This window comes from Clostridium sp. CS1-1, from assembly GCF_056135525.1.
Genome location: NZ_CM148680.1, coordinates 1 through 230,686 on the forward strand (window position 1 = coordinate 1; position 230,686 = coordinate 230,686).

Below are 230,686 nucleotides of genomic sequence, written 5' to 3' on the forward strand. Positions count from 1 at the left end.
ACAAAGTATAACAAACAACTTTAAAAAATGATAAAAAAGTTGTTGACAAGATAAAACAAAGATGTTAAACTAAGTAAGCAGTCGAGATGAGACAAATTGATCCTTGAAAATTAAACAGAGTGAAAGATAAGTTAAAACTTATTTTTAAATAAACCAGCAATTCTTTGAGTTACTTTTAAAGTAACAAAACAGTAATGAGCAAGCAAACTTTTAAATTGAGAGTTTGATCCTGGCTCAGGACGAACGCTGGCGGCGTGCCTAACACATGCAAGTCGAGCGATGAAACCCTTCGGGGTGGATTAGCGGCGGACGGGTGAGTAACACGTGGGTAACCTGCCTCAAAGAGGGGGATAGCCTCCCGAAAGGGAGATTAATACCGCATAACATTAGTTTTTCGCATGAAGAACTAATTAAAGGAGTAATCCGCTTTGAGATGGACCCGCGGCGCATTAGCTAGTTGGTGAGGTAAAGGCTCACCAAGGCGACGATGCGTAGCCGACCTGAGAGGGTGATCGGCCACATTGGAACTGAGATACGGTCCAGACTCCTACGGGAGGCAGCAGTGGGGAATATTGCACAATGGGCGAAAGCCTGATGCAGCAACGCCGCGTGAGTGATGAAGGCCTTCGGGTTGTAAAGCTCTGTCTTTGGGGACGATAATGACGGTACCCAAGGAGGAAGCCACGGCTAACTACGTGCCAGCAGCCGCGGTAATACGTAGGTGGCAAGCGTTGTCCGGATTTACTGGGCGTAAAGGATGCGTAGGCGGATATTTAAGTGAGATGTGAAATTCCCGGGCTTAACTTGGGAGCTGCATTTCAAACTGGATATCTAGAGTGTGGGAGAGGAGAATGGAATTCCTAGTGTAGCGGTGAAATGCGTAGAGATTAGGAAGAACACCAGTGGCGAAGGCGATTCTCTGGACCATAACTGACGCTGAGGCATGAAAGCGTGGGTAGCAAACAGGATTAGATACCCTGGTAGTCCACGCCGTAAACGATGAGTACTAGGTGTAGGGGGGTCCAACCCTCTGTGCCGCAGTTAACACAATAAGTACTCCGCCTGGGAAGTACGATCGCAAGATTAAAACTCAAAGGAATTGACGGGGGCCCGCACAAGCAGCGGAGCATGTGGTTTAATTCGAAGCAACGCGAAGAACCTTACCTGGACTTGACATCCCCTGAATTACTCGTAATGGAGGAAGCCCTTCGGGGCAGGGAGACAGGTGGTGCATGGTTGTCGTCAGCTCGTGTCGTGAGATGTTAGGTTAAGTCCTGCAACGAGCGCAACCCTTATCATTAGTTGCTACCATTAAGTTGAGCACTCTAGTGAGACTGCCCGGGTTAACCGGGAGGAAGGTGGGGATGACGTCAAATCATCATGCCCCTTATGTCCAGGGCTACACACGTGCTACAATGGTGAGTACAATTAGATGCAAACCCGCGAGGGGGAGCCAAACTAAAAAACTCATCCCAGTTCGGATTGTAGGCTGAAACTCGCCTACATGAAGCTGGAGTTGCTAGTAATCGCGAATCAGAATGTCGCGGTGAATACGTTCCCGGGCCTTGTACACACCGCCCGTCACACCATGAGAGCTGGCAACACCCGAAGTCCGTGAGGTAACCGTAAGGAGCCAGCGGCCGAAGGTGGGGTCAGTGATTGGGGTGAAGTCGTAACAAGGTAGCCGTAGGAGAACCTGCGGCTGGATCACCTCCTTTCTAAGGAATAATAACTAGAAGCTTAGGTTTTTAGTTACATTGGAATTCTGGTTTACACTCTGTTTAATTTTGAGGGATTAAAACCTCAAATAAAGCTAACACTAAGGTGGTAGCGAAATGTTCTTTGAAAATTGCACAGTGATAAGCGTTGAATAATGAAAATTATTTAACATAAACAAAGTAAAGCTAAAGGTATATATACCTTTGTAGAATTATGATTTAAGGTCAAGCTACAAAGGGCGCATGGTGAATGCCTTGGCACCAGTAGCCGATGAAGGACGCGATAAGCTGCGATAAGCTTCGGGTAGGCGCAAATAGCCTGCGATCCGGAGATTTCCGAATGGGGCAACCCACATAGCTAACGCTATGTACTGTAAACTGAATTCATAGGTTTATAGAGGTAGACCCGGGGAACTGAAACATCTAAGTACCCGGAGGAAGAGAAAGAAAAATCGATTTCCTAAGTAGCGGCGAGCGAAAGGGAAAGAGCCCAAACCAGGAACTTGTTCCTGGGGTTGCGGACAGATCATTAAATACTGTGATTTCTTAATTGAAGAGAGCTGGAAGGCTCCGCCATAGAAGGTAACAGCCCTGTAGGTAAAAAGAATAACAGTCAGATCTGATCCAGAGTACCACGAGACACGTGAAACCTTGTGGGAAGCAGGGAGGACCACCTCCCAAGGCTAAATACTAACTGGTGACCGATAGTGAAGCAGTACCGTGAGGGAAAGGTGAAAAGAACCCCGGAAGGGGAGTGAAATAGAACCTGAAACCGTGTGTCCACAATCAGTCGAAGCAGTTTTACCTGCGACGACGTGCTTTTTGTAGAACGAGCCAGCGAGTTACGATGTGTAGCAAGGTTAAGTATTTAAGATACGTAGCCGAAGGGAAACCGAGTCTGAATAGGGCAAAAAGTTGCATGTCGTAGACCCGAAACCGGGTGACCTATCCATGGACAGGTTGAAGCGGAAGTAAAATTCCGTGGAGGACCGAACCACATTGGTGTTGAAAAACCATGGGATGAGCTGTGGATAGCGGAGAAATTCCAATCGAACTCGGAGATAGCTGGTTCTCCTCGAAATAGCTTTAGGGCTAGCGTTTTGAATGAGTAGTGGAGGTAGAGCACTGAATGGGCTAGGGGCTGACAACAGTTACTGAACCCTATCAAACTCCGAATGCCATATACTTGAATCAAAGCAGTCAGACTACGAATGATAAGATCCGTGGTCAAAAGGGAAACAGCCCAGACCATCAGCTAAGGTCCCAAAGTGTAAGTTAAGTGGAAAAGGATGTGGGATTTCCAAGACAACTAGGATGTTGGCTTAGAAGCAGCCACTCATTTAAAGAGTGCGTAATAGCTCACTAGTCGAGAGATCCTGCGCCGAAGATGTTCGGGGCTAAAACTTACCACCGAAGCTATGGATTGATACGTAAGTATCAGTGGTAGAGGAGCTTCCTGTATGGGTTGAAGTCGTACCGTAAGGAGCGGTGGACTGTACAGGAGTGAGTATGCTGGCATAAGTAGCGAGAAATAAGTGAGAATCTTATTGGTCGAAAACCTAAGGTTTCCTGAGGAAGGCTCGTCCGCTCAGGGTTAGTCGGGACCTAAGCCGAGGCCGAAAGGCGTAGGTGATGGACAATCGGTTGATATTCCGATACCACCAGTTTGCGTTATTACAAATGGGATGACGCAGGAGGATAGGATGTGCGCACTATTGGATGTGCGTCTAAGCACTTAGGCAGACTAGATAGGCAAATCCGTCTAGTTAATGCTGAGGTGTTACGGGGAGCCCTTTTGGGCGAAGTATCTGATTCCACGCTGCCAAGAAAAGTCTCTATGGAGTGAACTGGTGCCCGTACCGCAAACCGACACAGGTAGGTGAGGAGAGAATCCTAAGACCAGCGGAAGAATTGTTGTCAAGGAACTCGGCAAATTGACCCCGTAACTTCGGGAGAAGGGGTGCCACCGCAAGGTGGTCGCAGAGAATAGGCCCAAGCAACTGTTTAGCAAAAACACAGGTCTCTGCTAAAGCGAAAGCTGATGTATAGGGGCTGACGCCTGCCCGGTGCTGGAAGGTTAAGGGGAACACTTAGCGCAAGCGAAGGTGTGAACTTAAGCCCCAGTAAACGGCGGCCGTAACTATAACGGTCCTAAGGTAGCGAAATTCCTTGTCGGGTAAGTTCCGACCCGCACGAATGGCGTAATGACTTGGGCACTGTCTCGACAACAAATCCGGCGAAATTGTATTGCGAGTGAAGATGCTCGCTACCCGCGATTGGACGGAAAGACCCCGTAGAGCTTTACTGTAGCTTAGCATTGAGTCTCGGTATTGTCTGTACAGGATAGGTGGGAGACTGCGAAGCAGAGGCGTCAGCCTTTGTGGAGTCGTCCTTGGGATACCACCCTGACAGTACTGGGATTCTAACCGGCGGCCATGAATCTGGTCACGGGACATTGTTAGGTGGGCAGTTTGACTGGGGCGGTCGCCTCCTAAAAAGTAACGGAGGCGCCCAAAGGTTCCCTCAGAACGGTTGGAAATCGTTCGTAGAGTGCAAAGGCAGAAGGGAGCCTGACTGCGACACAAACAAGTGGAGCAGGGACGAAAGTCGGGCTTAGTGATCCGGTGGTACCTCGTGGGAGGGCCATCGCTCAACGGATAAAAGCTACCTCGGGGATAACAGGCTGATCTCCCCCAAGAGTCCACATCGACGGGGAGGTTTGGCACCTCGATGTCGGCTCGTCGCATCCTGGGGCTGAAGTAGGTCCCAAGGGTTGGGCTGTTCGCCCATTAAAGCGGCACGCGAGCTGGGTTCAGAACGTCGTGAGACAGTTCGGTCCCTATCCGTCGCGGGCGTAGGAAATTTGAGAGGAGCTGTCCTTAGTACGAGAGGACCGGGATGGACTGACCTCTGGTGCACCAGTTGTTCCGCCAGGAGCACAGCTGGGTAGCTATGTCGGGACGGGATAAACGCTGAAAGCATCTAAGCGTGAAGCCCACCTCAAGATAAGATTTCCCATAGCGTAAGCTAGTAAGACCCCTTGAAGAACACAAGGTTGATAGGTCAGAGGTGTAAGCATGGTAACATGTTCAGCTGACTGATACTAATAGGTCGAGGGCTTGACCTAAAACATCACTGTGCAATTTTGAGAGAATGAAATTCTCTTAATAAACTAAATAGAATCTAGTGGTTATGACGTGAAGGCTACACCCGTTCCCATTCCGAACACGATGGTTAAGCTTCACAGTGCCGATGGTACTGCACGGGAGACTGTGTGGAAGAGTAGGTCGCTGCTAGATATATAATTTGGCTAGATAGCTCAGTCGGTAGAGCAGAGGACTGAAAATCCTCGTGTCCCTGGTTCGATTCCTGGTCTGGCCACCAAAACTTCAGATAAATTCTGAAGTTTTTTTATTTATTATAAAATAAATATACAATAATTAAACATATTGTGGAAAAATGGATAAATATATGTCATAATAATTTATGTTAAATAAAATAAAATTTTAAGGAGAAACACTATGGAGAATAAAGTATTAGCAACAGTTAATGGTGTAGAAATAACAGAAAGAGAATTAGAAGCAACAATATCTAGATTTCCTAGAGAAAGACAAGGATATTTAATGACAGAGAAGGGTAGGGCTCAATTACTTGAAGAAATAATATCTTTCGAATTAATTTATAACTATGCTAAAGATTCTGGAATGGAAAATGATGAACAATATATTGAGCAATTAGAAAGAGCTAAGAAGGAAATTTTAACTCAAACAGCTATATCTAAGGTTGTATCTGAGGCTAATGTTAGTGATAAAGAGGTAGAAGATTTCTATAGTGCTAACAGCGAAATGTTTAAGGAACCAGAATTAGTAGATGCGAAGCATATATTAGTTGAAACAAAAGAGAAGGCAGAAGAAATATTAGGGAAAATAGAGAATGGTATGTCTTTTGAGGAGGCTGCTAAGGAGTTTTCTTCTTGTCCATCAAATGCTCAAGGTGGAAGTCTTGGAAGATTTTCTAGAGGACAAATGGTACCTGAGTTTGAAGAAGCTGCATTTAGTCTTAAGATAGGAGAAGTAAGCGAACCAGTTAAAACACAATTTGGATATCATTTAATAAAGGTCGAAGAAAAGATTGAAGGCTCTGTGAAGTCTTTCGATCAAGTAAAAGATACAATTAAAAATAATTTATTACAAGAAAGACAAGCGTTTAAGTATTCTCAATTAAACAATGATCTTAGAAAAAAATATAATGTAGAGATAAATAAATAATATAATAATTGTAAATTTTAGGGCTCTGATATTTTAAAAGCAGAGTCCTAAAATTTATAGTAATATAATTGGTGGCTTGTATAAACTCATCCTAGAGTGTCATTACATTAAATATTGAGCATTTTATAGGTATATTGAGTAATGTTAAATTAAGCTTTAAATTTAATACTACTAATGTTTTGTTTAATATATATATATGATAAAATAATATATGTTGTTGAGAGATGCGACAAAGTATAACAAACAACTTTAAAAAATGATAAAAAAGTTATTGACAAGGTAAAACAAAGATGTTAAACTAAGTAAGCAGTCGAGATGAGACAAATTGATCCTTGAAAATTAAACAGAGTGAAAGATAAGTTAAAACTTATTTTTAAATAAACCAGCAATTCTTTGAGTTACTTTTAAAGTAACAAAACAGTAATGAGCAAGCAAACTTTTAAATTGAGAGTTTGATCCTGGCTCAGGACGAACGCTGGCGGCGTGCCTAACACATGCAAGTCGAGCGATGAAACCCTTCGGGGTGGATTAGCGGCGGACGGGTGAGTAACACGTGGGTAACCTGCCTCAAAGAGGGGGATAGCCTCCCGAAAGGGAGATTAATACCGCATAACATTAGTTTTTCGCATGAAGGACTAATTAAAGGAGTAATCCGCTTTGAGATGGACCCGCGGCGCATTAGCTAGTTGGTGAGGTAAAGGCTCACCAAGGCGACGATGCGTAGCCGACCTGAGAGGGTGATCGGCCACATTGGAACTGAGATACGGTCCAGACTCCTACGGGAGGCAGCAGTGGGGAATATTGCACAATGGGCGAAAGCCTGATGCAGCAACGCCGCGTGAGTGATGAAGGCCTTCGGGTTGTAAAGCTCTGTCTTTGGGGACGATAATGACGGTACCCAAGGAGGAAGCCACGGCTAACTACGTGCCAGCAGCCGCGGTAATACGTAGGTGGCAAGCGTTGTCCGGATTTACTGGGCGTAAAGGATGCGTAGGCGGATATTTAAGTGAGATGTGAAATTCCCGGGCTTAACTTGGGAGCTGCATTTCAAACTGGATATCTAGAGTGTGGGAGAGGAGAATGGAATTCCTAGTGTAGCGGTGAAATGCGTAGAGATTAGGAAGAACACCAGTGGCGAAGGCGATTCTCTGGACCATAACTGACGCTGAGGCATGAAAGCGTGGGTAGCAAACAGGATTAGATACCCTGGTAGTCCACGCCGTAAACGATGAGTACTAGGTGTAGGGGGGTCCAACCCTCTGTGCCGCAGTTAACACAATAAGTACTCCGCCTGGGAAGTACGATCGCAAGATTAAAACTCAAAGGAATTGACGGGGGCCCGCACAAGCAGCGGAGCATGTGGTTTAATTCGAAGCAACGCGAAGAACCTTACCTGGACTTGACATCCCCTGAATTACTCGTAATGGAGGAAGCCCTTCGGGGCAGGGAGACAGGTGGTGCATGGTTGTCGTCAGCTCGTGTCGTGAGATGTTAGGTTAAGTCCTGCAACGAGCGCAACCCTTATCATTAGTTGCTACCATTAAGTTGAGCACTCTAGTGAGACTGCCCGGGTTAACCGGGAGGAAGGTGGGGATGACGTCAAATCATCATGCCCCTTATGTCCAGGGCTACACACGTGCTACAATGGTGAGTACAATTAGATGCAAACCCGCGAGGGGGAGCCAAACTAAAAAACTCATCCCAGTTCGGATTGTAGGCTGAAACTCGCCTACATGAAGCTGGAGTTGCTAGTAATCGCGAATCAGAATGTCGCGGTGAATACGTTCCCGGGCCTTGTACACACCGCCCGTCACACCATGAGAGCTGGCAACACCCGAAGTCCGTGAGGTAACCGTAAGGAGCCAGCGGCCGAAGGTGGGGTCAGTGATTGGGGTGAAGTCGTAACAAGGTAGCCGTAGGAGAACCTGCGGCTGGATCACCTCCTTTCTAAGGAATAATAACTAGAAGCTTAGGTTTTTAGTTACATTGGAATTCTGGTTTACACTCTGTTTAATTTTGAGGGATTAAAACCTCAAATAAAGCTAACACTAAGGTGGTAGCGAAATGTTCTTTGAAAATTGCACAGTGATAAGCGTTGAATAATGAAAATTATTTAACATAAACAAAGTAAAGCTAAAGGTATATATACCTTTGTAGAATTATGATTTAAGGTCAAGCTACAAAGGGCGCATGGTGAATGCCTTGGCACCAGTAGCCGATGAAGGACGCGATAAGCTGCGATAAGCTTCGGGTAGGCGCAAATAGCCTGCGATCCGGAGATTTCCGAATGGGGCAACCCACATAGCTAACGCTATGTACTGTAAACTGAATTCATAGGTTTATAGAGGTAGACCCGGGGAACTGAAACATCTAAGTACCCGGAGGAAGAGAAAGAAAAATCGATTTCCTAAGTAGCGGCGAGCGAAAGGGAAAGAGCCCAAACCAGGAACTTGTTCCTGGGGTTGCGGACAGATCATTAAATACTGTGATTTCTTAATTGAAGAGAGCTGGAAGGCTCCGCCATAGAAGGTAACAGCCCTGTAGGTAAAAAGAATAACAGTCAGATCTGATCCAGAGTACCACGAGACACGTGAAACCTTGTGGGAAGCAGGGAGGACCACCTCCCAAGGCTAAATACTAACTGGTGACCGATAGTGAAGCAGTACCGTGAGGGAAAGGTGAAAAGAACCCCGGAAGGGGAGTGAAATAGAACCTGAAACCGTGTGTCCACAATCAGTCGAAGCAGTTTTACCTGCGACGACGTGCTTTTTGTAGAACGAGCCAGCGAGTTACGATGTGTAGCAAGGTTAAGTATTTAAGATACGTAGCCGAAGGGAAACCGAGTCTGAATAGGGCAAAAAGTTGCATGTCGTAGACCCGAAACCGGGTGACCTATCCATGGACAGGTTGAAGCGGAAGTAAAATTCCGTGGAGGACCGAACCACATTGGTGTTGAAAAACCATGGGATGAGCTGTGGATAGCGGAGAAATTCCAATCGAACTCGGAGATAGCTGGTTCTCCTCGAAATAGCTTTAGGGCTAGCGTTTTGAATGAGTAGTGGAGGTAGAGCACTGAATGGGCTAGGGGCTGACAACAGTTACTGAACCCTATCAAACTCCGAATGCCATATACTTGAATCAAAGCAGTCAGACTACGAATGATAAGATCCGTGGTCAAAAGGGAAACAGCCCAGACCATCAGCTAAGGTCCCAAAGTGTAAGTTAAGTGGAAAAGGATGTGGGATTTCCAAGACAACTAGGATGTTGGCTTAGAAGCAGCCACTCATTTAAAGAGTGCGTAATAGCTCACTAGTCGAGAGATCCTGCGCCGAAGATGTTCGGGGCTAAAACTTACCACCGAAGCTATGGATTGATACGTAAGTATCAGTGGTAGAGGAGCTTCCTGTATGGGTTGAAGTCGTACCGTAAGGAGCGGTGGACTGTACAGGAGTGAGTATGCTGGCATAAGTAGCGAGAAATAAGTGAGAATCTTATTGGTCGAAAACCTAAGGTTTCCTGAGGAAGGCTCGTCCGCTCAGGGTTAGTCGGGACCTAAGCCGAGGCCGAAAGGCGTAGGTGATGGACAATCGGTTGATATTCCGATACCACCAGTTTGCGTTATTACAAATGGGATGACGCAGGAGGATAGGATGTGCGCACTATTGGATGTGCGTCTAAGCACTTAGGCAGACTAGATAGGCAAATCCGTCTAGTTAATGCTGAGGTGTTACGGGGAGCCCTTTTGGGCGAAGTATCTGATTCCACGCTGCCAAGAAAAGTCTCTATGGAGTGAACTGGTGCCCGTACCGCAAACCGACACAGGTAGGTGAGGAGAGAATCCTAAGACCAGCGGAAGAATTGTTGTCAAGGAACTCGGCAAATTGACCCCGTAACTTCGGGAGAAGGGGTGCCACCGCAAGGTGGTCGCAGAGAATAGGCCCAAGCAACTGTTTAGCAAAAACACAGGTCTCTGCTAAAGCGAAAGCTGATGTATAGGGGCTGACGCCTGCCCGGTGCTGGAAGGTTAAGGGGAACACTTAGCGCAAGCGAAGGTGTGAACTTAAGCCCCAGTAAACGGCGGCCGTAACTATAACGGTCCTAAGGTAGCGAAATTCCTTGTCGGGTAAGTTCCGACCCGCACGAATGGCGTAATGACTTGGGCACTGTCTCGACAACAAATCCGGCGAAATTGTATTGCGAGTGAAGATGCTCGCTACCCGCGATTGGACGGAAAGACCCCGTAGAGCTTTACTGTAGCTTAGCATTGAGTCTCGGTATTGTCTGTACAGGATAGGTGGGAGACTGCGAAGCAGAGGCGTCAGCCTTTGTGGAGTCGTCCTTGGGATACCACCCTGACAGTACTGGGATTCTAACCGGCGGCCATGAATCTGGTCACGGGACATTGTTAGGTGGGCAGTTTGACTGGGGCGGTCGCCTCCTAAAAAGTAACGGAGGCGCCCAAAGGTTCCCTCAGAACGGTTGGAAATCGTTCGTAGAGTGCAAAGGCAGAAGGGAGCCTGACTGCGACACAAACAAGTGGAGCAGGGACGAAAGTCGGGCTTAGTGATCCGGTGGTACCTCGTGGGAGGGCCATCGCTCAACGGATAAAAGCTACCTCGGGGATAACAGGCTGATCTCCCCCAAGAGTCCACATCGACGGGGAGGTTTGGCACCTCGATGTCGGCTCGTCGCATCCTGGGGCTGAAGTAGGTCCCAAGGGTTGGGCTGTTCGCCCATTAAAGCGGCACGCGAGCTGGGTTCAGAACGTCGTGAGACAGTTCGGTCCCTATCCGTCGCGGGCGTAGGAAATTTGAGAGGAGCTGTCCTTAGTACGAGAGGACCGGGATGGACTGACCTCTGGTGCACCAGTTGTTCCGCCAGGAGCACAGCTGGGTAGCTATGTCGGGACGGGATAAACGCTGAAAGCATCTAAGCGTGAAGCCCACCTCAAGATAAGATTTCCCATAGCGTAAGCTAGTAAGACCCCTTGAAGAACACAAGGTTGATAGGTCAGAGGTGTAAGCATGGCAACATGTTCAGCTGACTGATACTAATAGGTCGAGGGCTTGACCTAATATATCACTGTGCAATTTTGAGAGAACATCTCAAATCTAGTGGTTATGACGTGAAGGCTACACCCGTTCCCATTCCGAACACGATGGTTAAGCTTCACAGTGCCGATGGTACTGCACGGGAGACTGTGTGGAAGAGTAGGTCGCTGCTAGATAATAGTAAAAAAGTGCTAAATCAAATTTAGTACTTTTTTATTATTATAATTTATCAATACTTATAGAGTATATTGACATTCTTAAATCAAAAAGATATAATATAAAGGTATTGAGAATTTAATACTTATGGCGCCATAGCCAAGTGGTAAGGCAGAGGTCTGCAAAACCTTTATCCCCCAGTTCAAATCTGGGTGGCGCCTCCAATGAAAAACACCTCATATTTATGAGGTGTTTTTTGCTTATAAATAAGCTGTATTTGTAGACATACTATAAACTTTAATATTTGAATTCACTTCAAATATTAAATACTAGTATACTACAGGTTCAATTACATCAATTATTCCGGTTGTAATGTTTACATTGATATTTGCTCCTATGGGGAGAGTTAGCTTTGGATATGAGTGACCAGATTGAAAATTAAGCAATGTTGGTTTGTTTACTGATAAAACTCTATCTTCAAGTACTTGCTCTAATGTTAGACTTCTTTCGTAATGGACAAGTTCACAATCTGTGAACTGACCAAGTATAATACCAGCACATTGTTGAAGCTTGTTGGATAGAAGTAGTTGAGTGAACATCCTATCAATTTTATAAGGTTCTTCGCCAATCTCTTCTATAAATAAAATTTTATCCTTTGTGTCTAATTCAAAACCGGTACCTAAAGTACTACAAATTAAAGATAGGTTTCCTCCTACTAATTTACCTGTTATCGAATTGCCGTTAGCATTAAAGCCTTTAGTAGGTATATTATCAGGATTTTTTATAATAAACGGTTTAAAACCAAACATAATTGTATCTAAAAAGTTTTTAAGTGTATATTCGTCAGTAAAATTCGAATTACACATAGGTGAATGAAAAGTTATTAAATTACATTTTGCATATATACTATTTAGAAGTGTAGTTATATCACTAAAGCCAGCAAATATTTTAGGATTTTGTTTTATAATGTTAAAATCTATAATAGGAAGAATTCTCATAGTTCCATATCCGCCTCTTACACATAGAATCATATCTACATCATTATCTAAAAACATATCAGTAAAATCTTCAGCCCTATTTTTATCGTTACCAGCCAGATAGCCTAGCTGGTCATATATATGTTTTCCTTCTTTAACATTAAACCCATATGATTTAATAAGCCCTATACTATTTTTTATCTTATCTGGAGCTTCAGGACCAGCAGGAGATATTAAACCTATTGTATCTCCTTTTTTCAACCTGTTAGCTATCACTTTACCACATCCTTATATTTAGAATAGTCCTTTTCTACGCAAGATGATTATTGAAATTAGACATATTACACCCGCTATGCCGTATACGTACCAAAATGCAAATGGGCTATTACTGAAAGGTATTGCATTTACATTCATACCAAATGAACCAAAAATTATATTTGGTATAGACATAACTATTGTCAAAGAAGCAAGCAACTTCATGACTATGTTCAGGTTATTGGATATTACAGAAGCAAAAGCATCCATAGTTCCACTTAAAATGTTGCTATATATATTAGCCATTTCTATTGCTTGTTTATTTTCTATGATTACATCTTCTAGTATGTCTTGGTCTTCTGGATACTTTTGAAGCAATTCAAGTTTTAACATTTTTTCCAAAGTAATTTCATTTGATTTCAAAGATGTAGAAAAATAAACTAAGGATTTTTCTAACGATAAAAGTTGTATAAGTTCTTTATTTTTCATAGACTTATGAAGTTTTTGTTCAATCATAACACTTTTTTTATCTATTTGTCTTAGATAGAGTAGGTAGTAGCTCGCTATTCTATAAAGTATTTGTAAAATAAATCTAGAGCGCTTAAAGGTATAAAATGATTTTACTTTTCGATCTATAAAGTCAGTTAGAATTTTACTGTTTTTTAAACAGACTGTGATTATAGTTGATTCTGTATGAATAATTGCTAGGGGGTAAGAATCATAAGTTAAAGTATTCTCCTCCATTTCTGTAAATGGAATATCAACTATTACTAATAAATTATTATCTTCCATGTCAATACGAGAAGTTTCCTCTTCATCTAAAGCAGCTCTCAAAAACTCCAAAGAAACTCCTGCTTTTTTCGATATTATAAGTAGATCTTGATCTGAAGGGGCTACTATATTAATCCAACAACCTGGTTCAATGGTGTCCATTGATTGAAGTGTACCTAATTCATCTATAGTTTTGTAAATTGAAATCATTTGTGCCTCCCTGTGTACAATTAAGTTTAATCATTGGTTATATTTAATCATAACTATATTATATATTATGAAAATTATTTATGTATATACTTATAGTTATTTATTATACATAAAGTTAAACATTTGGCTGAGGGAATTGATGGTAAATGATTCAACATTATTAAAATAATAAATAATGAAATACAAAAAGAGAGAAAAATTATATACAAATTTAATCTCTCTTTATCATTATCTTTATTTATCATCACTTATATTATTAAAAAATTCAGTTTTAACTTTATTTAGTAGAGTTTCATTTTCAATTAGATCAAATGCTGTTAAAGCAAGAGCTTGTGAAACTTTTAGAATTCTATCTTGAGCAAAAGAGGATAAGGTAGCTTCTGCAAATTCAGGGGATGAATATTGTAGTTTATTATCTTCAGCAATAGATATATAAGGATGTATACAGGGAACTACTTGACTTACTGTACCAAGGCTTAAGCTAGAGTTTGTATTCTTAGGTGGATCAATTTCTATAATACCGCATTCTTTTAGATTATGACAAAATATTCTTGATAGCACGCTATTAGGAAGCAGTTCATTGTAGGGTAGTTCATATAAGCATATATCTGAATGAACATTCATTAAGTCACTTGTAGTCCTAACTAATTGACGTACCTTTTTTTCCATTTCGCAAGCAGTTTTCATTTTAGGAGACCTAATATATAATTTTGACTCTGTTTCTGATGGTAGCAAATGAGGTGAATCTCCGCCATTTGCGATTATACCATCTATAGATGAATTTTCTTCAAATCCTTTTGAAAGTATATTCAACGTATTAAAAGTAAAGAGGCATGCATCTAATGCAGAATGACCTTTATGATTTCTATAGGCAAATCCCTGGCTACTTTTGTAAGATATTTTAAGTGGCACTATGGCCATAGAAGTCCCACTTTCAGCAGTGATTATATCCGGATGAGCCATAAGAACTACATCTATATCATTAAAAGTTCCTTGTTGAGTCATAGTGACCTTAGAACTACCAGTGAACTCGCCAGGGCAACCTATAACTATGACACTTCCATTTATTTTAGGCACAACTTTAGATAATGATATGGCTGCACCAAGCGACATAGCGGATATGAGGTTATGGCCAACAATATGGCCCAGACCTTTTACAGCATCATACTCGCAGATAAAGCATACTTTAGGATGACCTGTACCATATTGTGCATAAAAGGCTGTAGGTAAATCTAAATAATGTTCTATAACTTCAAAGTTATTTTTTTTTAACATATTCACAATATAGTCATATGCTTTATATTCATGAAAACTTTCTTCAGGATTCTCATATAAATATTTTGATATGTTAAATATATCTTCCTTTATCATGTTTAAGTGAGTTGTTATTTCCTGTTTCATATGTATACCTCCAATGGGCTTATTGTAGGAAAATAGCCCTGAATTACGTTTTAAACACTTGTAAAAATTTGCAAAAAACATTATAGTAAGTATATACCTATAATTTTGTATGTTACAAATGATTATATGATAGGGAGTGGTTATTATAAAATATAAGTTTATTTCAAAAAATAGTTTTAAAATTTTGCTCTTACTTCTATTTATTATTAGCAGCACTTCAATAGTTTATGCAGAGGGAAAATACCAAAGATATGGTGGACAAGATAGATACGATACGTCAATTAAAATATCACAAAATTTTAACGGTAAATCTGGATATGCAATATTGGTGTCAGGACAAAATTTTCCGGATGCACTTTGTGCATCACCACTTTCAAAAAAGTATGATGCGCCTATAATCCTAACTTCTGAGGATAAATTAGATAGCAGAGTTGTTCAGCAGCTTAAAGATCTATCTGTTTCAAAAGTTTTTATAATAGGACAAGCTATTTCTAAGGATGTGGAAGGTAGTTTAAGTAATATGGGAATAAGTTCAGAAAGAATAGGCGGAAGTGACAGATATGAAACTGCAATGTTGCTTGCAAATTATATTGGAATAAAGGATAGGGTGTTTGTAGTTTCAGGAGAAGGTTATCCAGATGCTCTATCAGTTGCACCAATTGCAGCAACTATGGATATTCCTATAATACTTGTAACTAAGGATTCAATACCTGATATAGTAAAAAACTCTTTAAAAGAGAAGAATGTAGAGTATACATACATAATAGGTTCAGAGGGTGTTATAAGTGAGAATGTAAAATCACAGTTTAAAAATGCTGAGCGAATATCTGGTAAGGATAGATATAGTACAAATATGGAGGTAATTAGTAGATTTGTAGATACTTTAGATATGAGTAATGTATATTTAGCTTCAGCTCTTAATTTTCCAGATTCGCTATCAGGAGCTGCATTAGCCCAAAAAAATAGAGCGCCATTGATTCTTGTTAGTGATAGTATGGGAAGAGAGAATAGTGATTCTGTAACAAAAATAGTGTCTTCAGCAAAAAATTCTTATGTTTTAGGATCTGAGGGGGCAGTTTCTTTATTAACACTTTATCTAGTTGGGCTTGAGAATAAGCCACCAGAGCCACCTAAGCCTGTTGGACCACAACCTCCACCATGGACTAATAGTTTTGGAGTAATGAATGAGCCAGAAACTACTAGAGTATATATAAGACAAAATGCCAGCTCTTCTTCACAAATAGTTGGATCAACTTATGGAAGCTTAGCAGAAGTTAAAGTTTTAGATAGGAAGGACAACTATTATTATGTGGAAATCGTAGATTATGATAGTTCAACCTATGTTAGGGGATATGTTCCTGTATCTGAGGTTAAAACAGTTACACCCACTGGACCATATAATATACTTGTAGATAAAAATAAACAGAGAGTATATGTGTTTAATGGCGATACACTTCTAAAGGAAATCATATGCTCTACAGGACAAGATGAAACACCAACACTATCTGGTAGGTTCTTAATTGGTGATAAGGGAAAGTTTTTTGATACATCAGGTGGTGTCAGGGCTTATTTTTGGACAAGGATTAACAATAATTACCTGTTCCATAGTGTTCTTTATGATTTATATGGAAACGTGATAAAATCTGAATATGACAAACTTGGCTCTAAGGCATCACATGGATGTATAAGACTACCTTATGATGATGCTAAATGGATTCAAGATACTATTCCATCTGGAACGTTAGTAACAATTAATGATTAAGATGTACTATGTATGTGTGCGAAAGGCGAAAGCAAAATTGAAAATACATACTTTCCATTAAAACTTAGATATTGCCTTAGTATAAAATTTTATACTAAGGCAAATTTATTTATGTGGACAAAATAAATTTAGAGGGGTATCTGAATATTATATATTATGAGAGGCAATAATTTAAGATATTAAAAATTTGCAAGGGGGATATTCGGATGAAAAAACAAAGTTGTATTATATGTGGGAAGCCTCTAAATAATGGTATAATGATATATGGAAGAGGAATTTGTAGGTGTTGCGAGAAAAGATTGGTTAATCTTGATTCAAAAGACATAGAAACGGATTTCTATAATTACTATAGAGAATGTATGAAAAAAACTATAGCTTATGCTGTTATAAGGGGAGAGGAAATAAATTGTCGGAATTACCACTTTTAGAAGGTATTTTAAAATACGTTAGAGAAAAAAATATATCCTTTTGTATGCCAGGCCATAAGGGCGGAAGAGGTTTTTATAATACTCCAATAGGGAAGGAGTTTATTGATAATATTTTAAAATGTGATATAACAGAAGTTGAAGGTGTAGATAATCTTCATAATGCTGAAGGTATAATAAAAGAAGCAAGTGAACTTTTAAGTTCTTTTTATGGTAGCAAAAAATCTTATTTTTTAGTAAATGGAAGTACTTCTGGAAATTTAGCAATGATATTTAGTAGCTTCAATGAAGGAGATAAGATACTAGTTGAGAGAAACTGCCACAGATCTATTTTTAATGCTATAATAATGAGGAAGCTTAGACCGATATATATTAAAAATACCATAAGTAGTAGATTAAATGCTCCTTTATCTATAGATTTGGAGCATTTTTCACAGGTTTTAAGTAATAATAAAGATGCAAAAGGTGTAGTAGTTACATATCCTAATTATTATGGAATATGTGGAAATCTTAAATATATAATAGAACAAGGGAAAAAGCACGGAATGAAGATAATCGTAGACTCTGCACATGGTTGTCATTTTGGGGTGCATGAAGAACTTCCAGATAGCGCTGTAAGACTCGGAGCTGACATGGTAGTTACAAGTACTCATAAAACGCTTCCTAGTTTAACTCAAACTGCATATTTACATATAAATAATGGACAAGATATAAAAAATGTGGAGTTTTATATCAGTTCATTCTCAAGCACTAGCCCATCATATTTGTTTTTATGTGCAATGGATTATGCTAGATTTTACCTTGATAAGTATGGTAGACAAGAGTATGGTAAATTATTAGCTATATCAAACTATTATAGAAAAAAGATAAATCAAATAGGTGGCATGCATATAGTTGGAAGAGAAGACATAGAAGTTTTGAATAACGATATAGCTGGATATGGTATTTCAGTACTTAAAGATGTTAAGGAAATTAGTTGCTTAGATACTAGTAGATACATAATTAATTTAGAAAAGGGATATAGTGGACATCTTTTGTTAAATTATCTAAGAAAATTTAGGATTCAAGCAGAAATGAGTGATGACTCAAATGTAGTACTAATTTTCTCACCATTTAATGAAGAGTGTGAGTTTAAAAAGTTGTATGAAGTTCTAAAAAGATGTAATTTAAGCGAATTAAAGCAAAATAGTGTAAGTGTAGTTAACTACGATATCCCTATTATGGAGCTTTTACCTTATGAGGTTATGTTAAAGGAAAAGGAATATGTTAATCTAAAAAATAGTATAGGACGAATAAGTGCTACGAGTATTGTACCATACCCACCAGGAGTTCCTATTTTAACTATGGGAGAAGTAGTTGATAAGGAATGTTTAGATGCTATAAATTATTATAAGAATAATGGGGTAAGTGTTTTAGGAATAATAGATAATCAAATAGAGGTAGTAAAATAGGATAAAAAATATATCAAAAATAAATATAGGATTTTTAAGATATTTTATGTATAAAATATTAATATATGATAACAAATTTTAAATTAGTATATATTTTATGGAGGCTAATAAAATGGATTTATTAAAAGGTAAGGTCATAGTTATAGAGGGATGTGATGGAAGTGGTAAGGCCACTCAAACGGATAAATTATATGATAGACTTATTAGAGAGGGGTATAAAGTAAAAAAGGTAGAATACCCTAACTACGATAGTAATTCATCAGCTTTAGTAAAGATGTATTTAGGTGGAGAATTTGGGAACTCTCCAGAAGATGTAAATCCTTATGTAGCTTCTACATTTTACGCAGTAGATAGATTCGCATCATATAAAATTAATTGGAAAAAGTTCTATGATGAGGGTGGAATAGTAATAGCAGATAGATATACTACTGCTAATATGATACATCAAGCTTCAAAAATACAAGATTTAAATGAAAAAAATAATTTTTTAGAATGGCTTTGGGAGTTTGAATTTAAGACTTTCGAGTTACCTGTACCAGATTGTGTACTATTTTTGGATATGCCACCTGAATATAGTAAAAGGCTTATGAATGAAAGAAATAATAAAATAACTGGAGATATGGAAAAAGATATTCATGAAAAGGATTATGATTATTTAGTTCATTCCTATAATAATTCCTGTGAAATATCTGAAAAATACCACTGGTACAAGATAGAATGTATAGAAGAAGCAAGAATAAGAACTGTGGAAGAAATTCACGATGATATATACAAAACAGTAATAGGAAAATTGTTATAGATAATAATCATTAGCATTTATGATTGAATTAATTATTACATAAAAGTTATAAAGTAATAATAAATACTTCATAAAATATGATAAAATTAAATTAAGCATAAATTCAGAATTTAAGGTAATTAGTAAGTTTAGGGAGATGAATTAAATGAAACTAATTATAGCTATTGTCCAAGATAATGACTCTGGAGATTTATTAGATGTTTTAACAGAATCAGGTTTTAGAGTTACAAAGCTTGCTACAACTGGTGGATTTTTAAAATCAGGAAATACAACATTGATGATTGGAGTTGAAGAGGAAAGTGTAGATATAGTTTTATCCAGAATAGAAGAAGTATGTAAGACAAGAGATCAAATTATAACTACTCCTTCTTCAGTAGCAGGATCAACAGGTGCTTATGTACCATATCCGGTTGAAGTAGAAGTTGGAGGGGCAACTGTATTTGTTGTAGATGTGGATAAGTTTATTAAAATTTAGCTTTAGCTGGAGGGATTTTTAATTGAGTTTTGATAGCATAATAGGGCATGAAAGAATAAAAAAACAAATAATAAGTTCTATAGATGCCAACAGATTCTCTCATGCCCATATTATAGCGGGAGAAGATGGTATTGGAAAATCACTTATTGCCAAAGAAACTGCCATAAAGCTTTTAGGCAAAAATAGAGAAAAACAATATGTAGATATAGTAGAATTTAGATTAATAAAGGATAAAAAGTCTATAGGTATAGATGAAATTAAAAATATAATACAAGAGACAAATAAGAAGCCATACGAAGGAGATAGAAAAGTAATAATATTATATAATGCAGACAAAATGACTGAACAAGCACAAAATGCTTTTTTAAAGACAATAGAAGAACCACCAAAGGGAATTTTTATAATATTATTGTGTGAAAAAGTTGAAAATATATTAGATACTATTAAATCAAGGTGCCAAGTATATAAACTTAATAGATTAAGTGAAGGAGATATGATACTATTTTTAAAGAATAACTTTGAAGAGCTATCAGAAGACTATATAAAGGCTATTAGCGCCTTTAGTGATGGAATTCCAGGAAGAGCGGAGAGATTTATAAAGGATGATTCTTTAACCGAGATTAGGGATACAGTATTAAGTATACTAAAGAAGACTTATGAGCAAAATTCAGACGACATTTTAACATACTCTGAATTTCTTTTAAAGTACAAAGGTGAATGGCAAGAGGTTTTGACTTGTTTTCTTTCATACATTAGGGATGCTTTAATTTACAAAGAAACAGGAAGTAAGGAATCAATAGTAAATGTTGATAAAATAAATGAAATAAAAGACATAGCGGAAATGTTTTCATTTAACAAGCTAAATGGTATTATTAATATTATTAAGGACACTAGAAATAAACTAGAGAGAAATGTCAATCCATCACTAGTTTTTGATTCTATGTTGGTTAAAATTCAGGAGGTATAACATGGTAACAGTTGTAGGTGTGCGTTTCAAAAAAGCTGGTAAGATATATTATTTCTCACCAGGTGAACTAGAAGTTAAAAAAGATAACAATGTAATTGTTGAAACAGCAAGAGGAATAGAATTTGGGGAATGTGTAATAGCACCTAAGCAGATAGATGAAAGTGAAATAGTATCGCCTCTTAAAGGTGTTATAAGGATAGCTACAGAAGAAGATATAACAAAACATACAGAAAATAAGGAAAAAGAGAAAGAGGCCTTTAGTGTTTGTTTAGATAAGATTGAGCAACATGCTTTAAAAATGAAACTAATAGATGTAGAATATACGTTTGATAATAATAAGGTTATTTTTTATTTTACTGCAGATGGAAGAGTAGACTTTAGAGAACTTGTAAAGGATCTAGCATCTATTTTTAGAACAAGAATTGAGTTAAGACAAATAGGTGTAAGGGATGAAGCTAAAATGATTGGTGGACTCGGACCATGTGGTAGAACTCTTTGTTGTTCAACATTCCTAGGTGATTTTGCACCAGTGTCTATAAAGATGGCAAAAGAGCAAAATCTATCACTAAACCCTACTAAGATTTCTGGAATATGTGGAAGACTCATGTGTTGTTTAAATTATGAGCAAGAAACCTACGAACAAATTAGAAAGGGTTTACCAAAGGTAGATTCAATCGTGGATACTCCTTATGGAAGAGGTGTAGTAATTTCTAACTCTGTAGTAAAAGAAAATGCAAAGGTTAGAATTAAAAGTCATGATGGAGAAGAGGTAATTAAAGAGGTATCTATACATGAATTAGAGCTAGTTTCTGGAGGATTCGAAGGAAGCATTAATGAGGATGAAATTAAAATTGATGTAGAAGCAGAAGATTCAGTGGATGCACATATTATAAAAGAACTATTTAAGGAAGACTAAGGAGGGGACTTATGAAATCTACATTCAAAATTTGCAATATGCATACTTCACAAGATGTTAATAAGATAAGAAATGCAATTTCAAATAATGAAGGGGTTGTAGCTTGCCAGATAAATAAAGAAAAAGGAGAAGTAAGTATTATATATGATGATTACTTCGTAACAAGTGATAATTTAATTCAATCTTTAGAAGATTTAGGGTATGCGGTAATTTAAAATTAGCTTTAAAATTTGTCATAAACGTGGTAAAATATAAATCAGATGCTTGTCATCTAAATTTTTAAGGAGGTGTTACATATGGCATATAAAATCGAAGATTCTTGCGTAAGTTGTGGAGCATGTGCTTCAGAATGCCCAGTTAACGCTATAAGCCAAGGAGATACTATATTTGTTGTAGATGCAGATGCTTGCATTGATTGCGGAAACTGTGCTAACGTTTGTCCAGTAGGAGCACCAGTTCAAGAATAATTAAAAGTAAAGAGGCTGCCTTTAGGCAGTCTTTTTATTTTCTATAAATAATACTAAGGTCATAAACATATTAACAATATTACAATTATATGAAATATAACTGTATAATAACATATAAAGATAACGTATCTTTAACCGATTATTTATGTAGAAACAAATTTCTCATCAATTTGAATGAAGCTTTGATGAATGGAGGAAAATCATGGATATATCTGTTATTGTTTTCATTATAGTTGGAATGGGTTCTGTTATATTAGGGTTTTTATTGGAAGGTGGACACTTAGGTGCTCTTTTATTACTTTCACCGGCATTGATAGTATTCGGTGGAACCGCAGGCGCAGTAGGGCTTACATTTCCTCCGGAAATTTTAAAAAGATTACCAGGAATGATAAAGATAATTATAAATCCTAAGAAGGTAGATCTACCTGGGCTTGTAGCATATTTTAAAGATGTATCTTATAAGACTAGAAAGAATGGATTACTAAGCCTTGAGGGGGAAATATCTAGTGATCCTAATTTAGATCCATTTATTAAGAAAGGATTACAATTAGTTGTAGATGGTGTAGACCCTCAAGCGGTTAGAAGTATTTTAGAATTAGAGTTGGAGTCTACATCTGAAAGACATAGAAAAGGTGCATCTGTTTTTGAACAAGCTGGAGGATTTTCTCCTACGCTAGGGATTATAGGTACTGTAATGGGATTAGTTCATATATTAGCAGATTTATCTGATCCGAACTCTTTAGGACCTAAGATTGCTTCTGGATTTATAGCTACATTATATGGTCTTTCTTCTGCAAATCTTATCTTTCTACCGTTAGCTACTAGACTAAAAGTATTAGATGAGAAGGAATTTGTGGAAAAATCTCTTATAATAGAAGGGATATTATATATACAAGAAGGAATAAATCCGAATACTATTGCAGAAAAACTTAAGGGATTTTTAAATAAACAAGAATTATCAAAATTTGAAGGATTGGATGGTAAGTCAGAAGTATGAAGAAAAAAAAGCAAGAAGGACACATGAATCATGAAAGATGGTTGCTTAGCTATTCGGATTTTATGACTTTACTTATGATACTTTTTGTTGTACTGTTTGCTATGAGTAGTATAGATCAGGCAAAATATAAACAACTATCTGAATCCATGAAAGTCGCCATGGGTGGTGGAAAAACCATATTAGGTGACAATGCTGCAATAAGTGTTAATGAGACAAGCGATAAAGTAGAAACTAAAATTAAAGTTGAGAGTGAGGAATCTAAACTAGAGCAGGTAAAAAGTCAAGTTGATAAGTATCTTGAGCAAAATGGTATGAAGTCAAGTGTAAGCACTCAAATAGATGAAAGAGGTCTTGTGGTAAGCTTAAATGATACCATGTTCTTTGATACTGGAAGAGCTGATATTAAGGCAGAGTCCCAGAAAAAGTTTATCGAAATAGGAAAGATATTAAATCAGCTTAATAACTACATTAGAATTGAAGGACATACAGATAATATACCAATAAAAAACAGTCAATATCCATCTAATTGGCAGTTATCTGCAGCGAGAGCTTCTAATGTCACGGAATTTTTAATTGATAACTGTGGAATAGTTCCTCAAAGGCTTTCAGCGGTAGGTTATGGTGAGTATAGACCGATACTAGACAACTCTAATGAAGAAGGTAGATCAAGAAATAGAAGAGTTGATATAATTATAGTAAGTAGTAAATTTGATAAGATAGAGAATAATGGTATTGGCAACAAGTCAGTAAGTGGAACTACTACAACTAACACTAAAAACTGATTTAATATTCTATGTTAGATATAGATGATACAGTATTTCAAATTAAATATTATAACTTCGAGATAAATAATAATGGCACTGCTAATATATATTGAAATTCAATATATATTAGCAGTGCTTATTTTTTATATAAAAATCTGCAGTAAGTATTTAACAAAATTGTGTTTATAAATAGTACAGGGTTATTCTAATTATTAAAATAAAAATTCAACAAATCAAAGTTTTGGTTAATAATGAAGATTTCCCTTCATATATTTAATGTAATAGGCGTTTTATAAGATATATGGAGGGATTTTAGCATGAGTATATGGACTAAGAAGGAGAAAGTGTGTGCAACATGTATATATTGGAGAAGTAAGAGAGAGGTTGAGTTCATGTTTATAGACACTAAGAACTATGAGGGTAAGTGTGCTTGTGAAGAAGGGTTTTATAACTTAGTAACAATTCAAGGCTCCAGTTGTTCTAATTGGAAAGGTTTTAGTAGAGGATAAGGGGATAAAAAAACCACTTCTTTAATGTTAAAGAGGTGGTTTTTTATATAAATTTGACAATTATAAGTATATAAATAATAATTATAGTAGTATTAGGGAGATAATAATCTGAGAAAAGGTGATGATGACATTTATGGAAAAAGATATTGTAAGAAATGATGAAACATTAGATGATTTACAATTAAAAGGAATTCATGTTATACAAAAAAAAGATGCGTTCAGATTTGGTGTAGATGCCGTACTTCTAGCTAATTTTGCTAAGATAAAGAGAGGGGCAACTGTTGTAGATTTATGTAGTGGTACAGGAATAATTCCTTTTATTTTGGCAGGTAAAACTGAAGCAATTAATATAAAAGGAATAGAGATTCAAAGTGAAATGGTAGATATGGCTAGGAGATCTGTTTTGTTTAATAGATTAGAAGATAGAGTAGAATTTATAGAGAAGGATCTTAAAGATTTGCAGTTTCTAAAATCTTTAGCAAAAGTAGATGTAGTAACTGTAAACCCTCCTTATAAGCTTAAAAATTCAGGAATTATTAATCCTGATGATAAAAATGCTATAGCAAGACATGAAATATGCTGTACTCTAGAGGATGTGATTAAGGCTTCTAAGGCGATTTTAAAGGATAACGGAAAAGTTTATATGATACATAGACCAGACCGATTAGCGGATATTATATGCACTATGAGGGAATATAAAATAGAACCTAAGGTTATAAAGATGATTCATCCTAACATAAGAAAGGCGCCTACAATGGTTTTAGTTGAAGGACAAAACTATGGAGGAACTTTTTTAAGATGGGAAGCACCTCTTTATGTATATAACCTTGATGGAAGCTATACTAAAGAAATAGATCAAATATACGGAAGAGAAGATTCATTAGAAGTGGAGGATTAATAAGTGAGTAATGGTAAGCTTTATTTAGTTCCAACCCCTATAGGTAACCTAAAGGATATAACACTGAGAGCATTAGAGGTATTACAATCTGTAGATATTATAGCTGCAGAAGATACAAGACAGAGTATTAAGCTATTAAACCATTTCAATATAAAGAAGAATTTGATCAGTTATCATCAACATAATGAACAAGGAAAAAGCGAAGACTTGATAGGAAAGCTTATAGAAGGAAAGAATATAGCATTGGTTAGTGATGCAGGAACTCCAGGAATATCTGATCCAGGAAGTATAATAGTTCAAAAGTGCATAGAAGAAAACATAGATTTTGAAGTATTAACAGGCGCAACAGCAGTAACTACGGCATTAGTGTATTCAGGGATGGATACAACTAAATTTATATTTAGAGGATTCCTTCCAAGAGAAAATAAAGATAGAAAGGTCATAATAGAAGAATTAAGAGATAGAAAAGAAACCTTAATTTTTTATGAAGCTCCACATAGACTTATAAGCACACTAGCCTTCTTTAAAGATAACTTAGGGAATAGAAAGGTAGCTATATGTAGGGAGTTAACTAAATTACATGAGGAAATATTAAGACTTTCGTTGGAAGAAGCTATAGAATATTATACTGAGAAAAGCATAAGAGGAGAAATTGTTATTGTAATTGAGGGAAAAAGCGAAGAAGAGTTATTAAATGAAGAGCTGGCTAAGTGGGAAAACACTACAATTGAAGAGCATATAAAGATGTATATTTCAAATGGTTTGAGTAAAAAGGAAGCAGTCAAAAAGGTGGCAAAGGACAGAAAATTATCAAAATCAGAAATATATAAGTATTCTATTGAAATATAAAAAAAGGTATTTGTTTTTATATTAATAAAGAAATAATAATAATCTAAGATTACACAATAAAACATTATAGAAAATTTTACAATAATCTTGTTAGATTAAGTAATTTGCTGTTATAATGTTAACAATTTGAAAAAATTGTTATGTTAACATTGAGGTTTTATGAAATCAGGTGTTATAATAAGGATATATAGTGGAGTATTTACATTTAAGTAAGTGTTTTATTAACAGAACATAGTTTATATTACCAGCTATACTTATACTTTAGTGTTTAAGATTAATTAAACTATATTTACATATATAATGTAGTAACTGAAGTATTGCGTAAATAACTTAATAAGTATTTTAATTTAAGGAGGTAGGAAAGTTGAGAAAAAGTACAATATCTGCTATATTAGCGTTAGCTTTGGCTGTAGCATTAAATGGAACAACATTAGCAGCACCAACCAATGCAGCTACTTCGTTAAAACAGGTTCAAGATCAAAGGCAGGAACTTGAGATAAAGGTGGAAAAATTAGATAGTCAAATAGTTCATGTAATGCAGGAAATAGACAACAACAAAAAAAGTATTGATAAAGTAGGTAAAGATATATCTAAAGTACAGTCAGATTTGATTGTTGCTGAAAAAAACATAAAAGGACAACAGGATTTATTTAATAAAAGAGTAAGGGCTATGTACATAAGTGGAGTAGATAGTTATCTAAATGTTGTGCTAGATTCTGATAACTTAAGCGACTTTGTTTCAAGAGTTGAAACAGTTAAAAGGATAGTAGGATATGATAATAATATAATTAGTAATTTAAAAGGAAAAAAAGAAGGAATAGCTAGCAAAAAACAAGAGTTAGATAACAAAAATAGCAAGTTATTGGCATTAAAAAAAGATAATGAAAGTAAATTGTCCAAGCTTAATAGCGATAAGGCTGATCAATCCAAGTTAATAGTTAGCTTGAAGGAAAAAGAAAAAACGCTAATTGTAAGGGATACAGCTACTACTAAATTGGTAGCCAATGCTGAAAGTAAAGTTCAACAGGTAAAGGCAGCGGCTCCGAGAATTTCAAGAGGGACAAGCTCTACCTCTAGTACTCCAGCAAGTTCTGATTCAATAGTGGCATATGCATCTAACTTTATGGGAACTCCTTATCAGTGGGGTGGAAACGGACCAAAAACTTTTGACTGCTCGGGTTTTACTAGTTATGTATATTCACATTTTGGAGTTAGTTTACCCAGGGTTGCATCAGATCAACAGGGGGTAGGAACTGCTGTATCAAGAGATCAATTACAGCCAGGAGACTTGGTTTTCTTTGGAGCTCCGGCACATCATGTTGGTATATATGTTGGTAATGGATGTTATATTCATGCGCCTAGAACAGGGGATGTGGTTAAAATATCTCCACTAGATAGATCAGATTATAGTGGAGCAAAAAGAGTTAGATAAACATAAAGTTCAAATCTTTGATTTTCTCAAAGTTGGGATATTAGAACGGGTAGTCATCGGATAAATTTTGAGAAATCTTACAAATTATTGAAGTAATTTGTAAGACTTCTATATAGATACTAGAAGTATTAATAAGTTTTGATATCTCATAAGTCTATAACAAAATAAAATGCCCCACATGATTTCATGTGGGGCATTTTATTTTGTTTTATTTTCTATGATAAATAATAAATAAAATTACTTATCACCCTTTAATTCAGCTAAACAATTTTTGCAAATATTTTTTCCTTTATGATTTATAACATCTCTTGCATCACCACAGAAAATACATGCAGGCTCATACTTCTTTAATATGATTTGCTCCCCGTCAACGTATATTTCTAAAGCATCTTTTTCAGCAATATCTAAAGTTCTTCTTAATTCTATAGGAATAACTATTCTTCCTAGTTCGTCTACTCTTCTTACAACACCAGTTGATTTCATTTAAGATTCCTCCCTAATTCCATAATTCGACATACTTATAATAAAATGATAACAAATTTGTCATTAAAAGTCAATGTTATTTTGATATTTATTTTACAAATTTCTTAACAAATTCCATCTATAGTTAATATACTACCAAAATATACAAAAGTCAATATGTTTTAATAAAAAATACATTTTTTTACTATACCTTAAAAGGCAGATAAATCAGGCTTTAAAGCAAAGTAAGTTATTTAATCGACTGCTGAAATTGTTATAAATAGAAGAAACAAAGACAAGTAAATAAAATAGTAATTATATGGATAATTGAAAAGTAAATGTCGAAATAATTATATTCCAATTAAAATTAGGATTTCAATATAGAATTAATTAAGATAATTAAATTCAATATTAATGAATTAGTAACTTTATATTGAATTTATGTTATTAAATGTATTAAAAAAGAACATTATATTTACTGCTAAATAAATGATTTATTTACATTTGTACAAAATAAGGAAATTTTATTATTAATCTATATTTAATATTTTTATATAAATATAAGTTTTTAAGGAATAATATTAATAGAAAAGATAATAAAGTAATTATTGAGAAAGTTAAGTTTTAGATTGCAAGATGCTATGTTATAATTATGTTACAATAAAAAGGAATGGAGGAATTATAATGAAATTTTTCATCGATACAGCCAATGTGGACGAAATTAGAAGAATAGCGAAATGGGGAGTGTTAGATGGAGTAACTACTAACCCATCTCTTATTGCTAAGGAAGGGAGAGATTTAAAGGAAGTTGTTGAAGAGATTTGCTCAATTGTAAATGGGCCAATAAGCGCAGAGGTTATAAGTTTAGAAGCGGATAAAATGGTTGAAGAGGCTAGAGTCCTTGTAAAAATTCATAAAAATATAGTTATAAAGATACCTATGTGTGAAGAGGGGCTAAAGGCTGTTTCTATTTTATCAGGTGAAGGTATAAAGACTAATGTTACTCTTATCTTTTCAGCACAGCAAGCATTATTAGCTGCAAAGGCAGGAGCTAGTTTTGTGAGTCCATTTATGGGGAGGTTAGATGACATAGGAAATAGTGGCCTTATAGTCATTGAAGATATATCACAAGTGTTTGATTTTTATGGATTTGATACTGAAATAATAGCAGCAAGTATCAGGAATCCTATACATGTTTTAGATTGTGCAAAGGCAGGAGCTCATATTGCTACAATACCATATAAAGTATTAATGCAAATGCTTAAACATCCATTAACAGATGCCGGAATAAAAAAATTCTTAGAGGACTATAATAATTCACAAAAATAACGAACTGCCAGAATTCAAGAGTAAGTTCTATGAAAATTAAGTTTCATTTTATGACTAATATCTATTTTTTATAAATTTAATTAAACAAATAGTATATATAAATTTAGAAAAAAATTTTGAAAAAAGTAGGATAAAGGTGAAATTTGAATGAACAATTATCACGTTTCAACAAAAAAACTTAAAGTTATTAACATAGAGGGTTATCCACAATGTGAATAAAAAAATATAAATTAATAGTAAACTGAAGTGTATCAAAGGTTGTAAAAGCATATGAGTTATCCACAAATTTTGTGGGTAACATCGCAAAATCTGTGGACAAGTATTAAAGAGTGTTAATAAAAGTTTTTTTTGATTATGAAATTTAAATATAAATCATTTTTTTGAATGATTTATATTGTCGAAAAAAGGACTTGTAAAAACAAGTCCTTTTAAATTGAGTTACATTATTATTCTGTACTTTGAAATGTAGAAACTATAAAATCAAACTCTTCAGCATCTACAATTTCGCCATATTCATCTTCGGAAATCCCAGGGTAATAGTGAAGTATAAATTTTTCTTTTGTAATTATATTTTCAATTACAATATATTTTCTTTCTACTTCAATATCTTGAAGGGTAGCTAGAACAGTATATTTATCGCTTTTACCTGTCCTATCATTAGTTAAATCTAATGTGAAACTATCATACTTTGTAATATTAATTTTTTTATGATCACAATTTACGATACTCGAGTTACTTTTACAACCCATACAGCTATCAAATTTACAGTTCATGGTACAATTGAGACACTTACATTTGCTGCAATTTTCTAGTTGGGTTAATGCTTCAACATTATCCTTTTTAAATTCATTTAACAGATCAATATATTTATCATTATTAAATTTTGAAAAGAAACTACCATTATTAATTTCTAGTTCTGATGCTTCAATTAAATCTATATATTTTTTCAGTATGGGGAGTTTAGCGACATATTTTCTGTTTTTAAATTGATTTTTATCTAGAAAGGGAGAGATATTATCTATTGCATAATTTATGTCTACATATATTTTCCCATACTTAGATTTTTCGTTTTTTAGAAATTTTTCAACTTTACCCATATGGCCCCCTAGTCTTTTTTATATTTTTTCAATTCTTCATCGAGGTCTACCTCGTTTAATTTTTCAAATTCCTTCTCTAATGAATTATCTTCCCTCAACTCTTCAAGACCTTCAGCCAATGATTCTTTCTTTTGAATTTTTCTTTCTATGTCATCTAAGTTTATCTTATTGCTATCGGTAGATACATTTGCCAAAATCTCATTTACTTTTTTGCTAGCTTCAGCATTATTATATCTTGCAGAAGCCTCATCTCTGTAATTTCTAGTTTTGGATATTTCTTCTTCAAGATCTCTTAATTTGTTTTTTATAGCTTCAGCTTTCTTTCGAGCCTCATCATAACTTGTTTTTAGAGAATTGTAAGTTTTATCAGCTTCTAGTTTTTTTTCAAGGGCTTTTTTAGCTAATTCCTCATTTCCTTTACTTATAGCAAGCTTAACTTTTTCTTCAAACTCCTCAGAAGTTCTTTTAGCTTCATCCATCTTTTTGTTAATTTCGTGAACATTTCCAAGAATTTGAGCTGAAGAAAGTTTCGCCTTATTCAAGCTTTCCTCCATATCCCTTATTTTTTGATCTAAAAGTTCAATTGGATTCTCTACCTCATCTAAAGCTGAGTTAACCTTTGATCTAAAAATGTTTGAAACCCTTTTAAATAATCCCATAAAAATATCCTCCTTAATTATCTTCTTTTATATTTTTTTATTAGCTTAATAATAACTATTATAATAATTATTAAAATTATAACTTTAAATATTGATAATGCAAAAGTGCTTAATGGATTTTGTACTCCATAACCTGAACTATAATAATTGTTATTATGGCCCCATGGTATAGGAATTGGTATAGGTAAAAAAGATCTCTTACTACCGCTATTATAATTTTGTGATGGCGGTGTATTTGAATTTGTACCATTTTTACTATCACGTGAAGATGAATCAGTTGAATTTGAAAAGCTTCCCGACTTAAAATCTCCCGAAGATGATTTTGAAGTAGTAGAAGAACCACTGGATTTAACTTCACTGGAAGATGGCTTTGAGGTACCTGAGCTATTGTTTGATTTAACTTGCCCTGAGGAAGAACTAGGTGAATTTGAAAAACCTCCAGATTTAAAATCACCTCCGGAAGACTTAGGTGCTACGCTGGGGGATTTGGTAGAAGATTTAGGAGATGAAGAAAACCCCCCAGATTTAATACTTCCCCCAGAACTTCGCCCACTTCCTCCCTTAGCATAAACAATACTATCGATATTACTATTTATGCCAAAATTGTTTACTAACTCAGGAGTGAATATATCTACAGACATAAACAAAAAGGCAAGTAGTAGACATATAAAAAAGCGTTTTTTATTGATTTTGATCGCCCCCCTAATAAAAGAAAGATAATTTTATCTTTTATTATATGTTAGCATATTATCCTTGGTTAATGGATAATATTAATATTAAACTTTAATATTGTAAGTTATAATATTATTATATAGTATAATATACAGCATAACAATATTAAATTAAACTCATTTCAAGCATTAAAAAACGATATACTAAGAGTAAAAGCATAAAGCTTCTGTTATCTCAATATATCTCTGTATTTTATTAGGATACACTATGTTATTTTATAGCGTTTAACTTGTAAAGGGTTTATTTATAACTTATAATATTAATATAGTATAATCAAATAAGAGAAAGCTACAAAATAGCCACATCTTAATTATCCTTAATTTAAACATACATTATATTTGGAGGTTTTAAAGTGGCAAAAAGAAAATTTGGTATAGAGCATATAGGAGAAACTGCAAAGGAAATATCGAAGAACACAATAGTTCCTTATGAGGATTTACCGAGGTATGATTTATTTCTATCTCAGGTTATAGATTACTTAAATGATAAGTTTGAGGGAGAAAAGTATACAAATAACATAGTACAGAATTATATTAAAAATGAAGTTATATCCAAGCCGGAAGATGGTAAGAAAAGAGGGTATACAAAGGTACATTTAGCTCAACTTGTACTTTTAAGTTATATGAGACCAATCCTTACAACTGAGGAAATAAAGAAGGTATTTCGTTTAGCTTTCAATGAAATTAATGATGGTGATGATGATATCATATCATGGGAAAAAGCTTATAAAATTTTTTCTGATATTGAGAAGGATAGCTTTGATGATTTTCTTTCAAAGAAGTATTTCAATGAGGAAAAACTTCAAGATGTAATTAAGGAAATTACTCTAAAGCCTGAAGATGAAGAAAGGATAACGGTTTTTTTTGCTGTGATGTCTTTAATATGTCAAGCAAGTGCGGTTAAAAAATTAGTTCAGCATATAGTTGATAGCTACCAAAGCGAAAGTTGATATTATTTATTGATTTACTTGTAATTATTAGTTAATATTCAACAGTTATGATAAAAATTGAATATGTAGACTAAATTCAATCTAAAATTTGAATTTTAAAGCATCGGCAGTTTATGTCGATGCTTTTTTTAGCAAGCAAATGCTTTGGGCAGCAATTCCTTGTTCAGTTCCTGTAAAGCCCAGTCCTTCTTCTGTAGTAGCTTTTACGCTTACTCTATCAACATCAATACTTAGTGTATTAGCTATGTTGATTCTCATTTCCTTAATATAAGTTTGCAATTTAGGTTTCTGTGCTACTATAGTTGAATCTATATTTTCAATTTCGTAACCTTTATCTAAAATAAGAGTTGATACTTCCTTTAATAGTTTAATGCTAGAAATATTTTTGTAGCGGTTATCTGTATCAGGAAAATGATATCCTAAGTCTCCTAAAGCTAAGGCACCAAGCAAGCTATCCATTATAGCATGAATTAGAACATCTGCATCTGAATGACCAAGAAGGCCGGTTTTGTGAGGGATATTTATGCCTCCAAGTATAAGTGGCCTATTCTCAACAAGCTTATGTACATCGTAACCAAGTCCTATTCGCATCATGAAGCCCTCCTAAGTTTTTAGTAATATTTTATCATAAAATATCGCAGGATACCTATTAATTTTTTACAATGCAATTAGCATGGAGTGCCATTAAGGAATTTAGAGATTGTCTAATATTAGTTATTAAATGAAAAAAGGTGCCTAACTAGCACCTTAAGATATTCCCTTCTTGTAATAAATAATTTTCCTATCGTTATCTGGATCGGTAGGTGAATTCGGAGAGCTAAGTACTTTTTTTAGTATTTTCCTTATTACTGAAAGGAATGTTTCATTTTTCTTTTTTTTGTTTTTACTAAAATCCACATAGATAACCTTATCAATCATAAATAGCCCAACCTTTCATAAATTAATTCCCCCTAGTAAAATAATAACACAAAATAATGGAAAGTTTAAGAAAATTCTTAAAAATAAAATATTATTTGTATAATTAGTCATTTTAAACCAAAAACGGTTTAGATTTTAAGGGAATAATAGAATTAAGCTAGAGGGTAGTAATTATATATACCTTAACTTATATTATGTATTGTTTTAAAAACCCATAGTTTATGATTGACTTAACTTAGAGATAATATGTATTAGAATATAAAAATAAGTATTATTTTGAAAAGAATATAAAGGTTGGGGACAGAAGTCCCCCGTAGTAATATTAAGAGAAAAAAAGGGTATATTACATATAGCATAAAGATATGACAGGTTTGATTAAATGTGCTTTACAGCTTTTATATGTATTAATAGTATATGCATGCTATATGAAATTGGTTAAGCTTAATTAGATTAAAACATTAGGAAAATTTAGTATCAAATATGTATATCTAATTAACTATTTGGAGATACTATTTCATTTCGACAACATGTGTAAACTGCGACAAGTATAATATATCTGTATATAAAGTTAGATAGGATTAAGAAAAAATACACATTATCCACATGTTGTCCACAAAACTGTGGATAATGTGTATAATAAAGAATATATTATTAGATAATTTCATGATTTATTTAAAGAATTTTTCCAAAGATAAGTATTTCACATAAATTTCACAAGTTATGAACAAAAGATTTGTGGATAATGTGGATAAGTATTGATAATTTTTTAAAATGTGATGTTGTACAATTTATAATAGAAAATAAAGTTTGGAGAAGTAATTTGTAGTAAAATGCGATATAGATTGAATAATAGAAGATATTAGTATTATTATTTATAATAATATATTTATAAGAATAATCAATAATAGAAAATGATTATTAGGTAACACTAACAGGTTATTCACAGGTAATTTGTGATATGTGTGGATAACATTAATAATTATTTTAGGCTCTACAGTATAAGTAATATAAAATTTATAATATAATTATGACAAATATTTTTATTTTTAAAAATTATTAAAGGAAGTGGAAGCTGTGAATAAAAGACATATAAAGACTATATCAATTTTAAGTATATGTTTAATTATTAGTCTATGTATATATAACTTTTTTGTTAAAGAAAAACTTCAGTCAAGAAATCAAAAACAGGTCATTAAACAAGATAATAAAAATTTAAAAAAAGATAAGATTGATAACAAAAGTGAAATTAGAATTGATAAGGAAAGAGAATTTACAAATAAAAACTTAAAATATAATAACATGCTCATACCAGTTCTCATGTATCACTCTATAGATTATGAGAAAGGAAATGAATTAAGGATACCAAAAGAAATATTTAAAGAACAGATGAAGTACTTAAAAGATAATCAATATACCACTTTAACTTTCAATGAATTTTATAAATTTATAATAGATAACAAGCCTGTTCCAGAGAAATCTGTTGTTATAACATTTGATGATGGATACAAAGATAACTATGAAAACGCATATCCTGTACTTAAAGAATATGGTTTAAACGCAACAATATTTGTTATTACTGATACTATTGACAAAGATAAAGACTACTTAACATCTGAGCAATTAAAGGAACTTGACAAGAATGGCATAAAGATAGAAAGTCATACAGTAGGTCATGAGCAATTAGATAAACTTGCATATGATAAGCAGTTAGATACACTTAAAAAGTCTAGAGAAGGCCTAGAAGAGATTTTAGGTAGACCGGTGAAATATATAGGATACCCTTTCGGAAAATGGAATAATGATACTTTAAGAGCTGTAAAAGATGCAGGATACGATATGGCATTTACCACATTAAGTGGGTGGTCAGGTAAAAGTCAGGGAATATACACACTACATAGGGTGTATATAAGTGCCAACTATAATATAAAGGAATTTCAAAGAAGATTAACTAATATTAATTATAATGTTAAAAATAATTAGAGATTTTAAGAGGCTTATATAGAAGCCTCTTCTGTTTTTATAGAATTTGATACTAACTTATTTATTGTTTTTAATTCATCTGAAGTTAAGTATCTCCATTTTCCAGTAGGGAGGTCTTCTAGTGTTACATTCATTATTCGTACCCTTTTTAATTTTATTACGTTATATCCAAAGGCCTCACACATTCTTCGTATTTGTCTGTTTAGACCTTGAGTTAGAATAATTCTGAATGTATTAGAGCTCTCTCTTTTTACTTTACATGGTTTAGTTATTGTACCTAATATCCTAACGCCAGAAGACATACCCTTTATAAAGTTTGATGTTATTGGCTTATCTACGGTAACTACATATTCCTTTTCATGATTATTACCTGCCCTTAAAATTTTATTGACAATATCACCATCGTTAGTTAGAAATATTAGTCCTTCAGAATCCTTATCTAATCTACCAATGTGAAAAATACGTTTAGGATAGTCTAAAAAATCAACAATATTATTTTTTACTTTTTTTTCTGTAGTACAAATTATGCCGACAGGTTTATTTAATGCAATATACACGAGTTGTTCCTTTTTATTTAAAGGTTTTCCGTCTAATTTAACTTCGTCACTAGAGGTAACTTTAGAACCAGTCTCTGCTACAACTCCATTTATAGTAACTCTTCCTTGCTCAATTAATTTATCAGCTTCTCTTCTTGAACAAATTCCTTTTTCACTTATAAACTTATTAATTCTCATAATATTATGATTTTTTTCATGAGTTATTAAATCTTTATGCAACTGTACAAGATCTCCCTTCCGTCTGTATCTAGTAAACTATTACTAGAAAAATAATAACTTTTATAAATAAAATCTTACATAATAAAATTTTATTTCACAGTAATTTTATTATATCTAAAATTAAAAGTATTATCTATTAAAGTGATATAATTATTTATATAAGATTTAAGCAAGTGTTTTATATGCCTAATTTCATAATTTATTTATTGATAAAATATAAAAGTGATACTTACAAAATAGTATTGGAAAAATGGTTTAAATTTTCTTATAATATTAATTGTAATAATATAAATGGGGGGATAAGTTTGAATAAGAAGTTTAAGGTTTTTACTTGTGTATTAATATTATCTTTGGCTTTCTTTAGTTTCAAGGTTTCAGCAGCAAATTATTTGCTTGAGAGTACGCCTAAAATAAATATTGATACGAATAAGGAATGGATTGTTAAGTTTAGTAGTCCTTTAAAAAAGGAAACAATCAATAATAGTAATATAGTAATTACAGATGAAAATAAGAAGGTTGTTCCAGTGGATGTATCTATAGGTAATAGTTCAGATACTATAGTAATAAGTCCCAGAGTATCAGGATATGAGCCTAACAAAAGGTATAATTTATCAATAAGTGAAGAGGTTCAATCTATTATAGGAAAAAAATTAAATAAACCTATTGAAATGCAATTTACAACACTTAACCAATACTCAGATGGTACAAGTTACATAGATTTACCACAAGTGGCATCTGTAAAATATGAATATGAGCCACTTTTACCAACTCAAAAGCAGGTATTTTATATAAATACAAAAAATGGAGAAGGTGTTCAATATAGAATTTTTGTACACAGTTATTCGGATGATAAGGAAGCGTATAGCGAATTAACTAATGGTTATACCCAAGCCACAAATGGAAAGATTGAAGCTTTAAAGGAGCTTAGATCTGACTCAGATGGGGAGAAGTATAAGGTCGTAATATATGTTAAAAGAGCAAATACAGCAGGGGTTCATAAAGATAAAAATACGGATTATGATAACTATTATGTGGATTACTTTAGAACAGTAAATGAAATAAGTACAAGCAATAACGTAAGTCAAGATTATGATATTTCTCTTAATCAAATGGTAGATATTCAACAAGATCTTGGTTCTACACCGGTTTTTGTTGAAGGTTCAGATATGACTAATAAAGCAGCCAAAAACCAGCTGAAATATTATTTAAATCCTAATAATTTTATGGACGACTATGGTAAATATCAATTTTTAAAGTTAAGTTATACAGATGGAATTACTGCTGATGATTTAAACAATATTTTGGAAGGCAAAGGAATTTTAGAAGGAAAAGGACAGGCATTCATAGATGCAGCTAAAAGTAATAATATAAATGCAGCCTATTTAGTATCGCATGCACTTCTAGAAACTGGAAACGGAACATCTCTTTTAGCCAATGGAGGGCTTAAGGATAGTAGTGGAAAATATATGTATGATGCTCCTGTATATAATTTTTTTGGAATAGGTGCTATTGACGCAGATGCAAATTATTATGGTACAAAAACTGCTTATGATAATAATTGGCTGACTCCAGAGGAGGCTATTATGGGAGGAGCAAAGTGGATTTCTCCAAGGTATATAAATAATGAGACTAGTAAACAAGATACTTTATATAAAATGAGATGGAACCCAGTGAAACCTGGAGATCATCAATATGCTACTGATATCTCTTGGGCATATAAACAAATATCTAGAATTAAAGATATTATGTCTCAAATTAAAAACCCAGTATTAGTTTTTGAAATACCTAAGTATAAATAACATTAAAAATAACAAGAGCTTAGATTATACAGTTAATCTAAGCTCTTATTATTTATAATGTTAATCAATAATACCTTCTTCTTTTAAAATTGTCTCTAATTGTTGAACTTTTTCTGCAAGGAATATAAACTTCTCTTTTAAGACATCTTTAGGGAGATTCTCCTCATTAAGATTTTTCTCCATAAACTCAATAGTTGATAACGCTTCGTCAATGTCTTGTTGTGCTAATTTTAAGCTATTTTCCTTCATGTAAATTCTCCTTTAATTCAATATATTTTTTGCTTTATTAAATCCATCCTTGTCTATAAATGGTGCACAAAACTCAAAAGTTTTTTCATATCCGCAGTTTGAACAAAAACAAGAGCAAACATCATAAGGTATGTCATCAACAAGGTCTATTCGTAAACTTTCAGCTATGTATTCACCACCACATACTTCACAAGGAGTGTCATTTATAACATAATATTCACTTTCTATATATTTCATTATATCCCTAATGGTCATCTCTAACCTCCGATTATAAAAATTACATACATCATAAATGGTAACATTCTTAAAATTTATTTTCAATAGTAATACGAAATTTATTGATATTACGTATATTTATTTTTAAGGCTGTTAAATAAGTACAAATTAGATTTTTAAACTTTTATATGCAATACTAGTGTCCTTTAATCATATACATTAATAATCAAGTTTTAATAACAGGTAGAAGGAGAGAAACTAGATGATTAACTTAATATGGTTTTTTATTTTAGGAGTAGGTATAATTTTTGGTATTTTTACAGGTAGAGGGCCAGAAGTGTCAAAGGCAATAATATCTTCTGCAGATGCTACAGTAAAACTTATTATAGGTCTTGTTGGAATAATGTGTTTATGGTGTGGAATTATGAAAATTGCAGAAAAGAGTGGTCTTACAGATAAACTTGCAAAAATATTAAAGCCCGTATTAAAGCTCATATTTAAAGAGGCTGCTAAAGATGAAAAAGCTATGGGAGCAATTGTAATGAATCTGACAGCTAATATGATGGGGCTTTCCAATGCAGCTACTCCCTTTGGTATAAAGGCTATGGAGGAATTAAAAAGGCTTAATAGGAAGGACGGAGTGGCTAGTGACGACATGTGTCTGTTTTTAGTTTTAAATGCAGCATGTGTGCAGTTTATACCTAGTACTGTGATATCTATACGTGCAGCAGTAGGATCACAAAATCCTGCAGAAACAGTCATACCGGCAATAATTACTACAGGTATAGCCGCTATATTTGCGGTGATACTCTGCAAGCTACTTGAACGATACTTCTAGCCAGAAGAATTATTAGTTGACCATTGTAGTTAGCATTAAGAATAGCAAACTATTATTTAAGAGCTGCGGAAGATATTATAGATTTGCAGGATTTAATTTAAATAAGGTGGGGATATAGTGGAGTACATAAAAATATTATTTAATTATGCAATAAAAGCGATTATTCCAATAATAATAGTTTCAATTACTGCATATGGAGTTGTTAAGAAGGTCAAAGTATATGACTGCTTTGTGGAAGGTGCAAAAGAGGGAATTTCGATATGTCTTAGAATTTTTCCATATTTGCTAGCAATGCTTATAGCGGTAGGTGTATTTAGAGAATCTAATGCTTTAGATTATTTCATTAGTATAGTAAAACCAATTGTTAAGTTTATAGGCCTCCCACCAGAGGTAGTACCCTTAGCACTTGTTAAGCCTTTATCGGGAAGTGGAGCAATGGGGATTTTTGCAGAAACTTTAAACAAGTTTGGAGCAGATAGTTATATTGGAAGGGTTTCATCTATAATTATTGGATCTACAGAAACTATATTCTACACTCTTACTGTATACTTTGGGGCAGTAGGGGTAAAAAAAATAAGACACACCTTATGGGTAGCTATTTTAGCAGATTTAATATGTGTGATTATGGCAGTAAATATTGTGAGGATTATGTTTTAGTATTATTAAAATATAAAAAAGCGATTCATAGTAAAACTTATATGAATAAAATATAAAGATTTAGACATCATAAAAAGTATTATGGTTAATAAAAAATTATATTAATATATTGACAGTATAAAATATTTAACATATCATATTGTTAAAATGCTATGAAGGAAAGAGTAATAAATAAAAGTGTCTAAAGAGAATCGGGCTAGGTGAAAACCGATGGCAACATAGTTTATGAACATGGATCCGGAGCAGATTATCTGAAACTAAAGTAGGATAATACGGGGCAGCCGTTACACTGCAGAGTAATGAGAATTTTAAGTTTGTATTAAAAGTTTAATTTACTTATTGAGGTCTTTATTGTGAGATAAAGATGAAATAGAGTGGTAAAGCGTAGTTACGCCTCTATATGAAGTATTTCTTCATATAGAGGCTTTTATTATTTAAAATTTATCCGATGACTACCCGCTCTAATACTACCTCGCACGGTGTGAAAGCGACTATCACCAAATCAGAGATTTGGGATATCTGCTTTTCTACAAGAGTACGTTGCTAGCGGCTACGTCCCTGGATAACGATTTCTAAGCATCAGGTGGAGTTAAAACTCCATCTGATGCCAAGAACTCTGTTTATCAAGTTAAACAAAATATAAATATGCACATAATTAAAAAACAACCTTAATATAACAAAATGGAGGAAGAGAGAATGAATAAAAAAACATATTATATCACTACCCCTATTTATTACCCTTCAGCAAAATTACATATAGGAAATACCTATACTACAGTAGCAGCAGATGCGCTAGCAAGATTCAAAAGACTTACAGGTTATGATGTAATGTTCTTAACTGGTACAGATGAACATGGACAGAAAATTCAAAGATTAGCAGAAGCAAAAGGTGTTACTCCGATAGAATATGTAGATGAAATAGTTGCAGGAATTAAAGACTTATGGAAAATGATGAATGTAAACTACGATAAGTTTATAAGAACTACAGAGGAGTATCATATTAAAGCTGTTCAAGATATTTTCAAGAGATTGTATGATCAAGGAGACATATATAAAGATTCTTATGAAGGTTGGTATTGTACACCTTGTGAGTCATTTTGGACTGAGACACAGTTAACAGATGGAAAGTGTCCTGACTGTGGAAGACCTGTTGAAAAAGCAAAAGAAGAGGCGTATTTCTTCAAGATGTCGAAATATGCACCAAAACTTATTGAATATATAGAAAGTCATCCGGAGTTTATTCAACCTGAATCAAGAAAAAATGAAATGATAAATAACTTCTTAAAACCAGGTCTTCAGGATCTTTGTGTGTCAAGAACATCTTTTGATTGGGGAGTTCCAGTAACTTTTGATGAAAAGCATGTTGTATATGTTTGGATAGATGCTCTAGCGAACTATATAACAGCCTTAGGTTACGCAGGTGAAAATAATGAGTTATATAATAGATATTGGCCAGCAGATATTCATTTAGTTGGAAAGGATATATTAAGATTCCATACAATTTACTGGCCAATTATGCTTATGGCACTTGATATTCCTTTACCAAAACAAGTATTTGGTCATGGATGGCTTCTAGTTGATGGTGGAAAAATGTCAAAATCAAAAGGAAATGTTGTAGATCCAGTGGTGCTTGTAAATCATTTTGGAACAGATCCTGTAAGATACTATCTATTAAGAGAGATACCATTTGGAGCAGATGGATTATTTAATAATGAGATATTTATAAAGAAAATAAATTCCGATTTAGCAAATGATCTTGGAAATCTTTTATCAAGAACTTGTACTATGATAGAAAAGTACTTTGATGGCGTAATCCCTGCACCTACAGCAAAAGAAGAGATTGACAATGAGCTTATAAATCTTGCATTAGAAACACCTATAAAGGTAGAAAAGAGTATAGATAATCTAAGAATACCTGAGGCATTAGATAATATATGGGAGCTTATTTCAAGATCAAATAAGTATATAGATGAAACAACTCCTTGGATACTTGCAAAGGATGAAGCAAAGAAAGAAAGACTTGGAACAGTACTATATAATCTTGCAGAATCGCTAAGAATAACTTCAGTATGTCTTTCAGCATTCCTTCCTGAGACAAGTGAAAAAATTAATAAGCAATTAAACGTAGAGATTACATCATGGAATAGTGTAGCTGCTTTTGATGGAACAAGTGCTGGAACAAAGGTAAATAAGGGTGAGATTATATTCCCAAGGATAGATGTAGATAAGAAAATAGAAGAATTAAATGCGCTTAAAGAACAACAAGCTAGTGAAAACACACCTAAAATGCAACCTTTAAAAGAAGAAATAACTATTGAGGATTTTGAAAAAATAGACTTAAGAGTAGTTAAAGTTTTAGAGTGTGAACCTGTAAAAGGAGCAAAAAAGCTTCTTAAACTAAAGGTAGATTTAGCAGGAGTGGAGAGACAGGTAATATCAGGAATAGCTAAATACTATAAACCAGAAGAACTAGTAGGAAAATATGTAGTATTGGTTGCAAATTTAAAGCCAGTTAAACTTAGAGGGGAACTTTCAGAAGGGATGATTCTTGCAGCGTCAACTGATGATGATAGTAAGTTATTCACAGCTACTATTTTGGGAGACATTCCTACTGGAAGTATAGTAAGATAATAATATAATTTTAAGTAAATATCCTACATGAGGTAAATCATGTAGGATATTTGTAATTAAAAGGGGGCACCTTAGTAGTGATTGACGATAGGAAAAAGATTGAAGTTTATTAAAAAAGATGTAAATTTTAAAATAAAGCTTGACTATATTTCAAAATGTAATAAAATGGATAATATGTTGGTAATTACTAAACGATATATTATCCATTTAAATATGATTTTAGAAATTAAGTTAAATTGGATTTAAGTATTTTGAATGGAGAGATACAAACTATGGATAATATGAAAATAGAAAAATCTATGAGTATATTTGATGCACATGCGCATTATGATGATGAACAGTTTAACGAGGATAGAAGTATAGTTCTAAAGGAACTTAAAGAAAATAATATAATTGGAGTTCTAAATTGTGGAACTTCTTTAGAGGGATGTGTAGAATCTGTTAATCTTTCTAATAAATATGATTTTTTCTATGCCGCTGTGGGTATACACCCTGAGTATGCAGATACCTTTAGAGCAGATACTATTAGTCAGCTAAAGAGAATGGCAGAAAATAAAAAGGTTAAAGCCATGGGAGAAATTGGGCTTGACTACTATTGGGATGAGAATCCAGATAGAGAGATACAAAAAAAGGTATTCATAAGGCAGATGGAACTTGCGAGGGAACTTAATCTTCCTGTAATTATACATGATAGAGATGCGCATGAAGATACGCTAAATATAATAAAACAATTTAAAGGGGTTATAGGTGAAATTCATTGTTTTTCAGGAAGTGTTGAGTTTGCAAGAGAGTGTATAAAGCTTGGTTACTACATAGGATTTACGGGTGTTGTAACATTTAAAAATGCTAGAAAGATATTGGAGGTTGTTAAGGACGTTCCTATTGAAAGAATAGTCGTTGAAACTGATTGTCCGTATATGGCTCCAGACCCTTTTAGAGGTAAAAGGAATAGATCAGAATATATAAAATATATTATAGATAAAATAGCAGAAATCAAAGATATAGAGCCTGAAGAAGTAAGAGATAGAACTAATTGCAATATTCAGAGGTTGCTAAATATAACAAGATAGTGTAAAATTTATAGGGAATTTAAATATTTTGGAATAATCAAATAATTCAGTCATTAAAAATTGAATTATAGAATATAATTATAATAGTTTAAAAGATTCCACCTAAAAATAATATACAATAGACTGTTTAAGTTTAACCGCTATCATAATTTTTTATTTATTAGTTTTATGCATATGAATGCATTAAACAGTCTAAAAAGCATGAGTGATATTTGACATAAGTAATTATTGCATTTATAATGGGTGATGTCGCTCTTGCCCGGAGGAGGTATTCTTATGGTGGAAAAAATTAAAGATTACTTAAAAAAATACTTTTCTAGCGGTCCTAAATCTGCTATAACATTACTGTCGTTTGTAATTATACTCCTAACAGTGGTAATTTTCAGTACAAGAAAAACAATAGTGGTTTCTGTAGATGGACAGGACAAAACAATTACTACATTTAGCAGTACTTATAAAAAGGCATTAATTAGCAACAATGTGGTTGTAGGACCAAAGGACAAAACCACACCTAGTCTGGACAGTAGAGTTGAAAATGGAGAAAAAATAGCTATAAAAAGGGCAGTTAAAGTTCAAGTAAATGTAGATGGTAAGCAGCTAAGTATTCAATCAGCAGAAAATAACATTGAAAAAATGTTAGAAGCTGAAGGAATAGGACTGAAAGACTTCGATAAGGTAGAACCAGCGAAGCAGTTAGCGCTTAAAGATGGATTAAATGTTGAAGTAATTAGGGTACAAACTAAAGAAATAAAGGAAGTTAAACCAATAGACTATACAACTGTCGTTAAAAAAGATGATGATATTGAACAAGGAAATAACAAAGTTGTACAAGAAGGTAAGTCTGGAGAAAAAGAAACTGTAACCAAAGTCATTTATGAAAATGGAAAAGAAGTTTCGAGAAAAGTAATAAGTGAGGTAATCAAAAAACAACCTATACAAAAAATTGTAGCGATGGGAACACTGAACACATATACTCCTTCTCGTGGAAGTAATGTTTCTTATACAAAATCCTTGAGAATGAGGTCTACTGCTTATAATGCAGATTATGCAAGTACGGGAAAAAGCCCCGGTAGTTCAGGATTTGGAATCACAGCAACTGGAACTGTAGCAAAAAGAAATTCTAATAGTTATAGTTCTGTGGCAGTTGATCCAAGAGTTATCCCACTGGGTACAAAGCTCTATGTAGAAGGGTATGGGTATGCGGTTGCAGAAGACACAGGTGGAGCTATAAAAGGCGAGAAAATAGATCTGTTTTTTAATTCTAGATCAGAAGCGGACAACTGGGGAGTAAGATGGGTTAATGTGTATGTGGTTAAGTAAAATAGGAGCTAAAATAGCTCCTATTTTTCTTTTACTACATATTTTAAATTACTTAGTTGCATACTTTATGATATTATTAATTAGTGTAAATACTTACTAGTATAATTATTTGAGTAATTTTAATGGAGGCAATGTATGATTAAAGAAGTTATTGTAGTTGAGGGAAGGGACGACATTACTGCAGTAAAAAGAGCAGTTGATGCTGAAGTTATAGCTGTAGGAGGTTTTGGAATAAATAAGAAGGTTATAGATAGAATAAAAGAAGCTCAAAAAAGGCAAGGAGTAATCGTATTAACTGATCCAGATTTTGCGGGTGATAAAATCAGAAGAATTATAGCTAAAAGAGTGGAAGGAATTAAGCATGCTTATATTTCGAGAAAAGATGGAACAAAAGATGGAGATATAGGAGTAGAAAATGCTGAGCCAGAAATAATAATGAAAGCACTTGAGGCAGCTAAGTGTGAGTTAAAGGAAAAAAGAATTGAATTTGATATTAATGATATGATTTTTTTTGGCCTCGCTGGAAACACTAATTCAAAAGAAAAAAGAGATATGCTGGGAAAAGAATTAGGGATTGGGTATTGTAATGGTGCACAGTTTTTAACACGATTAAATAATTATGGTATAACAAAAGAAGAATTTATAAAAGCATTAAATAATATAGATAAGGAGAAATAGTATGGAAAATTTACTTACAAAGGATATAGTTGAGAAATATGGATTCAGATTTTCTAAGAGTCTTGGTCAGAACTTTCTAATTGATAAATCTGTTTTAGTAGATATAGTAAATAGTGCTGACATTAGCAATGAAGATGTAGTTATTGAAATAGGCCCAGGTGTTGGAACATTAACTAGGGAGTTACTGAAAAGATCTAAAAAGGTATATGCAATTGAATTAGATTCAGACCTAATACCTATTTTAAACGAAGAACTTAAGGATTTTAATAATTTTGAGCTTGTACATAAAGATGCGCTAAAAGTAGATTTTAATCAACTTATAGGGGAAGAAAAAAGTGTAAAGGTAGTGGCAAATCTACCGTACTATGTAACGACACCTATAATCTCAAAGCTTTTAAATGAGGAATATAATATTAAGTCCCTAACTATAATGATACAAAAGGAAGTAGGGGAAAGAATCGCCTCTAAGCCTGATTGTAAAGAGTACGGTTCACTCTCTATTTTAGTTCAATATTATTGTGATGCTGAAGTAGTAAGAGTGGTGAGCCCCACATCATTTATACCAAGACCTAAAGTAGAATCTATAGTTTTAAGACTAGATAAACTTGATGGGCCAAGAGTTAAAGTTAAGGATAGAAATTTATTTTTTAAAATAGTAAGACACTCATTTAATATGAGAAGAAAAACTCTGTGGAATGCACTTAAAAATTTAAACCTTTCAAAGGAGGTCATGGAGTTAGCTTTTAATAATGCTTCTATTGATCCTAAGAGAAGAGGAGAGACTTTGTCTATAGCCGAATTTGGAAGACTTTCGGATTGTATATTCGATTTATCATAATCTTTTTTTCTTAGTTGATGACAATTTGTTCACTTTTTGGTTCTTACCTCATATATTATAATGAATGAAATATATGGAGGTATACGAAGTTGGCACAAAAAAAGAGTTATAGTAGGTATTTCATAATATTACAAGAAGATGAAAAGGGATACTCCTTATCTTCTGACAAGTTAGCGTCAGGTTATGCCAAAATGGAGTTGAAAAATGATAAATGTAAAATATCTTACTATGTACAAAATTTAAAAAAGGAGATAACTCCCTATTACATGATTTTAATATGTAATAAGAAAGATGTAAAAAAGATAATAAAAGTTGGAGAAATGAACATAGATGATTATGGCAGGGCAGATGTTTGTTATGAGTATCCTGCAAATAATATAGCAGGTAGCAATATATCAATGGATAAGGTTACCGGTGCTGCAATAGTAAAACTTGTAGATGGAAATTTAACATCAGTTATGAGTGGATTTGCAAGTACAGAAATTCCTGAGTGGAAAAAGTTTATATTAGTTGAGGATAAAGCTAGAAACTCTAATGATGAAGAAATAATGCCTGAAGAAAAGAGTATATTTGATAAATATGAGCAAAGCATAGAACTTGTTAAGCAAGAAGAGAGAAATGAAAGCATAGATAACCCAGAAGTACAAGATGATTTGGAGCAAATAAGAAAAGAAGTAATTAGAGAAGAAGAGGAAGAAGTAAAAGAAGAAGTAAGAGAAGAAGTAAAAGAAGAAGTAAAAGAAGAAGTAAGAGAAGAAGTAAGAGAAGAAGTAAGAGAAGAAGTAAGAGAAGAAGTACAAATAGATAGTAATGAAAATGAAGAGATACCGGAATCTGCAAGACAACAACAAGATAGTGAAACTGAGGATAACTTAGATGTTATGGAAGGAAAATTGCCAGTAGAAAATGAGGATGATAACATCAATAGAGATTCTATAGAAGATGACAAAGAAGCATGTGAAGAAACTGATCATGAATGTGAACAATATAGAAATGAGGAAAACGAAGGTGAAGATTGTTCAAGAAAAACTACTGATAAGTTTTTCAAGTCTCTAGTAGCGGGTTTTGAAGAACTACCTAGCATATGTGAAGAGATAAAAAGATGTGTTTGGTATAAAGTTCCTATTAGGTCTAGTAAAGACTTGAATGATAAATCAAATTATCATAGATATAATATAATATATGCTCCTATGATGAAATATCTTCAGTATATCGGAAAGTATGGACATTGTTTGCTAGGATACAAGTATGACAAGTCTGGAGATGTTAAATATTTGGTATATGGCTTACCAGGAAAGAAAGATATAAAAGAACAACCTTATGAAGGTAGATCAGGATTTGTAACTTGGGTTCCAACTGACAAAGATGAACTTAATGGATATTGGCTTATGTTCTATGACTTTGTAACTTCTAGTATAGTAATACCTGTAAAAAAATAATGTGTAATCATATAAAAATAGCACCAAAATGTCTAATATTTTTGGTGCTATTTTCATATAATTAAGTATTACGTATATAGGAGGTGAGTGCTAGGCTTATATTTATTATATAAGATGGCGTTATCATGAAACTTATAATATTGAATAGAAAAAGATTAGGTGTAACAGTAATTATAATTGGACTTATGTTAGTATTATTTGGATTTGAAAAGCATTTTGATGCAAGACTTAAGTTTACTGCTCTTATGCAGAATAACATAAATTCTTTAGTGGAATATGAGGCCCTAAATAATAAGTTAAGGTATAAGCTTCCATCAGAGTGGATTACAACAGAGCAAAAATTTTCTGGACAAGAGATACTCTATCATAATGATTTTAGGGACAAAGACTCTAAAACTTATGGATTTATAGAGGTTTGGAATTTAAAAAAAGATCTAAAAACATTTCTTGAAGATAGTAAAAAGATATCAAGTGAGCAAAATAAATATAAGGATTATAGCATTACTCCAATTAGCATAAATAATAGAAATGGATACTTAGTGAGTTATACCATGGCAAACAGATCTAATATTTATTATAAGGGATACGAATATTTTATAATAGATAAAGATAAGTTCTTTAGATTTTCTTTTTTCATGAGAGAGGAGAATTTTAAAGAAAATATGCCAACTGTTTTTAAAACTATTGTTCAAACCTTAAATTATGAGGAATAGGAAAAACAAGGAATGCCTTCTAATGCTCTTTGTGATTAATTATCACCAAGAGTTTTTTTATTTTAAATATGCTATAATATTACCAAAAGGTTTTGTGATATTACACGAGGAATACAGGAGGTAGTATTAATTGCAAGGTAAATCTAAGGGTTTAAGAAATAAAGGAAGTTGGTTTTTAATTATAGTTTTAGTAGCCTGTTTTATTTCATCAGGTTGTAGTAAGATTGATGAGCTGAAGGTGAAAAGTGGCCTCAAAAATACTGATTTTGAATATATAAAACAAGGGAAAATAGAAAAGATAGTAATACAAAGCACTAGAGATCAAGGTTTTAGGTTTATAGTCACAGATAAGAATGCTATTAGTGAATTATATGACATTCTTTCTCAAGCAAAGACAGCAACTCAAAAGTCTCCATTAGAGCCTGATTATATATTTGAAATGGTTGAAGGAAATAAAGTTCATAAATTTAGTTATATAGCTGGGCTAGATAGAAAGGATTCGGGAAATCTCTATAGCGATGAAAAAATATATATTGTATCTAAAAGAATAGATAATGATATAATAAAAAGTTTTTGGACCATAAGAAAACCAAAAGATTTTAAGGAGGTATACTATAGTTCAATAACAGAGACTTTAGAACAATATCTAAAAGATAGGGATAAAAATAAGTCTTTAGGTGTAAACTTAAGAGATGATGTTGAATCAGGAAAATTTATATTATCAACAGATCTAGAGGACTTTAAGGGGAATTTAAATAGTAAATTTAAAAATGTAAAAGTTGCAGATAAGAATAAAGAAAATTATGATGTTTGGGCTACTGTAAAAACACAAGGCTATAAATCTACTCTATACAAAGCTATAGTTACCTTTTGGGATAAAAATGAAAAAAGTGAAAGAAAATATTATATATTTGATAAATATGAAAATGGTAGATGGATTATAAAAGTGTCAGAGGAAAAACCGGAGGGATTCTAAATTTTTGTTGCTTTTGAAATATTTATCATAGTGGTATAATGATGATAACAGATACATTGTATGCTTACATAATTTTAGCATATGATGAAAACTTATACCAAAGGAGGAATATACTAATGGGAAATTGCGATAGTTGTTCAAGCAAAGGAAAATGCAATAGTAATAGTGAAAGTTGCTCAAAGACAATGCCTAAGTATGGGAAAATAAAGCATATAATTGGAATTATAAGTGGTAAAGGTGGCGTTGGAAAGTCAACTGTTACAGGTATATTAGCTACTCAGTTAAGAAAATCTGGTTATAGTGTTGGAGTTTTAGATGGAGATATTACAGGCCCATCTATGCCAAGATTTTTCGGTGTAAATAATCAGAGGGCAGATATAAATCAAGTTATGGATACACAAGATGTAAAGTTCGTTCCAGTAGAAACCCCTTCAGGTATAAAAGTAATTTCTTTAAATTTACTTACTGAAGAGGAAGAACAACCAGTAATTTGGAGAGGGCCAGTAATTACAGGGGCATTAAAGCAAATGTATACTGACACTGAGTGGGGGGAACTAGATTATCTTTTAATAGATATGCCACCAGGAACAGGAGACATAGCGTTAACTATAATGCAGGAAATTTCGCTTGAGGGTATGGTGATAGTATCAACACCTCAAGATATGGTGTCTATGATAGTTAAAAAAGTGGTTATTATGGCTCAAAAGATGAATGTTAATATAATAGGATTAGTAGAAAATATGTCTTACGTTAATTGTGGTAAGTGTGGGGAAAAAATAAGAATTTTTAGCAAGAAATCGGCAGAAGAACAAGCTGAGTACTTAGGATTGCCTTTACTTGCCGAGATGCCAATAAATCCTGATTTAGTAGAAAGTATGGAAAATGGTAAAGTAGAAAATTACATAGTTGAATCTGGTGAGTATGATGATTTACTTGATAGATTTAAGAGTAAAATCAGTTAATTATTTTTAATGTTTAATGTAAATATATAATACTTAATTTTTAGAAATCCTAATATTAAGTTCATTATTCTATAATAAATAAGTGTATTTTAGACAATAATAGATATGGAAATGTTAAATTTGATATTATAGGAGGAGTTAAAATGAAAGCAGTAGTTGATAAGGATACATGTATATCATGTGGATTATGTCCATCAATATGCCCTGAAGTGTTTGAGATGGAAGATGACGGAAAAGCAGGAGTAGTTGTTGATGAAGTTCCTGGCGATGCGGTAGACTCAGCGAAGGAAGCAGAAGAAAGTTGTCCTGTAGATGCTATCACAGTAGACTAAAAGAAAACTAAGAAGGCTAATTTAGCTTTCTTAGTTTTTTAATTTACAGTAAAGTGTAACATATTGTTTTTGATTAAATATGTTAAGTAATTATCTTAATAAAATTATTTAAAATAATCCCATATAACTGTGATTAATCATTCTCATAGATCCTGTTTGGATATTTACTTTATCGCCTACTTTGACTCCAACTGGAAGTTGATAAACTCCAATATTTACTGTTCTCCCATCGTTAAAATTTACACAGGCATCCATTAAGTTTATATCAATTATTTTTCCAATCATTGTATATCACCTCTATAATAGTGTGTTTTATTATTCAGCAATTATTCATGAATTTTTTCTCAAATATCAAATGACGTACTATAGTAAAAAATAAGATAATATGAAGATAGTCAAAAGCAGTCGGTGGTAATATATTCTTAGCCCTTATTTAAAAATTGCTTAAAAATTTTTAGCATAGTATAATATCATGGTGTTTAGCACAATATATAGTAGTTTGGAGGTATGTAGTATGCTACATGTTGTGAAGAGGGATGGCAGAAAGGTAGAATTTGATTCTATAAAGATAACGAATGCTATAAAGGGCTCTTCTGAAGAGATTGGATATGAGTTAAGGGAAAGTGAATTTATAGACTTAACACAAAAAGTAATGAGAAAAATTGAAGATATAAATGTTTCGGAAATTAATGTGGAAGATATACAAAATATAGTTGAACAAGCTCTACTAGAAAACAGTTATAAGGAAATAGGAATGGCTTATTCCAATTATAGAGGAGAAAGAACAAAGATAAGAGAGATAAAGTCAGACCTAATGAAAGCAATTGAAAAGATAGGGGTAGAAACGGATAGGGATAACGCAAATGTTGGAAACAACTTCAGTTCTAAATTACTAAGAATAGCAAGTGAATCCAATAAGTGGCACAATCTTTCTATTATGCCAAAATATCTTTCTAGGGCACATGAAAATGGTGATGTGTATTATCATGACTTAGATAGTTACAATTTAACTACAAATTGTTTACATATACCAACGAGAGAGATATTAGAGAGAGGGTTCAATACAGGATATGGAACTATAAGAACACCTAGAAGAATAGAGTCGGCAGCAGAACTTTCATGTATATTGTTACAATCTACACAAAATGATATGTTTGGTGGACAATCTCACCCCGACTTTGATAATGACATGGGAGTATTTGTAGATCCTACTAGACAAGAGATAATAGAGGAATTAAAAGAATTAGAGATTAAAGAAGATAAGATTAGTTTTATAGTAGAAAAAAAGCTTAAGAGAATAATAGAACAATCTATGCAGGGCATAGTGTATAACCTTAACACTATGCATTCAAGAGCTGGTAGTCAGGTTCCATTCTCCTCAATTAACATAGGAATACCAGAGTCAAAAGATGCTGCTTTAGTTTGCGAAATATTTTTAAAGGAATACGAAAAAGGATTAGGAAACAACGAACAGCCGATATTTCCAAATATAATATTTAGAGTTAAAAAGGGTGTAAATGCAAATCCAGAAGATCCATATTACTACCTATTTAAGCTAGCTTGTAAGGTAGCTGCCAAAAGAATGAATCCTACATTCATGAATCTGGATGCAGATTTTAATAAGTACTATTATGACCAAGGGGTATTACCTGCTACTATGGGGTGCAGAACATATGTTTGCTCTAATATAAATGGAGAACCAGGAACAAAAGGTAGAGGGAATATAGCTCCAACTACTATAAATTTACCTAGATTAGGACTCATGGCAAAAAAAGACATAAATAAGTTTTTGAAATTATTGGATAGTAAACTTGAGTTAGCTAAAGAATCTTTAATGCATAGATATGAAGTTCTTAAAAGATTAAGATTAAAAGACTTACCTTTTGTAGCTGGACAAGGGCTAATGAAAGGTTCAGAAAATTTATCGCAAAATGATTCTATAGAACCTATATTAAAGCAAGGAACATGGTCAATTGGATTTATTGGACTTGCAGAAACATTAGTATCTTTATTAGGAAAACATCATGCAGAAAGTGATGAGTCTAGGGAATTAGGAATAAAAATAGTTTCACATATTAGGAGATATACTGATAGGCTAACGGAGGAAACTCATTTAAATTGGAGTTGCTATGCAACACCGGCAGAAGGACTTAGCGGTAAATTTATACTACAAGATAAAAAGATATTTGGCGATGTACCTGGAGTAACTGATAAAGATTACTATACAAATTCATATCATATACCAGTGGGATATCCAATATCAATAAAGGATAAAATAGACATAGAAGCACCATACCACAAGTTATGCAATGCTGGACATATAAGTTATATAGAGATAGATGATTATCCTTCTGCAGAAGTGATTATGGACATACTGAACTATGCGTATAATAACACTAATATAAGCTATATAGGTATTAATTTTCATATAAGATATTGTAAGGATTGTGGAACTTATCTTCATGGCGAAGAGAGTTGCCCAAGCTGCGGAGGTATTAATATACAAGGAGTTTCAAGAGTAACAGGATATCTTTCACTAGATGAAAGATTTGGAGCTGGAAAAGTTGCAGAGAGAAAAGACAGAATTTCACATGGAAATAATAATCAGGTTTATACAGTCACTAATTAAAATTTTAATATAACATAAGTTAAAGGGCAGAGAATAAACTCTGTCTTTTAATTTATAAGTTATAATTTGTTTTATGCCAGATAGAGTTTTTATGAGGCTAATGTAAATATTTCACAGGGGGAAGTTTAGCATGAAAAATGAGGTTAGATTATCAGGAATAGCTTATGAAAGCCTAGTCAATGGGCCAGGACTTAGGAGGGTATTCTTTGCACAAGGATGTAAGCATAACTGCGATGGTTGTTTTAATCCTAGTACTCATGATTTTAATGGAGGAGAGATAAAGGATATAGATGAGCTTGTAGAAGATATAAAAGTTAATCCAATGATAAAAGGAGTAACATTTTCAGGTGGAGACCCTTTTGAACAAGCAGAAGAATTTGCATATATGGCTCGAAAAGTAAAAGAATTAAATTTAAACATATGGTGCTATACAGGATATACCTTTGAGTATATTTTAAGTAATATAAATAAACACAAGGGATGGGACAACCTGTTACATTATATAGATGTTTTAGTAGATGGAAAATTTGAAGAAGATAAATACGTCGAAAACCTTAAGTTTAAGGGATCGACAAACCAAAGAATTATAGATGTAAAGAAAAGTTTGAAAGCTAGACACACAATAAATTTAGATATATAAAATATGATATTAGTCTACTTTAATATTAAGTTTATTTATTATCCAAAACATATTAAAAGTATCCATTGTATAAATAACAATTATAAGAAAATGCTATCAATATCACTGCTCCTAATAAATGACATTGATAGCGTTTTTAACTTTAACTAAATTATAAATATATATTAAGAATATTGAACTAGTTATCTTAAAGTGAATTTTTAGAAGGAATCCTTATTTATAATTTAAAATCATAACCTTATTTGTGCCTTCAAGTTGGCCTTCTATAGTTAAAGTGCTACTTCCAACTCTTTCACCATTTTTCATATAAGCTAGAAAGTTTTCTAGGCCCTCTAGTTCAAAAGATAACATAGGGGTTTTGTAATGCATAGGTATTACTATGTGGCTATTAATTAATTTAGCTACTTCAGAAGCTTCTTTACCATCTAATGTAAAGTTGCCGCCTATAGGAATAAGTAACACATCCACAGTTCCTATTTTTTCAATATCATCTTTTGATAGAATATAACCTAGATCACCTAAATGACATATTTTATAGCCATCTACTGTCAAAATAAAAATTGTGTTTTCGCCACGCTTTGCTCCTTGTACTTTATCGTGGTAAGAAGGAACAGCTGTAACAGGTATGTCGCAAAGATAAAAAAAGCCTACTTTATCTACTACATGCTCATATTTAACATTTTCTAAATAGTCATGATCAGGATGATGGTGGCTGATTGTAACTAAATCTATATCTCCTTTAAATGTATCATATCCAACGCTTTCATCGAAGGGATCCATTAAAATTCTTCTCCCCTTGGAATCTTTAATTAAAAAAGATGAATGACCAAGCCAAGTTATCTCCACAAAAAAGCACCTCTTTCTTTTGATTTATCACTTGCTTAAATAACAGTATACATATATATTATAACCTTAATAGATTATATTAAAATAAATATGTAATCCATTAAGTCTAAAAAATTCTTGTTTTTCTATCTAAAACTTGCTTAGAATATTACAAGAAATATCCCAAAGTAGTAAAATCAGAAGATTATCAATAAAATTAGTAGCATATGCGATATTAATGTCAAAATACATCTACTTTTCAGTGTAAAATTTAGATAATTTATATTATAATAGTATATGGTGGATAATTTTCATATAAATATATTAAGTATAATAAAGTTTTTGATGTGTTATTATGTAAATTACTTAATATAAAAAATTTGGAGGTGATTGTGTGACAAATAAGAAAAACTGTATTTTTATAATACTTAGTTTTTTGTTTGTTTTAGTTTTTAGCAGTAAAATCAATTTTGTACAAGCAGCTTCTTATGATGATATAGGGGTAAAGGCAGATATTGACGCAGGTAAAGTATGGACTATAAAATTTAATAAAGAATTAGACAAAAATACAGTGAATAGTTCTATGTTTATAGTAACTGACGAAAATAATCAACAAATAGAAGTTAACGTAAGTATTGGGAATGACAATAAGTCAGTTATAGTATCACCTAAAAATCAATATGATTATGGAAAAACATATAACTTATTGATAAAAGATGGAATAAAGTCACTAGAAGGTGGTAAGTTACTTAAATCAGTTAATATGCAGTTTAAAATTAAGTCTAATCCAATAGTTGATAAAGGTTATGTAGTAACTATTGATCCAGGTCATGGTGGAAGTGATACTGGAAATATTGGACAAACAGGTGTAAAGGAGAAAGATGTAGACCTATCAGTAGCGTTAAAGGTAGGGAAAATTCTTCAAGATAACGGAGTAAGTGTAATATATACAAGAAATAGTGACAGTGTATCTTGGAATAAAGATAATGATTTAAAGGCGCGTTTTGATATAGCTAATAATGCTAAATCTGATTTTTTTGTAAGTATACACGTAAATAGCTATCCTGAAAACTCATCGGCGAATGGAATAGAAACATATTATGCTGAACCTGACGTTGTTGGAAAAGGATTTGCTCAATCAATTCAAGAAGAACTTACAACAAGAACAGGGCGTGTAAATAGAGGAGTAAAGGTAGGCCTTGCACAACACGAAATACTAAGAGGAACTACAGCAAGTGCCGCATTAGTGCAATTGGGGTTTATTACAAATCCAGAGGAAAGTGTTGTTTTAGGAACTGAAGACTTTCAAAATAAAAGTGCATCTGCTATTGCTAATGGAATACTTAAATCTTTAAGCTTAGTAGATAAAAGTAAGAATATTACTATAAGTTCTATAAAAGAGTCATCTGATAGTGTAGTACAAGGAAAAGCTTATACTCTTCCACTAAGTGTATCAGCAGTTATGAGCGATGGAAGTTCTAAAAAGGTTAATGTAATTTGGGATGATAAGACGGTTAATACAGCTGAAATAGGAACGTACTCTTACAAAGGAACTGTAGCAGGATATAGTAAAGCTACATACTTAACGCTGAGGGTAGTTTCTGAATCTGATCCAGTACCTCCAGATCAAACAAACAGTAAGGTTATAGTATTAGATCCTGGGCACGGTATAGGTAGAGATACGGGAGCAACGGGAGTAACTGGTGTTCAAGAAGATGATGTAACTCTTAAGGTGGCATTAAAGACAGGTAAGATACTTGAGGAGAATGGTGTAAAAGTAATCTATACCAGAACTACAGATGAACGTTCTTCGACGCCAATGAGTGTTGTAGAAAGTTTACAAAGAAGATGCGATACTGCAAATAATGCAAATGCAAGATACTTTGTTTCTATACATAATAACTCATTTAGTAGCGAAAGTGCCTATGGTACAGAGACCCTTTATAACCCAGGAAATACAGATGGTGAAAAGCTAGCAAGAGCTATACAAAATAGTATTGTAAGTGAATTAGGATCTTTTGATAGGGGATTAAAGGATGGAAGCTGGCTATATCTCGTGAATAATAGTAGTGTTACTACGGTTCTGACAGAGCTAGGTTTTTTAAGTAACCCAGGTGAAGAACAGAAGCTAAATAGTGATGAGTATCAAAATAAATATGCACAAGCAATAGCAAGGGCTATATTGCAATCTCTAAGCGAATAATTTGAAACCTAAATTCAGGTGGGATTTTCCCATCTGTTTTTTATTATAAGTTATTTTAAGTAAAAATAATGTGATTAAAAAATATTTATAAAAAAAATTGACAATAAAAGGTGGTTATACTATAATAAAAAGAAATTATAATGATGTGTAAAATTTTTTAGATTTAAAAATGTTGAGCAGGAAAAGTATTTAAACTTAGTTACTTACAGAGAGTGGAGAATGGTGAAAATCCACAGGAGGAGTTTAAAGAAAATCACCTGGGAGTTGGGAAACTGAATAAGTATATATTTAGTAAGTTTCTTCGTAATTCTGCGTTAAAGAATAGAGTATGCTTGTACTTGAAAGTATTTTACCATAGGTGGTATAACGAATTTAGCTTCGTCCTATTTGGATGAGGTTTTTTTATTTGTAAATTATAAAAAATAAGTATAAAATATGGAAAGTGGTAAAAAATTTACAATAACAAAGGAAAGGGGCTAAGATTATGTACAAAAAGATTGACAATTCCAGAAGCTTTGTCCAAATGGAGAAAGATGTAATAGGGCTTTGGAGAGAGAGAGATGTTATCAAGAAAAACTTTGATCTAAATAAAGATGGGGAATACTTTACTTTCTATGATGGACCACCAACTGCAAATGGAAAACCTCATATAGGTCATGTACTTACAAGAGTTATGAAGGACTTAATTCCAAGATATAAGGTTATGAAAGGATATAGAGTTCTTAGAAAAGCAGGCTGGGATACACATGGTCTTCCAGTTGAACTAGAGGTTGAAAAGACACTTGGTATTTCGGGAAAACCTCAAATTGAAAGTTATGGTGTGGAAAAGTTTATTCACAAATGTAAGGATAGCGTATTCACATATGTTAGTCAGTGGGAAGAGATGTCAAATAGAATAGGATTCTGGGTTGATATGGATAATCCTTATGTAACTTATCATAATAATTATATAGAATCCGTTTGGTGGGCTTTAAAACAAATATGGGATAAAGACTTATTATATAAAGGTCATAAAATTGTGCCGTACTGCCCAAGATGTGGAACAGCGTTATCATCACATGAGGTGTCACAAGGATACAAAGATGTAAAAGAAGCATCTGTGTATGTTAAATTTAAGTTGAAGAATCAAGATAAGTATATGCTTGCATGGACGACTACACCTTGGACTCTACCAAGCAATATAGCATTAACTATAAATAAGAATTTTGATTATGTAGAAGTGTTAAATAAAGAAGAACATTTAATTTTAGCCGAAGGGCTTTTATCAAAACTTGATGGAGAATATGAAGTTTTAAGAAAGTTTAAAGGTGAAGAATTATTAGGTTTAGAATATGAGCAATTGCTTAAGTTCGTAAAACCTGAAGGTAAAGCATTCCAAGTTGTTCATGGAGATTATGTAACTTTAAGCGATGGTACAGGAATTGTTCATACTGCACCTGCATTTGGTGATGATGATAACATGACTTGTAAAAAATATGATTTAGCATTTGTAAATCCAGTTGATACGCAAGGTCGTTTTACAGATGAAGTTACTCCATGGAAGGGAATGTTTGTAAAAGAAGCAGATCCTAAGATTATAGAATTCTTAAAAGAAAATAATTTACTTTATAAAGATGAAAAATTCCTACACTCATATCCATTCTGTTGGAGATGTGATACCCACTTATTATACTATCCAAGAGAAACCTGGTTTGTAAGAATGTCATCTCTAAGAGATAGATTGGTTAAGAATACTAATGCAACAAATTGGTATCCAGACAACGTAAGAACAGGAAGATTTGGAAATTTCGTAGAGGGAGCTATCGATTGGGGATTAAGCAGAGAGAGATACTGGGGAACTCCTCTTCCAATATGGGAATGTGATTGTGGCCATAGAGAGTGCATTGGAAGCATATCTGAACTTAAAGAGAAGGGGATAGATGTACCAGAAAATATAGAGCTTCATAAGCCATATATTGATGGAGTTAAACTAAAATGTAGCCAATGTGGAAAGGAAATGACTAGAGTTACCGAAGTAATAGACTGTTGGTTTGATTCAGGATCAATGCCTTTTGCACAGCACCATTATCCATTTGAAAATAAAGAAATATTTGAACAAAATTTCCCAGCTCAGTTTATATCAGAAGCTGTAGACCAAACAAGAGGATGGTTCTATACTTTAATGGCTATATCTACTGTGCTATTTGATAAGAGCTCCTTTGAGAACTGTGTAGTTTTAGGTCACGTGCTTGATAAAAATGGTCTAAAGATGTCAAAGAGTAAAGGAAATGTATTAAGCCCAACTGTAGTTCTAGAGAATGAAGGAGCAGATGCTACAAGATGGTACTTCTATACTGCTAGTGCTCCATGGCTTCCATCAAGATTCTATGAAGAAGCAGTACAGGAAAGTCAAAGAAAATTCTTAGGTACTTTATGGAATGTATATTCATTCTATGTTTTATATGCTGATATAGATAACTTTAATCCATTAGATTACAAAGATTTTGTAAGTGGAAATGTAATGGATAAGTGGATAATGTCAAGATTAAACTCTTTAGTAAATGAAACAGCAGAACACTTAGATAACTATAGAATAACTCAAGCAGCTCTTAATATTGGTGAGTTTGTAGATGAACTATCTAACTGGTATGTAAGAAGAAACAGAGCTAGATTCTGGAGTGAGGAGTTAACAGACGATAAAATAGGTGCTTATGTAACTTTATATAGAGTGCTTAAAACATTAACTCAAGTAGCAGCTCCGTTTGTTCCGTTTATGACTGAAGAAATATATCAAAATCTTGTAGTAAATCTTGATAAAGATGCTCCAGAAAGTGTTCATTTATGCAAATGGCCAGAATACAATGAAGCGTTTGTAGATGCAGATTTAGAAGCAGATATGGAAGAGGCTTATAAAATAGTTAAGCTTGGAAGAAGTGCTAGAAATTCCGCTAACATAAAGAATAGACAGCCGCTTTTAGAGATGCTTGTAAGTTCAAAATCTCTTCCAGATTATTATGGAGATATTATAAAAGATGAATTAAATATCAAAGAGGTAGTATTTGGTGCTGATTTATCAAAGTATGTTAACTTTGATATAAAACCAAATTTACCTGTAATCGGAAAAAAATATGGTAAGTTAATACCAGCTATAAGAAAAGAAATATCTTCAATGAATCAAATGGAACTTGCACAAAAAATCAGAAATGGTGAAACAGTGTTAATTTACGTAAATGAAGAAACAGAAATAGAGTTAAATGAAGAAAATTTACTTGTTACGATGCAAGGATTAGAAGGATTTGCATTTGCAGGTGAAGGAACTATAGGCATAGTTTTAGAAACAACAATTACAGAAGAACTAAAAGAAGAAGGAAATCTTAGAGAAATACTAAGTAAAGTTCAAAACATGAGAAAAGAAAGCGGATTTGAAGTTGCTGACAAGATAAATCTTTATGTTTCAGGAAATGAAGCTCTAGAAAATGTAGTGAAAAAATATGAAGATGATGTAAAGAAAGAAACTCTTACTGTAGATGTTATCTACAATTCTTCAAGAGAATATGTTAAGTGCAAGATAAACGGAGAAGAGTTTGATATTGCAGTAGAAGTAGTTAAATAATAGTAAAAAATGTGTATAAGATAAAAACAACTATCTTATACACATTTTTAATGTATAAAAAGGTATAATATAGTTTAAGTAGTATGTTTTAAAAATATAAGTCGGGAGTTGATAGTATGCCAGCATCCATTAAAGATGTAGCTAAGGAAGCGGGAGTATCGATAGCCACCGTTTCAAGAGTTTTAAATGATGTAGACGTTGTAAATGAAGAAACTAAAAAAAAGGTATTAGAAGCAATAGATAAATTAGGCTATAGACCAAATATAGTCGCAAGAAGTTTGAAGACCCAAAAAACAAAAACAATAGGTATAATAATACCTGATATTTCAAGTCAATTTTATCCTGAAATAGTAAGAGGAGCAGAAGACGTAGCTAATATTTATGATTATAATTTAATGCTATGTAATAGTGATTTAGATCCGGAGAAGGAAATAGAATATTTAAGAGTTTTAAGAGAAAAAATGGTTGATGGTGTTTTATACATGAGCACTTCTCTTGAGGATAGCACTTTAGAAATTATAAACAAATTACAGATTCCAATAGTTTTAATAGAAACAACAACTAAGCAAGGAAATATTCCAAGTGTAACTATAGATAATGAGATGGCTGCTTTCGATGCTGTAGAGTATTTGATTAAAAAGGGAAACAAAAAATTAGCATATATAGGAACACATGAAGATGCGGTTCATGCTAGTGCATTAAGATATTCAGGTTACAAAAAAGCAATTATTGAAAACAACTTAAAGCTTGATGAGAAGCTTGTATATTTTGGAGGATTAAAGGCTCAGGATGGCTATGAAGGAATACTAAGTATTTTAGATAACGATAAAATAGATGCTGTATTTTGTGCTAGTGATGAAATAGCCATGGGAACGATAAACGCACTAAGAGAAAAAAATATAAGAGTTCCAGAAGATGTAGATGTAGTAGGTTTTAATAATATATATTCATCAGAAATATTTTATCCAAAAATCACTACAGTAGGTGAACCGATGTATGATATGGGTTCTGTAGGTATGAGAATGCTTATAAAAATTATAAATAAGCAGGAACTGGAAAATAGAAACTATGTATTTAAGCATCAATTAATAGAAAGAGATTCTTGTAAAAAGTAAAGTATAAAAACCACAGCAAGTAACGAATACTTGTTGTGGTTTTATTTTTTTACAAGTTTAAAGTAATAAAAAGGAAAAACCTTGTCGGTAAAAAATGAATCATGTTTAACGAAATTTTTGAATAATATCAACCTAGATGGTATAATTTAACATAAAAGTAAATATACTTATAATTTATATCCTAGGAGGATTATTATGTGTTATAGAGATAAGATTAAGGGAGTATTTTCTTACTTACTTAATATAAAGAATTTAGAAGAAAAAATAACAAGAAATATATTAGATTATGATAATTTTTATTGGGAAAATGAGCTTGAAAAAAATAAAGGTTGCACATTGAACAGATGTAGTGATAAAGAATGGTGGATTAGAGTAACAAAGGAGTGTAAGGATTTATACGAATTTTTTTTAAAGTTATATTTTTATCTTCAAAGAAAGGAGGAAGAGGTAGAAATAATTTGGGGTCATGGACTCATGGTTTGGCAAATTGATAATAAAAAGATAGCATATCCTATTCTTACAACAAAAATGAAATTAGGTTTTGATAATGAAAATGAAGCATTTACTTTAATTAAACATAACAAAACTATAATAAATACAAATATTTTTGATGGAATAAATGTGCCAAATCAAAAGGGTCTATTTGGATTAGAGAGCATATTAAATAATAACTTAGATCCAAGAAATATAGAAAATGTGGAAGGTGTTTTTAATCAAATAGTATCATATTTAAGTGCTGATGGGAAAGTAATTGTAAATCATATCGGTCAGGAGCAAATAAATTTTCTTGATTATCCCGTTATCTATAATATGCCTGTAATTTTTATAAGAAAAAGTAATATGAAATTATGGCAAAGGGAGATAACAAACATAATTAAAGAAATAGATAAAGGGTACCCTATACCAAATACAATCAGAGCGATAGTTGACGATGTGAAAATAGAAGAGGATAAAAAAGATTATCATAATTGGGGGGGAATTACCGAGGAAACACTATTCCCACTAGAGGAAAACGTTGAAGAAGAAAAGATTGTTAAACGAATAAGTGAAAATTACGGATTAGTGGTACAGGAACAGTTTGGTATGGAGAAAACAAATACAATAATAAACTTAATATGTCATTTTGCAGCACATGGCAAAAGAGTTCTAGTAACTGGCGAAACAGATAAAGAGCTTAAAATATTGTCCCAAAGTATGCCTGAAGCTATAAAACCATTTTGTTTAAGTATCCTTGGGAGTGATACAAGTTCCATAAAAGAACTTGAAGAATCTATATACAAAGTAGAAAAAAATTTGAAATTAAATCCAAAAGATTTAGAAGATCAGATTATAAATCTAACTAAAAATTTAAATATATGTAAAAAAAATCAAAGTTATTTATATAGTAAATTTAATGAGATTCAAATGATTGAGGAGAAAGAAATTGGATATTCGGGAGAGTTTTATAAAATTATAGGAGTTGCAAAATGGGTTAAGGAAAACAAAGAATTATATTCATGGATAGAAGATGATATACATAAAGACCAGGAGTCACCGATAACTGAAAAAGAATTTGAATCTTTATTACTTCTTTTTAAAGAAATTAGTAAGGAAGAGAAAGAAAAATATGATGTCATAAAGCCTATGTTGGATAAGTTGCCTTTAAGTAATGAACTATGTGAATCTATATCTAAGTTTAAAGAGTTAAGTGTCAATTATGATCAGTATACAAGTGCAATAAAAGACTGGCGTATACCAAATGACAATAGATGTAATTATAATAATCTATTAAATCTACTTTGGGAATGCAAAATAAAGATTGGAGGACTTGAAAATGACATGTTTGGCAGCATATTAGGTAAGTATTTTAGTAATGAAATTGAGCATGAATCCTTTAATGACATTGCTCGTAAGTGTAATAATTATCTTTTAACACTTAAAAGAATAGGAAATGACTTAAGAAACAATAAAGTTACAATACCAGAATATGTGGATATATATAAGCTTAGCGATGATTTCAATAGTTTATATGAGAGATTAAGTTTAAGAGGAAAGATAGGAAGAGTATTTAAGTTAACACACCCTGAGTATGACTATATTGTCAGGGATTGTACTGTTAACCAAAGACAAATAAAAAATATCGAGCAAGCTTCTATAGTAAAATCTTATATTCAAGAAAGGATTATATTAAGAGAACTGAAAACTTTATGGAACAATACTGTAAGGGTATATGGTGGAAAAACGCTAACAGTTGAAGATAAACAAATAGAATTAATTATAATTGAGGAGTATGTAAAAAAGCTTAATATTATGGTCAATTGGGATAAGGAATATAAGAATAGAATTTTACTTCTACTAGGGAGAATATTAATACCTAGAAATATAAATTGGTATAAAGTAGAAACATATGATTACCTAATTAAATGTATAAAAGCTATTAAGAATATAGAAGAATATAATAAATTAAAAGCATATATAGAAGTAACGAAAAAATTAATTTTATACACAGAAAAGTTAAGCGATTTATATAAGGCGATAGAAGAACTTGATATTAACAAAATAAAAATTTCTATAAATAAAGTAGAAAAGCTTAGTATGTCTAAAGATAAGTTTTTAGAAATAGATAATCTTATAAAAAAGTTATCAAAGGTATGTCCAAATACCTCACAAAAAATAGTTGATAAATGGGGAGACAGTGAAAATAATTTCAATAGTTGGAGCTATGCTTGGAAATGGGCTAAATGGAATAGTCTTTTAAAGGATACTTATAGTTTAGATACAGAGCTTATAGTTAATTTAATAAAAGAGGAAAAGAAAATGGAGAAGAAACTTATTGGACAAATTATAGCAAAGAAGACAATGTGTAATCAAATATTAAAAGCTTCAGAAAGTAAAAAGAGGAGTCTAATGGCTTGGATACAGGCTATAAAAAAGGCCAGCAAAGGCACAGGGAAGATGGTATCTGAATATAGAAAAATAGCACAAAATGAGATGGAAATATGCAGAGAAGTTATTCCTGTATGTATTATGCCGTTAAATAGGGTTATAGAAAATATAAGGTTATCTGATAGGCAATTTGACTTAGTAATTTTAAATCAAAGCAATAAAAGTGATATATTTTCTATATGCGCATTAATGAGAGCTGAGAAGGCAATTGTATTTGGTAATGACAAAGAAGTGATTAAGCAACCTACAAAGTTAGATGAAAATACTATTGATAATTTAATTAATAGACATTTAAAAAGTATTCCCCAGAAGGAATTATTTGATTTTCAAACAGATTTTTATAGTACTGCCCTTAGAATATTTCAAAGTAGGTTAATGGTAAAAGAGTATTTTACTTGTCTGCCCAATCAAAATAGTAAAATTAAAAACATTGACTATATTTTTAGATCACAGTTTCAAAAAGATGTTTATAATATTATAAAAAATAGAGGTTATTCGATAGTACCTGAGATTAAGATGGATTCATGTAAGGTTGATTTTATATTAGAGGGGAGAAGAAATAAGGTCGTGATTATATGTGATAATGATTATATAAGCAAGAGCTGTAATTGGGAACAATCAATTAATAGACAGTTTGAGTTAGAAAGAGAGGGATGGATAGTTCATAGAATAAGAGGAAGCCAATTTTATTATGATGCTGAGAAAACCATGGACAAACTATGGAGTAAGCTCAGAGATATTGATATAGATAGGTTTGAAAACCAAAAGATATTAGCTACAAATCTGAAAGTTGTGTAAAAAGCATTTAAAACAATAGTTCATGCATTTATAATTATATTAGATACTATTTTAAAACAAGGGTGATATTATATGACAAAAATGATATATGATAATATTCCTATAGAGTTTATTTCCACAATATCTAGGAAAGAAGCAAATAGTAAAAAGCCAATATATCAGATTCACAAATGGTTTGGAAGGAAAACGGATGCCATATTTAGAAGTATACTACTATCATTAGAGCTAAACGATGATGATATAGGCAGTTTTAATGATAAATATTATAAGGATAATCATAATATTTTAAAGGGTAAGGTAATATTAGACCCATTTATGGGAGGAGGAGTAACCCTTGCAAACACTCTAAGATTTGGTGGAAAGGCTGTAGGAGTAGATATTAATCCCGTAGCCTGGTTTATAACTAAAAACGAACTTCAACTTCCAAAGGGAGATAAGGGTAAGGAATATGATTCTATAGAAGAAATAATAAAAGGACTAAAGAATGAGTTTGATAAACTTGAAGAAAGTATAGGGAGAGAAATCAAAGATATATATACTACAACAATATATGATCAGAATAAAGGAATTAACAAAACAGTTGATATAATGTATGTATTGTGGATTAAGAGAGTTAAGTGTCCGGAGTGTGGAAAATATACCAGGCTATTTTCATCTTACAGCATTACTAAGAATAGTAGAAAAGATTTTAAAAACTATAATATATGTCCTAATTGTGGAGAGATTGTTAGGGGAAATGAGAAAATACTATTATGCAATAAGTGTAGATATAGTTTTGAAAAGGACGAAGGAAACTATAAAGGGAGAAGTTTCGTATGCTCTAATTGTAATAAAAAATCTAATCTAGTAAGAGATGTAATGAAAAAGAGAAAGAATCCTCTTACAGCTGAAATGTATGCAATTCAATATTATGATCCTGAAACTAGGGAAAAAGGGTTTAAAGTTCCAGATAAAGATGACCTAAATAAGTATAAGGAAATAAAAAAAATGGCTATGGAGTTAAAAAATGAGGAGTCAGAATTTATTCCCAAGAGTAAGATACCTCAGGGATATAACACAAAGCAAATACAAAATCATAATTATAACTACTGGAGTCAGATGTTTAATGATAGACAACTTTATTGTTTATCTAAGCTTTTACAGGAAATAAATAAAATAACCAATAGTAGGATGAAGGAGTTATTTCTATGTATATTTTCTAATACAATAAATGCCAATAATATGTTTTGCATTTATAACTCTCAATGTAGCAAGATAGAACCTTTATTTGGTGATCATCATATGGCACCTGTAATTAATCCAGTAGAAAATAATGTTTGGGGAGCGAGGTTTGGACGAGGAAGCTTTATTAAATACTTTAAATCTTTATTACAAAGTAAGCAGTTTAATAGTACACCGTACGAGCGATTAGTTGTAGATGGTAAAAATAAAAATGTAATATTAAAGAATGAGAAGTTTTCTTCTGCCTTTACGGATAGCTTTGAAGAATTGATAAATGGTAATAAGAACACTATGCTAAAGTGTGGTAGTGCAGAAGACTTATCATTTATTCCCTCAAAGTCCATAGATGCAGTTGTTACAGATCCACCATATTATTCCGCAATTAACTATGGTGAAATAAGTGAATTTTTTTATACTTGGTCTAGGCTAATCCTTAAGAATAAATATGAGTTTTTTAAACCTGAACATATATTAAGTGACAATGAAGTTACTGTAAATGAAGTAAAGGGAATAACTAGAGAACAATTTATTAATAAATTATCTAAGTGTTTTGAGGAGGTAAGAAGAGTCTTAAAGAAGAATGGACCGATGATTCTTACATATAATAGTAGTTATCCCGATGGATGGTATGTTTTAATACAATCTATGATGAATGCAGGCTTTATAATAGAAAAGACATATCCAATTCATACGGAGCTAAGGGCGGGGCTCGTAGATAATAGAAGAGAAAAGATGAATTATGATCTTGTTATAGTTGCAAGGGAAAATAGCAGTTCTAATGATAAATCTGTGCAAATGGAGGACTTTTTTAGTCAAGTACAGCTTGAATTTAAAAGAACCTACTTAGAGTTAAATGATAAAAGTTTATCTAATCTAGATATATTTTTAATTGTTGTTGGAAAGGTTTTCGAAGTTCACTCAAAATGGTATACTAATATATATAGAGGGAATAAAAAAGTAAGTTTAAAAGAATTATTAGAATATGTCTATGAAAAAGGTTATAATTGTATTATATAGATTATACCTCTATAATTAAAATCTAAAGTAGGTGGGAAAATGAGTATATCTGATCTTATAGTATATAAAGTCAGAGATATTATGTCAAAGGATTTCATAAAGGTTAATATTAATGAAACTATAAAAGATGCTCTAGATAGAATGATAGAGTTATATAGAGATGAAGTTTTAATAATAAATAAAAATGGTAGTTTAATTGGTATTTTTACTATGAAAGATATTGCTAAGATAAAAAAGGAAGGTATATCATTTGATTCTCCTATTGATGAATTTGCAAATAAAAATGTAATTACTGTAACTTCAGATGTATGCGCAAGAGATGCAAGAGATATTATGGTGAATAGTAACATAGGCAGACTTCCTGTTGTTGAAAATGGGAAAGTCATAGGTATTATAACTAGTGTTAATTTAAGAGATACGTTTTATTTAAAGATGGATGAACTTTTTAATCTTCAGAATAATGTTTTCGATAATCTTCATGAAGCTGTATGTATTTGCGATGAAAAAGGAATAGTAAAGTACTGGAATAATAGTGCAGAAAAACTATACAATGTAACAGCGGAACGGATAATAAATAATTATTTGGGGGACTTTTTCCCAAATGCTTTGAGCTTACGGGTGTTGCAAAATAACAAAACAATTAGCAATGTGTACCATGAACCTACTAAAGGTAAGCCTGTAGTTTTAAGTGTAGCCCCACTGTATAACTCAAAGGGTAAGTTAATTGCAGTAGTATCGACAGATAGAGATATTACAGAAGCTGTTAACCTTACAAAACAACTTGAATATGAAAAGAAAAAGGTGGAATTTTTAGAGCATGCTTATAAAAATGAGATTGCATCAAAATACAACTTTTCTTCTATAATGGGAAAAAATAAAAAAATAATAGATTCAATTGCTATCGCGCAAAAAGTAGCACCGACGTCTACTAGTGTTCTTATAACCGGAAAAAGTGGAACTGGTAAAGAAGTATTTGCAAAAGCTATACATGAAGCTAGTGGAAGAATTGGAAATTTTGTAGCAATTAACTGTAGTGCTATACCAGAAAGTTTATTTGAAAGTGAACTTTTTGGATATGTGGAAGGTGCTTTTACAGGAGCTATAAAAAAGGGTAAGATAGGTAAATTTGAGTTTGCGAACGGTGGAACTCTATTTTTAGATGAAATAGGAGACATGCCTTTAGAAATGCAAGTAAAGATTTTAAGAGTGCTTCAAGATGGTGTTATTTACAGACTTGGAGGTGAAAAACCTATATCTACAGATACTAGGATAGTTGCAGCTACAAATCAAGATTTAAAGAAAATGATAGCCGAAAATAAGTTTAGAGAAGATTTATTTTACAGACTGGCAGTAGTTCAGATACAACTTCCTTCGCTTAATGATAGAAAGGAAGATATAAAAGATTTAGCCAATCTGTTTTTTGAAGAGGTATCAAAACAAGAGGGAATAAGAATAGATTATATAGATGAAAAGATATACAGAGTATTGAACAATTATAGATGGGATGGGAACATAAGGGAACTTAAAAATGTAATTCAGAGGATGGTTGTGTTGTCTAATGATGGTAAGATAACAATAGATTCCATTCCAGAATATGTTCTGGAAAGTTCTTCTGTGGAAGCGGAAATGGCAGTTGATGAATTTGATTTAGAAAAAATTATTGAGAGTACGGAAAGAAGGACTATTAGAGAAGTTATGAATATGGTTAACGGGAATAAGCAACAGGCTGCCAAAATATTAAATGTAAAAAGAAGTACCTTATATTACAAGTTAAATAAATATGGAATATGATTACAATATTCTGACAACTGTGTCAATTAATTGACACAGTTGTTTTTTGTTATAAAGTTAGGTAATAGTTGGATTAAGAAGGATTTGTAAAATTAATACACGCCTTTTGGTGTCAGAATTTTCAAATTAGTTTTGATATTAATACGTTATTATAAAAACTTATATACTGAAAAATAGCTATTTGTAACGCTTATATATTAATTTAACATATTATGGTGTTTTTGGCACAAAATATGCTGTCAATAATATATGTAATTGAAACATAGGAGGGGTGGTATGGATAATTTATATAGTTTTCCTCTCAAGATGCACGTAGGAGCTCCTGATGTTGCCATAGTTAGAGAAGGACAAGAAGTTAAAAGAGGAGAATGTATCGCCGAGCCAAAAGGCCTTGGCGCTAAAATTCATAGCAGTGTATCCGGAGTAGTGTTTAGGGTTTCGGATAATGAAATCGTTATAAAAGCTTATAGTATTCAATCAGAGGAATACTTAAAAATTAAACAATGTGAAAATATAATAGATACTATATATGAGGCAGGAGTAGTTGGGGCTGGAGGAGCAGGATTTCCAACCCATATCAAACTAAAAACACAATTTACAGAAGGATATATAATAGCAAACTGTGTTGAGTGTGAGCCTATACTTCATCATAATATTAGAATGATTGAAGAAAAACCTGAACTAGTGGTAAAAGGAATAAGATATTCAATGAAAGCCATAGGGGCAAAACGAGCTTATATAGCTATAAAATCTAAACATAAAGAAGCTATAGAGGCTTTAAGAACATATTTAGGAAAATCAGGAGATATAGAAATTAAGGAATTTAGGGACATGTATCCAATGGGAGAGGAGAGAGCTGCTATACATGAACTGTTTAATGTATGGCTTGAGCCAACTCAGCTTCCAGTAGAAGCTAAATGTGTTGTGCTAAATGCAGAAACACTTGCGAATATAACTAGAGCTGTAGAGGATAGGAAGCCTGTAATAGATAAGGACATAACAGTAGCTGGAAAATTAAAAAATGGAAAAGAGTCAAATGTACTTTTTCAGATTCCAGTTGGGACAAGTATAGGAAGTTTAATTGATAGATGTGGAGGCATAAAAGGTGAATACGGTGAGCTTATAGTAGGTGGTCCATACACTGGAAAAGCTGAAGATATAGAAAAGGCTGCTGTTACAAAAACATCCGGTGGAGCAATTGTAACTATAACACTACCAGAGTTTAAGGGTAAATTAGGACTTCTTGTTTGTGCATGTGGAGCAAATGAAGATAGACTTAGAGATATTGCAAAAAAAATGAAATCAGAAGTAGTTTCGGTAACTAAGTGTAAGAATATAGTAGAAATAAAAGGAGCAAATAAGTGTAAAACTCCAGGTGACTGACCAGGTCAAACAGCTGCAGTTTTGCAGTTAAAGAAAAATGGGGCAGAAAGAATATTAATTTCAAATTGCAGTGATTGTTCCAATACAGTTATGCAATCTGCGCCAAAGGCTGGTATGCCTGTATATCATCATACAGACCATGTATTTAGAACAGTTGATTATCCTTTAACTAGAAGGTTATCAATATAAGAAAACTAAGGGGGAGTTAGTATGTCGATGAGCGCTGAACATGCAACAGAGTTGAAAAATGAACTAGCTGTTGTATGTTGCAGAACAGAAGCTGGGACAATAATTTCAGCAGATAACTTAGAGGATCCGGCAATATTCCCGGATATGGTAGATTCAGGTCTTTTAAATATACCTGATAACTGCTTGAAGATAGGTGAGGTTTTAGGTGCAAAATTAACTAAAACCATAGACTCACTTACACCTTTAACTCCAGATGTTATAGAAGGAGTTAATGTAGTAGCTTCCGAAGAAAAAGTAGAAGAAACTGAAGAAGTTGAACTAACTGAAGGAAGTGAAAAAGCAGTTTTAAAATATAATAAAAAAGCAGGAGAAACTATAAGTGCTGAAGACTTAGAAAACCCAATGAACTTTGAAAAACTTGAAGACTCTTTACTAATAGCCTTAAATGATAGAGTTTTATCAAGAGAGCAAGCTATTGGTGCAATACTAAAGGTTGATGCACCAGCATTGACTCCTGTGACACCTGATATATTAGAAGGATATGAGGAGGTAGTAAACATGGTAGAAACACCAAAAGCAACAACAAGTGTATCTGGCAGCATTCTAAAGATAAAGATTGCTGAAGGAAGAGGTATCGATATTGAAGTACCATTAAATATTGGAGGAACAGTTTATTCAGCACCTGTTGTACCACAAGTGCCAATGGCGGTAAAAGCTGAAAAAATAGTAAAGAATGAAATTACAGAAGTTCCAGTGGCTAAAGAAACTAAATTAGAAGAAAAAGTCATCAGAAGTCTTACAAGAAAATATTACAAAATAGATAAAGTAGAATTTGGACCAGAAACAAGGATAGAAGGAACAACTCTTTATATAAGAGAAAATATCTGTGAGGATGCTGTAAAAGCTAGTAAACTTGTCAAAGGAATTAAAATAGATATAATAACACCAGAGAATTACCACACATATAGCGAAACAATAATGGATGTTCAACCAATAGCAACAAAGGAAATAGATTCAAAACTTGGTTCAGGAGTAACAAGAGTTATTGACGGAGCTATAATGGTTCTTACTGGTACAGATGAAGATGGAGTTCAAATAGGAGAATTTGGTTCATCAGAAGGATATCTAGATGAGAATATTATGTGGGGAAGACCAAGCTGTCCAGATAAAGGTGAGATATTAATAAAAACTCAAGTAACAATTAAAGCTAAAACTAATATGGAGAGACCAGGTCCTCTTGCTGCTCATAAAGCATCAGATGTTATAACTCAAGAGATAAGAGAAGCTTTAAAGAAACTTGAGAATGATGAATTAATAATAAAGACGGATGAATTTAAGCAAGTTAGAAGACCAGGCAAAAAGAAAGTTATAATTGTTAAAGAAATAATGGGACAAGGTGCTATGCACGACAACTTAATTCTTCCTGTTGAGCCAGTTGGAGTATTAGGTGGAAAACCAAACGTTGACTTGGGAAACGTTCCTATAATGCTATCACCACTAGAAGTATTAGATGGAGGTATCCACGCATTAACTTGTATAGGACCTGCATCAAAAGAATGTTCAAGACACTACTGGAGAGAGCCGTTAGTTCTTGAGGCTATGAATGATCCTGAATTAGATTTATGTGGTGTATTATTTGTAGGAAGTCCACAAATTAATAGTGAAAAATTCTATGTATCAGAAAGAATGGGTATGGTTGTTGAAGCGTTAGATGTAGATGGAGCTTTTGTAACTACTGAAGGTTTTGGAAACAATCATATAGATTTTGCAAGCCACGTTGAACAAATAGGTATGAGAGGAATACCTTGTGTAGCATTCTCTTTCTGTGCAGTACAAGGCGCTTTAGTTGTTGGTAACAAATACATGAAGTATATGGTTGATAACAACAAGTCAGAATCAGGTATAGAAAATGAGGTTCTTGGATGCAACACATTATGTCCAGAGGATGCGGTAAGAGGAACTGCAATGCTTAAAGCTGCTATAGCAGGAGAAGATGTTAAGGCTGCTGAAAGACAATATAACAGAAATGTTTTAGACGGCAATTTAGAGTTAATTGAAAAAGCCACTGGAAGAACAATAGATAGAGTTCCGAACGAAACTTCTCTACCTATGAGCGAAAAGAGAAAAGAGAAATACTCCTAAAAGAAGGTAATATAAATGGAACTAAAGTATGGTGATAAAATAATTGAAATGCAGGGAGTCATTGTTGAGGTACATGATGGTTGTGCTGCAATTGACTTGAAAGGCAGATTAGGTTATCTTAAAATACCGCTAAGAATGCTTATAACTGACTATTCTTTAAAAGTAGGTCAAGAGGTTGGTTTTAAGATGAGTTTTATTGAAGTTTTGTCCAAAGAAGTTAACGAAAAGTATGTGAGCAATTTAGAGAAAAAGAATAGAAAGGAAGGTAATTTATAATGGATTTAACTGTTGTTAAGGGTTTTCAATCAGAAATATATGTTCCTATAACACCACCACCAGTATGGACTCCAGTTACAAAAGAGTTAAAAGATATGAAAGTAGCAATAGCTACAGCTGCAGGAGTGCATTTAAAGTCAGATAAGAGATTTAACTTAGCAGGAGATTTCACTTATAGAGCAATACCAGGAGATGCTCCATCAGGAGAGCTTATGGTATCACACGGTGGATATGATAACGGAGATGTTAACAAAGACATTAACTGCATGTTCCCAATAGATAGATTAAGAGAAATTGCAGCAGAAGGTTTTATAAAAGGAGTTGCAGAAACTCATATAGGATTTATGGGCGGCGGTGGAAACCAACAAAAATTTAGAGAAGAAACTGGTCCAGCTATCGCTAAGATTCTAAAAGACGAAGGGGTAGATGCAGTATTAATGACTGCTGGATGAGGAACTTGCCACCGCTCTGCAGTATTGGTGCAGAGAGCAATTGAAGAAGCAGGTATACCTACTATAGTTATAGCAGCATTACCTCCAGTAGTTAAACAAACAGGTACTCCAAGAGCAGTTGCTCCAAGAGTTCCAATGGGTGCTAACGCAGGTGCACCACATGACGTTGTAATGCAAACTGCAATTGTAAAAGATGCTCTAGTAGAACTTACAAAGATAACTACTGCTGGAACAATAGTTCCATTGCCATATGAATATATAGCAAAGGTTTAATTAATAAACTTAAGCTAACTGATAGTTTTAAACTTACGTCAGTTAAGGTTTACCTTAGCTGGCGTTTAGTTAAACTATTGCAAGTTAAAAATTACACAATTTATTTAACATCAATAAGTAAATCGATATAAATAGGCAAAATAATAATAGTGTGGTGATCAAATGGAAAATGAAATAGTAATGAGAAGACTTGTTATAAAAACTTTCCACATAAGAAAAGTAGAATTTGCCACAAGGACTTATATAGAAAATGGCGTACTATATATAAGACAAAATATACATCAGGATATAGAATTTAACCAAGGGCTTATAAAGGACATTAATATAAATGTTATTACACCTAATAATCATAATATCTGTGTAAATTCAATAATGGATTTTTCTCCTATAGCTACTAAGGTTTTAGGACGAATGGGGGAAGGTATAACCCATGTTCTCACAGGTGTAAATGTTATGCTCACTGGAATAGACGAAGATGGAGTACAGGTTGCGGAATTTGGTTCATCCGAAGGGATACTAAAGGAGCAAGTTGTATTTGATAGAGCTGGAACTCCGGCAAAGGATGATATTTTAATACATGTAGATGTTACATTAAAGTCTGGAAAAGGCACCAGCAGACCTGGGCCTATGGCAGCTCATGAAGTTTCTGACAGAATAATTCAAGAAATTAGAGACTATCTTAAAAGAGTAAATGGAAGACTATGTGACGAAAATTATGGATATTTTGACAAGGTTAAACCAGGAAAGAAAAAGATAGTAATCTTAAAACAGGTTGCAGGTCAAGGAGCTATGTATGATACAGGGTTGTTTGGCAGAGAACCAGGTGGATTTTCAGGCTGCAGGTCTATTATAGATATGGGAAATGTACCTATGATAGTAAGTCCAAACGAATATAGAGATGGAGCATTAAGAGCTATGAATTAGAGGTGATTAATATGGGAATTGGACCGTCTACAAAGGAAACTACCCTGCATCATTTTAGAGATCCTCTTCTTAATGTAGTGTCTAATGATGGGGATGTAGACCTTTTAGGAATTATAGTATCAGGAACTCCTCAAGAAAATGAAGACAAGGTATTTTCAGCCCAAAGAGCTGCTGCTTGGATAGAAGCTATGAGAGCAGATGGAGCAATAGTATCTATTGACGGCTGGGGAAATAGCAACATAGATTTTGCTACTGCCCTGGAGGAAATAGGAAAAAGGGGAATTCCAGTAGTAGGAATGAGTTTTGTTGGGACACAAGCACAATTCGTAGTTACTAACCAGTATATGGACACTGTAGTTGACTTTAATAAGTCGATAGAAGGAATCGAAACTGAAGTTGTAGGGGAGAACAATGTTGTTGAGCTAGATGCCAAAAAAGCTTTAGCTTTCTTAAAGTTAAAAATGAGAAAAAGGGAGGACTAAAAATGAAAAGTTCAAAAACAATATTTGCAATTGATTCACATACAATGGGAGAGCCAACAAGAATAGTAGTAGGAGGAGTTCCAAATATTCCAGGAAAAACTATGCCTGAGAAGAAGGCTTACTTAGAAGAAAACTTAGACTGGGTAAGAACAGCTATAATGCTTGAGCCAAGAGGACACAATGATATGTTCGGTTCAATAATAACTCAGCCAACTACAGATGAAGCTGACTTAGGAATAATATTCATGGACGGCGGCGGATACTTAAATATGTGCGGTCATGGTTCAATAGGAGCGTCGACTGTAGCAGTGGAGACAGGAATGGTACCAGTAACAGAGCCTGTAACAAACTTCACATTAGAAGCACCAGCAGGGCTTGTAAAAGCTAGTGTAAAGGTTGAGGATGGAAAGGCAAAGGAAGTTACTATAGTAAACGTACCAGCTTTCTTATATAAGAGAGATGTGGAAGTAGATATACCTAACGTAGGAAAAGTAACAATGGATATATCCTTTGGAGGAAGCTTCTTTGCAATAGTTAAGGCAGAAAAGCTAGGAATAGATATATCGCCAGCAAATGCTCAAAAGATAATAGAAATAGGAATGGATGTTATAAAGGCTGTAAATGAGCAAGTTGAAATACAACATCCAACACTTCCACATATAAAGACAGTAGACTTATGTGAGATTTATGGACCAGCTAAGAGCGAAGATGCAACAATGCAAAACGCAGTTGTATTTGGTCAAGGACAATTAGACAGATCGCCATGTGGAACAGGAACAAGTGCAAAATTGGCTACTTTATATGCAAAAGGCGAATTAAAGATGAACGAAGAATTTATATATGAAAGTATAATACAAACAAAATTCAAGGGAAGAGTAATTGGAGAAACTAAAGTTGGAGATTTTGATGCAATAATTCCTGAAATAACAGGAGCAGCATATATAACAGGGCATAATCAATTCTTTATAGACCCTGAAGATCCAGTTAAATATGGTTTTGTGTTAAAATAAAAAAATAATTTTCAGAAAATTATTGAAACTCTGTAATGCTTTATATTAAAATAGAATAAAATAGTAGTATAAACTATTTATTGGATGGAGGGAGCTTATGGTAATTAAAATTGTATTAGGACTGCTCGTGGTAATGACAGTGTATTTTGCAATAATATTCTTTTCTGATTATGCTAAAGCATCAAAGCAGGGAAATATTGAAAAGACAAATTTCTTTGCATTAGGTGCAGTTGGATTTGTAACAAATTTCTTGGATACCCTTGGTATAGGTAGCTTTGCACCTACAACAGCTTTACTTAAGTTTTTTAAGTTAACAAAAGATAGAACTATACCAGGAACTTTGAATGTAGCTTGTACAATTCCGGTAGTTGTTGAGGCGTTAATATTTATAACAGTAATAAAAGTTGAAGCTGTAACTTTATTTGCAATGTTAGCAGCTGCTACATTAGGAGCATTTATAGGTGCAGGCATTGTTTCAAAGCTTGATGAAAAGAAGGTACAAGTTGGAATGGGAGTAGCTTTACTAATAGTGGCATTGACAATGCTTGCTAGTCAGTTAAAACTAATGCCTATAGGAGGAGAAGCTATAGGACTTACAGGTGGAAAACTTATAATTGCAGTAATAGGAAACTTCATTTTAGGGGCTCTTATGACACTTGGTATAGGATTATATGCTCCATGTATGGCACTTGTATTTGCACTAGGTATGAGTCCTAAAGTAGCATTCCCTATAATGATGGGATCCTGTGCATTCCTAATGCCTGTAGCATCAGCTAAGTTTGTTAGAGAAGGTGCTTATGATAGAAAGGCATCCCTTGCTATAACATTATTTGGAGTTGTAGGAGTTCTTATAGCGGCATATATTGTAAAAGAGCTTCCTCTAAAAGTTTTAACTTGGTTAGTAATAGTAGTTATTATATATACTTCAGGAATGATGTTTAAATCAGCTAGTAAGAAGAGTGTAGAAATACCAATGTAACTTAAATAAAGGTAGCTAGGTGTAGGGGCTTATGTCCCTTAACTAGCTGCCTTATTTTAATACAGATTTTGGGATTAATTGTAATCGAATTTTAGTAGCGTCAGTTTTTTGACTATTAATGTAATATTATAGAACCTAAAGTCGCTATATGTAATTAAAAGATTAACAATATGTCAGTTTTTTGAATTGATTGTGTCAAAAAAAGCTACAGAATGTTACTTGGAGTTTTGTGTATAAAAAAAAATTATACTTGCAAAGCATTGTATCTACATATTTTATAACAAATTTAGTTATACTAAGTTTGTTGGCATGGAATTTGCTAATATAATATTGTGTAAAATAAGTTAGGAGGGATGATATGAAAAATTTATATAAATTTCCTCTAAAAATGCATGTAGGAGCACCTGACGTTCCTGTTGTTAAGGAAGGCGAAGAGGTAAAAAGAGGACAATGTATTGCAGAACCAAGTGGTTTAGGGGCAAAAATACACACTAGTGTATCAGGAAAAGTTTCAAAAATCACAGAAGGTGAAATATTTATTGAGGCAGATAGTAACCAGTCACAAGAGTATTTAAAGATAAAAGAATGTGACAGTATAGCTGATAGCGTATATGAAGCCGGCATAGTTGGTGCTGGTGGGGCTGGATTCCCAACTCATATTAAGTTGAAGACACAAATTGCAGACGGATACATAATTGCAAATTGTGTTGAGTGTGAACCAGTTCTTAGACATAATATAGAGTTATTAGAAAAAAATCCTCAAATAGTTATAAGAGGAATCGAATACGCTATGAAATCTACAGGAGCACCAAAGGCTTATATAGGAATAAAAGGTAAAAATAAAAAAGCTGTAGCTTCTGTTAAAGCAGCATTAAATGGTAGAAATGATATTGAAGTTAGTGAAGTTAAGAATTTATATCCAATGGGAGAAGAAAGAGCATTAATAAAAAGTATTTTTGGAAACTGGCTTGAACCTACACAATTACCAGTAGAAGCAAAGTGCGTTGTTTTAAATGGAGAAACTCTTGCTAATATAACAAGAGCAGTAGAGGATAGAAAACCAGTTATAGATAAGGATTTTACAGTAGCAGGAAAGCTTAAGAGTGGAAAAGAGCCACATGTATTCTTTCAAGTTCCAGTGGGAACTACTATAGAGAGTCTTATAGAGAAGTGTGGCGGTATAGATGGAGAGTATGGAGAGCTTGTAGTAGGCGGACCATACACTGGAAAATCAGAGGAATTAGACAGAGCTATTGTTACTAAAGCATCTGGTGGAGGAATTGTTACAATACCACTTCCAGAGTTTAAAGGCAAGATGGGACTTCTAGTTTGTGCCTGTGCTGCAGATGAACATAGATTAAGAGATGTAGCAAATAAGATGGGATCAGAAGTAGTATCTGTTGTAAAGTGTAAAAATATTGTTGATGTTAAAGGCGCAATGAAATGTAAAACACCGGGAGAGTGACCGGGCCAAACAGCTGCAGTTTTGCAGTTGAAGAAAGAAGGCGCAGAAAGAGTATTAATAGCTAATTGTAGTGACTGCTCAAATACAGTTATGAACTGTGCACCAAAAGCTGGTCTGCCTGTATATCATCATACAGACCACATATTTAGGACAGTTGATCATACATTAACTAGAAGATTAGACGAAGAATAAAGGAGGGTAACTAATATGTCAATGAGTGCTGAACATGCACAAGAACTTAAAAATGAGTTAGCTGTTGTATGTTGTAGAACAGAAGCAGGAACAATAATTTCTGCAGACAACTTAGAGGATCCAGCTATATTCCCAGATATGGAGGATTCAGGTCTTTTAACAATACCATCAGATTGTTTAAAAATAGGTGAAGTTTTAGGTGCTAAGCTACTTAAAACTATAGATTCACTTACACCGTTAACTGGAGACTTATTAGAAGGTGTTAAGGGAATAACTGCTAAGGACAAAGAAGAAGAAGAAGTTTTACAAGCTGAAATAATTGATGAGTGTTCAAAAGCAGTTTTAAAATATAACAAAAAAGCAGGAGAAGCTATAAGTGCTGAGGATTTAGAAAACCCAATGAACTTTGAAAAGCTTGAAGACTCACTTTTAGTAGATTTACATGAAGGAGTTTTAACAAGACAAGAAGTTATTGGAGAAGTATTAAGAGTAGATGCACCAGCATTAACTCCTGTAACACCTGATATGTTAGAAGGATATGAGGAGGAAGTAATTATGTCAGAAGCACCAAAGGCAACAACAAGTGTATCCGGCGGCGTTCTTAGAATTAAGATTGCTGAAGGAAAAGGTATTGATATTGAAGTACCATTAAATATTGGAGGAGCAGCACCAGCAGCACCACAAGCACCTATAGCGGTAAAAGCTCCAAAAGCTGTTAAGGCTGAAGCAGCTGCAATAGCTCCAGTAGCTACTGAAGTTAAAGTTGAAGATAAGGTTATAAGAACACTTACAAGAAAGTATTTCAAAATTGACAAAGTAGAATTTGGACCAGAAACAAAGATAGAGGGAACAACTCTTTATATAAGAGAAAATGTTTCCGAAGATGCTGTAAAAGTTAGCAAATTAGTTAAAGAAATAAAGGTTGATATTATAACTCCAGATAAGTACAACACATACAGTGAAACAATAATGGACGTTCAACCAATAGCAACTAAAGAAGCAGATTCAAAATTAGGTACAGGATCAACTAGAGTACTTGATGGTGTTATTGTAATGGTTACTGGTACTGATGAGAATGGAGTTCAAATAGGAGAATTCGGTTCATCGGAAGGTATACTTGAAGAAAACATTCAATTTGGAAGACCAGGAGCACCAGATAAGGGTGAAATATTTATAAAGACTCAAGTTACAATAGCTGCTGGAACAAACATGGAGAGACCAGGTCCTCTTGCTGCTCATGCAGCAACAGATATAATTACTCAAGAAATAAGAGATGCTATAAAGAAACTTGATGATTCACTTGTTTCAAGAACAGAAGTATTTGAGCAAAAGAGAAGAAAAGGTAAGAAAAAGGTTGTAGTTGTTAAAGAAATAATGGGTCAAGGAGCTATGCACGACAACTTAATATTACCAGTAGAACCAGTTGGAGTACTTGGTGGAAAACCAAACGTTGACTTAGGAAACGTTCCTGTAGTTTTATCACCACTTGAAGTACTAGATGGAGGAATCCATGCATTAACTTGTATAGGACCTGCATCAAAAGAATGTTCAAGACATTACTGGAGAGAGCCATTAGTAATAGAAGCTATGAATGATCCAGAAGTAGATTTCTGTGGAGTTGTATTTGTAGGAAGCCCTCAAATCAACAGTGAAAAGTTCTATGTATCAGAAAGAATGGGTATGCTTGTAGAAACTATGGATGTTGATGGAGCAGTTGTTACAACTGAAGGATTCGGAAACAATCATATAGACTTTGCTAGTCATATTGAACAAATAGGTGTAAGAGGAATACCATGTGTTGGTATGTCATTCTGTGCAGTTCAAGGTGCTCTAGTTGTTGGTAACCCATACATGAAGTATATGGTTGATAACAATAAGTCAGAAGCTGGAATCGAGAACGAAGTTTTATCATGTAACACATTATGTCCAGAAGATGCAGTAAGAGCATTAGCAATGTTAAAAACAGCTATGGCTGGAGAAGAAGTTAAGGCTTCAGAAAGAAAATGGAATCCAAATGTTAAGGAAAGCAACATTGAATCAATAGAGAAGACAACAGGAAATACTGTTAACTTAGTAGAAAATGAAACTGCTGTTCCAATGAGCCAAAAGAGACTAGAAAAATATTCAACAAAGTAGGCGACAACTATGGATTTAAAATATGGTGATAAGATTATTGAAATGCAAGGTGTCATCGTAGAAGTTCAAGATGGCGCTGTAGCAGTAGACTTAAAAGGAAGATTAGGTTATTTAAAGGTTCCTATGAGAATGCTTATAACTGATTATCCTTTAAAAGTAGGGCAAGAGGTTGGTTTTAAGATGAGCTTCGTAGAAGTTTTATCGGGAGAAACTAATGATAAATATGTTAGTAATATAGAGATAAGAAACAGAAAGGAAGGAAAAGTATAATGGATTTAACAGTTGTTAAAGGACTACAATCAGAAATATTTGTTCCTATCACTCCACCACCAGTATGGACTCCAGTTACAAAAGAATTAAAAGATATGAAGGTAGCACTAGCTACAGCAGCAGGAGTTCACTTAAAATCTGATAAGAGATTTAATTTAGCAGGAGACTTTACTTTTAGAACAGTTCCTGGAGATGTTCCATCAGCTGAACTTATGGTATCTCATGGTGGATATGATAACGGAGACGTTAATAAAGATGTAAACTGTATGTTCCCAATCGATAGATTAAGAGAACTTGCAGCAGAAGGATTTATAAAAGAAGTTGCAGAAACTCATATAGGATTTATGGGTGGTGGCGGAAACCAGGATAAGTTTAAAAATGAAACTGGTCCAGCTATCGCTAAGATATTAAAAGAAGAAGGGGTCGATGCAGTTTTACTAACAGCTGGATGAGGAACTTGCCACCGCTCTGCAGTTTTGGTGCAGAGAGCAATCGAAGAAGCAGGTATACCTACTATAGTTATAGCAGCGTTACCTCCAGTTGTTAAGCAAGCAGGTACTCCAAGAGCAGTTGCTCCAAGAGTTCCTATGGGAGCTAATGCAGGTGCTCCAAATGATCCTGAAATGCAAACAGCAATAGTAAAAGATTCTTTAGTAGAGCTTACAAAGATAACTACTGCTGGAGTAATAGTTCCATTACCATACGAGTATATAGCAAAAGTTTAGTTAGTATTTTAAGATTTAATATTAATTAAAATTTGATGTAAAAATTTAACTTGCGTCAGTTAAGGTTTTGTCTTAACTGACGTTTAGTTAAACCAATGTAAGTTAAAAATTATACAAACTTACCATCATTAGCTAATGATTTAGTGGTAATAGACAAAATAAGAATAGTGTGGTGATATGAATGGAAAACGAGATAATAATGAGAAGACTTGTTATAAAGACTTTCCACATAAAAAGAGTAGAGTTTGCCACAAAGACTTATATAGAGAATGGTATATTATATATACAACAAGATATAGTGAATAATATTAATGCAGATGAAAGTCTTATAAAAGATATTAAATTAAGCATTATTACACCAAATAATCATGAGTTGTTTGTAAATTCAATAATGGATTTTTCTCCAATAGCAACTAAAGTTTTAGGAAGAATGGGAGAAGGAATAACTCACGTTCTTACTGGTGTAAATGTGATGCTTACTGGAGTAGATGAAGACGGAATACAAGTTGCAGAATTTGGTTCTTCAGAAGGAATATTAAAAGAACAAGTTGTATTTGATAGGGCTGGAACTCCTGCTAAAAATGATATTTTAATTCACATAGATGTTGTACTAAGGTCAGGAAAAGGTTCTAGTAGGCCTGGACCTATGGCAGCACATGAGGCTTGTGATAAGATAATTACAGAGATAAGAACTTATCTAAAGAAAGTAAATGGAAGACTATGTGATGAAAAGTATGAATATTTTGATAAGATAAGGCATGGAAAGAAAAAGGTAGTTATATTAAAGCAGGTTGCGGGACAAGGAGCGATGTATGATACAGGGCTCTTTGGAAAAGAACCAGGTGGATTCTCAGGATGCAGATCTATCATAGATATGGGAAATGTACCTATGATATTAAGTCCTAATGAGTATAGAGATGGAGCATTAAGAGCTATGCATTAATAGTTATGAATTAGAGGTGATTAATGTGGGTATTGGGCCGTCTACTAAGGAAACTACGCTGCACCATTTTAGAGATCCATTACTTAATGTGGTATCGAATGATGGCGATGTAGACCTTTTAGGAATTATAGTTTCTGGAACACCACAGGAAAATGAAGATAAGGTTTTTTCAGCTCAAAGAGCAGCAGCATGGATTGAGGCAATGAGAGCTGATGGAGCTATTGTGTCAATCGATGGATGGGGAAATAGCAATATTGATTTTGCTACAGCTCTTGAAGAGATAGGAAAAAGAGGTATACCAGTTGTAGGAATGAGTTTTGTGGGAACACAAGCACAATTTGTAGTTACAAATCAATATATGGATACAATAGTTGATTTTAATAAGTCTAAAGAAGGAATTGAGACTGAGGTTGTAGGGGAAAATAATGTAATAGAGTTAGATGCTAAAAAGGCTTTAGCTTTTCTAAAATTAAAGATGAAAAAGAAGGAGGAACACAAATGAAAAGTGTAAAAACAATATTTGCAATTGATTCACATACTGAGGGAGAACCAACAAGAATAGTAGTAGGGGGAGTTCCAAACATTCCAGGAAAAACAATGCCAGAGAAGAAAGCATATCTTGAGGAAAATCTTGACTGGATAAGAACAGCAATAATGCTTGAGCCAAGAGGACATAATGACATGTTCGGTTCAATAATTACTCAACCAACTACAGAAGAAGCAGATTTAGGAATAATCTTTATGGATGGCGGCGGATATTTAAATATGTGTGGACATGGTTCAATAGGAGCTGCAACAGTTGCTGTAGAAACTGGAATGGTTGAAGTAACTGAGCCTGTAACTAATCTTACATTAGAAGCACCAGCAGGATTAGTTAAAGCTAGTGTAAAAGTTGAAAATGGAAAGGCAAAAGAAGTTTCAATAGTAAATGTTCCAGCTTTCTTATATAAGAGAGACGTAGAAGTAGATGTACCTAATATTGGAAAAGTTACAATGGATATATCCTTTGGAGGAAGTTTCTTTGCTATAGTAAAAGCAGTAAATTTAGGTTTAGATATAACTCCAGCAAATGCACAGAAATTAATAGAAGTTGGAATGGATGTAATAAAGGCTGTTAATGAGCAAGTAGAAATAAAACACCCAACATTACCACATATAAAAACAGTTGATCTTTGTGAAATTTATGGACCAGCTAAAAGTGAAGATGCAACAATGCAAAACGCAGTTGTATTTGGCCAAGGACAATTAGATAGATCACCTTGTGGAACAGGAACAAGTGCAAAAATTGCTACACTTTATGCAAAAGGTGAGCTAAAAATGAATGAAGACTTTATATATGAAAGTATATTACAGACAAAATTTAAGGGAAGAGTAATAGGAGAAACTAAAGTTGGAGAGTATGATGCAATAATTCCTGAGATAACAGGTGCAGCATATATAACTGGTCACAACCAATTCTTTATAGATCCTGAAGATCCAGTTAAATATGGATTTATACTAAAGTAATTACCTTAAACTAGTATATTGATTACAGTTAAATACCATGATATATTATTAACAAGGAACTGAAACTAATAAAAAACAAAAGGGAAAAAGGGGAGGAAGCACAATGGTAAAGATAGTATTTGGATTACTATTACTTCTTGTAGCATACTTTGCATTTGTATTCTTTACAGATTATGCAAAAGCTTCAAAAGAGGGAAAACTCGAGAAAACTAACTTTTTAGCACTTGGTGCAGTAGGATTTGTAACTAACTTTTTAGATACTCTTGGTATAGGTAGTTTTGCACCAACAACAGCATTATTAAAGTTCTTTAAACTTACAGAAGATAGAACAATACCTGGAACTCTTAATGCTTCTTGTACAATCCCGGTTGCAATAGAAGCACTTATATTTATAACAGTTATTAAAGTAGATCCAATAACATTATTTTCAATGCTTGCAGCTGCTACAGTTGGTGCTGTAGTAGGGGCTGGAGTTGTATCAAAACTTGACGAGAAAAAAATACAGCTTGGAATGGGAGTTGCATTACTTGTAGTAGCATTTGTAATGCTTGCTCAACAGTTAAATTTAATGCCAGCAGGTGGAGATGCTATTGGACTTACAGGTGCAAAGCTTATAATAGCAGTAGTTGCTAACTTCATCCTAGGTGCGCTTATGACATTAGGAATAGGACTTTATGCTCCATGTATGGCACTAGTATTTGCGCTTGGAATGAGCCCTAAAATAGCATTCCCTATAATGATGGGTTCTTGTGCATTCTTAATGCCAGCAGCATCAGCTAAATTTGTTAAAGAAGGAGCTTATGATAGAAAAGCTTCTATGGCAATAACTATATTTGGTACAATCGGAGTTTTCATAGCTGCATATATAGTAAAAGAGTTACCGCTTAATGTATTAAAGTGGTTAGTAATAGTTGTTATAATTTACACATCAACAATGATGTTTAAATCAGCTTCTAAATCTAAAAAAGCTGCAGCGTAAAATTAAAGTACTAAACTCAATAGACAAATACCTCTGTAATATTGATTACAGAGGTATTTGTTTTTATCTAGAAAAAAATTTCAATTTAAATTTTTGATTTTTAATCTTTTAATTGTATTATCGTTAAATTAAAGGTGTAATTTTTGACAAGAATAAAAGCCTTTCCATAGGAAAAACTATTTGTAGAAAGGGGAGTTAAAAATGACTGATAGAATACACCATAAAGCAAGCAATAGAGAAAATAAAAGAAATGATATGAATAGACCTGATGGAAACAAGAAAAATACCAAGAATCCTCCTAAATTTGAAAACTTTGATGGAAAACCAATTTATTAAAAGGAAGTGTGGATATGAGTAAGGGTAAGAAAGCGAATGTAAACGCTCAAGCTATAAATATGGGCACAAAACGTACAAATACTAGTAATGCTCAGCAAAAAGATGAAAATAAGCAAAGGAAGGGTTAACTATGGTAAATAAAGTTGAAGGAATGAACTTACAACACGATTTTCAAAAGAAAAATAATAAGCCAGGGTCTAAGGCTGTTGGTGAAAAAGAAGCCAAGGCAATAAGAGAAGGAAAACAAATTGTAAAAGTAGAAGATTAACTTTAACGACTTAAATAGTTTATGTAGGATTAATATATAAGAACAAAATCCACGGCTTAGCTGACTGTGGATTTTATTCTTATATAAAGTTAAAATAATATTGTACAATAATGGAGTTAGGGGGATATCTATGTGGGAAAGTTAGAGAGAGAATTTTATGATAGAGATACTATAGTTGTGGCAAAGGAACTTCTTGGAAAAGTATTAGTACATGAAGTTAATGGACAAAGAATTGCAGGTAAAATAGTTGAAACAGAAGCCTATCTAGGGATAACCGATAAGGCTGCTCACTCCTATGGTGGTAGGAGAACTCCTAGAGTTGAGGTTATGTATGGAAAGCCAGGAGTTTCTTATGTTTTTATTATATATGGTATGTACTACTGCTTTAATGTAGTTACAAGGGAAGAGGGAATTGCACAAGCTGTTTTAATAAGGGCCTTGGAGCCTATAGAAGGTTTCGATATTATTGCCGATAACAGATTTAAAAAGAAATATAGTGAACTAACAAAGTTGCAAATAAAGAATATGACTAATGGACCAGGAAAGTTATGTAATGCTTTATTGATAGATAAGAACTTAAATGGAGAGGATTTATGTGATAATAAACTATATATAGAAGAGGGAAATAATGATAATTTTAAAATAATCTCCACAAAACGAGTGGGCATTGATTATGCTGAAGAAGCAAAGGATTATCCTTGGAGATTTTATATAGAAGATAATAAATATGTATCAGTAAAATAAGTTTATAGGGTACATGAGAATATTAGTATTTTTAATAAAAAGGGAAAGAAATTAGATGAGGGATGGGGTAAATTTGAACTGTGTTTATATATTAAGATGCAATGATGGCACTTTATATACAGGCTATACTAATAATTTAGAAAATAGATTAAATGTACATAATAGTGGAAAGGGCGCAAAGTATACTAGAGGTAGATTACCCGTTGAACTAGTTTATTTTGAAGAGTATATTACAAAAAGTGAAGCAATGAAAAGAGAGTACTATATAAAACGATTAAGTAGAGATGAAAAACTTAGGCTCATAAATTTAGACAGTGGTACTAGATGTTAATAGTATGGATACGTAATTCTATAATTTAAAATGTGAAAGTATATAATGTTCAGATTAATATACATTTTAATTTTAGTCTGCAAGAATTCTTCACAAGAGTGTAACAAAATACATATTATACAGTAAAGCAATATTAGGAGTGAGGCTTATTGTTATACGCACTAATTCTTGCAGGTGGAAAAGGAACAAGACTTTATCCTCTTTCTAGATCTAAAAATCCAAAACAGTTCTTGAAAATAATAAATAATAAGAGTTTTTTAAGGAATACAGTAGATAGAATAAAGCCTTTAGTAAACAAGGAAAATATTTATATTGTTACGAATGAAGAATATATTGACAGAATATATGAGGAACTTCCAGAAATAGATAGAAAAAATATATTTGCAGAGCCAGCAAATAAAGAAACTGCTACGTGTATTGGTCTCTCAGCAGTAAAGTTAATAAAAAAAGATCCTAATGCAACAATGATAATTTTACCATCAGATCACTATATAGAAAATCAAAGAGCTTTTATTGACACTATTTCTCAGGCAAAGGACATTGCGGAGAGAAGAAGGGGGCTTGTAACCATAGGAGTACAACCTTCGAGACCAGAAACTGGCTATGGCTATATAGAAATGGGAGAAAGAATTAATGGTGACATTGCTAGCTATAAAGTAGAAAGGTTTTTAGAAAAGCCCAATATTGAAGTTGCTAAAGATTTGCTAATCAAGGGCACCTACTTATGGAATAGTGGGATGTTTGTATGGAAAGCAGATGCATACTTAAGAGAAATGCAAAAATATCTTCCTAAAATGTATAAAAGTATGATGACAATATATCATGACTTAGATACTGAAAGCGAGGATAAAACCATAAAAGAGCAATATGAATTAATAGATGGGATTTCTGTGGATTTTGGAATTATGCAAAAAACAAGGAAGGCATATGTAATTAAGTGTGAATTTTTATGGGACGATATAGGAACATTTACAGCACTAGGTAGATTTTTGGAGAATTTTAAGGGAAACAATGTAACGGGAAATACTTTCTTAGAATCTAGCGAGTGTTGCACTGTTTTCGGAAAGGATAAGCTAATTATTGCTTTTGGAGTAAAGGACCTGATAATTGTGGAATCCGAAGATGTAATACTAGTTATGGATAAAAATAAGGATCAGGAGATAAAGTATCTTGTTGATTTACTAAAAAATGAAGGTAATATGGAAAGGTATTTATAGAAGTAATGGGAGGCTGCTAGCAGGGTATTGTTAGCAGCCTAATTTATACTAAAGTTTTTTCTGATGTAATCTATTGCCAGTTCTTCGATTAAGTCATTTACATTTTTATTCTTAGAGGCAGCAATAACTTTTAATTTTATTAGTATCCATTGATTTAAGGTTGTATTAAATCTTACTCTTTTACTCTGTCTAATTTTATCTAATTCCATAATAAATAACCCCCATAATTGTAATTATATTACAATTATAACTTATATACATACGTATGTATATAAGTAATTCTATTAATAGCATATTATTCAAAATTCAATGGTTGGTTGGCTCAAAAAATAATAATATTCATACATAAATGATATATATGACGTATACACATACATATGTATAAATCTTCCTAGTGTCCTGTATGTACGAGGTGTATATAGCGTAGATACAAAACGAAGAATTTTTAGTAAAAAATGTATAAAAAGTAATTGATTTGTATCTTCAATTAGAATACAATGTAGATACAGGAAAAATTTGGAGGGGATTGATATGCAAGAATATGTTATAGCATTAGATGCTGGCAAATATGCAATTAAAGCAATGGGGAGAAATGCTAGAGGGTTAGCAAGCGATCTAAAGAAGATAAATATAAGGACAAAAATGTATGATTTGAAAAATGGTTACATAGATGTAGAAGGAGATTCACATAAGGTAACCTATAATGGACATGAATATATTGTTGGAGAACAAGGAGAAACAAAAAGTTACGAAACATCCAAGACGTTGTTTTTACACCAAATATGTACATATACTGCAATAACACAGTTTTTAGAACCAAACACTAGAGATAATAGGATTCATATGGTACTTGCTTGTCCTATTAGTGTATTAAAAGTTGAACAAGCTAAGCAAGAATATAAGGATTTTATAAAAGGAGAAGGAATAATAGAGATAAATGTAGATGGTAAGGACTATAGTTTTGAAATAGCTGATATTATGATTAAAGCTGAAGGCTCCGGAATAGTATATTTGTCTCCACATATATTTAAAAATAAGAAGATAGGAGTAGTAGATTTTGGTGGATTAAACTTTACATTTTCCCTTTATACTAATGGAGCATGTATTTCTCCAAGTTCAGACAGATTCGTTGAAGAGTTTGGTGCTGTAAAATTAACTAATTATGTTGCCGATGATCTAACTGGATATAAGAAAGGGAACATCGTAAAATTTGATGCAGCTGAAAGAGCACTGGAAGTTGGTTACTTGTCAAATTTTGGCCAAATAGATAATGAGAGTCAAGATGTGATACAAAGAAGTAAACAACGTTTCTTCGATGAAGCTTGTGAAGAAATTAATAGGCATGGATTTAGAATAGACGAGCTTGATGGTTTGGTGTTTGTTGGGGGCACTACTCAAAAATTAGTAGAAGCTATAACAAAGAAAATACCAAGTGCATTTATAGCAACAGAACCGCAGTGGTCTACTGTAGAGGGATTGTATAAAATTGCTTATAAGAAATACATCGCCTAGCAGAAGGGGTGTACACTATGGCGAAAAGACCTGGCTCATTAGTACTCACATTTTCAAAGAAGAATCTAGATATAAGAAATTTATTAGAAGATAAAAAAGCTAAAAATGAAGCTTTTGTAGTAACAGATTATATTTGTGAATCTATTAGGTTTTATGAGAAACACAAGGATTCAATGTCATTTAATAATTTAGATGTTGTTAAAAGCTTGATTGATGACAGATTGAAGGAGTTTATGAAGATAAATAGTACGGTAACTATTGGACTAGCAGAAACAGAACCTAAGAGTATTATTGAAGAAAAGATAATAATAAATCAACTGAATAGCGATATTAATACATTAGAAAGTGATATTGATGATATACCAATAGATGAGGATTAAATAGTAATTATACTAATGTTTATAATTTAAAAAGAATATGAAATGACTAGTAAGAAACCAGTATTTAATTTTATACTGGTTTTTATATTTAGCCTTCATGTGATGGCAAGAAATTTGTTTATATAAAGTTAATCACTAACTTACGTATATGACAATTATGACGTAGATATGCATATGTGTATGAATTTTATTAATTTAAAATTAAAAACGTATCTACAGTGTATATGCAATGTAGATATATGTTTAAAATAAAATCAATAATTAGTATCTACAGTATAGGTACAATGTAGATACTAATAAATATGATATGATTGCAGTAAAAATAAAATATATAATTTAATGAATATTTAACCTCTATGCTTGAGTATGTTTGTATTTAAGTAGACTAAAAGGGAAGATATCAACTTAGCATGCTAAGTATAAACTGGAGAAATGAGCAAAGAGTTTTTTATTCAAAGTAACAATTTTAACTTATATGTGTATGACGTTAGGGTGTAGGTACGTATATACGCATAAATTTAATTATAAAAAACTTAAAAGTGTATTTACAATATATATGCGCTGTAGATACAAAATATATAAATATCACTTAATTTGTATCTATACTGAAGGTACGTTGTAGATACGAATTGACTAATATGAAATGTTTAAGACTAAATCAAGAAATAGCAACAATTGATACAAGAATGGCGTGAAGGTAAAAATAGTAATTTAAATTTTAATTTTACCACGAGACTGTTACTCAAATGAAGTAAGTTGGGAGTAGTTCACAGATTATAACAACATATGATAGAATATAGAAAGAGATCTAATAAAAGGGGGCTTCAAATGACAAAAGAATTAAAAGCTGATTTAAGTTTGTTATCAATTACAGTTGTATGGGGAGGAAGTTTTCCAGTAACTAGTATAGCGCTTAAATACGTTCCACCATATTCACTTATAGCTTTGAGGTATTTATTAGCAGGAGTAATTTTAGCAGTAATATTTTATAAAAGATTAAAAAATACAAACAGAGAGACTTTAAAAGCAGGTCTGTTTATAGGAATATCATTATTTGTAGGGACCGCACTACAAGTAGTGGGAATGCTCTATACTACGCCAAGTAAGTCTGGATTTATTACAGGACTTTATGTAGTATTTGTTCCTTTAATACTTGCTTTGATTTATAAAAAAATGCCAGATATAAAGACTATAATAGGAATAATTTTATCACTTATAGGACTTGGTGCGATATCTATAAGTGGAAGTTTAGGTATAAACTTTGGAGATTTTCTCACATTATTATGTGCAGTAGCCTTTGCAGTTCAAATACTACTTGTTGATAAGTGTATTAAAGATGCAGATGTAATAGTATTGACCTGTATTCAAACTTTAATTGTAGGAATATTGGCACTTATCCCTGCCATTACTATTGAAAAGTTAGATGTAGTTTTAAATTATAGTTCTATATCTTCAATAGTGTTTATGGCAATATTTTGCACTATAGTAGCTTACTTAGTTCAGAATAAAATGCAGCCATATACGAACCCAACTCACGCAGCTATAGTGTTTTTAGCCGAACCTGTTTTTAGTGCTATATTTTCTACATTTATAGGTGATAAGCTTACAGGAAAGACGTTGATTGGGTGCGCATTAATTTTACTAGGAATGATTGTAATTAATATGAAAACTAATAGTGAAGTGAAGATATTAGAAATTGAAACTTAGAGTATATTTTGTGTGAGACAATATAGTTATAAGTATTTATAGCTATATTGTCTTAACAGTAAGGAGATAATTATTTATGAGAACACTTTATTATGATTGCTTCTCAGGTATAAGTGGAGACATGAACCTAGGAGCGTTAATAGATATTGGAGTAGATAAAGACTATTTGATAAAAGAACTTTCAAAACTAAATCTTGATGAATATGAAATAAATGTGAGCAAAGATGTTAGAAAAGGAATTACAGGAACTAAGGTAGAAGTAATTTTAAAGGGCAGTCATAAGCATTCTCACAAGAAACTTGAACATAAACACGAAGGTATAAAACTTAAGAGTTATCATACCCATGTTTATAGTAAATCTCACGAACACTCTCATGATACTGGTAAATATGTTTATAGTCATCTACATAAACACCACGACGAACAACACATCAGCAATGAACATAGTCATGACCACAAGCATTATAGTAGCCACGAACACCATCACCGAAATCTAAAAGATATTGAATTTATAATAAAAGAAAGTAGTTTAAATGAAAATATCAAAAATATAAGCTTGAAAATGTTTGAAAAAGTTGCAGAGGCTGAAGCAAAAGTACATGGTAAAACTATAGAAGATGTACATTTTCATGAAGTTGGTGCAGTAGATTCTATAGTTGATATTGTGGGAGCGGCTATTTGTCTAGATTATTTAAAGGTCGATAAAATAAAGTCTTCGACAGTAGAAGTTGGTTCCGGTTTTGTAAAGTGTGCACATGGAACAATGCCTGTCCCAGCGCCAGCTACCGTTGAAATATTAAAAAATGTACCATTAAAATCTAATATATCTTTTGAAGCAACTACTCCTACAGGGGCTGCTATTCTGAGTTATTCTGTAAGTGAATTTACAGATGATAGAAACTTTAAAATTGAAAAGATAGGCTATGGTATAGGGCATAAAGATGTTGGGCAAATTCCAAATGTTTTAAGGGTTTTTATAGGAGAATCTCTGGAAGAAAATGTTGGAGAATATGAAGCTGAAAATAATTACTTTAATAATTTATCAAAGGACTACATCAAAGATCAAGTTCATGTATTAGAATGTAACATAGATGATATGAATCCTGAAATCTATGATTATATTATGGAATTGTTGTTTGAAAAGGGAGCATTAGACGTATATTTAACACCTATAATAATGAAGAAAGGTAGACCTGCTGTTAAATTAAATGTGCTTTATAGTGCTAATATGGAAGAGGATATCAGAGATATAATTCTAAATGAAACAACTACTTTAGGATTTAGAAAATATAAGGTTGAAAGAGATATGCTAAAAAGGGAATTTATAAAGGTTAAAACAAAATATGGTGAGTTCACTGTTAAAGAGGCCTATTATAAAGGTAAAAGAATAAAATCAAAACCAGAATATAGGGACTGTAAAAGAGCTGCCTTAGAAAATAATGTTAGTATAAATGAAATATACAAAGAAGTGATTTTAAATAAGCGTTAATTAAATTTTTAGGTTTAGGAGATGGGAGCTATGATTAAAGATAAAAAATATGAAGGTCTAATAAGTTATTTGAAGAATTTGGATAGTGTTGTTATTGCTTTCTCAGGAGGAGTAGACAGTACTTTTCTAATGCAAGCTGCAAAAGAGGCCCTTGGAAATAACGTATTGGCAGTAACGATAGTTTCTCCATATATTCCAACTTGGGAAGTAAAAGAAGCAAAGGAATTAGTAAAGGAACTTAATGTTAAGCATGAGCTTGTAGAAGTACCAGTTATCTTAGATGCTATAAAAGATAATCCAGAAGATAGGTGTTATCTATGTAAACATTTTGTATTTAGTAAGATTATAGAATTACAAAAAGAAAGAGGATTCAAATATGTAATTGATGGAACAAATTTAGATGATACTAAGGACTATAGACCTGGTATGAGAGCACTAAAGGAACTAGGAGTAGTAAGCCCCCTTTTAGAGAATAATATAGCTAAGGATGATATTAGAAGATTTTCAAAAGAACTGGGTTTAATAACATGGGATAAACCGGCTTATGCATGTCTTCTTTCAAGAATCCCTTATAATCAACAAATAAAATTTGAAGATTTAAGAAAAATTGAAAGTGCAGAAGTATATCTAATGGAACTTGGGTTTAAAGGAATAAGAGTGAGAAGTCATGGTGACTTAGCTAGGATTGAGGTTCAAAGGAAGGATAGAATTAGAATTTGTAACGAAGAATTAATGGATAAGATATCAGAAAAATTTAAAATGTTAGGATTTAAATATGTAACTTTAGATTTACAAGGCTATAAAATGGGAAGTCTTAATAATTAGTGAAGAGTCAAAAGTTGGCTTTTAATATTGAAATTCTATGCATAGGAAAAGGGTGAAGATATGAATTTAGATGAGGTCAGATACCTACTAGAAGGAATAAAAAATGGCTCTACAACTATAGATGATGGAATCAAAGAGCTGCAGGATCTTCCATTTAAGGACTTGGGCTATGCTAAGGTAGATAATCATAGGGAGCTTAGAGTAGGGTATCCCGAGGTCATATATTGTGCTGGTAAAACTCCTGAGCAGATAAAAGGAATAGTAGAGTTTATGTTGACAAAAGGCTGTAACATATTAGGTACAAGAGCTTCAGAAGAGGCATTTAGCGCAGTAAAAGAAATATGTCCGAAAGCCGAATATAATAGGGAGGCTAATGCTATAACTATAAAAAATAGAGAGATGGAGTCTTCCAAAACATACATAGCTGTAGTTACAGCAGGCACCTCTGACATACCAGTAGCAGAGGAGGCGGCTATAACAGCCGAAATTTTTGGAAGTAGAGTAGAAAGAATATATGATGTAGGTGTAGCGGGAATACATAGATTATTTGATAGATTAAATATAATAAGAGGTGCAAAAGTAGTTATTGTCGCAGCAGGTATGGAAGGTGCATTAGCAAGTGTAGTAGGAGGATTAGTTGATAAACCTGTAATTGGAGTACCTACCAGTGTTGGATATGGTACTAGTTTTGGAGGGGTTTCTGCACTGCTTACTATGCTTAATAGCTGTGCAAGTGGAGTTAGTGTTGTAAATATAGATAATGGCTTTGGAGCCGGATATCTTGCTAGCATGATAAATAAACTAAAAGATTAATTTATACAATTGTAAGAATTTGTTATAGTTATAATACCTTCTCTGCTTATGTGGAGGAGGTTGTTTAATATACTGTTTAAGGAATAAAGTTAATTTGATATTATATGGTTATGATTCAAAATGATTAATGGATTAACCATAAGTGTTGATATAGGAGAATTATGTATGAGAAAAAAAATAAGAGCATTAGGTGTATTGATTTTTATAAGTATGTTAACTTTAGTTGTTTCTTGCAATAAAGAAACAAAGGTTTCTGAGGGGGAGGATAACTTAAAGGGCGAAATTGTAGTTGCAACTGATAAAAGATATGAAAATCAGTTAAAATATGCTGCAGATAGTTTTAAAATAGCTCATCCAAAGGTACAAGTAAAACTTAAGGTTGAGGATAACCTATTTGATAAGGTTAAAGATGATATAAGCAATAAACAGGCACAAGTAGATATAGTAACTATTGATGATCAGTATGCTCAATATTTCATGAAGAACCTTCCAGGAGCATTTTTAGATGTAACAGAAGATACAAGTTTTTATAAAGATAAGGTTAAAAAGAGTGAAATAGATAATTTAACATATAAAAATAAGATATATGGCTTTCCGTGGGTTTCTTTTCCTAAGGTGATATTATATAGAAGTGATATATTTGAGAAATCAGGGATTAATGTGGATGACATTAAAACTTGGAATGATTATGTTTATGTGGGAAGAAAAATAAACAAGGATACAGGTATGAAGCTTTTTACAAATGTAGGGAACGAAAGCAGCAACATATATTTAACATTGTCTAATCAATTGGGCACATCCTATTTTAATAAAGAGAATAACGTAAATTTTAACTCTAATGAATGGGTATCAGTTTTAGAAACTATTAAGCTACTGTATTCAGAAGGTATAGTGTATGACTTGTCTTCCAAGGAGTTGCTTTTAGATGCTGTAAAAAAAGACAAAGTAGTATCGTTTATTTCAGATTCATTTTATGTTAGCAAATTCATGGAGAGTTTACCTGAACATAAGGGGAAATGGAAAGTAATGAAGCTTCCTGCCTTCGAACCTGGGGGAAATAGAGATGTGTCTGTTGGCGGAACTAACCTAATGATTAGCAGCAATTCATTAAATAATAAGCTGGCAAAAGAATTTATAAAGTTTGCCTTAACTGATGAGCATCTACAGGTAGATTTGATGAACAAGTATGGGAACTTCCCAATAAATAGTGATATATATAACTTAGTTGAGTTTGATAAAAGTAATAGTTATGTTAACTCTAAATTAGGGAAACTACTTTCTAATATAGAAAAGGGTGCTGAAGGAATAAATTATACTGCTAATTTTCCAATTATAAGAGGAATAGTGCAATCTTCATTATCGATAGAGAATTTAAAAGATAAGGATGTAAGAGTTGTTCTTGATTCACTTCAAAAGGAATGTTCAAGCAAGATAGTGTTACCATAGTAATATTTTTAATTATGAGTATGTAATATAAGGTATTTAAGTACAATAAACGTTTACAAAAGTATTAAAATGCTATATAATAGAATATAAAGGGATTAATCATAGGGAATATTCGAATACATAAATAGAACCTCCTGACTGGGATCGGAAAGCAGTCAGGGGGTTCTATTTATTGACCATATAATATTTTGTTATAAGCTTCAATAGTTTTTTCAGAGGTTTTCTCCCAAGAGAATTGAGAAGCTCTTAACAGGGCTTTTTTGCTTATATCATTTCTTATACTTTCATCATTTAACAATGCTTCCAGTGAGTACATAAGACTTTTCATGCTTAAAGGATCTATTAGGATACCGCCATCGCCTACAACTTCAGGTATTGATGAGATATCGGAGGTAAGTACTGGAGTTCCACAGCTCATGGCCTCTAGGGGAGGAAGCCCAAATCCTTCGTATAAAGAAGGATAAGTGAAAACTTCACAGGCATTATAAAATATAGGTAGATGTTCCTCAGGGACAAATCCAGTAAATTTAACATTTGAATTAATATTTAATTCTATACTTAGATTTTTTAAAAGTTCACTATCATCCTTATTTGCTCCCACTATAACCAAGTCATATTCTTTATCTAAGTTTTTATGAATATTTGAAAAGGCCTTCATTAAACCTGATACGTTCTTTCTCGGACTAAATCCACCAATATAGAGAACGAATGGTTTGGTGATGTTGTAGTTCTTCATCAATATACTTTTACATTCTTCTTTATCTAGTGGTTTATATTTAACATCAGCAGCGAGCGGAGTTACAAAAACTTTATCTTCATCAATGGAAAAAAATTTTAGAATATCTCTTTTAGAGCATTCTGATACAGTTATTACACCATCGGTAAGTTCCATAATTCTAGGCATTTCTTTTAGAAATTTAGCAAGGTATCCTCTACCGACTGTTTCAGGGAGGATATATGGTATTAAATCATGAATTGTTACAACCTTTTTACATGGGATATTGTCAGATATACCTATACCATTTTGAGGTATATGGTATATATCGACACTTTCTTTTTTTAAATTATGAGGAAAGTAATGTTGTTCGAAAAATCTATGATGTCTTTTAGATGCTATTATTATTTTTGTATTAATATCTTCAAATTCTTTATAATTTTCTCCTGACCAATAAATTTGATAATAATTTTCTTTGTGAGTTGTAGTCATATATCTCAGAATTTTATCTGTATAAGTTCCTATACCAGTACCTCTATACCAGTTGACACCTCTTGCATCAATAGCAATTTTCATACAATTATCTACCTCCACACAAAATTGAGAATTGACATTCTCAATCCATATCATAACCAAAACCCAAAATAAGCAAAAAATTCAGCTTTACTATATATTATTAATATTACGCTAAAAGTGTGTCATTTAGCACACACATATAAGTTAATTCATATAATACATATATAGCAATTTTTTGGAGGAAAAGACTTGGAAATATTGGAGGTACAAAAATCAGTTCAAAATGCTTACGGCTTTAATATTCATTTTATAGAAAAGGTAAAGAATGTATATAAGATTCATGCTGAAGATAAGCAATATTGCCTTAAGGTTATAAAGTATGACTTTGGACATTTCTTATTTATTTTATCTGCCATAAAGCATCTTCAGAATAATGGTTTTAAGGGTATTCCAGGGATAATAAAAACAAAAAAGGGTAAGGAATATATAAATTTGAGTGGAAACTATGCCTATTTAACTAAGTGGGTTAACTCTAGAGAATGCAATTATGATAATCCAGTAGATGTTATAATAGCATCTGCAAAATTAGCAGAGCTCCATAAAAAGAGTAAAGGGTTTGAGGTAACAGAAAAGATGAATCCTAGAGTTGGGTGGTTTAAATGGATTGAAACCTTTAAAACTAGAAGAGATGAAATACTAGATTTTAAGATGAGAATATCAAAAAAGGAAAAAACAACTGAATTTGATGAAATATACTTGAGCATGATGGAGGAGGAGTTAGAGAGGGCGGAAACGTCAGTTAAGAACTTGGGGAAAAGTGAGTATTTGCAGGTTATGAAAAATGAAATTGAGTCTAAAGGATTTTGTCATCATGACTATGCTAATCATAATATTTTAATAAATATTAGTGGAGAAGTAAATATAATAGATTTTGATTATTGTATTTTAGACACTCACTTACATGATCTGGGGAGCCTTCTCATAAGGTGTATGAAAAATGGTAGGTGGAGCATAGATAGTTCTCTATTGATATTGGAATCTTATAACTCAATAAACAAGGTCAAACAGATAGATATACCAATAATAGCTGCATTTATGGAGTTCCCACAGGACTATTGGCAGGTGGGAATACAATATTATTGGGAAAAACAACCCTGGGGTGAGGAGTTTTTCTTAAAAAAGTTAAGGAAGATAAGTGCTGATAAAGATGAAAAACAAGAATTTGTAGAAGATTTTAGAAGTGTAAAATATAGATAGTAATTAATTAAGGAGAGTGTATTTATGGGACATAAAAAGTATAAACAAGACGAAGAGAAAGAACGCGTAAGCTTAAAATCATATGAAGATAAGTTAGAAAATCTAAAGAAGTCAGTAAAGGAACTAAAAAAAGTCAAAAAAAGAGAAGAAGAAATTGAAAAACTAGAAAAGAAGAAGAAAAAAATATTAAAGGAGATGAAAAGAAAACACAAGTAAGAATTATTGAGGAGGTTTTGAGGTGTATTGCGATAACCTTACTATATGTTTTATAAAGTACCTAGAGTCTAAGGGAATTAAGCAAGTAGAGGATTTTAAGCGAGAAATTGAACTTGAAAATATAACAACAAATATAATGAAAAATCAAATTTATAATATAAGTGAATTTCATGAAAGAACGACTGGATATATGGAATTAATGAATAAGAGGCTTGGTAATAATATTGGAAAGGTGGTTGAACAATATAAGGTTTATATAAGGAGGTTTACAAAGGACTTAGATAATTTGAAAAAAAACGGAACAAGTAACAAGTTTGAAAAAGAGTTGTTAAATTACGGTGATTTATACCTAGCAAGAGCTAAAAAGTGCATTGATAATATATATATAAACAACTATATAGGATTAATAATGAGAAGTATGAAGCAAGCGGAAGTATGTCTTGGTAATACAAGCTTTGATAATTTAAAAAGAGGTAATCAGTTACAGATAAAGAGCATCAATGATTGTTGCTATAATATGGTTGAAATGGATTTAGTATATCTTTTAAGTAAGATTAAAAGAAAAGGGATAGATGTTGATTTTTATAGTTTAATAAAAGAATTCTGTAGGTTAGAATCGCTAGAAGATGATAGTGAAAAATTTATACTATCAATTTTATCTTATCCACATGAATTTATGAAATGTTGCAATAGGTATAGAGAGCAAAGTAAGAGTTGGACTGATGAAGAATATGTTTTTAAATTACAAAAGGCTATTGTATCAGATGGAGAGAGTTTAATTTAAAGGAGGTGTTTAAATGTTTCCAAGATATAGTGAAAGAAGATACTTAACTAAGTATGATTTATGTGTAGAGTTATTTGATAGATTTAACCTTAGTGTATATGATGTCATACCTGTTAGGGGAGTATATATGGCGTCAACAGATAAAGGTGAAAAGATTTTAAAGAAAGTTGAATACACTATAGAAGAACTCAAATATATATATAATGTGCTAACTTATATAAGAAATAAGTTTTCGAGAGTAGTTGATTTCGTAAAAGATAGCCAAGGCGAAATTTATACTATTTGGGATGGAAATATGTACTGTATAATGGACCTCGTACAAGGCAAGGAATGTAATTTTAGCAATCCAGTAGATTTAAGTATTGCATCAAGAAGCTTAGGAGAACTTCATTCAGCTTCAGAGGGATTTAAAACAAACTTATATAATAAGCATAATAATGGAAAATTAATAGACACATTCAAAAGAAGAATTCAAGAAATGGAATTTTTTAAAAATATAGCTAGTATTCATGAAAATAAAACTGAGTTTGATGAAATATTTTTAAAAAATGTTGACTACTATATTGATCAAATTAAGCTGAGTACAGAAATGCTAGAAAAGTCTTGTTACTACAAGCTCTGCAGTGAAGAGGATAAGATTGTAGTATGTCATCATGATTTAGCATATCATAACATATTGATAAATAATAACGAGGCTTACTTTGTAGATTTTGATTATGCCATTATAGATCTTAAAGTACATGATTTATGTAATTTTATAAATAAAGTGATAAAAAACTTTGCCTTTGACATTGAAAAAGCCAATAGTATAATAGAGAATTATTGTGTTAAAAACTCTCTAAGCAAAAGAGAGCTTGAAGTACTTTATGGAATGTTAACATTTCCAGAGGATTTCTACTCCATATCTAAAGATTATTACACAAAAAGAAAAGATTGGGACGAAGATGTATTTCTTGATAGATTAAAAAGAAAAGCTAGTTATAAAGATGATAGAGAAGAGTTTTTAGATAAGTTTAAGGAAAATGTAAACTAAAAAACTATAAAATGCTGCTCATATTAAATTATGAGCAGCATTTTTCATAGATATATACCTAAGTTTAATTCGTAAGAGCATTAACGTAAGTTTGTAAATTGAAGGTCAATTCCAAAGTCTTTTCCTTTAAGTGCTTGAATAACAGCCTGCAAGTCATCTATCTTAGCAGCTGATACACGCACCTTATCATCCATAATTTGAGACTGAACTTTAAGCTTAAGTTCTTTTATGTAGCTTGTAACTTCTTTAGCCTTTTCTTTACTTAGACCATTCTGAATTTCAACATTTTGCCTTAAGGTACCACCAAAAGCACTTTCTATTTTTCCAGGATTAAGGGCCTTAGGGGATATCCCTCTTTTAATCATTTTTCCTTTCAAAATATCAAGCATAGCATTAATTTTGTAGTCATCCTCAGCAGTAAGCTTTAAAGAATCCTTTTCTAACGTTATTTGAGCCTTACTTCCTTTAAAGTCATAACGTTGGCTGATTTCTTTTATAGATTGATTAATAGCGTTATCCATTTCTTGCATATCAACTTCTGATGCAATATCAAAAGAACTATCTTTTGCCATTATATGTACCACCTTTCATGAAAGTTGTTGGAAAACGATTAGATTTCCTATATGATATTATACATTAATATACATATTATAGTAAATAGAGGGCAAGTTGTTATATTCAACTTGCCCGGGTAATACTTATCCTTTTATTATTCTATTATATGCAGTTACAGTTTCTTTTGCGGTTTTTTCCCAGCTTAACTTAGAGGCTTGCTTAACTCCAGAGGAAATTAATCTTTCTTGAAGAACACTATCGGATAGGACTTTAAACATGGAATCACATAAATCGTCCATATCTCTAGGATTGACCAACAATGCACCATCACCTACTACTTCTGGAACAGAAGTGACGTTAGATGCTATAACAGGCACTCCACAGGCCATTGCTTCAATAGGTGGAAGTCCAAAACCTTCATAAAAAGAAGGATAAACAAATAGTTTAGATGCATTGTATAGATACGGTAAGTGTTCTATTGATACAAACCCAGGAAATAATACACTGTCTGAAATCTTAAGTTCTTCAGCACGAGCCTTATAAATTTCATATGACTTTCCTTTTTGTCCTGCTATTACAAGTTTAATATCATCTTTGTATATAGATAAAAGTTTGCTAAAGCTTTCAATAAGGCCAATTATGTTTTTTCTTGGGCTAAAGCCACCTACATATAAAATAAAGTCACCTTCTATAGAGTAGTACTTTTTAGTAACATATCTACTTACTCTTTTATCTAAAGGCATATAAATATCCTCGCCAGCTAAGTGTGTAACATATACCTTGTCTTCAGGAAAATTAAATGCCTCAATTATATCCTTTTTAGAATAATTAGATACAGTTATTATCCCATCACAATTAGATACAATTTTAGGGATTTGTTTAGAGAAAATTTCTAAGTATCTATCACTAACTGTTTCAGGCATTTTATATGGAATCACATCATGAAGAGTTATTGCGAATCTACAATTTTTATCAATAGGAAGACCAACCCCGTTTTGAGGTACGTGATAAAGTTGTATATTTTTATCTTTTAATATATTAGGAATATTTACTTCATCCCAGAAGTTAGTTTCCCTTCCCTCAGTAATATTATTTAAATAAAAATTTCCTCTTAGGGATATATCATGTTTGCTATTTTCTGGCATAAAGAGTAGGTAATTATTTATGTTGTCAATTCTATTCAAACAATTAATTAATTGATAAGTATAAGTACCTATTCCTGTTCCCCTATACCATTTTGCTGCACGTCCGTCTATTCCTATTTTCATAAGATTGTTCCTTTCGAATTTGCTATATTTTATTATATTAAAGTCACCTCAAAAGTGTTAATAATCTTCTAAAATTAATAAGGAGTTCATATAAATTATATAGGGGTGATTAACATGATGAGAGAATTTGAAATAGAAAGACAGTTTGATATTAAAATTGAAAGCATAAAACCGAATAAAGGAGTATACCTTTTAAAAACAGACAAAGGAACAAAATGTTTAAAGAAAATAAATTATGGAACACAAAAACTTTTATTTGTGTATGGTGCAAAGGAGCACCTTATAAACAATGGTTTTCCCAACGTAGACAGATATTGTCTTAATGAAGAGGGTAACCCTTATGCTCTTGTTAATGAAGATATTTACACTCTTTCAGAGTGGATTGATGGAAGAGAATGTGACTTTAGAAATCAGGAGGATCTAATAAAAGCAGCTAAGAGTTTAGCATATTTGCATATAGCTTCTAAAGGATATGAACCACCAGAAAATAGTAAGTTAAAAACAGATTTAGGTAGATGGCCAAGTTTGATGGAAAAAAGGGTTAAGTCTTTTGATAAGATGAGAGACATGGGAAGAAAAAAAAGCAATAAAGGCAACTTTGATTTAAATTATATAAAAACAATACAGTTTTATAAAGACTTTGGAAGAAGAGCTATGAATGTTTTATCAAGCTCAAAGTATAATGAACTATGCGAGATTGCAGAAGAGGATAAGAGTTTTTGTCACCATGATTTTACTTACCATAATATAATAATTGATAAAGAAGAAAATGTTAATGTAATAGATTTTGACTATTGCAAAAGAGAAATAAGGGCATATGATATATCTGCTTTTATGATTAAGGTTCTAAAAAGAGTTGACTGGAATACAGAGTATGCAAAAATTATAATCGATGCCTATAATGAAGTTAGTATTTTAAAGGAAGAAGAATATAGAGTTTTATTTGCCTTTTTGTTATTCCCACAGCGTTTCTGGAGACTTGCTAATAGGTATTACTACAATGAGGTTAATTGGACTTTAAATGCGTTCAATAATAAATTAGAAGAACTAATTGCCGAACAAGAAAAATATACTAACTTTATTAATGAGTTTAAAAGTATTTATAATCAAGACGAGGATAAGTTTGTGTAAAGTAAGAATAGACATAAAGCACTGTTGCATGAAAACTAGTGCTTATATGTCTATTTTTACTTTAATTGGGTTTGTCTTTTTAGATTAAATACTAATCACCAAAAGTATAAAAAAACATAGTATATATATTATGAGTTTGATTATGGAGATGTGTAGTTTATGAGAATAGGAGATATTGTAGTAAGAAGATCTTATGGTAAGGATATTACTTTTAAGATTATAGAAATTAAGGATACTAATGAAGGAGTTATATATACTTTAAAAGGGATAAACCTAAGAATTGTTGCAGACTCACCTGAAATAGATTTAGAGGTCGTTCCAGAAGACTCTTTAACAGAGAGTGAGAAAATTTTTAGTAGACAAGTTAATAGCTCTATAAAAAATATTTTGGTAAATAGGGGGGGCTTTCGGAGAGGAGACAGAATAGAGAGAGTTGTTATAAATAATGAATTAGCATTTGGAAGGCCTGGAAGGATACTTCATGTAGATGGAGATCCAGAGTATTTAGATGTATGTCTTAAGGTGTATAAGCAACTAATGCTTGATGTAGTTGGGAAGGCAATTTCAGAAAAAGATCAACCTAAAACGATAGTAGAATTAGTAAAGCAAGTAAAGCCGGATATAGTGGTTATTACTGGGCATGATGCCGTAGCAAAGGGAACAAGAGATTTTACAAACATAGACAACTATAAGAACTCAAGATATTTTGTAGATTCAGTGGTAGAGCTAAGAAATTATAAGTCTAATTATGATGATTTAGTTATATTTGCAGGAGCGTGCCAATCTTGCTACGAAGGTATACTAGATGCAGGTGCAAACTTTGCGAGTTCACCAAGCAGGATATTAATACATTGTTTAGATCCTGTATTTTTATGCGAAAAAATAGCTTATACGAATATAGAAAAGGTTGTTTCTATTCAGGATGCGTTACAAAATACTATAACTGGCACTAGGGGAATAGGTGGACTACAGACAAGAGGTAAGTATAGAGAGGGATTTCCGAAGTCACCGTATATATAAAATTAAATTATTTTATATAATGATGCATATATCAGCAAAAGTGAGGGAATAATACCTAAGGTGAGAAAAGTTTTAAAAATCAAGTTCGTTCACAAAAAATTAATATTGACAAAACAAATTGTTAACTGGTAAAATATTAAGTTTATTTGACATTATATATTTTTAGATATATAATATGAAATGTGGAAAGAGGGTGTTTAATGTGGAAAGAACGAATGTATTGGCTTCGATTAAGAAAAATATTGAAGACCATGTAGGCGACCAAGTAACATTAAAGGCAAATAGCGGGAGAAGAAAAGTCCTTGTAAATAAGGGAATTATTGAAAAGGCATATCCTAGCATATTTGTAATTAGATTAGAAAGTGACACCCAAAGGAAAGTGACTTACAGTTATTCTGATGTTTTAACTAAGACAGTTCAATTAGTTTTTGCTGTATAAAAATCGGTACTAAACTTTAGTACCGATTTTTTTGTAATACAAAAAATGGTAAAATAAAAAGAAAGATGGTGGGTTTCCATCTTTCAACTATGGTATAAAAGGGTATTGAGAATTTATGAGAGGTTATATGGTCAACAACCATCTTAATATTACGCCAAAATTCTGCAAATGTCAATATGAATAAACAGTATAATTCGTTTTAACAAAGTAATTATACGAGAAAAATGATGAATATTGTAGTAAAAACTACCACCTTCACTATTATTTATTTCAAGAAAATATGGAATTTTATCATATTTCTTGGTTAGAAGTTATATAAATAAATAGTAGGTTTTTATGGGAGGGAGATACAATATGGCTATGGAGCTAATTAGAGAAAATATAGAGTGTGAACAATTACTAGATGAAAAGTCTTGCGATAACTCAATGCAAGAAGAGCACGTAATACCAGATACCCATCCAGATGTTAATGAAGTCTTATTAATTGATGCTAAACCGCTTATTGTCAATAGGGAAGTTATTCAAGATAAGATTTCTTTAGAAGGGCAAGTAGAGTATACAATACTTTATTTAGCTAAAGAAGAAGAAAATACAGGTATTCATAGTGTAACTTATGTGGATAGGTTTTCAAATGACATAAATATTCCAGGGGCAGAACATAAAATGCAATGTGATATTAATTGTTATGTTGAGAATGTAGTATGTGAAATAGTTAATGAAAGAAAAATACGAATTCGAGCAGTTATAAAATCAAAAGCAGAAGTATATAAAAATTATGATTTTGAAGTTATAAAGGATATAACAGGCTCTGAAGATGTGCAACTGTTAAAAGATTCAGCTACAGTAGATAAAATCGTGGGAACAGTTTCAGGCGATTTAGCAGCAAAAACTCAAATTCAAGTATCTATGGATAAGCCACAAGTAGGGAACATATTGAAGTGCGACATTAATATCCGTAAAAAGGATACTAGGATCATGGAAGGAAAAGTTTTTATTGAGGCATCTGCATTTATTACGGTTCTTTACAGAGGAAAAGATACTAGAGATGTAGTATGTTTAGAAGATAATGTTCATATTAACAAAGAGATAAACATAGAGGGTGTAAATCCTACTATGGATAACTATACTGATTTTAAAGTTGAATCGATTGATATTAAGGTTAAAGAAGATGATTTGGGCGAAAATAGAATAGTTGATTTGGATGCCTTAATAAAGTCAAATACAAAAGTTATGTATAAGGAAGCTATGGATATAATAGAAGATGCATATTCACCTTCCGCTGTTATGCAAATGAGCAAGAAGGATTATGAATTAAACGTAATGTATGGTCATTCATCTAATCAAAACATAGTTAGACATAATATGGAGCTTGATAATGATATGCCTAAGGTTTCACAAGTGATTATGTGCTGTGGCAAAGCAAGTGTAACTAACAAAAAATTAGTTGAGGATAAAGTTGTAGTAGAGGGCGTTGTAAATGTAGATGTATTATATAAAACTTTTGATGAAAATATGTATTTGTATACGGTTAGTGAGGAAATACCATTTAATACCTCTGTAGAAATACCGGGGTGTAAAATAGATATGCAGTGTATAGCGAAGGCTTCATTAGAAAGTATAGATGCATCTGTAGAGGCAGACACCATAGCTGTAAAGGCTGTAATTGATGTTTACTCTAGGGTAAACTATGTTACTCATAAGGAATTTTTAGTAGATATGAATGCCATAGAAGGAGAGCTGCCTAAGAAAAAAGCAAGTCTTACTATTTATGCTATTCAACATGGAGATACTTTATGGAAAATAGCTAAAAAGTATGCTACAACTATAGATGATTTAGTAAAACTAAACAGCATAGAAGATCCTGATATTGTGAGACTCGGAGATAAACTTATTATACCTGGAAGAGCTGTAATTTAATTAAATAATAATGTTTGCAGTTGTATAAAATAAAAACTTCAACGGTTTTACCGTTGAAGTTTTTATTTTATTATAAGGAACATGAGCACTAATGTGTTTAGAATATGATGAGTGAAAACAAACATGAAATAAGATATGCCTTATGTATAATAATTAGATATATGGAAAAAATAAAGTATATCCATAAAGAGGGGTGTATACATTGGAAGAAAAATTAGAAGGAAGTCTAATAATAATAGGAGGAGCAGAAGATAAAAAAGGTGACAAAAAGATATTAAAAGAAGTTTGCAGAAGATTGGATAAGGATAAAGATATTCTTGTTGTTGTTACTGTTGCATCCGAGTTGCCTGAAGAATTAGGGTATGAATATAATAACGTCTTTGAAGAATTGGGAGTTAAGAATATAAGAATATTGAATATAAGAGATAGAAAAGATGCATGCGATAAGAGTAACGTTCAAATTATAGATGAAGCTTCTCTAGTATTTTTTACAGGAGGAGATCAACTTAGAATAACAAGCCTACTTGGAGGGACACCAATTTATCAAAAAATGAAGAGTGTTTATGAAAGAGGTTGTATTTTTGTTGGAACTTCGGCAGGTGCATCTGTTATGAGTACTACCATGATTGTTACTGGACCTGATGATGAATCTCCGAAAAAATGCACATTAAAAATGGCACCGGGATTAGGGTTGATAAAAGATGTAATTATAGACCAACATTTTGCTCAAAGAGGAAGAGTAGGGAGACTACTTGTTGGAGTAGCGGAAAATCCTCAAAGTTTAGGGATAGGTATTGATGAAGATACTGCCATTGTTGTAAGCGAGCAAGGTGAATTTAAGGTAGTAGGATCTGGAGCAGTGTATGTAATTGATGGAAGTAATATAACTTATACGAATGTGTCAGAACAATATCCAGATGAAATATTGTCCATTTTTAATGTAAAATTATATGTGCTTAAATCCGATGATAGATTTAACTTGAATGCTAAGATTCCATATAGTGGGGTCAAGTTATAAAAACTTTAAGAATCACAGCTTATGACAGCTTATGATAGAGGAGGATAACATAAACAAAAATGAAAATAGATGAATTTAGGATTTTCGAAGGAAGAAATATATATTCTCATAGAAAATGTATAAAGATGTGTGTTGACTTAGAGGGTTACCGAGATACTCCTACAAAGGATATAGAAGGATTTAATGAGAAGCTACTTAAGATGATTCCAAAGTTGAATGAGCACAGATGCGGAATTGATGAGGAAAATGGGTTCAGAACAAGACTTTACGAGGGTACATATTTATCCCACGTATGCGAACATATTATATTGGCTATACAAAACATTTTAGGCATTGATGTTGCTTATGGTAAATCTAGAGAAATAGAAGGAGAAAAATATTATATTATATATGAGTATATGTATAAAAATACTGCTCTTGAAATTGGAAAAGTTGCAGTTGATCTAGTAAATTCTCTTATTAATAAGCAGAGTTATGATTTAAAAGATAGTATGGAAAGAATAAAAAAGATTTTAAAAACAGAAGAGTTGGGACCAAGTACGATGTCTATAATAGAAGAAGCAAAGGCTAGGAAAATACCCGTAATGAAGATTAATGAAGGAAGCATGTTCCAATTAGGGTATGGAAAATACAGCAAAACAATAGAGGCGACAATTTCAAGTAATACAAGTTGTATTGGTGTGGACATAGCTTGTGATAAATTGTTGACTAAAGAAATGCTATATGACCAGTGTTTACCTATTGCAGAAGGTGGGATAGTAAGAAATACTTTGGATTTGTTACTTAAGGCTGAAAAAATAGGCTATCCAATAGTTTTAAAGCCTAGATTTGGGAACCAGGGTAAGGGTGTTCTTGTAAATATTAAAAATGAAAAAGAAGCCCTCAAAGCCTATGAATTGTTATCTAAGAATTTTAGTGACATTATAATAGAAAAAAATGTATTTGGAAAAGACTATAGAGTATGTGTAGTAGATGGAAAAGTTGTCGCTGTGTCAGAAAGAATACCGCCATACATTATTGGAGATGGTGTTAGTAGTATAAGAGAATTAATAAGTGATATAAATAGAGATGATAACAGAGGGGAAGGACACGAAAAGCCTCTAACGAAAATTAAGATAAATGAAGAGTTAAGAGCATATATTGGTAAAAAAGGATACAATCCTGATGATATTTTACCTGAAGGAGAAAAATTAGTCTTAAGGGAAAATGCTAATTTATCGACAGGTGGTAAAGCTGTTGATTGTACTGACATAATTTGTAGAGAAAATATAAAGATATGCGAAAGGGCGGCTAAAGCAGTAGGGCTTGATGTTTGTGGAATAGATGTGTGTTGTAATGATATAAGTAAGCCTATTGTGGGTGAAGGTGTGATAATAGAAGTAAATGCCGCACCTGGAATAAGAATGCACCATTACCCAAGTGAAGGTAAAAGCAGAAATGTGGCTGGAGCCATAGTTGATATGATGTTTAAGGATTCACCTAAAAGCATACCTATAGTAGCTGTTACTGGAACAAATGGAAAAACTACTACCACAAGGCTTATAAATCATGTTCTATTAAAAGCAGGCAACAATGTTGGAATGACAACAACTGGAGGAATATATATAAATAATCAATGTATTTATAAAGGCGATACTACAGGGTATTATAGTGCTAGAACGGTGCTGATGAATAAAGAGGTGGATGCGGCAGTTTTAGAAACTGCACGAGGTGGTATTATCAAAAAAGGACTTGTATATGATTTAGCGGATGTAGCAGTTATAACTAATATCACAGAAGATCATTTAGGGATAGATGGTATAGAGACTGTTGAAGATTTAGCTTATGTAAAGTCATTAATAGGGGAAGCTGTAAAAGACGATGGCTATGTAGTGTTGAATGCCGATGATCCTGTCAGTTGTACTATAATAAATAGAATGAAGGGTAGTATAATAATGTTTTCAAGTGATAAGCATAATACAATGCTTAGAGCTAATATAAATAGAGGTGGGTATGGCGTATATACAGATAACGGAGTTATGTACGTAGAAAAGAATAATGAAATAGTCCCTATAGTTAGGGTCGAGGATATAAAAATAACATTAGAAGGGAAATTGAATTATAATATAGAAAATGCAATGGCTGCTTGTTCGGCTCTTATTGGCCTTAGGCTGGACTGCTTTACTATAAAAGAAGGACTAACAAGCTTTTACGGTGATGAAGAGTTTAATCCAGGAAGATTTAATATGTACAATATAAATGGAGCCTTGGTGGTTTTAGACTATGGTCATAACATAGAAGGATATAAGGCTGTTCTTAAAGGAGCTAAGAATATAAGCCATAATAGGCTAGTGGGAATAATAGGTGTTCCTGGAGACAGAACAGATAGTAGTATTGAAGAAGTCGGTAGAATAGCAGGAGAAAATTTTGATTATATATATATCAAGGAAGATAGAGATAAAAGAGGAAGAAAGAGTGGAGAGATTGCCAGTATTCTAGAAAAAGGTATTTTAAGAGCAGGTTTTGATAGAAGGAAGTTTGAAACAATATTAGACGAGAGAGAAGCTCTTAAAAAAGCTATAGATAACGCAAGACAAGGAGATTTAATTATTATCTTCTTTGAAGAGTCAAAGCCTTTAGTAGAATTGGTTAAGGATAAAATTAATCAGAGTGAAAATAAAATGCAATCTACGCTGCTAGTATAATAAGAGTATATGATTAATTGAAAGCTATATTTTTAAGGTTTAGAATTATAAAGATTACAACTTTTATTGTTCGACACCTTAAAGGTATAGCTTTAATTTTAGTCCTATATTATACTATTTTTATTAGGTAACATTACATTTATGGAGGGTAGGATATGATACTGAAAGCATATGCAAAGATAAATATATCATTAGATGTTATAGGAAAAAGGGAAGATGGATATCACGATTTAAGTATGATAATGCAGACTATAGATTTATATGATGTTATAAGTATAAAGGAAATAAATAACGGTATAAAAATAACTTGTAGTAGTGAGGATGTGCCTACGGACAAAACAAACCTTGTATATAAAGCGGCAGAACTCTTTAGAACAACCTATGGAATCAAGAATGGAGTAGAAATAGATATACAAAAAAATATTCCTATTGCAGCTGGACTAGCAGGGGGAAGTACAAACGCAGCAGCGGTATTAAAAGGGATGAGAGATATTTATAAACCTGAGGTAGAAGAAGAGGAACTAATGGGTCTTGGCGTGAAGATAGGAGCAGATGTACCTTATTGTGTAGTTGGTGGAACAGCCCTTTGTGAAGGGATTGGGGAGAAAATTACAAAAATTAAACCTTTCAATAATCACATTTTAGTATTAATAAAGCCTTCTTTTGGAGTATCCACCAAGGAAGTATATCAAAACTTACAACTAAATAAGATAATGAATCACCCTGATAATAAATACATAATCAAATGCATTGAAGAGAATAATTTGCTTGAGGTGGCTAAAAATATGAAAAATGTTTTAGAGAATGTTACTTTAAGTAAATACCCAATACTAGAAGATATAAAAGAGCAAACAATTAAAATGGGGGCCGTTGGTACTTTGATGAGTGGAAGTGGACCTACAGTATTTGCATTTTTTGAGGATATTCTTAAAGCACAACTTTTCTATGATAAGGCGAAGGAAAAATACAATCAAGTGTTCTTAACAAGAACAATATAAGAAGGGCTAAGACTGGTTTAATCATTGGTTGTTATTCTGCGATAGATAGAAGAATAAACTTAGTTAGTAACGTTCATTAATAGTGTTAGATTACATAATTTCAATATGTAAGAGCGATGTATAAAAATATTTAAGTTTTTATGCATCGTTTTTTATTTAAACTAAATTAATTCTAAATAAATGTGCTCATATATTACAGAATGATTTTGTATGTATAATAACTTTTTTAAAAGCTAAAAATAACATAAGGTTACCTCAAAAGATTAGGAGTGATGTTATGAGGATATTAGGTTTGTTTAGTAAGTATTTTTTAATGCTTATGGTAATACAAGGATTTGTATTGATTTTTATTGATTCAAGAAGCTTTAAAAAGGTATGTATGAAAAAAACTGCAAATAGAGCAAAATTTATTGGAATAGGAGTTGTAGCGATTTCATTTGTTTTATACTTACTGGGTATATATACTGCATAGTTAGATTAAAGATTACTAACAACAAGTTTAGAGGATGTGATGATTGTTGAAAGAGGATATTAAAGATGTAATATCATTAAAAACAGATGAGAATATTTGTTATTTAAAAGATTTATTAAAAGATACATCAGATATAGTATATAGAGAATTTTACATTGGTAATTTTAAATCTGCATTGGTATACATAGATGGAATGGGAGATAAAATACTTTTAGATGATTACGTCTTAGAAAATGTAATGCTTAGAGGGCATAATATAACTAATGTAAGTCAAATAAAAGATAGAATTTTACCTGTTACTGATGTTAAGGAAGTTAAAAAATTAAGCGAAGGTATCAATGCTATGCTCTCAGGTGATACTCTAATGTTTGTTGAGGGGCTTGAAAACTGTTATGTTGTTGCAACACGTTTTTGGCCAGCTAGAGGAGTATCAGAACCATCTGCAGAAACTGCAATTAGAGGGGGAAGAGATGGGTTTACAGAGACCATAAGATTCAATACAGCCCTAATAAGGAGAAGGATAAGAGATACTAGGCTTAAGGTAGTGCCCAAAAGTTTAGGCATAAGATCTAAGACTGATTCAGCTATTATGTATATTGATGACATTGTAAATAAAGATATATTAAAAGAGCTTCAGAAGAGGTTGGAGAATATAAGTATTGATGCAGTTTTAGATAGTGGTTATATTGAACAACTAATTGAAGATGATAAGTGGTCATTTTTTCCACAGGTTCAAAGTACAGAAAGACCAGATGTAGTAGCTGCAGCATTATATGAAGGTAGAGTTGCTATGCTTGTAGATAACTCTCCATTTGCCATTATTGTGCCAGCAACTATGCCAACTTTTTTTCAAACTCCAGATGATTATTATCAACGTTGGATTTATGCTTCAACTATGAGACTGGTAAGATTCTTTTCTATATTTTTAGCTTTATTGCTACCAGCACTTTATGTTGCGGTTACATCTTTTCATACCTCTATAATCCCAACTAAACTAGCATATTTTATAGCTTCATCTAGAGAAGGGGTTCCTTTTCCAGCATTCGTTGAGGCTTTAATCATGGAACTAAGTCTTGCACTCTTAATTGAATCTATAGCAAGGTTACCTAAGCCGATAGGATCAACTATAGGTATAGTTGGAGGATTAATTATAGGGCAGGCAGCAGTAAGTGCAGGTATTGTGAGTCCTGTAATGATAATTATAGTTTCAATTACTGCAATAACAAGCTTTACTACACCTAACTATGAAATGACTTCTGCTTTAAGATTAATTAGATTTCTTCTTATAATTGTAGCGGCAGTCGTTGGACTTTATGGAATAGTGCTTGGATTACTAGTTACACTTATACACCTGATCCGATTGAAAAGTTTCGGAATATCTTATTTATCCCCGATGGTAAATCCGAATATAAAGGATTTCAAGGATATGTATGTGAGATTTCCCCTAACATCCTTTAAAAAGAGGCCTGTTTATATGAATACAGAAGATAAAGTAAGACAGAAATAGAGGTGGTATGTCTATTATGAATGATAATGATTTTGTTACACCTTTTGGATTATTTTCAACTATGGTAGTAACTATTGTAGGTGTAGGAATTTTCTCATATCCTAGGGAGCTAACTGCAATAGTTGGAACTGACAGTTGGATTGTATCACTAATCAGCGGAACAATAAGCTATTTGCTTTTATACATTGCATACAGGGCACTGAAAGCTAATTGCTATGAAAAACTTTATAGCATTTTGAGAAGAAAGTTTGGAGCTATAATAGGTGGAATCCTAGCGCTAGGATTTATAGCCTATAATATAATTTCTATTAGCTTAGGAATGAGAATATTTATAGAGGTAATAAAGATGTATTTGCTTCAAAAAACTCCTACCGAATTTTTAATTATGATAACAATATTAGTTGGCAGTTATCTTTTAAGAGGAGAAACAGGAACCTTAGTGAAGTTTAATGAGGTTTCTTTTTGGATAATGTTTATTCCAATAATATTTATATTGCTGTTTACTCTAAATAGAACTGACTTTACAAACATATTGCCTATATTAAATAATGAACCAATTGATTACATAAAAGGTTTAGGAACTACAGTATATAGTTTTGGTGGAATTTCTATAGTTTACTTACTAATTCCGTTTATGAAAAATAAGAAGGTAATTCGTAAAACTGCAGTTAAGAGCATTGCTTTTATTACAATTTTTTATACAATTATTGTGATCTTTACTTTAGCTGTATTTTCAAAAGAGCAGACAAAAATACTGCTGTGGCCTACTATTACTATGATAAAGTCAATAAGTATACCGGGTGCTTTTATTGAAAGATGGGAAGGCGTAGTAATGGCTCTTTGGATAATATTTTATTTTACAACCTTTGTAAATGGTTATTATCTATCAGCGGACATTGTTAAGGATATGTTTAATTTAAAAGATATAAAGTTATCTTCCATTTTATTGGTGCCATTTATCTATATAATAGCTTTATATCCTGAAAATATAGCTGAGTTGTACGACATAAGTAGTCAAGTAACTCCTTTACTTACTTTGTACAGTTTATGCGTACTTCCTCTAATACTTTTTTTAGGAAAACGTTTAAAAAAGAGTGGAAAAGAGGAGGAGATTAAAAGATGAGATTAAAAAAAATTATATCTTTAATCTTGGCTTGCATTCTTCTAAGTGGATGTTGGGATAAAATTGAAATAGATAGAAAGAGCCTAATATCTATTATGGGTATCGATGTAGGTGAGCAAGTAGGCAAAGAAAAAGAATTAAAGACCTTAAAGCCTGATGAGCCATATACTGCCATGGATGTTAAAAAGATACATGTAACTTTTGGTGCACCAGATATAAGTAAGCTAGGACCAGATAAAGGTGGATCAGCTGAAGATATTTATTTAACAGCCGATGGATATTCCATGCAGGATGCGATAAGTAAAACTTCCCTTAAAACAAGTAGAGATATTAAGTTCAGTCACACAAAGCTACTTGTACTAAGTAAGAATTTAATGACATATCCCGATATAGCTAAGGAAGTTATAGATTACCTACAAAGGGAACCATCTTTAAATAGGATGATGTATGTCATTTTGGCTGAAGGAAATGCAGAAGAATACTTGAAATATAAGCCGGGTATGGAAAAAAATATTGAAGGATTTATAACTGGACTTATAGAGAATACTAGTCAGAGTGATACTATATTTCCGATAACACTAAATGAGTTTCTAACACTACTAAGCCAAAATGGTAATGCTATGCTTCCAATTATGACTATTGAAAAGGATAAAAATCAATTAAAAATAGCAGGAGTAGGAATAATTAAAGACTATAAAATAAAAGGTACCTTAAGTCCGGTGGAGACTTCTAATTTAGTCATGCTTAGAGGAAAGTTAAAGGGTGGGAGAAGAGTAACATATCTAAATGGTCATCCAGTAGATTTCAGTATCGATGGCGTATCGAGAAAATTAACAGTAGATAACTCTGGTGGAAAACTAATATTTAATATAGATCTTAGAATAGAAGGTCAGGCAAAGGATTATTATGTTGGAGGTGAAATCTTCTCTAAGGATACTCTAAAGTATTTACAAGATAACTTCAATAAGTCTATAAAAAAAGAGTGTGAGCAAGTAGTAAGAATTACCCAACAAGAGTTTGAAGTTGACCCGATAGGTCTTAGAGAATACCTTGAAAAGTTTCATCCTAGTATATGGAATCAAAAGAAAGGTAATTGGGGAGAAAATTATAAGAATGCAGTTGTTAATGTGAATGTTAATACAAATATAAGGAGAATAGGTGTTACAAAATAATTTTCACCTGACTAACTTGGCGTAAGTTGCCTATCTTATGTGAAACTTCTCCTCTTAAGGTAAGAGTACTTTTCGTATAAAGTGGTAATTCCAACGACAAGTAAGCTATGCATTCGCATCTCTAAAATTTAGATGGGGTAAAAGAATCCCCATCTAAATTAAGATATTGTTTCAATAGTGAATATAACTAAAATACTTGTCAATAATATCAATAGAAACTTAAAGGGTATTGGGGGATAATGAAATGAAAAAGTTTTTATTAACATTCGTAAGTGTTTTAGTTATATTTGCTTTAAATGCTGAGGTAACTACAGTAAGAGGAAATGACTTGCAAAAGGACATAGCTTCTAAGATTATAAGATTCCATGTAATAGCAAACAGTGATTCAGAAGAGGACCAAGCCTTAAAGCTTAAAGTAAGAGATAAGGTTTTGCAATACATACAACCAAAGCTTAAAAGTTCTAGAAGCATAGATGAATCTAGAGAAATTATCAAGGCAAATAATGAAAGTATGATAGCTATTGCAAACCAAGTTATAGAACAGAATGGATATAAGTATCCGGTTAAGAGTACATTATCAAATGAAAATTTTCCGATAAAGACCTATGGAAACATTACGTTACCTCAGGGAAAATATGAAGCTTACAGAATAATCATAGGAAGTGGACAAGGTAGAAACTGGTGGTGTGTAATGTTTCCACCCCTATGTTTTGTTGATATTACTAAAGGTGAAGTAGCATACAAGGAAACAGAAGAAGAGATGAAAAAAGTGTTATCACCAGATGAATATAAGATAGTAAATGATAAGGTAGCTTCTATAAGCAGTAAAGATAATAAAAGCGATAAAGACAATAAAAGCGATAAGAAAAGTAAAAGTGGTAAAGATAATAAAAACAGTAAAGGAAATATAAAAATAGAATTTAAGTTACTAGAAATGCTAAAATAGACAAAGAATCCAGCACATTAATGTGCTGGATTTTTAATTACTGGCAAAAATTTTACTTGCAGTTTTTATGAAATACTCTTCTATTGATTTTAAAAAAGTTTTATCAGTATCAGCCTTGTTAAAAAACTTTTCACTAGTTTTTATTTTATTATTTATATTGCTTTGATGTATAAGTGACTGCATAAGCTTATATATATCATCAACAGCGTAAGGTCTTGAAAATTTAATACAGTTTTCACGCATTAAATTCAGTTTTACATCTGATAGCAAAAGATTCTCTATTGTTTCCCTACAACTTTCAATATCAGCTAAATTAACGGCTAAGTTGTGTTTTAAAAGAAATTGAGCATTCTTTTCTTCTTGCCCCGGTATTGGAGAAAAAAGACCAAGGGGAATTTGGCATATAAGCGCTTCGGTTATTGTAAGTCCGCCTGGCTTAGTTAAAAGTAAGTCGGATGCTTGCATATATTTATTAACCTTATCGGTATACCCTATGATTCTTGTTTCTTTCTGAGAATTTTCTTTTAATTTTAAGAGTTCGTAATAAAGTTTTTTATTATTACCAGTTATAACTATTATTTGGATTTCATTTCTGACTTTAATTAATTCTTTATATATATCACTAATTTTACCTATACCAAGGCTTCCACCCATTACTAATATAGTAGTTTTACCACATGATAAATTTAATTCTTCTAATGTATTTTCTCTATCATACCTAGTTATGAAGTCTGGTTTAACAGGTATGCCTAAATTGTAGATGATATCTCGAGGTATTCCTTTACTTATCATGTCTTCAATCATGTCGCAACTTGAAACTACATAAGCATCTATGTTTGAATGAAGCCAGGTAGCGTGAGGATAATAGTCTGTAATTATTGAAATTGAAGGTGTTGCTACCTGATGTTTCGTTTTCATTACCGAAATCATTTCTGTTGAGAATGAATGAATCCCAACTAAAATATCAGGGTTAAATTCTTCTACCAAAGGTAATAGCTTATGAGTAATAATTTCAATAAACTTAGAGCCAATAGTATTTACTATTGTATATTCTCCTTCAGAATGAGTATATAGCTTGCCATAAAGTGAAGGAGTAACTTTTATTGTTTTTAGGTAGCTGCCTATAACAACCTTATCAATTATAGGGTTTATGTACTTAAAAGCATCAATAACCCTCACTTCTGAAGTAGGGTCTTTCAAATTTATGTAATCTTTTATAGCTTCTGCGGCATGCTCATGACCGCCACCTGCAGAAATTGAAAGAATCAGTACCCTCATTTAATCACCTTCCGGTTAAGTATGTAATAACATTATATAAAATGCAAACAGAATAATAAACTAATTTAAGAAACAATTAAGAAAAATTTAATATAATTACTTTACAAATAGGACTTCTAAATAATAATTTTGTCCTAAACCACATATTTTATTCTAACACATATAATAGACTATACAACCTTTTATTTCACCTTAGAAGTACACTTCTATATTAACACTTCCTTAGGAGATAGTATACTAACTAGATTTATAAAGCTTAAAATTATTTATATGATTTTAAACAAATTTATTTACAGTGAATAACAATTAAGTAAATACAGATAATATAGAGTATAAGATTTAATCTAGTACGTATAGTAATCATAGCACTATTATTACCTGAGATTAGGAGGAGTTTTTATGAAAATCACAAAAAAGAGAATGATATATACGGCTATAGTAACATTAATTGTAGTCTTTTCAAGTACATTTGCTATTCTTATGACACTTGAAAGAACTGATTATAGAAATTACCTGCAAGCAGAATATAGTAAGAGCATGTATGAATTAATAAGTTCAGTTCAGAATATAAGAGTGAATTTGGGTAAGTCTGCTATAGTAGGATCTAGAGAACAGGGAATAGTTGTTTTTGAAGAAATATTCAGGAACGCAGCAACAGCAAATGATAAGCTTCACTCCCTTCCTATATCACAACAGACTATAGGGGACACAAGTAAGTTTTTAACTCAGGTTGGTGATTTTTGCTATTCGCTTGCAAAGGCATCATCGGAAGGTAGAAGTTTATCAGATAAAGATTATGCATCTGTAGATAGGTTGAAAGAAGAATCATTTTCACTAGAACAGCAACTAAAAAACATATCTATGGATATAAATGAGGGAAGAGTAAAATGGGGCGAGATAAGGAAAAAGATTACTGGAGTGCTAGCTAGTAATACTGAGCAACCGTTAACAACAAAGTTTGAAGGAATACAAAAACAAATAGTACAGTATCCTGCACTGATTTATGATGGACCTTTTTCAGATAATGTATTAGATATAAAACCGAGGATAACCTACCAAAAAGAAGTTTCTCAAAAACAGGCAGAAGAAACTGCAAGAAATATAATAGGAAAAGATAGAGTAGAAAGTATAGCGTTAGAGCCTAATCAAGGTAAGGGAACTATAGATTCTTATAGGTTTTCAGCTAAGCTTAAGGGAAGAAAAGATAATAGTCATAATATAGTTTGTGAGATAAGTAAGAATGGTGGTAAGGTAGTATATTTGCTTGATACTCGAAGTGTAAATGAAGCTAAAATAGATGCTAAAAAAGCAATAGACAATGGGGTCAATTACCTTAAAAATATAGGATATAACAATATGATAGCTACATATTCATTAAATTATGGGACTACGGTAGTAACAAATTATGTATATAAACAAGATAATGTTATGATATATCCTGAACAGATAAAACTTAAAATAGCATTAGATGATGGTAGTATAGTTGGTATTGAGTCGGAAAAATATCTTAGAGCGCATCAAGATAATAGAACGATTCCTGCTGCTAAAATAACTCCAGAACAGGCAAAAGAGAGGGTAGGAAAAAGACTTAGTATTAACAACGTAAGACTTGCTTTAATACCTACTGAAACAAATAAAGAAGTTTTATGTTACGAGTTTGCTGGAAACTACAAGGAGGATAGTTTTTTAGTATATATAAATGCTGAAACTGGATATGAACAAAAGATAGTACAAATTATTAATACACCAAACGGGCAACTTACAATGTAGCAATGAGTTGAAATTAAATTTAGGTGAAGCAATTGCTTCACCTAAATTTTTAATAATATCAAATTAGTTACTTGGATTTACTAATTTAAAAAAAACAAATATAATAATAATCAGTGACAATTTTGGTTATGTTGGAAGGGAGAGCTCAATGAAAAGAAAAGCTATTATATCAGTTTCAAGTATACAAGTAGGAAGCGATGATGACGTGATTGAGGTAGTTACTCCAGGAAGCTTTTATAAAAAGGATAACAATTATTATGCGGTTTATGAGGAAACTGAAGTATCAGGTATGGAAGGAACTACAACTACTTTAAAGATAGGCGCAGATAAGTTTTCTCTTATAAGAATGGGGAGTACTAATGCAAAAATGGAATTTGATAAAAGAAATAAAAGTATATCAATGTATAATACACCTTATGGCACTCTAGAATTGAAAATAGAAACAAAAAATTTAGATATTAACGTCGATGATAATGGTGGAATTATATCTATAAATTATAATATGAGTGTATCTGGACAGGCACCAAATAATACAAACTTACAGGTAAATATAAAAGCACAGGATTAAAATATATCCTGTGTTTTTATATTCGATCCATATCTGTTTATAATTTACAAATGTGGACAATAATTAAACTAATAATATACTATAAAAAAGGGAAGTGTTATATATGGAAAGATATTTTACTGATAAAGAAGAAAAGTACGAGAGAATAATTAATTTGTTGTGCAAGTACAAAGGAGTAAATAGAGATGAATTATTTAAGATTCTAAAAGATCAAGAGTGTAAACACTTATTTTATTTACTTATTAAGAAATATGGCTGTAACGATATGGGAATACTAAAGAGAGATTTTCCGGATGTAAATAAAACAAAAATAAATAGTAGTTTAAAAAAGGCAGAAGAGAAGTTACTTTTAAATAGAAGAATAAGAAATATGTATTTTCAAGCAGAGGATTTAATTGAAAATGTAGAGTAGAAGAAAAAAACTACAAAAAATTAAAAAAAGATATAGCAAAACACAAAAAAGTATGATACTATATCTATTATGTTTTAAAACATAAAAATCCCATTATATATCATGAGGGTAATTTCTATTATAAAACTAATAAATTATTTTGTCAATAGAAATATATAAATAATCTATAATTTAGAGAATTAGGGGGTGAAGACTGCTTTAAAAAAGCAGCAATTTTATGAGTACAAAATATATATTTGTAACTGGAGGAGTAGTATCTTCATTAGGGAAAGGAATAACAGCAGCTTCATTAGGAAGACTTCTAAAGAATAGAGGGTTAAAGGTTTCAATTCAAAAATTTGATCCTTACATAAACATAGATCCTGGAACAATGAGCCCATATCAGCATGGAGAAGTCTTTGTAACAGACGATGGTGCGGAAACCGATTTGGATTTAGGCCATTATGAGAGATTCATAGATGAAAATTTAAGTAAAAATAGCAATGTTACTACTGGAAAGGTTTATTGGTCAGTAATATCGAAGGAAAGAAAAGGTGACTATTTAGGTGGGACAGTTCAAGTAATTCCCCACATAACTAATGAAATAAAATCAAGGGTATATAGAGTAGGAAAAGAAAGAGATGTGGACGTAGTTATAACTGAAATTGGTGGAACCATTGGGGATATAGAGTCATTACCGTTCCTAGAAGCCATAAGACAAATAAAATATGATGTTGGAAGAGAGAATGTATGTTTTATACATGTAACTTTGGTTCCTTACCTTGGAAAGTCTGGGGAGCTAAAAACAAAACCAACTCAACATTCAGTAAAAGAATTAAGAAGTATAGGTATTCAACCTGATATTATAGTATGTCGTTCTGAGAAACATATTTCGGAGGAGTTAAGAGAAAAGATTGGTTTATTCTGCAATGTGGACGGAAATGCTGTAATACAAAACTTAGATGCAGAAAACTTATATGAAGTTCCTTTAATGCTTCATAAAGAGGGGTTAGATGCATTGGTATGCGAAAAGCTAAATCTAAATTTTGATAAAATAGATAATAGTGAATGGATAGAGATGGTGAATAATATAAAAAATCTTTCTAGAAATGTAACTATAGGTCTAGTTGGTAAGTATGTTGAGCTCCATGATGCATATATATCGGTGGTAGAAGCATTAAACCATGGAGGATATGCTAATGATGCTAATGTAAACATAAAGTGGATAAATGCTGTGGATATTTCGGCTAACAATGTTGGAGAATATTTAAAGGATGTAGATGGCGTTCTAGTACCTGGTGGTTTTGGTGATAGAGGAGTAGAAGGCAAGATAGAGGCTATAAGATGGGCAAGGCAAAATAAGGTTCCTTTCCTTGGAATATGCCTTGGGATGCAATGTGCTGTCATAGAATTTGCAAGAAATGTAGTTGGATATTCCGATGCTAATAGCTCGGAAATAAATGAAGATACTAAATATCCTGTAATTGACTTGATGCCAGATCAAAAAGACATAGATGAAAAAGGCGGTACAATGCGACTCGGTATATATCCATGTAAATTATCAAAGGATACAAATTCATTTAGGGCGTATGGTGAAGAAATAATATATGAAAGACATAGACATAGATATGAATTTAATAATGAGTATAGAAAAGTTTTAACGGAAGCAGGTTTAATTTTAGGAGGAACAAGTCCTGATACTAGGTTAGTTGAGATTGTAGAGATAAAGGACCATCCTTGGTTCGTAGCGGTTCAATTTCATCCGGAGCTTAAATCTAGACCTAATAGACCTCATTCGTTGTTTAAGGGCTTTATAAAAGCATCTTTAGATAATATAGATGTGGGTTTTGAATAGATTTTAATATGATTTGGTATATGTAAATAAGTCTTACATATACCAAATTATTTTTATGAGAGAAAATACAATATTTAAATATTAATTGTAGAATTTGATGAAGGATTTTAATAATATTTATAGAAATATAATATTAGATTATACTAATAATTAAAATTCTGGTGGGGTGAATTAGATGATATTTAATGCTCATATGAGTATTGCTGTAAAAAATTTCTATGATCAGTATGACGTAAGTTCCTTTTGTTTATTTCAATTAAACAAAGTGAATGAAAGCTTCACCTCTCTAAAAGTAAAGCTTCTAAACAATAAGGAAATTCTATTAAAAATAAGCTGCCCAGTTTGTGGTAATTATCACTACTATAGATACTGTGCAAGTGAATTTATGAAGAAAAAGTTAACTATTGGAGGCTGCGAGGTTTTGGGAGTTCCTTTGTTCTACATAGGTAATAAAGAAGAGGTATTAAAGAAAGCGAATAAGCATAATGGTATAAATAAAAAAGTATATGCCATGATATAATTACTGGAGTGAAAGTATTACTTTTGCTCCTTTATTTTAAGATAAATAGTTTCAAGTTTAGATTTGTTTAAAAAGCATGTAAATAATATTTAATATAAAGATATGGATTAAAATTAAAAAAACGGTTATAATGTATTTTATAATGTACCTTTCAATAAAGAATTTCTTAACTTAGGAATTCCAGCTCGGTATACAGCAAGAGTTATCCTATTACGTAGGATGAATTCTTAAAGCTGATGACTAATGGAAAATTCTTTCGATTATTCCCAAAGGATTACATATAATTAATAATTAAATAATGTGAGGTGTTATTTTTTGTTTAGTAAGGATTTAGAGAGCATGACTGTTACTGAATTAAAAGAAGTAGCAAAAAGCTTGGATATAAAAAACATATCTAAATATAAAAAAGCTGATTTAATAGAACAGATAAAAAGGGTTTCTCCGGCATATATTAAGAAAGATGGGGTAATACTTAGAGAGAAGATAAGCCCTAAAAGTGAATCTGTACATATTGAAAAGGAACTAGAAGTTCAGGGTAATACTAAAACTGAAGAAACTAAGCTAGAGCCTGAAAAAGTTGAGGAACAAAAGGTAAGTGAAGAAGATAAAAGAGAAAAGTTAAAAGAAATGATTAGTGAATCTGACACAGCTAGAGGAGTACTTGAAATAATAGAAAGCAATAATTATGGATTTTTAAGGGGGAAAAATTACTTAACTGGACCGGATGATATATATGTATCACCGTCTCAAATAAGAAGATTTAACTTAAAAACAGGAGATGGAGTTCAAGGTAAAGTTAGAACTCCTAAAGAAGGAGAGAAATTTAAGGCTTTGCTTTATGTGGAAAGAGTAAATGGAGAAAATCCGGAAAGAGCAGTAGGAAGAACACCATTTGAAAGACTTGTTCCTATCTATCCAGATCAAAGACTTCACTTAGAAACTCAACAATCAGATTTATCAACAAGACTTATGGATATAATCTCACCTATTGGTAAGGGGCAAAGGGGAATTATAGTTGCACCTCCTAAAGCAGGTAAGACTACTCTTCTAAAAAAGATAGCACAGAGTATATCTAAAAATCATCCCAATATAAAGCTTATAGTTGTATTAATAGATGAAAGACCGGAAGAAGTTACAGATATGCAAAGGTCAATTAATGGAGAAGTTATTTATTCAACCTTTGATGAAGAGCCTGAACATCACACAAAGGTTGCTTATATGGTACTTGAAAGAGCTAAGAGAATGGTAGAGCAAGGCCAGGATGTAGTAATCCTTTTAGATAGCATTACAAGACTTTCAAGAGCTTATAATTTAACTATAAATCCGACAGGAAGAACTCTATCAGGTGGATTAGATCCAGGAGCTTTAATAATGCCTAAGAAATTCTTCGGAGCAGCTAGAAACATAGAAGAAGGCGGAAGTCTTACTATACTTGCAACTGCTCTTGTTGAAACTGGAAGTAGAATGGATGATATGATATTTGAAGAGTTTAAGGGAACTGGTAATATGGAAGTTCATCTTGATAGAAGATTACAAGAAAGAAGAATATTCCCTGCGATAGATATATATAAATCAGGTACAAGAAGAGATGATTTATTATTTAGTAGTCAGTCAGAAAAAGATACGGCGTTTAATATAAGAAAAGTGCTATATGATGAAAATAATACACAAAATGTTACAGAGAGATTAATAAACCTATTGTCAAAAACGAAGTCAAATAGTGAATTTGTTACTCTTGCTAGCAAGATAGATATGGTTAAAAGTTCTGATAAATAGAGTTTTAAGCTTCAGATTGATTAGTTATCATTCTGAAGCTTAAAATTTATAATCTTACTTGAAAAGATTGAGTTAGTAAGGTGAGCGATAATTCGAGAAAACAACAAAACCCGCCCTTTATTATAAGGGGCAGGCTTTGTAATAAACATTAAATATATTCAATGTTTATTATTGCTCATCAGATTTTAAGTTGAACTTCTTCATGAATCTATCTACTCTTCCACCAACGTCCATTATCTTCTGTTTTCCAGTGTAGAATGGATGGCATTTTGAGCATATTTCAACTTTAAGTTCGTTTTTTACTGAACCAGTTGTAAAAGTGTTTCCACATGCGCACTTAACTACCGCATCTTCATGGTAATCTGGATGTATGCCTTGTTTCATATAATTCACCTCTTTCGAATATAGGTATATCCTTTGTTTTTAACTATTGTATTATAACATAGCATTATTATTTTAGTCAATAAATAAGTGCCAGGGCTTTAATGCTAATTACTGTAAGTGTGTCAATGCTTGCTATTATAAAACATATAGAAATAACTTGTAATAATAGTAACTATTAATTAACTTAAAAATACCTTTTGAATATATATATTAGGTTTGATAAAATGTATTTATACAATAGTATTTTGTGTATATGTTAAAAGAAGTATGCTACTTAAAAATAGTTTATGCAATGTTAAGCTGTAAATTCTGATAAAAGGGGTAATATAAATGAGTAAGTTATATTTTAGATATGGTGCTATGAATTGTGGTAAGTCAACCAATTTGTTGCAGGTAGCTCATAATTATGAGGAAAGAGGCATGAATATTATTATTATCAAACCAAAGACAGATACTAAGGGGGGAACTAAAGTAGTATCAAGACTTGGAGTTACAAGAGATGTTGATATGCATTTAGATGAAAATCAAAATGTGTATAGAGAAGTAGATAACTGGATAAAGGAAAGAGGGAGAATAGACTGTATACTAGCTGATGAAGTTCAGTTTTTTAAAGAAAATCAAATAGATCAATTATTTAAAATAGCAGTTTTAATGGATATTCCAACAATTTGTTATGGACTTAGGACAGATTTTCAAATGGAAGGGTTTGAGGGAAGTGAAAGACTGCTTCTTTTAGCGCATAGTTTGGAGGAACTAAAAACTATATGTAAGTGCGGAAAAAAGGCATTGTTAAATGGAAGAAAGATAAATGGTGAATTTGTATTTGAAGGAAAGCAAATTGCAATAGATAACGAAGACAATGTAGAGTATGAATCATTATGCCCTAAGTGTTACTTCGATTACAAGGAACAGTATCAGATGAAAAAAAATAACAGTGAAGATGAGGTGGATTAATGAGGAAGAAAACATCCGTCGGAGGACAAGCTGTAATTGAAGGTGTGATGATGAGAGGTGAAAAAGGAATAGCTACAGCTGTAAGAAAGTCTGATGGGGAAATTGTTATAGATAGAAAGGAAAGTGTGCCATTCACGAAGAGAAATAGAGTATTGGCACTTCCGATTATTAGAGGATTTGTGTCGCTAGTAGAGTCTTTGGTGGTAGGGATTAACACATTAAATTACTCTGCAACATTTTTTGAAGAAGAAGAGGAGGAGCCATCTAAATTTGATAAGTGGTTTCAGAGCGTATTTAAGGATAAAAGTGAAAATATATTAATGGGAATAACTCTTATTATATCTTTAACTATAGCAGCGTTATTATTTTTTATATTACCCACTTTTGCGGCTAATGTTTTTAAAAAAATAGGAGTTAAAAACACTATTGGCCTTAATATAGTTGAAGGTATTATAAGAGTAGCGATTTTTTTTATTTATGTATACTTAATAGGCAAGATGGATGATATAAAAAGAGTATTTCAGTATCATGGAGCAGAGCATAAAGCTATATTTTGTTATGAAGGCGAAATAGAGCTTACGCCAGAAAATGCACAGAAATTTAATAGATTTCATCCTAGATGTGGTACAAATTTTTTGTTTTTGGTTATGATAGTAAGTATAGTATTATTTTCACTAACAGGATGGAGTAGTCTTAAAGAGAGAATATTGTATAGAATCGTGCTTCTACCAGTAGTGTCTGGAGTAACATATGAGATTATAAAATGGATGGGAAGAAGCAAAAGTGCATTATCTAGAATATCTGCTTATCCAGGGTTAATGCTTCAAAAGCTTACAACTAGAGAGCCAGACTATGAACAATTAGAAGTAGCTATAGCAGCGCTTAAATGGGCAGAAGGGATAGAAAATAAAGTTGACAGTGAGTAGTTAAATTAGAAGGAATGATAGTGGAACGGAGAAATCTTTATGGGAAAAAACAAACTGACAGTGGGAGAGCTTTTAAAAGAAGGTTATGAGGTGTTAAAAGCTGTCCAAATAGATAGTTACCAGATTGATACTGAGCTATTGCTTGGTAAAGTTATAAAAAAAGATAGGTTATTTATGCTTCTAAATAGAGATTATGAGGTTAGCCCTAGTGAATCTGAGAAATATTATAATCTAATAAATAAAAGGAAAAATAAGATGCCTATAAAATATATGCTAGGTGAATGTGAGTTTATGGGTATACCTTTTTACATTAAAGAGGGAGTTCTTATTCCAAGACCAGATACAGAAATACTAGTGGAAACTGCTATTGGAGCAATAAAAGAAAATAACTTTAAAAATGTATGTGATGTATGTTGTGGAAGTGGAGTGATAGGAATATCTATTGCTAAATTAATGGATGGTGTTGAGGTTAGCTGTTCAGACATTTCTGATATTGCCCGGGAAGTAACAGAAGAGAATGTAAAAAGGTTAGGTGTTAAGAATAAAGTTAAAGTCTTAAAGGGAGATTTACTAAAGAACTTTATAGAACAAAAGGAAAGATTTGATTTGATAGTATCGAATCCTCCTTATATAAGTAGTAATGTTATAGAAACTTTAATGGAAGATGTAAAGAATTATGAACCTTATCAGGCTCTGTGCGGAGGAGAAGACGGATTAGATTTCTATAGAGAGATAACTGAACAAAGTTTAAGACTTTTAAACAAAGATGGGATGCTTATATTTGAAATAGGTTATGACCAAGGTGAATCAGTAAGCAATATATTAAAAGAAAAAGGTTTTAGTGAAATAAAATGTATAAAAGATTTAGCCGGTAAAGATAGAGTAGTTAAAGGAAAAGTTGAAATTTGTTGCGAAAAGTAAAAGTATTGTGATATAATTGTTTATTGTGAAAATATTTATACGGAGTGATAAAAAAGTATGTTAAATAGACTTAATTTTATAGAAAATAAGTACGAAGAACTTTCGATAAAGATAAGTGATCCATCGATAATGGCGGATCAAAGAGAATGGCAGAAGCTATGTAAAGAACATGCAGATTTAGAGATAGTTGTTATAAAATATAAAGAATATAAGAGAGCACAAGATGAGCTAGAGTCTGCAAAAGAAATGTTAAGAGATGAGTCTGATAAGGACTTAAGGGAAATGGCTCAAGAAGAGATAAAAGAACTTACGGTTGTTATAGAAGAAAAAGAACAAGAGTTGAAAATACTTCTTTTACCAAAGGACCCTAATGATGATAAAAACGTGTTTGTTGAAATCAGAGCAGGTGCAGGTGGAGAAGAAGCTGCTTTATTTGCTGCTAACTTAACAAGGATGTATACAAGATATGCAGAACGTATGAGATGGAAAATAGAAACTATAAGTATCAATGCTACAGATATTGGTGGATTTAAAGAAATAGTATTTATGTTAAGAGGAGCAGGTGCTTACAGTAAGTTAAAATATGAAAGTGGAGCTCATAGAGTACAAAGAGTTCCAGATACTGAATCAAGCGGAAGAATCCATACTTCTACAGCTACTGTTGCTGTTTTGCCAGAAGTAGATGATGTAGAGATTGATATAAATGCTAATGATATAAGAATAGATGTGTTTAGAGCATCTGGACACGGTGGACAGTGCGTTAACACAACTGACTCGGCAGTAAGAATTACTCACTTGCCAACAGGGCTTGTGGTATCATGTCAGGATGAAAAATCACAGCTTAAAAATAAAGAAAAGGCTATGAAAGTTCTTAAATCAAGACTGTTCGAAAGAGCACAAGCAGAGAGAAGTGCAAGTATAGCTGAAGATAGAAAGAGTCAAGTAGGAACAGGAGACAGAAGTGAAAGAATAAGGACTTATAACTATCCTCAAGGAAGAGTTACTGACCATAGAATAGGTGTAACATTATATAAGTTAGATGCTTTCCTTGATGGAGATATAGATGATATAATAGATGCGCTTATAACTGCTGAACAAGCAGAAAAAATGAAAGCAATAGGAAATAATCAGCAAGACATGTAAAGTTCATTATCCATCATAAGAAAAGAGGTAGGAAGATGAATATAGATAAAGCCATAAGAAAGCAAAAAAAGTCTTATAAAAGATTTCTGCTTTCTATGTGCTTTATTTTTTTTATGTTACCTACAGTTCTATTTGTATCAAAAAAGTTTTATATGTTTTATATACTTTATTTAGTTTTAGTTGAACTCTTAATACTTATAGCAGTATTTATAAGCATTAGTAATGAAACATTGAAGTTTGATTTTAATGGACATAGGCTTCAAATACTCTTGGGATTGGGAGAAAAAAGTATAAATATAATTCCTGATAAAGTAGTTTTTGTACATGCTGAAGATATTAAACTTAAAAATGATAAAGTATTAGATTTTAAAATAATTATAATTTCTAAATCTAAATTTAGAAGTAACAAGATGCTTCAAATTAGCTTAGAGTTTTTGAAGAAGTATCCATACGTAGCTTATCATTATAATAGAATAATGAAGTTTTATCCAAGCAATAACTATTATTATACTGTAATAAAGCGAGGCAATATTTCAAAATATCCTCTTCTAGATACCATATACAAGACTTGTGTTTCTGCTCATTTTACAGAGGAGGCTATAGAGAAGATTAAATTTTATCGTAAGAATTCTGAGGACTATGATTAAATGGGCTTGAGTAAGTGGACAATTGTTAAGCGTCCACTGTCAATTAAAAAGTTAGTTCTATAGTTACTTATTCATCCACACACTAAAAATTTATCATATATATACTAGAACGCAAATAAACATGATATATAAACAATAAATAAGTAGGGTGGTTTTTTGGATGCAAATATGATTCGGATTGTATTAATAGGTAGTATGGTATCTTTAATAGGCACAATGATTGGAGCTTCTCTAGGTGTTATAGTTAAAAAGCCTTCTAATAAGTTACTTGGGGGTATAATTGGATTTGCAGGGGGACTTATGTTGTCTGTGGTAGTATTTGACTTGATTCCTGAAGCACTTACAAAATGGAGCTTTTGGGGGACTTTGCTTTTCTGCATATTAGGAATTGTAATTATTGCAATTATAGATAACAAGGTAAGCATAGATAATTCAAATAAGCATATAAAGGTAGCTTTTATGGCGGCTTTAGGTCTTATGATTCACAACTTTCCTGAAGGAATAATAATGGGGTGTGGATTTGCAGCAGGTGGTACTCTCGGGATTAAGATGAGTTTAATTATAGCAATTCATGACATACCAGAGGGAATTGCCGTATCTGCACCACTTATGGCTTCTAGAGTTAGAATACCTAAAATATTATTATATGCTTTTATAACCGCATTTCCGACTGCTGTAGGAACATTGCTTGGAGTTTACATAGCCAATATATCGCAAAATGTGTTAGGTGCGTGCTTGTCTTTTGCATCAGGTATAATGCTATATGTGGTTTGTGGGGAGATGATACCGGAATCCTCTAAGCTTTGGGAAGGAATAACAAGTACTATAGGAACATTAAGTGGGATAATAGTGGGATTGATTATGGTAAAATTGATATAGTATAATATAATAAAAAAGGTGGGATACAAAAGATGAATACAAAGATAATAATGCTTGACGAGCAAAATTTAGATCTTAGGATCATAGAAGAAGCTGGAAAAGTTATAAGGGAAGGTGGGCTTGTAGCATTTCCTACTGAGACTGTTTATGGTCTTGGTGCTAATGCTTTAAGTAACGAAGCCGTAAAAAAAATATTTGAAGCAAAAGGAAGACCACAAGATAATCCTTTGATAGTTCATATAGCGGATATAGAAGAAATAAAGTCTTTGGTTTCGGAAATCCCTGATATGGCTCAAAGATTTATGGATAGGTTCTGGCCAGGGCCAATGACAGTAATCTTACCTAAATCTGAGCTCATTCCAGATGCCACAAGTGCTTCACTTCCAAGTGTAGGAATTAGGATGCCGTCTAATGTTATAGCAAGAGAGCTTATAAGAGCAGCGAAAGTGCCAATAGCTGCACCATCCGCAAATATTTCAGGAAGACCCAGTCCTACAGATGTTGACATATGCATAGAAGATTTGAATGGAAGGGTAAACTACATTCTCGGAGGGAAAATAAGCGATATCGGACTAGAATCTACTGTTATAGACTGCACAGTTCAACCAACTTGTATTTTGAGACCGGGTGGAATAACACTTGAAATGTTAAGAGAAATAGACCCAGACACATATATTGATCCTGCTATAATGAAAAAGCCAGAAGGAGAATTTAAACCTAAAGCTCCGGGAATGAAATATAGACACTACGCGCCAAAAGCGCCTGTAAAAATTATTCAAGGAGATTTACAAAAAACTATTGCAAAAATCAATGAAATAGTGCAAAATTATATGGATGGAAATAAGGTAGTTGGAATAATGGCTACAGATGAGACTAAAGATTGCTATCATAATGGTATAGTAATATCTCTTGGAAGTAGAGAAAATATAGGATCTATATCACAAAATTTATTTAAGACTCTTAGAAATTTTGATGATAAGAATGTTGATGTAATAATTTCTGAAGCATTTGAAGAAAAAGGTGTAGGGATGGCAGTTATGAACAGACTTAAGAAGTCTGCTGGATTTGATATATTTGAAGTATAATAATTTTTAGGAGGTTAACTAATGAAAAAAGTACTATTTGTTTGCACAGGAAATACTTGTAGAAGTTGTATGGCAGAAGCTATCTTTAATCATTTATGTGATATTGAAGGTATAAAGGCTATTTCTTCAGGGTTAGCTGTAGTAAATAATAGTAAAACTTCTAAAAATTCTGTTACTGTTGTTAAAGAAAATATTAATTTAGATTTAAGTGATAGGGATGCTGTTCAGATTACAGGAGAAATTATAGAAAGTTCAGATCTTATTTTAACTATGACTACGTATATAAGAGACGTTTTGGCTAATTATTCTCCGGAATTTGGTAATAAAGTATACACTTTGAATGAATATATTGAAGTTAAAGGGGATATTGTTGACCCTTTTGGTGGAGATATAGAAGTTTATAGACAAACATATAAGCAGTTAAAAAATAGCATTTTATTGCTATTGGACAAATTGAAGAAGATGTAGGCATTAATCAATGTTATTATCTTCTTTTTTTGTGCGCCACTAGAATAAGATTTATCTTAAATTAGTTAAAATTAAAGTCCAGTTTTATAAGTTTTGGAGGTGTTTTTATGAAAATTGCAATTGGAAGTGACCATGGTGGATTTTTACTAAAAAACGAAATAGTTAAACATTTGCAGAGTAAAGGAATAGAGTATAAGGATTTCGGCACTCTTAATGAGGAGTCCTGTGATTATCCAGAGTTTGCACTAAGTGTAGCCGAAGAAGTAGCAAGTAAAAAATACGACTTAGGTATTTTGGTTTGTGGTACTGGTATTGGAATCGGCATAGCTGCTAATAAGGTACCAGGAATAAGAGCGGCATTGTGTAGTGATACTTTTAGTGCACATGCTTGCAGGGAACATAATAATGCTAACATTCTTACACTAGGCCAAAGGATTGTAGGAATCGGACTGGCACTTGATATAGTAGATACTTTTTTAAATGCAAAGTTCGAAGGAGACAGACATCAAAGAAGACTAGATAAGATTTCAGAAATAGAAAAGAAATATAATAAATAGTTATAAATATTTCTTAAATAACTTAGTAAATATTTAAAAATATAATAAATATAATATTGGAGGGATATTAATTATGAGTAAAGTTACACAAATAGCACATCCATTAATATTACATAAATTAGCGTTTATAAGAGATAAAAATACAGGTTCTAAGGATTTTAGAGAGTTAGTAGAGGAAGTTGCAATGTTAATGGCATATGAAGTAACTCGCGACTTACAAATGGAAGATGTAGAAATAGAAACACCTATATGCAAAACTAAGTGCAAAATGCTTGCTGGAAAAAAAGTTGCTATAGTTCCTATATTAAGAGCAGGTCTTGGAATGGTTGGGGGAATGACAAAGCTTATTCCAGCAGCTAAAGTGGGACACATAGGACTTTACAGAGATGAAGAAACATTAAAACCTGTGGAATATTTCTGTAAGCTTCCACAAGATATTGGAGAGAGAGATGTTATTGTTACTGACCCTATGCTTGCAACAGGTGGGTCAGCAGTAGATGCTATAACTCTTCTTAAGGAAAAGGGAGCTAAAAATATAAAATTAATGTGTCTTATAGCGGCACCTGAAGGAATAAAAATTGTTATGGATGCACATTCTGATGTTGATATATATGTAGCATCTATAGATGAAAAGTTAAATGAAAAAGGATACATTGTACCAGGACTTGGAGATGCAGGAGATAGATTATACGGAACTAAATAAAACATAAAGATAAGCAGTGAAAATTCACTGCTTATTTTTTGAGTTCCATATGAAATCGTTGTACAAGAAAAATTTAGTTTATACATTAATTTTTGGATTATAGTTCTTTAGTACTTTTAATTAGATAATTTTTGGTATAGAATAAAATATGAACAAAGTATTATATATTATTCAACATATATAGATATTAATCACATTAATATTGGAGGAGCTTATGACAAGAATTGATAAAGATAACTATTATCTAGATATATGTGAAACTGTACTAGAAAGAGGAACCTGTATTAGACGCAATTTTGCAGCTATAATTGTAAAGCAGGATGAGATAATGTCTACAGGATATACTGGGGCACCTAGAGGACGAAAAAATTGCTGTGATTTAGGATATTGTAAACGAGAAGAGTTAAAGGTTCCAAGGGGAACTAGATATGAATTATGTAGATCTGTTCATGCTGAACAAAATGCTATAATATCAGCTAGACGACAGGATATGATAGGTTCAACTATGTATCTTGTAGGTAAGGAGCAAAAGAATGGAGAATATGTATTTAATGCTTCGCCTTGTACATTATGCAAAAGATTTATAATTAATGCAGGCATAGAGAAAATAATTATAAGAGATACAAAGACTAACTATAGAGAGATATCTATTCAAGAATGGATAAGTAATGATGATTCTTTACAAGGGGACTGCTCTTATTGAAGCAAGATCTTAATTCATATGGAGACTCTTTTACCTATATGAATCTTAGATACGCGAATACATGGCTTACTTGGCGTTGAAATCCAACCTGAAGAAAATTAGAGAGCTGAACTCTTGATTTAGTGTGAATTGTTTTCACATTGTGCGTAGGAGACTTACGCCAAGTTAGTCAGGTGAAAGCTTGGTATATAAGGAAGGTTAACTTATGGATAAATTATATGTTTTAGCGATGGTTTCGGTAGCAGTTTCTGCTATGCTTACACCTTTAGTTAAGAAGTTTGCAGTTAAAATAAAGGCAATAGATATACCTAAGGACACCAGAAGAGTGCATAAAAAACCAATACCACTTCTAGGTGGATTAGCTATATATTTTTCATTTATTTTAACTTTAATATTAAAGTCTGGTGAATTATCTAGATCAGAATTAGGAATAATAATTGGAGCAACAATAATAGTAATTGGTGGATTTTTAGATGATAAGTTCGACATAAGGCCATGGCAGAAGCTACTAATGCAGGTCGGAGCATCTCTTACTTTAATATTATTTGGAGTAAGGATTATGTTAATAACAAATCCTATTAGTAGTTCTGAGCTTTATATGAGCTTAGGAATATTGTCAATCCCTTTAACTATAGTTTGGGTAGTTGGAATCACCAATGCTTTAAATTTAATAGATGGACTAGATGGATTGGCAGCTGGCGTTGCATTTATATCAGCCCTTACTATTTTTATAATAGCTCTATTAAATCAAAGATATGAGGCAGCTGTGTTAACGAGTATATTAGCTGGTGCTATACTAGGTTTTTTGCCATATAACTTTAATCCGGCATCTATATTTATGGGGGATACAGGAGCTCAACTTCTAGGTTTTCTGCTTGCGGCTATATCTATGGAAGGAGCTATAAAATCAGCTGCAGCATTTGCAATTGTGGTACCAATACTTGCATTAGGAATACCAATATATGACACTCTTTTTGCTATGATTAGAAGAAAGCTAAATGGAAAACCTATAATGCAGGCAGATAAGGGACATCTTCATCACAGACTTTTAGATATGGGACTAACACAAAGGCAAGCTGTTATAATTATGTATCTAATAAGTGCTGTACTTGGAAGTTTTGCAATACTTGCTATGCAGATAAGTACGCAAAGATCCTACTTTCTCTTAACTATGGTTATGATAGCATTGGTAATAATAGCTTGGAAATTTGGATTTTTTGAGCATAGAGAATAAGTTGTGTTAAGTATTTATCCGATGACTACCCGCTCTAATACTCCCCCGCACTCTGTGAAAGTGGCTCACACAAAATCGAAGATTTTGGTTCGCTACTTGCACGGTGTGAAAGCGACTATCACCAAATCAGAGATTTGGGATATCTGCTTTTCTCCAAGTGGGAGTATTAGAGCGGCTACACCCCTGGATAACGAATTCTAAGCATCAGATAGAGTTAAAACTCCATCTGATGCCAAGAATTCTGTTTATATAACAAATGAATAACGTGGAGGTATACATATGAATAAAATCAAGGTTATTACTATATTCGGAACAAGACCTGAGGCTATAAAGATGGCACCTTTGGTAAAAGAATTGGAAAAAACGCATAAGGTCGAGAATAAGGTATGTGTAACAGCTCAGCATAGGGAAATGCTTGACCAGGTACTAGAACTTTTTCATATTGAGCCTGATTTCGATTTGAATATAATGCAAGCAAAGCAAAGTTTAACTGGGATAACTACAAAGGTATTAGAAGGTTTAGAAGAAATTTTTATTCAAGAAAAACCAGATTTAGTATTGGTACATGGAGATACTACTACAACTTTTGCAGGTGCATTAGCAGCTTTTTACCAAAAAATAAAAGTAGGCCATGTAGAAGCTGGACTTAGAACCTTTGATAAGTACTTTCCATTTCCGGAGGAGATGAATAGAAAATTAACAGGGGCTGTAGCAGATTTACACTTTGCACCAACTAGCGGCTCGAAAAATAATTTGCTTCGAGAAGGAATTGGAGAAAGTCAAATATTCGTTACAGGAAACACAGTAATTGATGCTATGGAATTCACTGTGGAAGATGAATATATATTTAGCAACGATGAATTAAATAAAATTGACTATGATAAAAAGAAAGTTATAATGGTCACAGCACATAGAAGAGAAAATTGGGGGCAGGGTATAGAAAATATATGTAATTCATTAAAAACTTTAGTGGAACAAAATGATGATGTTGAATTAATATATCTGGTACACTTAAATCCAGTAGTTAAAGATACAGTTCATAAAATTTTAGGTGGATTAGATAGAGTTCACTTACTATCTCCGTTAGATACAAAAGAAACTCATAACTTGATGAATAAATGTTATATGATTATGACAGATTCGGGTGGCCTACAAGAAGAGGCACCACACTTGGGTAAACCAGTTCTTGTATTAAGAGATGTTACAGAGAGACCAGAGGCGGTTAAGGCTGGAACAGTTAAACTTGTAGGTACCGATATTGCTGAGATAGTTGAGGTAGCTAATGAATTAATAAATAATTCATCAGAATATGATAAAATGAGTAAAGCTATAAATCCTTATGGGGATGGTAAGTCATCTGAAAGGATAGTAGCCGCAATATTGAAGTGTTTTGGTATGGGAGACGAAGAATACGAGGAGTTTAGTAGTTAGAAAGTTTGCTTTCTAACTACTTTTGTTTTTATATTTTCTAGGGAACAACTAAAGAGTATGATAATATGAAACACATAAATTATTTATATATAACAGTTGAACAAACCTTTGTTAGTAGAACTTTTGTTTTAATAGTATAGATAAAAATTATATTGAAATACATATTCTAGAAAATATAACGGTTGAAAGATGGACTAAAATAATGTAAAGTAATAAATAAGAAAATAAAATCTTTTAAATATATTTAAATTATTGAATATGATAATATCACAGCACGATTGTTAAATAATAAACTAAGATTTTTTTTCGCAAAACGTTTACACGAAATTCACATATAGGTTAAGCTGAAAGGAAGCAAGTTTACCAATATATACATATATGTCAATTTAGATTTTAAGATAAATAAAAGGTTTAAATCCAATGTACAGAAAATTCAATATAATTCGATGCGTAAAATTTAAATTGTTAATTTTTTTTAAACTTAGAAAACGGGATAAAATAGAAGAAACGAAGACAAAAATGCTCCTTATTGTTAAAAAACCAACTATTAAAGCTAAAAATTCAAAATATAAGCAAAATGTAGGATTTTATTTATACTTGCTTAGACTATATAATTAATTATCATGTAAATATTATTGGAGGATACAAAAGTGAAAGATGACCTTCGAGATATGTTAAAAAAAGTTATAATTTTTGATGTAATATTAGCAGTGATTTTGTATTGGACAACCAATATATTTTTTAAAAGTTATTCTCTGATAATTTTACTTGGATTGATAGTAGCCTTTTTAAATCTTGTATTTAATGGCATATTAACAAGATACGCACTTTTAAGTAAAAAGGACAAATATCAATCAATAGCTCTAATAGGGTTTGTAGTAAGAGTATTAGTTGTATGTGGAATAGCAATTGCTATATTTAATCATAATAAGTTTAATGTAGTTGCCTATATATTTGGATATAGTGCACAATTTATATCGTTGACCCTATATGGAATAAACATAAAAAATGAATAATTTATGAAAGGATGTGATTAATTGGAAAAGTTTGAACCTTTGTTTCATCTGAATTTATTTGGATATAAATTCGGTGTAACTTCAAGTTTATTAATTCAGTGGATTTTAATAGTTATAATAAGTATAATAGCTATTATATCTACCAGGAACTTGAAAAAAGTTCCAGACAGAAAGCAAAGTGTTGTAGAGATAGTTGTAGAAACCTTTAATTCACTTGTTAAAGAAAACATGGGAGAAGGATACTCTGCTTTTGTGCCGTACATAGGAACTTTAGCAATTTTTCTTTTATCCATGAACTTATTAGGTTTAATTGGACTTAAACCTCCAACACTTGACTTTAGCGTAGTAGGAGGCCTAGCATTAATATCGTTTATTGTAGTACAGGTAAATGCTATTAAAAGAATAGGATTAGGCCATTACCTAGGTGGCTATTTTAGCCCATATGCTGCATTATTACCATTAAATCTTGTAGAAAGATTTATGCTACCAGTATCTCTAACACTGAGATTATTTGGTAACATGACTGCAGCTTTCGTAGTTATGGAAATGATTTACGAAGGGTTAGGACACTTAGGATTTATAGCTCAAATAGGTATTCCTGTACCACTTCATGCATATTTTGATGTGTTTGATGGTACAATTCAAATGGTTATATTTATGATGCTAACAATGGTTAATATCAAAATTATAGCAGAACACTAAAACTTAGTTATCAATTAATTAAAATAATAAAATTTAATGATTATTTAAGGAGGAAGAAAAATGGGTAACATTGATCCACAAGCATTTGTATCAGGAATGGCAGCAATAGGTGCAGGTTTAGCTGCAATAGGTTGTTTAGGAGGAGGTATTGGAACAGGTAATGCTGCAGGAAAAGCAGTTGAAGGTGTTTCAAGACAGCCAGATGCAAGTGGTAAAATAATAAGTACAATGGTTGTAGGTGCTGCGTTCTCAGAAGCAACATCAATCTACGCATTACTAGTTGCATTATTATTAATATTCACTAAATAGTGCTAGTAGCGCTATTTAAGTCTATGCCTGAAGGGAGGCTTTTATAATAGGATGGAGATACATGTTTCTCAGCTTATAGCCACTATCATAAACTTTGCCATACTATATTTTATCCTAAGGCGTTTTCTATTCAAACCAGTTAACGATACTATAAGCAAAAGACAAAGTGAGATTACTACTAATATAACTAAAGCTGAAGAAGATAGAAAAAAAGCTGAAGAATTAAAAGTAGAAAATCAAAACATATTAAATGGAGCTAAGAGTGAAGGAAAAAGTATAGTAGAAGATTATAAAGTAAAAGCCGAAAAAGTTTCCTCAAATATAATAACAGAAGCTCGCACAGAAGCAGACACTATAATCAGTAGAGCTAAGGTTGAAGCTGAAAGAGAGAAGGAAAAAGCAGCTGATGAAATAAAAAATCAGGTTGTAGATTTAGCTGTCTTATTGTCTTCAAAAGCTTTGGAAGAATCTGTGAGCGAAGAACAGCATAGGAGACTTATAAAGGATTTTATAGCTAAGGTAGGTATCTAACTATGTATGAATATTTGGATAGGAGATACGCTCTTGCACTCTATGAGGTTGCAGAAGGAAAAGGAAAAGTAGAGCAGTATTTAGAAGAATTAAGAAGTATAGTAGCTCTAATAAATAATGATCAAGAGTTCTTAGAACTTATAAGGCACCCTCAAGTAAGTACCTCAAGTAAGAAAAAGTTATTTGAACAAATTTTCAGGAATAAAATTGATGAAGATTTATTATCTTTCTTAATTGTTCTTATAGAAAAAGGAAGAATATTGCAACTTGAAGGAAAGCTTAGAGAGATGGAAAAAATTTATCTTGAGAAGAACAATAAGGTTGTTGCTAAAGTAAAAACTGTTATTCCTCTCATAGATGAAGAAAGAAAAAGCTTAATAGAAAAGCTTCAAACGAAATTTAATAAGAAAGTATTATTAGAAGAAGAAATTGATTCGAGTATAATTGGCGGTATTTACGTACAAGTGGATAACGAAGTAATAGATGGTACCGTAAAATCCAAGCTTGAAGAAATGAAAAAATTAATGCTTAAGAGAGATTAGAGGTGAGCCTATGAACATAAGACCTGAAGAAATAACTTCAATTATAAAACAGGAAATTGAAAAGTATGAAAAGAAAATAGAGACAGTTGATTCAGGTACAATAATCCAAATAGGTGATGGTATAGCCAGAGTTTATGGTCTTAATGAATGTATGGCAGGGGAACTTTTAGAGTTTCCAAACAATATTTACGCTATGGCTCTAAACCTTGAACAGGACAATGTAGGATGCGTTCTTCTAGGTTCTGAGAAAGGTATAAAAGAAGGAGATATAGTTAAGAGAACTGGAAAAGTTGTTGAGGTACCAGTAGGAGAGGCTATGATAGGTAGAGTTGTAAACGCACTTGGTCAGCCTATAGATGGAAATGGTCCTATTAAAACTACTGAAACAAGACCAGTTGAACTTGTAGCTCCAGGAGTTATAACTAGACAGTCAGTTAAACAGCCACTACAAACAGGTATAAAAGCTATAGACTCAATGATTCCTATTGGAAAAGGTCAAAGAGAGCTTATTATAGGAGACAGACAGACAGGAAAGACTGCAATAGCTACAGATACAATAGTAAACCAAAAAGGTAAAGATGTAATTTGTATATATGTTGCGATAGGACAAAAACAGTCAACTGTAGCTCATATAGTTAACAATCTAACTGAAGCAGGAGCGATGGATTACACAATTGTTGTATCAGCTACAGCTTCAGAATCAGCACCATTACAGTATCTTGCGCCATATGCAGGTTGTACAATGGGTGAGTATTTCATGCACCTAGGAAAAGATGTACTTATAGTATATGATGATTTGTCTAAGCACGCTGTTGCTTATAGAGCAATGTCACTATTACTTCGTAGACCACCAGGAAGAGAAGCATATCCTGGAGATGTATTCTATGTACACTCAAGACTTCTTGAGAGAGCTGCAAAGCTTTCAGATAAGCTTGGTGGAGGATCGCTTACAGCGCTTCCTATAATAGAAACTCTTGCAGGAGACGTTACTGCATACATACCAACTAACGTTATTTCTATAACAGATGGTCAGATATTCCTTGAGGCTGAGTTGTTCTATGCTGGACAGAGACCAGCTGTTAACGCTGGTATATCAGTATCCAGAGTTGGTGGTAGTGCTCAGATTAAGGCTATGAAGCAGGTTGCAGGATCATTAAGACTTGACCTTGCACAATATAGAGAACTTGCGGCCTTTGCACAATTTGGTTCAGATCTTGATAAAGAATCTAAGAAGAGGCTTGAAAAGGGTAAAAGATTAATGGAAATCCTTAAACAGCCTCAATACAGACCAGTACCAGTAGAGAAGCAAATTATGATTCTTTATGCAGGTGTTAAGGAACATATTTTGGATGTTCCAGTAGATAAGATTAGCGAATTTGAGAACAAGTTCCTAGAGTATATGGATACACATCACAAGGAAATAGGTCAAGAGATAGTAGAAAAGAAAGCTTTATCTGATGACTTAAGCAAAAGACTTAGTGATGCTATAGAAGAATACAAAAAAATATTTTTAGCAGAGGTATAGTTTTTCCTTTGCGGGAGGTGAAGTATGGCAGGGGCAGGACTTGTTACGATTAAAAGAAGAATTAAATCAATAACCAGTACCCAAAAAATAACAAAAGCCATGGGACTTATTGCCACCTCTAAACTCAGGAAGGTTAGAAATAAACTTGAGGGAAATGATAAATACTCAAAAACTTTTAGTGCTATTGTCAATGAGTTTGTTAAAGGCGCTGAGGAAAAGAGTATTTACATACATGGTAATAAAGGTAAGAAAAAGCTTTATATTACACTAAATTCTGATACAGGACTTTGCGGAGGATTTAATGCTAATGTAGTAAATAAGACTGCGGAGATAATAACTAAAGATAGAGATAATTCTATCCTTATAGCAGTAGGTCAAAAGGGAAGAATGTACTTTAACAGATTAAGATTTCAAACTACAGCTGAGTATGTAGATATACCTGATGTACCTACGTTAAAAGAGGCAGAAGCAATTACATATAAGGCATTAGATTTATATCGTAAGGATGAAGTTGGAGAAGTATATATTGTATATACAAGATTTTTCTCTACTGTAAAACAGGTGGTTAATGTAGAAAAGATACTTCCATTGGAGAATAAGGACACTGAAACAAAGGAACGTTTTGTTAAGTTTGAACCATCTATTGATGAAATGATAGATGATATAGTAGTTATGCAATTGAAACAACAGATATTAAATTATATGCTTCATGCAAAAGCTAGTGAGCAGGGCTCTAGAATGGCTGCAATGGATGGAGCAACAAAGAATGCAAATGAGTTATTGGATAAGTTAAATCTCAAGTACAATAGAGAAAGACAAAGTGCTATAACTCAAGAAATATCCGAAATAGTCGGAGGAGCCGAAGCTCAAAAGTAAGGAGGGACACTAATGCCAAACATAGGCAAAGTTGTTCAGGTTATAGGACCTGTAGTAGATATAAAATTCAGTACAGAAAACCTTCCTAATATATACAACGCTATAGAAATAACTATAGAAGATAGAAAACTCATAACTGAAGTAGCACAACATGTTGGAGACGATATTGTTAGAACTATTTCTATGGAAGCTACAGATGGTTTAAAAAGAGGTATGGATGCACTAGACACAGGTGATCCTATATCTGTACCTGTTGGAGAACCTGTTTTAGGAAGACTTTTCAACTTATTAGGACAGCCAATTGATGAAGCGGGTGAAGTTGTTGCGGATAAATTTTATCCTATTCACAGACCAGCACCAAGTTTTGAAGAGCAATCTGTTAAACCAGAAATGTTCGAAACAGGGATCAAGGTTATAGATCTTCTTGCACCATATCAAAGAGGTGGAAAAATAGGACTATTTGGTGGTGCTGGAGTTGGTAAAACAGTTATTATCCAAGAACTTATAAACAATATAGCTAAACAACATGGTGGTTTATCTGTATTTACAGGTGTTGGAGAAAGAACAAGAGAAGGTAATGACCTTTACTATGAAATGAAGGAATCTGGAGTTATTGATAAAACTGCACTAGTATTTGGTCAGATGAATGAGCCGCCTGGAGCTAGAATGAGAGTAGCGCTTACAGGACTTACTATGGCTGAATACTTCAGAGATCAAGGTCAAGATGTGCTTCTATTTATAGATAATATATTTAGATTTACGCAAGCAGGTTCAGAGGTTTCAGCGCTACTTGGAAGAATACCAAGTGCTGTTGGATACCAACCAACACTTGCAACTGAAATGGGTGCTCTTCAAGAGAGAATAACATCAACAAAGCAAGGTTCTATAACATCCATTCAGGCTGTATACGTACCTGCTGACGACTTAACTGACCCAGCACCAGCAACTACATTCTCTCACCTTGATGCGCAAACAGTTCTTTCAAGAGCTATATCAGAGCTTGGAATATACCCTGCAGTTGACCCGCTAGAGTCAAGTTCAAGAATTCTTGACCCAAGAATAGTAGGGGAAGAGCATTATGCAGTAGCTACTGATGTTAAGCATATACTTCAAAGATATAGAGAACTTCAAGATATCATAGCAATTCTGGGTGTAGATGAACTTTCAGAGACAGATAGATTGGTAGTTATAAGAGCTAGAAGAGTTCAAAGATTCTTATCTCAACCATTTACTGTTGCAGAGCAATTTACTGGATTTAAGGGAGCTTATGTTCAGATAAAAGATACTGTAAGAAGTTTCAGGGAAATACTTGACGGTAAGTATGATAACTTACCGGAAGCAGCATTCTTATTCAAGGGAACTATAGAAGAAGTTGTTGAGAGTGCAAAAGCAATGATGGAAAGTTAGGGGATAAATATGGCAGACGCTTTAAAATTAACTATCCTTACTCCTGAAAAGGAATTTTATACTGGTGAAGTTACACAAATAATAACTGAAAGTACTCAAGGAGGCGTAGGAATACTTCTTGACCATATGCCTTTAGTAACTACTTTAAGACCTTGTGTTACTGAAATCACTGAAAAAGGTGGTAAAAAACTTAAAGCATTTACATCAACAGGTATATTAGAAGTAAAGGATAATGTTGTTAGAATCCTATGTGATGCTTGTGATTGGCCAGAAGATATAGATTTTAAGAGAGCTGAAGAGTCTAGAAAAAGAGCTGAAGAAAGATTAGACACTAAAGGCGAAATAGATGTTAAAAGAGCTGAAATAGCTTTGGCTAGATCTATGGCAAGATTAAAATTAAAATAATTTAATATTAATTGATAATAGTTACAAATAACACGAAACGTAAGTTTCGTGTTATTTTTTTTTATAGCACTATTTCATAAAGTAGTCACACTTTATCGTATAGAGGTATATATTATTAGTATATTAAATTTAAGATAACCTCCTGAATAACTTTCTCAGCAATTGTCCATAATCTAGAAGGGAAGAAAAGGGGGTGACAAGCTCTGAGTATTTAAGTATCAGAGCGGTTCATATGAAGAAAAAAGTGATTATGCTTAGTATTTTACCTTTATTTATACTTCTATTGATGATGACTGATTTATCTGTTACAGAAGCAAAGTCAGATTTATTTAACGATATTTTGAAGAGTACAGATAGTCAGGTTGTAGAGTATGGTATAAAGACCGTATTTACAACGGATGAAAACAGAGAAAAGGTTAGCGATGATATACTAAGAAGTTTAGATTTTTATGATGGATGGAATGTTACATCATTAAAAAATGAGCAGACTTATTGCATAGAATTTGGTAAAGGTAATATAAATGGTTACATAGAAATTATGCAATATGAAAACCATAATGTTGTGACAGTGAATATCATAAAATATGATAATAGCAATTCGCTTGAAGACTTAAGAAACAAGTTAGAAAAATACATAGGTAATAAATATAGTAATGTTAGATACTTTCAATACCTAAAATGTAAGATGCAAAGTGGTGACGTATATTCTACAAATAAACAGATATTAAAGCTTTTAAAAGATCATAGAGCATCAAATATTAATACAATAGATTTAGAAAATGGATATAGCACTACTGCCTATACTAAGCAATATGACTCAATTCAAAGTAATGGTAAATTGATAGATTTTAATTATGCTGTATGTAAATATTCTTCAGGTAATTATATAATTATAGGAACACCTGAAATACTTGTAACATATTAGCAATTATGAATGGAGGATAAGTATGAGCAAAATTGTGGTTAGAGGAGGAAATGAACTAAAAGGAGAAGTAAACATAAGTGCTGCTAAGAACTCTGTATTGCCAATTATTGCAGGGTGTATATTAAGTGGAGATAAATGCATAATAGACGAAGCACCTATGCTTGAAGATGTTTTTGTTATAAGTGATGCGCTTAGAACTATTTCTACAGATATATCTATAAATGAAAAAACTAATAAAATTATAATTGATAGCTCAAACATAAAAGAATGTAATCCTTCGAGTGATTTAATAAAAAGAATGAGAGCATCTTTTTTAATTATGGGACCTATGATATCAAGATTTGGTAGATTTAAACTTTCGCTACCAGGGGGATGTAATATAGGTACTAGACCTATAGACCTGCATTTAAAGGGGTTTAGTGCCCTTGGTGCAGAGGTTAATGTTGGTCATGGATATGTAGAAGCATATGCTAGAAAACTTGTAGGAAGCAAGATTTATCTTGATTTCCCTTCTGTAGGAGCTACAGAAAATATAATGATGGCAGCTGTAATGGCAGAAGGTGAAACTGTAATAGAAAATGCAGCAGAAGAACCCGAAATTGAAGATTTGGGAAGGTTTTTAAATAGTATGGGTGCAAGTATAGTTGGAGCAGGTACAGGAACAGTACGTATTGTAGGTGTTAAGAGCTTAAAAGGAACAACTCATAGACCTATATGCGACAGAATCGAGGCAGGGACCTTTATGACGGCAGCCGCAATTACTAGAAGCAAGATTAAAATCAATGGAATAAATGAAGAACACTTAAAGCCTATAATCGCAAAGTTAACTGAAGCTGGAGTCATCATATCAGTCGATGGAAGTAGTATGATTGTAGATGCTACAGGAAACCTAAAGCCAATAGATATTAAAACTATGCCTTATCCAGGCTTTCCAACAGATATGCAATCTCAAATGACGGGATTACTATGCACAGTGAAAGGAACTAGTATAGTTACTGAAACAATTTTTGAGAATAGGTTTATGCATGCTGCTGAGATGAAGAGAATGGGTGCTAATATAAAAATTGATGGTAGAAGTGCAGTAATAGAAGGTGTCGATAGACTTACCGGAGCAGAAGTTAGGGCCACAGATCTAAGAGCAGGAGCAGCACTTATATTATGTGGATTAGTGGCAGAAGGAGAGACTCAACTTACAGATGTTTATCACGTAGATAGAGGCTATGTAAATATAGAGAGAAAATTAAAAGCTTTAGGCGCAGACATAGAGAGAGTAGATATGTAAGATTATAACTTTGGTGTTTAAAGAGAAGATTAAAGTCTTCTCTTTTTTATATTTAAAAATATAGTAATAATTTAGTAACAACAAAAATAAACTTATACTGTATTTCACAAAAGAGTTTCGGGGAGGGTACGGTATGAGGAGAAACAATATTCAACTATATCTAAGGCGATTCCTAATTATGATTTTTATGAGTATAGTTTTTATAATAGCACTTTCTACACTTATGGTAGGAATTGGACAAGGTGGAGTTAATTTAAGCAAGTCAATTATTCCAAGATTTTTAATGAAGTCAAATAATATAGTTTTCAATGAGAGCAATGGTGGGCCTAAAATTAAGGTTTACATAACTAAGGACAACAAGGTTGAGGATATGCTTCTTGAAGATTATGTTAGAGGAGTAGTTGCAGCTGAAATGCCAGCCGAATTTACGATTGAGGCATTAAAAGCTCAAGCTGTAGCAGCTAGAACCTTTGCATTAGCTCATATGGAGGAATTTGGAGGAAAGAAATATAAAAGTGATACTGGAGCTAATGTTTGTGATACAGTTCAATGTCAGGTATATATGAGCAAAGAAGATAGACTAAAGTCCTGGCAAAAGAGTAAAGGAGATGAATATTGGAACAAGTTATCAGATGCAGTAAAACAAACTTCAGGAGAAGTTTTAATGATTAATGACAAGGTTATATTAGAACCTTATTATTTTGCAGTAAGTAGTGGGAAAACAGAAAATGCATTAGATGTTTTTTCAGAAAATGCTCCATATCTTAGAAGTGTTAGTAGTCCAGGTGAAGAAGTAGCGCCTAAATTTAAGAGCGTAGTTAAAGTGACATATAGTGAATTTGTAAAGAAGATAAACTCTCAATATCCTAATACTGGTTTATCACAATCAAAATTAAAAAGTCAGGTAAACATAATAAGTAGAAATGAGAGTGGGTCTGTAAAAGAAATTAAGGTTGGTAGAACAACTATGACTGGATCTAAATTTAGGAGTATTATGGGGTTAAATTCAGCTAATTTCGATATAAAGTACAACATCAGTAATATAGAGATAAGTTGTATTGGATATGGTCATGGGGTTGGTATGAGCCAGTGGGGAGCAAATGCCATGGGAAAGTCAGGCAAAGATTATAAACAAATATTGAAGCATTATTATAGTGGAGTGGAAATTACGAAGATAACAAGTAAGTAATTTAGAGCTAGGTAGAGGGTAATGAGAATTTTGATGAATTCTTATTACCCTATTTTCATTATTTGTCAAAAAAGAATGAAAATAATAGAAAAAAATTTTTATAAAATATGTATTTTTTACCACACTCTGGACAAACTACAAAAAGGAGGTGTTCGTATGGACAAAAAATTTTTAAACAAAACATTAAATTTCTTTAAGAAGGAGGGCTTCTATGTAGTATTGTTTATATGCTTATGTGTAGTAGCTACAGTGGCAGTTTTAACCGCCAAAAATAATAAGCATACAGAGAATACTCCAGTTCAGCAAAATAATGTATCACAACAAAATACAAATAAAGATGTTGCAAAAGCTGGAAATGAGCCTTCTCTAAATTATGATAATGCTCTTCAAGTAAAGAAAAATACCAAAACAGAAACAACTGTACAAAAGGATAGAGCAAACGCAAAAGGAGTTTCTAGCACAGTGAATACTACATTCCAAAAGCCAGTAGAAGGAAGCGTAGCAAGAACATATTCAGAGGATCCTGTTTATTGGGACTCTACAGGTAGCTATAGACCAAATCTTGGATATGATATAAAAGCTGATTTAGGCAAACCTGTGTTGGCTGTAATGGATGGAAAAGTAGAAGAGGTTAGTAGCTCCACACAAGATGGGGTACAAATTGTTATAAATCATCAAAATGGTTTAAAGACTGTTTATTCTAACTTAGATTCAAAAGTAAAGGTTACTAAGGGCCAAACAATAGGTAAAGGAACAGTTATAGGTACTGTTGGTAAAACTACATTAAGAGCAGCATACGAGAAATACGGGGATCATTTGCACTTTGCAGTTTTAAAAGGTAAAGACTTTATTGATCCAAGTAAATACTTAAAATATTAATATTTAGCCATTTTCCGAGGAGTTTATCGGAAAATGGCCAACATAACGAATTTAAAAACGTGAAACAGCATATTTATAAATATAGAAGGATTAAGGAGGTACCACGTTGAAAGATTACATTGAAGAAAGAGTTTTAGAAGTTGCAAATTATATTATAGGATCAAGAGCTACAATAAGAAAAACAGCCAAGGTTTTTGGAGTGAGTAAAAGTACCATACACAAAGATATGACAGAAAGGTTACCTAAAATAAATCCTCAAATTGCGGAAGAAGCTAAGATAATCTTAGATTATAATAAAGCTGAAAGACATATAAGAGGTGGCAAAGCAACTAAAATGAAGTATAAAGCTATTGAAGGTTAAAAACATTCCGATTATAATTAAACTATAAAGATAGTATAAATAGACAAATTTCATATTTTTATTACAAAAAGCCGGGGTAGATTAGGAGTGAAAAAGGAATGTTTTTTAGTATAGGAACAGATATGGGTATTGATTTAGGTACAGCAACAGTGCTTGTTTACATTAAAGGTAGGGGCGTAATATTAAAGGAACCTTCAGTAGTTGCTATAGATAGGAACAAAAACAAGGTACTAGCTGTAGGAGAAGAGGCTTGGCAGATGATAGGTAGAACACCTGGAAACATCGTGGCCATTCGTCCTTTGAGGGATGGGGTTATATCTGACTATGATATAACAGAAAAAATGTTAAAGTATTTTATATCTAAAGCTTGTGGTAAAAAGAGAATGTCAGCACCGAGGGTAGTGGTTTGTGTACCTTGTCAGGCTACAGAGGTTGAAAAAAGAGCTGTAATCGATGCAGCTAAAAATGCTGGCGCTAAAAAGGTATTCTTAATAGAGGAACCCTTAGCAGCTGCAATAGGAGCTGGGCTAGACATTACAAAAGCAAGTGGCAACATGGTTATTGACATAGGAGGCGGAACTACCGACATTGCAGTTATATCCCTAGGTGGAATAGTTGTAAGATCATCTATTAAGGTAGCAGGAGACAAGTTTGATGAAGCTATAATGAGATATATAAGAAAAGAGCATAAATTAATGATTGGAGAAAGAACTGCAGAAGATTTGAAGATAAATATAGGTTCTGCGTTTGATAGAGAAAAAGTAGTTATGGAAATAAGAGGAAGAGACCTAATTTCAGGCCTTCCCAAGAATATAACTGTATCCTCAGATGAAATGAGGGAAGCATTAAGAGAAATAGTAAACGCAATAGCAGAGACAACTCATGCAGTATTAGAAAAAACACCACCGGAGTTAGCGGCAGATATAGCCGATAAGGGAATAATTATGACCGGTGGAGGCGCTTTACTTAATGGCCTTAGCAATCTAATACAGGAGGTAACCAAAGTACCTGTGTATGTGGCTGAAGAAGCCGTATCCTGTGTAGCATTAGGTACAGGCAAAGTATTAGAGTACTTGGACAAGATGGAAGTCACTTTTATTGGCGATGATATAACTTTAATAGACTAAAATATTTTATAAGTAAAAAAGCAAAATCCTTTAAAATTATTTAAGGACTTTGCTTTTTTATTTATAAGATATTAGTATTATCATACAGGTAATAAGAGTGAATTAAGGAATCGGTAATTACTTTGGCCATACTTAATACTAAGTCCAGTCGGATGTTATTGCTGTTGAATATTTCATCATTGTCGTTAGAATCCACTATACCTATGATGGAGGTTTCGCCGACATTTGGAAGAGATTTACCAACACCTTTGCCAGGATGTACAGGGTAATCTCTAGCTTGAATTTCCCCTATACTATCTGAATCTCCAAGACATGCATCAATACCTATTATATTGTTGTGAGGGTGCAAAAGTTTTATTTCATTTAACTTTTTATCAATATTTAAAGCATGTATTGGATCTGAAACTGTACCATATACAGGTAAAGGGAAATTTTTTGATCTAAGTAAGGTTCCAACTAATGGGCCAAGACAATCCCCTATGCATCTATCAGTACCAATACATACTATTATAGTATCTTTGTCAATATAATCTTTTAAAAAGTATGCAATTTCATAATAGGATAGTGGGTTTTTATAATTAGCTTTCACTTTATTCAATAACATACACCTCCCTAATAATTTATATGAGAATAACTTATAAAATATTAAATAAAAGTGAATAAAATATTAAATAAATGGGATAATATCAGAGGTGCAAGGAGGTGTAGCTTATGAGTATTAAATTCAAATCATTTGTTGTGATTTTGTCTACTACTATTTGCGTATTATTCATGCTATTTCCAAATAGGATTCAGAATAGCAAGGATATACTAAAACAGAACATTAATTTGGTAATAAATAAAGATAGGAGTAGTAGTAATGATAAAAAAGCAAGTAAGGAAAAAGGTGAGGATGACTTAGATTCTAAAAATATCAAAAATCTAAGTCAGTTTCTAATAACTGATAAATACAAGAAATTTAAAATGGAAACACTAGGTAAACAAATAAGTCGGGATAAAGTTGACTTTTTTTATGAGAATATAGGTTATAATTCTAAAAATGAGAAAAGTGATAGTAATATGAAGATAGCTAATGAAGAAATTAAGAAGAAAAATGATAAGAATTCCGTTACAGTAAAGCAAGATATTAAAAATAAGAAAAAAGAAGAAATAGCTGTATTCAATTATTCAGAGAATGGAAATATTCACAGTTTAACAGATTCGGATAAATCTAAGTTGATGTCTGTATCAAGTAAGCTATCAGTAGTTGATTATCAGAAAGTAAAAGAATATCTTATAAAAGCAGATAATAGCGATATAAGAGATGTTATGAAATTACTTAAAGAAAGACTATCAGATAAAGAATATGATAAAATTAGATATATTGAAAGTAAGCTTGCAATCAATGAAACGATAGAGCAATAGTAAAACTGGGACAAAAAAGGTACTTGTGCCTATAGATTGTCACAGTTTATTTTTTATTTATCTTTCTATAACCCTTATGCAGCAAGGCCATAAGCCGAGGACATTAATTTAAAAAGATATTAGAGAGATTTAGAAAAAATAATCATCTAGTAATTATTAAATTGTATTTATCCGATGACTACCCGCTCTTTACTCCCTCGCACTCTGTGAAAGCGACTATCACCAAATCAGAGATTTGGGATATCTGCTTTTCTACAAGGGTACGTTGCGAGCGGCTACGTCCCTGGATAACGATTTCTAAGCATCAGGTGGAGTTAAAACTCCATCTGATGCCAAGAACTCTGTTTATGTAAAATGTTCTGTGTCGACAAGTTATTATAATTTAAGATAAAAATAAAAATGAATTAGTGAGAAAAAATTAGAAATACATAGTAATTTAAAGAAATTACAGCTAAATATTGGTTAAATGAGCTTATATGGGGTTGAAAATATTCTTATAACATTGTATACTAATCCATGTCAGATCGGTTGAGAAACAAACCGACAGAACAAGATAAGCTGGCATAGCTCAGCAGGTAGAGCAACTGACTTGTAATCAGTAGGTCGCGAGTTCGATTCTTGCTGCCAGCACCAAGCAAATATGGAGGAATTCCCGAGTGGCCAAAGGGGGCAGACTGTAAATCTGTTATCATTGATTTCGATGGTTCGAATCCATCTTCCTCCACCATAATAAGGGCGCATAGCTCAGCCGGGAGAGCACCTGCCTTACAAGCAGGGGGTCACAGGTTCGATCCCTGTTGTGCCCACCAAAAGTTAATATTAATAAGCTGGCATAGCTCAGCAGGTAGAGCAACTGACTTGTAATCAGTAGGTCGCGAGTTCGATTCTTGCTGCCAGCACCAAGTAAATATGGAGGAGTTCCCGAGTGGCCAAAGGGGGCAGACTGTAAATCTGTTATCATTGATTTCGATGGTTCGAATCCGTCCTCCTCCACCATAAGTAAAGCACTTTTTAAGTGTTTTATTTTTTTTAGACATAATGCATTTTACTTTAAAAAATACATAGTACATAATATAAAATTGAATATAACTCTTATCAAGAGAGGTGGAGGGAAAGGGCCCGATGAAACCCGGCAACCAGCTTTAAAGCTAAGGTGCCAATTCCTGCAGTAATGATCTGCAAGATAAGAGAGTTGTTAAGCTATTTAACCTCTTCTTATAGAAGGGGTTTTTATTTTTAATTTTAAAAGTTTTAAAGGAGGCAAAGTGATGAGAAGATTATTTACTTCAGAATCAGTTACAGAAGGACATCCAGATAAAATTTGTGATCAGATTTCAGATTCTATTCTTGATGCTATATTAGAAAAAGACCCAAATGGAAGAGTAGCTTGCGAAACAGCAGTTACTACAGGTATGGTTATGGTTATGGGAGAAATATCAACTAACTGTTATGTTGATATCCCAAGATTAGTTAGAAAGACTATAGAAGAAATAGGATACACTAGAGCTAAATTTGGATTTGACTGTGATACATGCGCGGTTCTTACTTCAATAGATGAACAGTCATCAGATATAGCTATGGGAGTTGATGAAGCTCTAGAGTCTAAAATGGGACAAATGGATAAAATGGAAGCTGTAGGTGCAGGAGATCAGGGAATGATGTTTGGTTTTGCTACAAATGAAACACCTGAATATATGCCTATGCCAATAAGTCTAGCTCATAAGCTTTCAAGAAGATTATCTGAAGTAAGAAAAAGTGAAACTTTAACATACTTAAGACCAGATGGAAAAACACAAGTTACTGTGGAGTATGAAAATGATAAACCAGTTAGAGTTGATGCAATAGTTATATCAACTCAACACGATCCAGAGACAACTCGTGAACAAATAGAAAAAGACATGTTAGAGCATGTAATAAAGCCTGTTATACCAGCAAATCTTTTAGATGATAATACTAAGTATTTTATAAATCCAACAGGAAGATTCGTTGTTGGAGGCCCACAAGGAGATGCAGGATTAACTGGAAGAAAAATAATTGTTGATACTTATGGTGGATATGGTAGACATGGCGGTGGAGCATTCTCGGGAAAAGATCCAACTAAGGTTGATAGATCTGCTGCATATGCTGCAAGATGGGTTGCTAAAAACCTTGTTGCTGCTGGAGTTGCAGATAAGCTAGAAATACAAGTTGCTTATGCTATAGGAGTAGCTAAACCTGTATCTATTACTGTTGATACTTTTGGAACAGGTAAAATAGATGATGGTAAGATCATAGAAATAGTAAATAAGGTGTTTGATTTAAGACCTGCTGCTATAATAAATGAATTAAATTTAAGAACACCGATATACAAACAAGTTGCAGCTTATGGACATTTTGGAAGAACTGATGTAAATGTTCCATGGGAAGGTTTAAGTAAAGTTGAAGAAATAAAGAAATATTTATAGTAAAAAAACTCTTATGCTTGTGCATAAGAGTTTTTTTACTAGTTAAGAATTAAGAGTGAAGAGTTGAAATTTTAAATTCTAACTCTCAACTACTAACTATAAAAAATATGTTATAATTAAAATAAAGTGAAAGTGAAACACAAAAAAGAAATAGGAGCGAGCTTATGCAAGAAATACAGGGTGTTGTGGAAGATATAGTATTTCAAAATGAGGAAAATGGTTACGTAGTGTCTAGGGTTAAAAGTGGAAAAGAAACTATAACAATAGTTGGTTGTATACCATACATAACTGAAGGTCAAAATCTAAAATTGGGTGGTGAATGGGTATTACATCCGCAATTTGGTCAGCAGTTTAAGGTATCCTCATGTGAAGAAATAGTGCCAAGTTCTATTTTAGGGATTGAAAGGTACTTAGCCTCTGGAATAATAGCAGGTATAGGCCCTGTTACTGCTAAGAAAATTGTTGAAAAGTTTGGAGATAGAACCTTAGAGGTATTAGATAATGATATAGAAAGATTAAAAGAAATAGATGGTATTGGTCAAAAAAAGATAGCTTTAATATGTGAGTCCTATTCCAAACAAAATGAAGTGAGAAATGTAATGATTTTTCTGCAGACATATGGAATTACTCCAAATCAGTGTGTAAAGATTCATAAAAGATTTGGGGCTGAATCCATAAAGATTGTGAAGGAGAATCCTTATATATTAACTGAGGAAATATCTGGTGTAGGATTTAAAACTGCAGACAAAATTGCAAGAAGTTTAGGAATAGATTTAAACTCTCCTTTTAGAATACAAAGTGGAATAAGATATTTAATAAATCAATTTTGTGGACTTGGAAATACCTATATGCCGTTTGAAAATCTCTTGAAAGAAGGAATAGACATACTAGCAGTATCAAGAGAAGAAATTGAAGAAAACATATATGAAGCACAAATCAATGGGAAAATAAAAATCGAAAAGTTTGAGAATAAAATATGTGTTTTTTCGATTCCGTATTATTATTCTGAAATTGCAGTAACAAAAAAAATTCTTTCTTTAGCGTTTAGCAAGTATGACGATACTGGAGTATCTGTAGATAAAGAAATAAAAGAGTTTGAAACAAGTAATAGTATAAGATTTGCACCATCACAAAAAGAAGCGATTAAAGGTGCTATAGAAAATGGAGTGGAAATTATAACAGGAGGGCCAGGTACAGGTAAAACCACTATAATAAACTGCATAACTGAAATATTTGAAAAATCAGGCCTTAAAGTATACATGGGAGCTCCTACAGGGAGAGCTGCTAAGAGGATGACTGAAGCCACAGGTAAAGAGGCTAAAACAATACATAGGCTTCTAGAGATGGGGATAAGTGAAGAGGATGAAAGTCTTCTTTTATCCAGGGGAGAAGAAGTGCCTCTAGAGTGTGATGTAGTTATAATTGATGAAGCTTCAATGATAGACATAATGCTTATGAGTAATCTTTTAAAGGCGTTATCTCTCGGAACTAGATTAATAATTGTCGGAGATGTGGATCAGTTACCATCAGTTGGTCCTGGAAACGTACTTAGAGATTTAATTGAAAGTAATAGTATAAAAGTAGTAAGGCTAAATGAGATATTTAGACAATCGCAGGAAAGTATGATTGTTATGAATGCTCATAAGATTAATGCTGGGGAAATGCCTGTATTAAATCAAAGGGATAAGGATTTCTTTTTCATAAGGTGTGAAGAGCCAAATAAGATAAAAGATACGTTAATATCTCTTATCAATAGCAGGCTTCCAAATTTCAACAAGAGCTGGGATAAGACGAAGCATATTCAAATTCTTTCGCCGATGAGAAAAGGACTTTTAGGTGTATCGAATTTAAATAAGGAACTTCAAGATATTTTAAATCCTAAGGATGAGAGTAAAAAGGAAAAAGAATTTAAGGATATGATTTTTAGGGTTGGTGACAAAGTGATGCAGACTAAGAATAACTACTCTTTGAAATGGGTTAGGGTATTTGGAGAAGGCGAAAAAGAGGGAGTAGGTATTTTTAACGGGGATGTCGGATACATAGAATATATAGACGAAGAAAAGCAGACACTAGCGGTAATATTCGATGAAGAAAGAGAAGTAATTTATGAAAATATATACCTAGATGAATTAGATTTAGCTTATGCAATAACAATTCACAAGAGTCAGGGAAGTGAATTTCCGGTGGCTATTATTCCTATATTTATGGGTCCCCCACTACTTATGAATAGAAATTTGCTTTACACGGCGATAACGAGGGCAAAACAGCTAGTAGTTTTAGTTGGAGATATAAAGGCAACTAAGTTTATGATAAATAATAATAAGAGCTTTGAAAGATATTCATTATTGAAACATAGAATAATGGATATAATGGAGAGTGAAGAGGATGTTGTTATTCAGGAAGAGAAACTTAAGTGAAGAAAAAGATAGATTTAATAATAGTATACTAAATTGGGGGATGAGTAATGAGCGATTTCTAAACGTAGTTTCACCCCCATATAATTCAGCAGGTATATTTCTTAAGTTATTACTTTACTATGTAAAGATCGGAAAAAGAGTAGTATATATTACTAATGAAGATTCAGACAAGGTAAGTATACTTGATTTTATAAAAAGGTATACAAGTTTTAGAGATTATACTTATATAAGAAATTCAGAGATAAGTATTAATTCAATGCTTAAGATATGCAACTTCAGTAATGCAATTAACCTGCAAGAAAGGTTTGATTTAATAATATATGATGATGTGAATAGTTTTCCTATGCATAGTAAATATGAAATCTTAGATTTGATATCAAAAATTTCTAAGGATAATACTAAGGTTATAGTGTATTCTATCGAAGGTATATTAAATTGTGGACGAGAAATTGTATTGCCGATAAAGGATAGCAGAGTTCCAATAATAGAGCCAAGAATTATATTAACAAGAATTGATATAAATAAAGATATACCTTTTGTTATATATGATTATTTAAAATGGTCAATAAGTTCTGATAGGAAAGTAGTTATATGTGTTCCGGATGAAGAAAGATTAGAAAATGTTTATTACTATATTAGAACTTACTGTAAGAACATAAGTAGGAATGTAACTTGTTATATGAAGGATAAATCAGGCAAAAGGATACTTTCAAATTTTGAAAAAATAAAAAGTTCGGTAATTATAACTAACGACTTTGAGAATATTTTTAATAATGTAAAAAACATGGATATAATGGTTTACTTTGCTGATGACTTTGAATTTGATTATAAGAAGCTTACTTATTTCTGTGGTAGTGTGAATAGAGGAGAAAAAGATTCGAAAGGAGAAGTTATATTTTTAGCAAATGAAGAAACAAGCGATATGGAAAAAGCAAAAGATATAACTAGAAATTTTAATAAAGAAGCATGGGAAATGGGATTGTTAAGAATTTAAAATTTATATGGGATTGTATACTACAGGTAATATACTCAAATGATGATGGGTGTGTTGTATGTGGGGAAGAATTTTATGAAGATAAAATAATTTGTAATAAATGCGAAAAAAATATAAAATTTTGCAATGATATTTTTAAGATAGAAAAGAATAATATCGAATTTAACTGTTATAGCGTAGCATATTATTCAAGTGTTATGATGGAGCTAATATTGAGATTGAAGTATAAAAATGATTTCAGGTCAGGAGAAGCTATCGCCGAATATATGAAGAGTGTAGTATTAAATAAAAGTATAGATTTTGACATAATAACATATATTCCTATGACTAAAAAGTCTTTAAAAAAGAGAGGCTATAATCAGAGTGAATATTTAGCTAAGAAAATAGGAGAACTACTAAATAAGCCAGTAATTCCTTGTTTTATTAAGATTAAGGAAACAAAAGACCAAATTGGACTAAATGGAAATGAGAGATGGAATAATGTATATGGCAGTTTTGATGTCATAAATAAAAATAATATAATAAGTAAAAAAATTTTGCTTATAGATGACGTTATAACCACTGGTGCTACTGCGTTTTACTGTGCAAGTGAGTTAACGAAAAATAAAATAAATAAAATTACTATATTGACTGCTGCAAAAAGTAATGTATAATTTATTATATATTAAGTTAGGTTTGTGGTTGAAAATCGATGCTAGTCGCAGGCAAAACGATCCACGTAAGTTAAATAAAATGTTTAATGAGCATGGTGCGGTTTAGAGGTAAGTCCTGCCGTCTTAAAAGACGAGAGAGTCAGTAGTGAGAGGTTAATTCCGGGTAGCAAAATCTCCAGCAGGCGAGTGTGGGGTCAAAAACCAGGTCAACTAGCTTAATATCTAAAATTAAAGTTCTTAATCTAAAAAGATTAAGAACTTTAATTTTTTTTTGAGTTTTGAACATAATAATAATGTAAGTACAAATGAGTTGATAAAAAATCTTAATAAATAATCATGAGAGTTTGTACAATATTTTGTTAATTCGCTCTTTATACTCTTGTATTTTGATGTAAAGAGTATTAAAATAGAGTTAACAGTTAGTTAAACCTATACTTAAGAGAAAAATTATGGTATAGGATTTTATCCTAACAAAGTGACAAAGTCACAACAAAGAGGAAGGGGCTGGAAATATGAATATAGCGGTAAGTGGAAAAAATATCGAAATAACTCCTGCATTGAGAAGTGTTGTGGAGAAAAAGGTGTCGAAACTAGAAAAGTATTTCAAACCTCATATAGAAGCACATGCTACATTAAGCGTAGAAAAGAATAGACAAATTATAGAAATAACTATTCACTTTGGTGGAATAATATTAAGAGCTGAGGAAGTACATGATGATATGTATGCAGCTATTGATATAGCTGTAGATAAATTAGAAGGACAGATAAGAAAGCAGAAGACAAAGCTTGAAAAAAAATATCGTGAGGAATCAGTGAGATTCTTACAACCTACTACTGATGCTCCTTATGTAGATGATGGTGATGATGACCCAAGGATAGTAAAAACTAAGAGATTTGCTGTTAAGCCAATGTCTGCAGAAGAGGCAGTTCTACAAATGGAACTTATTGGACACAGCTTTTTCGTATATCAGGATGCTGAAAGTGAAGAAGTAAATGTAGTTTATAGAAGAAAAGACGGAAACTATGGTTTGATAGAACCAGAGTTTTAGTTAAAAGAGGAAGCTTCATGCTTCCTCTTTTATTTTGCTACATTGCAAATATTAACTTTGCAAAATGACTATAATATATGTAAAATATTATATTATAAAGAAGTTATATTCTTAAATATGTAACAAACTTATAAACAATAGTTAAACTATAGGCTATAAAAGTTGAATAGCCAATGATTAGGTGATATAATCTATAAGGTATATACAAATTTAATATGGTGAGGATGAAAAAGATGAGTATTTTTCAAAAGATATTTGGTTCTTATAGTGATAGAGAGTTAAAAAGAATATTTCCTATTGTAGAAAAAATAGATTCATATGATGCGAAGATGCAGGGGTTAAGTGATTCGGAACTTAGGGCTAAAACAGATGAGTTTAAAGAAAGACTTCAAAACGGGGAAAGTATTAATGCTATTTTACCAGAGGCCTTTGCAGTAGTTAGAGAAGCTTCATGGAGAACAATAGGTTTAAAACATTATAAAGTACAACTTATAGGTGGTATAGTTCTCCATCAGGGAAGAATAGCTGAGATGAGAACTGGAGAAGGTAAAACTTTAGTTGCAACTGCACCAGCGTACTTAAATGCACTTACAGGGAAAGGAGTTCATATAGTTACAGTAAATGATTATCTTGCAAAAAGAGATAGAGACACTATGGCACCTGTGTATGAATTTCTAGGGTTAAAAGTTGGCGTAATACTTCACGAATTAGATCAGACACAAAGACAAGAAGCTTATAATTGTGATATAACATATGGAACTAATAGTGAATTTGGATTTGATTACCTAAGAGATAATATGGTTATCTACAAGGAAGAAAGAGTTCAAAGAGGACTTAACTTTACAATTGTAGACGAAGTTGACTCAATTTTGATAGATGAAGCTAGAACTCCGCTTATAATATCAGGTGAAGGTGAAAAGTCTACTGAGTTTTATAAGGTTGCAGATTATTTTGCTAAGTCATTAAAAAAAGAAGAAGACTATACTACAGATGAAAAAGCAAATGCTGTTATGCTTACTGATGAAGGAATTAAAAAGGCAGAGAATTTCTTTAAATTAGAAAATTATGCTGATCCAGAAAATATGGAAATACAACACCACGTTGTTCAGGCTTTAAAAGGTAACTATATGATGAGAAAAGATAAGGACTATATGGTGGTTGATGGTGAAGTTTTAATAGTTGATGAATTTACAGGAAGAGCAATGGAAGGAAGAAGATACAGTGATGGTCTTCACCAGGCAATTGAAGCAAAAGAGGGAGTAAAAGTAGAAAGAGAATCAAGAACACTTGCAACTATAACATATCAGAACTACTTCAGAATGTTTAATAAATTATCAGGTATGACTGGTACTGCTCTAACAGAAGAGAATGAGTTTAGAGAAATCTACGGACTTGATGTAATTGTTATTCCTACAAATAAGCCTATAGCAAGAATAGATTTGCCGGACGTGGTTTATAAGACTGCAAAAGGAAAGTTTAAAGCGGTTGTAGAAGATATAGTTGAAACTTATAAAAAGGGTCAGCCGAGTCTTGTTGGTACAGTAAGCATAGAAAAGTCTGAGTTGCTTTCTGATATGCTTAAGAAAAGAGGAATCCCACATCAAGTATTAAATGCTAAATATCACGAGAAAGAAGCTGAAATAATATCCCATGCTGGTGAAAAAGGTATGGTTACTATAGCTACTAACATGGCAGGTCGTGGTACAGATATTAAGATCGATCAAGATGTTATAGAAGTTGGTGGACTAAAAATCATAGGAACAGAAAGACACGAATCAAGAAGAATTGACAACCAATTAAGAGGACGTTCTGGTCGTCAAGGAGACCCTGGAGCATCTAGATTTTATGTTTCTCTTGATGATGACTTAATGAGAATATTTGGTTCTGATAAATTAAAAGGTATCGTTGAAAAGTTAGGACTTGGAGATGACGAAGCTATAGAGAGTAAAATGGTTTCAGGTGCCTTGGAAAATGCTCAAAAGAAAGTTGAAGGGAATAACTTTGATATAAGAAAGACATTACTCCAGTATGATGATGTAATAAATAAACAAAGAGAAATTATATACAAACAAAGATCTGAAGTTCTTGAAGGAGAAGATTTAAAAGAAGAAGTTGAAGCTATGTTTAAGGATCTAGTAGATTCTGCAGTAGATTCACATCTTTCAGGAATTGAAGAAGACTTTGAAGAAGATATAGCGAAGCTTATTGACTATATGGAAGACATATTTGTTCCTAAAGATTCACTTACAGTGGAGGACCTGGTAAACTTATCGAATGATGAGATAAAAGAGAAATTTATAGAGATAGGACATAATATTTACGCAGAAAAAGAAGATGAGTTTACAGCTGAACAAATGAGAGAAATAGAAAGAGTAATTCTATTAAGAGTTGTTGATTCAAAGTGGATGGATCACTTAGATGACATGGATCACTTAAAAAGAGGTATAGGTCTTAGAGCATATAAGCAGCAAGATCCGGCTCAGGCTTATCAATTTGAGGGAAGCGAAATGTTTAGTGAGATGATTTACAATATCAAAGTAGAAACTATTAAATATTTATTCCATGTTCAGATACAAAAAGCTCCAGAAAGAGAGAGAGTTGTAAAAGAGACTCATACGAACCAAGCGGACGAGGATTCGATAAAGAAGCAGCCTGTGAAAAAAGAAAAAACTACAGGGAGAAATGACCTGTGCACTTGTGGAAGTGGCAAGAAATATAAAAATTGCTGTGGAAGATTTGAGTAGACATAATTTTTATTAGAGACCAGAAATATAATTTGTTTTAAGATAGAGAAATGTGGTTTTCCTTATAGGTAAAGCCACATTTCTTTAATAAAGGAGTGTGGTTACATGATAATTCAATTAGAAGAAACTCTAAATGAAATAAGTAAGTTAAATGAAACTATAAAAGAGATTAGGGATTCTCTTTGACATAGAAGGCATAAAAAATAGAGTAGAAGAATTGCAGAAGGTAATGCAACAACCAGAATTTTGGAATGATGTAAATAAGGCTCAAGAGATAACTGGTGAAGAGAAGCTCCTTAAAGGAAGATTAGATAGATACATAGAACTTGAGGAAAGAATAAGTGATTCTGAGTTTTTAGTAAGGCTTGCAGTGGAAGAAGACGATGTATCATCTGCAAAAGAAATTGTAAGGGAAGTAGATGACATTAGAAGAGAAGTTGAGAGGTTTAGAATAGAAGTCCTACTTTCAGGAGAATACGATAAAAACATTGCGATATTAGACCTACATGTAGGTGTTGGAGGAACTGATGCTCAGGATTGGACTGAGATGCTTTTAAGGATGTATACTAGATGGGCCGAAAGAAATGGCTTTAAAGTTGAAACAATAGATTTACTTACCGCAGAAGATGCTGGAATAAAAAGTGCAACTCTAAGGGTAGTAGGAGAGTTTGCATATGGATACTTAAAAGCAGAAAAAGGAATTCATAGGTTAGTCAGAATATCTCCTTTTAATTCCAATGGCAAGAGACAGACGTCCTTTGCTTCTATTGAAGTTCTGCCGGAACTTACTAGCAGCCAAGACATAGATATAAGACCGGAAGATTTAAGAGTAGATACCTATAGGGCTGGAGGTGCTGGGGGCCAACATGTAAATAAAACTGAGTCAGCAATAAGGATAACGCACATACCTACTGGCATAGTTGTTCAATGCCAAAATCAAAGGAGTCAACATCATAATAAAGATGAGGCTATGAAAATGCTTAAGGCAAAGCTTGTAGAGCTAAAAGAGAGAGCACACAAGGAAAAGATAGAAGATCTTACAGGAGAGCTTAAAGACATTGGTTGGGGTAGTCAAATAAGATCCTATGTATTTCAACCATATACCCTTGTTAAAGACCATAGAACTGGTGTTGAGTCTGGTAATATAAATGCTGTAATGGACGGAGAAATTGACGAGTTTATCAGTGAATATTTAAAGCAGAATAGTAAAAGCTAAATAGTTTAAATACAAGAGAGTTACTTAGTAATAAAGCTTATTAAGATCTAATGATTTAATTCAGTATAATAAAGCACTATCAAAGTTTAAAGGTGTATCGTATAGGGTGAAGAAATAAAAAACCCATCGATACATTCTGACAAATAAATTTTGATAGTGCTTTCACTATGAAAAATGAGTACTAAATTTTTAAATAAAGTGAATTACAAGATAGTTATTTGTTATCCGAGTATATATTTTAATGACTAGGTTTTTGAAATTTAATACAAAGAATAATAGCTATTAATGAAATTAAGATTAATTCCTTATAATAAATAAGTATCAGATTGTTTCCAAATCCGTGATTTACAACCTCTCTAGAAGCTACTTTAAAAGACCTATTTATAGTGCTATCACTTATAAATTTAGCTTTATCATTTGGTGTGTGGATTCTAGATATATCTGAGTCAGAAAGAGTAATAGCATCTATGCCTTGTTTTCTAAAGTACTCGTGATCGCTTGCATCCTCAAATAGATAGTTAAATTCAATTTTATTTCTAGAACATAGTTTTGCAATTTCTTTTATTAATGGAGAGTTCTCTGTATCCTTACTGCCACCCATAATATAAAGTGGTACAGGCTGGTCGCTGCCTATCATATCAAAATTTATAACCTTAGCTCCTTTTAGATTATATTTATATTTATTTACAAAGGCTGTCGAACCAAGACATCCAAATTCTTCAGCATTAAAGCCTGCGAATATAATATTTCTATCTGGTTTACCTAATGAGTTTATATATTTGCTTAGCTCTAACAGGAAAGCTGTACCTGATGCGTTATCCAAGGCCCCACTATATATGCTACCTCCTAAGTCGGCTCCTATATGATCAAAGTGAGCTGAAAGCACAAGAGGCGGGAGTGAAGGGTCCTTACCTTCTATATAAGCTGTAATATTATTTAAGGATGTATTCTTAGTTTCAAAAGGTATAAAGCAATTTATAGTATAATTCTGTTTTATATAGTCTTTTAGTTCATTTACAGTATTTTTGGTGGTCATAATATACATGCTATAAGGGGATGAGTTTATAAATGAGCTTCTAAAAGTAAGTTTATTATCTTCTGTAACATAAAATAAAAAGTAGTCATTATTTTGTTGAATTTGTAAATGACCATTACTAAACGTAATTTTATCTTTTTTATTAAACGAAATATTGTTCTTCCTAAAGTTTAATAAATCTTCCTTATAATCAACTCCATATTGATATTCTTTTATTAAGAACCCCTTAGAATCAGTAACAGTTAAATAAGGTTTGTCCTTAATTTTATGAGGATATACTGTTTCAAACTGTTGAAAATAACTACCCTCGTAAGGTTTTAAATTATTATTTTCAAACTCACTTTTTATATATAGTGCAGCTGTATCATTTTCTATAGTACCAGCAAGTCTACCTTTTAAGCTATCTGAAGATAGATAATCTATGTACCTTTTCACTGAGTTATGATTGAAAGAGTGAATAGAAAGATGAATTTGAAAACTAAAATTAAGAATGATACAAAATATAATTATGAATACAGACAGTAATTTGTTTTTCATTTTATTTCTCCTTAAGAAAAGATGTCTATAAATATATATTAATTTGCAAAATACTATATGATTATTGTAATATATTTTTATGTGATAAAATAAAAAAAGGAAATTAAAGCATTATATTGAAATTAAATTAAGGATTTGCTAAAACCTAGATGTGGTGACATAATAATAAGTAACTACACAAAATTGCTAATAATGTAACTGGAGGTAAGGATGAATATAATAGTAGAAAGACTTGTAAAAGAATTAGGATTGGATAAGAAGGATGTTGAAAGCGTAATTGAACTTCTAGATGGAGGAAATACCGTACCTTTCATAGCTAGATATAGAAAAGAAATGACAGGTGGCATGAGTGATGTAACTCTTAGAAATTTATTTGAAAGACTTACATATTTGAGGAATCTTGAAGCAAGGAAAGAAGATGTTATACGACTTATCGAAGAGCAGGGGAAGTTAACTGAGGAACTAAAGAAGACTATAATAAAGTGTGAAACTTTGACGGAAGTAGAAGATATATATAGACCTTATAAGCCTAAAAAAAGAACACGAGCTACAATTGCTCAAGAAAAGGGGCTAAAACCGCTTGCGGAGGTTATTTTGAATGGTGAATTTAAAGGGGAAATAAAAGAGTATGCGGCAGAATTTATTAATGAAGAAAAAGAAGTAAAATCTGTTGAAGAGGCACTTCAAGGGGCAATGGATATAGTAAGCGAGATTATATCAGATGAGGCGGAGTTCAGAAAGTGGATTAGGGAACTTATACATAGAGAAGGATTCATTGAAACAAATGGAGAAAGTAAAGAAACTACACCTTATGAGATGTATTACGAATATAAGGAAGCAGTTAAGAATATACCACCGCATAGAATCCTGGCTATTAACAGAGGTGAAAAAGAAAAAATACTTTCGGTTAAGATAACTACAGATATGGATAAAATTATATCATATTTGAATAGAAAGTGTTTAAAAGGAAATCAAATCACGGATGTATATATAGAAGAAAGTGTAAAGGATTCATTAAAAAGGCTCATATACCCATCAATTGAAAGGGAGATAAGATCAGAGCTCACGGATATAGGAGAAGAAGGTGCTATAAAAATATTTAAGGCTAACTTGAAAGCTCTTTTAATGCAAGCGCCTATAAAGGGAAAAATTGTACTTGGTTTTGACCCTGGGTTTAGAACAGGATGCAAAATAGCAGTGCTAGATGACACTGGAAAGTTATTAGATACAGATACTGTATATGCTACAGCATCACCAAATCAAGTGGAAGATTCTATAAAAAAACTTAAAGATTTAGTATATAGACATAATGTTGATGTTATATCTTTAGGTAATGGAACAGCAAGTAGAGAATCAGAAGAGATTATTGTAAGACTTCTTAAAGAAGTTAAAGAGGAAAAAGGAAAAGAACTTTACTATGTAGTAGTTTCAGAGGCGGGAGCATCAGTATATTCTGCATCTGAACTTGCTGCAAAAGAATATCCTGATATAAATGTTTCACTAAGAGGAGCTATATCTATAGGAAGAAGACTTCAAGACCCTCTTGCAGAACTTGTAAAAATAGATCCCAAATCAATAGGCGTTGGACAGTACCAGCATGATGTTGCTTCTAAAAAATTAGATGAATCTTTAAGTGGAATAGTAGAGGATTCTGTTAACAATGTAGGAGTAGATTTAAATATAGCAACACCTTCTCTTTTGAGCTATGTATCAGGCATAAATTCTACAATATCACAAAACATTGTAGCCTATAGAGAGGAAAATGGTAAATTTAAGAGTAGGAAGGAACTTTTAAAGGTTAAAAGATTGGGTGCTAAGGCATTTGAACAGTGTGCTGGTTTCTTAAGAGTCATGGAAAGCAAGGAACCATTGGACAATACATCAGTTCATCCAGAGTCTTATGATGCTGCTAAAGGCTTATTAAGTAGATTAGGATATATGTTGGAAGACTTAAAAAATAATAAGCTTACAGATATTGATGAAAGAGTTAAAGAAGTTGGAATTGACAATTTAGCTGAGGAGTTAAAAACAGGGGTTCCAACTCTTAATGATATAATAAAAGAGATTAAGAAACCAGGTAGGGATCCAAGAGAAGAATTGCCAAAGCCAATATTAAAAACAGGTATAATAGAAATGTCACATCTTAAGCCAGGAATGGTGCTTATGGGAACAGTAAGAAATGTAGCTGATTTCGGAGCTTTTGTGGATATTGGTGTTCATCAAGATGGATTAGTTCATAAAAGTCAGCTTTCGGATAGATTTGTAAAGCATCCGCTAGATGTAGTTCAGGTTGGAGACATTATTGAAGTCAGAGTTCTTGAAGTAGATGAAAAGAGAAAGAGAATAGCTTTAACTATGAAAAAACAAGAAATTTAAAGGTTTAAGTATTCTATTCTTATAATCAATCTAAAATCTAGTGTATTTTAAATGCTATATCTTGTATTTTATAATGACATGTACTATAATAAGAGTAGAAAAATTAACAATTTAATATCTTCAGGGCGGGGCGAAATTCCCCACCGGCGGTATAGCCCGCGAGCCTAGTTTTAGGTATGACTCGGTGAAACTCCGAGGCCGACAGTAAAGTCTGGATGAAAGAAGGTAAGGTATAATGTTTATTCGCCCTGGCATTTTTGTCAGGGTTTTTTATTATACTATTCACCTTCCCCGCAGTAAGAATTGTTCTTATAAGATTATTGCTAAACTATTAATTAAATTATGGAGGGTGTATTTATGAGAAATGGAAAGTTAAACAAGTTGGTTAAAATTTCATTATTAGGGGTTATCGGATTTCTTCTTATGTTCATTGAGATAGCAACTCCGCTATTTCCTACATTTTTAAAAATTGATATAAGTGATTTGCCTGCTTTAATTGGAGCGTTTGCACTCGGACCAACAGCTGGAATAGTTATAGAACTTTTAAAGAATATTCTTCATGGTATATTTAAAGGAGGAACAGCATTCATAGGTGAGCTTGCGAATTTTGCAGTTGGTTCAGTATTAGTATTTATAGCAGGATATGTATACAATAAGAATAAGAGTAAAAAAGCTGCATTAATTGGTTTAGTAGCAGGAACCTTAGCAATGACAGTAGCAGCTAGTCTTCTTAACTATTTTATACTTCTGCCTTTATATGAAAAAGTTTTAAACTTCCCAATAAGTGCAGTGGTTGGAATGGGGCATAAATTAAATAGCAGTATTACAGATTTGAAAACATTTATTATTTGGTCTATAGCTCCTTTTAACTTGATAAAAGGAATTATACTTTCTGCTTTAACTATGGCAGTATACAAAAGTGTATCTCCTATACTTCATCAAGAGGCTGTAAAAAATGGAGAGTTTGCAAAGAATAATTAAGATGTTAAAATTAATCCGAGATAAGTCTCGGATTTTTTTTTATCTAATACTAAGAACTATGTTTATAAAGATTATTTATGTACGATAATAGAGTATTGGTAAGTGCCAAGTGCCGGCTTAAAAGGGGGTATTAGTGTGGCGGGAATAGGAAATATAAACAATATAAATGATCTGAATTCGAGAAAGATTCTTAGAAGATTATCCTTTAACGTAGGAGAAAATTTTTCAGCGAGAGTTATAAATTTAGATAAATTAACTGGAGAAGTAATATTAAAGCTTTTAGACGGATGGCAATTTTCTGCTAAGCTTCAAGAAAATACTGACGTGCTTTCAGAGGGACTTATAAAGTTTGAAGTAGAAGGTTTTGAAGATGGGAAAGTGCTACTCAAGATGTTAGGTTCTAATGATAAAAGACAAGGCTCAGAAAAAAGCTCCATAGAAACCTTATTAAAGGAAAAAGGTATAAGTGTAGGTAAAGATGATTATGAACTTTTAGATAAAATGATAAAACATAATATCCCTTTAACTAGAGAAAATATTTCTAATATAAAGACTTTAGTAGACTTTCAAGGTAAGATAAAGTTAAATAGTGATGAAGTAGATACATTTATTAATAAGTACATTCAAAGTAAAGGTATAGATTCTAATAATAATGAAGCAACTAATGTAAAAAGTATACTAAAAGGATTTTTTAATGAATTAAAAAATATATCAGAAGAGGATATTATAACTCTATTTGAGAACAATGTAGATCTAACCGAGGAAAATATTAAAAGTTTTAATGATGTATTTAAAGGTGAATCCTCTATATATAAAGATGTAAAGGAACTAGGAGATAAGTTACCAAGTATAATTAATAAGAAAGATGAGATTAATCAACAAAGTGAACTAAGTAATAAAGGAAATATTAATAAGGCTACAAATTTAAATAGTGAACAACTCAAAGATAATGTAGATGAAGCTATAAGTAAACAGAATGTTGATTCAAATAGCTTAGAAAGCATTAGGAGTAGCTCATCCGAAAAAGCCTCCAATGATATTAAACTAAATGATAATGAAAAAATTAAAGGTGAATTGAATAAGGTAATAAAAAAGGAATACAGTATTGAGGATATAGCTAAGAATATAAAAGAGCAAGTGAGTGGTAAAACTGAAGAAATAAAAACTATAATAAAAACAGTTTTAGAACAAAAAAATGAATTAAAGCCAGAAGCATATAGTAATTTAATGCAGGCATTAGATAAGAATATAAATGACTTTAAAGTATTTAACTCTATGTCAAATCAATATTATTATCTTGATTTACCAGTAAACTTTCATAATCATGAATATGAATGTAAGCTTATGATAAAAGATGAGAGAAAGAAAGGGAAGAAGATAGATTCTACAGATGTAAAAATAGCAGCATCTGTTACTACGGCAAACATGGGAACAGTAGATGCTTATATTAAAGTAAAAAATTCTAATATGGATATAGACATAAAATGTGATGAAAAATGGGTTAAACTATTAGATATTGGAAAAGATAAAGTTTTAAGTGGATTAGCTAGTATAGGCTATAATATCTATATAAAAGTTGATGAAAAGCAGGAAGAAATGAATATTACAAGTTGTAGAGAATTTTTTGGAGATAACAATTTGGGAATGATTAATGTAAAAGTATAAATTTACAATTAATTCATAACAAACTATAATGATATTGTGGGTTTAATAAACTTACGCTTCAATTTTGTGAGGTATCTAATATGAATAAAAGAAAGAAAGCAGCAGCTATTAAATATGAACAAGGATATCAGGCACCTATAGTAACTGCGGCAGGAATCGGTCATGTTGCAGATAAGATATTAGAGAATGCTGAAAAAAGCAATGTTCCAATAGTTTATGATGAAGAACTAACAAGTCTATTAAGTAATGTTGATATTGGAGATGCTATTCCTTTCGAATTATACGATGCGGTTGCGAAAGTAATAGCTTATGTGATGGATATAGACAAAAATATAAGTAAATAGAGGGTGATTCAGTGGCGTTATTTGCAATATCAGATTTACATCTAGATTTAACTGGAGATAAACCAATGGATGTATTTGGTGACAAATGGTTTAAACATGATGAGAAAATAAAAAGTAACTGGTTTAGTAAAGTTACTAATGATGATACGGTGCTTGTAGCAGGAGATATATCATGGTCAATGAAGATGGAAAATGGAATGAGAGACTTGGAATGGATTCATAATTTGCCTGGAAAAAAGATTATGATAAAGGGAAATCATGATTACTGGTGGTCCAGCATTACTAAGCTAAATAATCTTTATGAAGATATGAAATTTATACAAAACAATTTTTTTTACTATGAAGACTATGCTATATGCGGTACTAGGGGATGGATATGCCCTGGAGGGGAAAACTTTTCCCAGCATGATGAAAAAATATACAGTAGAGAACTTATGAGGCTTAGATTATCTCTGGATTCGGCAAAGCAGAACGGATTTGAAAAATTTATCGTAATGATTCATTATCCACCTATGAATGAAAAATCCTTAGAATCTGGTTTTACAGAAATATTTAAAGAATATAATGTGGAAAAAGTCATATATGGACATATTCATGGACCATCTCTTGCAAAGGCATTGAATGGAGTAGTAGATGGAGTGGAATATATTTTAACATCAGGTGATTATTTAGATTTTGATCCCATAAAAGTTTTATAATTTTTATGGGATATTTTATTGACATTTATATTCATATATCATAATATATAAATATAAGGATTAACAAATATTTAATTATGATAGTGGGGATAATTTTAATTAAACATTTAGAGTAATAATTTTTAGTAAAGAGGTATTTATATGGATAATAATTTTAAAAAATATAATGATACAGCAGAACTACTTAAGGTTTTAGCGCATCCAGTTAGATTGTGTATAGTTAATGGACTTATAGAAAAAGGAAAATGTAATGTGAGTTATATGCAAACTTGCCTAGATGTACCTCAATCTACTGTGTCACAGCATCTTCAAAAACTAAGAGCAGCAGGAATAATTGAGGGAGAAAGAAATGGACTTGAAATAAATTATAAAGTTTGTAATGAGGTAGTAGTAAATCTAATGAAACTATTATTCGATGAGTAGAATAAATAATTCTAGAAACAAATAGTACAAACTGTGTAAATTGGTTTCTAGCTTAGTTATAAATAATATAACTGCTATTTATCCGATGACTACCCGCTCTAATACTCCCCCTTCTCCAAGGTGGAGTAAAGAGCGGCTACGTCCCTGGATAACGAATTCTAAGCTTCAGATGGAGTTAAAACTCCACCTGAAGCCAAGAATTCTGTTTATATAAAACATGTTGATAAGGTTTTATTAATAATAAGTGTTTAACTCTTTTAGATTTAAATAATAATTTGTTTATTTTAAAACGGGAGGAATTTTAAATGAGTAAAAAGATATTAATTGTCGGTGGAGTAGCTGGTGGAGCATCTGCAGCAGCAAGACTTAGAAGACTTGATGAAAGTGCAGAAATAGTAATGTTTGAAAGAGGAGAGTATATTTCTTTCGCAAACTGTGGTCTTCCATATTATATAGGAGAAACAATAAAAGAAAGAGAAAAATTATTAGTGCAAACTCCAGAAGCTATGCATAAAAGGTTCAATATAGATGTTAGAATAAATAGTGATGTAGTAGGAATAGATCCTAAAACTAAGAAGGTAAAGGTTAATAGTAAGGATAAAGGTGAATATGAAGAAAGATATGATTACTTAATTTTATCACCAGGTGCATCACCAATTAAGCCACCTATAGAGGGAATACAAAGCGATAAAATATTCACCTTAAGAAATGTACCAGATACAGATAAAATAAAGGCTTACGTGGACAATAGAAATATTAAAAATGCAGTAGTCATAGGTGGAGGCTTTATAGGAGTTGAGATGGCTGAAAACCTTAAGGAGAGAGGTTTGAATGTAGCTCTAGTTGAAGCAGCTCCACATATATTAGCGCCATTTGACTCTGATATGGTAACCTACGGAGAAAAAGAACTTGAAGATAATGGAGTAGGAATTGTTTTAAATGATGGAGTAAAGGCGTTTAAAGAAGAGGGAACTGGATTAAATGTATTATTGAATAGCGGAAAATGCTTATATGCAGATATAGTTATACTTGCAATAGGAGTAAAGCCCGATACAGGATTCTTGAAGGATTCTGGAATAGAGTTTGGACCTAGAGGTCATATAATTACAAATGATAAGATGGAGACTAACTTAGAGGGTGTATATGCTGTAGGAGATGCTGTAGAAGTTGTTGATTTTGTAAATGGAAGTAAGACAGCTATTGCACTTGCTGGCCCTGCAAATAAGCAAGGAAGAATTGCAGCTGATAATGTATGTGGTCTAAATTCAACTTACAAAGGAACTATGGGATCATCAATTGTAAAATTATTTGACCTAACTGGTGCAAGTACAGGAAATAACGAGAGAACATTAAAAGCTAAGAATATACCATATAGAGTAATATATCTTCACCCTAATTCAAGTGCAGGATACTACCCAGGTGGAGCACCAATGTCAATAAAGCTTATATTTAATGATGAAGGTAAGATACTTGGGGCTCAGGCATTTGGATATGTTGGAGTAGATAAGAGAATGGATGATATAGCAACTACCATGAGACTTGGTGGAACGGTTTATGATTTAGCAGAATTAGAGCTTACTTATGCACCACCTTATTCCTCAGCAAAAGACCCTGTAAATATGGCCGGATTCATTGCAGAGAATGTTTTAAGAGGTAGACATGAGGTAATACTTCCAGAAGATATTGACAATAGAGATAGAAGCAAAACTCAGCTTATAGATGTAAGAACTGATGAGGAATATAGTAATGGTAGAATAGAAGGTTCAATGAATATACCTGTAGATGATCTAAGAGATAGAATGAATGAATTAGATAAGAATAAAGAAATATTAGTTCATTGCCAAGTTGGACTTAGAGGATATATAGCTGCAAGGATTTTAATGGCTAATGGATTTAAAGTAAAAAATTTAACTGGTGGATACAAAACCTATACTATGAGTAAATTTAAGCCAAGGGATGTCGTGATGAATAAGAGCAGCAATGGCGGTTCAATAGACCTAAGAGGAGAAAGTAGTAAGGTGAGTTTAGAAAGTAATTCTAATGAATTTAAAGAAACCAATTCAAATGATACCAAACAAGATAATACAGAATATAAAGAAGGAAGCTTCGATAAAAATCTAGATGCTTGTGGATTATGCTGTCCTGGTCCTTTAATGCAGGTTAACGCAAGTATTCAAGATATGAAAGAAGGAGAAGTTCTAAAGGTTACTGCATCAGATCAGGGATTCTTTGAAGATATAAAGTCTTGGTGTGAGAGAACTGATAATGAACTATTAGAAAGAAAAAAGGAAAAAGGGATCATTTTAGCTTTCATAAGAAAGGGTAAAAAAAAACAAGTATACCTAAATAGTGAATTAAACGTTGAAAATCAGGATAATATGATTGCACAAAAAGATAACAAAACCCTAGTGGTATTTAGTGGAGACTTTGATAAAGCAATGGCATCCTTCATAATTGCTAATGGAGCTGCTGCAATGGGGAAAAAGGTTACTATGTTCTTTACCTTCTGGGGTCTAAATATTTTAAGAAAGCATGAAAAAATTAGTGTAGAAAAAGGATTTATGGATAAAATGTTTGGATTTATGATGCCAAGAGGAGCAAAAAGATTAAAATTATCTAAAATGAATATGATGGGAATGGGTACAAAAATGATGCAAAAGGTAATGAAGGATAAAAATGTATCTTCTCTTGACGATTTAATTAAGTCAGCTATGAACGCTGGTATAGAGATAGTTGCTTGCCAAATGACTATGGATGTTATGGGGCTTAGACAAGAAGAGTTAATAGATGGAGTTAAAATAGGTGGAGTAGGTTATTACCTAGGAGAAGCTGAAGATTCAAATGTAAATTTATTTATATAAGCAAAAAAGGGCGACTTAACCGTAAGTTAAGTCGCACTCTGAATAGATTTGTATTCTGAAGTTGAGCCGATAAAAACTAGCACCTTAGGATTTACACCTAAATAATGCTAGATGCTAAAGTTGCTCAATTTCAGAAACAAATTATAGAACGAATACCGCGAGGCAGATACTATGGGATTTCAATCTTTCTTATATCACTTAAGAGCTATCGCTCTATAATATTTTAGACAAAAATTAAGTCGATAAATCAAAGAAGACCATAAATTTTCAGACCTTGTCCAAATAAAGTCCATAACTCCCTCTACTCGTATATTATTTCATTACTCCCATTTATACTATTTATGAAATTTTTTTAGCATTACTGAGGTGGAGCACAAATTCTCGGCTCTATTCTTCTTTTAGCTGACATTTTCCCATTACAACAAGGACACAGATTAATATCTATACCTGTAAGTTTTAAAAAAAGTTCTGCAGTATTTAATTTAGCTATAGATTCACTTGTTGAAATTGATATTTTAGGAATATTTATATATTTTTTTAATTTAGTTACACGATTACGATTACTTAAAATTCCATAGTGTCTTATCTTAACAAGTTTCGGTGGAAGCACATGTATAATAAATCTACGTATAAATTCTTCAGCAGTTACGGTCATAAATTTCTCTTTGTTGTTATCACTGTAATCTCTCCATTTAAAAACTACATACCCATTTTCAAAAGTTACAATTCTATTATTGGAAATTGCTACTCTATGAGTGTATCTCCCTAAATATTCAACAACATGCTCCGTATTACCGAAAGGAGGTTCACAATAAACTATCCATTTCTCGTAGAGCTGTTGCTAGAGTATTTTGTCTTGCATAAGAACTTAATTTACCCATTATAAGTGACCCAGTAACTTTACCTTCTAAGGCATCGTCAAAATTTTCTTCAATAATTTTAAGGTTTATACGACCGTTCAAAATACTTTCTATTTTAGGATAATCATTAGCCTTTCCTGTACAATATAACTTAAGCTCTGATATATCTCTGATTCTAGGTGCAAGCTTAAATCCTAGTAGATGACTTAATCCGAATACTTAATCAGTATAACCAGCTGTATCTGTATAATGTTCTTTGATATTTAAATCTGTTTCGTGATAAAGAAGTCCATCAATTACATGAACTGCATCTCTAGCATTGGTATTTATTACTTTAGTAAAAAATGTTGAAAATTAATTACTGACAAATTTATACATCGTAGTACCTTTACCAGTACCATAATGAGGGGTAGCATCAGCATGTAAAGAAGAAACGCCAACTTGAACACGCATACCATCACTTGAAGAAGTGCTGCCATCACCCCAAAAGGCTGATAAAAATAGTTTGTGATGATAATTAACTAGTGTAGCTTGTGCTTTTTTCATAGCATCATCATACAATCTCCATTGAGCTGAATTAGCCATTTGTCTATACGATATACCTGATGTTGAATCTGACATTTTTGATAGCCCTATATTAGTCCTCATAGACATGAGAGATGCCATTAGGATTGTTTTTTCTTCACCTTTAGCAGTGTTGCCTGAAGAAGCATGAATAAAGTTTCTATTAAAGCCTGTCCATTTTGATACCTCTAAAAGTAAATCAGGAAGTTTAATTCTAGGTATATATATTTATAGCTTTAATTAATGGTTTTCAAGCATTATTTGTTGAATTAAATTTTAAGTATTTAACTAAAACGGGTGTATACCTACGCAACTGATCATATCAGGCTTATTCTTCTGCTCATTTGTAATGCTATTATTTATAGTTTCAATAAGACATTCATCAGCTTTTATAATAGTTTCACTTACTACTTTTTCAATGGTAGTAATACCAGGTAATATTATTTTTTGTCTTTTAATTTCGGCTATTGCTATCGAGTTGAATAAGTCTACTGAAGCAAATCTGCAAAATTACGTCTTGATGAGTTGAAGATTAATGGTTATGTTAAATTACTACTTTTTGTGTAAAAAACGCAATTTACGCCTATTTAATGAAAATTAAATATATGGTATACTGAACTAAAAAGGGGTGTATAGACTATATGAGAAAAACAAACTTACTTTTATTGATATTTATATTTTTGTTATTAGGGGGGTGTTCGTCACAAACAGTATCTAATTCATCTTACAACTCTTCACCTGATGAGATTATAAAAAATTATTTTATAGCATATAATGATAAAGATATTTTAAAATTAAAACCTCTCTTAAGTGAACGTCTTAAGAATTCTGGACGTGACTTTGACAACTTAGAATACATTAAACTTCTAAAGATAGATGAATCAAAAGACTATCCTATCTCTCAAGATTATATGGCTAAAGGAAAAGAAGCAGATTTTAAGCCTGAATCTATAAAAGTATTTTTAGTTGAATATGAAATTAAATATAAAGATATAACTAAAGCTGTTAATCCAATTGAAGGAAAAGATACAAAATACTTTTGTTTAGTTAGGAAAGCTAAGAATGAGCCTTGGATTATAGATTCTATAGGATATTAAAAAATATAATATTTTATAGGCGTAATTATAAACTCTATTATACCTATAAAACATTATATTTTTTTAATTTAGTATGTTGTTAATTTTAAATATCTTATACCACTCCAACTTGAAGTAGGATAATAATTATATAATGCATAGTTATAGTGAGGATTTGTATGACAAGAAATAAATACTTGTCCACTTGAACTTATGTAACTTATAATTGCTGAATGTCCCCAAAGTTTATTAGAGGCTTTTTGAAATTGTACTAGATCACCTCTTCTAGAATTACTTTGCCAACTATACTCTGTAGCAATACCCTTACCAACTAAATAATCACGAAGTTCAATTACTCTAATCCAAGCATTTGATCCAGGCTTCCATGTGGATGATGTTGGAATACCCCCTGCATTAATGCAACGAGATACAAAGTTTGTACAGTCACCACCTGGATATTCTTCTGTATCATTGTAATGAGCATATGCATAGTCAGCAGCAGTATCACCATTGTATCCACTATAAGTTAATATGCTTAACTTCAGGACTCCTGATTTAGAACTTCCTGTAGTTTTACTTGTGGAAGGTTTGAGAGAATCTTTATACTCTTTTACAGTTGAGTCAATTTTATTATATCGTTCTGTTAAAATTTTGATTCTATCATTTACGTAGTTATCTTCGCTATCTTGGTTTGCCATATTTGTAAGATAACTATTATAGTCTACACTGGACTGATTATTAGCTTGACCATCTTCTGCAAAAACATCCTTTTCGATAAACCAATTATTATCATATTTTTTTAAAACTATTATATGCTTTTCACCTCTAGCTTTTTGTGTTATATCAGATGAATTCTTGAAAACTAAATCTACACCTTTATCTAAGTTAACAGTGCACTTAGATCCTTTAAAATCTATAGAATTATAATCTAAATATAATTTATAGTTTATCAAATCTTCACCTATTTTTTTGTACCATTCTGCTTTAATCTTATTGTTTAAACTAACTTGTTTTTTAAAATTTGAACTTTTTATTAAATCGCTACTATCATGAGATGTTGATGTCTGGATAGATTGTAACTCGTCATCAAAATATTTTTCAATAATAGATTTAATTTGGGATTGATCTTGATTGTTATCTAAGGTTTTTGCATAAGAAATTGAACTTGACTGCCAAGCCATTATTAAAGCCATTACCATTGTAAAAAAGAATTTCATAATACTACTCCTTTGTTTTTTATTATAGTTTTAATATATATGTTAATGTACTAACGCAATTACTATAACATATATCCAATGTAATTTTTGTAATAAATTGTTTTAATCTAAATAAAATATAATAATTTCAAAATAATTTCAAAAAACAAAGTGTGGAAAATACAATATCATAATTATTAAGGATAGTGGGAGCATCCTTATCATATACTGAAAAGTAAATACAATAATGTGTAGTTAATTGAGGATAAAACCTAGTTTTCTATCACTCAAATTTTCGGTAAACTAAAAATTAATAACTTACTATTCTTATAAACCTGTTAAATAGCTTGAGAAAATAGACAAATAGCTTTCTAAGTTAAATTTACTAAGATGAAGTAAAGTATTAAGTATATATACCATTGTGCAATCAATCGTTGATATTACTTAGAGTGTGTAAAAGTTGAATTTTTCATCCATTTTTTGTCTTAGCGTGGGATTTTACATTTTATCTATACTAAAGTCACACTAATCTAATAAAATCAATGAGTCTCACGTTGTTGATATATAATCGTGGTAAACCGCCATTTGACATTTGAAAATGGTGTTCTGAATTATAAACTTAATCAAGGTTAAAATGAACGTTTAAAAGCACGACCTTGACAAAATTTATAATTCAGAAATGGAGTTAATAAGGTCAAATAGCTAAGTCTGTAGGTACTTTGTTTACTATCATTCTTAGGTATAGTTTTAGAGTGAACAAAGCATGAAAATTGAAGAGTTTTGCTTCTTAGTTTACTATGTTTACTACGTATTTTTATAGTATAGTTAAGTCGGAAATGCTGGATACACCACAAATAGTATAAAAACTTTCCACGAAACTTTTTTGATAGAACCCTAACAGGTATGAAGAAGTCTTTTTTAGAACTTATCCATCTAGTACCATCCAAAGATATCCACCACTAGGGACTATACAATGTATATGAGGATGATCCATTAGATTTTGCCCCTATGTATGAAGTATACTTGTAAAATCTATTTCAGCTCCAAGATATTTTCTATCTCTTGAAAGTTCCAATAAAGCTTCTGATCTTTTTGATTTGTAATGGTTAAAAAGTCTAATTCATGTGGTATTGTAAATACCGCATGAAAATAGGATACAGGTAATAAATCATTTTTTCTAGCTTCAATCCACTTTTCTTTTGCTAACGTCTGACATTTAGGACAATACATATCTCTACATGAATTATAAAAAATTCTTATGTGACCACAATCTTCACATTCATCTATATGGCCTCCTAATTATGCTGACCTACAGTAAGATATATTGCTTATTACCTTTCTAATATGTGACGGTAATTTATGATTTCTGGCATATTCTTCTCCACATTCTAAAAATATGTCTTGTACCTCAATCATTTTTATTCACCTAATAAAACATCTAATGGAAGTAATATAGTGACTTGTTGTTTTAGAGCTATATCCTTTTAACTCCATATATGTTTTCATTTTAGTTCTTAATTCTGACATGTTAACACTCCTTTTTATTTTGTTTGTTGTTGTCCTTATATTCTTGACAATATAAGGTATAAAAAGAAGTGTTCATTATAAAAAAGGGGTAAACTGTACCCTGTAAGATAGACACAGAAAAGAGGCTGTGCTATCTTACAGGGTATTTTTGTATTTAACAATTTAGTATAATGAAGAAAAAAGGGGAGAGTTCTATGGGCAAGTCAAGAAACAGAGACTTCATACAAGCTGAAATAGATATTTTGTCCAAAAATATGCATGTTAAAAATGTTACTCCAAAACAAATTACGTATACAGATGCCTTTAAAGAATTATTTATCGCTGAACATAATGAGGGGATGCTTCCTAGAGATATTTTTATAGAGAATGGATTTGATCCTGAGATGATAGGACAAAATCGAATCGATCGTTGTAGTGTAAGATGGCGTTCAAAAGCAAATCGCCCCGAAGGGGTTAGAGACATACGAAAAGGTAACTCTGGAACAACCAGAGGTTTAGAAGGCGAAATAAGTATTGAAGAGGAGTTAACGCGTTTAAAACAACAAAATCAATATCTAAAGCAAGAAAATTCATTTCTGCGGGAACTACGAAGATTGGAAAGGCAGGTGATGCCCAATTCAAAATTAAACCAGATGAAAAGTACAAAATAATTAGAAGATTGTCAGAAAAAAGTAAATGTTGTCTTGACATAAAATATATGTGCGAAATGGCTGGTGTCTCACGGTCGGGCTATTATTCATGGTTGCAAAGAGAAGATCACCGAATCAAAAAGGAAGAGCAAGACAGGAATGACTTTGAGCTTATTTTAAATGCGTTTCAGTTCAAAAACAGAAATAAAGGTGCAAGAAGCATAAAAATGTTCTTATTCAGGAAACTTGGTATCAATATGAATCTTAAAAAAATTCGTAGGCTAATGGCTAAGTATGGGGTACGTTGCCCTATAAGGAAACCTAATCCATATAAAAAGATTGGTAAAGCTATAAAAAGCCACGCTGTAGGGAATAAAGTAAATAGAGAGTTTTGTGTGGGTAAGCCTGGTAAAGTTCTACTGACAGATATAACTTACATATACTATGGTTCTGGAAAATGCGCATATCTATCAACTGTCAAAGATGGATGCACACGTCAAATACCATCTTATGTATTAAGTGAATCGCTTGAACTTCCTATTGCAACAGATACGATTAATTTTCTGATGGATAATAAAGCATACGTTATATCAAAAGATGCTTACTTGCATTCAGATCAAGGTATCCATTATACAAGCAGAAAGTTTCAAAACTTGATAAAGTCAAAAGGATTTATACAATCTATGTCAAGAAAAGGAAATTGTTGGGACAATGCTCCTCAAGAATCATTTTATGGTCATATGAAAGATGAGCTCAATCTTAGTCAATGTGAAACCTTTGAACAACTTAAATCAGAGATTGATGAATACATAGAGTATTACAATAATGAACGTTACCAGTGGGATCTTATGAAAATGACTCCCAATGAATACTATAGTTATTTGACTACAGGTATTATACCATATTAAAAATTTCACCTAGAAATTAATTTCTAGGTGAACAGCCTGTTTTATTGTGTACTTGACAAAGGGTACAGTTTACATAGATATGCATTGCGAGAAGCCCCTTTTCCATAATATTACTTAAGTTATACCTTTACTTGGCAAAACACTATATAAAATTATTGTTTTTATATAATATTGAGGCTATGTCAGAACTTTTTGTATAGCATATTCATTTTGAGACAGCCCCTTTTCATTATATATTTTAAATTTTAATTCTAAAGCTCTAAATTGCTCGTTATCCACCACAGCTGAATAACGGTTTTGTTCTTTTCCTATTTAAAGAATCTAGAAAAGAACCCTTTTTTATCTTTTTTGCTATCTTCCGAAACATCTTCTATATTGGATTGTTTAGCAGCTTCCTGTTCTTCTTTTATTAAATCTTTTTGATCGCGGCATTTATCTTTGATTTTTGAAGGTGCACCAGGAGTGGCTACTACCTTGCTAAACCAACTTAAAGCTTCATCATGCTTACCAACACGTCTATTAAGTTCACCTATAAGATACATGCAGGAGAATTTATCCATACCTGCTATAGGGAAATCTTCATTGAAAAACGCATTATTAAGGCCTTCTAGAGCTTGATTTAAGAATGCTAATTCATTAGTGTTATCTTCTAAAAGTCTATACATCCAAGCGAGTCTTAGGCAATTTACAGCCATTTTACTAGGCTTAGCTTCCATAACATAATTGTTCAATAAAGCAAGCTTATATCTCTCTATAGCTATATTGACATCATATAATTCTGGATAGTTTTTGCCACTCCATCTTGAGGTTATTTTTTGTTTAATAGCTTCAGTTTGATAGTTTCTAATTTTATTAAAATCGCTTTTTAATGCTGAGTATCCACAGCTATTACATATCCAAACCTCATAAAAATAAGGATTAATTAAAGCATATCTAACAAAGGAATCGGAGTCCTTCTTCAAAACTCTATAGGCAGATGTTTTAACAGTTCTAGCTTTAAAGATATTTTCACATACTGGACATGTAACCTGAACATCATATAGAAGAGATTTCACTTTCTCTTCCTCGCTTTTTTCAGATATTTCTTCAATGCTTTGTTCTTCTTCTTTTTTGTATAAGTTTACACTGCTTATATCATCAAAGCCAAGATCCTCAAGTCCAGAGAATAAGTTTTTTGACATATACAAACCACCTACATTAATAATAATATTTTGATATAATTTTATTATATCAAAATATTAAATGAAATTATATTATTTATTTCACACATTACAATAAAGTAGTATAATAATATATGTCAGAATTAATAAGATTACACTATGTAGAGGTGCAGTGACATGGCGATAGGAGAGTGGAAAACATTCCTGATACCTTATGAGCAGGCGGTCGAGGAATTAAAAGTTAAATTTAGAAGTATAAGAAAAGAGTATAGAAGAAAGAATGAATATTCACCTATTGAGTTTGTAACAGGTAGAGTAAAGGAAATATCAAGTATATTGGAGAAAGCAAATAAGTTTAATATACCTTTAGATAGAATAAGCTTTGAAATGGAAGATATAGCTGGACTAAGGGTTATGTGCCAGTTTGTTGATGATGTTGAAAAAGTAGTAGATATAATTAGAAGTAGAAAGGATATGCAAATACTTTATGAAAAAGACTATGTGACTAATGTAAAGGGGAGCGGATACAGGAGTTATCATGTAATTATAAAGTATCCTGTAAATATGGCTGATGGCCAAAGAGAAATATTAGCAGAATTTCAAATTAGAACTTTAGCAATGAATTTTTGGGCTACAATAGAACATTCGTTAAACTATAAATATAAGCATAGGATTCCAGATGATATAAAAATAAAACTTAAAAGTGCGGCAGATGCTGCATTTCAGTTGGATGAACAAATGTTAGAGATCAAGGATGAAATAAAGGATGCCCAGAAGCTGTTTGAGGTAAAGTCTAGTCTCGTTTCTGATATAATGAATAATATACTGATGTTATCATCAATGGGAAAACATGCTGAATCTACAAGATACCAGGCGCAATTAAATAAGTTAATTGAAGAAGGTGAGGCGTATGAATTGGCTAGTTTATTAAGAGCAACGGAAAAGGTATTAGATATGTATAAATAATTTGTTAATTAAAAACGAAACAAGAAATCTTAAGTCACTATCTCATGTATATAGAGATAGTGACTTAAGATTATTATAAATACAATGAACTATTCCAAAATCGTGAAATTCTAAATTTATAAGAATTTATAAAGTAATATAATTTAATGTGCAATTAGTAAAACCAATAGTAATGTGTCAATAAGCTAAAGTTTTCATTATCACGGGTAAAAAATCATTATTTTTATACGTTTGGAAGATAACAAACAATGGAGAAATTATTTAAATAATTCTTCCATCATTTATTATAATAGTTCTATTACAATAAGATGCTATTTTTGAATCGTGGGTAACAATAATTATTGTTTTACCTTCTTCATTTAGGTCTTTTAACAAATCAAGAATAGATTTTCCGGTACTACTATCTAAAGCACCTGTTGGTTCATCAGCCAAAATTATTTTAGCCTCACTAACTAATGCTCTGCATATCGCAACTCTTTGCTGTTGCCCACCTGAAAGTTCAGATGGTTTCTTGTAAAGTTTATCACTTATACCTAATTTATTTGAATACTTTAGTATCAAATCTTTTTTCTCTTTACTAGAAATTCTACGATGGATTAAGGGTAATTCTATGTTGTCATACACACTGTACTCTTTTATTAGTGCAAAATGTTGAAATACAAAACTAACAGTTGAGTTTCTTATTTTACTTAGTTCAGTGTTTGATAAATCTTTAATAAGAACATTATTTAAATAATATTCTCCATTTGTTGAAATATCCATGCATCCAATTATATTTAGTAAAGTTGACTTACCTGAACCAGAAGGTCCCATTATGGCCAAAAATTCACCGCTTCTTATATTAAGATTTATATTTTTTAATGCTATGAATTCTGATTCATCTTTTCCATATATTTTGTTAATATTTTTTAGTTGAATTATGTCCATTAATCAATACCTCCTATAAGTTCCTTTGTTTGAATCTCTTCAAGTTTCTTAAAAGGTACAAATGTTGTAATTATAACAATTAAAACTACTACTAAAAAAACAAATATAATATATTTTAAGGATATACTCTCCATTGGATTAATTCTAATATCGTTAAATTTTTTAAATTGATAGGAGCGAAGATTATTAATGAACATTATTATTATAGCAAATATTGATGATGCTACTGCTAAGAAGCCTACTTCACCTAAAATGAGCCCCTTTATGTAATTCGTACTGGCACCTGTTGATATTCTAATTCCAAATTCTCTTTTACGATTTAGTATAGAAGATATCATTACTGTAGATATTCCCAAGCAAGATAAAATAACTAAAAATATTGATAAAAATAAATTAATATATATTGTATCACTTACACTTTCTTTAAACTTAAGTAAATCTTCTGATATAGAATTGCTTTTAGCTCTAAGATTTAGAGAACTTGCTTTAGTATCTATGAGATTTTTTATATAATTAGCCTTAGCTTCAGTATTAACTACATAAAAAATGCCGCCTGATTTAGAAAGTATATCTTCTTTAGACATTTTTTCATTATTTCTATATGGAATTATAAATTTATCATCTAAATTAATTAACATATTTGATATATAATCTTGCTCACTAAACCAAGAACTATTTTTATCTATAAACCCTACAATTTCATATCTATAGCCATTATCTTGTCTTGTAAGTATTTCACCGATCTTTAATATATTTTTGAATTTATCACCAGCTAGTAAAGGTACTACTTTTTTTTCATCTTGGTAAAAATCATCGTTATTTAATCCTCTGCCTCTAATTATTCTAAGATTAAGTAAATTATATATACCTCTATCTATCATTAACATTTCTGATGATGTTGGAAATTGCTCCTTAAATGTTCCCTTGATAATACTTTTTCTTAGCTCTATATATTTGCTGTTTTTTGTTAATTCCTCAAATATTGAATTAGTAAAGTCAAAGCCACCAAAGTTAGTTACTTCAGGAATACTATTTATATAGGTCTCTAATTGATTGTAGTTTTGCTGAAAAGTATTGCTAAGGGTGGCATTGTATATGTTTAATTTTACAGTCTTTTTTAAATCAATGCCTTTTCCTTTAACCTGACTATGTAAGTAATTTGTAGAGTTTAACATTATGAATGAGTTTAATAACATAATTATAGTAATTGTTAGCTGTATCATTATAAACAAACTTGAAATTTTTCTTTTAAGAAGAGATTTAAATATTATTTTGAAATATGTCATTTTTAATTCTCCTTCTATATTTTTAATGCTTCTATTGGCTGTATTTTTAGTGACTTATATATTGGTATTATAGAAGTGAGTAGCGATGTCATAAATACTGTAAAAACTGCAATTAAAAAGTTTTCAATACTCATGCTTATTGGGATATCAAATCTGGTGTCAATAAATAAACTTAATGCATATTGCATCAATAAGCTTATTATACATGCTATTAAGTTTATACCTAACATTTCAGTAAATAACATATAGGATATATTTAAGTCTGTATGTCCAAATGCTTTTTTTATTCCAATCTCTTTTTTTCTATCATTTATCCAATAAGATGTTATATTTATTGAGTTTATTAAAGATATTATAAAAATTAGAGCTGAAATAAGTATTAAAGTATCATTACTTCCTAAACTATTAGCAATAATATCATTTTGGGAAGATAACTCATTAGCAGAAATAGAGGATTTACCGTCTATTTTCAAGATGTTTTGCTTAATTGTATTGAGGTCATCTAGGGTACTAGCATTAGAATTATGTATTATACAAGCAAAGGAGGATAATTCTAATAATTCTTTTTTGCATAATTCAGGAATTGATGTAATAGGCATAAAAATTTTTGAATCCCATGGGGTCTTTCTTTTATTCATACCAATTAAACCTATAACTTCATAAGTTTCTCCAGAAATTTTTATGCTTTTTTTATTATCAATACTAACTGTATACTTATCTAAGTTTTTTCCTATTAACACTACCTTTTTAGAAGATTGTATGTCATCTGGTGTATAATATCTGCCTTTTAGTATTGGATATGTCCAATTTGGTTTCTGAGTAAAAAGTTCACAAGTTACATCATAGATTTCATCTTTTTTAGAATTATCAATATATGTTCTATTGCCTAAAAATATTATGTTGCTATCTTTTTTTATATTATTAAATACGCCTATATATTGTTGAAAATCTATTTTTTTATTGATATTGGCATTTATTGTTAGTGCGTTTTTAGGCATTCCTTCTGTTCTCGCTAAGGCCAATTGTTTCATTTGAACCATACTAGTGGTACCAATTGATATTATTAATAGTGAAATTATATATCCAAACATTAAGAAAGACATTCCTATGGGATGTCTTGCAATTTGTCTTTTTATTATTTTAATCATATTATTCTTGTTTCCTTTTTCTTTACTTTTTTCCTACGCATGAAAATTAAACTGTTTTTATGTATGTTGTAATAAGTAAATTCAGCTTGAATTCGGTAAGTAAATCATCAGCTAACTGATAACACTTAAGCATTTTATAAAAGTTTTTACAATAAAATATAGCTATATAAATATTTTTGAGTATTATTTAGTTAAATTCAAGCCAAAATGAACTTTACAATATCTATTTTACATTCTAAAAAAATATAATCAATATAAAATGCATAAGAGGGAAAAATCGGAGAATAACAAGAATAGTTTTATGTATAAATTCCTTTCATGCCATTACTGTAGAAAAAATAAGAATAATGCAGATTAGAAATGTTAGAAATCCTAGTCAGATGATCATTCAAGTTGTAACATATAAATACACTTTTTTATAAAAAATAATTAGAAATATATCCAAGATACTAGACGTGCGGAACTGAAGGATGGATTAATTTTAAATTTAGTAACTATTCAATTTTACTCAAAATACATAAAGAAACACCTTACCTTCAGATTTTTATGTATGTGATAGTAAGGTGTTAATATTTATTTTATACACTAAAGAGGAACAATGCCTCTTTAAGTGTAGTTCTTGAATTAAAGTTTCAACTCAGAATCCTATATTATTTTACTACTATATTTACAAGTCTTCCCTTTACAACTATAGTTTTCTTAATCTCTTTCCCATCTAGGAATGGCTTCATTTCTTCACTATTCAAAGCTGCTTCTTTAATTTGATCTTCAGTCAATCCTGTAGCTATATTCATTTTAGCTTTTATTTTTCCATTAACTTGAACAGCTATTTCAACTTCATCTTTTATTAAAGCCTTAGGATCAAAGGAAGGCCAACTTTCATTAAATACTGAATAACCCATTCCTGTAAGGTTCCACTGTTCTTCAGCAAAGTGAGGAGCAAATGGTGCAAGAATCTTTATAAAGTCAATTATCGAATCTTTTAAGAAAGAAGCATTTTTAATATCTTCAGTTAAGTATTTTGAAAGATTATTAGTATATTCCATAAGTCTTGCTATCGCAGTGTTAAACTGGAACCTACTTGCATCATCAGAAACGGATTTTATAGCAAAGTTCCTCATGTAATTTAGCTCTTTTTCAGCTTTATCTAATGTAGTTTTATTATTTTTAGGATTGTTTATTTCCTCTCTTGATGAATCCAAAATTCTTTGAACTCTATCTACAAATCTTCCCATGGATTTTATTCCATCATCGCTCCATGCGCCACCTTCAGTATAATCGAAGCCAAACATCAAGTACATTCTAAATACATCAGATCCGAATTCTTGAATATAATCGTCTGGAGATATTGTATTTCCTTTAGACTTACTCATTTTTTGTCCATCAGGTCCAAGTATAAGTCCTTGATGTCTTAAAGATAAGAATGGCTCACCAAAGTTTAAGTATCCCATATCTCTTAATGCTTTTGTTATAAATCTAGCGTATAGAAGGTGCATGCAAGCATGTTCAGGTCCACCAACATACATATCCACTGGAAGAACTTTATTTATTTTTTCTGTATCAAAAGGCTTTTCGGTATTTTTGTTATCAGCGTATCTTAAATAATACCATGATGAACATACAAAGGTATCTAAAGTATCAGCTTCTCTTTTTGCAGGTCCTCCGCATGTAGGACAGGTAGTATTTACGAAGCTTTCAGATTTAGATAGTGGTGATTTACCGTCCGGTGAAAATTCTACATCGTATGGAAGTTCGACAGGAAGTTGTTCTTCTGGAACAGGCACTACTCCACATTTTTCACAATGTATCATAGGAATAGGAGTACCCCAGTATCTTTGTCTTGATACTAACCAGTCTCTTAATCTATAATTTACTTTTCCTTCACCAAGTCCCATGCTTTCAAGTTTTTTAATAACAGCATTTTTGCCTTCTTCACCAACAAGACCATTAAATTCGCCACTGTTAATCATCTTTCCATATTCAGTATAAGGAAGAGAATCTCCACCTTCAATTACTCTTTCTATTGGAAGATTATACTTCTCTGCAAAAGCAAAGTCCCTTTCGTCATGAGCAGGAACTGCCATAACTGCTCCTGTGCCATATGTGTTCAATACATAATCAGCAACCCAAATAGGAACCTTTCTTCCATTTATAGGGTTAATTGCGTAAGACCCACTGAAGACACCTGTTTTCTCTCTTGTAATAGATTGTCTTTCAATATCAGATTGTTTTTTTGCTTGATCTTTATATGATTCAACTTGATCCTTGAATTCTGGTAAAGTCAGCTTATCAACTAAAGTGTTTTCAGGTGCTAAAACTACATATGTAACTCCATAAAGTGTATCAACTCTTGTAGTAAATACATCAAACTGTAAATCAGAATTCTCTACTTTAAAAGTTACTTGAGCACCTATGGATTTACCAATCCAGTGTCTTTGCATAGCCTTAGTTTTTTCAGGCCAATCAAGATTATCTAATTCTTGTAATAATTCATCAGCATAGTCTGTGATCTTTAGAAACCACTGAGTTAAATCCTTTTTAGTAACCTCAGTACTACATCTTTCACAAGCACCATCCACAACTTGCTCATTAGCAAGAACAGTGTTACAGCTAGGGCACCAGTTTACAGGAGCCTTCTTTCTATAAGCTAAGCCTTTTTTATAAAGCTCTAAGAATAACCACTGATTCCACTTATAATACTCAGGAAGACAAGTAATTACTTCATTTTCCCAGTTAAACATAGCTCCCATGGCTCTTAGTTGCTTTTCCATGGTATCAATATTTTTCATTGTAGAATCTTTAGGATGGATTCCTGTTTTAATAGCAAAGTTCTCAGCAGGTAGACCAAAGGCATCAAAGCCCATAGGTTGAAATACATTATGACCTTGCATTCTCTTCATTCTAGCCCAGGAATCAACAGGCCCATAGTTAAACCAGTGACCGGCATGAAGTCTGCTTCCAGAAGGATAAGAGAACATTTCTAGTGTATAAAGTTTATTCTCTAAATTTGTATCATCAAACTTATATAAACCTGTTTCCTCCCATTTCTTTTGCCACTTTTCATCTACATTAGTACCGTAGTTACTCATAAAATCGCTCCTTTTCCATAGTTTACTTATATAATAGTTATTTTAACAATATTTACATAAAATAAACAGCTTTGTTTATTTTAAAATAGCATAGATATTAAATTAAGCTTTTTATAGTTAAACAAGTACAGAAATTAATAATTGATTATATATACTATAAAAATAAAAAAACTTCTCATCTCCTAATTTAAGAGACGAAAAGTCTATACTCCGCGGTACCACTCTTATTAAATTAAATATGTTAATATACTTAATTTCACTCAAAAAATATAACGGTTCTAACCGTATCTGCTTTTCTGCAGATAAGCTCAAAGGCGAGTTCATATATTATCAACACTACTTTCCACCAAACAGTAGCTCTCTTAAGAAGATAGAAATATTACTATTCCTTATCAATGCATCCATATTAATTTAATAAAAATTTTATAGCAATAGTAAGTTTTTGTCAAGAGATAGTTATATAAAATAATAAAAGAACTCTTTATCATAGAGAGTTCTTTTTATGGCTGCCCATGCAGGATATGAAGGAATTACTTCTTAATAAGGATTCTATTTGCATAACCTATAAACATAGTTATGACATAGTCAAATATTAGAAAGACTATTTGAGTACCTATTATAAGTAAATATAGAGGAAGATGTATTTGTAATAGGTTTGGGAAAAAGATCTTATATGATAAAAATAGCATAGCTAAGATTATATTAAAAAACGTTAATTTTAATATAATCTCAATATAAAACTTTCTTATTCTTTCAATATAGTACTTTACTATACCATATAAACCGAAAAATAAGATATAGGCTATAACATTGGTTCTAATTCCACAAATAAGTAGTGAAAGTAATGAAGTTGCAAAATATATAACTACTGCATTTTTTATATTGGTTGTAACAACAGCTAGAGGGATAATACAGGAAGCTATAGCAAGTAGATAGGCTTTATTAACTGGGACTATGGTACTTAAGTAAATTAAGATAACACCAATAGCAGTAAAAAGACCTCCCTTAGCTATATTCGTAGTTTTTTTTCTCCTCCCATTCACATTACTCACGCATCCCTTCTAACAACAGTCAATAAAGTCTCCTCCACCACATTCACAGCAGCAGTCAAGACAATATAAAGTAGCACAGATATCACACAATCCACGATCATTTTTTCTATTGTTATGATAAGGTTCTCTGTAGGAATTATTCATATTATTTAGCCTGTTAAATTCATCTCTATACTTTCCGTTAGTTGGAGATAAACGACAAGCTAAATTTAAGTAATTATAGGCCTCATTGTACCAACCTTTTCTTATATGTAATAATCCCATTAAGTAGTTCCATTCAGCATCTCTTGTTGTAACTCTTCTCAACTGATCTTCTGCTCTACCTAAGTTTCCGTTCCTTATGTCCACCTCAATAGAACCATAAGAGGATGAACCACCATAGTTTGTATTGCTGCTATAATTATTCTCATTGTTATAATTAGAAGAGTTAGGGCTATTATTCATCAAGTATTGGTAAGCCTCATTAATATCCCTCATTTTATTTTCAGCTAAATCTCTTAAGGGATTATTACCATACTGATCAGGATGATATTTTTTAGCTAATTCCCTGTAAGCCTTTTTTATCTCATCTTTAGAAGCATTTTGAGATACTCCAAGAACCTCATATGGATTTTTCATTTTTACATACACCCCTTTTAAATACTTTATCCATTTTTTCTAAAAGACCAAACTGTAGAATGTTATATAGTAGTTCTTGATTTTTTTTCAAGGGTAGTTTGTTTAAATAATCCATGCACTGAGCAGCACTAGAGCCTAATATAAAATCTATTCTACCTTCTATTTCTTTTGAAAACTCAGTATATTGATTATTATCCGTGTTAAAGCAACTATTTATAACATTAAATTTTTTGTCCTTTATATCTCTTTCTAAATCATCCCATGCATCTATAATATATATCCACTTACCAAGATTATATCCAAGCCAATATAAGTTGTTTTTATTTTCATCATGTCTATAAGAGGAGAGTATAAAGCCAGTAAGCTCGCCAAAAGGATGAGATATTTGATCAATAGATTTATCTTGAGGATTTGCTTCAAGTTTATATAATTCATTTAATTTATTTTCTATGTATTTTAAATGCCTACTAAAACTAGACGAGGTTTTATTTAAGTATCTTTTAAAGAGTAAAGAAAAGACTCTACTCTTTTTAGAACTATCATCATTTACGTTATCTACAAACTTATAGTAACTTAAAGCTGTATTACAAAAAGCTGCATATTTTAAGGTTGAATTATCTGTAAGACTTACTTTCTTTCTAAATCCATGCATAGCACAAACTTTTTTATTATAGGTAGAAGTATTATCATTTAAGGAATCTAAAAGTATGGCTAGAAAAGTCATATCATAGTTTAGGGCAGCTCTAGGAGCATTACCTATGTTGCTTTTTATAGATCTGCACAATCCACAGTAATAAGCCTTAAATTTTTCATAGTCTTTTATTTTAAGTTCCATTTTACATGGAGTAACGTAACCAAACATTTTAATTCTCCTGTTAAGTATTTAGGATATTTATAGTACAATCAAGAATAAAAATTTATTATATAACTAATCAACTACGAAAATATAAAATTGAGTTTTACACAATTATTTCCTAACGGAAAGGCAGGATTAGATTATATATTAAACGTTTTTAATCGAACCTCGCATATTAAAGTCCTTAAGTATTTGATATATAGTTTTAGAGGTTGTTTGTTCAAGCGAGTATCCAAGCAGTATTACTACTTCTTCTAACTCACCATCATCATTAGTTTCTATTTCTATATAAGGAAAAGGACAGAAAGATTTTTCATTTATATCAATTTCTATTAATGTATTTTTGTATTTATAACTTTCCCTGTACTTTTTTACTGACTGTACAAGTTGGAGACCTAAGGATTTAAATATGTTTTCCCCAGCTTCTGCATCTAGTATTTCTGTTTCATTTTCCTCCATAACCTTATATCTTCCTTGACTCAATAATTTCTTTGTAGTCATGTAGTATCGGTTAGTGTTGTTTATAAGGTCTTCTACAATTCTTATTCTAGCATATCCCTTATTATTCAATAATCTTCTATCATTAAAATCAAATAAGTTGTTAATTTGATTTTCTTCTTTAACTTTAACTGCGTTCATTTTTTTTAGTTTTACCCTTATATCATCTACATCAATATTAACTATTCTTGTTTCAAGTTCATTCACTAAAATCACCTTCTTTTGTATTGTTATTATTAGTTTGAATTATACCATAAATTCTTATTTCTGTATAAGGTTTAGTAAAAATCTCCAAAGCTGATATTAAAAAATATGATATACTTAAGAGGTGTTAATATAGATAAAAATGTAAAATTATCTCTATAGGTAAGTATTAGTGTTGAAGACATAAGGAATATGGAGTAAAGTACATATATGCTATGAAGTGAGACTAAGAATCTAGGGACATAAGCGCTCTTTACTTACTCTTTGAAGAAGAGGGAGTATATTAGAGCAGGTAGTCATCGGATAAGGAGGGAGTTACCATGACTAATATACTAGTAGTTGAAGATGATGTTATACAAAGAGAAAATCTTATTAAAATGATTAAGGAAGTAAATCAAAATATTAATATATATGAAGCAGATAGCAAAGAAGAAGCCTTAAAAATTTCGATACAAATGAGGATAGATTTTTTCTACATAGATGTTTCACTAAAGAATTCCTCTGGATTAGAATTAGCTTCAGAACTTAGAAATATTGAAAGATATAAATTCAGATGGATAGTTTTTATAACAACTCATGTAAACTATATGATTCAAGCCTTTAAAGAGATACATTGCTATGATTATATAATAAAACCATATGACAAGGAAAAGGTAATTAGTATGACTAAGTCATTTATTTCTGGAATCCATACCTTAAATCCTTCACAAAATAAAGACAAGCATGTTGTGTTTGAGTTGCAAAAAGGTATCACTATGAAGATAAATGTAGATGAAATTATATTTATAGAAGTAAATTTTAGAATCACCACGTTATATACTAAACGTGGAAAATATGAAGTGAAAAGGCTGCCATTAAGCAAAGCTTTAGAAATGATGAATAGTGATAATATAATACAAAGTCATAAGTCTTTTGCAGTCAATACTGAACTTATAAGTATGATTGAAAGCATTTCTAATAAATCATGGGAGATTAGTTTCTCAAGTTGTGAAGAAAAGGCTTTTTTGAGCTATAATTTTAAAGATGCTATTATAGAAAAGTTTAAGCAATAGATACTTTAGATGATTTAGAAGTTGGATTAATTTTTGGGGGGAATATACGTGGAAATAGTTAAGGAGTTTATTAATACATTTATAGAGTCAAATGCTTTTATGCTTTTATGGTGTAAGTTCAGTCTAAGAACAGAAAATATTTTATTTAAAAATATATTTATAGCATTTATATCTTCACTTGTAGTGGCTACTACTTATCCTATGCATAGTAATTACACTATAATTTTAGCATATATTACTATGGTGAGTTTAATATCATTTTTTCATAAGGAAAAGTTTTTAAAGTCATTTTTGGGATTTTCTATAACGTTAGTATTGATACTCATTTTACAATTAATTTTAATATATATGTCAGAATTTTTTGTTCCAGGTAAATATATAGGTTCTTTTATTTTTAATATTAGTATACAATTTATTATATTTTTGTTTTCTGGAGCAATATATTATTTTGCTCCAAATAAAAAGATATACAATATTATTGAACTAAATTATAAAATAGTAGCTTATATGATTATAAACTTTATTGGATACATATTGGTTTGTAAAATGGTTTGGGAGTATAATAAGAACCTAATTTTAAATAATATAATCTTATTTATTGTTATGCTTATAGTGATTTTTATATTAAATTTATTCCTTTGTTATAACATTATGAAAATAAATGAAGAGAAGAAATTAATAGAGATACATAATAAATACAATCCTATTATTGAAAGTATTATAGAAGAAGCTAGAAGAAAACAACATGATTTTAAAAATCATTTAAATACGATTAACGGAATTGTGCAAGTAGCTAAAGAAGAAGAATTGAAGGCAAGCTTGACAACATATATAAAATCTTTAAATTATTTTACTAAAAATGTTGAGGATATAATATATGTGGATAACTTGATACTAAGAGCAATAATCTACAGCAAATTATGTGAAGCTGAAAAAAAACATATAAACTTTTCTTATTCGGTAAGTAATAATTTATTAAAATGGAAGGTAAAGGAGTACGAGCTTTCGGATATAGTAACCAATCTTTTAAATAACGCCTTTGAAGCAGCAGAGAATAGTACGGAAAAGATGGTTACGTTAAATATATTTGAAGATGGAGATAAAAATATAATAGAAGTAAAAAATAGTGGAGTTTCAATAAGTCCAGAAGATGGAAAGCGTATATTTAATAGAGGATTCTCAACTAAGAATAGGGAAAACAGAGGCTATGGACTGTATAATGTAAAAAAGATAGTTGAATCTAATGGAGGTATAATTCAACTATCCTTTGATGATTCTTATATATGTTTTACAATATTACTCTAGAAGGCTTTTAGGTGGATCTGGTTCACCGATAAGTCCCAAACAAGTAGGTTTAACAATAATAGCCGAAAAGACAATTAAGAATAATCCTAGTTTATTTAAGAATAACGTTGAAGGTTTTTTTAATTTCATATTGATTCTCCTTTCTTAATAGGTATCAATTGTAGTACCTGTATTAGAATAGTCATAAAACCGCAATTTAGGTATTTCGTATCATTTATAAAAAATAATAAAATAATTATCCAAAGTGTTATAAAGAAGATGGAAATAAGTTTTAAATGCCATCTTCTTTTTTTATTTTTAATTGGTCGTTTGCTATTTGGATAAGGACTTCTAAAAGATACTATTATAAAGCTTAATAAAAATATAGTACTATAAATTAAAATATTTAACTTAGGCAGCATGGGGGCTACCAAGGAAGTCATTAAGAAAAATAAGATTGTCCATAATAAGCACTTTATTGTAGTATCGGCGTGATAGCCGCCTGAAAAAATTCTTATAGAGAATAAAACTATCATAGAAAACAACAAGTAATTTATTTTTCCAAGCAATAAGAATAATATTATCAATATTAATATCTTAAAGACTTCATTTAGTATAACTTGTAGTGAGTAGTTTATCTTTTCTAGATCCTCAGTATTTTTAACATCACTATTATTTTCTATATAAGACGTTAGCTTAAATGCTAGGCTTTTTAACATTTTAAATTCACCTTATTCTTATTTTTAATACAAAAAATATCATGAAAATGTAGAAATGTAAATATAAATGGCGTGAAAAGGAAAAAAACGGGCATGAGAGGGAAAAATGCAAAAAATATTTTTTTATCTTATAAATTTCCCTCTTATGACAGAATTTTTCTCTCTTATGCCATTTGCATTGAATATAGTTTTAAAGTGTGTAAAATCAAGATAAGGCTTGTAGAAGACTGTTAAAAATGTAATTAAATAAAGGGGGAAAAAATATGAAATTAAAAAAATTAAAACTTTTATCTTTAAGTGGCTTAATGGCATTCAGTTTAATAGGTATGTCTGCAGTTACTGGAACAACAAGTGTACATGCAGCGTATGGAGATTCTGTAACACAGACTTGGTCAGCAACATTACCAAGTGCTACAAGAACTGTAAATGCAGCAGCGAATCCCTATTATCGTGCATATAATAATACTACGCCACAAATATCATTAACTCGTATAGTAGATGGACCATCTTATTATATGGATGCTTATATGACCACTTCAGATGGTAAAGCTAGAACTGGTACTATAAAGGTTCAACAAAATGCTGGATTTAAAAATTTCACAAACGATCAGATGTCTACTGGGTATGGTTATAATTTAGTTGTGTACAATGATTATTTTGAAACAACAGCTAGATCAGCATATGGATATATAAACGGGTTCTTTCCTAAATAATAATATTAATGGAACAGAAACTATAATATAATTTTATTAAATTTTCTAATAATCATAATAAATTACTAATGTTCCATTACTACATATATCCCATAAATATCTAGAACCTAGCCTTTAATTTGTACAATATAGGATAATATATAATGAAGATATTATTCCTATCTTGTACAAATTAAAGACTAGTATATTGTAAAAAATCTTTATATTTTATAATATTTCAATATTACTCACAGGAAGGATTAGCTATGATAAAGAGTCAATTAAAGAGAGCACTTTTAAGCAAGAGATTTCTATTTATCGTATTTATAGGTATACTAATTCATTTTTTAAGTGGATATAATAGACTTCATCAATATCTTTTTTTTGATTTTAATGCTTCAGATCTTCAAAAACCAGAATATCAAGTTGCTGCTAGAGAAATGGTACAAAAAGAACTTAATAAATACTCAGTTTGGTTTAGCTTATTGTATTTATATACACCATTAATGCCAATACTTGCTGCGCTGCCATTTTCATTCTCATATATAGATGATGTAAAAAGTGGTATGATTAAATATATTGATGTAAGATATAAACATAATAAATATTTATTCACAAAATTACTTGCCAATGGAGTATCAGGAGGTATAGCTCTATCATTACCAACAATTATTTCAACAATAATTGTAAGTATATTCTTTAATGGAAACATAAATGATTTCTCAGGAAAAGGTATGTCTGGTGGTGTGTTTTCAAATTTAGTTATATATAATTTTTATCTTTATATAGTAGTACATATATTTATTGAATTTATATTTGGCTTTGCATATTCAAGTATTGCATTAGCAGTATCCGCATTTATAAGGAATACAATAGCAGTAATGCTTTCGCCATTTCTGTTTTGGGTTGGTGGAGATTTACTTTTTAATGCCTTTAATATACAACAATATGTGCCAACATCAATAAATCAATTTTATCTAACTCCAAAAGTAACTCTTACTCAAATCTTAGTTGAGCTTATAGTTATTACATTTAGTTCTTTTATTCTATTTATTTTAAAGGCAGGAAAGAGGAATATTTATGGATAACAAATTGAAAATACATAATTTATTTAATTTAATCAAGCTAAATTTAAAGGTATGTAGAATTCCAAGAATAATGTGCTTTGGTATGATGTTGTTTCTATTTATTTCTTACAAAATTATAAAACCACTAAGTGAATTTAGTTTTGGAAATAACTTAAACGTAAATATTTGGGATGGTTTTTTTAAGGTTATAACCTATCCAATCATAGTATTATGTGTTTATTTTCCTATTGTAGTAATTGTAACTTCTATTACTGATGTAAAAATTGGTCATAATCAACATCTAATTATAAGGAGTAGAAAAAAAATATTATGGCTAGAAAGTAAATTAATATCAAATTTATTTATAGGATTGATACTTTCAATTTTATTCTTTTTAGCAGCATTTTTAATGAGTTATATATTTTTAGATTTTAGTAGTAATTGGAGTTCAGTCATTACCAATGCAGAAATCAGTACGAAATTTCTGTCTGTATTATACTTGGGTAACTTTGTATTTTCATTTACACCTGTACAAGCTAGTATAGTTTCTTTTTTAGAAATGTATATAGCTACTGCTATAATTATTAGCTTTCGAGATGTGTTATCAAATTATATTTATAATATTTATATTTGCAACTTAATTGTAAGTATGTATGTTTTTATAAGTATAATTGAATATATGTATCTATTAACAATAAAAATATTTGAAGTACTGCGATATGTTTCATTAAACACAATTTCAATCATAAGTTTTCACAGATTTGGTGATATAAGACTTTTTGACATTACATTAGTTCAATCATTTATAACCAGCTTAATACTTTTAAGTATTTTAGTGGGGAGTAATTTAATATTTAGTAGAAGATTAGAGGTTAAGTGTGATTAAAAAATTATTAGATATAAATCTAAAAGGTACAAATAAAAAAACACATATATTAGTTTTAATACTCATATCTATGATGGTAACATATATAAAATTAAGTGTTTTAAATATTGAATATACACAAACATTATGTATGGGAGATATATTAATACTAATTTTTGGAGGCTTAAATAAAGATTTTGATATAGCTCATGATTTTTCAATGTTTGTTATTTGGATAATTCCTAATATAATTGTTATTTATTTAATTAACGTTGGTATTATTCATAAGTTGCGTAAGACAACATCTTTAATACTACCTAGAACGAAAAAAAAGATAAACTGGATTATATCTTTTAATACTGCTGCTTGCATTACTATTTTTAAATATTATTTAATATTATTTAGTGCTTCATTAATTACAATCTTTTTGAGAATGGGTACTAGGGCTTTCTTAAGTAAAAATATCTTACCGAATAGCTACAATCAATTAATTTTTAGTGCAAATCATTGCTTAATAATTATATATATGTTTGTATTAAACACCTTTACTATGATGTGTTTAGTAATTTTCATGAATAATATATACCACATTTTTTTAAAATCAAATCATGCAGCTGTAATTAGCATGATACTTTGTTTTATTACTGTAATTACAATTAAATCTGACAAAATAAGTAAATTTGTATTATTAAACCAAGCAATGTTGATACGACATGATTTATCTAAAGGTGGCTTTGAAAAATTCAACTTGCTATTTTCAGTAATATATTTATGTATTTTTGGATTTATTAATTTTCTTTTAAATATATTAATAATCAAAAGGAGAGATATTATTGATATCTAATAAAAAAAGAGGTGTTTTTATGGATGCTAAAAATAATATAATAGAAATTATAAATTTAACAAAACGATACAAAGATATGAATGTATTAGATAATATTAATTTAAATATAAAAAAGGGAATGTGTTATGGATTTGTTGGAAGAAATGGGTCAGGAAAAAGTTTACTCTTCAAAGCAATATGTGGATTTATAACACCAACTAAGGGATATGTCATTGTTGATGGTAAAAAAGTAAGTATAGAAATAGACTTTCCTGAAAATATTGGTGCTTTAATTGAACATCCTGGTTTTTTACCTGAGTATACTGCTTTTGAGAATCTTAAATTTTTGGCAAGCATAAATAATAAAATAAGTGATAAAGAAATTAAGGATGCACTAAAATGTGTTGATTTAGATATAAATAATAAAAAAAATATAAAAACGTACTCCTTAGGAATGAAACAACGTTTAGGTATTGCACAAGCAATTATGGAAGATCCTAAAATATTGATTCTTGATGAACCAATGAATGGTCTAGACAAAGATGGTGTAAAGTTAATAAAACAAAAATTATTTGAATTTAAAGCAAAAGGAAAGACAATACTTTTAACAAGCCATATATCACAAGATATAGAAGAATTAAGTGACTACATTTATGAATTTGATAAAGGTAAGTTATCTCAAATATCATAAGATGTATTAATTGTATCCTAAATATATCAAGTTCGCTAAATGATCCTCTATCGTATGTAAAAAAACTGACTTTTGGTGACAGTCACTTGACTTTTGGAGGTCAGATGAGCCTGTGTAGTCGGTGGATATGCAGTGTTCTGCCAGCCTTCACTTTGAGAAAAGAATCTAATGCTAACTTGTCTTCAAAAACTCCAATTTTTTTAATATTTTCTTGCAGAAAACTGTGAAAAAAATTGAGAGGTTTTAAACTCGTCAGTATAAGATTCTGTAACTCTTGTTCAAAGCTGACTTTCACACCACATCTTCACCGACACACAGGCTACATAGCTTCTCTACATTTATCTAACTTTTAGATTCTATTAAGTCTTAATCATTGTAATCGGTGGAACAAATACCGTCATGTAAAATAGCATCTCATTTGATATACTTTAATCAAGTAATCAAACAGGAGGCTTTATTTTGAGAACTACAAATGAAAGTCTGCTTCTCTGGGGATAGAGAATTGAAAAATAATAAGGTAGTTATCCAAAGTGTGATAAAGAAGATGAAAATAAGTTTTAAATTCCATCTTCTTGTTTTGCTTCTAATTAGTCGTTTATTGTTTGGATAAGGACTTCTAAAAGATACTATTATAAAGCTTAATAAAAATATAGTACTATAAATTAAAATATTTAACTTAGGCAGCATGGGGGCTACCAAGGAAGTCATTAAGAAAAATAAGATTGTCCATAATAAGCACTTTATTGTAGTATCGGCGTGATAGCCGCCTGAAAAAATTCTTATAGAAAATAAAACTATCATAGAAAACAACAAGTAATTTATTTTTCCAAGTCATCAGCATTTTTAATATCACTATTATCTTCTATATAAGATGTTAGTTTATATGATAGACTTTTTAACATTTTAAATTCACCTTATTCTTATTTTTTATACAAAAAATATCATGAAAATGTAGAAATGTAAATATAAATGGCGTGAAAGGAAATATACACGGTAATACTCCTTTCATGCCATAATTTTTCCCTCTCGTACCATTTGTATTGAATATGTTTTTTTAGAGTATAAGATAGGGATTGTACAATACATTAATAACTTTTAAATTATAGGTGTTGTTAAAAATAAATTGCTAGTATATTTATAAATCAAAAATCATTTTTATTATATGAGATAGGTAGGGGGAGTTAATGTGAAAAACAAACAAATGGTATCAATACTTATGACACTAACATTACTTGGTACAACATCTTTATCATTTGGAGGTACAGCTAAAGCATCTGGGTTAGAACAAAACCTTGGTTTTAATTTCACAAAAACACAAGTTGTTGATAAGATTAAATCACAGGTTAATACGGATACAATAAAAAGAATTGACCCGTATATAACTTTAAATACTACTACAAAATAGTTTCAATTAGGTTCAGAAGCATATAAAAATCTAACTAAAGATGAAATTGAATTAGCTAAAAATTCAATAAAGGATGTAAATGCAAAGTTAAATCAAGTTACTAAAGATAATAGTATATCTTTATCTATAACAAATGATAAAAGTTTTAAAATTACACCAAAGGAACAAAAAACAAATGGTATTACTCCGATGTCTATAAACACAAGTGCTTATTGGGATTATGAAATGTATTGGTGGGGAGCACACGTGTATGTATCACATGATTTTATTTTAAACATGAAGTCATGGGCAAATACATATATTTTTGTCGCTGGAGGTGCAACACAAGCAGGAATGTCTCAATTATTAATTAAATGTGGAATGGCTTCTGGACCTGCTGGCTGGATAACTCTTGCATTTGCAGCCGAGGTAATTTATGACTATGAACAGGTTTTAAATGCGGACTATGGTAGAGGTGCATATATCGATGCAAGTGTCGTGATACCTCTAAATATTTATTCAATGTAAGTTATGATAAGGGTACATATATCGATGCAAGCATCGTAATATCTCTAAATTTTTATTTAGGATAAATATTTAATACTGTTTATAGAAAATAAGACGCAGCTTTATGCGTCTATTTCCTATTATATTAGGGCTTCTCAGCATTGCCAAACAAAACATACTTAGCTATAAATTAGATCAAAAATGAGTTTTGGTCATTTTAAGACAATAATTTTTGTAATTACTATATTGTCGCATTACTTAATAATATACAATAAAACTTAGTCTTATTGGCTATTCCATATAAAAGTTTTAATTAATAATCTTATAAATAATATAAAATATACCCATAAATTGCTTTAGGAGGTTCCGATGTTATAATGAATAGTAATGCTAAACATCCTTATATATCATCATTAGTCACTATACTTTTAGGTGCATTTTTGTTTTTTCTAAAAGATGGTCAACATATTTCTTATAATGAATTCTTAATATTATTTATACTCATAGATATAGTTATTGTTTTATTTAACTATATAATATATAAAAAACTAGCCTCTAAGATAACATTCTCAAATATTATAATATTTATTTTTTTTAATTTTTTATCTATTAAAAATTTAATTTGTTAAATCTCGAGATAATACTCTAGAAGTGGTATTCCCTTCATTAGTATAATTAGCCCAAGTATACATTAAATGATTAGGAAGAGAGGCATTGAAAAAGTTTATTACAGTTTTGCTATTAACAATTTCAATGTTCTCTTTTTTTATATTATATAGGTTGTAATTAAAATTCTACATTAAATTAAGTATTCATTTTAACCACTATCAACAATAGAATATTTAATTAATGTGAAGTATCATTGCTACAACCTATATACACTACTTTCTTTTCTGACAACGCTGCTACCGTAGTAAGGGCATGGCGGTAGATAATCTTGATTTTCAACTATGATTTCTACCGTATTATCAACATTAATTGTAATATGGAGGTAAAATGAAGTATTTACTATATAACATGAAAAATAGAAAATTAGCTACAATATTTCTTGTATTGGGCATTTCTATTGGAATAAGTATTTTATCATTTAATATAAGCTATACAAATGCACTTAAAAATAAAGACAAGCTTTTATCTTTGGCAGAATCAGATTATTCTATATTTACTTTAGGTAGCGATAAAAAGCTTAATACAATCAAAGGAGATATTTTAGAGTTATCAAATAAGGCGTATATCAGTCTAAGCGCTTCAATATCTAATACCGAAGATGAGAAATATACATTAGTTGGCGTTAGCTTTACGGATTTTTTAATTTATAAACCTGACGTAGTAAAAGGATCTTTTTTTTCAAAACATCAAGCAAATTCTAATGAGAAAATTGCATTAGTCGGAAATGCATTAAAAAATAAAATCTACAAAAAAGATAAAAGTGAATATATAAAGATTAAGAATGAGGAGTTTAAAGTAATCGGGATAAATAAAACTATTAATGATGTTAACTCAATCTTTATTCCGATGAAGATATTTTTTAATATGTATAAGAACGAAGAAATTATGAATATAAGGATTTTAGCTGTAAATAAATCAATAAGTCAACAATCCTATTATAAAGATATACTTACCAGGATGAGAAAAGATTCTATTTTAATAGATTTGAAGTCGGAGACATATCACCCCTCTACTTATATTCTTACTTTCATAAGTTCTCTGATATTAGTAATTGCTATTGTCAATATCTCCAATTTTACTGTTTTTTGGATTTCACAAAGAAAAAAAGAGATATCTATTAGAAAGGCTGTTGGAGCAACTAACAACGATATTATGAAGCTAATTTTTAGTGAAATACTTGCATTATCCATTGTGTCATTGATGCTTTCAATAGTTGTTCAATCAATAATTTATTTTATAGTTAATAAGTTATTCATTTTAGATTTTCATCTATCTATAGAACTTAAAAATTTAATTTTTTCAGGTATGTTAGCAGTTTTTATATCTATTATTAGCTCAATACCACCTTATATAAAATCAACAAAAATTCAACCTGCAAGTATTTTAAAAGGTGAATAAAGTTAATTACTTTAAGAAGGGAATAGATTATGAAAATTAAAAAAGTTATCTTAGTACTAAAATCATTATCTACAAGAAGACTAGCTACATCACTTACAGTACTTCAGTTATCAATCTGTATTTTTAGTTTTTTAATACTTATTCAATTTAATAAGTATTATTCTTCTAGATATGTTTTATACAATAAAATTATTAATACAAATAGAATACTCATTGTAGATAGATATAGTTATAAAACATCAAATTCTCCTAACATGAAAGCTGAGTTTGATGACATTCTTAAATTAAAAAATGATGGATATATTTCTGAAATAAGGATATTAAGACGAGGGAAATCTCTTAAAGTTAAGAGTAATTATTATGCTTATTATCAAGCTTCGGAAAACATTTTTTCAAAATTAGATATAAAAATAGATAAAGGTAGAATGTTTACTCATGAGGAAATGAATAACGCAGTGTCAAGCGAAGAAACTCCAATCATAGTTGGTAGTAAGCTCGGAGAAATGTTGAAAATTGGGGATACTCTTGATGAGAGTTATAATTATAACGGCCCAGAGCTTAGTGGAGAATATAAAAGAGTATTTAAGGTGGTTGGAATTGCAAAGCCAGCGTCACTTATAACTTTACCAAGTAATGCTACTATTTTTGATGTGTTTATAAATGATTATGCTATTTATGCACCATTAACTACTTGGAAATACTATTTAACTGATAAAACTAACGATAAAAGATACATCAAGGGATCAGTCGATAACCAAGAAAAATATAACTTGAAATATAAAGTTGATGGTAACAAAGTTCTTATATATAATGATGATTTTACCAATGCTATAATTAATCTTGATTTTCAAATCATAGCAGAAAAAAATAAAAATATTGATACTATAAAACAACTATGTAATCAAGTTGGTAAGAAAAATGGCAGTAACTTAGAATTTACACAATTGGAGAATGAGAATAAACCCCTAATAGAACTTCTTAATCAAAGTCGTATGGGGATTTTAGTATTCTCTATTATACTGTTTTTGTTTTCTGTATTTGGTATTTCAGTTACTACGTTGTATTCTATTAGTAATAGAAAAAAGGAATTTGGAATAAGAATGTCTCAGGGAGCTACTCTATATGAAATAGCAGTTTTAGTTTTTAATGAAATATTATTTACTCATCTTATTGCAGCTGTAGTTGTAGTTGTGCCATTTAAAGTCTTAGAAACTTATTTAAACAAATACCTAAATAGTAATATAGAATTGTCCTATTTATTAAATTTTAGCTTTAAAAGTTTACTTGAGGTTTTCATATTAATCCTAGTTACTACAATTTTATCTGCAATTATTCCGATGAGACAAGTCGTCAAATTAAACGTAGTAGAATTGCTTAAGGGGGAAAAGTAAGATGACTTTAATATCTTTAAAAAATATTGTAAAAATCTATGGTAAAGGTGATGCTCAAACTTATGCACTAAAGGGTGTTAGTATAGATATTAATGCAGGTGAAATAGTTGCAATAATGGGACCATCAGGCTCGGGAAAATCCACCCTTTTAAATATTATTGGATGCATTGATACACCGTCTGAAGGTGACTATATCCTTAATGGCAATAACGTCCAAAACTTAAGAGAACAAGAGCTAGCCACAATTCGGAACAGAAACATAGGGTTTGTATTTCAGAATTTTAATCTACTTAATGAATATAATCTCATCGATAACGTGACTTTGCCTTTGTTGTATAAAAGAGATTTTAAAGGTTCTATGAAAAAAGTCGCAATTGAGGTGCTGGAAAAAGTTGGATTGAAAAATCATATTAATAAAAGACCTACGGAACTTTCGGGTGGTCAACAACAAAGAGTAGCAATTGCTAGAGCCTTGATAACTAACCCAAGTATTATACTAGCAGATGAACCAACTGGGGCATTAGATAAAAAAAACGGTAAAGAAATTATGAATCTTCTTACCGATATTAACTCAGCGGGTACTACTGTTATTATAATAACTCATGATTCATGTGTTGCAAATTATTGTTCAAGGACAATAGTTATTGAGGATGGATTAATAGTTTAATATGAGTGTGATATAACTATTAAATATGAAAATAGAAATGATATTCTCACACTTATCCACTTTGGTAGGCACGATAAACTCGCACTATACTGGAAATAAAGGCAATGTAAATATAAATAGCATGAAACGGAAAAAAGTAAGTCTGAAAAGAAATTATACATAGGAATATTCTTTTTAGGCCCACTTTTTTATGTTTTAGAAATTTTGTATTTAATATTTTTCCTGAGTAATTATAATGGGTATTGTAGAGTTAATTAAAGAACTTCTGTTTTAAATATCATTAAAAATAAATTGCTAGCATACTTGCTTTAGAAATGCAATTATTTTTATACACTGAAAACAATCAGTTAACAAATAAATTCTAAAAGTTTTGTTTGAAACTCTGAGGAAAGAATAAAAAAGAACCTTCTAGGATTAAGATAAACAGAAATCTAAGGATTTATGAACAAATTTAAATGTAAAGAGGGGAATAATAATGATAAAAAATTTTAAGAAGGGTTTACAAAAACATCCGGTAATACCAACCTGTATTTTGATAGCTGTATTTATAGTTGGGATATCTAATTCACCTATTAGAGCCAAGTTATTGAAAAGCTCTGTTAATTTATCAGAAACAAATCGACGTGATGAAAACTATATAGATATAGTAAAGAGGTTCTTGCCACAAGATTCACAAATTGTAACTCCTGATAATATAAAAGATAAGTACAATATTGTATTAAAAGATTTAGATGATGATGGCAATAATGAGATTATAACCGCCTATAAATCGACTAGAGAAGATGATAAAATAAATATATTAGTCCTCAAAGAAGTAGACAAAAATTGGATTAAGGCTTTAGATGAACATGGAGAAGGCTTTAAGTTAGAGTCAGTTGTAGTTGTAGATATAGATGGGGATGGACAAAAAGAAATACTCTTAAGCAGAAGACTTGGAGGAACTGCATCAGATCTTTCTGTATATAAATGGAACAATAATCTATTAAATAAAATTTCGAATGAAGACATATATTATTCCAAGTTAGACATAGTAAATGTCTCTGAAAAAAATATAAAAGCTATAGCCATTTGGCAACATGATACAGGAGATGCTTATAAAGTAGATGTCTTGAAATGGAACGGAAAAGGCTTCAGTTCAGAAAAAGATTTATACTCTAATTACTTTAAACAGTCAGTAGTACCTTACTATGAAAAAAAGGTAAAAGAAGTCCCTGAAGCTGGCTTTTACTGGTATTACCTAGCAGATGCACAGATAAAGTCAGGAGACAAAAAATCAGCTATGTACTCTATTGAAAAAGGTTTGAGTTTGAATGCAGATTATCCTCAAAACGAAAAGTTTAACAAGCTTAAAGAAGAAGCTTCCAGTAGTTCCAATTAGTTTTCTAAAATATGTATTCCCCTTTTAATTCATATCTTTCATTTTCTAAGATAAAAAAATTATACCTTGGCACTTCAACATCTCTAAAAATGGATTATATTAAAAACTACACTCACTTAGTAGATTTTGTAGATAATAAAATAGGTATAAATATAGTTTCAGAGCTTACAGGGATTCCGGTAAGCTCTGACAAAATACAAAAATGTGCTTTTATTAAGCTTATAAGAGATAACCAACAGTTTGATTTAATGGTAATAGATAAACAGGGTAAAAACAAGAATAAAGAAGATTACGGTTCTAATTGTTTTTATATACTGAAAACAATCAGTTAATAAATAATGACTTAAAACGATACGGCATGAAAAGATTTACGCTATCTAATGATTCAAAATTTATTAAATCACCCTCTAATAAATTATTAGCAACTGTAAATACAGTAGGAGATGGAGGTATTATGATACGTAATAAGCTTTTTCAATTATATCGAACTAATTTTAATGTAGGTGAAAGTATTAATAACATAAACCAAAAAACTTCTAGAGATAATAGTGGGCATGAAACTGTTAATGGTGGTACTTGGGTATTGTGCGGTCATTCTAAACCAAGACTCGATTATCCTCTAGCGCTTGCTTATACAGAAAGTGGTTATTCAGCCATGAGGTCAATAAAGTTTTGGCATTAATATAATTAGTGTTCAAAAATGGAGGCGAAAAGTGAAAAATATAGTATTAGTAAGTTTATTTTTGGTGTCTGTACTTACAGGCTGTTCTTCAGCAAAAATACAAGATTCCAATTCACAGAAAGCTGGCTCACAATTGTCTAGTTCACAAAATCAATCATTGCATCCAAAGCAAGTAGTAAAAAATTATTATAAATATTATAATGAAAGAAACAAAGAAGGAGTGTAATTGACACTGACAGAATCGCATTAACCACCAGCACCATTAGATGAAAATATTAAATATATTAAGTCTATTATGATGAAATAGACGTATAATACGACTAAATTTCCGAGAAGATATTGGACATCTATAGACAAGCTTAAAGCTGCTACAACTGAAGGAGGAATTATATGGTAGTGCCTAGAAAAATAAAACTAGTTTTAATTTTTATTTCAATATGTTTATTCATGGGATTATTGATAACCCAATCCAAAGGTTTTCAAAGGTTTTCCTTTAAAAAATCACAAAAAACTATGCCAAACAGTTTAAGTGAGGAGAATAAAAAGTTTCTAAATTTCTCTTATGAACTTCCTAATAACTACAAAGTTCTTAGTATTCTTTCAAATAAAGAAGTTGTAATAGAAGAAAATAGTCAATTAAAAATATATAATTTCAAAGACAAACAGATTCAGAAAACAATTGGAGATATAACTGTTGATTTTGTAGCAACATCTGCAATTACATTTGATAAAGGAATTATATGGGTTGAAAGTGTTAAAAATCCAAGAACAAATTCGCAAGTTAAAAATAAAGTTTTTATTAAGTATTTTTCGGAAGATAAATCTATTCTATTGGATGACAGTACAGATTCTCTTTCACCACAGTTATCTAGGTCTTCTAAATATTTAGCTTATTATGTTGTTAATGATAAAAAAATTAATTTAAAGCTTATGAACTTAGAAACACGTGAAAAAGAAATTATTGCATCTTATTTCTTCAGAAATAATGATACCGAAATCCCGAATGCTGATGTATCCCCTCCAAACGTTGATGGAAAAAGTATTGTTTGGGATTATGCTACCAATAGTAAATGTACTATTTTTAAATATGATATTCAAAGTAAAAAAGCCTCTTCTATACCTAGCCGTGATTTTGTGTTTAATCCCGTACTATGTAACGATAAAATACTTGCTATAATGAAATATGATTTTTTTGATAAGGATTTTAATTCATCATATGGTAGTTATTACATAGTCCAATATGATTCTGAAAAAAATCAATGGTCTAAATTTTTAGAGAGTAAGATTGATAAGTACATTCAAGCCCCTAGAGAATGTGTTCTGACATTAAAAAGTAATAATAATCTATTTGATTGGACAAGCACTTTTAAAAACGAGACCTTATATGATTTTTCTTCTGATAGATTTTACACCTTTACAAAAGACGGAAAATATTATAATTTATCACTTAATTTGATTACGTTTGAAAATAACATAGTTTGCTATGAAGCACAAGATAATAGTGGAAATATTTCTAAACTAATATATATTTTAAAATAGCAACAGAATAAGAGGTATTTAGCAAGAATTTAAACTCTTGTTATACTAAAAGTGAAATAAATGTAAATATAAATGGCATGAAACGGAAAAAAAGTAAGCCTGAAAAGAAACTATTCATCGGAATATTCTTTTTAGGCCTATTTTTTTACACTTAGGTATTTTATATTTAATATTTTTTCGGAGTAATTATAATGGGTATTGTAGGGTTAATTAAAGAACCTCTGTTTTAAATATCGTTAAAAATAAATTGCTAGCATAACATAAAATATTTATACCTACGAAAGGAGTATTTTGTGAAAAAAATATTATTTATTTTTGTTACGTGTCTAATTATAGTTTGGATAGTGAAAAATGATAAGATTCCTGAAAATCCACCTGTAACAGTAGTTCAGTATGACAATAAAAGGATAGAATTAGTAAAGTGCTTAAGTTCATGGGTAGATGTAAATGTAGGTGGAAACAGTTACTTAGCACCTGAACCAGAAGAAGCTGTCCGAGACATAGCTCCAACTGTTGTTGATAGTTATGGTAAAGTATACGTTAAAATAAAGACTATATTTAAGCCTAAGTATGTGAATGTTAACCTTTGGATGGATAACAAAATAGTATGGACTAAGAAGGTTGAGAATGATAAAAAATTGTTTTTTATAGCTCCAGAAAAAACAGAAATATATGTCTACGAAGTAGCTAGCACTTGGGATTCTTCGCATGTTTCAGCATACTCGTTTAAGCTAGAAGTTAAGTAATTAATTTAGCGTATTGTGTTAGTAAGATTAGTGTCAGTGATTACAAGTAGAAAACTATATACTAGCATTCCTATATAATGAAAAGAATATAACATAAATGATATGAATGAAAATGTTAAGCTAAATGTTCCAGAGGATGATCTGAAAAATATATCATAGAAAGTATGTTTGCCTTGTTTTGTTTTATGTTTAAACTTGTTTAAACGATAGCTAACTAGTTATAATATAAAACATAAAGATAAGAATTATAACAAGGGAGAGAGTATAACTTGGAATATATAAAAGATATAATGATTAATGAAGCTATCGTTCATATACTAGACAACAATGCAGATGAACCAGTGTTAAATGAATATACATTACAACTAAGCGAGGAAGTATATACTTTCTTACAAAAACATATAGAAAGATGCCTAAAGGATGAAGAGCTGAAGTATGCAGTTTTTAATGAAGAAAGAAATATTGTAAAGGAAGTATCTCAGGAATATTTAAATGAACATAACAATATCATTGAAGTTTCAAAAGAAGTAGCGAGGCAAATGTTTGTCTTAATGAAAGCTGATAGCAGTATACCTTCTTGTGACCTAGTAGTAGTATCTATATCTACAGAATATGGGCCAATGCTTGGAATATTAAAGATGGATTATATAAAAAACTACACTCACTCTGTAGACTTTATAGATAATAAAATAGGCATAAACATAGTTCCCGAACTTACAGGGCTGCCTGTAAGCTCAGGAAAAATACAAAAGTGTGCCTTTATAAAGCTTTTAAGAGATGACCAAGGCTTTAATTTAATGGTTATAGACAAACAAAGTAAAAGCAAAGATAAAGAAGAATATGGATCAAATTACTTTATCAGCAAGTACTTAGGTTGTACTATAGTGGATAACGAAAGGGATATGACTAAGAGTTTTGTTAAGGCTGCTGAAGAATGGACTAGATCCAGCTTTGATCAAAATGCAGACGCAGCAGAAATGGTGAGAACAGCAATAAAGAGAAAGTTAAGGGAAGAAGATAATATAGACATACATGCTTTGTCTAATGATATCTTCGGAGATGAGGAAGATATCCAACAGAGTTTTAAGGAATATATATCCTCTAAAGGGGTAAGTACTAATGTAAATATAGATAAGGAATGGGTTGAGAAGAAGCTAAAAAGAATAAGGCTCAAAATAGATAAAGACATAGATCTTTATCTAAATGAAGATGCTTATCACGATAACAGTAGATTTGAAATTCAGAGGGTTGGAGACGGAAGTATAAATATTGTTATAAAACATGTAATAAGCTACATAGAAAAATAATTATATAAATACTGAAATTAGAAAGTCGACTTATCTGGAGAGACATAATACCAATTTGAGGGTACATTTAAATATTTTCTTAATAGTCTTAGCGAAGGATTTATGAAAGACTTAGAATCTTAGATTGTCTGAGCGTTAGCGAGTTATCGAAGATTCTTAGTATTTCGTAAATACTGAGCTTTAGACTACTTAAAAATATTTAACGTACCGAAAATTGGTATTATGTCTCGGAAGATAAGTCGACTTTCGGTGTCGCGTATCTATATAAGTGACTACTTCATTGAATCAGCAGAACCTAGAACATTGTCGATTTTGCCTTCAACAACTTTTTGAATAGCATCTCTACCTGCTCCACAGTATTTTCTTGGATCGAATTCTTTTGGGTTTTCTCCGAAAGTTTTTCTTACAGCAGCTGTCATAGCTAATCTTAAGTCTGTATCCATGTTTATTTTACATACAGCCATTGAAGATGCTTTTCTTAACATATCTACTGGAATTCCTTTAGCACCAGCTATATTTCCGCCATATTTGTTACAAGTTTCAATAGCTTCAGGGTCAACTGCAGAAGCCCCATGAAGAACTATTGGGAATCCTGGTAATTTATCTTGAATTTTTTCTAATATATCAAATCTTAATTGAGGTTTGAAGTCTAGTGGGAACTTAAATGCTCCGTGTGAAGTTCCTATAGCTATAGCTAATGAATCAATGCCTGTTCTGTTAACAAAGTCTACTGCTTGATCTGGGTTTGTGTATATATGCTCAGCAGCAACAACATCATCTTCAACTCCAGCTAAAACTCCAAGTTCAGCTTCAACAACAACTCCACGAGCGTGTGCATACTCAACAACTTCTTTTGTTTTAGCTACGTTTTCTTCATAATCATAGTGTGAACCATCAAACATAACTGAAGTAAATCCAGCATCAATACAAGCCTTAACAGCTTCTATATTTGGACCGTGATCTAAATGTAGAGCAACGTCTATTCCTGTTTCTGCTATTGCAGCATCAACCATAGCCTTTAAGTATTGTGGTCCAGCATATTTTAATGCACCTGTTGAAACTTGAAGAATAACAGCTGAATTTTTAGCCTTTGCTCCTCTTACAACACCTTGAATTATTTCCATATTGTTGATGTTAAAGGCACCTATAGCATATTTGCCTTCATAAGCTTTCTTAAACATTTCCTTAGTAGTAACTAATGCCATTATGTATTCCACCTTCCAAATAATTATAGTAACCATCTAACCTAAAATTATATAATTAGGGTTTATGGCCGAATTTAACATATAATGGGGACGATTTGAGTCCCAGCGGGACTTGAATGTTTTATAATTATATTATAATCTATAAGTCTTATGTTTTCCACACTTTAATTATAAAACATTTTTGCAGTAAGTTAAAATATATTTTCTGCATTAACCTTTTCTAAGTTTACTATATGCTCTAATAAAAATCTTAGAACATGAGAAGACGCCAAGGCCTCCTCCTCACTTTTACATTTAGTATATTGTGTAAGCTTCCAAAGTTCATTGTTAACATTGTCTATCTCTGCATGATTTGTAAAAATAGAAACCTTATGAGAATACTTTTCCCAATCATTTAAAAACTTCAAAGAATTTTCATACGCCTTACCCCAGGACTTGTCATTAATGTTTGTTTCTATTTGGGAATTTATAACCTCTAGTTTTGCACATATTTTATTTAAGTAATTTATAGAAAAGAATATACCTACTAACATTGCTAAAAAGATAGTAACGGAAATTAGTATGCTCTTCATTTTCAATCACTCTCCATTTATTTCTGATTCTTGGTTTGATAATAAAATTTACCCTTAGAATCTAAAAGCGCTATAAAGACATTCTTAGGTGAAGTAATATTATTTTTTCTAAGTTGTTGTTTAAGCCAATGAGTATCTTTGTTTATTATTTTTAAATTACTATAATTTATACTTCCATCTAAAATTAATGTCACAGGCAAGGTATCCTGTACAGGTTTTATATTTAAGTCAGACTTTGTAGCAGGGGAAAGTTCTGTTTTAGGAATAACAGATAACTGACCACTAGTTTCTAATATAGCATACTGAACGTCAGAGAGATTGTAATAACCTTGAAGTCTAAGTTCTTCCATTAGATCGTTTAAATTAAATCTTTCTTCTCTTAATTCTTTAATATTCAATTTGCCATCTTGAATTATTAAACTAGGTTTTCCATTAAAAAGGACTCTTAGTTTTTCACTTTTTAATCCTAATAAGGATACAAGTGTTTGTAGTGTCAATAGAGTTATTATAGGGATTATACCATGCATTATTGGTATTCTAGTATCCTGCATAGGTAGGGATGCCAATTCAGAAACCATTATTGCAATTGCAAGTTCAAAGGGTTCTAATTCTCCAATTTGTTTTTTTCCCATAAGACGCATTGATATGACTACTATAAAATATAAAATTATAGTTCTGATGAGCACAATGTACATAGTAAATCCTCCTGTATAATTCATATGTTGTTGATAGTTAGTAAATATTATACCTGTGATGATTATTAATAATTGATTTAGTAGAATCTATGTTATTACTGCGTTATCATAATAAGTATAAGTTGGTGTAATAAGTCGAAAATATTCTATTTATATTTTTACTATTATATAAAAAAATATGAGTAAAACTTGAACGTTTTTGGGGAAGTTAACGTATAATAATAGTACACAAAAAAATTGGGGAGAGGATGAGATGGCAGAAGTAAAACTTATAATTAATAATAAAGAAATATTAGTAGAAAGAGGAACAATTCTACACAAAATTATTAAAGATAATAATTTAGAAAAAGATATACCTGTAGTACTTGCCAAAATAAACAGCACATACCATGAATTGTCTGCTCCTTTAGAAAGTGAAGGAAAATTTGAAGCTATAGACATTACTGACAACTTAGGCATGAGAACCTATATAAGAACGTTACAATTTATACTGATTAAATCCGTACTAGATTTATTTCCACAAGCAGTGATAACTATAGAACATTCAATGAGTAAGGGGTTATTTGGGGAAATTCATAAGGATACAAAATTATGTGAGGAAGACATTAAAAGAATAAAACAAAGAATGCAGGATTTAATTCAAAAAGATATACCAATAAATAAGGTTTGTGTGAAAAGAGAAGAGGCAATAAAAATTTTCTCTGACTATAAAATGGATGATAAAGTAAGGTTACTAAATCATGTGAATAATGACACAGTAAAATTATATAACCTAGATGGCAGATACGATTATTTTTACGGCTCCATGGCATATTCGACAGGAGTAATAAAAACATTTGACCTGATAAATTATGAGCCAGGTTTTTTATTAAGATATCCTAGGGAATCAGATCCACTTTGTATACCTAGCTTTGTTGAACATAAAAAGCTAAGGAAAATATTTCAAGAGACAGAGCAGTGGGGAAATATATTAGGTGTAGGGGATGTAGGGTCATTAAATGATAAGGTAGAGAGTAAAGATATTATAGACATTATCAGAGTAGCTGAGGCACTACATGAGAAAAAGATAGCGTATATTGCAGACATGATTAGTGAAAGAGAAGACGTAAAAATAATATTAATTGCAGGGCCATCTTCCTCAGGCAAGACTACTTTTGCAAGACGACTTGGAGTGCAGCTTCGTGTTAACGGACTAATACCAACTCCTATTTCTCTAGATGATTATTTTGTAGATAGAGATCATACCCCAAAGGATGAACAAGGAAATTATGATTTTGAATCTATATATGCGCTGGATTTAAAGTTATTTAATGATAACTTAGAATCTTTACTAAGCGGTGAAGAGATAGAAATACCAACATTTAATTTTAAAAAAGGTGCAAGGGAGTGGAAAGGACACAAAATAAAACTTCCTGAGAATGGTATACTTATAATAGAAGGAATACATGGGTTAAATGAAATGCTTACGGCATCAATACCTATGGGAAATAAATTTAAAATATATATAAGTGCTCTCACACAGTTAAATTTAGATAATCATAATAGGATAGCAACTACAGATGTAAGGATAATGAGAAGAATAGTTAGAGATTATCTGTCAAGAGGATATGGTAGTGAAGATACATTAAAAATGTGGCCATCTATAAAGAGAGGAGAAGAAAAAAATATATTTGTTTTTCAGGAAAATGCAGACGTTATGTTTAACTCCACTCTTGTCTATGAACTATGTGTTCTGAAACAATATGCACTAAAAGAATTAGAAAAAATAGAGGCTTCGAGTCCAATATATTATGAAGCTATACGACTTAAAAGTTTCTTACACTTCTTTAAGGATGTAGATATGAAATTTGTACCAGAAAACTCTATTTTAAGAGAGTTTATAGGTGGAAGTTGTTTTTATGAATACTAAACTTAAATAAGAATTTGGGTGCCACCCATCTGATAAATGCACATTTTGTCATCTGTCAGATGGGTGGCACCTTGTGTTGTTTTTGCAAGGCTAATATGTTTAAAAATAGTGAAATAAGAATAATTTCATTCATTAAAAAACACTTTAACAGAAGAACAAATTGTCGAAAATAGTTTCTATAATTTTCAATAAAAATTTTTTAAAAATCAGTGTGAATATGTTTAAAATTGTTGTATAATAAGAATCGAATTAAGTCATTTTATGATTAATATTTATATTAAGATATAAATCGAATGAAAATGGGAGGTTGGTGTTATAATATGAGAGAATATAGTGCTTTTGACATTCTTGGACCAATAATGATAGGACCGTCAAGTTCTCACACAGCAGGTGCTGCAAGATTAGGTAAAATTGCAAGAACTATTGCAGGAGAAGGAATAAAGAATGTGCAGTTTTTCCTTCATGGTTCATTTGCTACAACTTACAAGGGACATGGTACTGATAAAGCATTAGTAGCTGGAATACTTGGTATGAATCCATGGGATGAAAATTTAAAAAACTCTATGGAAATAGCAAAAGAAAATGATATTGAAGTAGAATTTATTCCAACTGATCTTGGTGATGCCCATCCAAATACAGTAAAAACTGTTATAACTAAAACTGATGGTACTGTGGTACAGGTTGTTGGATCATCAATCGGTGGAGGTAATATAGTAGTTAATGAGATAGATGGTGATAAGATAGAGTTTACTGGTGCATATCCTACGATATTAATAAATCATATAGATGTACCAGGAATGGTTGCTAAAGTAACTGCTGTTTTATATGAATACGATGTAAACATTGCATTTATGAGAGTTTATAGAACAAGTGGTAAAGGATCAGCAGCAGCAATGGTTTTCGAAGTAGATAACTTTATTTCGGAAGATATTGTAAAAGCGATAGGTGAAATAACTAATATACACAAGGTTAGAGCTATAAATCCTGCAAGGGAGGAGGAATAATTTATGGTTAACTACGGATATGAACTTATAGAGGTATGTAAAGAAAAAAATATGAGTATATGGAAATATACTTTAGAAGAAGAAGCGAAAGCATCAGGACTTACTACTGAACAAGTTTTTGAGAAGATGAGAAAAAATTTAAAAGTAATGATAAGTGCTACAGAACGTGGCACAACAAATAAGATTGCATCAGTAAGTGGACTTATAGGCGGAGATGCATATAGATTAAATGATTATGCAAAATCCGAGAAAACGTTAACTGGAAGCTTTATGGTTAAGGCAATGGCAAGAGCATTAGCTTCTTCAGAAGTAAACGCTGCCATGGGTAAGATAGTAGCTGCACCTACAGCGGGGTCTTGTGGTATAATGCCTGCAGTTATAATAAGTGCTGGAGAAAAGCTTGGATTAACAGAAGACGATATGGTTAAAGGATTACTTACAGGTACTGGAGTTGGAATAATAATAGCTAAAAATGCTACAATGGCGGGAGCAGAAGGTGGATGTCAAGCAGAGTGTGGTTCAGCAGCAGCTATGGCTTCAGCTGGAGTAGTTGAAATGATGGGTGGAACACCAGATCAAGCCTTAAATGCAGCAGCAATAGTATTTAAAAACATAATAGGATTAGTATGTGACCCAATAGCAGGACTTGTAGAAGTTCCTTGTGCTAAGAGAAATGCAGCAGGAGCAGTTAGTGCTTTATCAACAGCTGATATGGTTATGGCTGGTATTGTGAGTAAGATACCATTTGATGATACTGTTGAAGCTATGTACAGAGTAGGAAAGCAGATGCCAGCTGAACTTAGAGAAACAGCACTTGGTGGATTAGCTATAACAAAAACAGGGTTAGAACTTCAAAAGAAGGTTTTTGGGGAATAGGATTTAGTTAGGTATAGAGCTTAGAATAAGGTTTGTCTTTATTCTAAGCTTTTTTTCTTTTTTGAGGTGGCAGTCAAGGAAGCGTTTCCTCCATAACTATCCACTTATAGAAACCTACTAATAGGAGTAACACTTATTCCCTCTCTGAATACATTAATAAAAGAAATAAGTTTAAGGAGGAAGACATTTTTATAATGTTGGTGTTACTATGGTAAAGTGGATTATATATATGAGTACAATACTGTTAATATTTTTCATAAAAACCTCCAATAACCTACTAAATACAATACTTTATTCAGTTGCTATCATTCCTTTAGCTATTATGCTTGGAAATTTAACTTCTGAAATATCAGAGCATATAGGAGATAAAAAAGGGGGGCTTCTGGCAGCTGCAGTAGGCAATATACCAGAGTTAACTATGGGATTATGGTCTATACAGTATGGTTTAGTCTCTATGGTAAAGGCTTCCTTAATAGGATCTATAATTAGTAATATGCTTTTAGTGCTTGGAGTATCAATATTTGCAGGTGGAATCAAGTATAAGGAGCAAAAGTTTAATAAAATAGTTGCAAGGACAAATTTTAGTATGCTTCTTTTAGCGGTGTCCACAATGATAATAATAGCATCGCTTAAACAATATAATAAGGATTTGTCACAATTCACATTTACGTTAATAAGTGTAAAAGTTGCAGTTGTTTTAGTAATTGTATATATTTTAGGATTAGTATTTTCACTCTATACACATAGTAATCTTTTTGTAATAAGCGAGCAGGAAAGTGAAAATAAGAACTCGGAAAATAAAAAATACTTAAGGACTTTAATTGAACTTATAGGAGTGGCAATAATATTGTACTTCTTAAGTGAAAAACTTATATTTAATTTAAAGCAAACAGTTGATCATTATGGTCTTTCTCAAGAATTTCTTGGAATAATACTTATACCTCTACTCGGAAATATTGGAGAAAATTTTGCAGCCATTGTGTGTGCCGTTAAAAATAAAGTTAATCTAAGCCTTGAAATAGCAATTGGATCTAGTATACAAATTTCATTGTTTGTTACGCCTCTTTTAATTGTATTTGCATACTTTATGGGAGCACAAATGACATTGGTGTTTACAAATTTTCAGATAATCATGGGCTTAATTGCCATTGGTATGTCATTTATCGTGTTTCAAGATGGTAAAACTTATTGGCTTGAAGGAGCAATTTTAATAGCAATTTATTTGATAGTTACACTAGCTTATTATTACATGGTATGAATTCACCTTAAGTATAATATAAATAGTTTATAATATGAAATTTGGTAAGGTGATAGATATGCCGCGCAGGAAAGTTGTCCAAGATTATTATGTTGATATAAATAATTTAGCAGATTTGTTAACTAAACTTGTTAATTCATATAGGCTTTTAATAGGCGGAGCTGGAGAACTAAATGGCATCGCGTTATCACATAAAAAAGATATCAAGGATGCACTAAAAAGAGTAAATGAGTTAGGTGACATAATAGATGATGTTATAGACGTATTAGATAAGTCTAGTTACATTTACATGGATTATTGTAAGCTGAAAGGACAATTTATGGAGGGAAAAATCCTGGCACAATATATAGAAACTGAAATTGATGATGAACTAGAATTTGAAAATGATAAAAAGATTGGAAATGATAAAAAATAGGTGTGGAATATACTCTTGCGTATATTCCACACCTATTTTAGAACTTTTTAAATCTGTGTTTACAAACCATAAGATAAGAAAGTGCTATAACTAAAATTATTGTAACTCCCAAAGGTGCAAGGTAATTCATTGTAATAAAACTATACAAAGCCATGAACATACCAGCAAAAGTTATAGGAATTCCATAAAACTCTCCATCAAATTGCGTAACGTTAAATCTAGCTAATCTATAGGCACCACATATTGGAAATAATAATACTAATAAATATCCTAAAAGTCCCAAATTAGAAAAACCATAAATATTAAATACAAGTATAGAAGGTGCCACACCGAAAGAAACTAAATCTGCAAGAGAATCTAGTTCTTTTCCAAGTTCGCTAGAGACATTTAAAAGTCTTGCTACTCTGCCGTCATATCTATCAGCTAAACACGCTAATAATATGAATATAGCGGACCACTTATAATTTTCTTGAAAAGACATCATTAGAGACATCACACCACATGCTAGATTGGCAAATGTAAAAGCATTAGGCACAGCACTCCTAGCTATTTTAGCCATTAATAATCACTCCTAAATAATAATTATTCTATTGAAATATATGAATGTATAAATAGTATAAGCATATTATAACTCATTTTATCAAAATGTTTAAGTACATAAATGCTTTTTTAATGGAAAAATTATAAATTTTTTGTTAAAATAGACTTGTTATGCAAATAGATAAAATATAGAAAGTTGAGAGATATATGAATAAAAAAGAGAATTTACTCAAATATGTTGTTATAGCGGTAGTAAGTTTAGTTGTTGTGATATTTTTGTACAGATATAAACACTATATACTAAGTCTTAATATACATAGTATGCGGAGATATATTTTAAGTTATGGTAAATTTGCTGCTTTAATTTTCGTTGTTATTTATTCACTAAAACCTATAGTTTTAGTAATTCCAACGGGACTTATGTCAATCTTAGCTGCGACTATATTTAAGCCTTATTATGCTTTGGTATTAAGTATGATTGGATGTTTTGGTTCAGGAACTATAGCTTTTTTCTTATCAAGGCTTCTAGGGAAATCTTTTGTTGATAAGGTTCTTAGAGGAAAGGCTATGACTTTAGATAATGACATAGAAAAACATGGTTTTAAAATAATGCTTTTAATGAGATTGGCAGTAATTTTTCCTTATGATCCATTAAGTTATGCTGCTGGTCTAACTAAAATGAGATATAGAGATTTTATTTTAGGAACTTTACTTGGAATTTTTCCTGAGATGGTTTCTTACTCCTTAATTGGTAAAGGGTTAAGGCATCCTTTTTCGTTTAAAATTTTTTTACCAATGATAGTTGTAATAATTATAGCTGCTGGAGCGTTGTATATGTATAAATCATCCAATAAACCCGGTAATTCCTAAGTAAGAATACTTCTTTTAAGGGAACAATAACTCTGTGAAATTAATTTCTTTGAGAGAGGTGTTTTTTTAATGAAAGTAAAAGATATAATGACAAACTCCGTAGTTAGCCTAGATGGAGATGCTCCAGTTCAAAGAGCAGCAGATATTATGAAGCAATATAATGTAGGTGCTGTACCAGTTTGTGATGCTGGAAGTGTTATAGGAATCATAACTGATAGAGATATAGCATTAAGATCTGTAGCAGTGGGAAAGGATTCAAATAGCCAAACAGTAAGAGAAATAATGTCCTCAAATCCTGTACTTGGAAGACCAAGCATGGAGCTTGAAGATGCGGCTAGAATAATGAGTGAAAGACAAATAAGAAGGCTTCCTATAGTTGATAATGATAACTTAGTTGGTATGGTTTCTTTAGGAGATATAGCAACAAACCCTACATCAGATGAAAAAGCAGGAAGAGCATTAAGTAACATATCAGAACCAAGTTCACCAGAAACATTAACTTAAATTTAAATAATATACAAACAAATCCACAAGAATTTCTAGTAATCTTGTGGATTTGTTATATAAGGTTTATAATGTAATAGTCAAATTTAACAACAAATATTATCAAAATAGGGGAGTTTTATATGGATAAAGTAAAATTCATTTATAATCCATATTCAGGAGAGAGTACTATAGTAACTGATATAGATAAGGTTATAGCAATTCATCAAAAGTATGGTTATGAAATAGTGCCTTATAGAATAAGCTTTGATCATAATATGAGTGAGGCTTTTGAGAATATGGATGAAAATTACAAGTATATTTTAATTGCAGGAGGAGATGGTACAGTAGATACTGCTGTTAACCATATGAAAAATTTAGGGATAGATCTTCCAATTGCAATACTTCCTGTTGGAACAGCTAATGATTTTGCTAAGTTTATTGGAATACCTGAAGATGTTGGAACTGCTTGTGAGCAAATATTAAGCAGTAAGCCTAAGATGTTGGATATTGGAAAGGTTAATGATAAGTACTTTATAAATGTAGCTAGTACAGGACTTTTTACGGATGTATCACAAAAAACAGATGTAAACTTAAAAAACACTATGGGTAAGCTTGCTTATTATGTAAAAGGAATTGAACAATTACCTAATTTTAGAAAGCTTAAAATAAAGGTAACATCAGAGGATGCTGTTTTTGATGGCGATATGTATCTAATGTTAGTATTTAATGGTCAAACAGCAGGAAACCTTAAGTTTGCCTATAAAGCCGAGGCAGATGACGGTATGCTTGATGTAATTATAATAAAATCAGGACCGATAAAGGATATGATAACATTATTTATTAAAATGCTAAGAGGAGATCACCTTGAAAACACTGCAGGACTTATATACTTTAAAACACGTAGAATAGAGGTAGAGTGTTATGAGAATATTGTAACTGATATAGATGGTGAAAGAGGACCTGATTTTCCGCTTGTTATAGAATGTATTAAAGATGGAATTACAGTATTAGGGGTTAAGCAATAACAATAAAGGTGCTATTTGAAGGCATCTTTTTGTTATGTCTAAAATTTTGAATAAAAAGAGTAATATAAAGTAAGCTGTGATAATAAATATAAATAGTAGTAATGTAAAGAGAGGGAAATATGATAAACTTTTATACCTATATAATTTTAATAACTATTATATTTATATTAATTATTGCGGGATTATACTTAAGTAAGGTTTCACCTAAAAAAATCAAAACAATTACTATCATTATAATTCTGTTTATGCTTTTTAAATATATTGCTCTTTCTACACTAACTTTAACAAGTAATATAAAATATTTATATTTACTTAAACCATTTTTCTTCTTAAATTTAATTAGCGTACCATTATTAGCGTTGACAGTATTATATATATTTATAAGAAAAGATAACATTAAATTCTCACACATCTTTATAATAGCTGCAGTGCTTATAGGTTTATACAGTATAGTAATCTATAAATGTCCAAGCTCAATTGAAAATTCAAGAATTAACGGATACACTATGCTGTTTTTTAGGGATGTATATATATATTGGATATATGTAGTTTTAAATACACTTATATTGTTCTTTGCAATAGGACTTGTCTCAAAAAAGAATATTAATAAGGCTGGTATGTATCTTGTAATATTTTCATCGCTAGTAACTGTACTAGAAACAATATTTTGGATTATAGGAATAATAACAGTTGGGGAAAATATAATAGGGGACATGCTTTGGCTGATAACTTTAGTGTATGGGTTGAATAAGGTTAAGAAGAAGAGTGACAAGTAAAATATAGATAAAGCAACATGAAGTTTAACTTACACGCCAGGATATATTGTTAGTTCTTCGGCACTATAAATACTTTTTTATGATTCTAAAGCTTGAACTTTATAAAAACCTAAGAACTTTAGCAACTCGCTTCGCTCAGACAATCTAAAGTTCTAAGATTTTTATAAAGTCCTTCGCTAAGAATCATTAAAAAAGTATTTAAATGTGCTTTCAAAACTAACAATATACCCTTCTGGATAAGTCAAACTTCTAATTGTTTTATCTATAGGATTCTAACTATACATTGTAGATTGTAAACTGTAAGTTATTTTTTTCTACTACTTTTAATATTAGTCTTGTTGTTAGTTTTTCCACCAACATTACTAGCACTTCGTGATTTTACTCTAGGCTGATGATCAGGTATTAGGCAATCCTTTCCGTTTCCAATTAAATCTTCACGGCCAGCCTTTACAAGTGCTTCTTTTACAAGCTTATAATTACCAGGCACAGTAAATTGCATAAGAGCTCTTTGCATATTTTTTTCTTTTTGTTCCTTTGGTATATATACCTTTTCACCAGTAATAGGATTAATACCAGTATAATACATTGTGGTTGATAGGCTGCCTGGTGTAGGGTAGAAGTCTTGAACCTGTTCAGGTGTATAACCCATGTTCTTAATATATTGTGCTAGTTCTATAGAACCGTGTAAATCACTGCCAGGGTGACTTGACATAAGGTAAGGAACAAGAAATTGATTCTTTTTTATTTTTTTGTTCATTTCAAAATAACTTTTACAAAACTTATCAAACACTGCTCGTTTTGGCTTTCCCATTTGTTTTAGAACCTTGTCACTTACATGCTCAGGTGCCACCTTAAGTTGGCCGCTTATATGATGTTCACAAAGTTCCTTTAAAAACTCAGGATTTTTATCATAAGTAAGATAGTCATATCTTATACCAGAACGTATAAATACCTTCTTAACCCCAGGTATTGCTCTCGTTTGTCTCAATAAACTTAAATATTCTTTGTGATCTACAATAAGATTCTTACACGGGGTAGGTGATAAACACTGTCTATGTTTACATACTCCTGCAGTTTCTTGAATTTTACATGCCTTATGTCTGAAGTTTGCAGTTGGACCGCCTATATCATGTATATAGCCTTTAAAGTCTTTTAGTGTTGTCATAAGTTTAGCTTCATCTAAAATAGATTTTTGACTTCTATTTTGAATTGTCCTTCCTTGGTGAAAAGTAAGGGCGCAGAAAGAACAACCGCCAAAACATCCCCTATGGCTTGTAATAGAAAAACTAACTTCTTTTATCGCAGGTATTCCACCTTTAGCCTCATACATAGGGTGATAAGTCCTTGTATAAGGTAAATTATACACTATATCCATCTCTTCTTGGGTAAGTGGAAACTGAGGAGGAGTTTGAATAATATATCTGTCACCATGTTTTTGTACTAAAGTCTGACCTCTTATAGCATCTTGCTCATAATATTCAAGCTTATAGCTTTCAGCATAGGCTACCTTGTCAGTGGATACTTCCTCGAAAGAAGGAACATCTATAAGTTTTTGTAAACTAGTTAATTCTTTAGTTGAATATACAGTCCCTCTTACATCCGTAATCTTACTTATATGCATTCCATATTTTAAAAGGTTAGCAACTTGGGTGATGGTTTTCTCTCCCATACCATATATTAAAAGGTCTGCTTTAGAATCTAAAAGTATACTTCTTCTCACTTTGTTATCCCAGTAGTCATAGTGGGCAAATCGGCGTAGACTTGCTTCTATTCCACCTAGTATAACTGGCACATCTTTGTAAGCTTCTCTTGCTTTATTAGAATATACAATAACAGCCCTATCAGGTCTGTGGCCGCCTTCGCCTCCAGGTGAATATAGGTCATCGCTTCTTTTCTTTTTTGCTGTCGTGTAATGATTTACCATAGAGTCAATGTTTCCAGAGTTTATTAAAAAAGCAAATTTTGGTTTACCAAGCTTTCTAAATTCCTCGACATTATTCCAATCAGGTTGTGCTATTATACCAACTGTAAAGCCCTCACTTTCTAATACTCTAGAAATTATTGCAGTACCAAAAGAAGGGTGATCCACATAGGCGTCTCCAGTAATAAGCACAAAATCCAATTGTTCTATACCACGGACCTTTAGATCTTCTTTACATACAGGTAAAAATCTATTATTTATTTCCATTCATACTCTCCATTCTAATAAGGTTTAAAGTTGACTTTCAACTATAGATATTCAATCTCATAACTTACATTCATCAAGTATATAGTAACTAAGTTATCAGGTTGAATATCTATAATATAAACTCGATAAATCTCATATTAGCATAATAGAGTGAAAATATAAACAAGAAATTTTTGATATAATCAGAGCAGTTTAAAAGACTTTAAAGTTATATTTGTATTTGGTAGAATAATGAAAAGAGGTGGGAGATATGTGTAAGGTTAATGTAAGTGTGCAAGAGGCAACGGATGAAAGCATCAGTAACGCAAATTTAACGGTAATTACAGGAAGAGGAACCTACGAGATAAAAGCAATAAAAGAAAAGTCTATTATGGAAAATCTAATAGATAATAAGATAAAGATATGGGCGCCTTGTAATGGTAGAGGAACTTGTGGTAAGTGTAAGGTGCAGTTGATAAAAGGAGATGTAAAAAGAGGGAAAAGTAATCACATATTGCTAAGTGATAAAGATATAGATCAAGGAATAGGACTTGCGTGCTGTTCTTATACCATATCGGATTGTATTATAAAAATATCACAAGAAAATGATAAAGAATTTGAAATTTTGGATAGCTATAAAAGAGATGATTTTTTGTTTAATCCTGAAATAGCAGTTAAAAAAGTACAGATAAATGAAGATGAAATGGACGGTTTAAGCTTAACAAAACTTATAAGTTCGAAAATAGGAGAAAGCTATGAGTTCTCATTAAAATCAATAATAAAACTCTCAACAGTAATAAATAAAAGTTCAGAAAGTCAGGTTAGTAACTCACTATATGGGAAAAAAGAATTAAGTTTACTAGTAGAGAAAAATAAGATTATAGATGTGTATAGTGAAAGGGAAGTAAAAGCTTTTGGAGTAGCAGTGGATATAGGAACCACCACTATAGTTTTAAGTCTTGTAGATTTAATGAGTGGAACTATAGTAAATAATGTATCTATTTTAAACTCTCAAAGACAATTTGGAGCAGATGTAATATCTAGAATTCAGTATAGCTCAGAAAAAAGTATGAAAACAATTAGTGATGCTGTGAAAGAGGATATTACTCACGGAATAGAAAGAATATGCACAGGTGCAAAAATAGAGAAATCTCAAATATATAAGGTAGCTATTTCAGGCAACACAGTTATGCTTCATCTATTAATGGGACTATTCTGTGAATCTATTGCAGTATACCCTTTTAATAGTGTCATAAATTCCTCAATAGAGATTAAATTCAATGAATTATTTAGAAGTGATACATTAGATTGTACAACTATTATTCTTCCTAGTGCATCTGCATATGTGGGAGCCGACATAACATCAGGAATGGCTAATTGCGACTTTTATAGGTCTGAAGAAATATGTATGTTAGTGGATATAGGTACTAATGGGGAAATGGCTATTGGAAACAAGGGTAAAATACTTTCCACTGCAACAGCAGCAGGACCAGCATTTGAAGGAGCAAATATAGAAAATGGAGTTGGAAGTATAAATGGTGCAATATGTTCTGTGAAAATAGAAAACTCTAATGTTATATATGAGACCATAGGGGGTGAAGAACCTGTTGGGATATGTGGGTCAGCGGTGATAGATATAGTAGCAGAAGCTTTAAGAAATAATTTAATTGATAAGACCGGAAGAATTAATATAAAAAAATGTGAGCAAAATTATATAAAAATAGCAGATGCAGAAGGGAAGAATATAGCCTTCACACAAAAAGATGTAAGGGAGTTGCAACTTGCCAAATCAGCAATCAGATCAGGGATGGAGGTGTTGATTAAAAGTTTTGGTTGTAGTTATGAGAATATAAATAAGTTATATTTGGCTGGTGGATTTGGTAACAGGATGAATATTAATAACGCTATAGCAATTGGTATTATTCCGGAAGAATTAAAGAGTAAGGTTTGTTTGATTGGTAATAGTGCGCTTGGTGGTACTATAAGATATTTATTAGACAAAGATACATATACTTATATAGAGAATATAATATCAGTAACTGAAACTATTGATATATCCATGAGCGAAGAGTTTAATAATTTGTTTATAGAAAATATATCCTTTAATTAGTGTGGCAAAAATTGTTTTTTTCAATATACTATAAGTAGTGAGATTCTATTATAAAACTCAACTAAAAAACTAGATCATTATAGTAGCTAACTGTTCAATTAAATTGGTAGAAAAGAGTTAAAATTCTGCATGAGAAGAAGTAAATTAAAAGAAAACAGAAATAATACAATGTAATCGGTAAATATAAATAGATTTACTATTTTATAGTTGCATTTTAGTTAATTTGTACTATAATTAATAATGTAAATGAAAGTTGAAAACTAAAAAAGTTATATTAAGTTAGGTGAGGCTCCTATACAGATATACGCTACTGCCCGGAAACATCGAGAGATGCCAATGGGTCAACAGGTACTACCGAATCAAGGTTTTACCTAACGTAGCTGGACTTTGAGAAGTCTAAAGCTGTATAGTGCTAAAACTCAGACTGTAAAAAGTTTTAGTTTATGAGAGAGAGCCTTTTTGAGGTTCTCTCATTTTATTTTATATAGGTGGTGTGGTTAAATGGACGCTGGTCCTAGTAGTGGTCGATTATTCTTTAAACAAAAATTAAATAGTATTATGCGGAGGAGCATTTACATCAAATAGATAAAGAACAATTTTCTTTTAAGCATTAGCATTTCAATAATTTCTTATCGTTGTTGTAGATATTCCTCTGTAAATAGAAGGAGGAATATTTATGAAAAAGTTAGCTAGTTTCTTCTTAAGTAAAGTTCTCTACAGGAAAGTTTATGATGAATTTAATGAACCTATAGGGAAGCTTTGCGACATTTATGTAACTACTGATGGTAGTTTCCCAAGGGCTATAGGATACCAAATCAAAAAAGATGGGGAACTAATTAATTGTGAGTTTAAGAATATTACCTTCTACGAAGAAGATAGTAAGGTAATTATAAAAGGCGAAGGTGTAAGAGAAATTATTGTTCAAAAGTATTCATATCTTTTATCAAAACATTTACTTGATAGGCAAATAGTTGATATAAATGGTAAAAAGCTTGTAAGGGTAAATGACTTAAGGCTTACCTATATAGCAGGAGAGTTTAGAGTTGTTGCCGTAGACACTGGTGTTATTGCATTAGGCAGAAGACTTGGAGTTGAGGATTTCGTCAAAGGATGTTACAGATTTTTTCATAAAAGACCTGCAGATAGTCTTATCGTTTGGGATAGTGTAGAATCTCTAGAAATGGTAAACAACAATTTAAAGTTAGCGGTGACCTATAAAAAACTTTCAAAGCTTCATCCAGCGGATTTGGCGGATATACTAGAAGACATGGACATTAATTATAGAAAGAAGGTATTTGAAAGTTTAGATCAAAACTTAGCTGCTGATATTCTAGAAGAAATTGAACCAGAAATTCAGGCAGATATCTTGGAAAATTTGAGTCAAGCAAAACGAGAAGAAGTCTTAGACAACATGCCAAATGATGAAATTGCTGATATTTTAGATGAGGTAGATGAAGAGACAGCGGAAAGAATACTTCTTAACATGGAAAAGGAAGATGCTGATGAGGTAAGGTCTCTTATGGAATATGAAGAAGAAACTGTTGGAAGTATAATGAATAAGGATTTTATAGCCTTTAATATAAGTATAACTGTACAGGAAACAATTGAACTTTTAAGAGAAATGAAACCGGATGATGAGGTATCTCATTATATATATATTATAGATGAAAATGAAAGACTTCAGGGGTTGGTATCTCTTAAGGACCTTTTGTTATCTAATCCTGAAAGTAAATTAAGAGAAATCATGGTGGAAAATATAGCTAAAATAAAAGATGACGAAAATATAGATGAGGCTATAGAAGTGTGTGTTAAGTATGACCTTCTTTCCCTTCCAGTTATAGATGAAAAAGAAAAACTTTGTGGAATAGTAATCATGACTGACATAGTTGAGGATATACTAATACCAACATGGAGGAAAAGATTTAAGAAGGTAGGGTAGAAAGAAGGTAGATAAACATGAAGAGTAAAAATAAGTTTCTAATGATATTGAGTATAATAGGTCCGGGGCTTATCACTGCTAATGCTGGCAATGATGCTGGTGGTGTTACAACTTATTCGGTAGTTGGTGCACATTATGGGTATTCCATGCTTTGGGGTATGTTTGCTATTGCAATAGGTCTTGCAGTGATACAGGAAATGAATGCAAGAATGGCAGTCGTTACTGGTAAGGGACTTTCAGATCT

General features: G+C 31.7%; 207 protein-coding genes, 7 tRNA genes, 6 rRNA genes, 4 pseudogenes, 3 riboswitches and 3 other annotated features (1 of these 230 cut by a window edge). Of the genes and pseudogenes, 181 read left to right on the forward strand and 43 right to left on the reverse strand.

Annotated features, from left to right (window positions below; all coding sequences use genetic code 11):
* Positions 1-211 precede the first annotated feature (211 nt).
* From AC0N0V_RS00005 to AC0N0V_RS00045, 9 genes are all read left to right on the forward strand, one after another.
* Positions 212-1,718 (forward strand): 16S ribosomal RNA (locus AC0N0V_RS00005).
* A gap of 223 nt (positions 1,719-1,941) precedes the next feature.
* Positions 1,942-4,845: ribosomal RNA gene (locus AC0N0V_RS00010) — 23S ribosomal RNA — on the forward strand.
* Between the two features lie 55 nt (positions 4,846-4,900).
* Positions 4,901-5,017, forward strand: a 5S ribosomal RNA gene (gene rrf, locus AC0N0V_RS00015).
* Positions 5,018-5,026: 9 nt separating this feature from the next.
* A tRNA-Phe gene (locus tag AC0N0V_RS00020) sits at positions 5,027-5,102 on the forward strand.
* Positions 5,103-5,239: 137 nt separating this feature from the next.
* A complete protein-coding gene (locus AC0N0V_RS00025) occupies positions 5,240-5,986 on the forward strand; it encodes a peptidylprolyl isomerase (RefSeq protein WP_474461451.1) in 747 nt (248 codons plus the stop codon).
* Between the two features lie 440 nt (positions 5,987-6,426).
* Positions 6,427-7,933 (forward strand): 16S ribosomal RNA (locus AC0N0V_RS00030).
* Positions 7,934-8,156: 223 nt separating this feature from the next.
* Positions 8,157-11,060 (forward strand): 23S ribosomal RNA (locus AC0N0V_RS00035).
* A 36-nt stretch (positions 11,061-11,096) separates the two neighbouring features.
* Positions 11,097-11,213 (forward strand): 5S ribosomal RNA (gene rrf, locus AC0N0V_RS00040).
* The 16S, 23S and 5S rRNA genes sit together here with 2 tRNA genes alongside, the layout of an rRNA operon.
* A 129-nt stretch (positions 11,214-11,342) precedes the next feature.
* A tRNA-Cys gene (locus tag AC0N0V_RS00045) sits at positions 11,343-11,417 on the forward strand.
* Positions 11,418-11,522: 105 nt separating this feature from the next.
* On the opposite strand, the gene AC0N0V_RS00050 is transcribed toward AC0N0V_RS00045, so the two are convergent.
* From AC0N0V_RS00050 to AC0N0V_RS00060, 3 genes are all read right to left on the reverse strand, one after another.
* On the reverse strand, positions 11,523-12,446 hold the full coding sequence (locus AC0N0V_RS00050; RefSeq protein WP_474461452.1) for a S66 peptidase family protein: 924 nt from the start codon (positions 12,444-12,446) through the stop codon (positions 11,523-11,525).
* An 18-nt stretch (positions 12,447-12,464) separates the two neighbouring features.
* On the reverse strand, positions 12,465-13,406 hold the full coding sequence (locus AC0N0V_RS00055) for a magnesium transporter CorA family protein (RefSeq protein ID WP_474461453.1): 942 nt from the start codon (positions 13,404-13,406) through the stop codon (positions 12,465-12,467).
* A gap of 234 nt (positions 13,407-13,640) precedes the next feature.
* Complete coding sequence (locus tag AC0N0V_RS00060; RefSeq protein ID WP_474461454.1) at positions 13,641-14,807, reverse strand: zinc-binding metallopeptidase family protein; 1,167 nt, start codon at positions 14,805-14,807, stop codon at positions 13,641-13,643.
* Positions 14,808-14,991: 184 nt separating this feature from the next.
* Here AC0N0V_RS00060 and AC0N0V_RS00065 point away from each other — a divergent pair, with 184 nt between their 5' ends.
* From AC0N0V_RS00065 to AC0N0V_RS00135, 15 genes are all read left to right on the forward strand, one after another.
* Positions 14,992-16,569 carry a cell wall-binding repeat-containing protein gene (locus tag AC0N0V_RS00065; protein WP_474461455.1) on the forward strand — a complete coding sequence of 526 codons (1,578 nt, stop codon included), beginning with the start codon at positions 14,992-14,994 and terminating at the stop codon, positions 16,567-16,569.
* 206 nt (positions 16,570-16,775) lie between these two features.
* Positions 16,776-16,997 (forward strand): sigma factor G inhibitor Gin, encoded by a 222-nt coding sequence (locus tag AC0N0V_RS00070; RefSeq protein WP_474461456.1) that lies wholly within the window; start codon positions 16,776-16,778, stop codon positions 16,995-16,997.
* The gene (locus AC0N0V_RS00075) at positions 16,976-18,445 is read left to right on the forward strand and encodes an aminotransferase class I/II-fold pyridoxal phosphate-dependent enzyme (RefSeq protein ID WP_474461457.1); all 1,470 of its coding nucleotides are present in this window, start codon (positions 16,976-16,978) and stop codon (positions 18,443-18,445) included. Before AC0N0V_RS00070 ends, AC0N0V_RS00075 begins: the two co-directional genes overlap by 22 nt.
* A 112-nt stretch (positions 18,446-18,557) precedes the next feature.
* Positions 18,558-19,244, forward strand: coding sequence for a dTMP kinase (locus AC0N0V_RS00080; protein WP_474461458.1), 687 nt, complete (start codon positions 18,558-18,560; stop codon positions 19,242-19,244).
* Between the two features lie 145 nt (positions 19,245-19,389).
* Positions 19,390-19,719 (forward strand): cyclic-di-AMP receptor, encoded by a 330-nt coding sequence (locus AC0N0V_RS00085; protein WP_474461460.1) that lies wholly within the window; start codon positions 19,390-19,392, stop codon positions 19,717-19,719.
* Positions 19,720-19,741: 22 nt separating this feature from the next.
* The gene (locus AC0N0V_RS00090) at positions 19,742-20,686 is read left to right on the forward strand and encodes a DNA polymerase III subunit delta' (protein ID WP_474461461.1); all 945 of its coding nucleotides are present in this window, start codon (positions 19,742-19,744) and stop codon (positions 20,684-20,686) included.
* 1 nt (position 20,687) lies between these two features.
* On the forward strand, positions 20,688-21,602 hold the full coding sequence (locus tag AC0N0V_RS00095; RefSeq protein WP_474461462.1) for a PSP1 domain-containing protein: 915 nt from the start codon (positions 20,688-20,690) through the stop codon (positions 21,600-21,602).
* Between the two features lie 11 nt (positions 21,603-21,613).
* Positions 21,614-21,817 carry a heavy-metal-associated domain-containing protein gene (locus AC0N0V_RS00100; RefSeq protein ID WP_474461463.1) on the forward strand — a complete coding sequence of 68 codons (204 nt, stop codon included), beginning with the start codon at positions 21,614-21,616 and terminating at the stop codon, positions 21,815-21,817.
* 81 nt (positions 21,818-21,898) lie between these two features.
* Entirely contained in the window at positions 21,899-22,069 is a 171-nt protein-coding gene (locus tag AC0N0V_RS00105) for a DUF362 domain-containing protein (protein WP_474461464.1), read from the forward strand.
* Positions 22,070-22,271: 202 nt separating this feature from the next.
* A complete protein-coding gene (locus AC0N0V_RS00110) occupies positions 22,272-23,066 on the forward strand; it encodes a flagellar motor protein (protein ID WP_474461465.1) in 795 nt (264 codons plus the stop codon).
* Complete coding sequence (locus tag AC0N0V_RS00115) at positions 23,063-23,848, forward strand: flagellar motor protein MotB (RefSeq protein WP_474461466.1); 786 nt, start codon at positions 23,063-23,065, stop codon at positions 23,846-23,848. Before AC0N0V_RS00110 ends, AC0N0V_RS00115 begins: the two co-directional genes overlap by 4 nt.
* Positions 23,849-24,147: 299 nt before the next feature.
* The gene (locus AC0N0V_RS00120) at positions 24,148-24,339 is read left to right on the forward strand and encodes a hypothetical protein (RefSeq protein WP_474461467.1); all 192 of its coding nucleotides are present in this window, start codon (positions 24,148-24,150) and stop codon (positions 24,337-24,339) included.
* A 133-nt stretch (positions 24,340-24,472) separates the two neighbouring features.
* The gene (locus AC0N0V_RS00125; protein WP_474461468.1) at positions 24,473-25,237 is read left to right on the forward strand and encodes a tRNA1(Val) (adenine(37)-N6)-methyltransferase; all 765 of its coding nucleotides are present in this window, start codon (positions 24,473-24,475) and stop codon (positions 25,235-25,237) included.
* Positions 25,238-25,240: 3 nt separating this feature from the next.
* Positions 25,241-26,086: a 16S rRNA (cytidine(1402)-2'-O)-methyltransferase gene (gene rsmI / locus AC0N0V_RS00130; RefSeq protein ID WP_474461469.1), complete on the forward strand. Its 846-nt coding sequence runs from the start codon at positions 25,241-25,243 to the stop codon at positions 26,084-26,086.
* Positions 26,087-26,450: 364 nt separating this feature from the next.
* Positions 26,451-27,518 carry a C40 family peptidase gene (locus tag AC0N0V_RS00135; protein WP_474461470.1) on the forward strand — a complete coding sequence of 356 codons (1,068 nt, stop codon included), beginning with the start codon at positions 26,451-26,453 and terminating at the stop codon, positions 27,516-27,518.
* A gap of 237 nt (positions 27,519-27,755) precedes the next feature.
* Here AC0N0V_RS00135 and AC0N0V_RS00140 read toward each other — a convergent pair whose 3' ends face one another.
* Entirely contained in the window at positions 27,756-28,001 is a 246-nt protein-coding gene (locus AC0N0V_RS00140) for an AbrB/MazE/SpoVT family DNA-binding domain-containing protein (protein WP_474461471.1), read from the reverse strand.
* A gap of 663 nt (positions 28,002-28,664) precedes the next feature.
* Between AC0N0V_RS00140 and fsa the strand changes: the two genes are divergently transcribed.
* The gene (gene fsa, locus AC0N0V_RS00145) at positions 28,665-29,309 is read left to right on the forward strand and encodes a fructose-6-phosphate aldolase (protein ID WP_474461472.1); all 645 of its coding nucleotides are present in this window, start codon (positions 28,665-28,667) and stop codon (positions 29,307-29,309) included.
* Positions 29,310-29,755: 446 nt separating this feature from the next.
* Here the strand turns inward: fsa and AC0N0V_RS00150 are convergent, their stop codons facing one another.
* From AC0N0V_RS00150 to AC0N0V_RS00160, 3 genes are read right to left on the reverse strand one after another with little or no spacing between them, the layout of a single operon-like run.
* The gene (locus tag AC0N0V_RS00150; RefSeq protein ID WP_474461473.1) at positions 29,756-30,406 is read right to left on the reverse strand and encodes a DUF1292 domain-containing protein; all 651 of its coding nucleotides are present in this window, start codon (positions 30,404-30,406) and stop codon (positions 29,756-29,758) included.
* An 8-nt stretch (positions 30,407-30,414) separates the two neighbouring features.
* Positions 30,415-31,065 (reverse strand): PspA/IM30 family protein, encoded by a 651-nt coding sequence (locus AC0N0V_RS00155; RefSeq protein WP_474461474.1) that lies wholly within the window; start codon positions 31,063-31,065, stop codon positions 30,415-30,417.
* A gap of 17 nt (positions 31,066-31,082) precedes the next feature.
* The gene (locus tag AC0N0V_RS00160; protein ID WP_474461475.1) at positions 31,083-31,706 is read right to left on the reverse strand and encodes a hypothetical protein; all 624 of its coding nucleotides are present in this window, start codon (positions 31,704-31,706) and stop codon (positions 31,083-31,085) included.
* A 443-nt stretch (positions 31,707-32,149) separates the two neighbouring features.
* Between AC0N0V_RS00160 and AC0N0V_RS00165 the strand changes: the two genes are divergently transcribed.
* The gene (locus AC0N0V_RS00165; RefSeq protein ID WP_474461476.1) at positions 32,150-32,746 is read left to right on the forward strand and encodes a DUF1836 domain-containing protein; all 597 of its coding nucleotides are present in this window, start codon (positions 32,150-32,152) and stop codon (positions 32,744-32,746) included.
* A 111-nt stretch (positions 32,747-32,857) separates the two neighbouring features.
* Here the strand turns inward: AC0N0V_RS00165 and ispF are convergent, their stop codons facing one another.
* Together ispF and AC0N0V_RS00175 are read right to left on the reverse strand one after the other, a co-directional pair.
* On the reverse strand, positions 32,858-33,337 hold the full coding sequence (gene ispF / locus AC0N0V_RS00170) for a 2-C-methyl-D-erythritol 2,4-cyclodiphosphate synthase (protein ID WP_474464383.1): 480 nt from the start codon (positions 33,335-33,337) through the stop codon (positions 32,858-32,860).
* A 156-nt stretch (positions 33,338-33,493) separates the two neighbouring features.
* Positions 33,494-33,664: a hypothetical protein gene (locus tag AC0N0V_RS00175; protein ID WP_474461477.1), complete on the reverse strand. Its 171-nt coding sequence runs from the start codon at positions 33,662-33,664 to the stop codon at positions 33,494-33,496.
* A 1,074-nt stretch (positions 33,665-34,738) separates the two neighbouring features.
* On the opposite strand from AC0N0V_RS00175, the gene AC0N0V_RS00180 reads away from it, so the two are divergent.
* A complete protein-coding gene (locus AC0N0V_RS00180; protein WP_474461478.1) occupies positions 34,739-35,644 on the forward strand; it encodes a polysaccharide deacetylase family protein in 906 nt (301 codons plus the stop codon).
* Positions 35,645-35,658: 14 nt separating this feature from the next.
* Here the strand turns inward: AC0N0V_RS00180 and rluF are convergent, their stop codons facing one another.
* The gene (gene rluF, locus AC0N0V_RS00185; RefSeq protein WP_474464384.1) at positions 35,659-36,378 is read right to left on the reverse strand and encodes a 23S rRNA pseudouridine(2604) synthase RluF; all 720 of its coding nucleotides are present in this window, start codon (positions 36,376-36,378) and stop codon (positions 35,659-35,661) included.
* A gap of 347 nt (positions 36,379-36,725) precedes the next feature.
* On the opposite strand from rluF, the gene AC0N0V_RS00190 reads away from it, so the two are divergent.
* On the forward strand, positions 36,726-38,219 hold the full coding sequence (locus AC0N0V_RS00190) for an N-acetylglucosaminidase (RefSeq protein WP_474461479.1): 1,494 nt from the start codon (positions 36,726-36,728) through the stop codon (positions 38,217-38,219).
* 60 nt (positions 38,220-38,279) lie between these two features.
* Here the strand turns inward: AC0N0V_RS00190 and AC0N0V_RS00195 are convergent, their stop codons facing one another.
* Positions 38,280-38,468: a hypothetical protein gene (locus AC0N0V_RS00195; protein ID WP_474461480.1), complete on the reverse strand. Its 189-nt coding sequence runs from the start codon at positions 38,466-38,468 to the stop codon at positions 38,280-38,282.
* Between the two features lie 12 nt (positions 38,469-38,480).
* Positions 38,481-38,723: a metal-binding protein gene (locus AC0N0V_RS00200; RefSeq protein WP_474461481.1), complete on the reverse strand. Its 243-nt coding sequence runs from the start codon at positions 38,721-38,723 to the stop codon at positions 38,481-38,483.
* A gap of 223 nt (positions 38,724-38,946) precedes the next feature.
* Between AC0N0V_RS00200 and AC0N0V_RS00205 the strand changes: the two genes are divergently transcribed.
* From AC0N0V_RS00205 to AC0N0V_RS00260, 12 genes are all read left to right on the forward strand, one after another.
* Positions 38,947-39,522 carry a nucleoside recognition domain-containing protein gene (locus tag AC0N0V_RS00205; RefSeq protein WP_474461483.1) on the forward strand — a complete coding sequence of 192 codons (576 nt, stop codon included), beginning with the start codon at positions 38,947-38,949 and terminating at the stop codon, positions 39,520-39,522.
* Positions 39,523-39,639: 117 nt separating this feature from the next.
* On the forward strand, positions 39,640-40,179 hold the full coding sequence (locus AC0N0V_RS00210) for a spore maturation protein (protein WP_474461485.1): 540 nt from the start codon (positions 39,640-39,642) through the stop codon (positions 40,177-40,179).
* Positions 40,180-40,322: 143 nt separating this feature from the next.
* Positions 40,323-40,580, forward strand: a binding site (T-box leader).
* A gap of 280 nt (positions 40,581-40,860) precedes the next feature.
* Positions 40,861-42,810 (forward strand): methionine--tRNA ligase, encoded by a 1,950-nt coding sequence (gene metG / locus AC0N0V_RS00215; protein WP_474461486.1) that lies wholly within the window; start codon positions 40,861-40,863, stop codon positions 42,808-42,810.
* 272 nt (positions 42,811-43,082) lie between these two features.
* Positions 43,083-43,880, forward strand: a complete 798-nt coding sequence (locus AC0N0V_RS00220) for a TatD family hydrolase (protein WP_474461487.1) — start codon at positions 43,083-43,085, stop codon at positions 43,878-43,880.
* A 276-nt stretch (positions 43,881-44,156) separates the two neighbouring features.
* Positions 44,157-45,200: a 3D domain-containing protein gene (locus AC0N0V_RS00225; protein WP_474461488.1), complete on the forward strand. Its 1,044-nt coding sequence runs from the start codon at positions 44,157-44,159 to the stop codon at positions 45,198-45,200.
* Between the two features lie 135 nt (positions 45,201-45,335).
* Positions 45,336-45,878, forward strand: coding sequence for a ribonuclease M5 (gene rnmV, locus AC0N0V_RS00230; RefSeq protein WP_474461489.1), 543 nt, complete (start codon positions 45,336-45,338; stop codon positions 45,876-45,878).
* Position 45,879: 1 nt separating this feature from the next.
* Complete coding sequence (rsmA, locus tag AC0N0V_RS00235; protein ID WP_474461490.1) at positions 45,880-46,716, forward strand: 16S rRNA (adenine(1518)-N(6)/adenine(1519)-N(6))-dimethyltransferase RsmA; 837 nt, start codon at positions 45,880-45,882, stop codon at positions 46,714-46,716.
* An 89-nt stretch (positions 46,717-46,805) separates the two neighbouring features.
* The gene (locus AC0N0V_RS00240) at positions 46,806-48,155 is read left to right on the forward strand and encodes a DUF7922 domain-containing protein (RefSeq protein ID WP_474461491.1); all 1,350 of its coding nucleotides are present in this window, start codon (positions 46,806-46,808) and stop codon (positions 48,153-48,155) included.
* Between the two features lie 125 nt (positions 48,156-48,280).
* A complete protein-coding gene (locus AC0N0V_RS00245; RefSeq protein ID WP_474461492.1) occupies positions 48,281-48,868 on the forward strand; it encodes a hypothetical protein in 588 nt (195 codons plus the stop codon).
* A gap of 130 nt (positions 48,869-48,998) precedes the next feature.
* A complete protein-coding gene (locus tag AC0N0V_RS00250; protein ID WP_474461494.1) occupies positions 48,999-49,844 on the forward strand; it encodes a YhfM domain-containing protein in 846 nt (281 codons plus the stop codon).
* 116 nt (positions 49,845-49,960) lie between these two features.
* Positions 49,961-50,806: an Mrp/NBP35 family ATP-binding protein gene (locus tag AC0N0V_RS00255; RefSeq protein WP_474461496.1), complete on the forward strand. Its 846-nt coding sequence runs from the start codon at positions 49,961-49,963 to the stop codon at positions 50,804-50,806.
* Positions 50,807-50,949: 143 nt separating this feature from the next.
* Entirely contained in the window at positions 50,950-51,138 is a 189-nt protein-coding gene (locus AC0N0V_RS00260) for a ferredoxin (RefSeq protein WP_474461498.1), read from the forward strand.
* Positions 51,139-51,246: 108 nt separating this feature from the next.
* Here AC0N0V_RS00260 and AC0N0V_RS00265 read toward each other — a convergent pair whose 3' ends face one another.
* Complete coding sequence (locus tag AC0N0V_RS00265; RefSeq protein ID WP_474461499.1) at positions 51,247-51,423, reverse strand: hypothetical protein; 177 nt, start codon at positions 51,421-51,423, stop codon at positions 51,247-51,249.
* A gap of 229 nt (positions 51,424-51,652) precedes the next feature.
* Between AC0N0V_RS00265 and nrdD the strand changes: the two genes are divergently transcribed.
* Positions 51,653-53,767 carry an anaerobic ribonucleoside-triphosphate reductase gene (gene nrdD, locus AC0N0V_RS00270; protein ID WP_474461502.1) on the forward strand — a complete coding sequence of 705 codons (2,115 nt, stop codon included), beginning with the start codon at positions 51,653-51,655 and terminating at the stop codon, positions 53,765-53,767.
* 130 nt (positions 53,768-53,897) lie between these two features.
* Positions 53,898-54,407 (forward strand): anaerobic ribonucleoside-triphosphate reductase activating protein, encoded by a 510-nt coding sequence (gene nrdG, locus AC0N0V_RS00275; RefSeq protein ID WP_474461504.1) that lies wholly within the window; start codon positions 53,898-53,900, stop codon positions 54,405-54,407.
* A 213-nt stretch (positions 54,408-54,620) separates the two neighbouring features.
* Here the strand turns inward: nrdG and AC0N0V_RS00280 are convergent, their stop codons facing one another.
* Entirely contained in the window at positions 54,621-55,253 is a 633-nt protein-coding gene (locus AC0N0V_RS00280) for an MBL fold metallo-hydrolase (protein WP_474461506.1), read from the reverse strand.
* A 373-nt stretch (positions 55,254-55,626) separates the two neighbouring features.
* Between AC0N0V_RS00280 and AC0N0V_RS00285 the strand changes: the two genes are divergently transcribed.
* The 27 genes from AC0N0V_RS00285 (at position 55,627) to AC0N0V_RS00415 (ending at position 89,116) form a co-directional block, all read left to right on the forward strand.
* Positions 55,627-57,435 carry an N-acetylmuramoyl-L-alanine amidase gene (locus AC0N0V_RS00285; RefSeq protein WP_474461508.1) on the forward strand — a complete coding sequence of 603 codons (1,809 nt, stop codon included), beginning with the start codon at positions 55,627-55,629 and terminating at the stop codon, positions 57,433-57,435.
* 163 nt (positions 57,436-57,598) lie between these two features.
* Positions 57,599-57,824, forward strand: a binding site (T-box leader).
* 95 nt (positions 57,825-57,919) lie between these two features.
* Positions 57,920-61,027, forward strand: coding sequence for an isoleucine--tRNA ligase (ileS, locus tag AC0N0V_RS00290; protein ID WP_474461510.1), 3,108 nt, complete (start codon positions 57,920-57,922; stop codon positions 61,025-61,027).
* Positions 61,028-61,143: 116 nt separating this feature from the next.
* Positions 61,144-62,142 carry a LacI family DNA-binding transcriptional regulator gene (locus tag AC0N0V_RS00295; RefSeq protein ID WP_474461512.1) on the forward strand — a complete coding sequence of 333 codons (999 nt, stop codon included), beginning with the start codon at positions 61,144-61,146 and terminating at the stop codon, positions 62,140-62,142.
* A gap of 195 nt (positions 62,143-62,337) precedes the next feature.
* Positions 62,338-65,865 carry an AAA domain-containing protein gene (locus AC0N0V_RS00300; protein ID WP_474461514.1) on the forward strand — a complete coding sequence of 1,176 codons (3,528 nt, stop codon included), beginning with the start codon at positions 62,338-62,340 and terminating at the stop codon, positions 65,863-65,865.
* 72 nt (positions 65,866-65,937) lie between these two features.
* Positions 65,938-68,103 carry a hypothetical protein gene (locus AC0N0V_RS00305; protein ID WP_474461516.1) on the forward strand — a complete coding sequence of 722 codons (2,166 nt, stop codon included), beginning with the start codon at positions 65,938-65,940 and terminating at the stop codon, positions 68,101-68,103.
* 39 nt (positions 68,104-68,142) lie between these two features.
* The gene (gene prdR / locus AC0N0V_RS00310; RefSeq protein WP_474461518.1) at positions 68,143-69,894 is read left to right on the forward strand and encodes a sigma-54 dependent transcriptional regulator PrdR; all 1,752 of its coding nucleotides are present in this window, start codon (positions 68,143-68,145) and stop codon (positions 69,892-69,894) included.
* A 276-nt stretch (positions 69,895-70,170) separates the two neighbouring features.
* Positions 70,171-71,466 (forward strand): proline reductase-associated electron transfer protein PrdC, encoded by a 1,296-nt coding sequence (gene prdC / locus AC0N0V_RS00315; protein WP_474461521.1) that lies wholly within the window; start codon positions 70,171-70,173, stop codon positions 71,464-71,466.
* Between the two features lie 21 nt (positions 71,467-71,487).
* On the forward strand, positions 71,488-73,608 hold the full coding sequence (prdA, locus tag AC0N0V_RS00320; RefSeq protein WP_474461522.1) for a D-proline reductase (dithiol) proprotein PrdA: 2,121 nt from the start codon (positions 71,488-71,490) through the stop codon (positions 73,606-73,608).
* A gap of 15 nt (positions 73,609-73,623) precedes the next feature.
* Positions 73,624-73,884: a CBO2463/CBO2479 domain-containing protein gene (locus AC0N0V_RS00325; RefSeq protein ID WP_474461524.1), complete on the forward strand. Its 261-nt coding sequence runs from the start codon at positions 73,624-73,626 to the stop codon at positions 73,882-73,884.
* Positions 73,884-74,609, forward strand: coding sequence for a D-proline reductase (dithiol) protein PrdB (gene prdB, locus AC0N0V_RS00330; protein ID WP_474461525.1), 726 nt, complete (start codon positions 73,884-73,886; stop codon positions 74,607-74,609). The genes AC0N0V_RS00325 and prdB (AC0N0V_RS00330) overlap by 1 nt, the downstream gene beginning before the upstream one ends.
* 162 nt (positions 74,610-74,771) lie before the next feature.
* Positions 74,772-75,533, forward strand: coding sequence for a proline reductase cluster protein PrdD (prdD, locus tag AC0N0V_RS00335; protein ID WP_474461527.1), 762 nt, complete (start codon positions 74,772-74,774; stop codon positions 75,531-75,533).
* Between the two features lie 11 nt (positions 75,534-75,544).
* Entirely contained in the window at positions 75,545-76,015 is a 471-nt protein-coding gene (locus tag AC0N0V_RS00340; RefSeq protein WP_261670441.1) for a glycine/sarcosine/betaine reductase component B subunit, read from the forward strand.
* Between the two features lie 2 nt (positions 76,016-76,017).
* A complete protein-coding gene (locus AC0N0V_RS00345) occupies positions 76,018-77,025 on the forward strand; it encodes a proline racemase (RefSeq protein WP_474461529.1) in 1,008 nt (335 codons plus the stop codon).
* A gap of 97 nt (positions 77,026-77,122) precedes the next feature.
* The gene (locus AC0N0V_RS00350) at positions 77,123-78,004 is read left to right on the forward strand and encodes a TSUP family transporter (RefSeq protein WP_474461531.1); all 882 of its coding nucleotides are present in this window, start codon (positions 77,123-77,125) and stop codon (positions 78,002-78,004) included.
* Positions 78,005-78,362: 358 nt separating this feature from the next.
* Positions 78,363-79,661 (forward strand): proline reductase-associated electron transfer protein PrdC, encoded by a 1,299-nt coding sequence (gene prdC / locus AC0N0V_RS00355; RefSeq protein ID WP_474461532.1) that lies wholly within the window; start codon positions 78,363-78,365, stop codon positions 79,659-79,661.
* Positions 79,662-79,676: 15 nt separating this feature from the next.
* Positions 79,677-81,797, forward strand: a complete 2,121-nt coding sequence (gene prdA, locus AC0N0V_RS00360; RefSeq protein ID WP_474461533.1) for a D-proline reductase (dithiol) proprotein PrdA — start codon at positions 79,677-79,679, stop codon at positions 81,795-81,797.
* A gap of 9 nt (positions 81,798-81,806) precedes the next feature.
* Positions 81,807-82,067 carry a CBO2463/CBO2479 domain-containing protein gene (locus AC0N0V_RS00365; RefSeq protein ID WP_474461534.1) on the forward strand — a complete coding sequence of 87 codons (261 nt, stop codon included), beginning with the start codon at positions 81,807-81,809 and terminating at the stop codon, positions 82,065-82,067.
* The gene (prdB, locus tag AC0N0V_RS00370) at positions 82,067-82,792 is read left to right on the forward strand and encodes a D-proline reductase (dithiol) protein PrdB (protein ID WP_474461535.1); all 726 of its coding nucleotides are present in this window, start codon (positions 82,067-82,069) and stop codon (positions 82,790-82,792) included. The genes AC0N0V_RS00365 and prdB (AC0N0V_RS00370) overlap by 1 nt, the downstream gene beginning before the upstream one ends.
* 181 nt (positions 82,793-82,973) lie before the next feature.
* On the forward strand, positions 82,974-83,735 hold the full coding sequence (gene prdD / locus AC0N0V_RS00375; protein ID WP_474461536.1) for a proline reductase cluster protein PrdD: 762 nt from the start codon (positions 82,974-82,976) through the stop codon (positions 83,733-83,735).
* 25 nt (positions 83,736-83,760) lie between these two features.
* Complete coding sequence (locus tag AC0N0V_RS00380) at positions 83,761-84,237, forward strand: glycine/sarcosine/betaine reductase component B subunit (protein WP_474461539.1); 477 nt, start codon at positions 83,761-83,763, stop codon at positions 84,235-84,237.
* The gene (locus AC0N0V_RS00385; protein WP_474461541.1) at positions 84,234-85,241 is read left to right on the forward strand and encodes a proline racemase; all 1,008 of its coding nucleotides are present in this window, start codon (positions 84,234-84,236) and stop codon (positions 85,239-85,241) included. The genes AC0N0V_RS00380 and AC0N0V_RS00385 overlap by 4 nt, the downstream gene beginning before the upstream one ends.
* A 103-nt stretch (positions 85,242-85,344) precedes the next feature.
* Positions 85,345-86,220, forward strand: coding sequence for a TSUP family transporter (locus AC0N0V_RS00390; RefSeq protein ID WP_474461543.1), 876 nt, complete (start codon positions 85,345-85,347; stop codon positions 86,218-86,220).
* Between the two features lie 201 nt (positions 86,221-86,421).
* A complete protein-coding gene (locus tag AC0N0V_RS00395; protein WP_474461544.1) occupies positions 86,422-86,556 on the forward strand; it encodes a clostri-philic family protein in 135 nt (44 codons plus the stop codon).
* Positions 86,557-86,686: 130 nt separating this feature from the next.
* Positions 86,687-86,824 carry a hypothetical protein gene (locus tag AC0N0V_RS00400; protein ID WP_474461545.1) on the forward strand — a complete coding sequence of 46 codons (138 nt, stop codon included), beginning with the start codon at positions 86,687-86,689 and terminating at the stop codon, positions 86,822-86,824.
* Between the two features lie 132 nt (positions 86,825-86,956).
* Positions 86,957-87,568, forward strand: a complete 612-nt coding sequence (locus AC0N0V_RS00405) for a DNA-3-methyladenine glycosylase (protein ID WP_474461547.1) — start codon at positions 86,957-86,959, stop codon at positions 87,566-87,568.
* A gap of 73 nt (positions 87,569-87,641) precedes the next feature.
* A complete protein-coding gene (locus AC0N0V_RS00410; RefSeq protein ID WP_474464386.1) occupies positions 87,642-87,899 on the forward strand; it encodes a GIY-YIG nuclease family protein in 258 nt (85 codons plus the stop codon).
* 149 nt (positions 87,900-88,048) lie between these two features.
* The gene (locus AC0N0V_RS00415) at positions 88,049-89,116 is read left to right on the forward strand and encodes a mannose-1-phosphate guanylyltransferase (protein ID WP_474461548.1); all 1,068 of its coding nucleotides are present in this window, start codon (positions 88,049-88,051) and stop codon (positions 89,114-89,116) included.
* Positions 89,117-89,154: 38 nt separating this feature from the next.
* Here AC0N0V_RS00415 and AC0N0V_RS00420 read toward each other — a convergent pair whose 3' ends face one another.
* Positions 89,155-89,325 carry a hypothetical protein gene (locus tag AC0N0V_RS00420; RefSeq protein ID WP_474461550.1) on the reverse strand — a complete coding sequence of 57 codons (171 nt, stop codon included), beginning with the start codon at positions 89,323-89,325 and terminating at the stop codon, positions 89,155-89,157.
* 322 nt (positions 89,326-89,647) lie between these two features.
* Here AC0N0V_RS00420 and AC0N0V_RS00425 point away from each other — a divergent pair, with 322 nt between their 5' ends.
* The 7 genes from AC0N0V_RS00425 to AC0N0V_RS00455 all read left to right on the forward strand — a co-directional run bounded on the left by AC0N0V_RS00425 (position 89,648) and on the right by AC0N0V_RS00455 (position 97,288).
* Positions 89,648-90,628 (forward strand): ParM/StbA family protein, encoded by a 981-nt coding sequence (locus AC0N0V_RS00425; protein ID WP_474461552.1) that lies wholly within the window; start codon positions 89,648-89,650, stop codon positions 90,626-90,628.
* A gap of 17 nt (positions 90,629-90,645) precedes the next feature.
* Positions 90,646-91,008: a hypothetical protein gene (locus AC0N0V_RS00430; protein ID WP_474461554.1), complete on the forward strand. Its 363-nt coding sequence runs from the start codon at positions 90,646-90,648 to the stop codon at positions 91,006-91,008.
* Positions 91,009-91,836: 828 nt separating this feature from the next.
* On the forward strand, positions 91,837-92,715 hold the full coding sequence (locus AC0N0V_RS00435) for a DMT family transporter (RefSeq protein WP_474461555.1): 879 nt from the start codon (positions 91,837-91,839) through the stop codon (positions 92,713-92,715).
* A 76-nt stretch (positions 92,716-92,791) separates the two neighbouring features.
* Complete coding sequence (larC, locus tag AC0N0V_RS00440; protein WP_474461557.1) at positions 92,792-94,204, forward strand: nickel pincer cofactor biosynthesis protein LarC; 1,413 nt, start codon at positions 92,792-92,794, stop codon at positions 94,202-94,204.
* A 30-nt stretch (positions 94,205-94,234) separates the two neighbouring features.
* Complete coding sequence (larE, locus tag AC0N0V_RS00445) at positions 94,235-95,029, forward strand: ATP-dependent sacrificial sulfur transferase LarE (RefSeq protein ID WP_474461559.1); 795 nt, start codon at positions 94,235-94,237, stop codon at positions 95,027-95,029.
* A gap of 60 nt (positions 95,030-95,089) precedes the next feature.
* Positions 95,090-95,842, forward strand: a complete 753-nt coding sequence (gene larB / locus AC0N0V_RS00450) for a nickel pincer cofactor biosynthesis protein LarB (RefSeq protein ID WP_474461561.1) — start codon at positions 95,090-95,092, stop codon at positions 95,840-95,842.
* A gap of 165 nt (positions 95,843-96,007) precedes the next feature.
* Entirely contained in the window at positions 96,008-97,288 is a 1,281-nt protein-coding gene (locus tag AC0N0V_RS00455; RefSeq protein ID WP_474461563.1) for an ABC transporter substrate-binding protein, read from the forward strand.
* Between the two features lie 169 nt (positions 97,289-97,457).
* Here AC0N0V_RS00455 and AC0N0V_RS00460 read toward each other — a convergent pair whose 3' ends face one another.
* Positions 97,458-98,579 (reverse strand): glycosyltransferase family 4 protein, encoded by a 1,122-nt coding sequence (locus AC0N0V_RS00460; protein WP_474461565.1) that lies wholly within the window; start codon positions 98,577-98,579, stop codon positions 97,458-97,460.
* A gap of 189 nt (positions 98,580-98,768) precedes the next feature.
* On the opposite strand from AC0N0V_RS00460, the gene AC0N0V_RS00465 reads away from it, so the two are divergent.
* Genes AC0N0V_RS00465 through AC0N0V_RS00480 form a run of 4 tightly spaced genes read left to right on the forward strand, consistent with a single transcriptional unit; the run spans position 98,769 to position 101,809 of the window.
* Complete coding sequence (locus AC0N0V_RS00465; protein ID WP_474461567.1) at positions 98,769-99,776, forward strand: CotS family spore coat protein; 1,008 nt, start codon at positions 98,769-98,771, stop codon at positions 99,774-99,776.
* A 24-nt stretch (positions 99,777-99,800) separates the two neighbouring features.
* Positions 99,801-99,992, forward strand: a complete 192-nt coding sequence (locus AC0N0V_RS00470; protein ID WP_474461569.1) for a hypothetical protein — start codon at positions 99,801-99,803, stop codon at positions 99,990-99,992.
* 22 nt (positions 99,993-100,014) lie between these two features.
* Positions 100,015-100,776, forward strand: a complete 762-nt coding sequence (locus AC0N0V_RS00475; protein WP_474461571.1) for a spore coat protein — start codon at positions 100,015-100,017, stop codon at positions 100,774-100,776.
* Positions 100,777-100,789: 13 nt separating this feature from the next.
* Positions 100,790-101,809 (forward strand): CotS family spore coat protein, encoded by a 1,020-nt coding sequence (locus AC0N0V_RS00480; protein WP_474461573.1) that lies wholly within the window; start codon positions 100,790-100,792, stop codon positions 101,807-101,809.
* Between the two features lie 80 nt (positions 101,810-101,889).
* On the opposite strand, the gene AC0N0V_RS00485 is transcribed toward AC0N0V_RS00480, so the two are convergent.
* Both AC0N0V_RS00485 and AC0N0V_RS00490 read right to left on the reverse strand, forming a co-directional pair.
* Positions 101,890-102,381, reverse strand: coding sequence for a YajQ family cyclic di-GMP-binding protein (locus AC0N0V_RS00485; RefSeq protein WP_474461574.1), 492 nt, complete (start codon positions 102,379-102,381; stop codon positions 101,890-101,892).
* A gap of 126 nt (positions 102,382-102,507) precedes the next feature.
* Positions 102,508-103,632, reverse strand: a complete 1,125-nt coding sequence (locus tag AC0N0V_RS00490; RefSeq protein WP_474461576.1) for a glycosyltransferase family 4 protein — start codon at positions 103,630-103,632, stop codon at positions 102,508-102,510.
* A 114-nt stretch (positions 103,633-103,746) separates the two neighbouring features.
* Here AC0N0V_RS00490 and AC0N0V_RS00495 point away from each other — a divergent pair, with 114 nt between their 5' ends.
* From AC0N0V_RS00495 to spoIIR, 12 genes are all read left to right on the forward strand, one after another.
* Complete coding sequence (locus AC0N0V_RS00495) at positions 103,747-104,763, forward strand: CotS family spore coat protein (RefSeq protein ID WP_474461577.1); 1,017 nt, start codon at positions 103,747-103,749, stop codon at positions 104,761-104,763.
* 159 nt (positions 104,764-104,922) lie between these two features.
* Positions 104,923-105,783 carry a sporulation peptidase YabG gene (gene yabG, locus AC0N0V_RS00500; RefSeq protein ID WP_474461579.1) on the forward strand — a complete coding sequence of 287 codons (861 nt, stop codon included), beginning with the start codon at positions 104,923-104,925 and terminating at the stop codon, positions 105,781-105,783.
* A gap of 202 nt (positions 105,784-105,985) precedes the next feature.
* Positions 105,986-106,222: a Veg family protein gene (locus tag AC0N0V_RS00505; RefSeq protein WP_474461580.1), complete on the forward strand. Its 237-nt coding sequence runs from the start codon at positions 105,986-105,988 to the stop codon at positions 106,220-106,222.
* 354 nt (positions 106,223-106,576) lie between these two features.
* Positions 106,577-108,139, forward strand: a complete 1,563-nt coding sequence (locus AC0N0V_RS00510) for a DUF3794 and LysM peptidoglycan-binding domain-containing protein (RefSeq protein ID WP_474461581.1) — start codon at positions 106,577-106,579, stop codon at positions 108,137-108,139.
* Positions 108,140-108,341: 202 nt separating this feature from the next.
* Positions 108,342-109,157 (forward strand): cyanophycinase, encoded by an 816-nt coding sequence (locus AC0N0V_RS00515; RefSeq protein ID WP_474461582.1) that lies wholly within the window; start codon positions 108,342-108,344, stop codon positions 109,155-109,157.
* A 59-nt stretch (positions 109,158-109,216) separates the two neighbouring features.
* Positions 109,217-111,841, forward strand: coding sequence for a cyanophycin synthetase (gene cphA, locus AC0N0V_RS00520; RefSeq protein ID WP_474461584.1), 2,625 nt, complete (start codon positions 109,217-109,219; stop codon positions 111,839-111,841).
* Between the two features lie 155 nt (positions 111,842-111,996).
* Positions 111,997-112,839 carry a 4-(cytidine 5'-diphospho)-2-C-methyl-D-erythritol kinase gene (ispE, locus tag AC0N0V_RS00525; protein WP_474461585.1) on the forward strand — a complete coding sequence of 281 codons (843 nt, stop codon included), beginning with the start codon at positions 111,997-111,999 and terminating at the stop codon, positions 112,837-112,839.
* Between the two features lie 277 nt (positions 112,840-113,116).
* Positions 113,117-113,311, forward strand: coding sequence for a CLC_0170 family protein (locus tag AC0N0V_RS00530; RefSeq protein WP_474461586.1), 195 nt, complete (start codon positions 113,117-113,119; stop codon positions 113,309-113,311).
* A gap of 46 nt (positions 113,312-113,357) precedes the next feature.
* Positions 113,358-114,818, forward strand: a complete 1,461-nt coding sequence (locus AC0N0V_RS00535; RefSeq protein ID WP_474461587.1) for a spore germination protein — start codon at positions 113,358-113,360, stop codon at positions 114,816-114,818.
* Between the two features lie 16 nt (positions 114,819-114,834).
* Complete coding sequence (locus tag AC0N0V_RS00540; RefSeq protein WP_474461588.1) at positions 114,835-115,941, forward strand: GerAB/ArcD/ProY family transporter; 1,107 nt, start codon at positions 114,835-114,837, stop codon at positions 115,939-115,941.
* Positions 115,938-117,113 (forward strand): Ger(x)C family spore germination protein, encoded by a 1,176-nt coding sequence (locus AC0N0V_RS00545; protein WP_474461590.1) that lies wholly within the window; start codon positions 115,938-115,940, stop codon positions 117,111-117,113. The genes AC0N0V_RS00540 and AC0N0V_RS00545 overlap by 4 nt, the downstream gene beginning before the upstream one ends.
* A 244-nt stretch (positions 117,114-117,357) precedes the next feature.
* On the forward strand, positions 117,358-118,059 hold the full coding sequence (gene spoIIR / locus AC0N0V_RS00550) for a stage II sporulation protein R (protein WP_474461591.1): 702 nt from the start codon (positions 117,358-117,360) through the stop codon (positions 118,057-118,059).
* Between the two features lie 33 nt (positions 118,060-118,092).
* Here spoIIR and AC0N0V_RS00555 read toward each other — a convergent pair whose 3' ends face one another.
* Entirely contained in the window at positions 118,093-119,337 is a 1,245-nt protein-coding gene (locus AC0N0V_RS00555; protein ID WP_474461592.1) for an MGDG synthase family glycosyltransferase, read from the reverse strand.
* A gap of 399 nt (positions 119,338-119,736) precedes the next feature.
* On the opposite strand from AC0N0V_RS00555, the gene ypeB reads away from it, so the two are divergent.
* The 6 genes from ypeB (at position 119,737) to rho (ending at position 126,217) form a co-directional block, all read left to right on the forward strand.
* Complete coding sequence (gene ypeB / locus AC0N0V_RS00560) at positions 119,737-121,107, forward strand: germination protein YpeB (protein WP_474461593.1); 1,371 nt, start codon at positions 119,737-119,739, stop codon at positions 121,105-121,107.
* Positions 121,108-121,255: 148 nt separating this feature from the next.
* Entirely contained in the window at positions 121,256-121,675 is a 420-nt protein-coding gene (locus AC0N0V_RS00565) for a YwiB family protein (protein WP_474461594.1), read from the forward strand.
* 103 nt (positions 121,676-121,778) lie between these two features.
* Complete coding sequence (locus AC0N0V_RS00570) at positions 121,779-122,087, forward strand: ribose-5-phosphate isomerase (RefSeq protein ID WP_474461596.1); 309 nt, start codon at positions 121,779-121,781, stop codon at positions 122,085-122,087.
* Positions 122,088-122,304: 217 nt separating this feature from the next.
* Positions 122,305-123,921 (forward strand): CTP synthase, encoded by a 1,617-nt coding sequence (locus AC0N0V_RS00575; RefSeq protein WP_474461597.1) that lies wholly within the window; start codon positions 122,305-122,307, stop codon positions 123,919-123,921.
* A gap of 193 nt (positions 123,922-124,114) precedes the next feature.
* Positions 124,115-124,441 (forward strand): hypothetical protein, encoded by a 327-nt coding sequence (locus AC0N0V_RS00580; RefSeq protein WP_474461598.1) that lies wholly within the window; start codon positions 124,115-124,117, stop codon positions 124,439-124,441.
* A gap of 315 nt (positions 124,442-124,756) precedes the next feature.
* On the forward strand, positions 124,757-126,217 hold the full coding sequence (rho, locus tag AC0N0V_RS00585) for a transcription termination factor Rho (RefSeq protein WP_474461599.1): 1,461 nt from the start codon (positions 124,757-124,759) through the stop codon (positions 126,215-126,217).
* A 168-nt stretch (positions 126,218-126,385) separates the two neighbouring features.
* Here rho and rpmE read toward each other — a convergent pair whose 3' ends face one another.
* Positions 126,386-126,601, reverse strand: coding sequence for a 50S ribosomal protein L31 (gene rpmE / locus AC0N0V_RS00590; protein WP_474461600.1), 216 nt, complete (start codon positions 126,599-126,601; stop codon positions 126,386-126,388).
* Between the two features lie 330 nt (positions 126,602-126,931).
* Between rpmE and AC0N0V_RS00595 the strand changes: the two genes are divergently transcribed.
* From AC0N0V_RS00595 to mreB, 28 genes are all read left to right on the forward strand, one after another.
* Positions 126,932-127,555, forward strand: a complete 624-nt coding sequence (locus tag AC0N0V_RS00595; protein ID WP_474461602.1) for a thymidine kinase — start codon at positions 126,932-126,934, stop codon at positions 127,553-127,555.
* Positions 127,555-128,481: a DUF1385 domain-containing protein gene (locus AC0N0V_RS00600; protein WP_474461603.1), complete on the forward strand. Its 927-nt coding sequence runs from the start codon at positions 127,555-127,557 to the stop codon at positions 128,479-128,481. The genes AC0N0V_RS00595 and AC0N0V_RS00600 overlap by 1 nt, the downstream gene beginning before the upstream one ends.
* Before the next feature lie 39 nt (positions 128,482-128,520).
* Positions 128,521-129,402, forward strand: coding sequence for a peptide chain release factor N(5)-glutamine methyltransferase (prmC, locus tag AC0N0V_RS00605; RefSeq protein ID WP_474461604.1), 882 nt, complete (start codon positions 128,521-128,523; stop codon positions 129,400-129,402).
* A 57-nt stretch (positions 129,403-129,459) separates the two neighbouring features.
* A complete protein-coding gene (gene prfA / locus AC0N0V_RS00610) occupies positions 129,460-130,545 on the forward strand; it encodes a peptide chain release factor 1 (RefSeq protein WP_474461605.1) in 1,086 nt (361 codons plus the stop codon).
* Between the two features lie 35 nt (positions 130,546-130,580).
* Complete coding sequence (locus tag AC0N0V_RS00615) at positions 130,581-131,192, forward strand: hypothetical protein (RefSeq protein WP_474461606.1); 612 nt, start codon at positions 130,581-130,583, stop codon at positions 131,190-131,192.
* A 156-nt stretch (positions 131,193-131,348) separates the two neighbouring features.
* The gene (locus AC0N0V_RS00620; protein ID WP_474461607.1) at positions 131,349-132,071 is read left to right on the forward strand and encodes a ZIP family metal transporter; all 723 of its coding nucleotides are present in this window, start codon (positions 131,349-131,351) and stop codon (positions 132,069-132,071) included.
* Positions 132,072-132,103: 32 nt separating this feature from the next.
* Positions 132,104-133,156 (forward strand): L-threonylcarbamoyladenylate synthase, encoded by a 1,053-nt coding sequence (locus AC0N0V_RS00625; RefSeq protein ID WP_474461608.1) that lies wholly within the window; start codon positions 132,104-132,106, stop codon positions 133,154-133,156.
* A gap of 21 nt (positions 133,157-133,177) precedes the next feature.
* On the forward strand, positions 133,178-133,624 hold the full coding sequence (locus AC0N0V_RS00630) for a low molecular weight protein arginine phosphatase (protein ID WP_474461609.1): 447 nt from the start codon (positions 133,178-133,180) through the stop codon (positions 133,622-133,624).
* 107 nt (positions 133,625-133,731) lie between these two features.
* Positions 133,732-134,181 (forward strand): ribose 5-phosphate isomerase B, encoded by a 450-nt coding sequence (gene rpiB / locus AC0N0V_RS00635; protein WP_474461611.1) that lies wholly within the window; start codon positions 133,732-133,734, stop codon positions 134,179-134,181.
* Positions 134,182-134,254: 73 nt separating this feature from the next.
* On the forward strand, positions 134,255-134,884 hold the full coding sequence (gene upp / locus AC0N0V_RS00640) for a uracil phosphoribosyltransferase (protein WP_474461612.1): 630 nt from the start codon (positions 134,255-134,257) through the stop codon (positions 134,882-134,884).
* A gap of 214 nt (positions 134,885-135,098) precedes the next feature.
* A complete protein-coding gene (locus tag AC0N0V_RS00645; protein WP_474461613.1) occupies positions 135,099-135,587 on the forward strand; it encodes a deoxycytidylate deaminase in 489 nt (162 codons plus the stop codon).
* A 205-nt stretch (positions 135,588-135,792) separates the two neighbouring features.
* Positions 135,793-136,821, forward strand: coding sequence for an MraY family glycosyltransferase (locus AC0N0V_RS00650; protein ID WP_474461614.1), 1,029 nt, complete (start codon positions 135,793-135,795; stop codon positions 136,819-136,821).
* Between the two features lie 279 nt (positions 136,822-137,100).
* Entirely contained in the window at positions 137,101-138,252 is a 1,152-nt protein-coding gene (gene wecB, locus AC0N0V_RS00655) for a non-hydrolyzing UDP-N-acetylglucosamine 2-epimerase (RefSeq protein ID WP_474461615.1), read from the forward strand.
* A gap of 650 nt (positions 138,253-138,902) precedes the next feature.
* The gene (locus AC0N0V_RS00660) at positions 138,903-139,268 is read left to right on the forward strand and encodes an ATP synthase subunit I (protein ID WP_474461616.1); all 366 of its coding nucleotides are present in this window, start codon (positions 138,903-138,905) and stop codon (positions 139,266-139,268) included.
* A gap of 21 nt (positions 139,269-139,289) precedes the next feature.
* Positions 139,290-139,970, forward strand: a complete 681-nt coding sequence (locus tag AC0N0V_RS00665) for a F0F1 ATP synthase subunit A (protein ID WP_474461617.1) — start codon at positions 139,290-139,292, stop codon at positions 139,968-139,970.
* A gap of 60 nt (positions 139,971-140,030) precedes the next feature.
* A complete protein-coding gene (gene atpE, locus AC0N0V_RS00670) occupies positions 140,031-140,279 on the forward strand; it encodes an ATP synthase F0 subunit C (RefSeq protein ID WP_474461618.1) in 249 nt (82 codons plus the stop codon).
* A gap of 51 nt (positions 140,280-140,330) precedes the next feature.
* Entirely contained in the window at positions 140,331-140,810 is a 480-nt protein-coding gene (locus tag AC0N0V_RS00675) for a F0F1 ATP synthase subunit B (protein ID WP_474461619.1), read from the forward strand.
* Positions 140,811-140,812: 2 nt separating this feature from the next.
* Entirely contained in the window at positions 140,813-141,352 is a 540-nt protein-coding gene (locus tag AC0N0V_RS00680) for a F0F1 ATP synthase subunit delta (RefSeq protein ID WP_474461620.1), read from the forward strand.
* Positions 141,353-141,362: 10 nt separating this feature from the next.
* Positions 141,363-142,877: a F0F1 ATP synthase subunit alpha gene (gene atpA, locus AC0N0V_RS00685; RefSeq protein ID WP_474461621.1), complete on the forward strand. Its 1,515-nt coding sequence runs from the start codon at positions 141,363-141,365 to the stop codon at positions 142,875-142,877.
* A 24-nt stretch (positions 142,878-142,901) separates the two neighbouring features.
* A complete protein-coding gene (gene atpG, locus AC0N0V_RS00690) occupies positions 142,902-143,753 on the forward strand; it encodes an ATP synthase F1 subunit gamma (RefSeq protein ID WP_474461622.1) in 852 nt (283 codons plus the stop codon).
* A 12-nt stretch (positions 143,754-143,765) separates the two neighbouring features.
* Complete coding sequence (gene atpD / locus AC0N0V_RS00695; RefSeq protein WP_474461623.1) at positions 143,766-145,160, forward strand: F0F1 ATP synthase subunit beta; 1,395 nt, start codon at positions 143,766-143,768, stop codon at positions 145,158-145,160.
* A gap of 9 nt (positions 145,161-145,169) precedes the next feature.
* The gene (locus AC0N0V_RS00700) at positions 145,170-145,565 is read left to right on the forward strand and encodes a F0F1 ATP synthase subunit epsilon (protein WP_474461624.1); all 396 of its coding nucleotides are present in this window, start codon (positions 145,170-145,172) and stop codon (positions 145,563-145,565) included.
* Positions 145,566-145,797: 232 nt separating this feature from the next.
* Positions 145,798-146,490: a YwmB family TATA-box binding protein gene (locus AC0N0V_RS00705; protein WP_474461625.1), complete on the forward strand. Its 693-nt coding sequence runs from the start codon at positions 145,798-145,800 to the stop codon at positions 146,488-146,490.
* A 22-nt stretch (positions 146,491-146,512) separates the two neighbouring features.
* On the forward strand, positions 146,513-147,772 hold the full coding sequence (gene murA / locus AC0N0V_RS00710) for a UDP-N-acetylglucosamine 1-carboxyvinyltransferase (protein ID WP_474461626.1): 1,260 nt from the start codon (positions 146,513-146,515) through the stop codon (positions 147,770-147,772).
* A 133-nt stretch (positions 147,773-147,905) separates the two neighbouring features.
* Complete coding sequence (gene spoIID, locus AC0N0V_RS00715; RefSeq protein WP_474461628.1) at positions 147,906-148,961, forward strand: stage II sporulation protein D; 1,056 nt, start codon at positions 147,906-147,908, stop codon at positions 148,959-148,961.
* A 156-nt stretch (positions 148,962-149,117) separates the two neighbouring features.
* Positions 149,118-149,840, forward strand: coding sequence for a peptidoglycan DD-metalloendopeptidase family protein (locus AC0N0V_RS00720; RefSeq protein ID WP_474461630.1), 723 nt, complete (start codon positions 149,118-149,120; stop codon positions 149,838-149,840).
* A 106-nt stretch (positions 149,841-149,946) separates the two neighbouring features.
* Positions 149,947-150,201, forward strand: a complete 255-nt coding sequence (spoIIID, locus tag AC0N0V_RS00725) for a sporulation transcriptional regulator SpoIIID (RefSeq protein WP_474461631.1) — start codon at positions 149,947-149,949, stop codon at positions 150,199-150,201.
* A gap of 98 nt (positions 150,202-150,299) precedes the next feature.
* Positions 150,300-151,328 carry a rod shape-determining protein MreB gene (gene mreB, locus AC0N0V_RS00730; RefSeq protein ID WP_474461632.1) on the forward strand — a complete coding sequence of 343 codons (1,029 nt, stop codon included), beginning with the start codon at positions 150,300-150,302 and terminating at the stop codon, positions 151,326-151,328.
* Between the two features lie 61 nt (positions 151,329-151,389).
* Here mreB and yyaC read toward each other — a convergent pair whose 3' ends face one another.
* Positions 151,390-151,926 (reverse strand): spore protease YyaC, encoded by a 537-nt coding sequence (gene yyaC, locus AC0N0V_RS00735; protein ID WP_474461634.1) that lies wholly within the window; start codon positions 151,924-151,926, stop codon positions 151,390-151,392.
* 113 nt (positions 151,927-152,039) lie between these two features.
* On the opposite strand from yyaC, the gene AC0N0V_RS00740 reads away from it, so the two are divergent.
* The 13 genes from AC0N0V_RS00740 (at position 152,040) to prfB (ending at position 164,249) form a co-directional block, all read left to right on the forward strand.
* Positions 152,040-152,732, forward strand: coding sequence for a hypothetical protein (locus tag AC0N0V_RS00740; protein ID WP_474461635.1), 693 nt, complete (start codon positions 152,040-152,042; stop codon positions 152,730-152,732).
* A 557-nt stretch (positions 152,733-153,289) separates the two neighbouring features.
* Positions 153,290-153,365 (forward strand) — tRNA-Thr (locus AC0N0V_RS00745).
* A gap of 9 nt (positions 153,366-153,374) precedes the next feature.
* Positions 153,375-153,459 (forward strand) — tRNA-Tyr (locus AC0N0V_RS00750).
* A 6-nt stretch (positions 153,460-153,465) separates the two neighbouring features.
* Positions 153,466-153,541, forward strand: a tRNA-Val gene (locus tag AC0N0V_RS00755).
* A 17-nt stretch (positions 153,542-153,558) separates the two neighbouring features.
* Positions 153,559-153,634: transfer RNA gene (locus AC0N0V_RS00760), tRNA-Thr, on the forward strand.
* 9 nt (positions 153,635-153,643) lie between these two features.
* A tRNA-Tyr gene (locus AC0N0V_RS00765) sits at positions 153,644-153,728 on the forward strand.
* Positions 153,729-153,821: 93 nt separating this feature from the next.
* A riboswitch (SAM riboswitch) is annotated at positions 153,822-153,922 on the forward strand.
* Positions 153,923-154,000: 78 nt separating this feature from the next.
* Positions 154,001-155,176, forward strand: a complete 1,176-nt coding sequence (metK, locus tag AC0N0V_RS00770) for a methionine adenosyltransferase (RefSeq protein ID WP_474461636.1) — start codon at positions 154,001-154,003, stop codon at positions 155,174-155,176.
* Positions 155,177-155,340: 164 nt separating this feature from the next.
* Positions 155,341-157,593 carry an SF1B family DNA helicase RecD2 gene (gene recD2 / locus AC0N0V_RS00775; protein WP_474461637.1) on the forward strand — a complete coding sequence of 751 codons (2,253 nt, stop codon included), beginning with the start codon at positions 155,341-155,343 and terminating at the stop codon, positions 157,591-157,593.
* Positions 157,562-158,587 (forward strand): hypothetical protein, encoded by a 1,026-nt coding sequence (locus tag AC0N0V_RS00780; RefSeq protein ID WP_474461638.1) that lies wholly within the window; start codon positions 157,562-157,564, stop codon positions 158,585-158,587. The genes recD2 and AC0N0V_RS00780 overlap by 32 nt, the downstream gene beginning before the upstream one ends.
* Positions 158,560-159,240, forward strand: a complete 681-nt coding sequence (locus tag AC0N0V_RS00785; protein WP_474461639.1) for a ComF family protein — start codon at positions 158,560-158,562, stop codon at positions 159,238-159,240. Before AC0N0V_RS00780 ends, AC0N0V_RS00785 begins: the two co-directional genes overlap by 28 nt.
* Positions 159,241-159,752: 512 nt before the next feature.
* Complete coding sequence (hpf, locus tag AC0N0V_RS00790; protein ID WP_474461640.1) at positions 159,753-160,289, forward strand: ribosome hibernation-promoting factor, HPF/YfiA family; 537 nt, start codon at positions 159,753-159,755, stop codon at positions 160,287-160,289.
* A 233-nt stretch (positions 160,290-160,522) separates the two neighbouring features.
* On the forward strand, positions 160,523-163,033 hold the full coding sequence (gene secA, locus AC0N0V_RS00795; protein ID WP_474461641.1) for a preprotein translocase subunit SecA: 2,511 nt from the start codon (positions 160,523-160,525) through the stop codon (positions 163,031-163,033).
* A gap of 105 nt (positions 163,034-163,138) precedes the next feature.
* A protein-coding gene (gene prfB, locus AC0N0V_RS00800) for a peptide chain release factor 2 (protein ID WP_474461642.1) occupies positions 163,139-164,249 on the forward strand; the annotation gives its coding sequence in 2 pieces (ribosomal slippage) (positions 163,139-163,216 and positions 163,218-164,249; 1,110 coding nt in all).
* A 238-nt stretch (positions 164,250-164,487) separates the two neighbouring features.
* On the opposite strand, the gene AC0N0V_RS00805 is transcribed toward prfB, so the two are convergent.
* Positions 164,488-165,822 (reverse strand): M28 family metallopeptidase, encoded by a 1,335-nt coding sequence (locus AC0N0V_RS00805; protein WP_474461643.1) that lies wholly within the window; start codon positions 165,820-165,822, stop codon positions 164,488-164,490.
* A 210-nt stretch (positions 165,823-166,032) separates the two neighbouring features.
* On the opposite strand from AC0N0V_RS00805, the gene AC0N0V_RS00810 reads away from it, so the two are divergent.
* The 7 genes from AC0N0V_RS00810 to AC0N0V_RS00840 all read left to right on the forward strand — a co-directional run bounded on the left by AC0N0V_RS00810 (position 166,033) and on the right by AC0N0V_RS00840 (position 175,170).
* The gene (locus tag AC0N0V_RS00810) at positions 166,033-168,198 is read left to right on the forward strand and encodes a Tex family protein (RefSeq protein WP_474461644.1); all 2,166 of its coding nucleotides are present in this window, start codon (positions 166,033-166,035) and stop codon (positions 168,196-168,198) included.
* A gap of 112 nt (positions 168,199-168,310) precedes the next feature.
* Positions 168,311-168,429, forward strand: a riboswitch (FMN riboswitch).
* Between the two features lie 126 nt (positions 168,430-168,555).
* Entirely contained in the window at positions 168,556-169,179 is a 624-nt protein-coding gene (locus AC0N0V_RS00815) for an ECF transporter S component (protein WP_474461646.1), read from the forward strand.
* A gap of 135 nt (positions 169,180-169,314) precedes the next feature.
* Complete coding sequence (locus AC0N0V_RS00820; RefSeq protein WP_474461647.1) at positions 169,315-170,844, forward strand: hypothetical protein; 1,530 nt, start codon at positions 169,315-169,317, stop codon at positions 170,842-170,844.
* Positions 170,845-170,924: 80 nt separating this feature from the next.
* Positions 170,925-171,188 (forward strand): EscU/YscU/HrcU family type III secretion system export apparatus switch protein, encoded by a 264-nt coding sequence (locus AC0N0V_RS00825; RefSeq protein WP_474461648.1) that lies wholly within the window; start codon positions 170,925-170,927, stop codon positions 171,186-171,188.
* 11 nt (positions 171,189-171,199) lie between these two features.
* Positions 171,200-171,886 (forward strand): metallophosphoesterase, encoded by a 687-nt coding sequence (locus AC0N0V_RS00830; protein WP_474461649.1) that lies wholly within the window; start codon positions 171,200-171,202, stop codon positions 171,884-171,886.
* Between the two features lie 141 nt (positions 171,887-172,027).
* Complete coding sequence (locus tag AC0N0V_RS00835; RefSeq protein ID WP_474461650.1) at positions 172,028-172,309, forward strand: ArsR/SmtB family transcription factor; 282 nt, start codon at positions 172,028-172,030, stop codon at positions 172,307-172,309.
* A 305-nt stretch (positions 172,310-172,614) separates the two neighbouring features.
* Positions 172,615-175,170 (forward strand): DsrE/DsrF/DrsH-like family protein, encoded by a 2,556-nt coding sequence (locus tag AC0N0V_RS00840; protein ID WP_474461651.1) that lies wholly within the window; start codon positions 172,615-172,617, stop codon positions 175,168-175,170.
* Between the two features lie 358 nt (positions 175,171-175,528).
* Here the strand turns inward: AC0N0V_RS00840 and AC0N0V_RS00845 are convergent.
* A pseudogene (locus AC0N0V_RS00845) lies at positions 175,529-176,005 on the reverse strand (IS91 family transposase); the annotation flags it as partial.
* Positions 175,992-176,816 (reverse strand): annotated as a pseudogene (locus AC0N0V_RS00850) (Tn3 family transposase); the annotation flags it as partial. The pseudogenes AC0N0V_RS00845 and AC0N0V_RS00850, both read right to left, overlap by 14 nt.
* Positions 176,817-176,943: 127 nt before the next feature.
* Between AC0N0V_RS00850 and AC0N0V_RS00855 the strand changes: the two are divergent.
* Together AC0N0V_RS00855 and AC0N0V_RS00860 are read left to right on the forward strand one after the other, a co-directional pair.
* The gene (locus tag AC0N0V_RS00855; RefSeq protein ID WP_474461652.1) at positions 176,944-177,123 is read left to right on the forward strand and encodes a hypothetical protein; all 180 of its coding nucleotides are present in this window, start codon (positions 176,944-176,946) and stop codon (positions 177,121-177,123) included.
* A 112-nt stretch (positions 177,124-177,235) separates the two neighbouring features.
* The gene (locus AC0N0V_RS00860) at positions 177,236-177,691 is read left to right on the forward strand and encodes a DUF4829 domain-containing protein (protein WP_474461654.1); all 456 of its coding nucleotides are present in this window, start codon (positions 177,236-177,238) and stop codon (positions 177,689-177,691) included.
* Positions 177,692-177,759: 68 nt separating this feature from the next.
* On the opposite strand, the gene AC0N0V_RS00865 is transcribed toward AC0N0V_RS00860, so the two are convergent.
* Both AC0N0V_RS00865 and AC0N0V_RS00870 read right to left on the reverse strand, forming a co-directional pair.
* On the reverse strand, positions 177,760-178,887 hold the full coding sequence (locus AC0N0V_RS00865; protein ID WP_474461655.1) for an amidase domain-containing protein: 1,128 nt from the start codon (positions 178,885-178,887) through the stop codon (positions 177,760-177,762).
* Between the two features lie 830 nt (positions 178,888-179,717).
* Positions 179,718-180,282 (reverse strand): annotated as a pseudogene (locus tag AC0N0V_RS00870) (IS91 family transposase); the annotation flags it as partial.
* Positions 180,283-180,587: 305 nt separating this feature from the next.
* Between AC0N0V_RS00870 and AC0N0V_RS00875 the strand changes: the two are divergent.
* Positions 180,588-181,930, forward strand: a protein-coding gene (locus tag AC0N0V_RS00875; protein WP_474464388.1) for an IS3 family transposase whose coding sequence is annotated in 2 segments (ribosomal slippage) — positions 180,588-180,995 and positions 180,998-181,930 — 1,341 coding nt in all. Because the reading frame shifts where the segments join, the coding sequence is not laid out codon by codon here.
* Between the two features lie 308 nt (positions 181,931-182,238).
* On the opposite strand, the gene AC0N0V_RS00880 is transcribed toward AC0N0V_RS00875, so the two are convergent.
* The gene (locus AC0N0V_RS00880; protein WP_474461656.1) at positions 182,239-183,111 is read right to left on the reverse strand and encodes a DUF2225 domain-containing protein; all 873 of its coding nucleotides are present in this window, start codon (positions 183,109-183,111) and stop codon (positions 182,239-182,241) included.
* A 156-nt stretch (positions 183,112-183,267) separates the two neighbouring features.
* On the opposite strand from AC0N0V_RS00880, the gene yjbM reads away from it, so the two are divergent.
* A complete protein-coding gene (gene yjbM / locus AC0N0V_RS00885) occupies positions 183,268-184,056 on the forward strand; it encodes a GTP diphosphokinase (RefSeq protein ID WP_474461657.1) in 789 nt (262 codons plus the stop codon).
* A 261-nt stretch (positions 184,057-184,317) separates the two neighbouring features.
* On the opposite strand, the gene AC0N0V_RS00890 is transcribed toward yjbM, so the two are convergent.
* The 8 genes from AC0N0V_RS00890 to AC0N0V_RS00925 all read right to left on the reverse strand — a co-directional run bounded on the left by AC0N0V_RS00890 (position 184,318) and on the right by AC0N0V_RS00925 (position 193,737).
* Positions 184,318-184,983, reverse strand: a complete 666-nt coding sequence (locus AC0N0V_RS00890) for an ABC transporter ATP-binding protein (RefSeq protein WP_474461659.1) — start codon at positions 184,981-184,983, stop codon at positions 184,318-184,320.
* Positions 184,983-186,269, reverse strand: a complete 1,287-nt coding sequence (locus tag AC0N0V_RS00895; protein WP_474461660.1) for an ABC transporter permease — start codon at positions 186,267-186,269, stop codon at positions 184,983-184,985. Before AC0N0V_RS00895 ends, AC0N0V_RS00890 begins: the two co-directional genes overlap by 1 nt.
* 14 nt (positions 186,270-186,283) lie before the next feature.
* Positions 186,284-187,417 (reverse strand): ABC transporter permease, encoded by a 1,134-nt coding sequence (locus AC0N0V_RS00900; protein ID WP_474461661.1) that lies wholly within the window; start codon positions 187,415-187,417, stop codon positions 186,284-186,286.
* Between the two features lie 650 nt (positions 187,418-188,067).
* Positions 188,068-190,506, reverse strand: a complete 2,439-nt coding sequence (gene leuS / locus AC0N0V_RS00905; RefSeq protein ID WP_474461662.1) for a leucine--tRNA ligase — start codon at positions 190,504-190,506, stop codon at positions 188,068-188,070.
* Positions 190,507-190,693: 187 nt separating this feature from the next.
* Positions 190,694-190,911, reverse strand: a binding site (T-box leader).
* A 125-nt stretch (positions 190,912-191,036) separates the two neighbouring features.
* Positions 191,037-191,549: a hypothetical protein gene (locus tag AC0N0V_RS00910; RefSeq protein ID WP_474464389.1), complete on the reverse strand. Its 513-nt coding sequence runs from the start codon at positions 191,547-191,549 to the stop codon at positions 191,037-191,039.
* 18 nt (positions 191,550-191,567) lie between these two features.
* Complete coding sequence (locus AC0N0V_RS00915; protein WP_474461663.1) at positions 191,568-192,176, reverse strand: J domain-containing protein; 609 nt, start codon at positions 192,174-192,176, stop codon at positions 191,568-191,570.
* A complete protein-coding gene (locus tag AC0N0V_RS00920) occupies positions 192,160-193,038 on the reverse strand; it encodes a DUF5685 family protein (protein WP_474461665.1) in 879 nt (292 codons plus the stop codon). Before AC0N0V_RS00920 ends, AC0N0V_RS00915 begins: the two co-directional genes overlap by 17 nt.
* 141 nt (positions 193,039-193,179) lie before the next feature.
* Positions 193,180-193,737, reverse strand: a complete 558-nt coding sequence (locus tag AC0N0V_RS00925; protein WP_474461667.1) for a class IV adenylate cyclase — start codon at positions 193,735-193,737, stop codon at positions 193,180-193,182.
* A 317-nt stretch (positions 193,738-194,054) separates the two neighbouring features.
* Between AC0N0V_RS00925 and AC0N0V_RS00930 the strand changes: the two genes are divergently transcribed.
* Entirely contained in the window at positions 194,055-194,786 is a 732-nt protein-coding gene (locus AC0N0V_RS00930) for a LytR/AlgR family response regulator transcription factor (RefSeq protein ID WP_474461669.1), read from the forward strand.
* A gap of 48 nt (positions 194,787-194,834) precedes the next feature.
* Positions 194,835-196,091, forward strand: coding sequence for a sensor histidine kinase (locus AC0N0V_RS00935; protein WP_474461670.1), 1,257 nt, complete (start codon positions 194,835-194,837; stop codon positions 196,089-196,091).
* On the opposite strand, the gene AC0N0V_RS00940 is transcribed toward AC0N0V_RS00935, so the two are convergent.
* Positions 196,083-196,220 (reverse strand): AgrD family cyclic lactone autoinducer peptide, encoded by a 138-nt coding sequence (locus tag AC0N0V_RS00940; RefSeq protein WP_474461671.1) that lies wholly within the window; start codon positions 196,218-196,220, stop codon positions 196,083-196,085. The two genes, AC0N0V_RS00935 and AC0N0V_RS00940, sit on opposite strands and share 9 nt — an antisense overlap.
* Positions 196,217-196,789 (reverse strand): accessory gene regulator ArgB-like protein, encoded by a 573-nt coding sequence (locus tag AC0N0V_RS00945; RefSeq protein WP_474461672.1) that lies wholly within the window; start codon positions 196,787-196,789, stop codon positions 196,217-196,219. The genes AC0N0V_RS00940 and AC0N0V_RS00945 overlap by 4 nt, the downstream gene beginning before the upstream one ends.
* A gap of 263 nt (positions 196,790-197,052) precedes the next feature.
* Between AC0N0V_RS00945 and AC0N0V_RS00950 the strand changes: the two genes are divergently transcribed.
* From AC0N0V_RS00950 to AC0N0V_RS00970, 5 genes are all read left to right on the forward strand, one after another.
* Positions 197,053-197,502 carry a hypothetical protein gene (locus tag AC0N0V_RS00950; RefSeq protein WP_474461673.1) on the forward strand — a complete coding sequence of 150 codons (450 nt, stop codon included), beginning with the start codon at positions 197,053-197,055 and terminating at the stop codon, positions 197,500-197,502.
* A 245-nt stretch (positions 197,503-197,747) separates the two neighbouring features.
* Entirely contained in the window at positions 197,748-198,569 is an 822-nt protein-coding gene (locus tag AC0N0V_RS00955; protein WP_474461674.1) for a hypothetical protein, read from the forward strand.
* The gene (locus tag AC0N0V_RS00960; RefSeq protein ID WP_474461675.1) at positions 198,562-199,434 is read left to right on the forward strand and encodes a hypothetical protein; all 873 of its coding nucleotides are present in this window, start codon (positions 198,562-198,564) and stop codon (positions 199,432-199,434) included. The genes AC0N0V_RS00955 and AC0N0V_RS00960 overlap by 8 nt, the downstream gene beginning before the upstream one ends.
* Positions 199,427-200,257 (forward strand): hypothetical protein, encoded by an 831-nt coding sequence (locus AC0N0V_RS00965; protein ID WP_474461676.1) that lies wholly within the window; start codon positions 199,427-199,429, stop codon positions 200,255-200,257. Before AC0N0V_RS00960 ends, AC0N0V_RS00965 begins: the two co-directional genes overlap by 8 nt.
* Positions 200,258-200,276: 19 nt before the next feature.
* The gene (locus AC0N0V_RS00970) at positions 200,277-200,927 is read left to right on the forward strand and encodes an ABC transporter ATP-binding protein (RefSeq protein ID WP_474464390.1); all 651 of its coding nucleotides are present in this window, start codon (positions 200,277-200,279) and stop codon (positions 200,925-200,927) included.
* A 432-nt stretch (positions 200,928-201,359) separates the two neighbouring features.
* On the opposite strand, the gene AC0N0V_RS00975 is transcribed toward AC0N0V_RS00970, so the two are convergent.
* The gene (locus tag AC0N0V_RS00975) at positions 201,360-201,749 is read right to left on the reverse strand and encodes an accessory gene regulator B family protein (RefSeq protein ID WP_474464392.1); all 390 of its coding nucleotides are present in this window, start codon (positions 201,747-201,749) and stop codon (positions 201,360-201,362) included.
* 364 nt (positions 201,750-202,113) lie between these two features.
* Here AC0N0V_RS00975 and AC0N0V_RS00980 point away from each other — a divergent pair, with 364 nt between their 5' ends.
* The 12 genes and pseudogenes from AC0N0V_RS00980 (at position 202,114) to AC0N0V_RS01035 (ending at position 212,595) form a co-directional block, all read left to right on the forward strand.
* Complete coding sequence (locus tag AC0N0V_RS00980) at positions 202,114-202,332, forward strand: hypothetical protein (protein ID WP_474461677.1); 219 nt, start codon at positions 202,114-202,116, stop codon at positions 202,330-202,332.
* Positions 202,333-202,521: 189 nt separating this feature from the next.
* Positions 202,522-202,839 (forward strand): hypothetical protein, encoded by a 318-nt coding sequence (locus AC0N0V_RS00985; protein ID WP_474461678.1) that lies wholly within the window; start codon positions 202,522-202,524, stop codon positions 202,837-202,839.
* A gap of 975 nt (positions 202,840-203,814) precedes the next feature.
* Positions 203,815-204,885 (forward strand): ABC transporter permease, encoded by a 1,071-nt coding sequence (locus AC0N0V_RS00990; RefSeq protein ID WP_474461679.1) that lies wholly within the window; start codon positions 203,815-203,817, stop codon positions 204,883-204,885.
* Between the two features lie 29 nt (positions 204,886-204,914).
* Positions 204,915-206,276 carry an ABC transporter permease gene (locus AC0N0V_RS00995; RefSeq protein ID WP_474461680.1) on the forward strand — a complete coding sequence of 454 codons (1,362 nt, stop codon included), beginning with the start codon at positions 204,915-204,917 and terminating at the stop codon, positions 206,274-206,276.
* Between the two features lies 1 nt (position 206,277).
* Positions 206,278-206,943, forward strand: coding sequence for an ABC transporter ATP-binding protein (locus AC0N0V_RS01000; RefSeq protein ID WP_474461681.1), 666 nt, complete (start codon positions 206,278-206,280; stop codon positions 206,941-206,943).
* A gap of 475 nt (positions 206,944-207,418) precedes the next feature.
* Positions 207,419-208,321, forward strand: a complete 903-nt coding sequence (locus tag AC0N0V_RS01005; RefSeq protein WP_474461682.1) for an FG-GAP repeat domain-containing protein — start codon at positions 207,419-207,421, stop codon at positions 208,319-208,321.
* Positions 208,322-208,404: 83 nt separating this feature from the next.
* A pseudogene (locus tag AC0N0V_RS01010) lies at positions 208,405-208,629 on the forward strand (nucleoid-associated protein); the annotation flags it as partial.
* The gene (locus tag AC0N0V_RS01015; protein ID WP_474461683.1) at positions 208,623-209,003 is read left to right on the forward strand and encodes a hypothetical protein; all 381 of its coding nucleotides are present in this window, start codon (positions 208,623-208,625) and stop codon (positions 209,001-209,003) included. The pseudogene AC0N0V_RS01010 and the gene AC0N0V_RS01015, both read left to right, overlap by 7 nt.
* 31 nt (positions 209,004-209,034) lie before the next feature.
* On the forward strand, positions 209,035-209,229 hold the full coding sequence (locus tag AC0N0V_RS01020; RefSeq protein WP_474461684.1) for a hypothetical protein: 195 nt from the start codon (positions 209,035-209,037) through the stop codon (positions 209,227-209,229).
* A gap of 164 nt (positions 209,230-209,393) precedes the next feature.
* Positions 209,394-210,542 (forward strand): hypothetical protein, encoded by a 1,149-nt coding sequence (locus tag AC0N0V_RS01025; protein ID WP_474461686.1) that lies wholly within the window; start codon positions 209,394-209,396, stop codon positions 210,540-210,542.
* A 293-nt stretch (positions 210,543-210,835) separates the two neighbouring features.
* Positions 210,836-211,288 carry a hypothetical protein gene (locus tag AC0N0V_RS01030; protein ID WP_474461687.1) on the forward strand — a complete coding sequence of 151 codons (453 nt, stop codon included), beginning with the start codon at positions 210,836-210,838 and terminating at the stop codon, positions 211,286-211,288.
* Positions 211,289-211,557: 269 nt separating this feature from the next.
* The gene (locus tag AC0N0V_RS01035) at positions 211,558-212,595 is read left to right on the forward strand and encodes a nucleoid-associated protein (RefSeq protein ID WP_474461688.1); all 1,038 of its coding nucleotides are present in this window, start codon (positions 211,558-211,560) and stop codon (positions 212,593-212,595) included.
* A gap of 272 nt (positions 212,596-212,867) precedes the next feature.
* Here AC0N0V_RS01035 and fba read toward each other — a convergent pair whose 3' ends face one another.
* From fba to AC0N0V_RS01050, 3 genes are all read right to left on the reverse strand, one after another.
* Entirely contained in the window at positions 212,868-213,800 is a 933-nt protein-coding gene (gene fba, locus AC0N0V_RS01040; protein WP_474461689.1) for a class II fructose-1,6-bisphosphate aldolase, read from the reverse strand.
* A gap of 191 nt (positions 213,801-213,991) precedes the next feature.
* Positions 213,992-214,372, reverse strand: a complete 381-nt coding sequence (locus AC0N0V_RS01045) for a DUF4363 family protein (RefSeq protein WP_474461690.1) — start codon at positions 214,370-214,372, stop codon at positions 213,992-213,994.
* Positions 214,373-214,389: 17 nt separating this feature from the next.
* Positions 214,390-215,067, reverse strand: a complete 678-nt coding sequence (locus AC0N0V_RS01050; RefSeq protein ID WP_474461691.1) for a YetF domain-containing protein — start codon at positions 215,065-215,067, stop codon at positions 214,390-214,392.
* A 253-nt stretch (positions 215,068-215,320) separates the two neighbouring features.
* Between AC0N0V_RS01050 and AC0N0V_RS01055 the strand changes: the two genes are divergently transcribed.
* The 5 genes from AC0N0V_RS01055 to AC0N0V_RS01075 all read left to right on the forward strand — a co-directional run bounded on the left by AC0N0V_RS01055 (position 215,321) and on the right by AC0N0V_RS01075 (position 220,529).
* Complete coding sequence (locus AC0N0V_RS01055) at positions 215,321-216,976, forward strand: nucleoside kinase (protein ID WP_474461692.1); 1,656 nt, start codon at positions 215,321-215,323, stop codon at positions 216,974-216,976.
* Positions 216,977-217,296: 320 nt separating this feature from the next.
* Positions 217,297-217,980, forward strand: a complete 684-nt coding sequence (gene sdaAB / locus AC0N0V_RS01060) for an L-serine ammonia-lyase, iron-sulfur-dependent subunit beta (protein WP_474461693.1) — start codon at positions 217,297-217,299, stop codon at positions 217,978-217,980.
* 3 nt (positions 217,981-217,983) lie between these two features.
* Entirely contained in the window at positions 217,984-218,856 is an 873-nt protein-coding gene (sdaAA, locus tag AC0N0V_RS01065) for an L-serine ammonia-lyase, iron-sulfur-dependent, subunit alpha (RefSeq protein WP_474461694.1), read from the forward strand.
* 208 nt (positions 218,857-219,064) lie between these two features.
* Positions 219,065-220,114: a calcium/proton exchanger gene (cax, locus tag AC0N0V_RS01070; RefSeq protein WP_474461695.1), complete on the forward strand. Its 1,050-nt coding sequence runs from the start codon at positions 219,065-219,067 to the stop codon at positions 220,112-220,114.
* Between the two features lie 34 nt (positions 220,115-220,148).
* Positions 220,149-220,529, forward strand: a complete 381-nt coding sequence (locus AC0N0V_RS01075) for a hypothetical protein (protein WP_474461696.1) — start codon at positions 220,149-220,151, stop codon at positions 220,527-220,529.
* Positions 220,530-220,566: 37 nt separating this feature from the next.
* Here the strand turns inward: AC0N0V_RS01075 and pssA are convergent, their stop codons facing one another.
* Entirely contained in the window at positions 220,567-221,088 is a 522-nt protein-coding gene (gene pssA / locus AC0N0V_RS01080) for a CDP-diacylglycerol--serine O-phosphatidyltransferase (RefSeq protein ID WP_474461697.1), read from the reverse strand.
* A 188-nt stretch (positions 221,089-221,276) separates the two neighbouring features.
* On the opposite strand from pssA, the gene AC0N0V_RS01085 reads away from it, so the two are divergent.
* From AC0N0V_RS01085 to AC0N0V_RS01100, 4 genes are all read left to right on the forward strand, one after another.
* Entirely contained in the window at positions 221,277-221,939 is a 663-nt protein-coding gene (locus AC0N0V_RS01085; RefSeq protein ID WP_474461699.1) for a TVP38/TMEM64 family protein, read from the forward strand.
* Positions 221,940-222,008: 69 nt separating this feature from the next.
* A complete protein-coding gene (locus tag AC0N0V_RS01090; RefSeq protein ID WP_474461700.1) occupies positions 222,009-222,443 on the forward strand; it encodes a CBS domain-containing protein in 435 nt (144 codons plus the stop codon).
* Positions 222,444-222,565: 122 nt separating this feature from the next.
* Entirely contained in the window at positions 222,566-223,450 is an 885-nt protein-coding gene (locus tag AC0N0V_RS01095; protein ID WP_474461701.1) for a YegS/Rv2252/BmrU family lipid kinase, read from the forward strand.
* Between the two features lie 119 nt (positions 223,451-223,569).
* Entirely contained in the window at positions 223,570-224,226 is a 657-nt protein-coding gene (locus AC0N0V_RS01100; RefSeq protein WP_474461702.1) for a hypothetical protein, read from the forward strand.
* Positions 224,227-224,530: 304 nt separating this feature from the next.
* Here the strand turns inward: AC0N0V_RS01100 and AC0N0V_RS01105 are convergent, their stop codons facing one another.
* Positions 224,531-226,414: a YgiQ family radical SAM protein gene (locus AC0N0V_RS01105; protein ID WP_474461703.1), complete on the reverse strand. Its 1,884-nt coding sequence runs from the start codon at positions 226,412-226,414 to the stop codon at positions 224,531-224,533.
* Between the two features lie 250 nt (positions 226,415-226,664).
* On the opposite strand from AC0N0V_RS01105, the gene AC0N0V_RS01110 reads away from it, so the two are divergent.
* The 3 genes from AC0N0V_RS01110 to AC0N0V_RS01120 all read left to right on the forward strand — a co-directional run.
* Entirely contained in the window at positions 226,665-228,503 is a 1,839-nt protein-coding gene (locus tag AC0N0V_RS01110; RefSeq protein ID WP_474461704.1) for an ASKHA domain-containing protein, read from the forward strand.
* A gap of 268 nt (positions 228,504-228,771) precedes the next feature.
* Positions 228,772-228,940, forward strand: a riboswitch (M-box (ykoK) riboswitch).
* Between the two features lie 239 nt (positions 228,941-229,179).
* Positions 229,180-230,442, forward strand: a complete 1,263-nt coding sequence (locus tag AC0N0V_RS01115; protein WP_474461705.1) for a magnesium transporter — start codon at positions 229,180-229,182, stop codon at positions 230,440-230,442.
* 17 nt (positions 230,443-230,459) lie between these two features.
* Positions 230,460-230,686: the 5' portion of an Nramp family divalent metal transporter gene (locus tag AC0N0V_RS01120; RefSeq protein ID WP_474461706.1), read on the forward strand. The gene runs 997 nt beyond the window's last position; 227 of the gene's 1,224 nt are visible here — the first part of the coding sequence; its start codon is at positions 230,460-230,462; its stop codon lies beyond the right edge, outside the window.

What these genes read in the sequence shown, in the direction of transcription:
- AC0N0V_RS00025 (WP_474461451.1), top strand. Translation starts at nt 5,240, where the DNA reads ATGGAGAATAAAGTATTAGCAACAGTTAATGGTGTAGAAATAACAGAA.
- AC0N0V_RS00055 (WP_474461453.1), bottom strand. Translation starts at nt 13,406, where the DNA reads ATGATTTCAATTTACAAAACTATAGATGAATTAGGTACACTTCAATCA.
- AC0N0V_RS00060 (WP_474461454.1), bottom strand. Translation starts at nt 14,807, where the DNA reads ATGAAACAGGAAATAACAACTCACTTAAACATGATAAAGGAAGATATA.
- AC0N0V_RS00070 (WP_474461456.1), top strand. Translation starts at nt 16,776, where the DNA reads ATGAAAAAACAAAGTTGTATTATATGTGGGAAGCCTCTAAATAATGGT.
- AC0N0V_RS00080 (WP_474461458.1), top strand. Translation starts at nt 18,558, where the DNA reads ATGGATTTATTAAAAGGTAAGGTCATAGTTATAGAGGGATGTGATGGA.
- AC0N0V_RS00085 (WP_474461460.1), top strand. Translation starts at nt 19,390, where the DNA reads ATGAAACTAATTATAGCTATTGTCCAAGATAATGACTCTGGAGATTTA.
- AC0N0V_RS00095 (WP_474461462.1), top strand. Translation starts at nt 20,688, where the DNA reads ATGGTAACAGTTGTAGGTGTGCGTTTCAAAAAAGCTGGTAAGATATAT.
- AC0N0V_RS00100 (WP_474461463.1), top strand. Translation starts at nt 21,614, where the DNA reads ATGAAATCTACATTCAAAATTTGCAATATGCATACTTCACAAGATGTT.
- AC0N0V_RS00105 (WP_474461464.1), top strand. Translation starts at nt 21,899, where the DNA reads ATGGCATATAAAATCGAAGATTCTTGCGTAAGTTGTGGAGCATGTGCT.
- AC0N0V_RS00110 (WP_474461465.1), top strand. Translation starts at nt 22,272, where the DNA reads ATGGATATATCTGTTATTGTTTTCATTATAGTTGGAATGGGTTCTGTT.
- AC0N0V_RS00115 (WP_474461466.1), top strand. Translation starts at nt 23,063, where the DNA reads ATGAAGAAAAAAAAGCAAGAAGGACACATGAATCATGAAAGATGGTTG.
- AC0N0V_RS00120 (WP_474461467.1), top strand. Translation starts at nt 24,148, where the DNA reads ATGAGTATATGGACTAAGAAGGAGAAAGTGTGTGCAACATGTATATAT.
- AC0N0V_RS00125 (WP_474461468.1), top strand. Translation starts at nt 24,473, where the DNA reads ATGGAAAAAGATATTGTAAGAAATGATGAAACATTAGATGATTTACAA.
- AC0N0V_RS00140 (WP_474461471.1), bottom strand. Translation starts at nt 28,001, where the DNA reads ATGAAATCAACTGGTGTTGTAAGAAGAGTAGACGAACTAGGAAGAATA.
- fsa (WP_474461472.1), top strand. Translation starts at nt 28,665, where the DNA reads ATGAAATTTTTCATCGATACAGCCAATGTGGACGAAATTAGAAGAATA.
- AC0N0V_RS00150 (WP_474461473.1), bottom strand. Translation starts at nt 30,406, where the DNA reads ATGGGTAAAGTTGAAAAATTTCTAAAAAACGAAAAATCTAAGTATGGG.
- AC0N0V_RS00155 (WP_474461474.1), bottom strand. Translation starts at nt 31,065, where the DNA reads ATGGGATTATTTAAAAGGGTTTCAAACATTTTTAGATCAAAGGTTAAC.
- AC0N0V_RS00160 (WP_474461475.1), bottom strand. Translation starts at nt 31,706, where the DNA reads ATGTCTGTAGATATATTCACTCCTGAGTTAGTAAACAATTTTGGCATA.
- ispF (WP_474464383.1), bottom strand. Translation starts at nt 33,337, where the DNA reads ATGCGAATAGGACTTGGTTACGATGTACATAAGCTTGTTGAGAATAGG.
- AC0N0V_RS00175 (WP_474461477.1), bottom strand. Translation starts at nt 33,664, where the DNA reads ATGATTGATAAGGTTATCTATGTGGATTTTAGTAAAAACAAAAAAAAG.
- rluF (WP_474464384.1), bottom strand. Translation starts at nt 36,378, where the DNA reads ATGAGAATTAATAAGTTTATAAGTGAAAAAGGAATTTGTTCAAGAAGA.
- AC0N0V_RS00195 (WP_474461480.1), bottom strand. Translation starts at nt 38,468, where the DNA reads ATGAAGGAAAATAGCTTAAAATTAGCACAACAAGACATTGACGAAGCG.
- AC0N0V_RS00200 (WP_474461481.1), bottom strand. Translation starts at nt 38,723, where the DNA reads ATGACCATTAGGGATATAATGAAATATATAGAAAGTGAATATTATGTT.
- AC0N0V_RS00205 (WP_474461483.1), top strand. Translation starts at nt 38,947, where the DNA reads ATGATTAACTTAATATGGTTTTTTATTTTAGGAGTAGGTATAATTTTT.
- metG (WP_474461486.1), top strand. Translation starts at nt 40,861, where the DNA reads ATGGAGGAAGAGAGAATGAATAAAAAAACATATTATATCACTACCCCT.
- AC0N0V_RS00220 (WP_474461487.1), top strand. Translation starts at nt 43,083, where the DNA reads ATGGATAATATGAAAATAGAAAAATCTATGAGTATATTTGATGCACAT.
- AC0N0V_RS00225 (WP_474461488.1), top strand. Translation starts at nt 44,157, where the DNA reads ATGGTGGAAAAAATTAAAGATTACTTAAAAAAATACTTTTCTAGCGGT.
- rnmV (WP_474461489.1), top strand. Translation starts at nt 45,336, where the DNA reads ATGATTAAAGAAGTTATTGTAGTTGAGGGAAGGGACGACATTACTGCA.
- rsmA (WP_474461490.1), top strand. Translation starts at nt 45,880, where the DNA reads ATGGAAAATTTACTTACAAAGGATATAGTTGAGAAATATGGATTCAGA.
- AC0N0V_RS00245 (WP_474461492.1), top strand. Translation starts at nt 48,281, where the DNA reads ATGAAACTTATAATATTGAATAGAAAAAGATTAGGTGTAACAGTAATT.
- AC0N0V_RS00255 (WP_474461496.1), top strand. Translation starts at nt 49,961, where the DNA reads ATGGGAAATTGCGATAGTTGTTCAAGCAAAGGAAAATGCAATAGTAAT.
- AC0N0V_RS00260 (WP_474461498.1), top strand. Translation starts at nt 50,950, where the DNA reads ATGAAAGCAGTAGTTGATAAGGATACATGTATATCATGTGGATTATGT.
- AC0N0V_RS00265 (WP_474461499.1), bottom strand. Translation starts at nt 51,423, where the DNA reads ATGATTGGAAAAATAATTGATATAAACTTAATGGATGCCTGTGTAAAT.
- nrdD (WP_474461502.1), top strand. Translation starts at nt 51,653, where the DNA reads ATGCTACATGTTGTGAAGAGGGATGGCAGAAAGGTAGAATTTGATTCT.
- nrdG (WP_474461504.1), top strand. Translation starts at nt 53,898, where the DNA reads ATGAAAAATGAGGTTAGATTATCAGGAATAGCTTATGAAAGCCTAGTC.
- ileS (WP_474461510.1), top strand. Translation starts at nt 57,920, where the DNA reads ATGTACAAAAAGATTGACAATTCCAGAAGCTTTGTCCAAATGGAGAAA.
- AC0N0V_RS00295 (WP_474461512.1), top strand. Translation starts at nt 61,144, where the DNA reads ATGCCAGCATCCATTAAAGATGTAGCTAAGGAAGCGGGAGTATCGATA.
- AC0N0V_RS00300 (WP_474461514.1), top strand. Translation starts at nt 62,338, where the DNA reads ATGTGTTATAGAGATAAGATTAAGGGAGTATTTTCTTACTTACTTAAT.
- AC0N0V_RS00305 (WP_474461516.1), top strand. Translation starts at nt 65,938, where the DNA reads ATGACAAAAATGATATATGATAATATTCCTATAGAGTTTATTTCCACA.
- prdR (WP_474461518.1), top strand. Translation starts at nt 68,143, where the DNA reads ATGAGTATATCTGATCTTATAGTATATAAAGTCAGAGATATTATGTCA.
- prdA (WP_474461522.1), top strand. Translation starts at nt 71,488, where the DNA reads ATGTCGATGAGCGCTGAACATGCAACAGAGTTGAAAAATGAACTAGCT.
- AC0N0V_RS00325 (WP_474461524.1), top strand. Translation starts at nt 73,624, where the DNA reads ATGGAACTAAAGTATGGTGATAAAATAATTGAAATGCAGGGAGTCATT.
- prdD (WP_474461527.1), top strand. Translation starts at nt 74,772, where the DNA reads ATGGAAAATGAAATAGTAATGAGAAGACTTGTTATAAAAACTTTCCAC.
- AC0N0V_RS00340 (WP_261670441.1), top strand. Translation starts at nt 75,545, where the DNA reads ATGGGAATTGGACCGTCTACAAAGGAAACTACCCTGCATCATTTTAGA.
- AC0N0V_RS00345 (WP_474461529.1), top strand. Translation starts at nt 76,018, where the DNA reads ATGAAAAGTTCAAAAACAATATTTGCAATTGATTCACATACAATGGGA.
- AC0N0V_RS00350 (WP_474461531.1), top strand. Translation starts at nt 77,123, where the DNA reads ATGGTAATTAAAATTGTATTAGGACTGCTCGTGGTAATGACAGTGTAT.
- prdA (WP_474461533.1), top strand. Translation starts at nt 79,677, where the DNA reads ATGTCAATGAGTGCTGAACATGCACAAGAACTTAAAAATGAGTTAGCT.
- AC0N0V_RS00365 (WP_474461534.1), top strand. Translation starts at nt 81,807, where the DNA reads ATGGATTTAAAATATGGTGATAAGATTATTGAAATGCAAGGTGTCATC.
- prdD (WP_474461536.1), top strand. Translation starts at nt 82,974, where the DNA reads ATGGAAAACGAGATAATAATGAGAAGACTTGTTATAAAGACTTTCCAC.
- AC0N0V_RS00385 (WP_474461541.1), top strand. Translation starts at nt 84,234, where the DNA reads ATGAAAAGTGTAAAAACAATATTTGCAATTGATTCACATACTGAGGGA.
- AC0N0V_RS00390 (WP_474461543.1), top strand. Translation starts at nt 85,345, where the DNA reads ATGGTAAAGATAGTATTTGGATTACTATTACTTCTTGTAGCATACTTT.
- AC0N0V_RS00395 (WP_474461544.1), top strand. Translation starts at nt 86,422, where the DNA reads ATGACTGATAGAATACACCATAAAGCAAGCAATAGAGAAAATAAAAGA.
- AC0N0V_RS00400 (WP_474461545.1), top strand. Translation starts at nt 86,687, where the DNA reads ATGGTAAATAAAGTTGAAGGAATGAACTTACAACACGATTTTCAAAAG.
- AC0N0V_RS00420 (WP_474461550.1), bottom strand. Translation starts at nt 89,325, where the DNA reads ATGGAATTAGATAAAATTAGACAGAGTAAAAGAGTAAGATTTAATACA.
- AC0N0V_RS00425 (WP_474461552.1), top strand. Translation starts at nt 89,648, where the DNA reads ATGCAAGAATATGTTATAGCATTAGATGCTGGCAAATATGCAATTAAA.
- AC0N0V_RS00430 (WP_474461554.1), top strand. Translation starts at nt 90,646, where the DNA reads ATGGCGAAAAGACCTGGCTCATTAGTACTCACATTTTCAAAGAAGAAT.
- AC0N0V_RS00435 (WP_474461555.1), top strand. Translation starts at nt 91,837, where the DNA reads ATGACAAAAGAATTAAAAGCTGATTTAAGTTTGTTATCAATTACAGTT.
- larC (WP_474461557.1), top strand. Translation starts at nt 92,792, where the DNA reads ATGAGAACACTTTATTATGATTGCTTCTCAGGTATAAGTGGAGACATG.
- larE (WP_474461559.1), top strand. Translation starts at nt 94,235, where the DNA reads ATGATTAAAGATAAAAAATATGAAGGTCTAATAAGTTATTTGAAGAAT.
- larB (WP_474461561.1), top strand. Translation starts at nt 95,090, where the DNA reads ATGAATTTAGATGAGGTCAGATACCTACTAGAAGGAATAAAAAATGGC.
- AC0N0V_RS00455 (WP_474461563.1), top strand. Translation starts at nt 96,008, where the DNA reads ATGAGAAAAAAAATAAGAGCATTAGGTGTATTGATTTTTATAAGTATG.
- AC0N0V_RS00460 (WP_474461565.1), bottom strand. Translation starts at nt 98,579, where the DNA reads ATGAAAATTGCTATTGATGCAAGAGGTGTCAACTGGTATAGAGGTACT.
- AC0N0V_RS00470 (WP_474461569.1), top strand. Translation starts at nt 99,801, where the DNA reads ATGGGACATAAAAAGTATAAACAAGACGAAGAGAAAGAACGCGTAAGC.
- AC0N0V_RS00480 (WP_474461573.1), top strand. Translation starts at nt 100,790, where the DNA reads ATGTTTCCAAGATATAGTGAAAGAAGATACTTAACTAAGTATGATTTA.
- AC0N0V_RS00485 (WP_474461574.1), bottom strand. Translation starts at nt 102,381, where the DNA reads ATGGCAAAAGATAGTTCTTTTGATATTGCATCAGAAGTTGATATGCAA.
- AC0N0V_RS00490 (WP_474461576.1), bottom strand. Translation starts at nt 103,632, where the DNA reads ATGAAAATAGGAATAGACGGACGTGCAGCAAAATGGTATAGGGGAACA.
- AC0N0V_RS00495 (WP_474461577.1), top strand. Translation starts at nt 103,747, where the DNA reads ATGATGAGAGAATTTGAAATAGAAAGACAGTTTGATATTAAAATTGAA.
- yabG (WP_474461579.1), top strand. Translation starts at nt 104,923, where the DNA reads ATGAGAATAGGAGATATTGTAGTAAGAAGATCTTATGGTAAGGATATT.
- AC0N0V_RS00510 (WP_474461581.1), top strand. Translation starts at nt 106,577, where the DNA reads ATGGCTATGGAGCTAATTAGAGAAAATATAGAGTGTGAACAATTACTA.
- cphA (WP_474461584.1), top strand. Translation starts at nt 109,217, where the DNA reads ATGAAAATAGATGAATTTAGGATTTTCGAAGGAAGAAATATATATTCT.
- ispE (WP_474461585.1), top strand. Translation starts at nt 111,997, where the DNA reads ATGATACTGAAAGCATATGCAAAGATAAATATATCATTAGATGTTATA.
- AC0N0V_RS00530 (WP_474461586.1), top strand. Translation starts at nt 113,117, where the DNA reads ATGAGGATATTAGGTTTGTTTAGTAAGTATTTTTTAATGCTTATGGTA.
- AC0N0V_RS00540 (WP_474461588.1), top strand. Translation starts at nt 114,835, where the DNA reads ATGAATGATAATGATTTTGTTACACCTTTTGGATTATTTTCAACTATG.
- AC0N0V_RS00545 (WP_474461590.1), top strand. Translation starts at nt 115,938, where the DNA reads ATGAGATTAAAAAAAATTATATCTTTAATCTTGGCTTGCATTCTTCTA.
- spoIIR (WP_474461591.1), top strand. Translation starts at nt 117,358, where the DNA reads ATGAAAAAGTTTTTATTAACATTCGTAAGTGTTTTAGTTATATTTGCT.
- AC0N0V_RS00555 (WP_474461592.1), bottom strand. Translation starts at nt 119,337, where the DNA reads ATGAGGGTACTGATTCTTTCAATTTCTGCAGGTGGCGGTCATGAGCAT.
- ypeB (WP_474461593.1), top strand. Translation starts at nt 119,737, where the DNA reads ATGAAAATCACAAAAAAGAGAATGATATATACGGCTATAGTAACATTA.
- AC0N0V_RS00565 (WP_474461594.1), top strand. Translation starts at nt 121,256, where the DNA reads ATGAAAAGAAAAGCTATTATATCAGTTTCAAGTATACAAGTAGGAAGC.
- AC0N0V_RS00570 (WP_474461596.1), top strand. Translation starts at nt 121,779, where the DNA reads ATGGAAAGATATTTTACTGATAAAGAAGAAAAGTACGAGAGAATAATT.
- AC0N0V_RS00575 (WP_474461597.1), top strand. Translation starts at nt 122,305, where the DNA reads ATGAGTACAAAATATATATTTGTAACTGGAGGAGTAGTATCTTCATTA.
- AC0N0V_RS00580 (WP_474461598.1), top strand. Translation starts at nt 124,115, where the DNA reads ATGAGTATTGCTGTAAAAAATTTCTATGATCAGTATGACGTAAGTTCC.
- rpmE (WP_474461600.1), bottom strand. Translation starts at nt 126,601, where the DNA reads ATGAAACAAGGCATACATCCAGATTACCATGAAGATGCGGTAGTTAAG.
- AC0N0V_RS00595 (WP_474461602.1), top strand. Translation starts at nt 126,932, where the DNA reads ATGAGTAAGTTATATTTTAGATATGGTGCTATGAATTGTGGTAAGTCA.
- AC0N0V_RS00600 (WP_474461603.1), top strand. Translation starts at nt 127,555, where the DNA reads ATGAGGAAGAAAACATCCGTCGGAGGACAAGCTGTAATTGAAGGTGTG.
- prmC (WP_474461604.1), top strand. Translation starts at nt 128,521, where the DNA reads ATGGGAAAAAACAAACTGACAGTGGGAGAGCTTTTAAAAGAAGGTTAT.
- prfA (WP_474461605.1), top strand. Translation starts at nt 129,460, where the DNA reads ATGTTAAATAGACTTAATTTTATAGAAAATAAGTACGAAGAACTTTCG.
- AC0N0V_RS00615 (WP_474461606.1), top strand. Translation starts at nt 130,581, where the DNA reads ATGAATATAGATAAAGCCATAAGAAAGCAAAAAAAGTCTTATAAAAGA.
- AC0N0V_RS00625 (WP_474461608.1), top strand. Translation starts at nt 132,104, where the DNA reads ATGAATACAAAGATAATAATGCTTGACGAGCAAAATTTAGATCTTAGG.
- AC0N0V_RS00630 (WP_474461609.1), top strand. Translation starts at nt 133,178, where the DNA reads ATGAAAAAAGTACTATTTGTTTGCACAGGAAATACTTGTAGAAGTTGT.
- rpiB (WP_474461611.1), top strand. Translation starts at nt 133,732, where the DNA reads ATGAAAATTGCAATTGGAAGTGACCATGGTGGATTTTTACTAAAAAAC.
- upp (WP_474461612.1), top strand. Translation starts at nt 134,255, where the DNA reads ATGAGTAAAGTTACACAAATAGCACATCCATTAATATTACATAAATTA.
- AC0N0V_RS00645 (WP_474461613.1), top strand. Translation starts at nt 135,099, where the DNA reads ATGACAAGAATTGATAAAGATAACTATTATCTAGATATATGTGAAACT.
- AC0N0V_RS00650 (WP_474461614.1), top strand. Translation starts at nt 135,793, where the DNA reads ATGGATAAATTATATGTTTTAGCGATGGTTTCGGTAGCAGTTTCTGCT.
- wecB (WP_474461615.1), top strand. Translation starts at nt 137,101, where the DNA reads ATGAATAAAATCAAGGTTATTACTATATTCGGAACAAGACCTGAGGCT.
- atpE (WP_474461618.1), top strand. Translation starts at nt 140,031, where the DNA reads ATGGGTAACATTGATCCACAAGCATTTGTATCAGGAATGGCAGCAATA.
- AC0N0V_RS00675 (WP_474461619.1), top strand. Translation starts at nt 140,331, where the DNA reads ATGGAGATACATGTTTCTCAGCTTATAGCCACTATCATAAACTTTGCC.
- AC0N0V_RS00680 (WP_474461620.1), top strand. Translation starts at nt 140,813, where the DNA reads ATGTATGAATATTTGGATAGGAGATACGCTCTTGCACTCTATGAGGTT.
- atpA (WP_474461621.1), top strand. Translation starts at nt 141,363, where the DNA reads ATGAACATAAGACCTGAAGAAATAACTTCAATTATAAAACAGGAAATT.
- atpG (WP_474461622.1), top strand. Translation starts at nt 142,902, where the DNA reads ATGGCAGGGGCAGGACTTGTTACGATTAAAAGAAGAATTAAATCAATA.
- atpD (WP_474461623.1), top strand. Translation starts at nt 143,766, where the DNA reads ATGCCAAACATAGGCAAAGTTGTTCAGGTTATAGGACCTGTAGTAGAT.
- AC0N0V_RS00700 (WP_474461624.1), top strand. Translation starts at nt 145,170, where the DNA reads ATGGCAGACGCTTTAAAATTAACTATCCTTACTCCTGAAAAGGAATTT.
- AC0N0V_RS00705 (WP_474461625.1), top strand. Translation starts at nt 145,798, where the DNA reads ATGAAGAAAAAAGTGATTATGCTTAGTATTTTACCTTTATTTATACTT.
- murA (WP_474461626.1), top strand. Translation starts at nt 146,513, where the DNA reads ATGAGCAAAATTGTGGTTAGAGGAGGAAATGAACTAAAAGGAGAAGTA.
- spoIID (WP_474461628.1), top strand. Translation starts at nt 147,906, where the DNA reads ATGAGGAGAAACAATATTCAACTATATCTAAGGCGATTCCTAATTATG.
- AC0N0V_RS00720 (WP_474461630.1), top strand. Translation starts at nt 149,118, where the DNA reads ATGGACAAAAAATTTTTAAACAAAACATTAAATTTCTTTAAGAAGGAG.
- mreB (WP_474461632.1), top strand. Translation starts at nt 150,300, where the DNA reads ATGTTTTTTAGTATAGGAACAGATATGGGTATTGATTTAGGTACAGCA.
- AC0N0V_RS00740 (WP_474461635.1), top strand. Translation starts at nt 152,040, where the DNA reads ATGAGTATTAAATTCAAATCATTTGTTGTGATTTTGTCTACTACTATT.
- metK (WP_474461636.1), top strand. Translation starts at nt 154,001, where the DNA reads ATGAGAAGATTATTTACTTCAGAATCAGTTACAGAAGGACATCCAGAT.
- recD2 (WP_474461637.1), top strand. Translation starts at nt 155,341, where the DNA reads ATGCAAGAAATACAGGGTGTTGTGGAAGATATAGTATTTCAAAATGAG.
- AC0N0V_RS00780 (WP_474461638.1), top strand. Translation starts at nt 157,562, where the DNA reads ATGTTGTTATTCAGGAAGAGAAACTTAAGTGAAGAAAAAGATAGATTT.
- AC0N0V_RS00785 (WP_474461639.1), top strand. Translation starts at nt 158,560, where the DNA reads ATGGGAAATGGGATTGTTAAGAATTTAAAATTTATATGGGATTGTATA.
- hpf (WP_474461640.1), top strand. Translation starts at nt 159,753, where the DNA reads ATGAATATAGCGGTAAGTGGAAAAAATATCGAAATAACTCCTGCATTG.
- secA (WP_474461641.1), top strand. Translation starts at nt 160,523, where the DNA reads ATGAGTATTTTTCAAAAGATATTTGGTTCTTATAGTGATAGAGAGTTA.
- AC0N0V_RS00805 (WP_474461643.1), bottom strand. Translation starts at nt 165,822, where the DNA reads ATGAAAAACAAATTACTGTCTGTATTCATAATTATATTTTGTATCATT.
- AC0N0V_RS00810 (WP_474461644.1), top strand. Translation starts at nt 166,033, where the DNA reads ATGAATATAATAGTAGAAAGACTTGTAAAAGAATTAGGATTGGATAAG.
- AC0N0V_RS00815 (WP_474461646.1), top strand. Translation starts at nt 168,556, where the DNA reads ATGAGAAATGGAAAGTTAAACAAGTTGGTTAAAATTTCATTATTAGGG.
- AC0N0V_RS00825 (WP_474461648.1), top strand. Translation starts at nt 170,925, where the DNA reads ATGAATAAAAGAAAGAAAGCAGCAGCTATTAAATATGAACAAGGATAT.
- AC0N0V_RS00835 (WP_474461650.1), top strand. Translation starts at nt 172,028, where the DNA reads ATGGATAATAATTTTAAAAAATATAATGATACAGCAGAACTACTTAAG.
- AC0N0V_RS00840 (WP_474461651.1), top strand. Translation starts at nt 172,615, where the DNA reads ATGAGTAAAAAGATATTAATTGTCGGTGGAGTAGCTGGTGGAGCATCT.
- AC0N0V_RS00855 (WP_474461652.1), top strand. Translation starts at nt 176,944, where the DNA reads ATGCTATTATTTATAGTTTCAATAAGACATTCATCAGCTTTTATAATA.
- AC0N0V_RS00860 (WP_474461654.1), top strand. Translation starts at nt 177,236, where the DNA reads ATGAGAAAAACAAACTTACTTTTATTGATATTTATATTTTTGTTATTA.
- AC0N0V_RS00865 (WP_474461655.1), bottom strand. Translation starts at nt 178,887, where the DNA reads ATGAAATTCTTTTTTACAATGGTAATGGCTTTAATAATGGCTTGGCAG.
- AC0N0V_RS00880 (WP_474461656.1), bottom strand. Translation starts at nt 183,111, where the DNA reads ATGTCAAAAAACTTATTCTCTGGACTTGAGGATCTTGGCTTTGATGAT.
- yjbM (WP_474461657.1), top strand. Translation starts at nt 183,268, where the DNA reads ATGGCGATAGGAGAGTGGAAAACATTCCTGATACCTTATGAGCAGGCG.
- AC0N0V_RS00890 (WP_474461659.1), bottom strand. Translation starts at nt 184,983, where the DNA reads ATGGACATAATTCAACTAAAAAATATTAACAAAATATATGGAAAAGAT.
- AC0N0V_RS00895 (WP_474461660.1), bottom strand. Translation starts at nt 186,269, where the DNA reads ATGACATATTTCAAAATAATATTTAAATCTCTTCTTAAAAGAAAAATT.
- AC0N0V_RS00900 (WP_474461661.1), bottom strand. Translation starts at nt 187,417, where the DNA reads ATGATTAAAATAATAAAAAGACAAATTGCAAGACATCCCATAGGAATG.
- leuS (WP_474461662.1), bottom strand. Translation starts at nt 190,506, where the DNA reads ATGAGTAACTACGGTACTAATGTAGATGAAAAGTGGCAAAAGAAATGG.
- AC0N0V_RS00915 (WP_474461663.1), bottom strand. Translation starts at nt 192,176, where the DNA reads ATGAAAAATCCATATGAGGTTCTTGGAGTATCTCAAAATGCTTCTAAA.
- AC0N0V_RS00920 (WP_474461665.1), bottom strand. Translation starts at nt 193,038, where the DNA reads ATGTTTGGTTACGTTACTCCATGTAAAATGGAACTTAAAATAAAAGAC.
- AC0N0V_RS00930 (WP_474461669.1), top strand. Translation starts at nt 194,055, where the DNA reads ATGACTAATATACTAGTAGTTGAAGATGATGTTATACAAAGAGAAAAT.
- AC0N0V_RS00940 (WP_474461671.1), bottom strand. Translation starts at nt 196,220, where the DNA reads ATGAAATTAAAAAAACCTTCAACGTTATTCTTAAATAAACTAGGATTA.
- AC0N0V_RS00945 (WP_474461672.1), bottom strand. Translation starts at nt 196,789, where the DNA reads ATGTTAAAAAGCCTAGCATTTAAGCTAACGTCTTATATAGAAAATAAT.
- AC0N0V_RS00950 (WP_474461673.1), top strand. Translation starts at nt 197,053, where the DNA reads ATGAAATTAAAAAAATTAAAACTTTTATCTTTAAGTGGCTTAATGGCA.
- AC0N0V_RS00955 (WP_474461674.1), top strand. Translation starts at nt 197,748, where the DNA reads ATGATAAAGAGTCAATTAAAGAGAGCACTTTTAAGCAAGAGATTTCTA.
- AC0N0V_RS00960 (WP_474461675.1), top strand. Translation starts at nt 198,562, where the DNA reads ATGGATAACAAATTGAAAATACATAATTTATTTAATTTAATCAAGCTA.
- AC0N0V_RS00970 (WP_474464390.1), top strand. Translation starts at nt 200,277, where the DNA reads ATGGATGCTAAAAATAATATAATAGAAATTATAAATTTAACAAAACGA.
- AC0N0V_RS00985 (WP_474461678.1), top strand. Translation starts at nt 202,522, where the DNA reads ATGTCTATAAACACAAGTGCTTATTGGGATTATGAAATGTATTGGTGG.
- AC0N0V_RS00990 (WP_474461679.1), top strand. Translation starts at nt 203,815, where the DNA reads ATGAAGTATTTACTATATAACATGAAAAATAGAAAATTAGCTACAATA.
- AC0N0V_RS00995 (WP_474461680.1), top strand. Translation starts at nt 204,915, where the DNA reads ATGAAAATTAAAAAAGTTATCTTAGTACTAAAATCATTATCTACAAGA.
- AC0N0V_RS01000 (WP_474461681.1), top strand. Translation starts at nt 206,278, where the DNA reads ATGACTTTAATATCTTTAAAAAATATTGTAAAAATCTATGGTAAAGGT.
- AC0N0V_RS01005 (WP_474461682.1), top strand. Translation starts at nt 207,419, where the DNA reads ATGATAAAAAATTTTAAGAAGGGTTTACAAAAACATCCGGTAATACCA.
- AC0N0V_RS01025 (WP_474461686.1), top strand. Translation starts at nt 209,394, where the DNA reads ATGGTAGTGCCTAGAAAAATAAAACTAGTTTTAATTTTTATTTCAATA.
- fba (WP_474461689.1), bottom strand. Translation starts at nt 213,800, where the DNA reads ATGGCATTAGTTACTACTAAGGAAATGTTTAAGAAAGCTTATGAAGGC.
- AC0N0V_RS01045 (WP_474461690.1), bottom strand. Translation starts at nt 214,372, where the DNA reads ATGAAGAGCATACTAATTTCCGTTACTATCTTTTTAGCAATGTTAGTA.
- AC0N0V_RS01050 (WP_474461691.1), bottom strand. Translation starts at nt 215,067, where the DNA reads ATGTACATTGTGCTCATCAGAACTATAATTTTATATTTTATAGTAGTC.
- AC0N0V_RS01055 (WP_474461692.1), top strand. Translation starts at nt 215,321, where the DNA reads ATGGCAGAAGTAAAACTTATAATTAATAATAAAGAAATATTAGTAGAA.
- sdaAB (WP_474461693.1), top strand. Translation starts at nt 217,297, where the DNA reads ATGAGAGAATATAGTGCTTTTGACATTCTTGGACCAATAATGATAGGA.
- sdaAA (WP_474461694.1), top strand. Translation starts at nt 217,984, where the DNA reads ATGGTTAACTACGGATATGAACTTATAGAGGTATGTAAAGAAAAAAAT.
- cax (WP_474461695.1), top strand. Translation starts at nt 219,065, where the DNA reads ATGGTAAAGTGGATTATATATATGAGTACAATACTGTTAATATTTTTC.
- AC0N0V_RS01075 (WP_474461696.1), top strand. Translation starts at nt 220,149, where the DNA reads ATGAAATTTGGTAAGGTGATAGATATGCCGCGCAGGAAAGTTGTCCAA.
- pssA (WP_474461697.1), bottom strand. Translation starts at nt 221,088, where the DNA reads ATGGCTAAAATAGCTAGGAGTGCTGTGCCTAATGCTTTTACATTTGCC.
- AC0N0V_RS01085 (WP_474461699.1), top strand. Translation starts at nt 221,277, where the DNA reads ATGAATAAAAAAGAGAATTTACTCAAATATGTTGTTATAGCGGTAGTA.
- AC0N0V_RS01090 (WP_474461700.1), top strand. Translation starts at nt 222,009, where the DNA reads ATGAAAGTAAAAGATATAATGACAAACTCCGTAGTTAGCCTAGATGGA.
- AC0N0V_RS01095 (WP_474461701.1), top strand. Translation starts at nt 222,566, where the DNA reads ATGGATAAAGTAAAATTCATTTATAATCCATATTCAGGAGAGAGTACT.
- AC0N0V_RS01100 (WP_474461702.1), top strand. Translation starts at nt 223,570, where the DNA reads ATGATAAACTTTTATACCTATATAATTTTAATAACTATTATATTTATA.
- AC0N0V_RS01105 (WP_474461703.1), bottom strand. Translation starts at nt 226,414, where the DNA reads ATGGAAATAAATAATAGATTTTTACCTGTATGTAAAGAAGATCTAAAG.
- AC0N0V_RS01110 (WP_474461704.1), top strand. Translation starts at nt 226,665, where the DNA reads ATGTGTAAGGTTAATGTAAGTGTGCAAGAGGCAACGGATGAAAGCATC.
- AC0N0V_RS01115 (WP_474461705.1), top strand. Translation starts at nt 229,180, where the DNA reads ATGAAAAAGTTAGCTAGTTTCTTCTTAAGTAAAGTTCTCTACAGGAAA.